The sequence below is a fragment of the Marinobacter salarius genome (genome assembly GCF_032922745.1).
In the GTDB taxonomy this organism is placed as follows: domain Bacteria; phylum Pseudomonadota; class Gammaproteobacteria; order Pseudomonadales; family Oleiphilaceae; genus Marinobacter.
Map to the genome: position 1 here is coordinate 3786171 of NZ_CP136693.1, position 230686 is coordinate 4016856.

The 230686-nt window shown below is 55.7% G+C and carries 194 protein-coding genes, 3 tRNA genes and 5 pseudogenes (2 of these 202 only partly in view); 81 read left to right on the forward strand and 121 right to left on the reverse strand.

The features are described 5' to 3' along the window. From dsbG to R1T46_RS17650, 5 genes are all read right to left on the reverse strand, one after another. On the reverse strand, positions 1-519 hold the 5' portion of the coding sequence (dsbG, locus tag R1T46_RS17630) for a thiol:disulfide interchange protein DsbG (protein ID WP_317306368.1). The gene continues 204 nt to the left of window position 1, outside the view; the window shows 519 of its 723 coding nt (coding positions 1-519); it begins with the start codon at positions 517-519; its stop codon lies beyond the left edge, outside the window. Between the two features lie 733 nt (positions 520-1252). After that, positions 1253-2002 carry a TVP38/TMEM64 family protein gene (locus R1T46_RS17635; RefSeq protein ID WP_317306369.1) on the reverse strand — a complete coding sequence of 250 codons (750 nt, stop codon included), beginning with the start codon at positions 2000-2002 and terminating at the stop codon, positions 1253-1255. Continuing rightward, positions 1980-2165, reverse strand: a complete 186-nt coding sequence (locus R1T46_RS17640) for a hypothetical protein (RefSeq protein ID WP_041334534.1) — start codon at positions 2163-2165, stop codon at positions 1980-1982. The genes R1T46_RS17635 and R1T46_RS17640 overlap by 23 nt, the downstream gene beginning before the upstream one ends. Before the next feature lie 33 nt (positions 2166-2198). Further along, positions 2199-4685 carry a heavy metal translocating P-type ATPase gene (locus R1T46_RS17645; protein ID WP_317306370.1) on the reverse strand — a complete coding sequence of 829 codons (2487 nt, stop codon included), beginning with the start codon at positions 4683-4685 and terminating at the stop codon, positions 2199-2201. Between the two features lie 69 nt (positions 4686-4754). Beyond that, positions 4755-5156, reverse strand: a complete 402-nt coding sequence (locus tag R1T46_RS17650) for a MerR family transcriptional regulator (protein ID WP_317306371.1) — start codon at positions 5154-5156, stop codon at positions 4755-4757. Positions 5157-5324: 168 nt separating this feature from the next. Here R1T46_RS17650 and R1T46_RS17655 point away from each other — a divergent pair, with 168 nt between their 5' ends. Both R1T46_RS17655 and R1T46_RS17660 read left to right on the forward strand, forming a co-directional pair. Further along, the gene (locus R1T46_RS17655) at positions 5325-5546 is read left to right on the forward strand and encodes a hypothetical protein (protein WP_317306372.1); all 222 of its coding nucleotides are present in this window, start codon (positions 5325-5327) and stop codon (positions 5544-5546) included. After that, positions 5546-7105 (forward strand): multicopper oxidase family protein, encoded by a 1560-nt coding sequence (locus R1T46_RS17660; protein ID WP_317306373.1) that lies wholly within the window; start codon positions 5546-5548, stop codon positions 7103-7105. Before R1T46_RS17655 ends, R1T46_RS17660 begins: the two co-directional genes overlap by 1 nt. A gap of 34 nt (positions 7106-7139) precedes the next feature. Here R1T46_RS17660 and R1T46_RS17665 read toward each other — a convergent pair whose 3' ends face one another. Next, positions 7140-7427: a hypothetical protein gene (locus R1T46_RS17665; RefSeq protein WP_317306374.1), complete on the reverse strand. Its 288-nt coding sequence runs from the start codon at positions 7425-7427 to the stop codon at positions 7140-7142. A 343-nt stretch (positions 7428-7770) separates the two neighbouring features. Between R1T46_RS17665 and R1T46_RS17670 the strand changes: the two genes are divergently transcribed. The 5 genes from R1T46_RS17670 to R1T46_RS17690 all read left to right on the forward strand — a co-directional run bounded on the left by R1T46_RS17670 (position 7771) and on the right by R1T46_RS17690 (position 10488). Continuing rightward, positions 7771-8148 (forward strand): hypothetical protein, encoded by a 378-nt coding sequence (locus R1T46_RS17670; RefSeq protein ID WP_317306375.1) that lies wholly within the window; start codon positions 7771-7773, stop codon positions 8146-8148. Positions 8149-8258: 110 nt separating this feature from the next. Continuing rightward, positions 8259-8606: a hypothetical protein gene (locus R1T46_RS17675; RefSeq protein WP_317306376.1), complete on the forward strand. Its 348-nt coding sequence runs from the start codon at positions 8259-8261 to the stop codon at positions 8604-8606. Between the two features lie 83 nt (positions 8607-8689). Then, positions 8690-9202 carry a DUF411 domain-containing protein gene (locus R1T46_RS17680; RefSeq protein ID WP_317306377.1) on the forward strand — a complete coding sequence of 171 codons (513 nt, stop codon included), beginning with the start codon at positions 8690-8692 and terminating at the stop codon, positions 9200-9202. Positions 9203-9212: 10 nt separating this feature from the next. Beyond that, positions 9213-10067, forward strand: a complete 855-nt coding sequence (locus R1T46_RS17685) for a hypothetical protein (RefSeq protein WP_317306378.1) — start codon at positions 9213-9215, stop codon at positions 10065-10067. Then, positions 10060-10488 carry a c-type cytochrome gene (locus tag R1T46_RS17690; RefSeq protein ID WP_036206258.1) on the forward strand — a complete coding sequence of 143 codons (429 nt, stop codon included), beginning with the start codon at positions 10060-10062 and terminating at the stop codon, positions 10486-10488. The genes R1T46_RS17685 and R1T46_RS17690 overlap by 8 nt, the downstream gene beginning before the upstream one ends. A 64-nt stretch (positions 10489-10552) precedes the next feature. Here the strand turns inward: R1T46_RS17690 and R1T46_RS17695 are convergent, their stop codons facing one another. Together R1T46_RS17695 and R1T46_RS17700 are read right to left on the reverse strand one after the other, a co-directional pair. Continuing rightward, positions 10553-12265: a SulP family inorganic anion transporter gene (locus R1T46_RS17695; protein WP_407070139.1), complete on the reverse strand. Its 1713-nt coding sequence runs from the start codon at positions 12263-12265 to the stop codon at positions 10553-10555. 75 nt (positions 12266-12340) lie between these two features. Continuing rightward, complete coding sequence (locus R1T46_RS17700; protein ID WP_075194530.1) at positions 12341-13207, reverse strand: MBL fold metallo-hydrolase; 867 nt, start codon at positions 13205-13207, stop codon at positions 12341-12343. Positions 13208-13465: 258 nt separating this feature from the next. Between R1T46_RS17700 and R1T46_RS17705 the strand changes: the two genes are divergently transcribed. Together R1T46_RS17705 and R1T46_RS17710 are read left to right on the forward strand one after the other, a co-directional pair. Next, entirely contained in the window at positions 13466-13858 is a 393-nt protein-coding gene (locus R1T46_RS17705) for a YeeE/YedE family protein (protein WP_317306379.1), read from the forward strand. Further along, positions 13855-14256, forward strand: a complete 402-nt coding sequence (locus tag R1T46_RS17710; RefSeq protein ID WP_199446745.1) for a DUF6691 family protein — start codon at positions 13855-13857, stop codon at positions 14254-14256. Before R1T46_RS17705 ends, R1T46_RS17710 begins: the two co-directional genes overlap by 4 nt. 104 nt (positions 14257-14360) lie before the next feature. Here R1T46_RS17710 and R1T46_RS17715 read toward each other — a convergent pair whose 3' ends face one another. The 13 genes from R1T46_RS17715 to R1T46_RS17780 all read right to left on the reverse strand — a co-directional run bounded on the left by R1T46_RS17715 (position 14361) and on the right by R1T46_RS17780 (position 28358). Beyond that, positions 14361-15725, reverse strand: a complete 1365-nt coding sequence (locus tag R1T46_RS17715; protein WP_317306380.1) for an NADH-quinone oxidoreductase subunit N — start codon at positions 15723-15725, stop codon at positions 14361-14363. Continuing rightward, positions 15725-17194, reverse strand: a complete 1470-nt coding sequence (locus R1T46_RS17720; protein ID WP_317306381.1) for an NADH-quinone oxidoreductase subunit M — start codon at positions 17192-17194, stop codon at positions 15725-15727. Before R1T46_RS17720 ends, R1T46_RS17715 begins: the two co-directional genes overlap by 1 nt. Positions 17195-17209: 15 nt before the next feature. Next, positions 17210-19108: an NADH-quinone oxidoreductase subunit L gene (locus tag R1T46_RS17725; RefSeq protein ID WP_317306383.1), complete on the reverse strand. Its 1899-nt coding sequence runs from the start codon at positions 19106-19108 to the stop codon at positions 17210-17212. Beyond that, positions 19105-19416, reverse strand: a complete 312-nt coding sequence (gene nuoK / locus R1T46_RS17730; protein ID WP_036206236.1) for an NADH-quinone oxidoreductase subunit NuoK — start codon at positions 19414-19416, stop codon at positions 19105-19107. The genes R1T46_RS17725 and nuoK overlap by 4 nt, the downstream gene beginning before the upstream one ends. Next, positions 19413-19949 (reverse strand): NADH-quinone oxidoreductase subunit J, encoded by a 537-nt coding sequence (locus R1T46_RS17735; protein ID WP_074210963.1) that lies wholly within the window; start codon positions 19947-19949, stop codon positions 19413-19415. Before R1T46_RS17735 ends, nuoK begins: the two co-directional genes overlap by 4 nt. Next, positions 19949-20845, reverse strand: a complete 897-nt coding sequence (locus tag R1T46_RS17740; RefSeq protein WP_036206231.1) for a complex I subunit 1/NuoH family protein — start codon at positions 20843-20845, stop codon at positions 19949-19951. The genes R1T46_RS17735 and R1T46_RS17740 overlap by 1 nt, the downstream gene beginning before the upstream one ends. After that, entirely contained in the window at positions 20842-22782 is a 1941-nt protein-coding gene (locus R1T46_RS21660; protein ID WP_348161086.1) for a heavy metal-binding domain-containing protein, read from the reverse strand. The genes R1T46_RS17740 and R1T46_RS21660 overlap by 4 nt, the downstream gene beginning before the upstream one ends. Further along, positions 22779-23141 (reverse strand): NADH-quinone oxidoreductase subunit A, encoded by a 363-nt coding sequence (locus tag R1T46_RS17755; RefSeq protein ID WP_036206228.1) that lies wholly within the window; start codon positions 23139-23141, stop codon positions 22779-22781. The genes R1T46_RS21660 and R1T46_RS17755 overlap by 4 nt, the downstream gene beginning before the upstream one ends. 80 nt (positions 23142-23221) lie before the next feature. Further along, complete coding sequence (locus R1T46_RS17760) at positions 23222-23638, reverse strand: hypothetical protein (RefSeq protein ID WP_036206225.1); 417 nt, start codon at positions 23636-23638, stop codon at positions 23222-23224. A 102-nt stretch (positions 23639-23740) separates the two neighbouring features. Then, complete coding sequence (locus R1T46_RS17765; RefSeq protein WP_036206222.1) at positions 23741-25087, reverse strand: APC family permease; 1347 nt, start codon at positions 25085-25087, stop codon at positions 23741-23743. A gap of 129 nt (positions 25088-25216) precedes the next feature. Next, positions 25217-25966: a copper resistance protein B gene (locus R1T46_RS17770; RefSeq protein WP_036206219.1), complete on the reverse strand. Its 750-nt coding sequence runs from the start codon at positions 25964-25966 to the stop codon at positions 25217-25219. Further along, positions 25963-27744 carry a copper resistance system multicopper oxidase gene (locus tag R1T46_RS17775; RefSeq protein ID WP_317306391.1) on the reverse strand — a complete coding sequence of 594 codons (1782 nt, stop codon included), beginning with the start codon at positions 27742-27744 and terminating at the stop codon, positions 25963-25965. Before R1T46_RS17775 ends, R1T46_RS17770 begins: the two co-directional genes overlap by 4 nt. An 86-nt stretch (positions 27745-27830) precedes the next feature. Beyond that, on the reverse strand, positions 27831-28358 hold the full coding sequence (locus R1T46_RS17780) for a cupredoxin domain-containing protein (RefSeq protein WP_317308329.1): 528 nt from the start codon (positions 28356-28358) through the stop codon (positions 27831-27833). A gap of 202 nt (positions 28359-28560) precedes the next feature. Here R1T46_RS17780 and R1T46_RS17785 point away from each other — a divergent pair, with 202 nt between their 5' ends. From R1T46_RS17785 to R1T46_RS17820, 8 genes and pseudogenes are all read left to right on the forward strand, one after another. Beyond that, a complete protein-coding gene (locus tag R1T46_RS17785) occupies positions 28561-29226 on the forward strand; it encodes a response regulator transcription factor (RefSeq protein ID WP_317306392.1) in 666 nt (221 codons plus the stop codon). After that, positions 29213-30565, forward strand: a complete 1353-nt coding sequence (locus R1T46_RS17790) for a sensor histidine kinase (protein ID WP_317306393.1) — start codon at positions 29213-29215, stop codon at positions 30563-30565. Before R1T46_RS17785 ends, R1T46_RS17790 begins: the two co-directional genes overlap by 14 nt. Positions 30566-31085: 520 nt before the next feature. Further along, positions 31086-31166, forward strand: a pseudogene (locus tag R1T46_RS21665) (signal peptidase II); the annotation flags it as partial. Positions 31167-31191: 25 nt separating this feature from the next. Then, positions 31192-32100 carry a cation diffusion facilitator family transporter gene (locus R1T46_RS17800; RefSeq protein WP_036206197.1) on the forward strand — a complete coding sequence of 303 codons (909 nt, stop codon included), beginning with the start codon at positions 31192-31194 and terminating at the stop codon, positions 32098-32100. A 42-nt stretch (positions 32101-32142) separates the two neighbouring features. After that, a complete protein-coding gene (locus R1T46_RS17805) occupies positions 32143-32880 on the forward strand; it encodes a hypothetical protein (RefSeq protein WP_317306394.1) in 738 nt (245 codons plus the stop codon). A gap of 73 nt (positions 32881-32953) precedes the next feature. Further along, positions 32954-33220 carry a DsbA family protein gene (locus tag R1T46_RS17810; RefSeq protein WP_317306395.1) on the forward strand — a complete coding sequence of 89 codons (267 nt, stop codon included), beginning with the start codon at positions 32954-32956 and terminating at the stop codon, positions 33218-33220. A 22-nt stretch (positions 33221-33242) separates the two neighbouring features. Then, a complete protein-coding gene (locus R1T46_RS17815; RefSeq protein WP_317306396.1) occupies positions 33243-34085 on the forward strand; it encodes a cytochrome c oxidase assembly protein in 843 nt (280 codons plus the stop codon). Next, complete coding sequence (locus R1T46_RS17820; protein ID WP_317306397.1) at positions 34082-34288, forward strand: hypothetical protein; 207 nt, start codon at positions 34082-34084, stop codon at positions 34286-34288. Before R1T46_RS17815 ends, R1T46_RS17820 begins: the two co-directional genes overlap by 4 nt. A gap of 110 nt (positions 34289-34398) precedes the next feature. Here R1T46_RS17820 and R1T46_RS17825 read toward each other — a convergent pair whose 3' ends face one another. The 5 genes from R1T46_RS17825 to R1T46_RS17845 form a co-directional block, all read right to left on the reverse strand. Next, positions 34399-35703, reverse strand: coding sequence for an MFS transporter (locus R1T46_RS17825; protein WP_317306398.1), 1305 nt, complete (start codon positions 35701-35703; stop codon positions 34399-34401). Positions 35704-35764: 61 nt separating this feature from the next. Next, entirely contained in the window at positions 35765-36112 is a 348-nt protein-coding gene (locus tag R1T46_RS17830; protein WP_317306399.1) for a DUF6488 family protein, read from the reverse strand. A 29-nt stretch (positions 36113-36141) separates the two neighbouring features. After that, positions 36142-36741: a hypothetical protein gene (locus R1T46_RS17835; protein WP_286809984.1), complete on the reverse strand. Its 600-nt coding sequence runs from the start codon at positions 36739-36741 to the stop codon at positions 36142-36144. An 11-nt stretch (positions 36742-36752) separates the two neighbouring features. Beyond that, entirely contained in the window at positions 36753-37484 is a 732-nt protein-coding gene (locus R1T46_RS17840; protein WP_407070114.1) for a HupE/UreJ family protein, read from the reverse strand. Positions 37485-37553: 69 nt separating this feature from the next. Beyond that, positions 37554-37979, reverse strand: coding sequence for a hypothetical protein (locus R1T46_RS17845; RefSeq protein WP_317306400.1), 426 nt, complete (start codon positions 37977-37979; stop codon positions 37554-37556). Positions 37980-38066: 87 nt separating this feature from the next. Between R1T46_RS17845 and dmeF the strand changes: the two genes are divergently transcribed. Next, the gene (gene dmeF / locus R1T46_RS17850) at positions 38067-38996 is read left to right on the forward strand and encodes a CDF family Co(II)/Ni(II) efflux transporter DmeF (protein ID WP_317306401.1); all 930 of its coding nucleotides are present in this window, start codon (positions 38067-38069) and stop codon (positions 38994-38996) included. 31 nt (positions 38997-39027) lie between these two features. Here dmeF and R1T46_RS17855 read toward each other — a convergent pair whose 3' ends face one another. Continuing rightward, positions 39028-39306, reverse strand: a complete 279-nt coding sequence (locus R1T46_RS17855) for a metal-sensing transcriptional repressor (protein ID WP_300499433.1) — start codon at positions 39304-39306, stop codon at positions 39028-39030. A gap of 554 nt (positions 39307-39860) precedes the next feature. On the opposite strand from R1T46_RS17855, the gene R1T46_RS17860 reads away from it, so the two are divergent. The 3 genes from R1T46_RS17860 to R1T46_RS17870 all read left to right on the forward strand — a co-directional run bounded on the left by R1T46_RS17860 (position 39861) and on the right by R1T46_RS17870 (position 42091). Continuing rightward, positions 39861-40553, forward strand: coding sequence for a HupE/UreJ family protein (locus tag R1T46_RS17860; RefSeq protein WP_407070115.1), 693 nt, complete (start codon positions 39861-39863; stop codon positions 40551-40553). A 15-nt stretch (positions 40554-40568) separates the two neighbouring features. After that, entirely contained in the window at positions 40569-41258 is a 690-nt protein-coding gene (locus R1T46_RS17865) for a hypothetical protein (protein WP_317306405.1), read from the forward strand. A gap of 179 nt (positions 41259-41437) precedes the next feature. After that, entirely contained in the window at positions 41438-42091 is a 654-nt protein-coding gene (locus R1T46_RS17870) for a hypothetical protein (protein ID WP_317306407.1), read from the forward strand. A gap of 5 nt (positions 42092-42096) precedes the next feature. On the opposite strand, the gene R1T46_RS17875 is transcribed toward R1T46_RS17870, so the two are convergent. Further along, positions 42097-42720 (reverse strand): L-threonylcarbamoyladenylate synthase, encoded by a 624-nt coding sequence (locus R1T46_RS17875; RefSeq protein ID WP_007151771.1) that lies wholly within the window; start codon positions 42718-42720, stop codon positions 42097-42099. Further along, the gene (locus R1T46_RS17880; protein WP_317306409.1) at positions 42717-43061 is read right to left on the reverse strand and encodes a BolA family protein; all 345 of its coding nucleotides are present in this window, start codon (positions 43059-43061) and stop codon (positions 42717-42719) included. Before R1T46_RS17880 ends, R1T46_RS17875 begins: the two co-directional genes overlap by 4 nt. 123 nt (positions 43062-43184) lie before the next feature. Between R1T46_RS17880 and R1T46_RS17885 the strand changes: the two genes are divergently transcribed. The 4 genes from R1T46_RS17885 (at position 43185) to R1T46_RS17900 (ending at position 50430) form a co-directional block, all read left to right on the forward strand. After that, positions 43185-45350 (forward strand): DNA topoisomerase III, encoded by a 2166-nt coding sequence (locus tag R1T46_RS17885; protein WP_317306410.1) that lies wholly within the window; start codon positions 43185-43187, stop codon positions 45348-45350. 114 nt (positions 45351-45464) lie between these two features. Beyond that, entirely contained in the window at positions 45465-46190 is a 726-nt protein-coding gene (locus tag R1T46_RS17890) for a response regulator transcription factor (protein ID WP_075194521.1), read from the forward strand. 1 nt (position 46191) lies between these two features. Next, positions 46192-47829, forward strand: a complete 1638-nt coding sequence (locus R1T46_RS17895) for a FecR domain-containing protein (RefSeq protein ID WP_317306412.1) — start codon at positions 46192-46194, stop codon at positions 47827-47829. A gap of 33 nt (positions 47830-47862) precedes the next feature. Beyond that, positions 47863-50430 (forward strand): CHASE2 domain-containing protein, encoded by a 2568-nt coding sequence (locus tag R1T46_RS17900; RefSeq protein ID WP_317306413.1) that lies wholly within the window; start codon positions 47863-47865, stop codon positions 50428-50430. A gap of 46 nt (positions 50431-50476) precedes the next feature. Here R1T46_RS17900 and R1T46_RS17905 read toward each other — a convergent pair whose 3' ends face one another. From R1T46_RS17905 to rpsB, 17 genes are all read right to left on the reverse strand, one after another. Beyond that, the gene (locus R1T46_RS17905) at positions 50477-50878 is read right to left on the reverse strand and encodes a fibronectin type III domain-containing protein (protein ID WP_317306414.1); all 402 of its coding nucleotides are present in this window, start codon (positions 50876-50878) and stop codon (positions 50477-50479) included. A 335-nt stretch (positions 50879-51213) separates the two neighbouring features. Beyond that, positions 51214-51290 (reverse strand) — tRNA-Met (locus tag R1T46_RS17910). Positions 51291-51360: 70 nt separating this feature from the next. Next, positions 51361-52038, reverse strand: coding sequence for a ribonuclease HII (gene rnhB, locus R1T46_RS17915; RefSeq protein ID WP_317306415.1), 678 nt, complete (start codon positions 52036-52038; stop codon positions 51361-51363). After that, positions 52035-53222 (reverse strand): lipid-A-disaccharide synthase, encoded by a 1188-nt coding sequence (lpxB, locus tag R1T46_RS17920; protein WP_317308330.1) that lies wholly within the window; start codon positions 53220-53222, stop codon positions 52035-52037. Before lpxB ends, rnhB begins: the two co-directional genes overlap by 4 nt. Positions 53223-53244: 22 nt before the next feature. Next, the gene (lpxA, locus tag R1T46_RS17925; RefSeq protein WP_317306416.1) at positions 53245-54036 is read right to left on the reverse strand and encodes an acyl-ACP--UDP-N-acetylglucosamine O-acyltransferase; all 792 of its coding nucleotides are present in this window, start codon (positions 54034-54036) and stop codon (positions 53245-53247) included. Then, the gene (fabZ, locus tag R1T46_RS17930) at positions 54036-54473 is read right to left on the reverse strand and encodes a 3-hydroxyacyl-ACP dehydratase FabZ (protein WP_317306417.1); all 438 of its coding nucleotides are present in this window, start codon (positions 54471-54473) and stop codon (positions 54036-54038) included. Before fabZ ends, lpxA begins: the two co-directional genes overlap by 1 nt. An 11-nt stretch (positions 54474-54484) precedes the next feature. Then, positions 54485-55510, reverse strand: a complete 1026-nt coding sequence (lpxD, locus tag R1T46_RS17935; protein ID WP_317306418.1) for a UDP-3-O-(3-hydroxymyristoyl)glucosamine N-acyltransferase — start codon at positions 55508-55510, stop codon at positions 54485-54487. Between the two features lie 50 nt (positions 55511-55560). Further along, positions 55561-56058, reverse strand: coding sequence for an OmpH family outer membrane protein (locus R1T46_RS17940; RefSeq protein ID WP_317306419.1), 498 nt, complete (start codon positions 56056-56058; stop codon positions 55561-55563). A 50-nt stretch (positions 56059-56108) separates the two neighbouring features. After that, a complete protein-coding gene (gene bamA / locus R1T46_RS17945) occupies positions 56109-58427 on the reverse strand; it encodes an outer membrane protein assembly factor BamA (protein ID WP_317306420.1) in 2319 nt (772 codons plus the stop codon). Between the two features lie 43 nt (positions 58428-58470). Beyond that, entirely contained in the window at positions 58471-59820 is a 1350-nt protein-coding gene (gene rseP / locus R1T46_RS17950) for an RIP metalloprotease RseP (RefSeq protein ID WP_317306421.1), read from the reverse strand. A gap of 49 nt (positions 59821-59869) precedes the next feature. Continuing rightward, entirely contained in the window at positions 59870-61054 is a 1185-nt protein-coding gene (ispC, locus tag R1T46_RS17955) for a 1-deoxy-D-xylulose-5-phosphate reductoisomerase (protein ID WP_317308331.1), read from the reverse strand. A gap of 2 nt (positions 61055-61056) precedes the next feature. Beyond that, positions 61057-61896 (reverse strand): phosphatidate cytidylyltransferase, encoded by an 840-nt coding sequence (locus tag R1T46_RS17960; protein WP_317308332.1) that lies wholly within the window; start codon positions 61894-61896, stop codon positions 61057-61059. Between the two features lie 22 nt (positions 61897-61918). Next, complete coding sequence (uppS, locus tag R1T46_RS17965) at positions 61919-62689, reverse strand: polyprenyl diphosphate synthase (RefSeq protein WP_317306422.1); 771 nt, start codon at positions 62687-62689, stop codon at positions 61919-61921. Between the two features lie 75 nt (positions 62690-62764). Beyond that, positions 62765-63322, reverse strand: coding sequence for a ribosome recycling factor (gene frr, locus R1T46_RS17970; protein ID WP_317306423.1), 558 nt, complete (start codon positions 63320-63322; stop codon positions 62765-62767). Between the two features lie 42 nt (positions 63323-63364). Then, entirely contained in the window at positions 63365-64093 is a 729-nt protein-coding gene (gene pyrH, locus R1T46_RS17975; protein WP_007151790.1) for a UMP kinase, read from the reverse strand. A 185-nt stretch (positions 64094-64278) separates the two neighbouring features. Continuing rightward, the gene (gene tsf, locus R1T46_RS17980; RefSeq protein WP_317306425.1) at positions 64279-65148 is read right to left on the reverse strand and encodes a translation elongation factor Ts; all 870 of its coding nucleotides are present in this window, start codon (positions 65146-65148) and stop codon (positions 64279-64281) included. A gap of 90 nt (positions 65149-65238) precedes the next feature. Beyond that, entirely contained in the window at positions 65239-65991 is a 753-nt protein-coding gene (gene rpsB, locus R1T46_RS17985) for a 30S ribosomal protein S2 (protein WP_292046863.1), read from the reverse strand. Between the two features lie 285 nt (positions 65992-66276). Between rpsB and map the strand changes: the two genes are divergently transcribed. From map to dapE, 6 genes are read left to right on the forward strand one after another with little or no spacing between them, the layout of a single operon-like run. Next, complete coding sequence (map, locus tag R1T46_RS17990) at positions 66277-67047, forward strand: type I methionyl aminopeptidase (RefSeq protein ID WP_317306427.1); 771 nt, start codon at positions 66277-66279, stop codon at positions 67045-67047. Next, positions 67048-69693, forward strand: a complete 2646-nt coding sequence (locus tag R1T46_RS17995; RefSeq protein WP_041335142.1) for a [protein-PII] uridylyltransferase — start codon at positions 67048-67050, stop codon at positions 69691-69693. Beyond that, entirely contained in the window at positions 69690-70892 is a 1203-nt protein-coding gene (gene dapC, locus R1T46_RS18000) for a succinyldiaminopimelate transaminase (protein WP_317306428.1), read from the forward strand. Before R1T46_RS17995 ends, dapC begins: the two co-directional genes overlap by 4 nt. Beyond that, a complete protein-coding gene (locus tag R1T46_RS18005; RefSeq protein ID WP_317306431.1) occupies positions 70889-71233 on the forward strand; it encodes an ArsC family reductase in 345 nt (114 codons plus the stop codon). The genes dapC and R1T46_RS18005 overlap by 4 nt, the downstream gene beginning before the upstream one ends. Positions 71234-71250: 17 nt before the next feature. Next, a complete protein-coding gene (dapD, locus tag R1T46_RS18010) occupies positions 71251-72279 on the forward strand; it encodes a 2,3,4,5-tetrahydropyridine-2,6-dicarboxylate N-succinyltransferase (RefSeq protein ID WP_041335133.1) in 1029 nt (342 codons plus the stop codon). Beyond that, positions 72266-73414 (forward strand): succinyl-diaminopimelate desuccinylase, encoded by a 1149-nt coding sequence (gene dapE / locus R1T46_RS18015; protein WP_041335130.1) that lies wholly within the window; start codon positions 72266-72268, stop codon positions 73412-73414. The genes dapD and dapE overlap by 14 nt, the downstream gene beginning before the upstream one ends. Here the strand turns inward: dapE and R1T46_RS18020 are convergent, their stop codons facing one another. Further along, positions 73415-73633: a SlyX family protein gene (locus R1T46_RS18020; RefSeq protein WP_007151799.1), complete on the reverse strand. Its 219-nt coding sequence runs from the start codon at positions 73631-73633 to the stop codon at positions 73415-73417. 245 nt (positions 73634-73878) lie between these two features. Between R1T46_RS18020 and R1T46_RS18025 the strand changes: the two genes are divergently transcribed. Then, positions 73879-74460: a cold shock domain-containing protein gene (locus R1T46_RS18025; protein ID WP_036206100.1), complete on the forward strand. Its 582-nt coding sequence runs from the start codon at positions 73879-73881 to the stop codon at positions 74458-74460. 71 nt (positions 74461-74531) lie between these two features. On the opposite strand, the gene R1T46_RS18030 is transcribed toward R1T46_RS18025, so the two are convergent. From R1T46_RS18030 to R1T46_RS18045, 4 genes are all read right to left on the reverse strand, one after another. After that, entirely contained in the window at positions 74532-74909 is a 378-nt protein-coding gene (locus R1T46_RS18030; RefSeq protein ID WP_317306434.1) for a hypothetical protein, read from the reverse strand. Continuing rightward, positions 74881-76287, reverse strand: a complete 1407-nt coding sequence (locus R1T46_RS18035; RefSeq protein ID WP_317306435.1) for a hypothetical protein — start codon at positions 76285-76287, stop codon at positions 74881-74883. Before R1T46_RS18035 ends, R1T46_RS18030 begins: the two co-directional genes overlap by 29 nt. A 54-nt stretch (positions 76288-76341) precedes the next feature. Further along, positions 76342-77748 carry a mannose-1-phosphate guanylyltransferase/mannose-6-phosphate isomerase gene (locus R1T46_RS18040; RefSeq protein WP_317306436.1) on the reverse strand — a complete coding sequence of 469 codons (1407 nt, stop codon included), beginning with the start codon at positions 77746-77748 and terminating at the stop codon, positions 76342-76344. A 106-nt stretch (positions 77749-77854) separates the two neighbouring features. Beyond that, a complete protein-coding gene (locus tag R1T46_RS18045; RefSeq protein WP_317306437.1) occupies positions 77855-78295 on the reverse strand; it encodes a VOC family protein in 441 nt (146 codons plus the stop codon). Between the two features lie 78 nt (positions 78296-78373). On the opposite strand from R1T46_RS18045, the gene R1T46_RS18050 reads away from it, so the two are divergent. Beyond that, on the forward strand, positions 78374-79315 hold the full coding sequence (locus tag R1T46_RS18050) for a DUF1853 family protein (RefSeq protein ID WP_317306438.1): 942 nt from the start codon (positions 78374-78376) through the stop codon (positions 79313-79315). Between the two features lie 12 nt (positions 79316-79327). Here R1T46_RS18050 and R1T46_RS18055 read toward each other — a convergent pair whose 3' ends face one another. Next, positions 79328-80389 (reverse strand): GGDEF domain-containing protein, encoded by a 1062-nt coding sequence (locus R1T46_RS18055; protein WP_317306439.1) that lies wholly within the window; start codon positions 80387-80389, stop codon positions 79328-79330. Positions 80390-80581: 192 nt separating this feature from the next. Here R1T46_RS18055 and R1T46_RS18060 point away from each other — a divergent pair, with 192 nt between their 5' ends. Further along, positions 80582-82459, forward strand: a complete 1878-nt coding sequence (locus R1T46_RS18060; RefSeq protein ID WP_317306440.1) for an MFS transporter — start codon at positions 80582-80584, stop codon at positions 82457-82459. Positions 82460-82649: 190 nt separating this feature from the next. Then, positions 82650-83444, forward strand: a complete 795-nt coding sequence (locus tag R1T46_RS18065) for a transporter substrate-binding domain-containing protein (RefSeq protein ID WP_317306441.1) — start codon at positions 82650-82652, stop codon at positions 83442-83444. Positions 83445-83450: 6 nt separating this feature from the next. On the opposite strand, the gene R1T46_RS18070 is transcribed toward R1T46_RS18065, so the two are convergent. From R1T46_RS18070 to R1T46_RS18085, 4 genes are read right to left on the reverse strand one after another with little or no spacing between them, the layout of a single operon-like run. Continuing rightward, a complete protein-coding gene (locus R1T46_RS18070) occupies positions 83451-83834 on the reverse strand; it encodes a hypothetical protein (RefSeq protein WP_317306443.1) in 384 nt (127 codons plus the stop codon). Further along, positions 83831-88615 (reverse strand): RHS repeat-associated core domain-containing protein, encoded by a 4785-nt coding sequence (locus R1T46_RS18075; protein WP_317306445.1) that lies wholly within the window; start codon positions 88613-88615, stop codon positions 83831-83833. The genes R1T46_RS18070 and R1T46_RS18075 overlap by 4 nt, the downstream gene beginning before the upstream one ends. A gap of 14 nt (positions 88616-88629) precedes the next feature. Continuing rightward, positions 88630-89412, reverse strand: coding sequence for a DUF4123 domain-containing protein (locus R1T46_RS18080; RefSeq protein ID WP_317306446.1), 783 nt, complete (start codon positions 89410-89412; stop codon positions 88630-88632). After that, positions 89405-91471 (reverse strand): type VI secretion system tip protein VgrG, encoded by a 2067-nt coding sequence (locus R1T46_RS18085; protein ID WP_317306447.1) that lies wholly within the window; start codon positions 91469-91471, stop codon positions 89405-89407. Before R1T46_RS18085 ends, R1T46_RS18080 begins: the two co-directional genes overlap by 8 nt. A gap of 181 nt (positions 91472-91652) precedes the next feature. On the opposite strand from R1T46_RS18085, the gene R1T46_RS18090 reads away from it, so the two are divergent. Then, entirely contained in the window at positions 91653-92678 is a 1026-nt protein-coding gene (locus R1T46_RS18090; RefSeq protein ID WP_317306448.1) for an NADP-dependent oxidoreductase, read from the forward strand. Positions 92679-92704: 26 nt separating this feature from the next. Here R1T46_RS18090 and R1T46_RS18095 read toward each other — a convergent pair whose 3' ends face one another. The 5 genes from R1T46_RS18095 to R1T46_RS18115 are packed head-to-tail and all read right to left on the reverse strand — an operon-like array spanning position 92705 to position 98616. Next, positions 92705-93670: an NAD(P)H-quinone oxidoreductase gene (locus R1T46_RS18095; protein WP_407070137.1), complete on the reverse strand. Its 966-nt coding sequence runs from the start codon at positions 93668-93670 to the stop codon at positions 92705-92707. Positions 93671-93702: 32 nt separating this feature from the next. Beyond that, a complete protein-coding gene (locus R1T46_RS18100; protein ID WP_317306450.1) occupies positions 93703-94815 on the reverse strand; it encodes a DUF3524 domain-containing protein in 1113 nt (370 codons plus the stop codon). A 15-nt stretch (positions 94816-94830) separates the two neighbouring features. Further along, complete coding sequence (locus R1T46_RS18105; protein ID WP_317306451.1) at positions 94831-96561, reverse strand: sugar phosphorylase; 1731 nt, start codon at positions 96559-96561, stop codon at positions 94831-94833. Position 96562: 1 nt separating this feature from the next. Then, the gene (locus tag R1T46_RS18110) at positions 96563-97783 is read right to left on the reverse strand and encodes a glycosyl transferase (protein WP_317306452.1); all 1221 of its coding nucleotides are present in this window, start codon (positions 97781-97783) and stop codon (positions 96563-96565) included. Positions 97784-97812: 29 nt separating this feature from the next. Continuing rightward, entirely contained in the window at positions 97813-98616 is an 804-nt protein-coding gene (locus R1T46_RS18115) for an HAD-IIB family hydrolase (RefSeq protein WP_317306453.1), read from the reverse strand. 298 nt (positions 98617-98914) lie between these two features. On the opposite strand from R1T46_RS18115, the gene R1T46_RS18120 reads away from it, so the two are divergent. The 3 genes from R1T46_RS18120 to R1T46_RS18130 all read left to right on the forward strand — a co-directional run bounded on the left by R1T46_RS18120 (position 98915) and on the right by R1T46_RS18130 (position 102984). After that, positions 98915-100369 carry a protein adenylyltransferase SelO gene (locus tag R1T46_RS18120; protein WP_317306454.1) on the forward strand — a complete coding sequence of 485 codons (1455 nt, stop codon included), beginning with the start codon at positions 98915-98917 and terminating at the stop codon, positions 100367-100369. 319 nt (positions 100370-100688) lie between these two features. Then, a complete protein-coding gene (locus R1T46_RS18125) occupies positions 100689-101645 on the forward strand; it encodes a reverse transcriptase domain-containing protein (RefSeq protein ID WP_317306455.1) in 957 nt (318 codons plus the stop codon). 1 nt (position 101646) lies between these two features. After that, positions 101647-102984 carry an AAA family ATPase gene (locus R1T46_RS18130; RefSeq protein WP_317306456.1) on the forward strand — a complete coding sequence of 446 codons (1338 nt, stop codon included), beginning with the start codon at positions 101647-101649 and terminating at the stop codon, positions 102982-102984. A gap of 52 nt (positions 102985-103036) precedes the next feature. Here R1T46_RS18130 and R1T46_RS18135 read toward each other — a convergent pair whose 3' ends face one another. Continuing rightward, positions 103037-104551: a fumarate hydratase gene (locus tag R1T46_RS18135; protein WP_036206052.1), complete on the reverse strand. Its 1515-nt coding sequence runs from the start codon at positions 104549-104551 to the stop codon at positions 103037-103039. A 195-nt stretch (positions 104552-104746) separates the two neighbouring features. Between R1T46_RS18135 and R1T46_RS18140 the strand changes: the two genes are divergently transcribed. From R1T46_RS18140 to R1T46_RS18155, 4 genes are all read left to right on the forward strand, one after another. Next, positions 104747-105520, forward strand: a complete 774-nt coding sequence (locus R1T46_RS18140) for an enoyl-CoA hydratase (protein WP_317306457.1) — start codon at positions 104747-104749, stop codon at positions 105518-105520. Positions 105521-105815: 295 nt separating this feature from the next. Then, positions 105816-108677: a hypothetical protein gene (locus R1T46_RS18145; protein ID WP_317306458.1), complete on the forward strand. Its 2862-nt coding sequence runs from the start codon at positions 105816-105818 to the stop codon at positions 108675-108677. A 215-nt stretch (positions 108678-108892) separates the two neighbouring features. After that, the gene (locus R1T46_RS18150; protein ID WP_317306460.1) at positions 108893-109285 is read left to right on the forward strand and encodes a hypothetical protein; all 393 of its coding nucleotides are present in this window, start codon (positions 108893-108895) and stop codon (positions 109283-109285) included. Positions 109286-109315: 30 nt separating this feature from the next. Beyond that, a complete protein-coding gene (locus tag R1T46_RS18155; RefSeq protein WP_317306461.1) occupies positions 109316-109696 on the forward strand; it encodes a GGDEF domain-containing protein in 381 nt (126 codons plus the stop codon). Here the strand turns inward: R1T46_RS18155 and R1T46_RS18160 are convergent. Continuing rightward, complete coding sequence (locus tag R1T46_RS18160) at positions 109667-110791, reverse strand: CaiB/BaiF CoA-transferase family protein (protein ID WP_317306462.1); 1125 nt, start codon at positions 110789-110791, stop codon at positions 109667-109669. The genes R1T46_RS18155 and R1T46_RS18160 overlap by 30 nt on opposite strands. A 176-nt stretch (positions 110792-110967) precedes the next feature. On the opposite strand from R1T46_RS18160, the gene R1T46_RS18165 reads away from it, so the two are divergent. Next, positions 110968-111987 carry an AraC family transcriptional regulator gene (locus R1T46_RS18165; RefSeq protein ID WP_317306463.1) on the forward strand — a complete coding sequence of 340 codons (1020 nt, stop codon included), beginning with the start codon at positions 110968-110970 and terminating at the stop codon, positions 111985-111987. On the opposite strand, the gene R1T46_RS18170 is transcribed toward R1T46_RS18165, so the two are convergent. Beyond that, positions 111984-112838, reverse strand: a complete 855-nt coding sequence (locus tag R1T46_RS18170; RefSeq protein WP_317306464.1) for a hypothetical protein — start codon at positions 112836-112838, stop codon at positions 111984-111986. The genes R1T46_RS18165 and R1T46_RS18170 overlap by 4 nt on opposite strands. Positions 112839-112843: 5 nt before the next feature. Beyond that, positions 112844-114415, reverse strand: coding sequence for a DNA recombination protein RmuC (gene rmuC, locus R1T46_RS18175; protein WP_407070136.1), 1572 nt, complete (start codon positions 114413-114415; stop codon positions 112844-112846). Between the two features lie 270 nt (positions 114416-114685). Here rmuC and R1T46_RS18180 point away from each other — a divergent pair, with 270 nt between their 5' ends. The 4 genes from R1T46_RS18180 (at position 114686) to R1T46_RS18195 (ending at position 118488) form a co-directional block, all read left to right on the forward strand. After that, entirely contained in the window at positions 114686-115072 is a 387-nt protein-coding gene (locus R1T46_RS18180; RefSeq protein WP_036206881.1) for a hypothetical protein, read from the forward strand. 154 nt (positions 115073-115226) lie between these two features. Then, positions 115227-116024 (forward strand): ATP-dependent zinc protease, encoded by a 798-nt coding sequence (locus tag R1T46_RS18185; protein WP_126810392.1) that lies wholly within the window; start codon positions 115227-115229, stop codon positions 116022-116024. Further along, positions 116021-117538 (forward strand): inactive transglutaminase family protein, encoded by a 1518-nt coding sequence (locus R1T46_RS18190; protein ID WP_317306465.1) that lies wholly within the window; start codon positions 116021-116023, stop codon positions 117536-117538. The genes R1T46_RS18185 and R1T46_RS18190 overlap by 4 nt, the downstream gene beginning before the upstream one ends. Continuing rightward, complete coding sequence (locus R1T46_RS18195; RefSeq protein WP_317306466.1) at positions 117538-118488, forward strand: alpha-L-glutamate ligase-like protein; 951 nt, start codon at positions 117538-117540, stop codon at positions 118486-118488. The genes R1T46_RS18190 and R1T46_RS18195 overlap by 1 nt, the downstream gene beginning before the upstream one ends. 63 nt (positions 118489-118551) lie before the next feature. On the opposite strand, the gene R1T46_RS18200 is transcribed toward R1T46_RS18195, so the two are convergent. Next, positions 118552-120141, reverse strand: a complete 1590-nt coding sequence (locus tag R1T46_RS18200) for a BCCT family transporter (protein ID WP_317306467.1) — start codon at positions 120139-120141, stop codon at positions 118552-118554. Between the two features lie 247 nt (positions 120142-120388). Here R1T46_RS18200 and R1T46_RS18205 point away from each other — a divergent pair, with 247 nt between their 5' ends. Together R1T46_RS18205 and R1T46_RS18210 are read left to right on the forward strand one after the other, a co-directional pair. Continuing rightward, entirely contained in the window at positions 120389-122035 is a 1647-nt protein-coding gene (locus R1T46_RS18205) for an FMN-binding glutamate synthase family protein (protein WP_317306468.1), read from the forward strand. A gap of 114 nt (positions 122036-122149) precedes the next feature. Beyond that, positions 122150-122226 (forward strand) — tRNA-Pro (locus tag R1T46_RS18210). Positions 122227-122407: 181 nt separating this feature from the next. Here R1T46_RS18210 and R1T46_RS18215 read toward each other — a convergent pair. Together R1T46_RS18215 and R1T46_RS18220 are read right to left on the reverse strand one after the other, a co-directional pair. After that, the gene (locus tag R1T46_RS18215; protein ID WP_197061286.1) at positions 122408-123859 is read right to left on the reverse strand and encodes a sigma-54-dependent transcriptional regulator; all 1452 of its coding nucleotides are present in this window, start codon (positions 123857-123859) and stop codon (positions 122408-122410) included. A gap of 78 nt (positions 123860-123937) precedes the next feature. Continuing rightward, positions 123938-125100 (reverse strand): IS3 family transposase gene (locus tag R1T46_RS18220; RefSeq protein ID WP_156105448.1). Its coding sequence is split into 2 segments (ribosomal slippage): positions 123938-124845 and positions 124845-125100, totalling 1164 coding nucleotides; the frame shifts between segments, so codons are not numbered across the junction. A gap of 355 nt (positions 125101-125455) precedes the next feature. On the opposite strand from R1T46_RS18220, the gene R1T46_RS18225 reads away from it, so the two are divergent. Further along, complete coding sequence (locus tag R1T46_RS18225) at positions 125456-126706, forward strand: response regulator (RefSeq protein ID WP_317306469.1); 1251 nt, start codon at positions 125456-125458, stop codon at positions 126704-126706. A gap of 40 nt (positions 126707-126746) precedes the next feature. Here the strand turns inward: R1T46_RS18225 and R1T46_RS18230 are convergent, their stop codons facing one another. From R1T46_RS18230 to R1T46_RS18340, 23 genes are all read right to left on the reverse strand, one after another. Beyond that, the gene (locus R1T46_RS18230; protein WP_036204625.1) at positions 126747-127118 is read right to left on the reverse strand and encodes a VOC family protein; all 372 of its coding nucleotides are present in this window, start codon (positions 127116-127118) and stop codon (positions 126747-126749) included. Between the two features lie 158 nt (positions 127119-127276). Further along, complete coding sequence (ltrA, locus tag R1T46_RS18235; RefSeq protein ID WP_317306471.1) at positions 127277-128644, reverse strand: group II intron reverse transcriptase/maturase; 1368 nt, start codon at positions 128642-128644, stop codon at positions 127277-127279. A 424-nt stretch (positions 128645-129068) separates the two neighbouring features. Continuing rightward, positions 129069-129434, reverse strand: a complete 366-nt coding sequence (locus R1T46_RS18240; RefSeq protein WP_036204624.1) for a MerR family transcriptional regulator — start codon at positions 129432-129434, stop codon at positions 129069-129071. Beyond that, positions 129415-129717, reverse strand: coding sequence for an integration host factor subunit alpha (gene ihfA / locus R1T46_RS18245; protein WP_007151838.1), 303 nt, complete (start codon positions 129715-129717; stop codon positions 129415-129417). Before ihfA ends, R1T46_RS18240 begins: the two co-directional genes overlap by 20 nt. 3 nt (positions 129718-129720) lie before the next feature. Continuing rightward, positions 129721-132093: a phenylalanine--tRNA ligase subunit beta gene (gene pheT / locus R1T46_RS18250; protein WP_317306473.1), complete on the reverse strand. Its 2373-nt coding sequence runs from the start codon at positions 132091-132093 to the stop codon at positions 129721-129723. A 59-nt stretch (positions 132094-132152) separates the two neighbouring features. Next, positions 132153-133151, reverse strand: a complete 999-nt coding sequence (pheS, locus tag R1T46_RS18255; RefSeq protein WP_036204614.1) for a phenylalanine--tRNA ligase subunit alpha — start codon at positions 133149-133151, stop codon at positions 132153-132155. A gap of 139 nt (positions 133152-133290) precedes the next feature. Beyond that, the gene (gene rplT / locus R1T46_RS18260; RefSeq protein ID WP_007151841.1) at positions 133291-133644 is read right to left on the reverse strand and encodes a 50S ribosomal protein L20; all 354 of its coding nucleotides are present in this window, start codon (positions 133642-133644) and stop codon (positions 133291-133293) included. 50 nt (positions 133645-133694) lie between these two features. Continuing rightward, a complete protein-coding gene (gene rpmI, locus R1T46_RS18265; RefSeq protein WP_007151842.1) occupies positions 133695-133886 on the reverse strand; it encodes a 50S ribosomal protein L35 in 192 nt (63 codons plus the stop codon). A 93-nt stretch (positions 133887-133979) separates the two neighbouring features. Continuing rightward, positions 133980-134522 carry a translation initiation factor IF-3 gene (gene infC, locus R1T46_RS18270; RefSeq protein WP_075195579.1) on the reverse strand — a complete coding sequence of 181 codons (543 nt, stop codon included), beginning with the start codon at positions 134520-134522 and terminating at the stop codon, positions 133980-133982. Further along, complete coding sequence (gene thrS, locus R1T46_RS18275) at positions 134519-136444, reverse strand: threonine--tRNA ligase (protein WP_075195580.1); 1926 nt, start codon at positions 136442-136444, stop codon at positions 134519-134521. The genes infC and thrS overlap by 4 nt, the downstream gene beginning before the upstream one ends. Before the next feature lie 146 nt (positions 136445-136590). After that, the gene (locus R1T46_RS18280; RefSeq protein ID WP_085681348.1) at positions 136591-139188 is read right to left on the reverse strand and encodes a TRAP transporter permease; all 2598 of its coding nucleotides are present in this window, start codon (positions 139186-139188) and stop codon (positions 136591-136593) included. Positions 139189-139274: 86 nt separating this feature from the next. Beyond that, on the reverse strand, positions 139275-140258 hold the full coding sequence (locus R1T46_RS18285) for a TAXI family TRAP transporter solute-binding subunit (protein ID WP_036204607.1): 984 nt from the start codon (positions 140256-140258) through the stop codon (positions 139275-139277). A gap of 188 nt (positions 140259-140446) precedes the next feature. Then, the gene (locus tag R1T46_RS18290) at positions 140447-142831 is read right to left on the reverse strand and encodes an efflux RND transporter permease subunit (protein ID WP_036204606.1); all 2385 of its coding nucleotides are present in this window, start codon (positions 142829-142831) and stop codon (positions 140447-140449) included. Positions 142832-142877: 46 nt separating this feature from the next. Beyond that, positions 142878-144026: a YCF48-related protein gene (locus R1T46_RS18295; protein ID WP_226909899.1), complete on the reverse strand. Its 1149-nt coding sequence runs from the start codon at positions 144024-144026 to the stop codon at positions 142878-142880. A 154-nt stretch (positions 144027-144180) separates the two neighbouring features. After that, the gene (locus tag R1T46_RS18300; RefSeq protein ID WP_036204601.1) at positions 144181-145569 is read right to left on the reverse strand and encodes a DUF1329 domain-containing protein; all 1389 of its coding nucleotides are present in this window, start codon (positions 145567-145569) and stop codon (positions 144181-144183) included. 185 nt (positions 145570-145754) lie between these two features. Then, positions 145755-148400: an aminopeptidase N gene (pepN, locus tag R1T46_RS18305; RefSeq protein WP_317306482.1), complete on the reverse strand. Its 2646-nt coding sequence runs from the start codon at positions 148398-148400 to the stop codon at positions 145755-145757. Between the two features lie 30 nt (positions 148401-148430). Next, positions 148431-149234 (reverse strand): DUF2797 domain-containing protein, encoded by an 804-nt coding sequence (locus tag R1T46_RS18310; protein ID WP_407070122.1) that lies wholly within the window; start codon positions 149232-149234, stop codon positions 148431-148433. 35 nt (positions 149235-149269) lie between these two features. Continuing rightward, complete coding sequence (locus R1T46_RS18315) at positions 149270-149569, reverse strand: YeaC family protein (protein WP_317306484.1); 300 nt, start codon at positions 149567-149569, stop codon at positions 149270-149272. A gap of 138 nt (positions 149570-149707) precedes the next feature. After that, positions 149708-150583 carry a rhomboid family intramembrane serine protease gene (locus tag R1T46_RS18320; RefSeq protein ID WP_075195586.1) on the reverse strand — a complete coding sequence of 292 codons (876 nt, stop codon included), beginning with the start codon at positions 150581-150583 and terminating at the stop codon, positions 149708-149710. Between the two features lie 3 nt (positions 150584-150586). Beyond that, positions 150587-151600 (reverse strand): metallophosphoesterase, encoded by a 1014-nt coding sequence (locus R1T46_RS18325; RefSeq protein WP_317306486.1) that lies wholly within the window; start codon positions 151598-151600, stop codon positions 150587-150589. Between the two features lie 4 nt (positions 151601-151604). After that, positions 151605-152489: an NAD(+) kinase gene (locus R1T46_RS18330; RefSeq protein ID WP_007151855.1), complete on the reverse strand. Its 885-nt coding sequence runs from the start codon at positions 152487-152489 to the stop codon at positions 151605-151607. 132 nt (positions 152490-152621) lie between these two features. After that, positions 152622-153872: a DNA repair protein gene (locus R1T46_RS18335; RefSeq protein WP_317306487.1), complete on the reverse strand. Its 1251-nt coding sequence runs from the start codon at positions 153870-153872 to the stop codon at positions 152622-152624. A 213-nt stretch (positions 153873-154085) separates the two neighbouring features. Beyond that, positions 154086-156152 (reverse strand): NADPH-dependent 2,4-dienoyl-CoA reductase, encoded by a 2067-nt coding sequence (locus tag R1T46_RS18340; RefSeq protein WP_317306489.1) that lies wholly within the window; start codon positions 156150-156152, stop codon positions 154086-154088. A gap of 132 nt (positions 156153-156284) precedes the next feature. Here R1T46_RS18340 and R1T46_RS18345 point away from each other — a divergent pair, with 132 nt between their 5' ends. Further along, positions 156285-157343: an AraC family transcriptional regulator gene (locus tag R1T46_RS18345; protein WP_317306491.1), complete on the forward strand. Its 1059-nt coding sequence runs from the start codon at positions 156285-156287 to the stop codon at positions 157341-157343. A gap of 206 nt (positions 157344-157549) precedes the next feature. On the opposite strand, the gene R1T46_RS18350 is transcribed toward R1T46_RS18345, so the two are convergent. Next, a tRNA-Asp gene (locus tag R1T46_RS18350) sits at positions 157550-157626 on the reverse strand. A gap of 125 nt (positions 157627-157751) precedes the next feature. Then, positions 157752-158783: an AraC family transcriptional regulator gene (locus R1T46_RS18355; RefSeq protein ID WP_317306492.1), complete on the reverse strand. Its 1032-nt coding sequence runs from the start codon at positions 158781-158783 to the stop codon at positions 157752-157754. Between the two features lie 170 nt (positions 158784-158953). On the opposite strand from R1T46_RS18355, the gene R1T46_RS18360 reads away from it, so the two are divergent. Next, positions 158954-159829, forward strand: coding sequence for a MaoC family dehydratase (locus tag R1T46_RS18360; protein ID WP_317306493.1), 876 nt, complete (start codon positions 158954-158956; stop codon positions 159827-159829). An 8-nt stretch (positions 159830-159837) separates the two neighbouring features. On the opposite strand, the gene R1T46_RS18365 is transcribed toward R1T46_RS18360, so the two are convergent. Genes R1T46_RS18365 through R1T46_RS18375 form a run of 3 tightly spaced genes read right to left on the reverse strand, consistent with a single transcriptional unit; the run spans position 159838 to position 164567 of the window. Further along, positions 159838-161427, reverse strand: coding sequence for a response regulator (locus tag R1T46_RS18365; RefSeq protein WP_317306494.1), 1590 nt, complete (start codon positions 161425-161427; stop codon positions 159838-159840). A 45-nt stretch (positions 161428-161472) separates the two neighbouring features. Further along, positions 161473-162099, reverse strand: a complete 627-nt coding sequence (gene fixJ, locus R1T46_RS18370) for a response regulator FixJ (protein WP_317306495.1) — start codon at positions 162097-162099, stop codon at positions 161473-161475. Between the two features lie 59 nt (positions 162100-162158). After that, a complete protein-coding gene (locus R1T46_RS18375) occupies positions 162159-164567 on the reverse strand; it encodes a Lon protease family protein (RefSeq protein WP_228210815.1) in 2409 nt (802 codons plus the stop codon). Between the two features lie 167 nt (positions 164568-164734). Here R1T46_RS18375 and R1T46_RS18380 point away from each other — a divergent pair, with 167 nt between their 5' ends. Together R1T46_RS18380 and R1T46_RS18385 are read left to right on the forward strand one after the other, a co-directional pair. Continuing rightward, positions 164735-165019, forward strand: a complete 285-nt coding sequence (locus R1T46_RS18380) for a hypothetical protein (protein ID WP_036204572.1) — start codon at positions 164735-164737, stop codon at positions 165017-165019. Between the two features lie 180 nt (positions 165020-165199). Beyond that, a complete protein-coding gene (locus R1T46_RS18385; protein ID WP_227664956.1) occupies positions 165200-165574 on the forward strand; it encodes a PilZ domain-containing protein in 375 nt (124 codons plus the stop codon). Between the two features lie 6 nt (positions 165575-165580). Here the strand turns inward: R1T46_RS18385 and R1T46_RS18390 are convergent, their stop codons facing one another. The 3 genes from R1T46_RS18390 to R1T46_RS18400 all read right to left on the reverse strand — a co-directional run bounded on the left by R1T46_RS18390 (position 165581) and on the right by R1T46_RS18400 (position 167788). Then, entirely contained in the window at positions 165581-166051 is a 471-nt protein-coding gene (locus tag R1T46_RS18390; protein ID WP_085681352.1) for a flavodoxin family protein, read from the reverse strand. A gap of 37 nt (positions 166052-166088) precedes the next feature. Next, positions 166089-167141, reverse strand: coding sequence for a recombinase RecA (gene recA, locus R1T46_RS18395; protein ID WP_036204567.1), 1053 nt, complete (start codon positions 167139-167141; stop codon positions 166089-166091). A 146-nt stretch (positions 167142-167287) separates the two neighbouring features. Next, entirely contained in the window at positions 167288-167788 is a 501-nt protein-coding gene (locus tag R1T46_RS18400; protein ID WP_228210812.1) for a CinA family protein, read from the reverse strand. 420 nt (positions 167789-168208) lie between these two features. On the opposite strand from R1T46_RS18400, the gene R1T46_RS18405 reads away from it, so the two are divergent. The 10 genes from R1T46_RS18405 to R1T46_RS18450 all read left to right on the forward strand — a co-directional run bounded on the left by R1T46_RS18405 (position 168209) and on the right by R1T46_RS18450 (position 188338). Next, positions 168209-173461 (forward strand): DEAD/DEAH box helicase, encoded by a 5253-nt coding sequence (locus R1T46_RS18405; RefSeq protein ID WP_288352653.1) that lies wholly within the window; start codon positions 168209-168211, stop codon positions 173459-173461. Further along, the gene (locus R1T46_RS18410; protein ID WP_288352655.1) at positions 173458-176313 is read left to right on the forward strand and encodes a helicase-related protein; all 2856 of its coding nucleotides are present in this window, start codon (positions 173458-173460) and stop codon (positions 176311-176313) included. The genes R1T46_RS18405 and R1T46_RS18410 overlap by 4 nt, the downstream gene beginning before the upstream one ends. Beyond that, the gene (locus R1T46_RS18415; protein WP_288352657.1) at positions 176310-180554 is read left to right on the forward strand and encodes an Eco57I restriction-modification methylase domain-containing protein; all 4245 of its coding nucleotides are present in this window, start codon (positions 176310-176312) and stop codon (positions 180552-180554) included. The genes R1T46_RS18410 and R1T46_RS18415 overlap by 4 nt, the downstream gene beginning before the upstream one ends. Further along, complete coding sequence (locus R1T46_RS18420; protein WP_288352658.1) at positions 180551-183205, forward strand: AAA family ATPase; 2655 nt, start codon at positions 180551-180553, stop codon at positions 183203-183205. Before R1T46_RS18415 ends, R1T46_RS18420 begins: the two co-directional genes overlap by 4 nt. Further along, entirely contained in the window at positions 183202-184437 is a 1236-nt protein-coding gene (locus R1T46_RS18425) for an McrC family protein (protein ID WP_288352659.1), read from the forward strand. The genes R1T46_RS18420 and R1T46_RS18425 overlap by 4 nt, the downstream gene beginning before the upstream one ends. Before the next feature lie 11 nt (positions 184438-184448). After that, positions 184449-185237, forward strand: a complete 789-nt coding sequence (locus tag R1T46_RS18430; protein ID WP_288352661.1) for a hypothetical protein — start codon at positions 184449-184451, stop codon at positions 185235-185237. Between the two features lie 102 nt (positions 185238-185339). Next, positions 185340-185543: a helix-turn-helix transcriptional regulator gene (locus R1T46_RS18435; protein WP_288352663.1), complete on the forward strand. Its 204-nt coding sequence runs from the start codon at positions 185340-185342 to the stop codon at positions 185541-185543. A 14-nt stretch (positions 185544-185557) separates the two neighbouring features. Beyond that, positions 185558-186451 carry a toprim domain-containing protein gene (locus R1T46_RS18440; RefSeq protein WP_288352665.1) on the forward strand — a complete coding sequence of 298 codons (894 nt, stop codon included), beginning with the start codon at positions 185558-185560 and terminating at the stop codon, positions 186449-186451. Further along, the gene (locus tag R1T46_RS18445; RefSeq protein ID WP_317306501.1) at positions 186448-187944 is read left to right on the forward strand and encodes a YfjI family protein; all 1497 of its coding nucleotides are present in this window, start codon (positions 186448-186450) and stop codon (positions 187942-187944) included. Before R1T46_RS18440 ends, R1T46_RS18445 begins: the two co-directional genes overlap by 4 nt. Continuing rightward, a complete protein-coding gene (locus tag R1T46_RS18450; RefSeq protein WP_288352667.1) occupies positions 187937-188338 on the forward strand; it encodes a hypothetical protein in 402 nt (133 codons plus the stop codon). The genes R1T46_RS18445 and R1T46_RS18450 overlap by 8 nt, the downstream gene beginning before the upstream one ends. 187 nt (positions 188339-188525) lie before the next feature. On the opposite strand, the gene R1T46_RS18455 is transcribed toward R1T46_RS18450, so the two are convergent. After that, positions 188526-190859, reverse strand: a complete 2334-nt coding sequence (locus tag R1T46_RS18455) for an AAA family ATPase (RefSeq protein WP_288352669.1) — start codon at positions 190857-190859, stop codon at positions 188526-188528. 326 nt (positions 190860-191185) lie between these two features. Between R1T46_RS18455 and R1T46_RS18460 the strand changes: the two genes are divergently transcribed. The 3 genes from R1T46_RS18460 (at position 191186) to R1T46_RS18470 (ending at position 194507) form a co-directional block, all read left to right on the forward strand. Further along, positions 191186-192348, forward strand: a protein-coding gene (locus R1T46_RS18460) for an IS3 family transposase (RefSeq protein ID WP_156105448.1) whose coding sequence is annotated in 2 segments (ribosomal slippage) — positions 191186-191441 and positions 191441-192348 — 1164 coding nt in all. Because the reading frame shifts where the segments join, the coding sequence is not laid out codon by codon here. A 161-nt stretch (positions 192349-192509) separates the two neighbouring features. After that, a complete protein-coding gene (locus tag R1T46_RS18465; RefSeq protein ID WP_317306502.1) occupies positions 192510-193718 on the forward strand; it encodes a hypothetical protein in 1209 nt (402 codons plus the stop codon). A 168-nt stretch (positions 193719-193886) separates the two neighbouring features. Beyond that, the gene (locus R1T46_RS18470; protein ID WP_288352672.1) at positions 193887-194507 is read left to right on the forward strand and encodes a hypothetical protein; all 621 of its coding nucleotides are present in this window, start codon (positions 193887-193889) and stop codon (positions 194505-194507) included. A 66-nt stretch (positions 194508-194573) separates the two neighbouring features. On the opposite strand, the gene R1T46_RS18475 is transcribed toward R1T46_RS18470, so the two are convergent. Beyond that, complete coding sequence (locus R1T46_RS18475; protein ID WP_288352674.1) at positions 194574-195878, reverse strand: tyrosine-type recombinase/integrase; 1305 nt, start codon at positions 195876-195878, stop codon at positions 194574-194576. A 189-nt stretch (positions 195879-196067) separates the two neighbouring features. On the opposite strand from R1T46_RS18475, the gene mutS reads away from it, so the two are divergent. Continuing rightward, a complete protein-coding gene (gene mutS / locus R1T46_RS18480; protein WP_317306505.1) occupies positions 196068-198710 on the forward strand; it encodes a DNA mismatch repair protein MutS in 2643 nt (880 codons plus the stop codon). A gap of 137 nt (positions 198711-198847) precedes the next feature. Further along, positions 198848-199171, forward strand: coding sequence for a ferredoxin FdxA (gene fdxA, locus R1T46_RS18485; protein WP_317306506.1), 324 nt, complete (start codon positions 198848-198850; stop codon positions 199169-199171). Between the two features lie 69 nt (positions 199172-199240). Here fdxA and R1T46_RS18490 read toward each other — a convergent pair whose 3' ends face one another. From R1T46_RS18490 to R1T46_RS18510, 5 genes are all read right to left on the reverse strand, one after another. After that, the gene (locus tag R1T46_RS18490) at positions 199241-199906 is read right to left on the reverse strand and encodes a LysE family translocator (RefSeq protein WP_317306507.1); all 666 of its coding nucleotides are present in this window, start codon (positions 199904-199906) and stop codon (positions 199241-199243) included. Between the two features lie 31 nt (positions 199907-199937). Then, on the reverse strand, positions 199938-200972 hold the full coding sequence (locus R1T46_RS18495) for a hypothetical protein (protein ID WP_317306508.1): 1035 nt from the start codon (positions 200970-200972) through the stop codon (positions 199938-199940). 157 nt (positions 200973-201129) lie between these two features. Then, positions 201130-202080, reverse strand: a complete 951-nt coding sequence (locus tag R1T46_RS18500; RefSeq protein ID WP_317306509.1) for a DegV family protein — start codon at positions 202078-202080, stop codon at positions 201130-201132. 107 nt (positions 202081-202187) lie between these two features. Then, on the reverse strand, positions 202188-203021 hold the full coding sequence (locus R1T46_RS18505; protein ID WP_317306510.1) for a metal-dependent hydrolase: 834 nt from the start codon (positions 203019-203021) through the stop codon (positions 202188-202190). Between the two features lie 198 nt (positions 203022-203219). Then, positions 203220-204632, reverse strand: coding sequence for a PLP-dependent aminotransferase family protein (locus tag R1T46_RS18510; RefSeq protein ID WP_317308334.1), 1413 nt, complete (start codon positions 204630-204632; stop codon positions 203220-203222). 190 nt (positions 204633-204822) lie between these two features. Between R1T46_RS18510 and R1T46_RS18515 the strand changes: the two genes are divergently transcribed. Together R1T46_RS18515 and R1T46_RS18520 are read left to right on the forward strand one after the other, a co-directional pair. Then, entirely contained in the window at positions 204823-205632 is an 810-nt protein-coding gene (locus R1T46_RS18515) for a PhzF family phenazine biosynthesis protein (protein ID WP_317306511.1), read from the forward strand. Between the two features lie 61 nt (positions 205633-205693). Beyond that, the gene (locus R1T46_RS18520; RefSeq protein WP_317306512.1) at positions 205694-206878 is read left to right on the forward strand and encodes an NAD(P)/FAD-dependent oxidoreductase; all 1185 of its coding nucleotides are present in this window, start codon (positions 205694-205696) and stop codon (positions 206876-206878) included. Between the two features lie 36 nt (positions 206879-206914). On the opposite strand, the pseudogene R1T46_RS18525 reads toward R1T46_RS18520, so the two are convergent. Beyond that, positions 206915-207251, reverse strand: a pseudogene (locus R1T46_RS18525) (aldehyde dehydrogenase family protein); the annotation flags it as partial. A 197-nt stretch (positions 207252-207448) separates the two neighbouring features. Next, positions 207449-207664 (reverse strand): annotated as a pseudogene (locus R1T46_RS18530) (response regulator transcription factor); the annotation flags it as partial. 124 nt (positions 207665-207788) lie between these two features. Between R1T46_RS18530 and tnpA the strand changes: the two are divergent. The 4 genes from tnpA to R1T46_RS18550 are packed head-to-tail and all read left to right on the forward strand — an operon-like array spanning position 207789 to position 210357. After that, positions 207789-208076 (forward strand): IS66 family insertion sequence element accessory protein TnpA, encoded by a 288-nt coding sequence (gene tnpA, locus R1T46_RS18535; RefSeq protein WP_317305808.1) that lies wholly within the window; start codon positions 207789-207791, stop codon positions 208074-208076. Further along, positions 208073-208417, forward strand: a complete 345-nt coding sequence (tnpB, locus tag R1T46_RS18540; RefSeq protein ID WP_317305809.1) for an IS66 family insertion sequence element accessory protein TnpB — start codon at positions 208073-208075, stop codon at positions 208415-208417. Before tnpA ends, tnpB begins: the two co-directional genes overlap by 4 nt. Then, positions 208371-210098: an IS66 family transposase gene (tnpC, locus tag R1T46_RS18545; protein WP_407070138.1), complete on the forward strand. Its 1728-nt coding sequence runs from the start codon at positions 208371-208373 to the stop codon at positions 210096-210098. Before tnpB ends, tnpC begins: the two co-directional genes overlap by 47 nt. Beyond that, positions 210088-210357 carry a hypothetical protein gene (locus tag R1T46_RS18550; protein ID WP_092031717.1) on the forward strand — a complete coding sequence of 90 codons (270 nt, stop codon included), beginning with the start codon at positions 210088-210090 and terminating at the stop codon, positions 210355-210357. The genes tnpC and R1T46_RS18550 overlap by 11 nt, the downstream gene beginning before the upstream one ends. A 25-nt stretch (positions 210358-210382) precedes the next feature. On the opposite strand, the gene R1T46_RS18555 is transcribed toward R1T46_RS18550, so the two are convergent. Beyond that, complete coding sequence (locus R1T46_RS18555) at positions 210383-210919, reverse strand: response regulator transcription factor (protein ID WP_317306513.1); 537 nt, start codon at positions 210917-210919, stop codon at positions 210383-210385. 147 nt (positions 210920-211066) lie between these two features. Further along, positions 211067-211975, reverse strand: a pseudogene (locus R1T46_RS18560) (IS3 family transposase); the annotation flags it as partial. A 58-nt stretch (positions 211976-212033) separates the two neighbouring features. Here R1T46_RS18560 and R1T46_RS18565 point away from each other — a divergent pair. Continuing rightward, on the forward strand, positions 212034-213203 hold the full coding sequence (locus tag R1T46_RS18565; protein WP_317306514.1) for an IS30 family transposase: 1170 nt from the start codon (positions 212034-212036) through the stop codon (positions 213201-213203). A 9-nt stretch (positions 213204-213212) separates the two neighbouring features. Here the strand turns inward: R1T46_RS18565 and R1T46_RS18570 are convergent. The 5 genes and pseudogenes from R1T46_RS18570 to R1T46_RS18590 all read right to left on the reverse strand — a co-directional run. After that, positions 213213-213509: pseudogene (locus R1T46_RS18570) on the reverse strand (transposase); the annotation flags it as partial. A gap of 58 nt (positions 213510-213567) precedes the next feature. Beyond that, complete coding sequence (locus R1T46_RS18575; RefSeq protein WP_317306515.1) at positions 213568-215712, reverse strand: PQQ-dependent dehydrogenase, methanol/ethanol family; 2145 nt, start codon at positions 215710-215712, stop codon at positions 213568-213570. 32 nt (positions 215713-215744) lie between these two features. Continuing rightward, a complete protein-coding gene (locus tag R1T46_RS18580; RefSeq protein WP_317306516.1) occupies positions 215745-217166 on the reverse strand; it encodes an aldehyde dehydrogenase family protein in 1422 nt (473 codons plus the stop codon). Between the two features lie 19 nt (positions 217167-217185). Then, positions 217186-218058, reverse strand: a complete 873-nt coding sequence (locus tag R1T46_RS18585; protein WP_317306517.1) for a transporter — start codon at positions 218056-218058, stop codon at positions 217186-217188. Between the two features lie 153 nt (positions 218059-218211). Further along, positions 218212-218700: a helix-turn-helix domain-containing protein gene (locus R1T46_RS18590; protein ID WP_317306518.1), complete on the reverse strand. Its 489-nt coding sequence runs from the start codon at positions 218698-218700 to the stop codon at positions 218212-218214. Positions 218701-218879: 179 nt separating this feature from the next. Here R1T46_RS18590 and R1T46_RS18595 point away from each other — a divergent pair, with 179 nt between their 5' ends. Further along, positions 218880-219827 (forward strand): IS5 family transposase, encoded by a 948-nt coding sequence (locus tag R1T46_RS18595; RefSeq protein ID WP_273064646.1) that lies wholly within the window; start codon positions 218880-218882, stop codon positions 219825-219827. Positions 219828-219924: 97 nt separating this feature from the next. Here the strand turns inward: R1T46_RS18595 and R1T46_RS18600 are convergent, their stop codons facing one another. From R1T46_RS18600 to R1T46_RS18620, 5 genes are all read right to left on the reverse strand, one after another. Beyond that, positions 219925-220320 (reverse strand): hypothetical protein, encoded by a 396-nt coding sequence (locus tag R1T46_RS18600; protein ID WP_317306519.1) that lies wholly within the window; start codon positions 220318-220320, stop codon positions 219925-219927. Between the two features lie 443 nt (positions 220321-220763). Then, positions 220764-222353: a phospholipase D family protein gene (locus tag R1T46_RS18605; protein ID WP_317306520.1), complete on the reverse strand. Its 1590-nt coding sequence runs from the start codon at positions 222351-222353 to the stop codon at positions 220764-220766. Further along, positions 222353-223279 carry a universal stress protein gene (locus R1T46_RS18610; RefSeq protein WP_317306521.1) on the reverse strand — a complete coding sequence of 309 codons (927 nt, stop codon included), beginning with the start codon at positions 223277-223279 and terminating at the stop codon, positions 222353-222355. The genes R1T46_RS18605 and R1T46_RS18610 overlap by 1 nt, the downstream gene beginning before the upstream one ends. A 1-nt stretch (position 223280) precedes the next feature. Then, entirely contained in the window at positions 223281-224768 is a 1488-nt protein-coding gene (locus R1T46_RS18615) for a SulP family inorganic anion transporter (protein WP_317306522.1), read from the reverse strand. 246 nt (positions 224769-225014) lie between these two features. After that, positions 225015-225635 carry a LysE/ArgO family amino acid transporter gene (locus tag R1T46_RS18620; protein ID WP_007151886.1) on the reverse strand — a complete coding sequence of 207 codons (621 nt, stop codon included), beginning with the start codon at positions 225633-225635 and terminating at the stop codon, positions 225015-225017. A gap of 83 nt (positions 225636-225718) precedes the next feature. Here R1T46_RS18620 and R1T46_RS18625 point away from each other — a divergent pair, with 83 nt between their 5' ends. Further along, the gene (locus R1T46_RS18625; protein WP_036204537.1) at positions 225719-226618 is read left to right on the forward strand and encodes a LysR family transcriptional regulator ArgP; all 900 of its coding nucleotides are present in this window, start codon (positions 225719-225721) and stop codon (positions 226616-226618) included. Here the strand turns inward: R1T46_RS18625 and alkB are convergent. Beyond that, positions 226588-227238 carry a DNA oxidative demethylase AlkB gene (gene alkB / locus R1T46_RS18630; protein WP_317306523.1) on the reverse strand — a complete coding sequence of 217 codons (651 nt, stop codon included), beginning with the start codon at positions 227236-227238 and terminating at the stop codon, positions 226588-226590. The genes R1T46_RS18625 and alkB overlap by 31 nt on opposite strands. A gap of 106 nt (positions 227239-227344) precedes the next feature. Between alkB and R1T46_RS18635 the strand changes: the two genes are divergently transcribed. Together R1T46_RS18635 and djlA are read left to right on the forward strand one after the other, a co-directional pair. Next, positions 227345-230212 carry an HD domain-containing phosphohydrolase gene (locus R1T46_RS18635; protein ID WP_317306524.1) on the forward strand — a complete coding sequence of 956 codons (2868 nt, stop codon included), beginning with the start codon at positions 227345-227347 and terminating at the stop codon, positions 230210-230212. Between the two features lie 90 nt (positions 230213-230302). Then, on the forward strand, positions 230303-230686 hold the 5' end (the start) of the coding sequence (gene djlA / locus R1T46_RS18640; protein WP_317306525.1) for a co-chaperone DjlA. 387 nt of this gene lie beyond the right edge of the window; only the first 384 of its 771 coding nucleotides appear in the window; its start codon is at positions 230303-230305; its stop codon lies off the right edge, out of view.

The window sequence follows — 230686 nt, forward strand, 5'->3', positions numbered from 1 at the left end:
ATTGTTACCAAAGTTCTCCTCGAACGCCTGGAGCGCTCCGGCCCGATCCTCTGCATTCATGATTGCGGCGGAGAAGCCCAGGCTGGAGGGCTTGAGAAAACCAACCATGACCCAGTGCAACCTGACTTTCCCCTGCGCTACCCAATCTCGGGTTTGCTGCCAGAATTTGTGACAAAAGATGCAATTGGGATCCGCGAACACATAGATTTCCGGGGCATTCTTTCCGCCCTCGCTGACTAAGTGAGTATCCCGGGAAAGCTTCTCGGCAACGGAGGCATACATTGGCTCTGATATATAGCGTGTCGTGTACTGACGAGTCAGATCGGTGCCGTCGCTCTCCAGAAGCGCACCGGAAAAAGTGTAGTCACCGACACCATAGATGATTCCGGCTTTTCCATCCCCGGTCTTTACAACATAACCGGTCACGCCCCCAACTGGTGTGGAGAAGCGTTCAATTACCGTAAAACCGACTTTTTTTCTGAAGCGCCTCGATTCCCGGGTCCATCGTTGGTGACGCATACGCGAGAGCCGCAAACAAACTCAAAAAAAGTGCTATCGAAAGCTTACGGAATAGCACGGTCATACCCCGCGCCGGGTGTTCCATACAGAGTGACATCACAGGGACGCTCCCATCTTTATGTATTCATCATTCAACAAGAAGCCACCAGGTGTAGCTGACTACGTGGTGGCATACCGCTAGATCGAACGGCAGGCGCTCGAAGCGAGCCCCCCATGCGATCAAAGGTTCAGGAAATTGCTGAATATTTGGGAGGAAAGGGGTCTGGCCCTGAAAGTACACGGCCAGAATGTGAAGAATGGTCCCAGGGAAAAAGAGAGGACGATAATATCGGCAAATCCAGAATTGCAGATTTGCCGACATGGGAAGAGATACACGTGCTGCTACAGCTACCCTGAGCCAGGAGCCTCGAGCAGTCAGGCATTTCCTGAGCATCCGGCAAAAGGACACAAGCTTCACCCATGGGCTCCACTCCATGAGAAGTCGCAGCACCCACCTGTGAAACAAGGAAATAAGCTGCGAGCAGCATGGCTGTCAGTCCCAAAAGCCGCTTGGTCATTGCATCGAAATCCCGATTACAGAACAGTTACTGCCTTTCACGTGTGGAAAAGCAAGATCCACTGTAACCCACATTGATGGAGGCGCCAAGCACACAGAAACTACTCATCCTCGCGCCTCCATTCTCTTCCATTGACAAAATATGACTAAGCCTACACTCACAAGCTCCTCCGGATTTTACTGCTGGAACACGCTCTTTCGCCCCCGACGTCGGGCCAAAAGCAGCTTGGCAACAATCGGTAACAGGGTAATGCCACTGACCAGGATCAGAAGCCCAGTCACCACCCCGGGCTCAGAAGCCATGAGCAAGCCACCAAACGCTGTGATCAAATACGCTGTCGGAATAACACCGGCCAGCGTTGCGAGCACGAAGCGCCAGAACGCGAGTGGTGTCAGGCCGGCTGCATAGCTGACGGCATCGAAGGAGATAAAGGGCACCAGTCGCGACGCAAAAATGACAAGCATCAACCCGCCCTGGGAGCGGTCCTTGCCCAGCCAATTCAATACCGGACGTACCCGCCTCCAGCGATGGATAACGTCGTAACCCAGGGATCGGGCAATGACAAAGGCTATCAGGGCACCAGCCTCTGCCCCGACAACCACGAACACCGTCCCCCAGAAGGAACCATAAACGGCGCCGGCGACCATCGCGATCGGGGCGCTGGGGATCGGGCTCAGGACAATGGCCGTGATCATCAGGCCAATGATACCCACCGGCCCCCAATATCCCAGTTGGTCAATCCATTCCGACAAGGCAGCCTTGTTGGTCACGGTGGTCAATGCTCCGGTCTCCAGCATGACCCAATAAATCGCAGCCAGTGCAGCCAGCAAGAGCAGAACCCCGACTACTTTTGCTTTTGCGTTCGGTCTAACTCCCATGCCTGCCATGGGTACCCGATGAAATTCATGCTTCAGGGTGGTAGTCATAATCTCCTCTGGCGTTCTTACTCGCGCGTCCAGAATCGTCCCTGTTTTTCGAAAACAGGTACTTGCCGAGGGCTGCGACGCCAAGTACCAGGGCGACGATGAGCAAAAGGGATATCAACCCCATTCCCGCCATTCCAAACATGCATGCCTCATTTGTCATCATGTCAATCTCCTGATTCTGTGTGTACCAGGCCTCTTACGAGACGCTGGCCTGTGCGGCTCCGCTTTCGCTGATATTGCTCGTCGCGAAGCCTTCGCTATTGGATTTGAACCGGCCCAGCCGGAGAGAATTGGTCACCACAAATACACTGGAAAGGCTCATAGCACCCGCAGCCAGCATGGGGTTGAGCAGGTAACCGGTAAACGGGAACAGAACACCTGCGGCTACGGGGATCAGTGCCAGATTGTATCCGTAGGCCCAGACAAAATTGCCGAGGATCGTTTTGCGGGTGCGCCGGGAGAGCGCTGCTGCATCCACGATGCCCCGGAGGTCGCCGCGCATCAGAACCACGTCGCCGGCCTCGATGGCAATGTCGGTACCGGTGCCGATGGCGATACCCACATCGGCTTGCGCCAGGGCCGGTGCGTCATTGATACCGTCACCCACAAAAGCAACCCGGGCACCTTCATCTTGCAGGCGCTTCACTTCGGCCGCTTTCTGGTCCGGCAATACCTCCGCAAGCACCCGTTCGATGCCGGCTTGCCGCGCAATCGCCTCGGCGGTGGCGCGGTTGTCACCGGTAAGCATAGCCACGCTGAGCCCTGATGACTTGAGCGCAGCAATCGCCTCCACCGAACCGTCCTTGAGCGGATCGGCCACGGCAATCAGCGCGGCGAGGCGTCCGTCGACGGCAACATACAGCGGGGATTTGGCTTTTTCAGCAAGTGACACCGCATCGTCGGCGACGCTGGCCAGGTCGATACCGAGGCGGCGCATATAACGGTCCGCGCCCACATTGATCCGGCGTCCGGCCACCTGTGCCTGGATGCCGTAGCCCGGCTCCGCCTGGAATTCACTGATCGCGGGTAACGTGAGGCCCCGATCCCTTGCGCCCTTGACGATGGCTTCCCCGATGGGATGTTCACTTTCGGTCTCTACAGCCGCAACCCAGGCCAGGACCTCATCCTCGCGGCCTTCCACCAGTATGAAATCTGTCAGCTCAGGCTGGCCCCGAGTCAGGGTGCCGGTTTTATCGAGGACGATGGTGTCCATCCGAGACAGTGTCTCCAGGGCCGCGCCTTTGCGGAACAGCACGCCCATTTCGGCGCCCTTACCGGTTCCGACCATAATGGCTGTTGGCGTAGCCAGTCCCATCGCGCAGGGACAGGCAATCAGCAGTACGCTGACCGTCGTGACGAAGGCAAAGGACAGGGCCGGCTCGGGCCCGAAGCTGAACCAGGTGATGAACGTCAAAATCGCGAGCACAATCACAATGGGAACGAAAATTCCCGCTATCTTGTCGGCCAGCGCCTGAATCGGGGGTTTATCAGCCTGAGCCGATTCCACCATTCTGATGATCTGTGCCAGAACGGTGTCCGCACCCACCCGGGTAGCCCGGAACGTCAGGGAACCGTTCTTGTTTATGGTTCCACCCACCAACTCGGCGTCTTTCTGCTTGGCCACGGGAACGGGCTCGCCGCTGATCATGGACTCGTCCACGTAGGATTGGCCTTCCTCCACCACGCCATCAACAGGAACCCGTTCTCCCGGGCGCACCTGGATACGGTCGCCAGGCACCACGGCTTCAATGGGCACTTCGACGGCCTCCCCGTCCCGAATGACACGGGCGGTCTTGGCCTGCAGTTGCAGAAGTTTTTTGATCGCCTCCGACGTCCGGCCTTTGGCGACGTGCTCGAAGTAGCGTCCCAGCAGAATGAGCGTCACGATCACCGCCGCTGCCTCGAAATAACTCTCGGCGGTACCGGCGGGAAAGAATCCTGGAACCAGCAGTGCTGCGACGGAGTAGAAATAGGCAGCGCTGGTGCCGATCATAACCAGGCTGTTCATGCCGGGATTGGCATGGCGCAATTCACTGTACCCGGACCGGAAAAACCTCAATCCGGCATAAAACAACACCGGCGTGGTTAGTAGCCACTCAATAGCCATCCACCCCCGATGGGGCAAAAGGCTGGAATATAGAGATTCAAGAGCGGGGATCATCTTACCCATGGCAATCAGAACTACCGGGATAGTCAGAGCTGCAGCGAAGAGCACTTTCCGGCGGAGGTCGATGCCCTCCCTGTCCTGCTCTTCCGTTTCGCTACTGGCGTCCGGCTCCTGAGGCTCATATCCCGCATCGCGGATCGCCTGATGAATTTGCGGCACTGACAGGGTGTCAGACAGGAACTCCACAAACGCTTTCCGGGTAGTCAGATTGACACTGGCCTTAACCATGCCGGGTTGCTTGTTCAATGACTGCTCAATCCGGGATACGCAGGAGCCGCAGCTCATGCCGACGACCGGAATCTCAGCCGACTGTAGCCGTGGCTGGTAACCCGCCTCCTTAATCGAGTCGATTAGCATGGCCGGCGTGGTAGGCTGGTCAAATTCCACGGTGGCTTTTCCGGTCGCCAGATTCACCTGGGCTTCCGCAACGCCGGGCTCACCCATGAGCGCCTTTTCAATCCGCCCGACGCACGAAGCGCAAGACATTCCATCAACACGAATCTCTATTCGTTGCATACCCGTTTGGCTCCTCGGCACAGCTAACTCCGTGCCTTTAATCAGTTCATTCGCAGGCAACTGGCAGCGTCACCCTCGCTGGGCTATGGCTTCGACAATCGGGCAGCCGTCCATGGGTCCTTCACCGGAGCATTCCTCCAGGGTTTCCGACAGGACGACCTCAATGCGGGACAGGCTCTGAATCTGATGCCGGATTTTTTCCAGTTGCTTCTTTGCAATTCGCTTGGCCTCGGCGCGGTCGCCATTGGCGTCCTGAAGCATCAGGAGTTCGCGAATCTCATCAAGGGTGAAACCCCATTGCTTGGCGTGGATGATGAATTGCAGCCTGGCGATCGCATCCTCGGGGTAACGACGATAATTCGATTGGGTTCTGGCTGGCTCGGGCATGAGATTTTCCCGCTCGTAAAAGCGAATGGCATGGCTGGCCACGCCGCTTTTATCAGAGAGTTCGCCAATATTGAACGTTTTCATTCTTGCACCTCAAAACAAGTGATCAATGACTGATGCTAACCATAACCTTAAAGTGAACTTTAAGGTCAAGGTATTTTTTCATGCATTGTCAGATCGGTGGCGGTGCACCAAACTGACCCAAGGTCCCCCGTTTTAAATCAAGTGGGGCAAAAATACGGAGACACTGTAATGAAAATACTTGAGAGGCTATCTACGCTGGTTGTTGGACTTTTCCTGCCCCTTTTCGCATTCGCTGATGGGCCCGGGCGCATGGGAGAAGGCATGATGGGTGGCAACATGATGCAGGGCATGGGCGGTATGGGGCTATTCATGATGATGATAATGATTCTTCTGGTTGTGCTATTGATACTGGCGATTCTGGCACTGATCAAATACCTGAGGAACAAGTGATGAGCAGGGAAAAAAGTGTCCATAGGCGCACGGTCCTTCGGGCTGCGGCGGGCACCGGCGTCCTTCTCACGTTGTCGCCGGGACTTCTGCTTACCGGGTGTGATGGAGGGGTAAAAGCGGTTGAATCGGAAACGCTCGGCCTTGATTCCGATGAATACGATGTTGAACTGAATCTTCACGCCATGCCCGATTCGGTGCCCATTCTTCCGGGCGCCCCCAGTGAAGTGTGGCGCTACAGGGCGGAATTGCTGAAAGGCCCGGAAAACACAGTCACCGAAAACCCGGACAGTTACCTGGGCCCAACGATCCGGCTGCGCCGCGGCCAGACCGTCAAAATCCATATTCACAATAAGCTGCCAGAGGACACCACCGTCCACTGGCACGGGCTTCATGTGCCTTCCGACGTAGACGGACAACCAAGACTTCCGATCCGCCCAGGCGAGACAATGACTGTAGGCTTTGAGGTACTGGACCGGGCCGGACTGTTCTGGTACCACTCCCATGCCCATGGCAAGCAGGGCGGTCGCGTGGGATTTCAGAGTTACGCGGGCCTGGCCGGGCTCCTGATCGTTGAAGATGAAGAGGAAGCGGGCCTCAAATTGCCGTCGGGCGATAACGAGCTGTTACTGGTGCTTCAGGACCGCACCTTAGCGGGTAACAATGAACTGGTTTACATGGGCGGTGGCATGGGGGCCATGATGGACCGTATGCACGGTTTTCTGGGGGACAGAGTGCTGGCTAACGGGGCGCCTCCAACCACCCGCAAGGTTGCCACCCGCCCATACAGAATTCGAGTCCTCAATGGCTCTAACGCTCGCATCTACAAACTGGCCTGGAGCGACGGGCGACCTGTCACCGTTATCGGTGCAGACGGCGGCCTTCTTCAGGAACCGGAAGACAGACCTTACGCCGTGCTGGCTCCGGCTCAGCGGCTTGATATCTGGGTTGACCTTTCCGAGTTCCAGCCGGGTGATACGCTGGAGCTTATCAGTGACCGTTTCCGGGCAGGCATGATGGGCGGAATGGGAATGATGGGCAGCAACGCCCTGCCCCTCGGCAGCCGATTCCCCCTGGCCAGGCTGGAGGTGGCCGAGTCAGTAGAGGCCAGCGAACCTTTACCGGCACAGCTAGGTGTGCAGCGGCAAAAAATACCGGTAAACCGCAATACGCGAATCCGGTCGTTCGAGTTAAGCCCGGTGATGATGCGGGGATTTGCCATAAATGGCCGGCGGTTTGACGGAACGAATGTCGCGGATGACGAAAAAGTCCGCCTTGGTGACACGGAAATCTGGGAATTCCACAACAGCACACCAATGCCTCACCCGATGCATATTCATGGCTTGCAGTTCAATGTTGTAGGGCGACGAGGCGGCAACTCGGACAGTTTACAGCAGGGCCTGGTAGACAGTGGCTGGCACGACACGGTTCTGGTCATGCCCCGTGAAACGGTTCAGGTGGCGATGAAATTCGAGCGCTTTGACGGCCTTTACATCTACCACTGTCATAACATGGAACATGAAGATGCAGGAATGATGCGCTATTTTCAGGTGCAAGGCTAAACGCCACGACATCCCTCTTAGCGCACACTCATTGTCAGAATGCTTTCGCCGAGCGTGAAGCATCCGAGACCCTGGACTGAGAAGCCACCGACTGGACATCACCAGCCTCGCCCGCCTGTTCAACTGCGGTCACCGAGCCTTTCTTGTCCTTGGATTTGTTCATGCACAACCCCAGGCCACACATGATCAGACATGGCAGGAGGAAGATCAATATAGGCGCGACCCCGAGCAGCACAAGCGTATCCCAGCCAAAAACCAGTCCGGCGGTGACACCGATGGCACCTAACACCCACCAGCGCCGTGGCCCTGTCAGCAGTCCCATAAGCCCTCGTGAGCCGGTATCCTGGTTCGTCTTGCCCTTTTCGTCACAGTTCGTTTTGTTACAGCAACTCATTATAACTCCTCCCATTTTCCAGAACCGATCTGTGTCACTTAGGTTCACCGCTGTAGCGGCGAACAGCCTTGCAACCAGCGATTTCAAAAATAACGTTGAAGTAAAGTTTAAGGTCAAGCGTTTTGTAAAAAAAACGGATAGGCCTTACTACGCGACGTTGAATTTCCAGAAAGTAATGGCATTGGCATAAAAAACTGCTAGGATCTGGTGAACGATGTGGCGAAGATTGTGTCACAGCGTTCAAGATCGATAACTTGGTGCCCGACATTAAATGACCATAACGACACGCCAGATTTTCTCGTTGTTGCTATCACTCATAATGGTGATAAGCACTCCGGCGTTGGCTGTTTCTGAAATGGCCGACGGTCAGATGGATGCGTCCATGATGAACTGCGGTTCCATGATGGCCGATGTGACCGGAACCAACGGATCTGCTTCTGATGACGTGGCCAGTTGTTTCACAGGTTCAGATATGGCCTGTGCGACCGCCAGCGGGCTGAACAGCTGTGGCGTCAGTATCGGTCTTTTGCCAACAGGCCTTAGCGGCCTGATCGATACCGGCTCCCAGCCGGTATTCAGTGCCCGTGAGGGCAGCTACCAATCCCCTTACCTGGCCTTTATCACCCCCCCTCCAGAACCCCGCTCCTGAGTCTTAACCCGAATTTTTGCCCATTGCGGCAATGTCATTAATGTTAATTCTTACAAGTAAGCCTCGTGTTCACACCTATTCGTCACGAGTCTTTAACTGGAGCAAATCAAATGCGCAATTCAAATATCAAGCTTTCGATTACAGCCGCCATTTTCGCCGGCAGTGTCGCGTTCTTCTCTGTTTTCGCCCACGCCGAAGGTAAAGTTGACAGCATAATGAACTCTGATTCCGGCGACAGCGGAATGATGTCCTCGAAAGATATGAAGGGAATGGATGGCATGAAGGGAATGAAGGGCATGGAAGGCATGGAAGGCATGGAAGGCATGGAAGGCATGATGTCCAACATGTCTGAAGAAGAACGCAAAGCCATGAAAAACATGAAAAAGGCCTGTATGAAGATGATGCAGAGCCATGGCGGCGATCACATGGACGGTGGCGAGAAGGATAAGGACGCTTAAGCCAACCAACACCCATTGCCCGGGGCAGCCAAGGCGACCCCGGGCCTTGCGCTGCCTGCTACCGAATCAAACCGAGGATTACCATGAAGATGAAAAAATCCGCCCTGTATACGGGTGTCGCCGCCATCGTTCTCGTTGCCGGCGCAACCACGCTGGCAATGCTGGCCGATGAGTCTGCCGAGCCGTCAGCCGCAGTCGCGGCCACTGCAGAGGCTGGCACAGACATCACCATCTACAAGAGCCCCAATTGCAGTTGCTGTCAGTCCTGGGCTGAGCATCTTGCGGCCAATGGCTTTGACACCAACATTGTTGAAACCGACAACCTTAGTGAAGTCAAACAAAAGTATGGGGTGCCCCGTGAAATGGCGTCCTGCCACACCGCGTTGATCGGTGATGTGGTGATCGAGGGGCATGTACCGGCGGATGATATTGTCGCCTACCTTGAAAAACCACAGTTCAATACCGTAGGACTTTCTGTGCCCGGGATGGTCCAGGGCAGTCCCGGTATGGAAACTGGCCGCAAGCAGGACTACAAGGTCATAGCCTTCAGTGCCAACGGACAGCAGAGTGTGTTCCGCGAATATACGGATTACTGAGGTTCGCGCCATGAATGCGATCATTTATCGCCTGAAGTCCGCACTCTCGTGTTTTGTCCTGGTCGCTATGGCGGCTGTCATACCGGCACTGGCTCAAGCCCGGTCTGAGCTTGGTGGCCAGCCAGTGAAGGCATTGACGAGCAACTCATCAGGCGCCCTTCTCGTACTGCAGGAAAGCGGCCTGTTCGCCATTGATGGCCACGCTGCCACCGAGATTCCCCTGCCGCCATCTGATTCGGGTGCTCAGCCCACGTCTCTGGCAAAGGGAGCGGACGGCACCACCTACCTCGCCGGTCCGGGCCTGGGCGTATGGCGTTACAACAGCGGCAATGAAAGCTGGCAATCCCTCAACAACACATTGCCAGATCTCGAAGTTACTGCCATTGCGGCTCACGCCACCCAGCCGGAAACCGTTTACGCCTACCTTGGCGAGAAGGGTATGTTCCGGTCCAGGGACGGCGGCGCCGAATGGGTCAAAGTCGATGCGGGTCCGCAAGAGCCGGTGCAGGCATTCCTGCACTCGGACATGCCCGGCAGCATGGAGAGTGGCTGGCTTTTCGCCGGCACGACGCGCGGCGTTGCCCGCTCCATGGACTGTTTCTGCTTCTGGGGCGATGCGGGAGATCTGCGAGGTACCGTGTCTGCCATCAGCTATGATCCCGCCGCTCCGGAAAACGTTTATGCAGTCGTCGAGGGACAACTCCATCACAGTACTGATGGCGGCGAAACCTGGGCAAGCGTCAAGACACCCGGAACCGTGACGGCGCTGACTTTCTCACCAGCTCATGGTTTCGTAACAGCCGTTGAGGGCGGCAACCTGCTTGCCCTTGGCGACGACGGCGAATGGACGCCGGTGTATGAATAAGTGGATCGGCTTGCTGATTCTGTTCGTTGTGCCGACCGTTGCGATTGCTTCCGGCCAACCGGCGAGTACCGACCCTGCGCCCGCGAATGTGGCGCAGGGTCAACAAATTTATCAACAATACTGCGCCGCCTGCCATGGGCAGCAGGCTGAGGGTGCTGCCAACTGGAACAAACCGGATGAGAAAGGTGAAATGCCGCCACCGCCTCACGATGAAACCGGCCATACCTGGCGCCACAGCGACGCCATGCTGTTCAAGATGATCGCGAAGGGCTGGCGGCACCCCTTCAACAAAACCGATCGGCTGACCATGCCAGCGTTCGAAGACGCTCTCACTGAACAGGAAATTCAGTCAGTCATTGAATACCTGAAAACGCTCTGGACCGATGAACAAAGAACGTACCAGGCGACAGAGAGCCAATAGCAGGAAAACTGGCCTCCATGCGTTAACAAGAGGCTCCTTCGTTCTGCACCATTTTGAACTTGCTTCAGGATAGACAGAGTGTTTTCCAGGCGTCATACGTGCTCAGGAAAACCTGCCCCGTGAGTTCCTCACAGAAATGAGTCCGCCGCAGACCGTCCATCACAGGGCCTTTCACCTCACACATGTGCAGGCGTATATCCATAGCCTTGAGCCGGCCATTTATTGCCTCCAGGCTCTCAAGTGCTGAAGCGTCAATGGCATTTACCGCCTGACAAGCCAGAACCAGATTCTTCATCTTCGGTTGTTGAGAAGTCAGCGCCATGACGGTCTCTTCCAGATAGCGTGCGTTGGCGAAATAAAGACTTTCATCAACTCGCAGGACAACGGATTTCTCATCCGTTTCAACCGTGTGGCGCTCTACGTTTCTGAAATGCTCGGTACCCGGCACCCGGCCAACAATTGCACTGTGCGGACGACTGGTGCGATACAGATAAATCCCTATCGATAGACCCACACCGACCAGGATTCCGGCTTCGACGCCCTGAATCAGCGTAAGCACAATGGTTGCCAGCATCGCGGCGAAGTCCGCTTTTGAGTGATGAAAGGTGCGGCCAATGGCTTTTACGTCAATCAGAGTGCTCACTGCGATCATGATTGTGGCGGCCAGTGTCGCCTTTGGAAGAAAGGCGAGTATGCCGGTGAGTGAGAGCGTGGCAAGTGCAATCCCGACTGCGGTAAACATACCCGCAAGTGGCGTCCGGGCTCCGGCTTCAAAATTCACAACAGAGCGCGAAAAACCACCTGAGACCGGAGAGCCCCCGCTTACGCCTGAACCTATGTTCGCCAACCCCATCGCTATTAATTCAGAATTGGGGTCAATCCTCTGGCGCCTTTTAGCTGCAAGGGTCTGGGCAACGGACACTGATTCTACAAATCCAACCAAGCTGATCAGAACGGCTGCGGGGACCAGAGCTGCCCATATGCCGGGGTCCATGGAAGGTAAACGGATCTCCGGAAGCCCGCCTGGAACTTGCCCCACCAGATTGACTCCGGCACTCCCCAAGTTAAAGTGCCAGGCCGCTGCTGTTGTCACAATAACCGCTGACACGGGGGCGGCTTTCGCAACGATATCTGCCCCCCGGGGCGCCAGACCGAGCCCGACCAGTGCATTTTTCAGATATTGGCGACACAGAAACAGGTACAGGAGAGTGCCGGCTCCAATAGCAAACGTGATCAGGTTGAAAGAGCCAAACTGGCTGATCAGGTTTGCGCCCATTTCGATCAAATTGTGACCACCACCCTGTATACCGAGAATATGGCCAAGCTGACTGCCCGCAATAAGAATTCCGGAAGCGGTGACAAACCCAGAGATCACGGGGTGGCTCAGAAAATTTGCGATAAAACCAAGCCGCAAGACGCCCATGGCGAACAGAATCAGCCCCGACAGCGTAGCCAGTACAAGAGCGGCACCAACGTATTCGGGCGATCCTGTAACAGCAACGCCTCCTAACGCAGAGGCTGTCATCAGTGACGCCACTGCGACAGGACCAACAGCCAGCGTCGCACTGGTGCCGAATAAAGCGTAGACCACCAGCGGGATCATACTTGCATACAACCCAACTTCAGGCGGAAGCCCTGCCAACAGGGCGTAGGCCAGGGCCTGAGGAACAAGCATGAGTGTGACGATAACCGCCGCAAGGCCATCGCTTAGCAATGTATCTCCACGATAACCTTTCAGCCAATCAACAATTGGCAAATACGCCGCGATTCGCTTCACCGTCAACCTTCCACGGTCGTCAGAGTCTTCGCTCTAGTGGTTTCTCCAAACATTTGCGCCCTTCCAGACCTTTGTTTAAAACCGGTTTAGCGGAATTTTCAGGTACACCTGTCCGTTATCCTCGGAGGGGGGAAGGTGCCCCGCCCTCATGTTGACCTGAACGGCCGGTAGTATCAGTCGGGGCATTCCGAGCTTGGCGTCACGCTCTGAGCGAAAAACAACAAACTCGTCTTCACTGATATCGTTGCCCACATGGATGTTGCTGGAACGTTGCTCGGCGACGGTCGTCTCATGAATAAACTCATCGCGCCCCGCCGCTTTGTAGTCATGGCATAGGAAAACGCGGGTTTCTCCGGGAAGCGCCAGGACTTTCTGAATGGAGTGGTAAAGGGTATGGGCGTCGCCCCCTGGAAAATCGCAACGGGCGGTCCCGGCATCCGGCGCAAAGAGTGTGTCGCCGACGAAGGCTGCATCTCCGATGACGTACGTCAGGCAAGCCGGAGTATGTCCCGGCGTGTGAAGAACGCTCGCCTCAAGATTTCCGATCATGAACGTGTCGCCCTCCTTGAACAGACGGTCGAACTGGCTGCCATCCCGAGCGAAATCTGTTCCGGCATTGAAAGCTTTGCCAAACACCTCCTGAACGACAGCGATCTTTTCACCAATGCCTGTTTTTCCGCCGAGACGCTCATGGAGGTAGGGTGCAGCAGAGAGGTGGTCAGCGTGCACGTGGGTTTCCAAAACCCATTCCACACTCAGGTCATTGCTTTGAACGTACTCAATAATCTTGTCAGCGGAACGGACATCGGTCCGGCCCGCGGCATAGTCGAAATCCAGCACAGAATCGATGATCGCGCAGACCGAGCTATCAGGATCCTGAACGATGTAGCTGAATGTGTTTGTAGGCTCGTCAAAGAAATGCGTGACCAGCGGATGTTGCATGGCGTCACCCTCGTCGCAAAGAGAATTGATCAGATTTCAACGTATCAGGTTTTATGTTATAACGATAGCGTTAACAGCTATATTAAATAACTGAGATTATAGGTTGCAACAATCTCGTGGTATGTCTCCGTTAGGTGGAGACGACACACTGTCCACCGGGCAAATCGTGGCATTTGAAGAGGTATAGAAATGGACTGGAGCTCTTTTACTCAAGGTGCCTTCGGAGGTCTTTTAATAGGCTTGTCCGCAGTGATGCTTATGGTCACGTTGGGACGTATTGCAGGCATCAGTGGGATGGTATCAGGTCTGATCTTTGATCGGTTTACTGCGGAGTCTGCCTGGCGACTGGCGTTTGTGCTGGGCCTTGTCAGCGGGCCTCTGTTGTTGGTTGTCCTGAACGGCTCGCTTGGAAATGTGGCGGGCAATCCGGAAGCCGTGGTCGGCGCGCCCATCGGTGGCGTGCCGCTGATGGTCGCGGCTGGTTTGCTGGTGGGCTTGGGGTCTGGTATCGGCAACGGTTGCACCAGTGGGCATGGTGTTTGTGGTATCGCCAGGCTATCCCCCAGATCCATGCTGGCAACGCTGGTTTTCCTCCTGACGGGTGTTGTAACCGTCTACGTCGTCAGACTCATGACAGGACACTCTTTATGAAACTGATTTTTGGTTACCTGGCTGGTTTGTTGTTTGGCCTGGGTCTGGCTATTGGCGGTATGACTGACCCCCAACGTGTACAGGGCTTTCTCGACGTCTTTGGTAACTGGGACCCAACGCTCATATTTGTCATGGGCGGAGCCGTGGTAACAACGTTTGTCGGCTACCAATTGGTGTTCCGTCGCCAGGGCCCTCTGTTCGCAGAAACGTTTATCGTGCCCACACGTCGTGATATTGATACCCGTTTATTGATTGGTGCCGCTGTGTTTGGGATAGGCTGGGGTCTATCAGGTTATTGTCCGGGCCCGGCCTTTGCGTCAATAAGCGGTATAACCTGGCCTCTCGTGGCGTTGTTGCTGTCGATGGTCGCTGGTTGGTGGCTGGCTCGCCGGGTCTGAGGTAGCACAGCATAATTTGCCTGCTGGGGTAAGATGGCGATTTTTTGACCACGTCAGCATTCGGCGGCTTTCTCGCATGGATGCCGAACACAACACTAGGCACATCATACGATGTCGCGAACAATCATAAACTGGGCACCCAGTCCGATGATGAATGTGGCTGCAACCGTCGCAAACACCACGAATCCCAGCCATGCATCAAGCTCAACGGATGCAGAATCCCCTCCCCTGTACATCGGCACAACAATGCGCAGATACACTGCCAGCGACAGTGCACTATTGATGATCGCCACCACCGCCAGCCATGTGAACTGGACGTCAATGGCTGCCGCAAACAGAAGGAACTTGCCGACGAAACCTGCCAGTGGCGGAATGCCCACCAATGACAGCAGGAAGACTACCATTGCGATGGCAATCAAAGGCCGCGACCGGCCCAGCCCGCTAAAATCGTTCAGAGTGCGCCCGGCTATGGCGGCAACCGCGAAAGCGCCCAGGTTCATAGCCGCATAGGCGGCGGCGAACAGAATGATCGATGGTAAGGCCAGCTCACTGGAGCCCACCGCGAGGATGCCCAGCAGGAAATAGCCGGACTGGGCAATCGACGAATAGGCCAGCAGCCGGATGACGTTATCCTGCACCAGTGCCGCAAGATAGCCATAGGTCATGCTCAGCACGGCCAGCCCCGCCATGACCGCAGCCCAGCCGGTTTCCGGTGGCAGGTGACGAACCACCTGAGTGAGCGCAAACAGGGCGCCAATCTTGGGCACGACCGACAGGTAGGCGGCAATCGACAGTGGCGCGCCCTCGTAGGCGTCGGGTGCCCAGAAGTGGAACGGAACCAGCGATGCCTTGTAGCCCAGACCCACAACCACAGTCACGAACCCGAGAATCACGGCCAGCGGCATGGTATCCATGGCCGGCAGATCGGCGATCAGCGTAGAGCCGGAGGCACCGAACCAGTAGCTCAGGCCGAAAATCATGATGGCAGTGGTGACTGAAGCGAACACAAAGAATTTCATGGCCGCTTCGGTCGCCGGATCAGTATCCGGATAGGCAACCAGGGCAAAGGTGGCCAGGCCGGTCAGCAACGTACCCAACACCAGAAACATGGTGTCCCCTGCCCCCGCCAGTACCAGAGCGCCCAGAGTGGAAAAGATCAGCAGGCTGTAGACCGTACCCTCGCGGGCGCTGCCCCGGACATCCACCCGCGCCAACAGCATCGAGAGCACCGTAGCTGGTAGCAGGATGAGCTTGGCCCAGATGCTTAACGTATCGATGCGGAAACTGCCGCCAAATACCGTTGTGTCTGTGCCGAGCAGGCGCAGGGTCAGCCCGGTGCCAACGACCAGGCCGATGACGGCAATGATCAGCGAAATCCGGGGCTGTCGCAGCATTTCTGCAATCAGGGCACCAACAGCCGTCAGCAGAACGACAATTTCTGGAATGATTAATGCCAGATCACGACCCATTACAGCACCAGTGCCGAAGTAGTCCGGTGAATGACGTCCAACACCCAGGACGGCGCCACGCCAGTGGCAACGGTGAGCACCAGCAGGGGCGCCACCGCAAGAATTTCGCGCGGGCTCAGGTCCGGCATTCTATTCCAGCGATCCCGGGGTTCACCCAGAAAGATTTCGCGCAGGGCCTTGAGAAAGGTCCCGGCGATAATGGCAATCCCCAGAATCACCACAACCGCGATAGGAGTGGTGCCCAGAGTCGCGAGGAATATCTGGAACTCCGCCGGGAAGTGCGCGAGACCTGGAAGTCCCAGAGACGCAAAAGCCGCCAGCACAAAGAACCAGCCAAGCAGTGGAACCGTTTTGAGCAGGCCGCCAAACTCGTTCATTTCCCGGGTATGGGCGCGCTCCTGGATCATGCCTACCAGCAGGAACAGGGCCCCCGTGACCAGGCCGTGGCTGAACATCTGCAGCACGGCTCCATCCAGCGCGACGGCACGCACCGACGGGTCCAGGGTCAGTGCGGCAACTGCGACGCCGACAATGACGTAGCCCATGTGGTTGATTGAGGTATAAGCCACCAGGCGCTTGAGATCGGTTTGTGCCAGGGCGGCAAAAGCGCCGTAGATTGCGCTGACGACCCCGAAGAACAAAACAACGATTCCGGCATCGCGGAGGGCGTTAGGGGTCATTTGCAAGGCGAACCGCACCAGCCCGTAAGTGCCGAACTTCAGCATGATACCCGCCAGGATGACGCTACCAACAGTCGGTGCCTGAACGTGGGCCGCAGGCAACCAGGTATGCAACGGTATCGCAGGAATCTTGACCGCAAAGGTAATCAGCATGGCGATCAACGCCCACATGGCCGCCGCCCCTTCCAGTGGAGGACTGGCAATCCACGCCCGCATATCAAAGGTGGGATCAGGGCCGCCGAGGTAAAGCCCCAGAATTGCGAGCAACAGTGGCAGGCTGCCCAGCAGCGTGTAGATAAAGAACATCAGGGCGGCCCGCTGCCGGTCTTCATGTCCCCATCCGGCAATCATGAAATACATCGACACCAGGGAAACTTCGAAGAAGACGTAGAACAGAATGCCGTCCAGGGCGGTAAAGGTACCGATTGCCGCGGTTTCCAGAAGCAGGATCAGAGCTACGTAGGCACGCGGACGGTCGCGAAGCGACGACGCGTAGATCAGAGAAACCAGGAAAAGCACGGCACTCAGCAGTACCAGCGGCAGGCTGATGCCATCAACCCCGACCCGGTAGGCCGCGCCAATAGCCGGCATCCATACCAGCTCTTCGACCTGGGAAAAGCCGTCACCACTCACGCCCTGAAGCCACATGGCCAGAGCGCCAACCAGAGTCAGGGCGGCACTGACGATCGCTATGCTGTGCACCGTCCGTGCCGTCGGCTTCGGCAAACACAGAATCAGCACAGCGCCGACGAGTGGCAAAAACAGGGTCAGAGATACGAGTGGTAACATGAGTACAGGGTTCCTTTAGACACTCAGTGAAGCTGAAAACAGGATGGCCAGGAGCACAGCGGTGGCTACGGCGCTGATCGCCAGGCTGTGATGGATCAGGCCGCTTTGCAGGGTTCTCGCCCGCGCGCCGAGGTCCCGCACACCGGACACCAGGGCGAAGATCAGGCCGTCGATACCACGCTCATCCCCGCCCCGAACCCAGCGACCCACCGCCAGATTGGCGCGGCCAACGCCAAGCACGGCCAGATACAAACGTTGTTCCAGTCGCTCGCCCCCACGGGCAATGGTGAGAGCTGCACGGCCAATGCCAAGCGCGGCCGCGTACAGATGGTCTTCCAGACGGTCACAGCCCCGGGCAATAGCCATTGCGGGCCGGCCTATCCAGGCGGTAAGCCCGCCCGCAACTTCCAAACCCGATTCTGCCCATTGATGGGCAGGTCCAAGCAGGCGCTGGACCGGCACCAGCCAGCCCAAGGCCAGCCCGACCAATGCGGCGACGAGCCCCAGCACTATGGCGACGGTACCTGCGGTTTCCGGAGCGGGCAGATCAAGTATTGTTTCCAGGGGACCAAAGGCCAGACCCAGGCCAGCGGCGGGAATTGCCAGCCCCCAGATGCCAGCGCGCATCCAGCCAGTACCTTCTACCGGCCGGCTGTCGCCCGAGCCCTGCCAGAGCACCCGTAGAGCCCGGGCCATATAGGCACCGGTAAGCAGAGTGCCCGCCAGGGCCAGGGGGCCGAGCCAGGCGGCGCCTTGCCCCGACAGCGCGGCAGCAATTACCACATCCTTGGAAAAGAATCCGCTCAGCGGTGGAATGCCGGCCAGCGCCAGCGCTGCCAGCGCAAAGCCGGCAAAGGCCCAGGGCCTGGCGCGGCCAACGCCCTTCAACTGATCAAAAGCGGTACCCTCGCGGGCATGTTGAAAGTCACCGGCAGCAAGAAACAGGGTGCTTTTAATGGCAGCATGGGCGAGAAAGTGCAACAGCGCGGCCATCGGAACCCCGGCGCCCACAGCAATCAGCATCAGGCCGTACTGACTGGCCGTGGAAGCCGCCAGCAGGCGTTTGAGATCACGTTCAGCCAGCGCAATGACCCCGGCTGCCACCGTGGTGACACCACCCACAAGCCCTATAGCGAAAAGCGCTTCAGGACTCAGCAGCGTCGCAGACCGGATTAGCAGAATGGCGCCCGCCGCCACCAGCGTGGCCGAGTGCAGCAGCGCCGAGACCGGTGTCGGGCCGGCCATGGCGCGCATCAGCCAGTCCTGCAGGGGAACCTGGGCCGACTTGCCCATGGCCGCCAGCAATAACAGCAGCCCGGCGGCGGTCGAGGCACTACCGCCAGCTTCCAGAGAGGCGGCAATCTCACTGGTACCTGACGACCCGATGAGTATGAATATCGCCACATAAAGCCCGAGATCGGCGCTGCGGGTATAGAGAAAAGCACGGCTGGCTGCGTTTGCGGCTTCCGGCCGCTGGAACCAGAAGCCGATCAGCAGGTAACTGCAGAGGCCGATGAGTTCCCAAGCCGCCAACAACAAAACCCAGTCGCCAGCCAGCACCAACGCCTGCATCGCCGCCAGGAACAGCGACATTACGGCATAAAAGCGCGCCTGGCCGGACTCCCGCTTCATATAGCCGATGGCATAAACCAGAACGAAGGTTCCGACCGTGGCCACTGCCACACTCAGCAGTGCCGTCATCGGACCCGCAACCAGGCGCAAGGGCATGTCGGGCAGCCCGGGTAGAAGCAGGGTTTCGGCCTGGCCGTCAAGGGCTCCGGCCAGCAGCCGGACACCGCCTGCCAGGCTGAGCGTCGCGCCAGCCAGGGCCAGCGCAGCGCTGCCACGGCGCAGTATCAACACCGCCAGGGCGGCTATCAGCGGTGGCAATATCGGCAGAAGCACTGCACTCATCCTTTCAGGTCCTCCGCTTCTTCCATCTCGACTGAGCCCTTGGCCCGGAAGCGCGCAATAGCAACGCCAAAGCCGACCGCCATCTCCAGTGCCATAACCGTCATCACCACCAGCACAAACATCTGGCCGGAATAGGCTTCCGGATGCAGAAAGCGCCAGAAAGCCACCAGATTCACCATGGCGCCTGCCAGCATCAGCTCCACGCCCATCATGATCATCACCAGATTGGTCTGTGACAGAGCTCCATAGACTCCGATACCGAACAGGATGGCGCCGGTCACAAGCGCCAATATCAGAATCATGGTCATTCCGATGCCTCCTTGTCGTCTTTACTTGACAGGTTCTGCACCGGTATTGCCACTGCCGTGGCGGCAATCATTGCGGTCAGGATGGTGATACCGGCGGTCTCAAAGATCATCATCGAGCGCCCGAGCAGTTCCATGCCCAACGCCCGTGTCTGCGCTTGCGCGTCCACCACCTGCTCCGCTGCGGGGCCCCAGTCGGACAGCAGCGCAACGGCGATGGCGACAACGGCGGCACTCACCCCGGCACCTATCGAGAAGCGCTTCTGGTGGCTCATATCCATACCGCCAAGCCCGCCGGGATCCATCATGAACATCACCATGAAGATGGCCATGATGCTCATCTCGGTGGCCATCATCATGATCTGCAGCACGCCCAGGAATTCGGTTTGCATCGCCAGGAACAGGCAGCCGACGGCGGTCATCGAAAACAGCAGTGCCAGTGCGGAACGCATCATGGACGAGGTGCGAAACACCACCACGCCGAAGCCAATGGCAGCCAGCCCGAAAACGGCAACGAAAAAAGCCTGTGCATACATCAGGGAACCACCAGAATCAGTAAGCCGACAATAATGATATTGAGCAGTGCGAGGGGAATACCCAGGACCCAGCACCACCGCATCAGATTCGCCTCGCGGATGCGTGGCAGATAGTGGCCGACGAGCAGCATCGACACGGCCACGGCCAGGGTCTTGATCAGGCTCCAGGCCGAGGGCGGCAGCAGCGGCCCATGCCAGCCGCCGAGATAGAACACCGTGGTCGCGGAGGCCAGCGTAACCACCAGCGTCAGCCGGGCAAGGCGAAGCACCGCCAGGCGTACCCCGGTATACTCAGCGTCGACACCGCCGCCAAGCTCCCCCTCTGCAGAAGGCAGGTCGAAAGGGGCGCGGAATGCCAGTGCCATGGCCGCAATATAAAACAGCACGAAGCCCAGGGGCTGGTAGACGATGTTCCATAGACCCGCTTGGGAGCCAACGATCGCAGTGTTTACCAGGGATTCGGCACGCATGGCCACGGCCGTGATCGGCATGACAATCAGCATGGAATAGGCAATAAGCTGGCCCAGAAAGCGCCAGCCACCGATCATCGCGTAGGCTCCATCCGGCCCCCAACCCGCCATGATCACCGCGACGAGCACGTAGGCCAGGGCCGCGTTCACAAACAGTGCGCCAGTGCCAAGGTCCGCAATGATCAGGTCCGGCGCCAGCGGCAGGACTGCCATACCGAGCACGGCGACAACCAAAAGAAGCACGGGCGCGGCCTCGAAGAAGACCCGGTCTGGTGAGCGCGGTACTATGGACTCACGGCCGAGGTGAGCCAGGCCGCGAAACAGAGGCGCGGCCGGGCTCAGGCGACCAGTCGCCATCCAGCCCTCAACCACAGCCAGCAGCCAGGCGCTGCCAAGCAGCGCGAGCAAAACAATAGCGACGGTCACGAAGTCACCTCCCAGGGCGAAAGGTCCAGTGACCCGACTGCCAGCAGCGCATCGCCCAGTTCCTGGCCCTCGACAAGCTTAGGGACCAGGCCGATATGCTGACTACAGGCGGTGTCCAGCTTGTATGACTTAACATGGCCGCGCTCCAGTTTCAGACTTAGCCGGGCCTCGCCGCGCGGAGTGTCAACGGTGGCCTCACCGGTTCCTGACACATCGCCAACGTCGCGCAGAACCGGCAGCGCCGGTTCCCCGCCCGACTTTATAAGGCCAAGGCTGGCGGAAATTTCGGCCAGGCGTTGCCTCAGGCGCGCCCAGGCATCTCCACCTTCATCCGCAGCACGCGCTACGGGCCCGCGCAGGTCAGAAGATTCCGTTGGCAGCAGGCCGATACCCTTAAGCCGTGATTTGAGTAAAGGCGTTCGCTCAAGGCGGGTTCCCAATGTGCGCAGCGCTGGCTCCAGGGCAGCAAGACTGTCCCTGTTAGCCTCTCTGACTTGCAGTTGCAGAGTTGCGGCCCGTTGCGTCAGCCAGGCAAAGCCGAGCTGGCGCCCTAACTGAGCCAGCCAGCCAAGGTGACTGGCGATGCGCTCACGCTCAAGGGCGCCGGTGCGAGCACCGGCGTTTGCCGAATCGCCCTCCAGCCCTGCCGCTTGCTCTATTGCCAGACAGACTAAAAGACGGTAGCTCACCGGTGCCAGTGGAATTGCGGCTGACAGATACCCAATGAAGGTCTCAGCATCCATCTCTTCACTTTCTTCAATATTCTCACCTTCGTTGGTCACCCCCACCAGGGAGGTCGCCTGCCCTTCGGTCACACCGTCGCCGTCGAGCGTGAGCGTCAACTTCAGTCCGCCGGGCAAGCCGGGGAAGACCGGACCGAACGGCACCTCAAGCCAGTCCATCTGCAGGCCATCGGCACTGCGTGGCAGATCCTTGGTGACTTCAATCATCGACATGAATCCCGAGGCGCCATGATCGTGGCCACCGTGATCGTGGCCACCGTGATCGTGGCCACCGTGATCGTGCCCTCCATGCTCATGCCCACTGTGATCATGCTCACCGTGATCATGGCTGGAATGTTCATGTTCTGAGTGTGCCTCATCTTCCCCGTCCTCGCGGACTACCAGGTCCATACCGCACTTGGGGCAACTGCCAGGCTCGTCCCGAACAATTTCGGGGTGCATGGGGCAGGTATATTCGGTCGCGGCATTTTCGTGAGCGTGTTCCTGTTGGTGTTCGTTACTGTGTTCGTTACTGTGTTCGTTACTGTGTTCGTTACTGTGGTCGTGGTCGTGGTCGTGGTCGTGGTCGTGGTCGTGGTCTTGGCTCTGGTGTTCGTGATCATGGTGATGTTCATGATCGTGGCCGCCCTCAGGGGTTTGCTCCCCCGCTTCGCGTGCTACCAGATCCATGCCACACTTGGGACAGCTGCCCGGCTCGTTCTGGACTACCTCCGGATGCATAGGGCAGACGTACTCGATTTTGACGTGCAGGACGGAGGCATCAAAATCCTCCGCTGAAGTAGCGAAGGCACCTTCCGCCAGTGCCCGCTTCAGCCGCCCAACCGCGTCGGCCAGTGCCTTTTGCGACAGACCCGCTGATACATCAGCATCCGGAAAAGACGATGGCGTCTTGCCGCCAAGCATGAGAATAGTGCGGGGCCGGGGCATCTGCGCATAAAGCACCGTTGCAACCTCGCCCATTTTTTCTGAAAGCCCGCCGACGATCAGAAGCACATTCGCATCACGGGGTGAGGCGCTGACACGCATGCCGGTGGCACTCACATTCAAGCCATGCGCCAGAGCGACATCCTGTCCCGGGACGATGAGACAACTCAGGTCACGCGCAAATGCACGGGAAACCCACTTCTGAAGAGCGGCAAACCGTGTCTGCCTCTGACGCGAACCTGTGGTGTTAATGGGATGATCAGAAGTCATTGACGCCTCAATGCCCCCTGACTCCAGCCATAAAGCAGGCCCAGAAAGAGGATGGCAAGAAATACGCCCATATCATACAAAGCAACCAGCCCTACTTCTTTGTACACGACGGCCCATGGGTACATGAACGCCATTTCCATATCGAAGGCCAGGAACAACAATGCGTAACCGTAGTAACGCGCGTGATAGCGCCCCCACACCGGATCCCGCGACAGCACACCGGAGCTTGCCGGCACATCCTTGCCCGGCTCCCCGCGCGCAGAGCCCATCACGCGCACAAACCCGTAAAGGCCCAGGATGGTAGCCACGATGCCGACCACCAGGGCAAGTAAAAGACTATACAGTTCCAAAAAACTCATTATCCAATCCTCGGATCGAGCAACCAAATAGCCCCTCACTCTCTTGCCAGGATGCCCGATGAAAATAATTCCCGGGTACCCTACTCCAGTCCGTGATGCTTCCCTTCGTATAATTTAACATTCCTGATCTCGCCTCCCTCATTGACCAATTCGAAATTATTGCCAGACAAAGGCTTTATCTTGTTACAGGAATAGTTGCGACCGTAGACAGATGTGCAAAATTTACCGTCTTTCACCTCCCATCTTCCAATATAATGGGTAAGGTTTCCCTGTTGTTCACGATACTTGGTCATTCCATAGATCGACCCATCGGGATCATAGTACTCATGAAAGGTTCGAGTGCGAAAATTGTCTTGGGCATCCCGAAATACCATTTGCACCGTGTTTCCGACGACGACATTGGCAACATCTTCGCCCGAGAGAATCTCATCAGCCTGTAAATATGGCGCTTGTAAAAACAACAAAAACACGAATAGTCTAAAGCTATTTGCTTTCATCCTGATCCCTCCCGCTTTCGTTCAACAATTGGTGTCACATCAACGCTGGCGTCTAGTCCTATCACAGGGTTACAAAAAGCTCAACGATCCAGTTATCGCCGATTAGTGGTGATCACGGACATGCGATTCTTCATGTTCCGAGCGCAGAAACTTCTTCAGAAAAATATGCTCTGCTGCGACGATAACAATCATCGTAATTACCGCCACGCCAATAACAAACGGATCACTATTCAGTTTGACCCAGACGAAACCCACGAGTACGAGCAAATCCAGGACGATAGCAATCGCTGGCACCCACGCCTTTGCCTTCACATCGTCGCGCAAATGACAAAGAACTCCCCAGTGAATGGCAATATCCATTACCAAATAGAACACAATGCCCAGAGCGGCAATCCGTGAGAGGTCAAAAAACGCCGTCAGAACGAGCCCGAGAACCACCGTGTAAACCAACGTGTGCTTCTGGATACTGCCAGGCATACCGAAATGACGGTGAGGAACCAGCTTCATTTCAGTCAGCATGGCCAACATACGCGAGACGGCGAAAATGCTGGCCAGAATGCCACCGGCGGTGGCCGTCATAGCAATCGCCACCGTGAACCAGACCGCATACTCGCCCAACGCCGGACGCGCTGCGGCCGCAAGCGAATAGTTCTGCGTTTCAATGATTTCACCCAGCGACAGATTGCTGGCAACCGCAAAACCCACCAGGGTATAAATCACTACGCAGGCCGCGATGGAAATAATGATCGCCCGCCCCACATTCCGTTTGGGGTCGATTACCTCGGAGCCACTGTTGGTAATCGTGGTAAAACCCTTGAAGGCCAGTATTCCCAGCGCCGTCGCACCCAGAAAATTACCCGTTGCTCCGGCTTCGCCCGTGCCTGAAAAGTCTACTGCGAGGTTATCAGTAATCCAGATACCCACAATTCCGAAAATCAGTATGCCTCCAATCTTTAACACGCCTATGAAAGACGCTACGCTCTGAATCATCCGGTTGCCGAGTAGATTGATCAGAAACGCTGCCATAATGAGGGCTACGCCAAGAATCGGCACCATTCGGCCGCTTTCATCGCCACCGAACAGTTGCATGGTGTAAGATCCAAAGGTTCGGGCCAGGAAGCTCTGGGCAATTACCATCGAGAAGTACATCAGCAACGCGTTGAAAGCCGTCGGCAACCGATCACCGTATGCTTTGTGCAAGTACATACCGATACCGCCGGCGGAGGGGTATGCATTTGAAATCTTGATGTAGGAATAGGAGCTGAAACTGACGATTATCGCCGCGGCCAGAAACGCCAATGGAAACAGAGTGCCCGTCATCTGTGCCATCTGCCCGGTCAAAGCGAAGATACCGGCACCAATCATCACCCCGGTACCCAGCATAACGGTTCCCGTGAGTGTGAGACTCCCCTCCTGATAGCGAGTGGTTCGGTCCTGCTCCCTGCTCATTCGCTCTCCTGATACTCTTATTCAAAAACCTGACATGCCACCGAAATCTGACGGGGCATTTCGAACATTTGACCTACATCAAATCCTGAAAAAAAAGCCAGGGGAAGACCCTGGCCCAAGACACCACGGTCAGAACACGATACGAGCACCAATCACGGCAAACCAGTCTTCTCTACCACCGCCGTCTGCCTGCGCAAAGTCCGCCGTATCACCATACTTACGCTCATGCACCACGCCCAAGTATGGCGAGAATGCCCGGTCAACCAGATCATAACGCACCCTGAGGCCGGTTTCCGTGGAAACCAGCCCTTTACCAACGCCAATTTCACGATCCTCACTGAATGCGACCGTCGCATCCAGTGTCGCCCCGAGGATCCAATAATTGGTGAGTAATAATTCATACTCCGCATCCAGCTCAGCGGACGTCTCACCTTCATTGCTCACATACAGATTTGCATCGATCTCAAACCATTGGGGTGCCAGCCCGGCGACACCGAGAACGGCATACGTACGGTCCGGCCCTTCGGGCGTATCGAAACGCACACCCGCTTTGGCGTCGAAAAACCTGGAGATGGGGATCTGGCCGACCAACTGGTTTTCCAGTGTTTCGTAGGCCTGCTCCTCGATCTCGTACTCCCCGGTTGTGAGCAAGCGGACTTTAAACTCGTCGGTGCCATAAAAAGCATCCGCGTTCCAGACGCCCAGTTCCTCGTTATCGTCGCTGTAGCGGTATTCAAACTCCTCGAACTGAACACCCCAGGTTTTGAGCGGCTGCTTGCGAGCAGTGGTGTCGGAGATCATTTCCTGAGCTGTCACCGCCGTTGAGAAACCAGCAGAGGCAAGGAAACTGACCGCGACAAGTGATCGAATACAGCTCATGCCTCACCTCCATCTTCAGCAATCACGTCTGTTTTGGCCTGCGGCGACTCTGGCCCACCTTCAACAATCACCTTACGGAACATACCAGCGGCCGCGTGGTAGGACAGGTGACAGTGGAACGCCCACTGGCCTGGCTCATCAACCTCGGTTTCCATGTACACCGTAGTGCCCGGGTTCACGCTAACGGTGTGCTTGATCGGGTTCCACTGGCCTGCGCCAACATCAAGGATGGACCACATACCGTGCAGGTGCATGGGGTGAGTCATCATGGTTTCGTTGACAAACTTGAAGCGGACCCGTTCACCGTATTTGAGACGAATCGGATCGGCGTCTTCATACTTGACGCCATTAATGCTCCAGGTGTAACGCTCCATATTGCCGGTCAGGCGAAGCTCGATCTCCCGGGTCGGTTCGCGGTCTTCATACAGCGGATCCTGAGCCTTGAGGTCAGCGTAAGAGAGGAACTTACCGCCATTGGCAGCTTTGGGCATGAGGCCACTGCCCTTGGCGTAAAAAGGATCGTTTTTTTCTTCTTTCCCCATCGCCATGGAACCATGGTCCATGCCGGACATGCCCGAATGATCCATATCTTTCATGTTGGAATGATCCATACCTTCCATATTGGAATGATCCATGCTGCCCATGTTGGAGTGGTCCATCCCGGACATATCTCCCGAGCTGCTCATATCCATGTTCCCATGATCCATGCCAGACATGCTGCCATGGTCCATTCCAGGCATGCCCCCCATGTCAGCCATGGTCAGACGCGCTGGTTCACGCATTGGTGGCACAGCCCCTTCCATACCCTTCTCCGGGGCCAGCGTAGCCCTTGCATACCCGGAACGACCCATGGATTCAGCAAAAATGGTATAAGCCTGCTCATCTTTCGGGCGCACGATCACATCGTAGGTTTCCGCTACACCGATCCGGAACTCGTCCACACTGACCGGCTGAACGTTGTTGCCATCAGCCTGGACAACCGTCATATCCAGACCGGGAATCCGGATGTCGAAGTAGGTCATCGCCGAAGAGTTGATAAAACGCAGCCGGATGCGCTCGCCCGGCTCAAAGAGTCCGGTCCAGTTCTGGTCCGGCCCTTTACCATTGATCAGGCCCGTAAAGCCATGCACGTCTTCGACGTCTGCTTTCATCATGCGCATGCCACCCCAGGCCATGCGATCCCGAACTGTGTTCATAAAACCGTTCTCGGACACATCCGAGAAAAACTCGCCCACGGTCTGCTGGTCGCGGTTGTAATAATCAGTCATCATTTTCAGGTTGCGCATGATGCGATCACCGGAATGCGGGTGTTTGTCGGTCAATTGGACGACGTATTCACGATCGTAGCGGAACGGTTCACGTCCCTCGGGTTCGATAACGATGGAACCGTAGGCGCCATCCGGCTCCTGAAAACCAGAGTGGCTGTGGAACCAGTAGGTACCCGCTTGTTGGATGGGAAATTCGTAGGTAAAGATTTCACCCGGCTTAATGCCTGGGAAACTGATACCTGGCACACCGTCCTGATCAAAAGGAAGGATCAGACCGTGCCAGTGAATAGACGTCATCTCGTCCAGGTTGTTGGTCACGTTAATCCTGACGTTTTCGCCTTCCTTAAAGCGCATCACCGGCCCGGGAGACTTTCCGTTATAGCCAATACCGTCTTTGACAAAATCGCCGGTATCAATTTTTACTCGATCAACCGTCAGGTCATATTCGCCGGCCAATGCCAATGACGATATAAACAGACTCAACAACCCTGCGACTAGATAAACTTTCACCCATATTACTCCAAACTGCGCCTTTAAAGGCGGGCTGGAGACACCGCCCCAAACCCGCCGTTCACTACTCTTTCATGAACATCGTTTTATTTGAAATTGACTTCTCCATACATCCCGGACTGATAGTGGCCTGGAACGTTGCATGCAAATTCAATATCGCCCTGGTCAGTAAATTTCCAGACGACCTCTTTGCTTTGTCCCGGCTCAAGTAAAACGCTATTTGGATCGTCGTGCTTCATGGACTTCCCATCGCCCATGTCCATCTCCATCATGTCGTGGTTGAGCTTGCTGCCCTGAATCACGCCGTGCTCAACCATCTTCATCATTTCTTTCTGATGACCTTCATGCATGGACGGAGTGCCAATATTGAACTCGTGAACGAGACTACCTTCGTTCTTCACCACAAAGCGCACGGTTTCGCCGGGCTCAACAGTGATTTCTTCCGGCTCGTAGTAATTATCGTACATTTCCACCGTGATAGTGCGACTGGCTTCGGAGACTTTACCCGGTTCGCCGCTGCTGGCGCCATGGCCACCGCCGTGCGCACCGGCGGCGAGGGTCACTGCCGACATCGACATGGCAGCGGCTGCAACAATCAACTTGGATGCGTTCATCTTGTCTTCTCCTTTGTCATACTGACCGGCAAAGCCGGCGCTGGTTAAGCCCTGAACATAGAGCAATGCCAAAATAGGAACAACACCATCGCGCACTAACCTGAATTCTTACTGAAAATATCCAACTATTTTGTCGTTCAGGATGAATTCAGGTTGATCGGCGACACTCGACACACTCTTGACTCAGAGAAAGGGCACCGCGATGCGATTACTACTCGTTGAAGACGACCGATTGCTGGCAGACGGTTTAGGTCGTCAGCTTGAAAAGGCGGGATTCAGCGTTGATACAACCCATACGGCCAGAGAAGCCGCGATTCTGGGCGAGCAGGAAGATTATCGGGCGGTTGTTCTTGATCTTGGTCTGCCTGACGGCAATGGATTGAGCGTTTTAAGGACGTGGAGAAAACACCAGATCGGCTTTCCGGTGCTAATCCTTACGGCAAGGGGCGACTGGCACGACAAAGTAGAAGGACTGAAAGCGGGAGCAGACGATTACCTGGCAAAACCCTTCCAGACTGAGGAGTTGATCGCCCGGCTTAATGCCATTGTGCGTCGAAGCGAAGGTCGCATTCATTCCGTGGTAAAAGCCGGACGCTACGAACTGGATGAGAATCGCCAGAGCCTGAAATCCGACGATGGCAAAGAATACAGCCTCACGGGTACAGAATTCCGCCTGCTGCGCTGTCTGATGAGCCGTCCCGGTCATGTATTTTCAAAAGAGCAGTTAATGGACCAGCTTTACAACCTGAACGACACCCCGAATGAGAACGTCATCGAAGCCTACATTCGCCGATTGCGAAAACTGGTAGGCAACGACACCATTTCTACCCGTCGCGGCCAAGGGTATCTGTTCAATGACACTGTTTAGCAAGCCCAAATCCGTCAAAGGAACTTTGCTATTATTACTACTGCCTGCCGGCATTGCGTTAATGGGGCTTGCATGGCTGGTTCACGGCTTGTTACTGGACCGGATGTCCCGGGAATTCGTTGCGACACGACTTAAGGATGAGGTCGCCTTTCTGGAACACCAGATTCGCGACTCTGGCGGTCAATTGGATAATCTCCAGACCGGCGACTACTTTCAGGAGGTGTTTCACCACGCCTTTGCCATACATTCTCCTTCTTCAACCATTATTTCCCCAGATTCCTGGACGCCGGTGTTAACGTCCTTGATTGAATCAGCAGAAGATGGAACCCGTCGTGTGCAGGATGCGGATACCGTCGATGGGCCAAAGGACATTCTCGCGTATCGAAAGTCGTTCCAGGTGGGCAACACCCCTATTGTAGTAATCGTGTCCGAGGATCTAGGCGCCCTGAAACGCAGCCAGGCAGAATTGCACGCGTGGACGGCCATCGTCTCTATCTTGCTAATTCTGCTCTTGGTCGTTGTGATCTGGTTCGGTATCAATCTGTCCATGCGCCCCGTTGTCGAGCTAAGAGCCACGTTAAAGCGACTTCAGGATGGCAGAGTTTCACGAATTCATGTTCAGACACCTGAAGAGTTTCGGCCACTGGTCCAGCAGCTCAACCAATTGCTCGACTCGCTGGATCAACGCCTGGAGCGATCGAGGGATGCGCTGGCAAACCTGTCTCACAGCGTGAAAACACCCATTGCGGCCGTTCGACAGATCCTTGAGGACGCCAGCCGCCCGCTCTCCAACGATCTCCGCCTTCAGATGACCGCGAGGCTCAATGACATCGACAAACAGCTTGAAGCGGAAATGCGACGCAGCCGCTTTGCCGGGCCACAGGTTGGCAAAAGTGCCTACCCCCTTGAACAGGCGCGGGATCTACTCTGGATGCTGGGGCGGCTATACCCGGAAAAATCCTTTGAACTGTCGAGTTCTCTACCGGAGGACGCTCGCTGGCCGATTGAGGAACACGACCTGAATGAAATCATGGGCAATCTCCTGGACAACGCAGGCAAATGGTCAGAACGATGCGTGGAACTGTCACTCGTTCAACACTCCGGAAATCTGCAGATCGGCGTTTCAGACGATGGGCCAGGCGTCATTGAGACTGAAATCGGCAAGTTGGGCCAACGGGGATTGCGGCTGGATGAGCAAACGCCCGGCCATGGCCTTGGGCTGGCGATTGTTCGGGAAATTGTGGAACGTTATGGTGGAAGCCTCCATTTCTCACGCGCCAAAGAACACGGACTTTGCGTGACAGTCGACGTCCCCAGGGCTTCGAGTACGATCAGCTAAAACCGAATACCTGCACCTGAGCCCCCATTCCGCCAGGCCCGTACAGTACTTCTGATTCCAAAATCCGTCCTCGCGGAGCTTACTGAGGAATCTCTGATCCTGGCTGGTCAACTCACCCAGATATCCAAAGCCCGGAGGTGTGCCAGAATCTTTCATAAGAGACTCACAAATAATCGCCGCAGGAATTGCCGTTGCCCGATAAAGATCAGGGCGGCCAATTGATACCGAAAGCTTCGGCCCAGCAGCTAATACAGGGTCAAGTGGTGACACTTGAACATGCGCTGGTTAAGGGGTCCCATATCCAAGCATAGGCTAAACATTGACTCTATAGTTACTACAGAGTTTTAAATAGCGATATTCGAACGAGCACCAGAAACGTGAATATGAGTATCGACCGGAATGAATAGTGTGGCAAATCACCCTATTTTTTAACAGGGTGCATCTTTGAAATAGGGCCGCGGCCTTCAGTCTCTTTGCCGATGGCGGGGGCTGGCACTGGCCGGCGTTCAATCTTGCCGACGTCTTCATAGTCCTGGGTGTGACCATGATTTTTGTCACGGGCTTCAGGGCCGAAAAAAGTGCCGGAAACAACACGAAATGAACAACTACCGAACAAGGAGAAAATAATGGGCCACGAGCATGCTCACATGTCACCGGATACCAAGGACAAGCGAGTTGCAGTAGCCATCTGGGCGAATGGCATCCTGACTGTCGCCCAGATCGCGGGCGGGATCTTCGCCGGTAGCCTGGCGTTGATCGCCGACGCTATACATAACTTTTCAGACATGGCATCGCTGGTTATCGCTTTTGCGGCCCGGAAAATTGCACGCCGCCCGGCCGACTCAAAGATGACCTTTGGCTATGGGAGAATTGAGATCGTTGCGGCACTCATAAACTACACCACCTTGATCATGATAGGCCTCTACCTGATCTACGAAGGTACCATGCGATTCATTGAACCGACGGAAATCAAGGGATGGTGGGTAATCTGGCTTGGCATTGTCGCACTGGTGGTGGACGCGTTGACCGCGCTGCTGACCTACTCTATGCAGAAGGGCAGCGTTAATATTCGTGCGTTGTTTTTACACAACTTGTCTGATGCGTTTGCATCAATCGCAGTCGTTGTAGGCGGTGCCCTGATTCTCCTTTACGACATGCGCTGGGTTGATCCCGCAATCACAATTGGTATCGCCAGCTACATTCTCTACCTGGGCCTGACGGAAATCGGCGGAACCATCCGAACACTCATGCTGGGAAGTCCTGTGGATATTGACACAGATTCGGTCATTGAGGCTGTATCAAACGTAGAAGGCGTTATCGACCTTCACCACGTACATTTCTGGCAGATGGGTGAGCATGATGCCTCCCTCGACGCCCATGTGGTGGTCGAGATAAGTGCCTGGAATGAACTTGAGAAAGTCAAGGATGGGATAAAACGAACTTTGGAAAACGAATTCAGCATCACTCATTCAACATTGGAGTTTGAGCACCCTGATCACAGTCACAAAGATGCCCATACTTATGGCCATGGCTAGCAGGGCTGCTGAAAAGGGTGCCGTGTGGCAGATCGGCTGCGAATGGCCGACATGCCACACGGTTACGAACACCTTATGCGAGACGTAATTGAACGCCATCAGGTCTGGGCCTACCTCATCGCTGTTTTTTCCGGCCTCATTGCCGGATGGACCTCTTCCCTCGGCGACAGGGTGGAGGAGTGCCAGAGCACCCGAGCCATTGCGGCAACGCCGGTTCTGTTGATTGCTCAACTGGCTCTTCTGCCACTCTACCTCTGGCTTTTTGTGGGCAGTCAATTCGATTTAAATCTGGAGCTTGGGCGACACCTCCTGCCGGCCTTTGTCGGGCTGATTGTTGTCCCGCTTATCTTGGCATTTCTGACTGAAAAATGGGCCGAAAACTCCAGAAAAGCCACCGGGTTCATTCGCTTCATGGGCCTGATGCCGGTCCCTATGCTGACAGTCGTACTTTTCATCATCACGATGACACAGGTCAGTCAGATCGACAGTACTGGTCTGCTCATCTGGCTCTTGATGATTGTGTTCCCGGCCTATCTGCTAGCCGTGGTTCTGGTTGGAAAGGCTCTGCGCCGGGTCTTTCGATTACCAGTAGAAACCGCTCGCACCGTCGTCTTCAGCCTTGGAACACGCAACTCCTTCGTGGTTTTACCTTTGGCACTTTCAATGCCGGAGGCCTTGGCTGCCGCCGTCGTGGTGATTGTCGTCCAGTCTTTGGTGGAACTGTTTGGAATGATGCTTTATCTGCGGTGGGTGCCTGGTCGGTTGCTACCGGACATCTGAAAAATCTGACCTCTCCCGTTATCGGCCCTCAGGACGCTCAGGTAACCATTGTCGAGTTCTTCGGCCCATCGTCATGGAAGCCCAGCCCCAATGGCATGGCGATCCGGATGTCCTCGCAGCATGGGATGCGGCGGAGTCAGCCGGGCTGGATGTAGAAGCCGCTCGGGCCGGCATGAATTTGCCCGACATTGACGGCATTATGCAACAGGATGCTATGGACGTTAAGGCGGTTGGAATTTCCGGAACTCCAACATTCTACGTCAACGGAGAAAAGTTGAGCCAACTGGGACCTCAGGAACTGTACGACCTGGTGACGTCCAAGGTAGAGTCATCGAAATAACAACATCAGAACTGGCAACGCTATGTCACTGCTTGACTACCTTCTACCCTACGATTTCTCGACGCTGACCGTGCTGAGCTACATGCTCGTGATGGGGTTCTATGGCATCGGACTGCTTCGGATGCCGGATCAGGATCGGCCTGGCGCGCTGCGGATTTTTGCTTTCACCTTGGGGGTGCTGATCTGTTATACGGTGATGCAGACACGCTTCGACTACTACGCGCAATACATGTTCTTCGTCCATCGGGGCCAGCACCTGATTCTTCATCACATCGGGCCTATCCTGATCGCGCTTTCCAATCCCTTGCCAGTCATGCGGTTCTGGTTTGAAAAAACCAGCCCGGGCTGGAAGCGCACGCTCCGGCCTCTGGGTTGGGTTTATCAGGTTCTGCAACAGCCCTTCATCGCCCTTTTCCTGTTTGTTGGGCTCATTTATTTCTGGCTGTGGCCATCGATCCATTTCGACGCCATGCTCAGCCGGGATCTGTACTGGGTCATGAACTGGAGCATGTTGCTGGATGGTCTTCTGTTCTGGTGGTTGATCTTTGACCCAAGACCGCCGGCGATCACCTCATCACTGGGGTATGGCAGACGCATGTTGGTTCTGGCTGCCGCAGGTGTGCTTCAGATGTTTCTTGGGGCGTGGATTGTGTTCTCACGTGACATGGTTTACGACGTTTACGAAGTCTGTGGCAGGGCCTGGCCCCTGGACCCGGAAGTCGACCAGCTCCTGGGCGGTATGCTGACCTATATCCCACCGGCCATGATGAGCATCCTTGGCATTCTTCTGATGCTCCGGCGAGCCATGCATCAGGACGGAAAATACACCAATCAATCCAAACAACTAGAGGAAACAGCGTCATGAGAACTCGCTTCTGGCGACAACGAACCAGAATCATACCGGCGACCCTAACGCTGATAGCGGTTCTATTGCTGACTGGTTGCCTTAGCAACGACGCGGAGGACTGGAATGGTAAAAACATCAGTGGCCTGGACCCGGAGTTTCAGGATGAGGTGCTCACTCTGTTCGTGAGTGTAGATCCGAAACGTGACACGCCTGAGCGCTGAAGAGATTCGACGTGACCTCGTTGCTCTTATGCAAGAGGATTCCTGAATCGAGTTGGAGTTGATCTTAGGGCACATTTCATCAGCTTGACGCCTAAAGGCGACGAAGTCATTTAACCCGGCCACCGCGGATGCAGCTCATCAATCACATACCGGTGGGAATGCTCCGCTCCCGATTCCGTTCTGTGCGGGTGGTCGCGTGGCAGGTCATGATGGCTATGGGCAATCACCAATGGATCATCGGCGGGCCACAGTCGGCTGGCTGCAATCAGGAAGACGAGTCCCAGAACCGCCAACGCCATCAGCGTTGGCTGAATGCCGGCAGATGAGCCAAGCCATCCCGCCAGCGGATAGGCAATCAGCCAGCCGGCGTGAGACAGCGAAAACTGGGCGGCAAAAAGCGCTGGGCGGTCTTCGCCATGAGAAGACTGGGTGAGCAAACGACCTATGGGTGTCTGAACCGTTGAGAATCCAACACCAAGCAGCGCCCAGACTGGCATCAGCATGTAGAGGCTGTCAGCAAACCACGCCGCGCCCAAGCCGCCGAGCAACACCCAAGCCCCTGCCAGCATCACCGAACGGTCCTTCCAGCGTTTGAGCAGCGCGGGCAGCGCCAGTGCCGCCAGCATGGAACCCGCGCCGAATGCCGCAAAAGCCATGGCCGTGTGCTGATCGGTCAGGCCAAAACCACCCTGCACGATCACTACGGTGTTCACGATCACCATGGAGCCGGCCATGCTGACCACCACATTCAGCGCTATCAATCCCCGAAGGCGCGGTGTGGCCATAAAGATGCGAAACCCACGACGGGAGCGTTCGTAGATACCCCGACGCTTCTCCGGCGCGGAGCCAGAAGGCAGAGCCACCGATACGACGAGCAACGCTGATGCTATGAAGCCAACCACCGTGCCTGAAAACAGCCCCTGCCAACTGGTAACCAACAACAGCATGCCGGCCAGAGCCGGACTGATCAGGTTTTCAAGATCGTAAGCCAGACGGGAAAGGGACAGCGCCCGCGTATAGTCGTCCTCGTTGGGTAAGGTGTCCGGGATGGTGGACTGGAACGTCGGCGTAAAGGCCGCAGATGCCGATTGCAGCACGGCGATCAGTACATACACCTCCCAGACCTCAGTCACAAAAGGCAAGGCAAGTGCAACGGCAGCTCGCACCAGATCCAGAGAAACCAGCATCACACGACGAGGTATGTTCTCCGCCAGTGCTGCAGCAATGGGGGCAATGAAGACATAGGCGACCATTTTGATTGCCATGGCTGTGCCAACCACCTGCCCCGCCTTATCACCAGCAAGATCAAAGGCCAGAAGGCTCAGGGCAACCGTTGCCAACCCCGTTCCCAGCAGGGCAACGACCTGGGCTAAAAACAGATGCCGGTAGGTGCGATTTTTCAGAATCTCAAGCATGGTTCTCCTGACTAAAGACCCGCAACCGGGCGGTTAGCGGGCCTTTGCTCCATCTCCAGCTTTACATTTTGCCGGAGTGGTTAGCTCCAACGGGGTTGCCGTACTCATCCACAAAGACATACAGGTTCGCTTTGTCTTCGCTGGCAGAGTCAGGATTAGCAAACTGGACGACCCATAGTTTACCCGCCGAGGTAGACCGTTGCTCGGCCGTGCCTCTGGAGGCTTCCGCCCAGCTAGAAGCAATCTGTTCTGAATTAACGAGTTGCTGCTTGACGGCGGCCGCCCGCTCGGTCACCTGCTCTTTCGAAACAGGCTCCGAAGCACCATGGCTATGGCCAGCCCCGGCAAATGCGTAGCCGGAAACCGACAAAACAATGACCGCTGCAAATACGTGAATCATTTTTTTCATGAGATAACTCCTAAGGATCAATAATTGAATTACTTCTTGCTAATGCCGCTGTAAAACCCGCTGGTATCAAGAACCACAGTGACAGCTCTTTCTCCGCGATTTTCCCAGTACCATCCATGCGTACCGTCAAACGGTGCCTCAAATGCTCCGCTCGCAGACGGCTGGTCGCGCCCCTGCCAGTAGCTGGTGAAATTGTCGCCGTCATTGAACCGTTCACCGTGCATATCGAAGTTCACCGAACCTCCCTCCGTGGTCCAGTTAAAAACCATTCGATCTCCCTCGGCCATTGTGGCTTTGACTTCCAGACCCTCGTTTGGTCCCAAAGTTACGGTCGTGGAATCAGAACTCAAACCTTCTGGCGTTTTCCAGACCGGACCAGCCGGCAATGCCAGCAGGTTACCCGACGAGGCCGATTCCGACTCAGGCTGCGTGGACTCAGCGGCGTTGGCCTGACTGAGTACAGTCAACCCCATGGTCTGGCCGAGTCCCGTGGGATCGATGCCATATTCGGCTGGGAGGATGGTTGTGACCAGAACCACGCCGCCGATAACAGCAGCCACTCCGGTCGCCTTGAACAAGCTTTTTGAGGAAGGAAGTCCCTCACGATTCATATTGGAAATGTCTTGCATGGTCTAACTCCTCAGGAAACGGTGTACAGGCCGGTCAACTGATAACCCATCAGCATAAAACCGGCGCTCATCAACAGAACGTTGGCTGCAAGTGCCTGCCGGGGAAAAACATCCGTCCGGCGCCAGAAATTCATCGCGATCAGAATGATGCCCAGAGCCATCAACTGGCCAATCTCAACTCCGACATTAAACGCCAGAATGTTCGCCACCAGGCCATCCTCTGAAAGCGTGAAATCCTGAAGCTTCGTGGCCAGGCCGAACCCATGGAAAAATCCGAAAATCAGGACGGCGGCCTTGGTATTGGGCTGAAATCCGAACCAGCGGCGAAACGCACCAAGGTTATCCAGAGCCTTGTAGACCACGGAAAAGCCGATGATGGCATCCACCATATAGGCATTGACGTTGGTCTCACTGAGCACGCCGTAAAGAAGCGTGACACTGTGTCCAACCGCAAAAAGCGTGACGTAGATACCCACGTCTTTCATGCGGTAAAGAAAGAAGATGACACCTGCCAGGAACAGGAGGTGGTCGTAGCCGGTGACCATGTGTTTGGCCCCCAGATAGATAAAGGGCAGCAATTGTGCCCCGCTGGCCTGCTCAATGAACGTGGCATCGCCTGCTTCAACACCATGGGCAAAGAGCAGAGGAGAAAACATCAGGCCTACGAGCGCTGCCCCTAAAAGGTACAGCCAACGCACGCCAACGCCCACGCCTGTTCGGCGCGGAAACGGCATATGATTCATTCGGTGATCTCCGAAATATCGACAGAAATTTAGATAAAGACGCTGACGCGTCAGTTCTTAATGACGTTTTCAGGCTTTCGGAGGCCGATAAAGTGCGGATGTCTGCTCCGGCAGAGGAGACGGCGTTCTTTGAAGCACAGGCTTGTCCTGCCTGTGGAAAAGCGGCACTGCATCCAGCTTCAGGGGCACGTGCTTTTCGACTGCGCCAATCGCATGGAGTAGCAGGTGGTCCTGGTCCGTCATTTCAACTGTCGAAACATGGAGATGATCGAGAGAGGACGGATGGATATGCCCATGGTTCTGGACAAATTCTGCAAGAGATAGACTCTGTGATGCATCGTGAACGTTCTGATCTGAAGCCCAGGCAAGACGAAAAAGCATCATGAGTGACAGCATGGTCACCACAAAAATACGTCTGCCGGTGGAAAATTGGGCCTGGTTAATGAACACTTCGTATCCCGTTAGCGTCGATCTATTGGCAGGAAGACTATCCAAGTCCGGTCTGCTTTGCAAAGATGCGCATTTAAAGCGCCTAGAAGACCAACCTCGAACCATCCACTACTCTATTTCAGGAACTTGTCTATGCACCATGAACGACTCGACCATTGGCAACACGATCACGTCTTTGGTCAGGATCTGAAGCGCTCGGGCGAAACCCGAACACTCATCGTAGTGGGCATGACGCTGGCGATGATGGTCTGGGAGATTCTGGCCGGGATCGTCTATGGCTCCATGGCTTTGCTGGCCGATGGCCTGCACATGGGGTCGCACGCGGTGGCTCTGGGTATTGCGGCCTTCGCCTATGCGTACGCCAGGAAAAACGCAGGCAACACCCGCTTCTCTTTCGGGACGGGCAAGGTCAATGCGTTGGGTGGCTTTACCGGCGCGATTCTGCTGGCTGTCTTTGCACTCTACATGGTCATCGAGAGCGTTGGGCGTTTTATCCAGCCCGTCCCCATTTCTTTCGATGGGGCCATTTTTGTGGCCATCATTGGCCTGGTGGTCAACGGGTTATCAGCGTGGATACTGGGGGATGCAGGCCATGACCATGGTCACAGTCACGGGCATGATCACGGGCACCACCATCATCACCATGACCACAACCGCCGGGCCGCTTACCTGCATGTGCTTGCGGATGCGCTGACGTCAGTCCTTGCCATCGTTGCCCTCTTGGCGGGTAAGTATGCCGGGTGGAACTGGATGGACCCGATGATGGGGATTATCGGTGCGATTCTGGTAACCCGTTGGTCCTGGCATCTGCTGAAAGACACCTCAAAGGTCCTCCTTGACGAGCAACATCAGGATATGGAGGAAACCGTCAAACAGGCCGTCGAAGACGACGATGCCACAGTCAGTGATCTGCACGTATGGGCGATAGGCCCAAACATTCATGCGGCTATTGTCTCAGTCGTCTCGCACCAGCCCGAGTCGCCCACAGTCTATAAGGAGCGCATTCAGGCACAATGCCAGTCCCTGGTCCACGTGACAGTAGAGCCTCTCCGGTGTGATTAACGGGGAGAGCGCAGATCTGAGAGTAACGAGATCAAAGATACCGGGCGATTGCCTTGAATTCATCGACACGCCGCTGCTGCTCCGGCTCCAGCGGCCCGATGGAATCGTCCAGGCAATGCTCAATGTGGTCCTGTACCAATACGCGCTTGGCCTGTTGAATCGCCTTTTCCACGGCATGAAGCTGTTGGGCCAGTTCCAGGCAGGGTTTTCCCTGATCAATCATGCCAATCACGCTTTCAAGATGGCCGTTAGCCCTCTTCAGGCGTTTGATAATATTCGGGTGAGATTGATGCGTGTGATCATTTACCATTTTTAATTCCTATCCCCCGTGGGGGGATGGTATCCTCCGTTCTCGTTGAAATCCAACCACAGACTCGACGCGTTAGATTGATGATTTCGGCCATTCACCAGAGAAAACTGCTTCCAACGCTCGTCATACTCTTTGTATTGGTGGGCCTGTCACTGTCGGTGATTGGCGAGTCATTCTCTCATGGTGTGGCCAACTTGGCAGGCGATTGGAAATCGCAGTTTGACGGCCAACCGGGCAGTCATGGTGCGCATGGACACACCCACGGTTTTGACGAAGAGCCAGAGACATCATCAGTGCATCATGATGCTGGCAATCATACCCACGAGACCGTGGACCACCTCAGGGTTCCGTTTGTTTCCCAAAGCCTCACCGTTCTCCGGCAGCCCGTGCCCTTTGCCGGAGGTTCTCCCCGCAGTTTGCGCTATCGGCTTGAACGCCCTCCAAAAGCTCTCCTTTCCGCTTGATTCTTGCCGCTTGCGCGGCCCGAGAAAACACATTCGATTGGAGTCTTTATGTTGTCAAACTTGCCTGGCCGATGCCGTGGTGTGTCCTCAATGGGCACAGGTAACCGTCTACTCTGGATATTTCTGACACTGGGCTTGCTGGGTATGAGTACCGATGTGCTTGCCCACGCAGTCGCCCAGGGCGACAAGGGGTACATCCAGGAAATTACCGGGATAAACCTTATTTCGTTCATCTATCTGGGGGCCAAACACATGGTCACCGGCTATGACCACCTGCTGTTCCTGCTGGGTGTCATTTTCTTCCTCTACCAAATGAAGCACATCGCCATCTACGTGAGCCTGTTTGCTCTAGGGCATTCCACGACGATGCTGCTGGGGGTGTACTTCAACGTGGGCATCAACAGCTACATCATTGATGCGATTATCGGTCTGTCCATCGTCTACAAGGCACTGGACAACATCGGTGCCTATCAGCGTTGGTTTGGTTTCCAACCCAATACCAAGGCCGCCACGCTGATCTTCGGGTTCTTCCATGGCTTTGGTCTGTCCACCAAAATCATCGAATACGACATCTCACAGGACGGCCTGATTCCGAACCTCCTCGCCTTCAATGTGGGCGTGGAAATCGGACAGTTAATCGCCCTGGCCATGATCCTGATTGCCATCAGCTTCTGGCGAAAGACCGACGGTTTTTTCCGGCATGCCTACACCGCCAACGTGGCCATGATGAGCGCAGGTTTTCTGCTCTTTGGCTATCAGCTCACCGGTTACTTTGTCGCCTGATTCTGGAGATTTATTATGTACAACACCGATATACCCAACCGTGAAGAACTGCCCAGCACTGCCAAGCTGGCTCGATCAACCATCATTGCCGCTATTGTGGCGCTGTTTCTGCTGGCAACCGTGGTCATGCCCGCCGAATACGCCCTGGACCCAACCGGCGCAGGTCGCCTTTTGGGCCTGACTGAAATGGGCGAGATCAAGGAGCAGCTTGCTGAAGAAGCAGCCGCTGACGAGGCTGCCCAGATGGTTGCGGTGCAATCCTCGGTTGATCAGAAGACCCCGGAAGTCAAAGAACCTGTCGTGGATGAAGCCGTTGAGGAGCCAGCTCCCTCGCCTGAAGTAGAGGTTGCGCCTGCTGAGCCTGCGCCTGAACCAGAAATTGCGGAACCGCAGTGGCAGGATGAAGTACGCGTGGTTCTCACACCGGGAGAAGGCACTGAGTTCAAACTCACAATGGAGGAAGGTGCTACAGCCCGGTTCTCCTGGGTGTCTCAGGGTGGCCCTATCAACTTCGATACCCATGGTGATGGAGGCGGCCAGTCAATTTCTTACGAAAAAGGCCGGGGCGTTCCGGAAGATGAAGGCGAACTTGTGGCTGCATTCACCGGCAACCATGGCTGGTTTTTCCGAAACAGGAACGACAACAACATCACCCTCGTGCTGAGAACGAGTGGAGATTATGGCGAGTTGCGAAAAGCGTTATAAATCCGGGTGATCCTACCAAGGGAGGGCCGGTCTCGCGGACGGCCCTCCTGCCAACTCTTCAGGGTACTATACTAGAAGTGCACTGCAATAAGTCGCGATGGCCCGCTTTATGCTTACACCTCCCCTAGACACCAAAACCGTCAACATTTTCTCATTGGCCATGGGAGGGGACCAACGCCATGTCGCTACTCACATCGCTGATCAAAGCCAGCACCCAGTTCCAGCAGGCCATGGAAAAGAAACAGCCGGCGGCATCGGGCAATGCGGCACCAAAGCCCACAGCGCCGGAGGCGCCGGCCTCAGCAACTGATGACCGGTTCACCCTGTCCGAGCGGGCGAGTTTCGATACCGGCCACCCCAAGTCCACCCGATTGCAGATGGCGGAATACAAACAAACCGTCGGGCAGGACCTTGCCTATATGCGAGAAACGCTGCGGCATAAACTTGCCGAATACAAACTCAACCCGGCAACCAGTGCGGAAGTTTCGAAGAACGACGAAGGCAAGATCAGCGTTGGTGGTGGCATCCCAGAGGAAAGCCGTAGCCGTATCGAACAGGACCTGAACAACAGCAAGCCGTTCGGGGAGGCATTCAGCCGGCTCAGCGCCAGCGAGCCCACCCTGCATTTTGTGGACAACGCGCTCAAACTGAACAAGGCATACGGCGTGAACAATTCACTGCTGGACACCCTGGTCAGCGATAACCAACAATTCAACGGCCTGCAGGACCTGGCGCACCGCTACGACAGCCTGCGCAGAACCATTAATACCGATCAGGCGACCAACTACGCAGACCGCAAAAATTTCGCCCTGAGCCTCAACACCCGGGCCTGATTCCGCTAAATCCGGAAGGGCTCTGGGTCCCCTTTACCGACGCGAGTCACCTCCGGTGCATCCCCAGTCATGTTCACCACGGTGGTCGCCTCCAGGCCGCAAAAACCACCATCGATGATCAGATCCAGCTCGTGTTCCAGAGTTTCCCGGATGTCATAAGGGTCGGTCATCGGGTCCTCGTCACCCGGCAATATCAGAGTACTGCTCATGATGGGTTCGCCCAGTTCCGCCAGCAGCGCCTGCACAATCGCGTTGTCCGGCACCCGCATGCCAATGGTTTTACGCTTGGGGTGTAACAGACGGCGTGGTACTTCACTGGTGGCGTCCAGAATGAATGTGTAAGCCCCCGGCGTGAAGTTCTTGAGCAGCCGATACTGGGTGTTGTCGACCTTCGCGAACACGCCGATGTCCGAAAGGTCCCGGCACATCAGGGTGAAGTTGTGCTTGTCATCCAGGCGGCGAATGCGCTTTATCCGGTCCGCTGCCTGCTTGTCACCGAGGTGACAGCCAATGGCGTAGGCGGAATCGGTCGGATATACAATAACGCCTCCCTTGCGGAGAATATCCACGGCCTGGTTGATCAGCCGCTTCTGGGGCGTTTCCGGGTGAATCTGGAAGAACTGGCTCACTGGCCACCTCCGGATGCAAAGGCCGGATCATTCTTGGAGCCGCCCATGCAATTGGGAGAATCAGGCGCAGCCTGGCCGGACCTCTCCCACTCCTGTGGTGAATACACATGCAGCGCCAGGGCGTGGACGCCACCGGCCATTTCGTCCGCCAGTATTTTGTAGATGGCTTGGTGCCGCTTGACCTTACCCTGCCCCTCGAACTCTGAAGACACCAGAGTCACCTTGAAATGGGTTTCAGAATTCGGCGGCACGCTATGTTTGTGGCTCTCGTTTTCAACCATGAGGTGTTGGCTGTCGAAAGCGCTTGTCAGCTTTTGCTCAATGGCTTGTTGTGTGGACATAAACAGGCCTGCTCCTGATTGAATGTGTTATGGAACAGTCTACTACACCAAACGCTGTGTTACCTTGACAGGATACAGACAAAGCGCCATCTTCCATCCCCACCCGAAAACTGCTTCCGACTTATGCGCCTGTACATTGCTGAAAAACCAAGCCTGGGCCGGGCAATTGCTGCTGCCCTCCCCGCTCCCCATCAGAAGGGGAACGGATGGATTCGTTGCGGCGAAGGAAGCAACGCAAGCACCGTTAGCTGGTGCATCGGCCACCTATTGGAACCGGCGGAACCCGGCCAGTACGACCCGCGCTGGAAAAAATGGCGACAGGAAGATTTGCCTCTGTTTCCCGGGCGCTGGGAGGTGATGCCCAAGGACAGCGTACGCCAGCAGCTAAAGGTATTGGAGTCTCTGATCCGCAAGGCGGCGACCATTGTCCACGCCGGCGATCCGGACAGGGAAGGCCAACTGCTGGTGGACGAAGTCATCCGCTACACGGGTGCCACGTGCCCGGTGCAGAGAATCCTGATCAACGACCTGACTCCGGCGGCCGTGGCAAAGGCCATCCAGGCTCCCAAGGACAATCGTGAGTTTCGCCGCCTGTCCCATTCCGCCCTCGCCCGCCAGCGGGCGGACTGGCTCTACGGCATTAATCTTACCCGTTTCTATACCCTGTCCTACCAGCAGCAGGGCCAGCAGGGCGTGTATTCCGTCGGCCGTGTACAAACCCCGGTGCTCGGATTGGTGGTGGCTCGGGACACCACCATTGAGAACTTCCAGCCGAAACCTTTTTTCCGCGTTCAGGCGACGTGCCACGCGGTGGATGAGGAATCGGACCAGCAATCGTTTACGGCACGCTGGCAACCCTCGGAAGCATACCGGGAATACCTGGATGAGGAAGACCGTTTATTGGACAGCGATGTGGCCAGGCAGATCGCCGAGGCCGTAGAAGGACGGCCCGGCAAAGTTACGGAATCCCGTTTCCGCGACAGGAACGAAGCGCCACCCCTGCCATTTTCACTCTCTGCCCTGCAGATCGAGGCGGGACGACTGTTCCGCATGGGCGCGAAAGACGTATTGGACACCGCCCAGAACCTGTACGAACGCCATCAGTTGATTACCTATCCCCGTTCGGACTGTCGTTATCTGCCGGAAGGACATTTTGACCAGCGCCAGAGTGTGGTGCACGCCATTGGCAATGTCGCCGGCGAACTGGCGACAGCCTGCGAGGCGACGGATCTGAACCGCCGCACCGAAGCCTGGAATGACAAGAAGGTGGATGCCCACCACGCTATCATCCCTACGGCCAGAAAGGCGCCCAATGGACGTCTGAGCGAAGCTGAGAGGAACATTTACGAACTGATCAGCCGGTATTACCTGATGCAGTTCAGCGCCGACGCCATTCACCGGGAAGGCAAGTTAACTGTCGGGATTGGCGAACACGCGTTCAGGGCGACAGAAACCGCTGTTCTTCAGCCGGGTTGGAAAACCCTGGAAATTCGCCAGCGGGAAAGCCGACAGGAGGCCGCCAAAGCGCCCCTCCCCCGCCTGGAGAACGGTGACCCCATACTCTGTGACTCGGTGGACATCGCCGAGCGCAAAACCCAGCCACCCCAATACTTCACCGACGCCACGCTGCTGTCAGCGATGACCAATATCGCTCGCTTTGTCAGCGATCCAGAGCTTCGCAAAACCCTGCGTGAGACCGATGGGCTGGGCACTGAGGCCACGCGGGCGGCGATCATTGATACCCTGTTCCGGCGCGACTATCTATACCGGGACAAGCGCCACATCCGGTCAACGCCGAAGGGAAAGGCGTTGATTGATTCATTGCCGGAATCCGTCAGCAAGCCGGATATGACGGCCATCTGGGAAGCCACCCTGGAAAGTATTCGCCGCGGTGAGGGCAATCCCAAGCAGTTTATTGCAGACCTGAAAGAACAGATACGCGGGTTCATCAATACCCCAGAGCAGGAAGCCAAGACAGCCCCACCAGGCGAGGGGCAGCCGCACTGCCCCAAGTGCCGAGCTCCCATGCGCCAGCGCGAGGGCAAGTTTGGTGCCTTCCATGCCTGCACCCGCTTTCCGGACTGCAAAGGCACACGGCCCATTGAGGACCAGTCGCCGGCGGATGGCACGGGAGAAAAACCCATTCCCTGCCCGCACTGTTTTTCGCCCCTGGTGCGCAGACAAGGCAAAAAAGGCTGGTTCTGGGGCTGCAGTAATTTCCCCGGCTGCCGACAAACACTGGATGACGACAACGGAAAGCCTGCGATCCGTTTACGCAACACTACATAACGACACTGAAGCGAAATTGCGGATTTGTAATAATATGAAGCGGAATTCAATACCCATTCCCCGCCGTCGGCCGGGAAGCCTGAATATGACAAATTTGATGTCGGGAGACGTTTGATGCGAATTGCCCTGCTTGAGGACGAACATGAACAGGCTCAGCACATTCAGTCTGTGTTGTCCGAGCGCGGGCACCACTGCGACAGTTTTCCGTCAGGCCAGGCATTTCTGAGCGCGGTCCTTCACCGCAGCTATGATCTGCTGGTGATGGATTGGCAAATACCCGACATGACCGGGATTGAGGTTCTGGAAAGCGTACGTGCGCAGTTGAACTGGCAGATTCCGGTGGTGTTTCTCACCCAGCGCGACAGCGAGACGGACATCGTACGTGCGCTGGATGCTGGTGCTGACGACTACCTCGCCAAACCCGCTCGCGAGGCAGAACTGGTGGCGCGCATCAATGCATTGGCACGTCGCACCAGCCCCGATACCGAAAAAGAATCGTTGCAGTACGGCCCTTTCGAGATCAATACCCAGCTTCGGACCATTGCGCTTCACGGCAACGTGCTGACGCTGACCGACAAGGATTTTGACCTGACCCTGTTCCTGTTCCAGAACCAGGGCCGGCTACTGACCCGCGAGATGCTGCTTGAGCGGGTATGGGGACTGGCGAAAGACATCAATACCCGTACCGTGGACACGCACATGAGCCGGCTTCGCCGCAGACTGGGCCTTAATCCCGAAAACGGCTTCCGCATCAAGACCATTTACCAGCGCGGCTATCGTCTTGAGGCCATGAAAGCCTCTGGCCCGGATGAGAACGTACCGGTCATGGAACAAGCCTGACATGAGTCAATGCGTCACCCTGCGAACGTTCACCGGTTTGCTGCTCCTAATCAGCTCCCTGGCGGCGTTGCCAGTACAGGCGGAACTTTCGGTCACCCGGGGCTCCCAGGCGGCCACTGCTACCCCTGAATCCAATGCGACGCCGGAGTGGATCTATACGGTACGACCCGGTGAACATTTTGCGGAGATCGCTGACGCATTGTTGTCCAAGGATATTCCCGCCATTCGCCTGCTACAGCATAACGGCATCGATAACCCCGCCAAGGTGGGCAGTGGAGACAACCTGAGAATTCCCCTTGCCTGGCTTCAGCGCCAACCCAACCCTGCGCGGGTCAACTCGGTGACCGGGTCGGTGCAACTGATTTCCGGTAGTGACGGCACCAAACGCCCCCTGACCAGCGATTCCCTGATTCGGGTGGGTGATGAAATCCGGTCACAGGCTGGCACGGCAACCATCGAACTTGCTGACGGCTCTGTAGTGCGGATATCACCGCATTCCCGCCTCGCCTTCAATCGCCTGACGCAGTATGGGAAGTCCGGCATGGTGGACACCCGCCTGCGCCTCAATCAGGGCGAAATTGAAACCCAGGTGAAACCCGTGATCGAGGGCGGTTCACGTTTTGAGATCGAAACACCCTCCGCGGTGGCGGCGGTCAGGGGCACCATGTTTACCCTCAGGACTGCGCCCGGCATGACCGATCTACGGGTTACCGAGGGCGAGGTATCGTTTGGCCCGCCGGGGCAAACACGCCGGATTCCAGCTGGTTATAGCGCCAGCGTTTCAACCGCAGGTGTGGGCAGAATGAGCATCCGCCGCCTGCCCCCAGCTCCGGAGATTAACCCCCTGCCGCAGCAGTTGAAGCAACTTCCTGCACAGTTGAGCTGGACGCCCAACGGAGCCAACAGCCATCGCGTGGATATCTTTGATGCCGAGTCCGGCCGCTGGATTAACAGCAACGAAGTCAGCGACAATGATTTCGATATTAACCTGCTGGACAATGGCCGCTACGAGATTCACCTTGCCGCCATCGACAATCGTGGCATGGCTGGCATGCCCGGCGTCATGTCTTTCGAAGTCGATCTACAGGCCCGGACTGCCGCACTGGAACAACCGGAACCAGGCGCGACCGTTAACGACGACATGCCCGAGTTCCGATGGCGGTTGCGCGGCGAAAACGAAGTCGCCCGAGTGGAAATTGCGGAGGACAAAGACTTTGGAAACACGATTGCCACCAGCGAGTGGGCGCCTGATGAAAGCGCGCTGCCTTCTCGACCACTGACACCGGGACAATACTACTGGCGGGTGGTCACCGAGGCCGGCGGCAATTCTGTGGCCACGAGTGAGGCACGCTCGCTGGTCGTGAACGGGACCTTGCCACCGGTTCGCATCATCAGTGTCAACTACGTCGATAGCCAGGTAAGGGTATTCTGGCAGAAGGTGGATACTGCAACCGATTATCGCCTGCAGCTGTCTGAAGAACCGGGATTTAACAACATCATCAAAGAGGCTACGCTGTCGGATACCACTGCGGCCTTGCGCCTCATTCCCGGAAGACGGTATTTTGTTCGCCTGAAAGCCCTCTCTGACGGTCCGCTCGAAAGCCGGTGGGGACCAGGGAGGGAATTGTTTCTGGAATAACCCACAATTTCCTGATACCCGACAGCAGGCCCCATGACCCGGAACTGGTTTCCCATTAAAACAACACCTTGGACGCTGGGCCTGCCACTACTGACATTTTTGCTACTGTTCCAGACGACCTCTGCTCCAGAGCGCCTGGACTTCTGGCTTTACGACACCCTTATCACCGCAACACCCGCAGAACCGGCCGATGACGTCGTTGTTATCGCCATTGACGAACTGAGCATGGATCGCCTGGGGCGCTGGCCCTGGCCACGGACAACCCATGCACAGCTCATTGAGAAACTCCATCAGGCCGGCGCCAAAACGATTGTCTTCGACATCCTGTTCCCCGAACCATCGCCGGCAGACCAGGCAATGGCCAACGCCATGCAGAAACACGGCAACGTCATCCTGCCGCTTCATCTGTCGCCGCCCTCCCGGCACTACCTGATCAGCGAACAACTTCCCGCCCCTGCGTTGGCGTCCGCAGCTGCAACGCTTGGGCACGCCCACGTGGAGCTTGACGAAGACGGCTTGGCGCGAGGACTTTATCTGTTCAATGGCCTGGGTGATCAGCTATGGCCCAGCCTGGCACTGGCGGCCTCTGATACACCGTCACCGGGCCCGGAAATATCCAGTGTGCCGCCCTACACAAACGTCAGACAGCACTACCGCGCCATTCCAATGGCTGGTGGTGCCGGGACGCTGCCTTCCCACTCCTATACCAAGGTGCTTGATGGGCAATTCGCAAAGGATGCTTTCAAAGGGCAAACCGTGTTTGTGGGAGCAACCGCACCGGGCTTTGGCGACATCCTGCCCACCCCGTTTTCGGGCCTCAAACAGCCCATGTCCGGCGTTGAGTTCCACGCCAACAGCTATTCCGCATTGGTGAAAGACGAATTGATATCACGGGTATCGAAGCCTATTGCGATTGGTCTCGCCGTTTTTATCATCGCTCTATTGTCGTTCACCCTACCCCGCATGCGACCGGCACGTAGTATTTTGCTCTGTTTGACTAGCCTCGGCTTATTGGCTCTTCTGCATGCGCTGCTGTTGGTCGGAGCCAAGCTCTGGCTACCGATCTCCCACGCCATCGTGATTCCCCTGCTGGCGCTGCCCGTATCCAGCGCACTACGGCTGGCCATGACCAACAGCTTCCTCAACCGGCAGCTTGACGAGCTTGCCCGCGGGCCCACCATGACCCTCGAAGAGCCGTCACTGAGGCACCCACCGCAACTGCTCAGCCATTTCCAGGCCCTGCTTCAACCAGAGGGCTGGTTGTTGGCTGAAGGCGGTGAGGTGATCACGTCGTCTGGCCTGACCTCCGGCGATATCCCTCCACTGGAAACTCCCGGCCACTGGCATCACATTGAGGGCCAGAGTTGGATCGGCCTGGTACGCAATGGCGTAACCTACAAAATCGGGCTCAAACTGCCTAATAACCTGAGTCGGGAGGCGACCCAGCGTTACCTCCGCCGTTTGCCGCTGTCCAGCCCCCCTTCGCAGGCGCCCAAACCGGGGCCACGGGAAAACATCTCAGCCCGAATCGAGCGAGTACGCGTGGCGACCGAGCGCATGAGTCAGATGCAGAGGTTTATCAGGCGCAGCTTCGAACGCATGCCGGACGGCATTATCGTAACCGACGAGTTAGGCGTTATCCGCTTTGCCAACGGCCACATTGAAGAATGGTTTCGTGAACCCATGCCAAGCCTTAGCGGCCTGCCCCTGGCCAGACTTCTGGAGGGACATGACCCACGGGACAATCCGCCCTGGCATGAAACCGTCTCGGAAACCCTTACGCTGGCCCAGAGCCGCACCGTGGACCTACGGATTCGAAATAAGGATTTCCTGATTCACTTCGCACCGTTCGCACTTCCCGACAGCGATCAAAATGGCATTATCGCCAACATATCGGACATCTCGGAGCTCAGGGAACAGCAGCGACAACACCGGGAGGCCATCGACTTCATTTCCCACGATGTTCGCTCACCGCTGGTTTCCCAACTTGCATTGATCGAACAGCTCAAGCGGAATCGTGGCCATATCGAGCCGGAACAGCTCGACCAACTGGGCCGGCTAGCGAAACGAAGCTATCACCTTGCCGAAGAATTCGTGCAGCTTGCCAGGGCCGAACAGCTGACTGAGACCCGATTTTACGAATGCGAATTTTTGGCCATCGTCGAGAACGCCCGCGACAGCGTCAGCGAGCAGGCCGCCGAGAAAAGCATTCAGCTATTACTTCAGGGAACCGAGGATTTATGGCTGAAAGGAAATGCAGAACTGCTTGAACGCACCGTGATCAATCTGTTGACCAATGCCGTGCAGTACAGCCCCTCCGGCTCGATCGTCAATATCCAGGTCTTTCAGGCGGGCCACCAAGCATGCCTTACCGTAACCGACGAGGGAGAAGGCATTGCTCCCGAAGAGATTCCCTACTTGTTTGACCGTTATCAGCGCAAGAAAAGCAGTGAGATTTCCGGCAACCATGGCACGGGCCTTGGGCTGTCGTTTGTGAACGTTGTGGTCGAAAAGCATCGCGGTGAAATCACCCTTCGCTCGCGCCCCGGAGAAGGGTCGGCCTTTACTCTAAAACTGCCGGTAACGCACCCACTGGGCTAAGGGCCAGGCAGTACCGATACTCCAGATCAGACATACGCAGCCCGAGTTAGATGGTTTTACTGACCGGTGCTGATGGCGCACTCATCAAACCATCGGCATCTTCCACTTGGATGGTGAAGTACCAGGTGCCATCGTCCAGGTTATCAAAGATGTATTCCATGGTTCCGGCATCGCCAATCCGCACCGTTTCGGAAAGCCTTTCTGGGTTCTGGCCATAGTTGATGACGTAGCCGGACAACTCGCCCATCTTGATGCCATCACCGTTCGCTCGAGTTGACGGAGCGTTCCAGCTCAGCGACGCCGAACGCTCGAAGATCCCTGACGGGGAACCTTGCGCGACACCTTCCCTGCTGGAACTCCCTGACGAATCGCCACCACATCCCGTAATCACAACTCCTACAAAAAACGCGGCTATACATTTTTGTGACATTTTAATGACGCGATTCATAGTTTTTTTCACCAATACTTCGTCTATTTGGGAAATTATACAAAGCGGCGGCGAGTATCGATGTGAATGGCATCATCATACCAGTTAAAAAACTGTCAATTTTTCGACAAGAAACGGTAATAAAATTGCAAAATGCCTCAAAACACTTGGATCTGCAGGCAAGTTTTTGCCCGACGCACCAACCTTGAGCGATGCTTTCGGTACCAAGGCATTAGATTTGAAGCAAGCTAATGGAAGGGAGTTGCAAAAAGGTAGAAAAATGTGCGAGCGGAATTCAGTACTGAAACAAGTAAAACAGACACAAAAAAGCCGGTCAAAGACCGGCTTTTTATAAGTGGTAGCGGGGGCAGGATTCGAACCTACGACCTTCGGGTTATGAGCCCGACGAGCTACCAGACTGCTCCACCCCGCATCAAACTGGTTGTTTACCGGGGCCTACCCCGATCAACGTGCGCGTATACTAAGGATTTGACCGGAAACTGTCAATCGATATTTTCAAACAAATCGGCGGGATATTGCAGTTCCTGATCCTCGGCACGGCTGTACAAGCCCACGGCATCAATCGCGTCCTGAACCGGGCGAAATGAGCGACGATGGTGGGCGGTTGCGCCCAATCTACCGAGCGCTTCGAGGTGTACCGGGGTGGGATAGCCCTTGTGGCTGGCAAAGCCGTACTCAGGGAATTCTTCATGGAGCACGACCATCTCCCTGTCCCGAGTTACTTTGGCGATAATGGACGCAGCACTGATGGCTTCCACCCGGCTGTCGCCCTTCACCACTGGCTCCGAGGCCCAGCGCCATCCGGGACAGCGGTTACCGTCCACCAGCACATATTCCGGAGCGACATGCAGGCCCGCCACGGCACGCTCCATAGCCACCATAGTTGCCTGGAATATGTTCAGCCTGTCGATCTCACCGGCTTCACAGCGCCCCAGGCTCCAGGAGGCTGCGTGCTCGATGATCTGTTCGTAAAGAACCTCACGGCGCTTGTCCGTCAGCTTCTTCGAATCCGCCAGGCCCGGTATTGGCCTTTCCGGATCCAAAATAACGGCAGCAGTGACGACAGCCCCCACCAGCGGCCCTCGTCCCACCTCATCCACACCGGCTAATAGCCGCCCCCTGTATTGGCACTCAAACGGCGGTAAAGGGCGCTTGCTCATAGTGCCCCGCCTTCTTCTATTAATGCAGAAACGGCTGCAGCAGACTGCTCGTCGGCCCCCTGTCGCAGCTGTTCGTGCAATTGTGAAAAAGCGGCTGTCAGACGGGCGCGTTCGGATTCATTTTCAAGACGCTCAAGCACGGCTTCTCCGAGAGACTCGGGCGAAGCATTATCCTGCAATAGCTCCGGAACCAGTTGCTCCTTGGCCAGCAGGTTTGGCAAGGCCACATAAGGCACCTTGACCAGCCTTGAGACCAATGCATAGCTGACACGACTCAACCGGTAACCCACCACCATGGGCTTCTTCAGCAACATGGCTTCCAGAGTGGCGGTTCCGGACGCCAGCAATACCACGTCGGACGATGCCATCACTTCTCGGGAACGGCCCCGCACAATGGTCACCGCCAGTTTCACGTCCAGAGCTTCCACCAGTGCCCGAACCTGCTTTTCCCGCTCCCGGTTTACGCACGGAATCACCAGTTGCAGATCTGGACGCCTGCCCTGGATCCAACGGGCGGCTTCCAGAAAAAGAGTTCCCAGGCGCTCCACTTCTCCGCCCCGGCTCCCCGGAAGAATGGCCAGCACCGGCGCATCTTGCAGAAGCCCCAGGGACTGACGGGCACCGGCTGTGTCAGGCATCATTGGAATGCGGTCCGCCAAGGGGTGCCCTACAAAGGCCACGGGCACGCTGTGCTCTTCGTAGAAACGGGCCTCAAACGGGAACAGGGTAAGCATAAGGTTGACGGATTTGGCGATCGTGAAGATCCGCTTCTGCCGCCATGCCCAGACGGACGGGCTGACATAATGGGCGGTCGGAATACCGGCATCACGACACCTGCGCTCAATGCCCAGGGTAAAGTCCGGGGAGTCGATACCAATGACGACGTCCGGCGGTGTCGCCAGCAGGTAGTTCATCAGCCGCGCGCGAATATCGAACAGCTCCCGTATTCGCCCGAGCACCTCGACGAGCCCCATCACCGATAGCCGTTCCATAGGAACGAGAGAGTGGAAGCCTTCCGCGATCATTTCATCGCCACCAATACCGACAAACCGCGCGTTCGGATACCTGAGGCGCAGGGAACGGATCAGACCAGCGCCAAGGATATCCCCTGACGCCTCTCCGGCCACGATGGCAAAAGTCACTTTGCGGGTGCTGACAACAACAGAGCTTTCGTGATGGTCCATCACCGGGGCGTCCACTTCCTGGTTAGCGGATGATGCCGCGGTCAGCGCCACGAAGGGAATCGATCAGGGGTTTTACTTCAGAAATATCGGAATAGGCCTTTTCCAGCTCTTCAACGGCTTGCTCCGTGGTCAGCCCCTGGCGATAGATAACCTTGTAAGCCCGGCGGAGAGCCAGCAACACGTCCTTGCTGAAACCACGGCGGCGCAAACCTTCTACATTCATACCAAACGGCTGCGCGGATTGCCCGCTTGCCATGATATACGCAGGGATGTCTTTCAGCACAATGCTGCCACCAGCGCTCATGCTGTGGGTTCCTATATGACAGAATTGATGAACCATGGTGCCACCGCCCAGGATGGCAAAATCGCCCACGGACACATGGCCTGCCAGCGTAGCGCAGTTGGCAAGGATCGTATTGTTACCAATGACACAGTCATGCGCCACATGAACGTAGGCCATCAGCAGGTTGCCATTGCCGATACGGGTTTCTCCGCGATCCTGAACCGTACCTCGATGAACGGTGCAGTTCTCACGGATGATATTGTCATCACCGATGACCAGAGTGGTCGGCTCACCTGCGTATTTCTTGTCCTGGCACTCCTCACCAACGCTGGAAAACTGGAATATGCGGTTGTTACGGCCAACTTTCGTGGGGCCTTTGATCACAACGTGAGACATAATCTCGGTGCCTTCACCGATCTCCACGTCCGGGCCAATGTAACTCCATGGGCCAACCGTAACGTCGTCTGCAAGCTTGGCAGAAGAGTCCACAATCGCCTGAGGATGGACTCCCGACCATTCTTTTGTCGCCATCAAACTTCTCTCTCAGCGGTCAATATTTCTGCCACACAGACGACTTCATCATCAACCAGTGCGCGGCACTCGAATTTATAGATTCCACGCTTTCCGGAAATAACCTGTGACTCCATGTACAGTCTGTCCCCCGGCACCACGGGGCGCTTGAAACGCGCTTTGCTGGAACCAGCAAGGTATTGTACCACGCCGTCTGAGGGTTTCCGGCCAACCGTCACAAAGCCGAGAATACCTGATAGCTGCGCCATAGCCTCAATAATCAGAACGCCTGGCATGATCGGATTGTTGGGGAAATGCCCCGTGAAGAACGGCTCATTAAGGGAAATGTTCTTATACCCCTTGATGAATTGTCCCTTTTCTACCTCGGTTACCCGATCAACCAGCAAAAACGGGTAGCGATGGGGTAGGTATTCCATGATTTCATCAATGTACATCATCAGTATCGGCCTCAGCCTTCCATTTTCTTTTCCAGTTCTTTAAGCCGACGCGCCAAGGCATCAAGCTGACGAAAACGCACGGCATTTTTACGCCATTGCCGATTGCTATCGGCGCTGGTTCCCGACGAATACACGCCCGGCTCCCGAATGTCACCCGTCACCAGAGTCATGCCGGTCAAGTGTACCTGATCCGCAATATTCAGATGCCCCGCCACGCCTGACGCACCCCCAAAGACACAGTGGCTTCCGATACGGGTGCTGCCGGCAATACCAACCATTGCTGCCATGGCGCTGTGGTCGCCGATACTGACGTTGTGCGCAATCTGAATCAGGTTATCAAGTTTCACCCCATCACCAATGACCGTGTCGTCGAGCGCTCCCCGATCAATAGTGGTGTTTGCACCCACTTCAACATCATCCCCCAGAATGACCCGGCCAAGCTGGGCTATGCGATGCCAAGCGCCCTTTTCATTGGCAAACCCGAAACCGTCGGAACCAATGACCGCACCACTGAGGATATGGCAACGCTTACCCACAACGATATCGTGGGCGAGGGTTACCCGTGGACGCAGTATAGACTGTTCGCTAATCTGGCACCGGGCGCCGATAACACAGCCAGCGCCCACGACGACGTTTTCGCCTACGAAGGCCCCGGCTTCAACAACAGCCTGCGGCCCTATGCAAGCCGTATCAGACACGAATGCAGAGGACGCCACGACAGCCGACGGGTGAATACCTGGCGTCGCAACCGGCGCAGGATCAAACCAATGGCTCAGGCGAGCATAGCCGAGGTAGGGGTTATCCAGTAATAAGGCATTGGTAGGACACTGGTCCGCAATCGACGGCGAGATTATAACCGCTGAAGCGCTGGTCTCCGCCAAGTAGCGTCCGTACGACGGATTGGCCAGGAAGGCTATCTGGCCCGGAGAGGCCGCCTGAAGCGTCGCAAGCCCGTTGATTTCCGTATCGGGATTGCCCTTGAGCTCCGCGCCAAGCTCAGAAGCAATGTCGCCCAGCCGGTACGAACGCTTTGTCATTGTCAGCTCCACAAGGTTTATCCGGGCTGGCCATTATCCGGCCCGCGGTATCAGCGGTCCAGTTTCTCTAGCAACTCTTCTGTCAGATTCATTTCCGGCTTGACATACACTACCGCCTCACTGGGCAGGATCATGTCGAGGTTGTTCTCTTCCAGAAGCTCCTTAACCGCCGCGTCTACCTCTGGACGGGCTTCTTCGAGGAACTGTTGCTTGCGATTGGCCACCGTGGAGTCCAGGCGCTGCTTAAGGAAATTGAATTCCTTTACCTTCTCCTGAAACTCAGCCGCCATCTGTTGGCGCTCGGCGTCATTCATCATGGCACCATCTTTCTCAAGACGCTCCTTGAGCTTGCGGGCGGCATCCTGGGCTTCACGCACCTTGGCTTCCTCGCCCGCAAAATCCTTCTGCAGTGTCTCGCTGAACGCCCGCGCATCGCTGGACGAGAACAAGGCCTGACGAAGATCAACCACGCCTATCCTGGTTTCGGCTGCAGCAGGTAATGCGACCAGTAGCGCTGCCAGGACCGCTGCAACGGAAAATCGGAACATGTTATTTCTCCTGTTTATCATTGTCTTTCGCTCTCCCCTAACCCTGATGATCAGAATGTCTGGCCAAGGGAGAACTGGAACACCTGGGTGTCATCACCGCTCTTGTCGTTCAAGGGTTTGGCAAGACTGAACGCCAACGGCCCAACCGCCGTGATCCACTGGAATCCTACACCGGCAGACAGGCGAATTTCATCCAGGGCCGGGTCAAAATTCCGGTCGGCGTCAAATACCTGCCCCGCATCCACGAAAAACGCGGTTCTCATGGAACGGGTATCCCCGGCAAACGGCGTGGGGAAAATCAGTTCCAGGCTGCCCTCGGTCAGCAAACTGCCACCAAAGGGATCCGGATCGGAGAAGTCATTCGGCGCGTTTGTGGCAAGCGGGCCGAGAGAGTTTGCCTCATAACCGCGCACCGAACCATAGCCACCGGCATAGAAGTGCTCGTAGAACGGCATCACGCTTCGACCGTTGTAGCCGTCGCCATAGCCAATCTCGGAACGCGCCCTGAATACCCATGTCTGGTTATCGTTCAACGGTTGATAGAACTCGGTTTTTTGATTCAGTTTATAGAACGTTAGATCACTGCCGGGCACAGCCACGTCGGCGGACAAGGATACGCTATAACCGTCGCTGGGCAAGACGCCACGGTTGAGGGTACTGCGACGCCAGGAGCCAAACAGGAAGTAATTGTTGAAATCATTGCCCTCTTCATCAATGAAGGTTCTGACTTCATCTGAGGTGAACGCGCCTTCCTTCACTTTGGACAGGGTATACCCAAGCCCGAAATTGAGACGGGTAATGTTGTCCGTGGGATAGCCGAAGGTAAGCCGGCCACCGTACTCATCCAGCAGATAGGATGAAATATCCTGCTCTTCAAAATCAGTTTCACGGGCAAACACACTGAAACCACGACTAACGCCGTCTACGGTGTAGTAAGGATCCTGGTAGGAGAAATTGGCGCTTTTGATGGAGTCGCTGACATTCACACCAAAGGACACACGTTTGCCACTGCCAAAGAAGTTGTTCTCGGACACGTTGGCACCAAGGATTACCCCGGAGGCCTGTGAGAAGCCGACAGATGCCGACAGGCTACCTGTTGCCTGTTCCGCTACCGAATAGTTTACGTCCACCAGATCATCGGTACCGGGCACAGGAACCGTCTCCACATCGACGGTTTCGAAGAAGCCAAGTCGCTCCAGCTTTGTTTTCGAGAATTCGATCCGGTCGGTGGAGGCGACGCCACCTTCCATCTGGGTCATTTCCTGGCGCAACACATCGTCCCGGGTGGAGACGTTGCCATCAAAATTGATGCGCCGGACATACGCCCGCTTACCAGGCTCCACGAAGAAGGTTACTGACGCTGTATTGTCATCGGCAGGTTCCGGCACCGCATTCACGTTTGCAAACGCATAACCTTCGCGGCCAAGACGACGGGAAAGCGCTTCCGAAATCGCCGTCATCCGGGAACGAGAGAACACGTCGCCCTCTTCAATGGGAATGAGCTCCCGCAGCTCTTCCTCAGGTACGATCAGCTCGCCGCGCAGGTTGACGTCTGACACCGTGTATTGAGGCCCCTCGTTCAACGAGATGGCAATAAAAACCTGTTTCTTGTCGGGAGAAATCGAGACCTGGCTGGACTCAACCGTAAAGTCGATGTAGCCGCGGTCAAGGTAGAAGGACCGCAGTGACTCCAGGTCGCCGCTCAGGCGCTCCCGGGCATATTTGTCGGCGCTGGTGATGGAATTCCACCAGCTGGTGGTCTGGAGCTCAAACAGATCCAGCAGCGTCTCGTCGTCAAACGCGTCATTACCCACAATATTGAGGTGCTGGATAGCTGCAACCGTGCCTTCGTTAATGTCCAATTTGATGGCAACGCGATTGCGGGGAAGATCCTCTGCGGTGGCTTTCACCCGCGCGTTGTAACGACCCTGGCTGATGTAGGACCGGAGAATCTCAAGCTCCAGCCGCTCCAGGGTTGCCCGGCGAAATACCTGCCCTTCCTGGAGCCCGGCTCCGGATAGCGCATCCATTAGCATGGGGGTTTCGATGTTCTTGTTGCCCTCAATCTCTATGGACGTGATCGAAGGCCGTTCCTGGACCGTAAGGATCAGCACACCACCATCACGGCTGGCCTTGATATCGGTAAACAGGCCGGTACGGAACAGATCTTTGATGGCGTCGGACAACTCCACCTCATCGACCGGTTCCCCGATCGAAACGGGAAATGCGGAAAATACCGTCCCTGCGGATACCCGCTGAAGGCCTTCTACCTCGATATCGGATACGGTGAATTCATCAGCCAGTGCCGGTTTTATGATTGAGGTGGCGACTACCAAGCCTACAGCTATACCCAGAAGAGAACGTCTCATTCAATAATTTCGCCTGTTGATGCGCGTAAGGAGTTCGCAATTCTCACAACCGCATCAGGTCGTTGTAAAGTGCGAACACCATTAATGTAAGGATCATTGCCATTCCAATACGCAGTCCGAATGCCTGGGCCTGCTCTGAAAGAGGCTTCCGACGGATGGCTTCAATGGTGTAATAAACAATATGCCCACCATCAAGAACCGGTATTGGTAGCAGGTTCAGCACCCCAAGACTGACACTGAGGTAGGCAAGAAAACGAATAAAGTCTTCGAAACCGGAACTTACACTGGCTTCCGCTATCCTGGCAATGGTAATCGGGCCACTAAGGTTAGTGGGAGAAAGCAATCCGGTCACCATTTTTTTGATCGCGACCAGGGTTAATCGAGTGTCACCCCAGGTTTCGGAGAGCGCATTGGGAATCGCTGCCAGGGGACCATAACTGACATCCCTGAGTACGTGATCAGGCCAGGTCACCTCGCTGACACCTGCACCCACGAAACCGGTAACACTGCCATCGTCTGCTGTTTTTTCCGCGGGCGTCACACGGATTTTTTCCATGCGACCACCGCGTTCGACTGTCAGCTCCAGGGGCGTTTCGGGCGCCTCGCGTATGAACGACACCAGCTCGAACCAGTCCGCTACTGGCTTGCCGTCCACCTCAACCACTCGGTCGCCGGACTTCAACCCGCCGGCCTCAGCCCGGCCACCTGGTGATATCTCCCCCAGTATTGCCGGTACATCGGGCCGCCAGGGCGTTACACCAAACTCACCCAATGGGTTTGGTGTATCCTCACTTAACCTCCAGCCATCCAGAGGCCCCCGCAGCGTCCCACGACTCCCGTTCTGCGAGACATCGATGGTTACCTCACCAAACTCACCCGTGCGCTCAAGTAGGCGCATGTTTACGTCGCGCCAGGACGTCACACGACGGCCGTCGACCTGGTGAATTTCCATGCCACTGGTGAGCCCAACCCGTTGTGCAACACTGTCCTGACTGACCTCCCCGACAATCGGAGCAACCGTGGTGAAGCCAACCACGCTGAGCAGCCAGTACGCAGCAATGGCAAACAGGAAATTCGCTACGGGCCCTGCGGCAGCAATGGCAATACGCTTTGAGGGGGGCTTGGCAGTGAACGCCTGGCTCTTGAGCTCTTCGGGCACAGGCCCTTCCCGCTCATCCAGCATTTTCACGTAGCCGCCTAGAGGGATAGCCGCAACCGCAAACTCGGTCCCATGTCGGTCGTACCATGAAAACAGCGGCTTCCCGAAACCGACAGAAAACCGCAAAACCTTGACACCGCAGCGGCGAGCCACCCAAAAGTGACCAGCTTCGTGGAGCGTCACCAGAATGCCCAGCGTCAGTATCAACGCCAATACGGTTTCAACGATCTGCATAATGCTCTCTGTTGGTGATGATAGGACCGCCTCTCGGGACTCGCATGGTTCAGACAGCCAGCCCCCGTATCTGTTCCCGTGCGACGGCGCGGCTCTCAGCATCCTTCGCGAAGATGGTATCGAAACTGTCCGCCGGTACAACCTCGGTGGCTGCCAACGTACGCTCTATGATAAGGGGGATATCCGCAAAACACAGGTTACCGGAAAGAAAGGCGGCCACGGCCTCTTCGTTTGCGGCATTCATTACCGCTGGTGCCGTTCCGCCCTTATGGAACGCCTCCGCTGCCAACCTCAGGCACGGAAAGCGCTCCAGATCCGGGCGCTCAAAGTGAAACTGTCCGATACGAAACAGATCCAACGGGGCGACGCCGGCTTCAATTCTCTCGGGCCACGCGAGACCGTTGGCAATGGGTGTGCGCATGTCAGGACTACCGAGCTGCGCCAGAACGGACCCATCAGCGTACTCAACCATCGAATGAATGATGCTCTCCGGATGGACGTGCACCTCTATCATTTCCGGCGTGGTGTTGAACAGCCAGCATGCTTCTATCAGTTCCAACCCCTTGTTCATAAGGGTCGCGGAATCGACTGAAATCTTCTGCCCCATCGACCAGTTGGGGTGATTGCAGGCCTCGGCAGGCAGCACGTTGCGCAGGGATTCGGCCGAGTGAGTACGAAACGGCCCGCCGGAGGCAGTGAGCAGAATTCGCGTAATCCCCGCGCCGCGGGTATCCCGGACCTTGTCCGGGGGCATACACTGGAAGATGGCATTGTGTTCGCTGTCGATTGGCAGAACGTCAGCCCCCGATGCCAGAACCGCATCCATAAACAGCTTGCCCGACATAACCAGCGCTTCCTTGTTGGCAAGCAAAACGCGCTTGCCCGCCCGCACCGAAGCAAGCGTGGGCGGCAATCCCACGGCCCCAACGATTGCCGCCATAACCGTATCGGAATCACCATCGCCCGCGACCTGGCATAGTGCTTCCGAGCCACCGAGAACCATCACTGACGGCAGGTCACTCAACGCACGAGACAACGCAGCAGCCGCATTTTCATCGGCCATGACCGCATACCTCGGACGAAACTCATGGCACAGCTCCACCATGCTGTCGACACTGGTACTGGCGGTTAAAGCTGAAACCGAAAACCGCTCCGGATGGCGGCGAATGACATCAAGCGTACTCAGGCCAATGGAGCCAGTCGCCCCAAGTATCGAAACACGACGTTTCACAATAGTCACCACTGCCCCGTCGTCAACCACCCCATCAGGGTAATGATCAGGGCAAATACCGGAATCGCAGCCGTCAGGCTGTCAATTCTGTCCATGATACCGCCATGGCCCGGCAATAGTTGACTGCTATCTTTAATACCCCTGAAACGTTTCAGCATGCTTTCCAGCAAATCGCCAAGCACGGAAACGGCACCAGTGATCAGGCTCGCAACAACCAGTAACAGCAACTGCATGGTGCTGGCTGAGGCCAGCGCACTGATGATAATCGCGAAGATCGCGACTGCCACCAGGCCACCCCAGACACCCGCCCAGGATTTTCCCGGACTGACCCGGGGCGCGAGCTTCGCCTTGCCAAACGCACGGCCGGCAAAATAGGCGCCGATATCAGCCACCCAGACCACGCAGAACACATAGAGAATAAGCAGCAGGTTGTTGGCACTGTCACCGAACTGAAAACCGCCGGTACGAAGATGATTCAGCCCTACCCACGCGGGAACCAGCACTAACAAGCCCATCAGGGCGCGGGCAGGCACACCGCCCCAGCGCTCAGAACCGCTGGGGTAATTTCGTACCAGCAGGAAACTCAGTACCCACCAGAACAATGCCAGCCATAGTACCGCAACAGCCGGAACGTTCAGCAGTCCGTATAACACCACCGCGACCACAAGGGCGTACACAACACGAGCTGCTGGCGCAGCCAGGCCGGACATATTGGCCCACTCCCAGGCACCAATGGTGATAATACCCCCGGTAAACAGGGCAAACCCCAAGGGCGGCAGGAAGAAAATTCCGCCAATGGCGATGGGTGCCAGGATAAGCGCGGTAATAATACGGGTTTTTAGCACGATATCGTTCGCTATCTTGTCGTTATTGTTCTGACGAAACGCTGGCAATCTGGTCATCGGTCTGACCAAAACGGCGTTTCCGGCCCGCATATGCCTGTAGTGCCTGACTCATTTCCTGCTCTTGAAAATCGGGCCAGTAAACGGGAGAAAAATACAGTTCGGTATAAGCCAGGTGCCAAAGCATAAAATTGCTGATGCGTTGCTCGCCAGCCGTACGAATCATCAGATCCGGCATAGGCAGGTCGCCAATGGAGAGGTGCTGCTGGATAAGGTCATCGGTGATATCGGAGGGCGCCAGCTCCCCGGAACGAACCTTCTCAGCCACTTTACGGCTGGCCTGGGTGATGTCCCAGTGCCCACCATAATTGGCGGCGATGACCAGCGTCATCCGGGTGTTGTCGCGGGTAAGCGCCTCTGCGCGCTCCATATGTTCCTGCAAGTCGGCGCTGAACGCAGAGCGATCGCCGACCATGCGCAGGCAAATGTCGTTGCGATGCAGTTTTTTGACTTCCCGCTCCAGCGCAAACAGAAACAGGCGCATAAGGGCCGACACTTCGTCTTCCGGGCGGCGCCAGTTTTCGCTGGAGAACGCGAACAGGGTAAGCACCTCCACCCCTTGCCGGGCACAGGTTTCAACCACCGACCTCACCGCCTTCACACCGGCCTTGTGGCCCGCGACGCCTTTCAGTCGCCGTGCCTTTGCCCAGCGATTGTTACCATCCATGATAATGGCCACATGCCGGGGCCGGCTACTAGCCGAAACCGGAATCTCTGCGGATACACTTTCCGTCATGCAATCCCCTGTTCAGTCGATACCGGACAAAAGCAATGGCACCAACTGATCATTGTACTGAATTGGACTGGCTGATCAGACAGCCATCAAGTCCTCTTCCTTGGCCTTGAGCTGTTTCTCGATCTCAGCGATATAACGGTCGGTCAACTTCTGAATCTCTTCCTCACCGTAACGCTCTTCGTCTTCGTTGATATCCTTTTCCTTCAGCAGCTCTTTCAGCGTGCTGTTGGCGTCGCGACGCGCATTACGGACGGAAACCTTGCCATGCTCCGCATCAGCTCTGGCCTGCTTGACCATTTCCTTACGGGTTTCCTCAGTCAACATCGGCATGGGAATTCGAATAACCTCACCGTTATTCGACGGGTTCAGGCCCAGGTCCGACATCATGATCGCTTTTTCGATCTTCGGTAGCAGAGGCTTCTCCCACGGAGAAACGGCCAACGTACGATTGTCCTCGACATTCACGCTCGCCACCTGCTTGAGCGGTGTCTCCTGGCCGTAGTAATCCACGGTTACGCTGTCCAGAATGGACGGATGCGCTCGCCCGGTACGGATTTTATTAAAAGCCCAATTCAGGGATTCAAGACTTTTCTTCATCTTCTTTTCAGCATCAGCTTTAATATCGTCAATCACTGCAGCGTCCTCGGATTCGTTGTACAAAATGTCTCAATCAGATTACTCAATCAGTGTGCCTTCTGACTCCCCGGTCACGATACGGGTCAGCGCGCCAGAGCGGTTCATGTCGAAGACCCGGAGAGGCATACCATGATCCCGCGCAAGGCATATAGCGGTCAGATCCATCACGCCCAGCTTTTTGTCCAGCACCTCGTCATAGGTGAGACGATCGTATTTTTCCGCGGTCGGATCCTTGTATGGATCAGCGGAATAAACACCATCAACCTTGGTAGCCTTCAGCACGGCATCCGCTTCAATTTCGATTCCCCGCAGGCAAGCGGCTGAGTCGGTCGTAAAGAACGGGTTACCGGTGCCTGCACAGAAAATCACCACATCGCCGTCTTTCAGGTCGCGCACCGCCCGCCGGCGATCATAATGCTCAACAATACCACTCATAGGGATGGCAGACATAACCCGGGTACGGATGTTGGATCGCTCCAGGGCGTCACGCATGGCCAGTCCATTCATGACCGTGGCCAGCATGCCCATATGGTCGCCGGTCACCCTGTCCATACCAGCGGCGTTCAACGCCGCACCGCGGAACAGATTGCCGCCGCCAACGACCAGGCCTACCTGAACACCAATGCCAATGAGCGAACCAATATCCAATGCCATCCGATCAAGCACTTTTGGATCGATGCCAAAATCGTGCTCGCCCATCAAGGCTTCACCACTGAGCTTGAGCAGGACGCGTTTGTATCTGGGCTGGGTATTGGACGACTTCGGCATGAGGATCCCCTTCTATGTGTCTGGCTTGGTGCCTGGCAGGACAAGCTTCTCAGGCTTGTATCTGACATACTCCTCAAAAAAAGGGGTATCTCAGATACAAGCCCGCCACGAGAACCGGAAAACTCCGGCTAACGTGGCAGACTTGGAAGGTGCCCCGGACATCGCCCTGGCACCTGTCAGAAGGATCAGGACTTGCCGGTACCTGCCGCCGCAGCGACCTCTGCCGCAAAATCCACTTCTTCCTTCTCGATACCTTCACCGACTTCCAGGCGAACAAAACTAACCAGCTCACCGCCGTTGTCCTTAATCAGCTGACCCACACTTTGGTCAGGATTCTTGACGAACGGCTGCTCGACCAGGCTGTTCTCCGCCAGGAATTTCTTGATCCGGCCGCCCATCATCTTTTCGACGATTTCAGCAGGCTTGCCTTCCATATCCGGCTGGGCCTTGATGACGTCCTTTTCTTTCTCAAGTTCCTCGGCCGGCATGTCTTCCGGCTTGCCAACCCGTGGGTTAACAGCGGCAACGTGCATGGCAACGTCCCGTGCAACTTCAGCGCTGCCTGCAGTGAGGGCCACAACAGACGCAATTTTGTTGGTGCTGTGAACGTAGGCGCCCACAACCGGGCCTTCCACCCGTACAATACGACGAACGGTGATGTTCTCGCCGATCTTCTGAACCAGCGCTTCACGCTTGGCTTCCAGATCGCCTTCCATCAGTTCGGCAACGTCTGTTCGGCTATTCTCAAAGGCAACATTCAGAACGTCGTTGGCGAAGTTCATGAAGTTGTCATCACGAGCAACAAAATCAGTCTCGGAGTTCACTTCCAGGATGTAAGCGACGGTGTTGTCGTCAGACACCTTGATCAGGGAAACACCTTCAGCGGCGGTACGACCCGCTTTCTTGGCAGCCTTCAGGCCGGATGACTTGCGCAGTTCTTCGATTGCGGCATCAACACTTCCGCCAGCTTCCACCAACGCCTTCTTGCATTCCATCATGCCAAGGCCGGTGCGCTCACGAAGCTCTTTGACCATTGCAGCAGTAATTGCAGCCATGTTCATTCCTCTTAACTGTTCCGAATTCTGGACCGGTGTGCCCGGCGGTAAACCACGGGCACACCCTACAACCTGTTCGCGAAGGAACTATTACTCCGCAGCGGGAGCAGCACCTTCCGCGTCTTCGCTGACCTCCACAAACTCGTCAGCGCCGGCACCGGCAGACTGGGCCGCTTCCATGCAGGTTTCAGCAACGGCCTGCACGTAAATCTGGATCGCGCGGATGGCATCGTCGTTGCCAGGAATCACGTAATCAACGCCGTCAGGGTCGCTGTTGGTGTCAACAACACCGATAACAGGAATGCCCAGCTTGTTGGCTTCTTTGATCGCGATACGCTCGTGGTCAACGTCGATCACGAACATAGCGTCCGGCAGGCCGCCCATGTCCTTGATACCGCCGATGGAACGCTCAAGACGGTCCATTTCGCGGGTGCGATCCAGAGCTTCTTTCTTGGTCAGCTTGTCGAACGTACCGTCCTGGCTCTGTGCTTCCAGGTCGCGATAGCGACGGATTGACTGGCGAATGGTCTTGTAGTTGGTCAGCATGCCGCCCAACCAGCGATGGTTCACGTATGGCTGACTGGAGCGCAGTGCTTCTTCCTTGATGATCTTGGCCGCCGCACGCTTGGTGCCAACGAACAGGATCTTGTTCTTGTTGCCCGCGAGGTTATGAACGAAGTTCAACGCATCGTTCATGGCAGGAACAGTCTGCTCTAGGTTGATGATATGAATCTTGTTACGAGCGCCGAAGATGAACTTCGACATTTTCGGGTTCCAGTAACGGGTCTGGTGACCGAAGTGGGCGCCTGCTTTCAGCAGGTCACGCATATTTACCTGAGCCATGATATTTACCTTTTTAGCTTCGGGTTAGTCCTCCACACGTCCGATTGCCCCAACCTGGCTCCGTTGCCTTTATATAGAGACAACAAGAGCAGGCACCCTGGGACAACGTGCCGACGTGTGTGCGAATTTGCCGGATTTGTTTCCAGCGGGCGCGTTTATACCATAAATTGCCCGCTGGATTCCATTAATTTGTGTCCCGGAAAGCACGGCAAAACCGCCTCTTCCTTGTACCGGGCAACACTCCCCCTTAAAATGCGTGTTTGATCCAAATCAACGGGAACCCCAATGCAGGTATCGATCAAGACTCCGGAAGAAATCGAGAAGATGCGTGTCGCTGGCCGCCTGGCGGCCGAAGTTCTTGAGATGATTGGCGAACACGTCAAACCGGGCGTAACAACCGAGAAGCTAGACAATATTTGCCACGCTTATATGGTGGACGAGCAAAAGACCATCCCGGCGCCGCTGAACTACAAGGGTTTCCCGAAATCGGTATGCACCTCAGTGAATCATGTGGTCTGCCACGGCATCCCGAACGAGAAAAAGGTATTAAAGGACGGTGACATCGTCAATATCGACGTCACGGTGATCAAGGACGGATGGCATGGTGATACCAGCAAGATGTTCATCGTCGGTAAACCCAAGCCCGGCAGCGAACGCCTGATCCAGATCACCCAGGAGTGTCTTTATAAAGGTATTGAACTGGTGAAGCCTGGCGCCCGACTGGGCGACATTGGTCACGTGATCCAGCAGCATGCTGAGAAGCATCGCTATTCTGTAGTCCGCGACTATTGCGGTCACGGCATTGGAAAGGTGTTTCACGAAGATCCTCAGGTGATGCACTACGGCAAGCCAGGCACCGGCATGGAACTGCAGGAAGGCATGACCTTTACCATCGAACCGATGATTAACCAGGGAAAGTACCACACCAAGCTGCTGCCAGACGGCTGGACCGTGGTTACCAAGGATCATAAGCTCTCCGCGCAATGGGAGCACACTATCCTGGTGACGTCGGACGGCTACGAAGTACTGACCAAGCGCACGGAAGAGTCATTCTAGGTGGACCTCAGCGAACTGGAATCCAGGATAAGCAACGACATCTCACCTGTTGTAGCGGCCCGGGAGCTGTTGAAGGAACGCTACAACGCAGATGCAGAAGCGTTCCGGCAGGGAGCTGATGTTCGCGCACTGGTCCATTCCCGGTCCGGAACCCTGGATACCATTCTTGCCCTGATCTGGAACCGCTACGCCTTTGCCGCCTCTGCCGATGTCTCTCTCGTTGCAGTCGGCGGCTATGGCCGAGGAGAACTCCACCCCCATTCCGATATCGACCTGTTGATTCTCACCCGGAGTGGTATAGAAGAGAATTGGCAGGAAGACCTTGGCGCCTTCATAACCCTCCTGTGGGACCTGAAGCTGGATATCGGCCACAGCGTCCGCAGCATCCAGGAAAGCATGGACGCCGCCAGGGAAGATGTCACGATCCTTACCAACCTGCTGGAAACCCGAACCATTGCCGGCCCGGATGACTTACGCGACGAACTCAGTCATCAGGTTTATTCAGACGCCATCAGCTCTGACCGCGATTATTTCATAGCAAAACGGGAAGAGCAGAAGCAGCGCCACGCGAAATACGGGGACACGGAATACAACCTCGAGCCCAATGTAAAAGGCTCTCCAGGCGCACTGCGGGATATACAGACCATCGGCTGGATTACCAAGCGACACTTCGGTCTGCAGAATATCGCGGATCTGACACGCTTTAGTATCCTGACCGAAGAAGAGCACCAGATATTGCTGCAGGGCGAAACCTTCCTGTGGCGACTTCGCTTTGGCCTGCAACTGATTGCCGACCGCAACGAGAATCGCCTCCTGTTTGACCATCAACGGGCACTCGCTCAGATGCTGGGTTACAAGGATGAGGGCAAGCGACTGGGCGTTGAGTTGATGATGCAGTCCTACTACCGCACCGTGCTGGCCCTGGCGGAGCTGACCGACGTTATTCTTCAGTACTACGACGAGGCTATCCTCGGCGCCGGAAGTGACGACGACATCCTGCCCCTGAACAAGCGCTTCCAGATTCGCAACTACTACATTGAAGCCGTCAACAACCAGGTTTTCGCCTACGCGCCCTATGCCATCATGGAAATTTTCGTTCTGATGGCGCAGCATCCGGAAATCAAAGGCATCCGCGCCACCACCATCCGTTCACTGCGGGCGCACCGCCACCTGATTGACGACGCTTTCCGCTCGGATCTGGCCGTTACTTCCCTGTTCATGGAACTGCTGCGGACGCCGCACGCCCTCGACCAGACCCTGTCGGCAATGAAGAAATACAACGTGCTGGGCCGCTACCTCCCCGAATTTGGCCAGATCATCGGCCAGATGCAGCACGACCTGTTCCACATCTACACCGTGGATGCCCACACCATGCGGGTGATCCGCAACATGGTGCGGCTGGACAGCGCCGACGCCCGCAATGAATACCCGCTGGCGTCGCGTTTGATTCACCGGTTACCGAAGCTTGAAACACTGTATATTGCCGGCCTTTATCATGACGTGGCAAAAGGCCGGGGCGGCGACCATTCGGAGCTGGGCGCAATTGACGTCGAGGACTTCTGCGAACGCCATCACCTCAGCGAACGGGACACTCAACTGGCCTCCTGGCTGGTGGAAAATCACCTGCTGATGTCGATGACCGCCCAGCGCAAGGACATCTCCGATCCGGACATCATCCATGGCTTCGCACGCGCCGTGCCCAGCCAGGTACACCTGGACTACCTCTACGTGCTGACGGTGTGCGATATTAGCGCCACCAATCCCAAGTTGTGGAACACTTGGCGCGCCTCGCTGTTGCGCCAGCTCTACATCGAGACCAAACGGGCACTCAGACGCGGCTCGGAAACACCGGTAGACCGTCAGGAATGGGTGCGCGCCACTCAGTCCGAGGCACGGGAGATTCTTCACGCCCAGAATATGACGGACGAACAGATCGACGGAATCTGGGAAACCCTGGACGAAGACTACTTCCTGCAGGATTCCACGGTGGACATTGCCTGGCAGACCGCTGCAATCATCCGCCATGGTGATGACCCCGACCCGCTGGTGCTGATTCGTGACACCCGGGGCGGCCCTACTGACGGCTACTCCCAGATCATCATTTATATGAGTGACCGTATTGACCTGTTCGCGGCCACCACGGCGGTGCTGGAACAACTTAACCTCAACATCGTCGATGCTCGCATCAGCTCAAGCGAAGGCCCCTTCTCTATCAGTTCCTACATTGTTCTGGACGAGAAAGGCAAACCCCTGGGCATTGACCCGGCCCGCAAGGATCGGGTTCGCATGCGCCTGATTGAGGAACTGGATGACCCGGAAGATTACCCTGACATCATCCACCGCCGCACTCCCAGACAGCTGAAGCACTTTGCCTTCCCCACGGAAGTGACCTTCTCCAACGACACCATCAACCAGCGCACGGTGATGGAAGTGATCACACCGGACCGCCCGGGGTTGCTGGCCCGCGTTGGGCAGGTATTGCTGGAGCATCGCGTGCGGCTGACCAACGCCAAGATTGCAACGCTGGGTGAACGGGTGGAAGACGTATTCTTTGTAACCGACGAGCACGGCGAGCAGATCAGCGACCCCGCAGTCTGCCAGGCCCTGCAGCAGGATCTTTGCCAAATGCTGGATGACACCCAATGAATGCCGACCTGGACAGGCTACACCCCTACCCGTTCGAGAAATTGACCAAACTCAAGTCCGGCATCAGCGTTCCCAAGGACCTGACGTCGATTTCCCTGGGCATCGGTGAGCCCAAGCATCCGTCGCCGGAATTCGTCAAACAGGTGATCTCGGACAATCTGGACAAACTCGCCAACTACCCTACAACGAAAGGCACCGACGAACTGCGCCAGGCCATCGCGCGCTGGGCCACCCGCCGCTTTGAACTGACACCCGGATCACTGACGCCTGAGCACCATATCGTTCCGGTGAATGGCACTCGTGAAGGCATCTTCTCGCTGGTGCAATCGGTGGTGGAATCCAGCCAGAGCGCCACCGTGGTCAGCCCCAACCCGTTTTACCAGGTCTACGAAGGCGCCGCGTTCCTCGCTGGCGCAACACCCCATTACCTCGCCTGCGACGCAGACAGCCATTTCATACCGGACTTTGACAAGGTTTCGGAATCCGTATGGAAAGACTGCCAGGTCCTGTTCCTGTGTTCACCGGGCAACCCCAGCGGTTCGGTAATTCCCCGGGAGACGTTGGTGCGGGTCATCGAATTGGCGGACAGGCATGACTTCATCGTCGCGTCCGACGAATGCTATTCCGAGCTCTACCCCGACGAAGGCCAGCCGCCGGAAGGATTGCTGCAAACCTGTGCCGCTATTGGCCGCAACGATTTCGCCCGCTGTATCGTGTTCCACAGCCTGTCGAAGCGAAGCAACCTGCCGGGCCTGCGGTCCGGTTTCGTGGCCGGCGATGCCGATATCCTCAAAGGCTATCTCAAATACCGCACCTACCATGGCTGCGCCATGCCCATACACAACCAGCTGGCGAGCATTGCCGCCTGGAGCGATGAAGACCACGTGCGGGAGAACCGGGCGGCCTACCGCGCCAAGTTTGAGGCGGTGGTACCCATCCTTCGGGAAGTGATGAACGTGGACTTTCCCGATGCCGGGTTCTACCTATGGCCGGAAACCCCGATGGACGACGAAACGTTCGCGCGGGAACTGTCGGCCCAGCAGAATGTGCACGTGCTCCCCGGGCGCTACCTCTCTCGCACTGTCGATGGCCATAATCCTGGCAAAAACCGGGTAAGAATGGCCCTGGTGGCGCCGGTTGAAGAATGCGTGGAAGCGGCCAAACGCATTGTGACTTTTGTAAAGGCAAACAGGACATGAAACTCTACGGCATCCGAAATTGCGACACCGTCAAGAAAGCTCGGAAATGGCTGGACGACGCCGGCATCGACTACGAATTCCACGACTTCAAGAAGGACGGGCTGGACACTGCCCGGCTCAGCCAATGGGAGCAGGCGGCCGGCTGGGAGGTGTTACTGAACCGTCGCGGCACCACGTGGCGCAAACTTTCGGACGATGTTCGTGATAATATTAGCGCCCAATCCGCCCACGACCTGATGCTCGACAATCCGTCCATCATCAAGCGGCCCGTGGTTGAGCACGGCGACACGGTCAGCGTCGGCTTTAATGCCGATGATTGGGCCGAACGATTCAAACACTGAGAACCAGGAGCACATCAATGAGTTTTGCATTCGGAATTGGTATCGGCACCCAGAACAATCAGGGCGAGTGGCTGGAAGTGTTTTACCAGCAGCCGGTCATCACCCCCGATAACGGCCTCATCGAAGTGGCTCAAAACGTTCTGGATTACCAGGGAGGCAATCAGGCGGTATCGGTGACACCCGATCAACTCAAGGCGCTCTCGGACGGATTACGCCAGTTGGGTCAGATGGAACAGTCCGCCCTGGCGGGCAAAGCTGCCGAGAGCCGTCGCCCGGTTGTCGTGACTCTGCTTGACACCGACGACACCGCCTCCAGCACACCGGAGGTTTATCTCAAACTGCACCTGATCTCCAGCCGCCAGGCCAGACCCCATGAGCTGAAGCTGGACGGCATTTTCGGCCTGCTGCCAAACCTGGCCTGGACCAGCGAAGGCGCCATCGACCTTAACGAGCTGCCAGAGCGCCAGCTCAAGGCGCGCCTCGAAGGCCGCACCCTGGAAGTGAAGTCCGTCGACAAGTTCCCGCAGATGACGGATTACGTGGTACCAAAAGGCGTGCGCATCGCCGACACCGCCCGTGTTCGCCTGGGCGCCTATGTGGGTGAAGGCACCACCGTGATGCATGAAGGCTTTATCAACTTCAATGCCGGCACCGAAGGCACCAGCATGATTGAAGGCCGTATCTCCGCCGGTGTGATGATCGGCCAGGGCTCGGACCTCGGCGGCGGCTGCTCCACCATGGGCACCCTTTCCGGCGGCGGCAACATCATCATTTCCGTTGGTGAGAACTGCCTGATTGGCGCCAATGCCGGCCTCGGCATTCCCCTGGGTGACCGCTGCAAAGTCGAAGCGGGCCTGTACATTACCGCCGGCACCAAGGTAGCCCTGCTGGACGACAACAACGAACTGGTTGAAGTCATCAAGGCACGGGATTTGGCCAACAAGCCGGACCTTCTGTTCCGCCGTAACAGCCAGACTGGCGCGGTTGAATGCAAGACCAACAAGTCCGCCATCGAGCTGAACGAAGAACTGCATGCAAACAACTAATTCCGCCGAGCTTTCCCCAACCCTCAGGCTCGCCGTTGACCTGATCCGCCGGCCGTCCGTTACCCCGGACGACGCCGGCTGCCAGGAACTGATGATGTCACGGCTCTCCGCCCTGGGCTTTAAGGGCGAGGCCCTGCGCTTTGGCGAAACCGACAACCTGTGGGCCCGCAAGGGTTCGGAAGGCCCACTGCTGACGTTTGCAGGCCATACGGATGTGGTGCCTACCGGTCCGGAGAAAAACTGGCGTCATCCGCCGTTCGAGGCGGTGATAGATGATGGTTTTCTTCATGGCCGGGGCGCCGCCGACATGAAAGGCAGTCTGGCGGCCTTCGTCACAGCCTGCGAGCGGTTTGTGACGGATCATCCCGATCATCGGGGCTCCATTGCCTTGTTGATCACCAGTGACGAGGAAGGTCCGGCCCAGGACGGCACCGTGAAAGTGGTGGAAACCCTGGAAGCCCGGAATGAGAAAATCGACTGGTGCCTGATTGGTGAACCGTCCAGCACCCGTGAGGTGGGCGATGTCATCAAGAACGGCCGTCGGGGCTCACTCCATGGCTATCTCACAGTACAGGGCACTCAGGGGCACGTGGCCTACCCGCACCTGGCGGAAAACCCGGTGCATACCGCTGCCCCGGCACTGGACGCCCTCGCGAAGGAATTCTGGGACAATGGCAATGATTTCTTCCCGCCAACCACTTTCCAGATCACCAAGATCGAAGCTGGTACCGGGAGCAACATCATTCCCGGAGAGTGCCTGGTTCACTTCAATTTTCGCTACTGCACGGAAAACACAGCGGAAAGCCTGGAAGAACGAGTGGTTGCCATTCTCGACCGTCATGAGTTGAAGTATGACCTGCAATGGCATCTGAGCGGCCGGCCATTCCTGACCGATAGCGGATCACTGGTTTCGGCGGCAAAAAGTGCCATCCGTTCCGTCACCGGCCGGGAAACCGAGCTGTCTACCTCTGGTGGTACGTCGGATGGACGCTTTATCGCCCCGACCGGCGCCCAGGTTCTGGAACTTGGCCCGATCAATGCCACCATCCACAAAGTCGATGAGTGTGTAAAAGCCGCAGACCTGGACACCCTGTCGGAAATTTACGAACAGGTTCTTGTGGAACTGCTGGCCTGATCAGTAGTGAGGAGGAGGCGTTTCGTCCTCCTCCTTTCTGATGTTCGATGACGATACTTCCTTGAGCTGAGTGTTCAGCTGCTTCTTCGCCTCCCAGAGTTCCCGGATATCCAGCTCCTGACGTGCCACCTGCTCGCTCAGGGTATGAATGATGTCGTCCTGGAATGCCAGACGCGTTTCCAGTTCGTCCAGCCGGGCCTGCAGATCTTTGTCGCTCATAAAGTTTTTGGTTCTCCGGGAAGGATTCCCATCAAGGTATTGTGTGATCAATTTGGTGTCGGCGGACACGCCGCTTGGTCAGCGCTCCCCGTTATCTGGTATCATCCCGCTTTTGCCCGCCGGGGAACCTGAAAGACCCGTTTATGTCTTGCAGGCCCCCAGCGGTTTTCACCGCCGGAGACCCGATTTTACCCGATATCCGGCTCTTTATCGTTAGCGTTAGATGAATGGAGAAACTTCAGTCCATGCAAAACCCAGCAAAAGCGATCGTCCTTGCTCTCCTGGTCGCGATTCCGTCACCTTTTATCCTCGGCTTTCTGTTGGTGACTTTCACCCCGGAACTCTTCCAGATTCTGTCTCAGGCCGGCACTAGCGAGGAAGCAACCAGTACCACGTTTGTATTGGGCAGCGCCCAGGGCATCGCAGCCTATATTATTGCGGTTGTCCTTTTCGGCCTGGCAGGCTTCGTAACCGTCGCTCTGGCGGCCAAGAAACCCTCAGCCGTGAAGCAGCAAGCGCCTCGCGCCAGCACGGCACCTCGCCAGCCTGCCCCGCGCAAGCAGCAATCCCAACCGGATTACGAGGATGACGATGACTACGACGACAGTACCCCTGAAGGCAATGAGGAAGGCACCGTCAAGTGGTTCAACGTCAAGAAAGGCTTCGGGTTTATCGTTCGCGATAGCGGCGATGAAGTCTTTGTACACTTCCGCGCCATTCGTGGCCGTGGCCGCCGGGTATTGCGCCAGGGCCAACTGGTCCGGTTCAGCGTTGTCGAAGCGGACAAGGGCCTTCAGGCGGACAACGTGTCCATTCTGAGCGACTGATCCACGAGAACGTGCATCACAAAAAAGGGGGCAGCCAACCGGCTGCCCCCTTTTTTATTGCTGTGAAGAACTCAGTTCCAGACCGCCAGTTGCTCTCCGCGCTGATCCAGCCGCCACCATTTCTCATCCTCCACGGGCTCCCCTTCTTTCCAGTCACCGGGGCTGCAGCGAATCTCGGTATCCATGGCGCGCCAGGCACTCCGGGCGCAATCGAGGTCGGACGCCCAGGGCAGATCCTCACCCTCCAGGATCACAGAGGTGTATCGCTTGCCACCTGCACCGGGGTACAGATTAACGCGGACTCTATGCGCCCGATAATGAGCTGATCCTTTCACCGCCCTGTCACCCAGCGCGTCATCCCTAAGCTCAATGTCGTCCAGATGACTGGCAAGCCAGCTCGATACCGCTGACGACTCCAGGTCACGAATGTAGATTTCGAGATCCCGCACCTTCTGTTTCTCCTGCCGGTTGATCACAATGGACCACATAGTGAACCGGCCCGGGGCGGGCTGCAACCCAGCGTTCGAGTTCATGGCGAAGGTCATCGATTTTCAGGGTCCTGAGCGTACCCTCTGCTTTTCGCTCATGCCACGCCACCTCCGCCGCCGCACGCTCAACGGCCAGGCTTTCAAGGGATCGCTCCAGTGCCTCTGTCGGTTGTTGCCTGGCCATTGCCACCAGTGACTGTCGCCGCAGCGTATCGGTCCTGCCAGCGAGCGCCATACCCTCAATAGGGCCTCGTTCGGCAAACAGGTTCAATCGGGCGGCTGCGCGCTCCACCCACTGGATCATACCGCCAGGAGACCCGACCAGCCGACTCCGGCTTGAGGCGGCATAGCGGATAAGCGCCTGGGACAACTCTATGTTCCAGCGCTTTTCAATCGCTGGTTGATGAGCCGTCAGGATGGCAACCTTCTGGCCGGTACTCGTGCCGGGCATGTCAAAGATATCAAAATCCCGCCCCAGGCAACGCTCCAATTGCCCAACGGCAGCCTCTGCTTCCGGTGAGTCTGGCCCCAGCATGACCACGGGGCCCGGATATCCGGTAACCAGACTGCGGGCCACGCTGAGCTCGGGCGCCATCATTGCAGCCAGGTCCACCGGAGAAACGTTATCCAGAACCAGCGCGGGATAATCCTTGCAGTCGATGCCTTTGGACGGAATGGCGGGATTCTCGCTGGCCATGATTTCCGCCTCATTGCGAAGGTCCAACCTTATAAAACCACAATACAGGAACGGCAATAGTGCCTGTAGCCAACTGGTTTTACCGGTACCCCTTGCCCCTTTCACCCACACCAGTGCTCTTGGAACCGAGACCAGGGTAATCGATACATCTTCCGCCAGCTCCAGCCAGTCCAGGTCGGTAATCACAACGGGCGTATCGCCTTTGTCGGAGGTTTCGGCGACTTGCTGCTGTTCGTCCGCAGCGGGCCACCGGTCGACCAGTTCCAACACCGCAACGTAGGCTTTCTCCTGCAGGCGTTCGGCGTTACGAGTCAGCACCGACAACAGGATGGGCCAGTCCAGCCAGGGGGCATTGCTCAGTTCGCGGGCAGAAGAAAACCAGTACATGAGCTGTGAGGACAACTGGCCCTCCCCGCCCACTTCGGTCACGATGGGCTGCTCACATTGGATGGTGCGGGTCAGTTCGTCAAGATCAACACCGCGGCTGCGCAGGAATCCGCAGATGGCAGGTTCACCATCCAGCAGCGCCAACAGGAAATCCTCAACGGTGATAGCATAACCACCTCGCTGGGCAACGCTGTCACGTGCCCGTTGCAGTGCGGTTTGACAGAGGGGGCTCAGGCATCCTTGCCAGTCTTCCATTCACTTCTCCTTGTGTTATCGGGCATCATCCTGATGCCGTTTCATGTAGATCAATCAGACCCGGTTGTAGGTGTCCTCGAAACGCACAATGTCGTCTTCACCCAGGTAGCTACCCGTCTGCACTTCAATCAGTTCCAGGGGAATAACGCCAGGGTTGGTCAGCCGATGGGTCACACCCAACGGAATGTAGGTGGACTGGTCTTCGGTCAGCAACAACACATCGTCACCGCGATTGACCGTTGCGGTTCCCTTGACCACCACCCAGTGCTCGGCACGATGATGATGTTTCTGCAACGACAGCGACGCCCCGGGTTTCACCGTAATGTGCTTGACCTGGAAACGTTCCCCCATGGCAATACCTTCATAGGTGCCCCAGGGGCGATGAACTTTCTTATGGAACCGATGCTCGTGGCGGCCCTGGGCCTTGACCTGGGCAACCAACTTTTTCACATCCTGAACCCGATCACGATCGGCCACCAATACCACGTCATCCGTTTCAACGATGACATGATCCGTTATGCCCAGCGCTGCAATCAGACGGCCCTCTGAGTGAATGTAGGAGCCAGAAACGTCTTCGGTGATCACATCTCCCCGGCACACGTTGTTGTTCTCATCGTGGGGCTGGATATCCCAAAGCGCGGACCAGGAGCCCACATCCGACCAACCGGCATCCAGGGGCACCACCACCGCATCGTGGGTCTTTTCCATCACTGCATAGTCGATGGAATCGTCCGGGCAAGCCCTGAAGTTCTCGGCACCCACACGGGTGAAATCCATGTCGGCGTTGCGTTCCTTCCAGGCAGCCAGGCAGGCTTTCATCATCTCGGGCTGTTGGCTTTCCAGTTCTTTCAGGTAACGATCAGCACGAAACAGAAACATGCCGCTGTTCCAGAAATAATCACCCTCTTTCAGATACTGGCGGGCGGTGTCTTCGTTTGGTTTTTCCACAAAGGCCGCCACATCGTTGTACCCTTCGTGGGCCGCACCAGCCTTGATGTAGCCGTAGCCAGTGTGAGGCGAGCTGGGCACAATACCAAAGGTAACCAACTTGCCGGAACGGGCGGCTTCAGCGCCCTGACTGACCGCCTGGCGGAACACATCCTGGTTCTTCAATACGTGATCCGAAGGCATCACCAGCAGCAACTCTTCCGGGTTTTCTTCCGCAGCCGCGAGGGCCGCGAGTGCAATGGCCGGAGCAGTATTGCGACCGACCGGCTCGAGAATGATCCCGGCGGTACGCTCGGGTGCCTGGGCCTGCAAATGGGCCGCTACCACAAACCGGTGCTCTTCATTGGTGATGGCCAATACCCGGGCTTTGTCATCCAGTGCCAGGCCACGATCGATGGTTTCCGCCAGCAGGGAATCGTCAGACACCACCGGTAGAAACTGCTTGGGATAGGCTTCACGGGACAACGGCCAGAGACGGGTGCCGGAACCACCAGAAAGAATCACTGCAAGCATGGGTCGTCCTTGTCTTGAATTTTCACGAATTTTACCTCAAAAACCGCCAACCTGTCCTGCCGATGGCGATTAAACCGGTTCCAATCTTGCAAACCTTCACGCCCTCTTACCAGGTGCCAATGTTTTCCATGCTGGCCCAGGGTTCCTTCGGTGGCAGTGACTCCCCTTTCTGGAGCAGCTCAATGGAAATGCCGTCCGGCGACCTGATAAACGCCATATGGCCGTCGCGCGGTGGACGATTGATGGTGACGCCGTTGGCCCGCAGGTGGCTACACAATGCATAGAGATCGTCCACCCGATACGCCAGATGTCCGAAATTGCGACCACCGCTGTATTCTTCCGGGTCCCAGTTATAGGTGAGCTCTATCATCGGAGCCCGGTCCTCCCTGGCCCGTGCCTCATCCTCCGCAGCCGCAAGAAAAACCAGTGTGAAGCGCCCCTTTTCGCTGCTTTTTCGGTTGATTTCCACCATGCCGAGTAACTCGCAGAAAAAGTGCAGGGTCTGTTCCAGATTGCTGACCCGGATCATTGTGTGAAGATACTGCATATTGCGCCTCCTGAAGGATCTATTCGATAACAACCAATGAGGACTGATACCAGCAACCGTTTGGGTTATCCTGCCCTCATGAACCAAGGTCCCGAACGCCTCGCCCCTCACCAGTACCACGTGCCTGCCGTGCGACACCTGGCTTGGATGTGTCGTGCCCCCCAGCTTATCAGCTCCCCAATGGGTTTTAATCCGGAAAATATTCTGCCGGATGACACAGAGGAGCGCCTGAAGGCATGGGACCGTGCGCCTCAGCTTGGCCCGGAGGTACTGACGGAAGAGCCGGCACGACGCTTGGGACACTATTTCGAACGTCTTTACGAGTGCCTGATGAGAGACCTGCTTGGTTGGGAAATACTACTCAAGAACCAACCGGTCAGAAATAATGGCATCACCCTGGGTGAGCTGGATTTTGTGGTCCGAAATCCTGCGGATAACGCCGTCGAACACCACGAAATTGCCGTGAAGTTTTACCTGGGCCATCTGGAAACCGGCCAGGACAAACCACTCTGGTACGGGCCCAATGCCCGGGACCGGCTGGACATCAAAACCAGGCGGCTGACAGACCACCAAAGCCAGCTGACAGAAAAACCAGAGGCCCGCAACCTGCTGACATCCCTGGGTATTGATACGCCCGCGCGGCCCCGGATATTCATGCCCGGGTATCTTTTCTACCCTCTGACAAACGCCTTGCCCTCACCCGACAACATACCGCCAGGACATCTGCGCGGCCATTGGCTCTATATAGACAACCTGGACGCAAAAGAAACGACGGGAAACGAGAAAACCACTGACACGAAACACTGGGTCCCGCTGATCAAGCCACACTGGCTTGGCCTCTGGCGTCAGAAAGAGGCGCCTGACCAAAACCAAACGGAGGACGCGCTGGAGGAGGTCCGCTCTGCCGGCATTCCCCGCCTGTTTGCGACCCTTGAGCGATCTGAGGACGGGGATTGGCGGGAAACGTCACGCGTGTTTGTGGTCCCCAGTGAATGGCCGGGGCTCCCCCGTCGCGGTTGATGCCTTGATGGGCTAACCTGCTTCCAGCTCCACGCGATTCCTGCCACCCTCCTTGCTGCGATAGAGTGCGCGATCCGCACGACTGATGGCCGAATTCAGATTGTCGCCCCGGCGAAACTCACTGACGCCAGCACTGATGCTCAGATCAATGGGCTCATCGGTTGTCGCCAGCCAGTCATGGGCCAGAAGCGCTTTTCGCACGCGCTCCGCACTGGCTTGAGCGCTATTCAGGTCGGTGTCTGGAAGCACCGCGAGAAATTCCTCACCGCCCCAGCGGGAGATCAAGTCCTGAATGCGTAGTTGAGCCTCGATTATGTTGGCGACTTCAATCAACACCCGATCACCAATCTCGTGTCCATGCCGGTCATTGATGGCCTTGAAGTGGTCGATATCAAGTACCAGGAACGCAACGGGTCGCCCCGTCCTCCGGAAACGCGCCAGCTCCTTTTCAGCAAGGTAGGTCATGTGTCGCCGGTTGAAGAGGCCCGTCAACGAATCGGTTGTCGCCATCCGCCGCAGTTTCCGGTTTGCCGTGGTCACCATGGTGAGGTAGAAGAACGACAGGTAGCTGAACATGGCAAACACCACACTCAGGTTAAACAGATAAACGGCAAGCAGGGCTCCAGGGGCAACGGGCTGCAGCGGTTCGATGAACCACATCATCAGGTACAGGGCGATGTAATAGCTCCACAACGCCAGCAGGCAGATCACCGCTGACCGCAACGCCATGCTAACGAACAGCGCCGGTATAAACATCAGCAAGTAATAGTGAAAGCCGCTGTCCCAGCCGATAAGCACAATGCCCAGCCCGGCGTGGATAATCACTTCCGCCCAGATCAGGCCAATGGCCAGGCCATTCTGCTTCCTGCCCAACGCCCTGTATGCCACGACATACATGGTGACACTTACAATATTCACCCACGCCAGGATAGGCGAGCCGAGCATGTGGAACAGAAAGAAAAATGCCACATCAACCGTGGCTGCAATCTGACAACAACGCTTGGCCACCTGCCAGAATTGCGGACGACGCTCCCTGATTGATTCCCTGGCAGACATGGATCTGGCCTGATTCATAAACAGTAACTTCCAAAACGGGTATCTTCAGGTTACCCCGAAAAGCACAAGCCTGCTCACCACAAACGTAAAATACTGAAAATCTTTGAAACCCCCGTACGAAGCGTGAAGCTCATGCAACCAGAACCCTACTCCAGCAACCGGTTTGTGGCAGAATAATGCCCATCAACAATGAGAGGATGGACCACTATCATGGACGACCACAGCCAGTTCCGGCTGCTTTCAGAGCGACGCTTCCTGCCGTTCTTCCTGACCCAGTTCTCAGGCGCCTTTAACGACAACCTGTTCCGCAACATTCTGCTGTTGCTGATTACTTACACGGCTGGTGGCCTGCTGGGCCTGCCCATTGATGTGGTGGTCAACATCGCGGCGTTGCTGTTTATCCTGCCTTTTTTCCTGTTTTCCGGCATCGCTGGCCAACTGGCGGACAAGTATGAAAAGTCCCGTGTGATTCGCTGGGTAAAACTCGCGGAGATCGCCATTATGGCGCTGGCCGCCGCCGGGCTCTGGGTCGGCTGGTACGAATCGCTTCTGCTGTTGCTGTTCCTGATGGGCGTGCAATCCACCTTCTTCGGCCCTGTGAAGTACGCCATCCTGCCACAGGTGCTTCGGGACGATGAGCTGGTGGGCGGAAACGCGCTGGTGGAAATGGGCACCTTCGTGGCTATTCTTGTGGGCACACTCGCCGCAGGCCTGCTTATGGGCAGCGACCAACCGGAGAAACTCGCAGCAATCGGGGTCCTAGCCCTGGCCGTCATCGGCTACCTGGCAGCGCGGCAAGTCCCGGTGACCGGCACCACCAACCCCGACATGACCATACGCTTGAACCCACTGCGAGAAACCTGGCATCTGATGCGCCTGGCCGCAGACAACCACTCGGTGTTGCTGTGCATCATGGCCATTTCCTGGTTCTGGTTCCTCGGCGCCGCCTACCTCACCCAGTTCCCCAGCTTTGCCCAGACCGACCTTATGGGTGATGAAACCGTGGTCACCCTTCTGCTGGCCATCTTCACCATCGGCATTGCGTTAGGCTCTGTCGCCTGCGAACGGCTTTCCGGCCATCGGATAGAACTGGGCATTGTGCCCATTGGCTCACTGGGCATCAGCCTGTTCGGGCTCGACCTCTACTTCAACATGCCCGCCAACCCGGTGCCAACCGACTGGTGGATGATGATCAGCGACAGCCAGCACCGGCAGGTGGCTGTCGATCTGCTGGGGATCGGCTTTTTTGGTGGCCTGTTTATCGTGCCCCTTTACGCGTTTGTGCAACGGGAAACCCCGGAGGAACGGCGCGCCCGTGTTATTGCGGCACTGAACGTGTTCAACGCCCTGTTTATGGTGGTCAGCGCCATCATGGGCGTGATGATGCTGGGCGTGATCGGCCTCAGCATCCCCGAATTCTTCCTGGTACTGGCCATCATGAACCTGATTGTGGCGGGCTTTGTGTACCAGCAGGTGCCCGAATTCGCCCTTCGGTTTATTGTCTGGGTGCTTTCCCACACTATTTACCGGGTACACCACGAAGGCCTGAATCGCATTCCCGAAGAAGGACCGGCACTGCTGGTCTGCAATCACGTCACCTACATGGATGCCCTCGTGATTGCCGGTGCGATCAGGCGGCCGGTTCGATTCGTGATGGACTACCAGATCTTTAAAACGCCGGTACTTGGCGCGATTTTCAGGCTTGCCAAAACCATTCCCATTGGCTCCCGCAATCGGGTGCCAGAGATCTACGACGCCGCCTTCGATCGCATTGACGAAGAACTGGACGCCGGCCATGTCATCTGCATCTTTCCCGAGGGCCGCCTGACCTCCGACGGTGAAGTAGCCACCTTCCGCGGCGGCGTGGATATTATCCTGGAGCGACGCCCGGTACCGGTGGTTCCCATGGCACTGCGAGGCCTGTGGGGCAGCTTCTTCAGCCACTGCGGCGGGCCTGCGTTGAAACATTTGCCCAAGCGCTTCTGGTCGCGGATTGAACTCATTGCCGGTGAGCCAGTTACCGCGCAGGAGGCCAATGCGGAAATGTTGGAAGAGAACGTAAAAGCACTCAGGGGAGGCGGCCGCTGAAGACAACGGCTCGTGAGTAAGTTGTAAACCTGGGAGTGACTGCTACCTTTTGAGTATTATCAGGTTTTTGATTCTCTGACTTCGGGATATGACCTCAGCCGGACGTTTTGTCTGGCGAGCACAACCGGTAGTGGATGGAATGATGTGTCTGCAAGGATCGCTCCGCTTGGCTCGAGGATTACATCGACTCGTGGCCACGCTTCTATGCGTAGCCATGGTCCACATCCTCGCTCCCCAGCTTCACGCTGAAGAGTCGGATTCCACCGTCCGGCTCACCAATGGCCACTGGCCTCCCTACATGGAAAATACCCCACCTCACTTCGGGGTCATTTCCCAGATCGTTACCCTGGCCTTCGCCAAAGAGGACATTTCCGTAACCTATGGCTTTTTCCCTTGGTCCCGCGCCCGCCTACTGGCTCAAAAAGGTTTGCGGGATGGCTCAGTCGCCTGGACCTGTCGCGGGAAATTACTCAAGTTCTTTCACTTCAGCGACCCCATCGTCGCCCATAACTACGCCCTGTTTCATCGCAAAGATATGGATTTCGACTGGGACACAGTGAAAGATCTGGAAAGCTACCGGATCGGCCTGACCCAGGATTACAACTACGGCGAGGAATTCGAGGAAGCCGTCGCCGCCGGCACCATCAGCGCGGACACCACCACCTCCGACGAATCCAACTTTCGCAAACTTGCAGCCGGCCGTATAGACCTGTTCCCCATGGAGCCCGCCGTGGGCATGGGCATGCTGAAAGAGCTTGGGCTCAGCGACAAAATCACCTTCCACACCACGCCGCTGCAGTCGGATTACTTGTACCTGATTCTGTCCAAGCGGGTGCCTGAGAGTGGGCGGTACCTGGAGAAATTCAACGAAGGGCTCAGCGAGCTTCGGGCGTCTGGCAGGCTGGAGGACTTGATTGCGACCTCACTGCCAGATTTACCGGCTAGGTATCTGGTGGTGGAGGATGAGGTTCAGTGTGTGGAGTGAGGTCGACTACAATGCCTTTCCAGATTGGTCTATTGCGGGTGAAACTGAAGGACGCCGAGTTACGATTACACCAATCACCTTTTCCGGTATGCCCTCAAAATAAAGCTTGGCTGAATAGCCAGCTCCTTTGAAACCAATAAACTGAATGTTTTCACTTTCGGAAATACTAAGTTTCTCAATTGTTGATTCGAATCCCCAATTCTCAAATCCCGCATTCAGAACTGAATCGTAGTGTATTTTCATCTGCTCAGCCTCCTGCTTCGGCTCGACACTGACAGAAGCTGAATTCACAAATCTAAAATCAGGTGACATGACGATTTCACGCAACTGCGCGACATCTGTGCTGTTCGCCCTCGTACGAATAACATTCTCTAAATCTTTCTTGATCATGGTCTAAACACCTCAATACCATCTCTAGGTCCGCGTAGAAGAATTTCCTGTTCGCCCCATTCGTCAGGAGACCACTCCCACGCCCAGCTATCACTTCCATTGGGAGCGCCTACCGGCACTCTGAGAACAACTCCACCTTGTCCATTTCCCTCTGCAAATTTTCGAGCAATATCAGGTGACCGCGTCCAAGAGGTATAAGGACTATTAGCCGATTCTCCACCGAGGTTGTGGGCATCAGGACTAACGGTTCCCGCGCTGTTTCCTGGTCTGACTCTTCCATTTAACCCATTTGGTAAATCTGGATGGTCTGCGTGCACCCCTCTGTACAGAAAGGAGCCGGGCTCACCCTGGGGTAACTTCGGGATACTCTCCCACTGATTTCCGTTTGGTTCCTCTTTAGCCAGTGACACCAATCCCAACGGATCCACCCACCCCGTCGGATTAGGCACATACTGGTAGTTATTCAAACCGCCCGCAAGCCCAATCGGGTCCGGGGTCAGGAAGCGCCCGGTGCTGGGGTTGTAGTACCGGTGGCGGTTGTAGTGCAGGCCGGTTTCTGGGTCGTGGTATTGGCCCTGGAAGCGGATCGGGTTGTCGATTTCGTTGACCAGGGCGCGAACAACGTTGCCGTAGGCGCGGTAAGTCACCGACCAGGCGAGGTCACCCTCGGCGTTGGTAATCTCCTGGGGGGTGCCCAGGTGGTCCAGGTGGTAATAGTAAATACTGGCCTGTTCGGGGCCGCAGCCGTCTACCAGTGCCAGGGGTTTGAAGGTATCTGGCTCGTAGATGTAGGTGCGGTACTGGTCGCCGGTTTCCTCGGCGATCAGGCGGTCGCCCTGCCAGAGGAATTCGGTTCGTGTCAGGCCGTTGGTTTTGGCGATGCGGCGGCCGAAGGCGTCGTATTCGTAGTGCCAGGTGCTGCCATCCGGTTTGGTGACGCTGCTCAGGCGATGTTCGAAGTCGTAGGTGTACCGGGTGACCAGTCTCTGGTCCTTACCACGGCGTTCTTCAGTCAGGTTGCCGAATTCGTCATATTCGTAGTGGCAGTCACCGTGCATGGTGAGCCGGTTGCCGCGTACGGTGGCGGTGTTTCCACTGGCCGGGCTTTGGCTTTGTTCCAGCAGGTTGCCGGCTGGGTCGTGGATCAGTTGTTCGTAGAGGTCGCCTCGCACGCCAACCAGCCTGTCCATGGGATCGTAAACGTATTCCCGCAGGCCTTTGCGGCTGTCCTGAATGGCTTTTAGGTTGCCGTTTGGATCGTACTGGTAATCCCGCTGGGCAGCGATGTCCTTGATGCGGCCCTGGTGCACCCGGTGCTGGGTCAGACGGCCTTCTTCGTCGTAGACATAGGCACTCAACAGGTCGCCCTGTTGGCGTTCGATTTCCTCGCCTGTGGAAGCCATGCGATGGCGGGTTAGTGGTTTTCCGTTGAGGTCGATGCCAGACAGAAGGCCAGCTTTATCATGCTGGTAGGTCAGCGACTGACCATCCGGGAGCACCATGCCGCGCAAGCGGTCCATCTCGTCGTATTGGTAACGAAGGGTTGCCCAACCCTGGTGCTCCGTTTTCAGTAGGCCGAATTCATCGTACTCAAAGGCCAATGGCCAGCACCCGTCATCCACAGCGGTAAGCTTACCGTCGGCGTTATAGCCGTACTGGATTTCACGGCCGTCTGGCAGCACTTTTTTCAGTAGTTGACCGAGCTCATCCCGCTCGTAGGCCGTGGTCTGCAGTACGTCTGTGGACGTGCCGTACTCAGCTTTCTCGATCAGGTGACCGTTCAGGTCGTACTGGTAAGCCGTCCTGTGACCGTCGAAAGCCGTTTCCTGTTTGACCAGACCGTTCGGGTAATAGTCGATGTGATACTCTTCACCCCGTTCGTTCTCGATGTGGGTGAGCAGGAAACGGTGGTGATCATACCGGTAGCGCAATTCGCTGCCGTCCGGGTTAATGCGTCGGGTCAGCAGGTGGAGGTTGTTGCCGTATTCGTAGCAGGTTTCCCGGCCCTTCTCGTCAACAAAACGCGTTACTTTGTTGTAGTGGTTGTAGTGGTACTGTCGGCGCCGGTTGCCAGAGAGAATTTCGTCCGTCACCCGCCCGAGGCCATCATACTGATAACGGGTAATGGCGCCCCGGGCGTCTTTCTTGGCCAATAACTGGCCAAATTCATCGTACCGGTATTGGTAGAAAGCACCGGTGGGGATGGTTTCCTCGATCAGTTGGCCGTGGTTGTTCCAGCCCCATTTGTGGGTTCGGCCATCGGGCAGGTTTACCTGTGTTAGCTGGCCCTGGGGGTTGTAGCTGTAGCGGGTAACTCGTCCCTTTGGATCGGTTTCGCGGGCGAGGTCACCGTGTCGGGTATAATCGAACGCCCATGTCTGGCCGCTGCGGTGGATTTCCGCGATCCGCCCTTTGCGATAGGTGAAGAGAGCAGTCTGGCCGTCGGGGCCTGTTTTACCCTGCAGGCGTCCGTTGCTGTCGTATTGGTACTCGGTGCGGGCGCCCATGGGGTCAACGGTGGCCTGCAAGCGGCCTTTTTCATCGTACTCGCTGACGTGTTTGGCACCGTCCGGGTCGACCTTTTCCTGCAGTTGCGCTGCGCCGTCGTATCGCCAAATCTCCTTGCTCCCGTCGACGTAGCTGACGGTGCAACTGTGGTTATCGTCGTCCCACTCAAACCGGGTATCAACCTGGGCACTGTCGCCCCATTGGTGAATGCAACGCCCTTTGGGCGAGGCTTCGTCCCATTCCAGATAGAAGCTGTATCCGCCAGCAAGCTTACGGCTGGTCAGCATGTGGTTGTCATAACCGTAGCGTTCGATACCACCGATCGCATCTTCAGCCGCGATCAGGTCATCACCGTCATCGTAGCTGTATCGGCGCTCGGTCCTCAGCGCCTGCCACTGGTAACCGGTGTCGGTCAGCTTACGTCGCAGGCGGTTGACCGCTTTGAGATAAGGGCCGTCAAATTCGAATGCGAGGGCGTCTCCAGCATCACTGACCACTCGCTCCAATTGGCCGTGGAGGTCATAGCCAACCTGCAGTTTGTTGCCGTATCGATCGGAAATCTGCACCAGCACACCACGCCCCCCCTCCCGGCGGAAGTGGTAGCGTGGTGCTTTCTCCCCGGCACAGGCAACAATCTGCTCGCCATCTTTCCAGGCGGCCATGCCGGTCTGAGAGTTGGTGCCAAAGGGGGTGCTATCGAGCTCAGGCAGACGGGTATTCTTACCTTCGTGGTCATGCCAGGTGATGCTGTTGCCATCAAAGCTCAGGCTATGGTTCAGGCTATGGCGCCAGCCGTAACCCATATCCAGGCGCCGATCACTGCTGCCGGAGCGATACACCCGCTTGAATTCAAAGGGCAACGGGCCGCTGAGGCGCGCATCCGTCAGCTCAAGCACCTCTTCACCGGTAACCGTGCTGATCGGGTCTTCCACGCTTTCCGTGGATTCATTGTCCTGCGTGACCCGGCCCTGATCGGTTTCAGAGGGCGATGGATCATCCCGGACCGGAGCCTTGCTGGCCTCACTGGCGGCAGCATGATCACGGCCTCCAGCCTGCAAGTTCACAACCTCGTCATCGTCAGCAATCTGCTGATACATCGCATTGCGGTTTCGAACGTCCGGACCGGGCTGGGTGCTGGACGGGTTCAGGCGGCTACCGCCGGCCACCTGGATGGCGCGGTGATTGGTACCGATATCCTCCATGAAATCCTGAAACTCCCTGGCAAACTGGCCAAGAAATTCCCCGAGAATATTTTTGTTGGTGCGTGCGCCATCCGCCACGTTCATCGCACCTGCAACCGCTTTGCTGCCAATACGGACACCATACTTGGCTGCCAGGCCGGCACCACCGGTGATGATCAACCCAACGACCACGTCGAACAGAATCTGCCCAACCAGTTCGCCCGAGACTTCAGCTACCTGAGTGGGTGACAGAAGCCGGAAATACTGGCGGACGGTGTACATCACCAGGAACAGGAAGATCTCATCGTTAGCCACAAGGCACGCCTTGAGATAGGCATCGTCGGCTTTTTTCAGCGTCTCCATCTGTTCCTGAAGATCGTCCGGCAGGTTGCTGAAGTCGTAATCCAACAAACCGCAGATTACTTCGTAGATACGACGGATATCATCCAACACGGCGGTAAAGCCATCCGCGATGCCTTCCTGAAGACGGCCGTAAACGGCCAGCGACTGTTCCGTGGAGCTCATTGACAGATAACTGTCCCATTCCTGGCGGGCGCCGTTGTTCCAGGTGCTTTCCAGCAGAGCGCAGCAACGGTCTACGAAGCTCTCGTAGGTTTGATAGAGCGCATCCATCTCCGCCTGGGAGACATCGGGAGACATCACCACCCGGTATTCCTTTCCGGGAGTGACCGGCACTTCCGCAAGGCCATTCTCATCCGTGGTGCCGCTGTGAATCGTGTCCCAGCTATCGAATATCCATCCGGTATTTTCCTGAATCTGGAAACGCGTGGACGGTATCGGGGTCTTGCTCACGTTCTCATGGAAGTGGGCAATCTTGATTTTTCGGGTTTCCTCGCAAGGCGCAACGGTGGACGAGACAATCTCGTTTTCACTGACGTCCTCACGGTTGTTCTCACCATTGACCTCCAGAACCTGTTCATGCCCCATGAAGATCGATGAGAACCAGCCGTCACGCCAGTCATCGTAGGAATTGGAAAGGGATTCCCGAAGCTCCCGGGTAATGGCATTGATATCCGGAAGTGCGCCGGATGTCTGTTCTGAAGCCTGAAGAGCCGTCCGTGACTCGATCATTGATTCATCCTCAATCAGTGTGCGCCCTGCAATGCCTCACGCATCAGGGCTTCATGTATGGTTTGCACGTGTTCCGGAGACAGCTCGGTGATGGCGTCACCGCTGGTCAACCGCCGTAAATGACGTTCAACTTTCTGGCGGGCGATGGGCTCAGGATACCTAACCAGGGGCGTCTGCTTTTTCTTGCCAAGCGCCGAAACCGTATTGTCCACCAGCTGCCCCCAGCACAGGGCTGCAATTTTCTTCAGAGCTTCGGCGGGCAGAACAAACCATGGAAACTCTTCTACAGGTTTGGCGGTATCCGGGGCACCCGGGTGCTCAATGACCTCGCCTCCAGGCAACACCACGGTTGCTATCGGCCCCATCAATTGGGCGCGGCAGGTCTCATCAACGCTTTCCAGAATCGCGCCAAAATACCGTGCGTCCCAATAGCGAAAGAACACCTCTTGCCGGTCTGGCAGGAGAATCTTGGTCAGGCTGCGGATGTGGCTGAACACCTCCTCCAGCGTGGCGTTACTCACTAATCCCCAGCCCCAGTCGGCACTGTCGGATTCGTCGATCCAGCCCAGGAATGCGCTTGTTTCCGTTACCTGTGCCAGGAATGGCATGACTTCGTGCCACCCCGCGTATTGAGTGCCCTGAAACAGCGGAAGGGCGGTCAAGCCATCCATGGCGTAAAAATGACGAACGGGCTTCGAAGCACTGGTGCCACTCAGTACAAGATAGATGGCGCTTTCGGGCCCAGCCTGCTGACGAACATCGTCAAGACGTGTGCAAAAACCTTGCAACTCAGACATCACACACCCCATCTCGACACTTCACGCACTCTTCACAGAAAGGTGCATCCGACATCAGGTTGTTGAACTGTGGTGCGGTGAGGGGCACTTCGGGCAGTGCTGCTGGCTCAATGGCCTGATGGACCAGCGCCTCCAGGTTCTGGGGCATCTCTGCCATCACCACACCCTGCCCGGAACCACTGCCCGGTGACCCACCAGAGTTGATCTTGATACCGGGCCCCGCCAGCGTCACGCCGCTCGGGTCCAGTTTCAGCAGGCTGCCACCGGCGGAGATGGTGAGTTCTGCACCCGCGTCCAGCACCACTTTGGCGCCCGCCTTGTGGTGCACTTCGGTGCCCGCTTCACTTAGCGTGCCCTGGGCGGATTTCTGGTGGAAAGTGCCACCGATGTTCTGACTGCAGTCACCGCCGACAGTCTGTCGCTTCTCACCGTCCACAGTGCAGTGGTCGCTGCCCTTGATATTGCTGAACTCGTTGTTGTCCACCGTTCGGTGGCTTTCGTTCTTAACCACCTCGGTGCGATTGTTTTCCGTCAGCAGGTCCAGGTCTTTCTGGGCATGGACGTAGATCTGTTCCTTGTCCGCTTCGTCCTCGAATCGCAGTTCGTTGCTGCCCTCACCCTTGTGGGTCTGGGTCTTGAGGGTGGTTCTGGTCTTGTGCTCCGGCAGCGCGTACGGCGGCGTGTTGGTGGCGTGGTAGGTTCTTCCGGTAATGATCGGCTGGTCCGGGTCGCCGTCCAGGAAGCTGACGATGACTTCGTTGCCAATTCGCGGTAAGGCCATGAAACCATACTGGCCACCGGCCCAGCCCTGGCTGACCCTGAGCCAGGCGCTGCTGTGTTCATCGTTTTTACTGTAGCGATCCCACGGGAATCGCACTTTGACGCGTCCGTGTTCGTCGCAGTGGATCTCTTCGCCTTTGGGGCCGGTGACAATGGCAACCTGGGGGCCGTCCATCAACGGGCGGTGTTCGACCTGGGGCCGCCAGGTGCGGTCCGCGGGGATGGCGTTGAAGGCGTTGTGGTAGGTGGTGGCGCCGTTGTTGCCATCCTCTTCCAGGGCCTGGGGTTGTTCACCGGTGTGGGTGATGCTGGTGAACAGCCATTCCCGGTTCAAGCGTGGGTTATCGTGGTCGGTGAGCTCGACTTTGGCGCCCACGGTGAAGTCGGGGCGGTTGCTCTGGCCATCGGCGATGGCGGCGTCGTTCCTGAGGGCATCGAGACGGCTTTCGGTAAAAGGCTGGCCGCTGGCGTCCTGTTTGAAGCGGCCGGGGTAATCGTAATGCTGGTAGTCTTCCCGCTGGCCGTCCAGTTTGTCGGCCTGGTGTTCGTGCATCAGGGCGTAGGCGGGGTTCTTGAAGGTGTAATCCTTCATGGCCACGGAGGCGGCTCTGACCCGTTCCCGGTAGCGGAACTGGAAGACGGTACTCTGGCGGGTGCTGCCGCCGGCCCTGGCGTTGTATTCCACCGGCTCGAGCCTGGGGGCGTCGCCGTGGTGGTCGGCGATGATCAGGCCGGGTTGGTCGTTGCCGTCCACATCGCCGTGGTAATAGCGGTAATGCCAGCCTTCTTCGGCGGCCAGCCGTTCGACAAAGGCCAGGTCGCTTTCCCGGTGCTGGACGCAGTATTCCCGTTCTTCGGGAGTGCGTTTCAAATCAAACACGGTGTCGATAAGACCCCGCTCTTCCAGCAGGGTGCGCACGATGGCGTCGGTGGCCTGGGTCTGGAAGATGCGGCTGTTGTGCATCAGGTCGAGGCGCCACAAGGGTGGCTGGACGATGACGTCGTAACGGGTGCGGCGGTGGCCGGAGTCGCCCCGGACAAATTCGTTGATCACGCCGGTAAAGCGCCGCAGCGGTATACCGTCCTGCCACATCACCAGTTCCACAGGCTGTTCCAGCACGTCTTCGGGGGCAATGTCGGGTGAGGTACTGGCCAGTTCCAGCTTGCAGTAGCAGAGCCTGGAAAGGTGCTCGGTCAATTCGAAACGGGCGACCACGAACAGGTCTTTGGGGAGTTGGCCAAGGGTGGCCGTGAACTGCAGTCCGGTTGCCTGGGGCATGTCTTCGATCCCTGAAGATGTCTGGAATTTGACTCAATCTACAAACAGCTCGTCCTGAGCTTCGGTGATTATAACGATCAGCCTGGATAATGTAACCCCGCATTCTCAAAGCCGGGATGTTGACCTCAAAACGAATCTCCTGCACTCTAATCTGGTTTCATTATGCAACCGGAGATGATTTGTGAGCGACCATACCAATCGAGCGGTGATTCTCAAGCAACGCCCCCAAGGCGAAATTCAGGAAGGCGACCTGGCCCTTGAGGAACGGCCAGTTCGCGAACTGAACGAAGGCGAAGTTCTGGCCAAAGTACTATGGCTGTCCTTGGACCCATACATGCGCCCCCGCATGAACGACGCCAAGGGTTACATGGACCCAATTGGCCTTGATGAAGTCATTGTTGGCGAGAGTGTCGCGCGGATTGTCGAGTCCCGGTCAGACGACCTTAAGGTGGGCGACCTGGTGACCTGTTACTCAGGCTGGCAGGAGTATGTGGTGTTCCCCGGCAATGCAGAGATGGTCTATAAGATTGATCCGAAGGACAACGTGCCACTACAGGCCTACCTTGGCGTTGCTGGTATGCCTGGGCGTACCGGCTATTGCGGCCTGATGTACGTGGGCAAGCCGACATCCGGTGAGACCGTTGTGGTGTCAGCCGCGTCCGGCCCAGTGGGCACGGTGGTTGGGCAAACCGCCAGGAAAGAAGGTTGCCATACCGTCGGTGTGGCCGGAGGTCCAGAGAAATGTCGGTATGTGGTGGAAGAGTTGGGCTTTGATGCCTGCGTGGATTATAAAGCCGGCAATCTCGAAGCCGATCTTAAGGCCGCCTGCCCCAACGGCATCGACATCTACTTCGAAAACGTGGGCGGGGCTGTGACCCGTGCCGTTGCACCTTTGCTGAATGCCGGCGCACGGGTACCTATCTGCGGCTTCGTGTCCGCTTACAACGCCGAAGACATGGGCTCAGTGGAAACACCCTTCCACGTTCTCAAGGCGCTGGACCCGGTACCGGAACACCGCTTTTTCCTGGTGACCGAATGGCAGGACAAACACCAGGAAATCACTAACATTCTGACCGACCGGGTGGCCTCTGGCGAACTCAAGTACCGTGAAACCATCGCGGAAGGCCTGGAAAACGCACCGGAAGCCTTCAAGGGTATGCTGAAAGGGAAAAACTTCGGCAAGCAGTTGGTACACATCGCCGATTGATCCGGAAAACCTCCAGGGAAGGAGGTTTAACCGACAACCTGCAACAGCACTTTCCCGGTATTCCTGTTCTCCGCCACATAGGCCATGGCTTCCCCGGCCTTTTCGATAGGCCAGGCACTGTCGATCACCGGATCAATCTGCCGGGCACTGAGCAGTGGCCAGACATGCTTATACAGGGCACTCATAACGTCACCCTTATCCGCCACCGGCCGGGAACGCAGCGTTGAGCCGATCAGGCGATGGCGTTTCATCAACATCAACCCAAGATCCACTTCCGCCATACGCCCGCCCATCAATCCTATCAGGATGATCCGGCCATCCATGTTCAGCACTTTCTGATCTTCAGCAATGTAGTTGCCGCCAACGGGGTCCAATACCATGTCCACCCCGCCCCAGGATTTGATGGCATCGACGAACGAACCATCCTTGCGATTCCAGACACCAGTGGCACCCAGTTTCCTGCAGACTTCGAGCTTATCGTTGTCACCCGCGGTGGCAAACACCGGGTTTCCGAGAGCTGTTGCCAACTGAATGACGGCCGTGCCAAGGCCACTGGCTGCGGCGTGAACCAGTACTTTTTCACCGGGCTTGAGTGCGGCTTCGTGATAGAGATTCAGCCAGGCGGTCGCGAACACCTCCGGAATGGCGGCGGCCTCTTTCAGGGTGTAGCCCTTCGGAACGGGCAACACCTGAACCGCTGGCACCACCACATGGGTGGCATAACCACCGCCCGTAAGCAGTGCGCAGACTTCGTCGCCGGGCTTGAGGTGATGAACGCCCTCCCCCACCCTGGAGATGGTACCGCTGACTTCGAGGCCCAGGATGTCCGACGCGCCGGGCGGCGGCGGATACACACCGGCCTTCTGCATCAGGTCCGCACGGTTGATTGCAGTCCATGCAATATCAATAGCCACATGACTTTCGGGCACCTCGGAAGGCGCTTCATAAGCTTCCCAGCTCAGTGTGTCGCCACTGACTTTGATGGCTCTCATCATCTGCGCTTACTCCGTGTTTTGGGTCAGGCTCAGGATACCGTCTGCTGGCCCAGAGTTGCACTGATCACTTTGTAATATTTCATTTGCAGTTCACTGAGCCGCCAATCTCCGGGCCTACAAGTCTCCGGTGGTTGATGTATTAAGCGGCTTAGCAGACCGGCCGCGGCGTCAGCCTCCGCCGCTGGATTATCCACGTGACTGGCATAGCGTTGCGCCGCTGGTACATATTCCGGGTAGGCCAGCCGGTCTGGCGTCAACGCTACGCAGCCTGATGCCATAGCTTCCAACACCGACAATCCCTGGAAATCATGAAGGGCGGTGGAGATAGCCACATCAGCTTCGCCCAGCAAACGGTCATAATCCGCCCTGCTCTGCAGGTATCCCCAGTTCACTATGCGCTCCCGGTGTCGCTCTCGTATACCACCGAATGCCTCGGGCTCCTTGCGAAACTGCTCCCCTACCACACTCAACCGGAAGTCCTGGCCGACGTCGGCAAGCGAATCCAGCAACAGAGACAGCCGATCTGGCGCCTTGTCGTATTCCCATCGATGGTTCCACAGGAGATGGGGGCACCGAGCGTTGATCGATGTCTCCCTGTCGACAAACAGGCGGTCTTCGATCGGCACAGGAACGACCTGGGATTTCCTGCCAATACCATCCAGCAGGCCATCGGGGAGCCCGTCCGGCATCATTTCCAGGAAGCGGCGGGCGCCATCCAGAAAGCTGTCCCGGTTCCACGCGCTGTTGAACAGCACTTTATCGGCGGCAACGGCACTGTAGAGATTGACGATTTTGGGCTCGGCACTGGAATGCTGCCGGCCGGAATCCGGGTAGGCAAACTGGTTCTCATGCATGTAGAGAATCGTAGGCGTACGCGCCAGATGAGGATGGAACCCCTTCAGGGACGCCAGATCCACCATGGAGGTCACCACCAAGAGATCATAGTGGGCCTTTAGCGCCGGCTCCTGCAGCCAGGTCAGCGCGTTGCCGCGAATTCGCCAGCGGAAGAAGCGGGGCGGGAGCGCCAGCACCTCCCAATCGAAATCGGGCTGGCTGGCCACCAGTTGTTCACGCCAGCGTTGATGGCTGCCGGCGTCGTAGGCGGACAATAGTAAAATGCGGGGCTGAGCTGTCGATGGCATCCGCGCATTCTGCCATCATTCCCGGTTCGACAACCACACACTTTGATAGGGCTTGAGAGTCAGGCTGCCAGACAGATCGTCAATCTTCAGGCCGGAGATCAGGTCCTGCCACTGGTCGGTTCCTATCAGGTTAATGTCTCCAAGAGACACCTGCTGGACCTCATCGGTGATGTTGTGAATGCAGAAGATCGACTGGTCACGACGCATACTCTGGCGCCAGAAGCCGAACAGCTGCAAGCCGAGGTGCAGGGTGAACTGGGTGGCATTGGGGTGGAATGCTGGCTGCTTGCGGCGAATGGCAATCAGCCGCTTGAGCTCGGCGAACACTTTATGGTGATGGCCCAGCGGATCCGCCAGCTCAGCTTCCAAAGTGTCCAGGTTCCACTGCCCACGGTTAATGGAACGCAAGCGACCGGTGTTCTCCACCCGCTCATGGTCGTTCTCAGTGCCCAGCAGGCTGTGGATGTAGAACGCAGGAATCCCTTCCAGGGCCAGCATAACGGTATGAGCGCAGATAAAGCGGTGCAACTGCCAATGGTCAGCACCTTTCTCCGCTGTTCCCTTTAAGGCGTCAAACAGTGCCACGTTCATTTCATAGGGCTGATCCTGGCCATCCGGCGTGCGCCGATAGGAGACTTTACCGCCGAAGGATTCCATGGTGTTGATCAGCCGTAGCTTTTCTTCTTCCGTCAACAGGCCGTCCGTTGGGCGCAGGCCAACACCGTCATGGGAGGCAATGAAGTTAAGGTAGGTGGTGCCCATCTGCGCCGGCGGCATGCTCATCAGCCAGGTTTTCAGATGGCGGCAGTTGCCGGTGACCAGCGTGTTGATCAGCAACGGCGGCAGTGAAAAGTTGTAGATCACATGGGCTTCGTTGGCGTTGCCGAAGTAGGTCAGATTCTCGCGGTTGGGAACGTTGGTTTCCGTAATGACAACGCTCTCGGGGGTGTGGTGTTCGATCAACAGGCGCAGAACCTTGATCAGTTCGTGGGTTTGCTGCAGGTGAATGGACGGCGTACCAACCTCTTTCCATAGAAAAGCCACCGCGTCGAGTCGGAAAATGGTCACGCCCCGCTCGAGATAGTAGCGGATGATGCCCACGAACTCATTCAGCACCTGGGGGTTTGCAAAATTCAGGTCCACCTGATCTTCACTGAAAGTACACCAGACGTAACGTTCGCCATCCTCTGTCTGTACAGCGTTAAGCAAAGGGGATGTGCGGGGCCGGACCACAGCGCTCAAATCGTCCGACGGTCTGGCCTCGAAGAAGTAATCCTTACCCGGATCAATCCGTTTTCTGAAATTCTCGAACCATCGACTGCGGGCGGACATGTGATTGATCACCAGGTCCGCCATCAGTTTGTAGTCGTCAGCTATTCGCTCGATGTCCGCCCAATCGCCATGGGATTCATTGACCGCCAGATAATCCATTACGGAAAAGCCGTCGTCCGAGCTGTAGGGGAAAAACGGCAAGATATGCACGGCGGATACAGTGTCTTTCAGGCAGTCGTCGAGAAACTGGTTCAGGGTCCGAAGTGGCTTCTCACCCTTGCGTTGGACGGTGTCCGCATAAGTGATCAGCATGACATCGGCTTCGTCCCAATTGTTCTGGTGGGCCGGGGGCGCCGGGGTCAACGCTGCCAACCCCATGGTTGCGAGCAGCTGATCTGCAAGGAAGCCCGTATCGATTGCCGGGTAAACCACATCCAGCATCGTGGAGAGCTTGTGATGCAGGGTATTGCTCATGCTACCGATACTCCTCGTTGTCCAGCTCCACAGCCTCGAGAAGCTGCTGCTTGATATCCGGAATGGCACTGGTGACGCGATTCCAGCTCGGAATAAACGGTGTGTCCATGGGGTTGTCCAGAAAGTAGGCCCCTGCCCGCATGACATTCTGGGCAAACAACTCCACCGCTTTCTCTTCCTTGTGCCGGTCAAAGCTCAGTCCGTTAATCACCGCATCGCTCTGATAGGTTTCGACAAAGTCCAGGGCAATGCGGAAATAGGCCGCCTTGATGGTGCGGAACTTTTCGTTGGAGAAGATTTCGCCATTGGTGGCCAGCTTGCGGAACAAGGCCTTGCTGATGTCCGTGCTCATTTTGGACAGGCCGCGGCTGGCGTCTTCCGGCGATAACTCCTGATGCTTGTGATCGTAGGTGTCAGCGATGTCTACCTGGCAAAGGCGATTGGTGGCGTAGTTGCGCTTCATTTCAGAAAGCACGCCCACTTCCAGCCCCCAGTCGCTGGGAATGCGCAGGTCGTTGATGACATCGGTCCGGAACGAGAACTCCCCCGCCAGGGGATACCGGTAGCTGTCGAGATAGTCCAGGAAATCGCTGGGGCCGCAGACCTTCTTCAGCGCGCGGATCAGCGGTGTGACCAGCAGCCGGCTGACACGGCCATTCATTGTTCCATCCGCTACCCGGGCGTAATAGCCCTTGCAGAACATGTAATTGAAACCGGGATTGGCCACCGGGTAGATCAGCCTTGCCACCAAGTCACGGGAATAAGTCAGGATGTCACAGTCGTGAAGAGCAACGGACTTACTGTTCCCCGCGGCAAGAACATAACCAAAGCAGTACCAGACGTTCCGCCCCTTGCCCATTTCCGTAGGCGCCAGGTTTTGTTCCCGCAGCTGCATATCCAGCGCCTTCAGTCGGGGGCCATCATTCCAGAGCACGCGCACATGCTGGGGCAGTTCGGAGAAATACGCCAGGGCGTGACGGTATTCCTGCTCGTTGGCACGGTCCAGGCCGATGACGATCTGCTCAAGGTACGGCACCTTGGCGAGTTCTTTCACAATATTCTTGAGGGCCGGACCTTCCAGCTCAGAGTACAGGGATGGCAGCACCAGCGACATCGGTCGCTCTTTGCGGAACTCCATGAGTTCCTGCTCCAGCTCTTCCACCGGCCGTCGGCACAGGTTATGAAGGGTTGTGATGATGCCGTTCTGGTAAAAGTCGCCCATGGCGGCTCTCCTGTGGTTAATACCCGGTTTCAGTAACCGTACTCAATCAGCAGATTCAGCACGCATTCGTTCCACCCCGCCGGGCCGGCCTTGATGGACCGTATCGCCCGGCTCTGTGATGGCAGGGATACGCTTTCGGAGTGAGCGCCCCGTACGACAACCGCGATATCCGCTTCCTCCAACATGTGTTGGTCGTTGGGGCTGTCGCCCAGTGCAATGACAACCAACTGATCCGGTATAAAGTGTTCCCTGTATTTGCCCAGCAAAAACCGGACCCCATCGGCTTTGTCGAAGGTACCCATGGCATGGAGAAAGCGCCCGCCCTGCACCAGGCGGCAGTCGTGTTCATCCAGTTTCTCGCGAAATCTGGCCAGCGAATCCTCGTCTCCTTCCCACAGCAGCGGCTCTGTGCCGGCGCGGTCTTTCGCCAGTTCTGCTTCCGGTTCAGAGAGATTGGCATGCCCAGCCAACTCCGCCGGGCTCATATCCGCAAAACTGCGGAACTGAAAACCCTCAGCCCGGCATTCCGCCAGCAATGCCAACACCTCGCCCCGGGATGCCCCAAAACTCCGCACTTGCTCGGGGCCCGGTCCAAAACAGTTCGCGGGGATAATGACGGCGGCACCATTTTCAACAATGAAAGGCGCCGTGTTTCCCAGTTGCTCCCGCACGGCCCGTATCTCTCCAGCGGTTTTACTGGAATTGAGCACCACCGGAATATTCGACGCCGCCAACCGCTGAAGCGCTGGTTTCGCGGGTGACCAGCCGTAACTGTCGTGGTCCAGAAGCGTGCCATCCAGATCAGAAAACAGGAGCAGTCGGGGTTTAGGCATGGCAATGTCCTCATTACTCATGAAGCGTGATTCGTTTTCGACCTTTTCTTTGAGTTCGCCCTGTTTTGGTGCGACCAGAGAGCGACCCTGTCACTTGTGCTCCTGCGGGGTGCGCCATGTCAATACGCTCTCCATCAAGGGCGCACGCACCATGCAACCGTTCCGGGGCTTGTCGAAGGCCGGAATAGCGGTCTCCCTGTTGGTTGGTGTTGAGTTTTGCAGTTTTTGTACCAATTGGAGTAATGGGCGATGGTTATGTGGTTTGTGAGCGATTGGGGTTATCTGGGACACTGATGCTATGAGCAGCAATCATTTTAAAGTCGAACATCGTTATCTTGAGCTACCGGACAGCTTTTATACCCGGGTGCAGCCAACGCCGCTAAAGGATGCGCGGATGGTGTGTTTTAACCACGATCTGGCCAGGGAGATGGGTTTTCACGCTGAGAACCCCGAGGACTGGACCGGCATCGGTGCAGGGACGGAATTGCTGGAAGGGATGGACCCGGTAGCAATGAAGTACACGGGGCATCAGTTCGGGATGTATAACCCAGACCTAGGCGATGGCCGCGGACTGCTACTTTGGGAGACGACGGGGCCTGACGGTCGACGTTGGGACTGGCACCTGAAAGGGGCTGGGATGACGCCCTATTCCCGGTTCGGGGATGGCAAGGCGGTGCTGCGTTCCACGATCCGCGAGTACCTGTGCAGCGAGGCGATGGCAGGGCTGGGAATTCCCACCACGCGGGCGTTGTTCATGGTGAGCGCGAAAGACCCGGTGCGGCGTGAGTCGATTGAGACGGCGGCAGCGTTGGTGCGGGTGGCCCAGACGCACATCCGATTCGGGCATTTTGAGTTTGCGGCGCATCATGAGGGCGAACAGGCCCTGAAAACGCTGATTGAGCATGTGATTGCCCTGCACTTCCCTCACCTGATCAACCTCCCGGAGGACGAACGCTATCAACGCTGGTATGTCGAGGTAGTTGAGCGCACGGCGCGGATGATTGCCGACTGGCAGGCCGTGGGGTTCTGCCATGGGGTGATGAACAGCGACAACATGTCGATTATCGGGGATACCTTTGACTACGGCCCCTATGCCTTCCTGGACGATTTCGACGCCGGTTACATCTGCAATCATACCGACCAGGGCGGACGCTACGCCTACAATCGCCAACCCAATACCGGGTTTGTGAACTGTCAGTACCTTGCGAACGCGCTGCTTCCGATCATGAACGAGGACGACGTAAGGCGGGGACTACGGCGTTACGAGCTCGCCTACAACGAACGCTTCCTGCAGAACATGCGGGATAAGTTGGGGCTGGCCCAGGAAGACGAATCCGACCTCGGCCTGATTATGGATACCTTCAGCATGCTGCACGAGCACCATGTGGACTACACACTGTTTTTCCGGGGGCTATCCAACCTCACATCGAAAGGCTCTTCGCCGATCCGCGACCTGTTTGTAGACCGCAGTGTGGCGGATGGATGGCTCGAGCGGTATGAACAGCGCCTGCAGTCCGAAACCCGCGCCCACGACGAGCGGGAATACCGGATGCGGAAGGTGAACCCGAAGTACATTCTGAGGAACTATCTGGCCCAGCAGGTGATCCTGGAAGCCCAGAACGGCGACTACGAGCCGATGAAGGAGTTGCTGAAGGTCTTGAAGAAGCCGTTCGATGAACAGCCGGAATTCGAACAATACTCAGCGCCTCCCCCGGACTGGGGGAAGCACCTGAGTATCAGTTGTTCTTCCTGATATGCAACCTACGCCAACAAGACCCATCTGCCACTTGATTTCATAAAGGAATTTGGGTACTTTCTAACCATACTAGCGACTAGGAGTATCTCCAGTCATTAAGCTAGTCACTACGCCGCTTTGAGCAATGTTACACTGGGCGCCGCTCTGATTTCTTTGTCACACATTGAGTCATCGGCGTCGGCTGTAATTTCGGACCATGGAAACCATGGGATGACGCCCACGCCCAAACCTGATTACGCTCTCTATCCTCTAGGTCTTCTTTCCGATACACGCAAAGTTAAGCACTTAGTTCCTCAGCCTAATTAGACCACAATTTATGAAAACTCCCGCTAAGAGACCATTAAAAGAAGCGTTCACATCGACCTTTCACGATAGATATAGCTTCAATCATTTCCTTTCTACGTCAACAACCGGTGAATGTGGCTTCATTGAGCTAAAAAATAAAAAAATAGCCAGCCCAAGCAAGAAACTCAAGGATTTCCATAAATTCGTCAATAAGACGATACTAGAGTTTCTTGAAATCAACGAAGAAGTTGTATTTTCTTATCGAAAAGGAAAAAACATACTTAGTGCTATAGAAAAACATTCACAAAGCACAAATTTTTTTCAGACCGACATTTCCAACTTCTTCGAAAGCATAAGCTTATCCGATGTAAAAAATACTATAGAAGATAACACCACAAAACTGCCTGTCTCAGACATTGAAAACTATATTGACCACATTTCAGATCTAATTACGATTGACGAAAAATTACCGGTCGGATTTTCAACTTCTCCAGTTTTAAGCAACGCAGTTCTATTTAACTTTGACAACGAACTCAATCAATACTGTGAAACTTCCAGCATTCATTACTCACGTTATTCAGATGACATAATATTATCTTCAAATAGAAAAAGCTCGTTAATAGAGGCGTCAGAGAAAATTCAGATTTTACTATCGAAATATTTCTCTGGCCGGATTAATATCAACAAATCAAAAACCAAATTCAACCACAAGGGTAACAGAGTCAAGATACTTGGCATACTAATACTGCCAAATGGAAATGTAACTGTTGACAACTCAATCAAAGAAGATGTAGAAATAAAACTACACTTTTTCTTGAATGACAGGAAAGCTCTAGAGAGCTATTCAGGTCCCGACTTTGAGCACACAATTTCGAAACTATCTGGAACCCTAAACTTTATAAGCACCATTGATAGTCACTACTTAGACAAGCTTAGAAAAAAATATGGTAACACAACGATAGATATGTTCTTACATAAGTCGGTCTAACATGAATATATCCATAGAGATAAAAAATGTTCAGCATATTAAAGCCTTAAACTTCACAGCAGATCTTTCCAAAAACAAGCTGATCTGCTTGGTTGGTAAAAATAGCACTGGAAAAACCACTCTAGTTAGAGCCTTCAAAAACTTATACTCTGCGGATACATTTAAGAGAACAGCTTCTCCATATATATTTTCACAGCAAAGTGAAATCACATACAAATTTGGAAATAATAGTTACGAGTTTAAATTCAACCCAAAAATAAAACTCTTGGATACCAAGGACCTGATACCAAAAGAAATCAAAAATAGCATTTACGTCGAGCTACCTCTTCCTCATGGAGAAAGATTTAACCACTTCCAGAAGCTCGCCAGCATAGATGATGAGCTTCGCTCAAAAATTGCCACCAGAACTTTCAAAACGCCGCATACGATAATAGAGTTTTTAGGAAACATTTACCAATCCGATCGATTTAAAAACCTAAAGTGCGCGAGAATAAAGGGTGATAATTATTATTTTATCCTCCTAGAGGATGACTATTACATAAGGGAAGATTACTTAAGCTCCGGAGAATATTTCATAATCAATCTATTTAAGGCGATAGAGAAAAATAAAAAATGCATCGTTATAGATGAAATCGATTTATCGCTAGATGCGTCAGCGCAGGTAAATTTAATCGATGAACTAAGAGAGTTCTGCCAAAGCCAGCGAGTCAATATAATTTTCACAACACACTCGCTTGCACTGATGAAAACTCTAAGATCTGAAGAACTCCATTTCGTATCGGAAGCTAATGGAAACATCACATCCTCTCCGAAATCATACAATTATATAAAAAGCCTTTTATTCGGGTTCAGAGGCTGGGATCGCTATATTCTTACAGAGGATGATGTACTTAAAAGCTATATTGAGCATATTGCAAGCTTGATCAAACCAACTCCCTTTTTCAAGTATAAAATTATATATATTGGCGGATCAGCTAACGTTACCGACCTTATGAAGAGAAATAAAAAAGATCATTTCCTATCATCTTCGGAGAACGTTATATCGATCCTTGACGGTGATCAAAAGCATAGAAGGCATGTCAGAAATGAAAGCCAAGCCTTTTGCATCCCGTTCGAAAGCATTGAAAAGGATCTATTCGAGCATTACGAGTCAAACTGTCCCGATATCCCCAGAATCGATTTAAGCGATGTTCCTGATAGCAAAAAGGCAAAAAAGTTATATAAACGGCTAATTCAAAACAAATTAATGACAGAAATAGAAATTTTCGAGTTTCTGAACAAAAGTCGCGAACACGAAGTCGGAGAGTTAAAACGCATGCTCACGAGCTTTCTACGCTGAGCAGGGCCATGACGATCAGACTCCTGCTCAGCGCGGCGACTAAAATGTAAAATCACACCGCCTTGGCGGTGATGATCTTCTCGTGCCATTCGGCGGGGCCGGTCTGGTGAACAGAGGAGCCCTTGGAATCCACCGCGACCGTAACGGGCATGTCTTCCACCTCAAACTCGTAGATGGCTTCCATGCCCAGCTCTTCGAAGGCTACCACTTCCGCGTGTTTGATGGCCTTGGATACCAGGTACGCAGAGCCACCTACCGCCATCAGGTAGACAGCACCGAACTCGCGGATGGCATCAATGGCCACCTGGCCGCGCTCGGCTTTGCCGATCATGCCGGTAAGGCCGGTTTTCTCCAGCATGGTACGGGTGAACTTGTCCATGCGGGTGGCGGTGGTGGGGCCTGCGGGACCAACCACTTCCTCGCGCACCGGGTCCACCGGGCCGACGTAATAGATGAAGCGGCCCTTCAGATCCACCGGCAGCTCTTCACCGCGCTCGATCATGTCCACCATCTTCTTGTGGGCAGCATCGCGGCCAGTCAGCATCTTGCCGGAGAGCAGCACGGTTTCGCCCGGTTTCCAGTCTTTCACGTCTTCCGGTGTGACCGTATCCAGGTTCACGCGGCGAACGCTGTCGCCCACTTCCCAGGTAATTTCCGGCCAGTCGTCCAGGCTCGGCGGGGTTTGCAGTGAAGGGCCCGAGCCATCCAGAACGAAGTGTGCGTGACGGGTGGCCGCGCAGTTGGGAATGATCGCCACCGGCTTGTTGGCGGCATGGGTCGGGTAGTCTTTCACTTTCACATCCAGAACCGTGGTCAGGCCGCCGAGGCCCTGGGCGCCAATACCCAGCTCATTCACCTTGTCGAACAGTTCCAGGCGCAGCTCCTCGGAACGGTTGGAGGCACCACGGGCTTGCAGGTCATGGATATCGATCGGGTCCAGCAGCGACTCCTTGGCCAACTCCATTGCTTTTTCAGCGGTGCCGCCAACGCCAATGCCCAACATGCCTGGCGGACACCAGCCAGCGCCCATCTGCGGTACCATTTTCAGCACCCAATCCACCACGGAATCCGATGGATTCAGCATGGCGAATTTTGACTTGGCCTCGGAACCGCCGCCTTTCGCAGCCACATGCACATCCACGGTATTACCCGGCACAATTTTGTAGTGGATGATGGCAGGTGTGTTGTCCTTGGTATTGGTACGCTTGCCGTCCGGATCGGCCAGGATAGAGGCACGCAGCACATTGTCCGGGTGCATATAAGCCCGGCGAACGCCCTCATTGATGATATCGTCCAACGCCATGTCGGCATCCCATTGCACATCCATACCGACCGTCACAAACACCGTAACGATGCCAGTGTCCTGGCACAGTGGTCGCTTGCCCTGAGCACACATGCGGGAGTTAATCAGAATCTGCGCCATGGCATCCTTGGCCGCCTGGGACTCTTCCTTCTTGTAGGCCTCGTGCACAGCCTGAATAAAGTCTTTCGGATGGTAATAGGAGATGAACTGCAGCGCGTCCGCTACGCTCTCGATCAGGTCGTCCTGGCGGATTACGGTGGTCATAGGCGTCTCATCAGGTCTGGTTTGTCTAGTAGGGGTTATAAACTTGTCTAATAAAGGAAGCGCGAAGTTTACCAGAAAATCCAAAACCGAGGGACCAAACCCGGCGCGAAGGTTTTCAACGACAAACTTGCCTAAACGGACACGAAAAAATGTAACATTGCTGATATCTTCGACATAAAAACAGCAGGAGACACCGTGACCGACCTCGTCCTAACTGAAAAAAAGAACCACATTCTAACCGTCCGCATTAACCGCCTGGACCGCAAAAACGCCCTCACCCACGATATGTACACCGCCCTTGGCGATGCGATTGAACAGGCCCGGGACGACAGCGACATTCGCTGCATTCTGTACACCGGGAGCGATGAATGTTTCACCGCCGGAAACGATCTGGGCGATTTTTCCGCAGGCTTGCCTGGCGAGTTTGAAGACACCCCTGTAGGCCGGTTCCTGTTGCTGATGGCCACCAGCAACAAACCGATCGTAGCCTCCGTGAATGGCCCGGCTGTGGGCATTGGTACCACCATGCTGCTGCACTGTGATTTGGTGTTTGCCGGCAACAACACCCGCTTCCAGATGCCTTTTGCCAATCTCGGCCTATGCCCGGAAGGCGGCTCCAGCCTGTTGTTGCCCTCCTGGCTCGGCCGGGTACGCGCGGCGGAGCTGCTGATGCTGGGCGGCGCATTCACAGCCGAAGATGCTCAGCGCCTGGGGCTGATCAACCAGGTGTGCGAACCGTCACAAACTGAAACTACGGCTCTGGAAGCCTGCGCACGGCTTGCAGCTCAGCCCCCGGCGGCCGTCCGCGCCACCCGTGAACTGCTGAACCGATCGGGCGGCAATGAGCTGAAAGCCGCCATGCTGGGCGAGGGTAAACTCTTCGCAGAACGCCTGAAGTCCCCGGAGAATGCCGAAGCCATCAAGGCCTTCACAGAAAAGCGGAAACCGGACTTTTCGAGCTTCAGCTAGGCTGGCTACCCCTGCCCCGGGAGACTCGACAAAAGTCCTGGGGCCAACTATTTTTCAATGAAGCCGAACTCCGACCGTGCGGGTAGGCTCCCAATGATCAGAATCACACTTTAGAGCGATCAACTGTTGCTTTACTGCCGCTATAGTCAGAGTTACAGAAATCAGGCACAGAGCGCTGGCCGGAATTTCAGACAACAGCTAAGCAAACCAGGCCACTGACAACGGGTTTACCGGACCAGACCGGCCCCGTCAGCTGCCGAACATAACGACACAACAACAGGAAAAGGTTCCACCCATGTTCAAGAAAACTCTAATAAGTCTTGCCGTGGCTTCTTCCGTTGGACTGACAGGCTGCTTTGACAGCGCTGGTTCCGGGTCCAGTAATGCGGATCCGGATTATAAGATCAGTAACCCCGATTTTACGGGAAGAACCTGGCCCGTCTTCAAGCCACTCACCAGTGAGCTGCCTGTACCGAGCGATCTTCAGTTTGCGCAGGGTGCAGGGGCTGACGGCACCCTGAACGGTTCGGCTGAAAACCCGATCACCAACGCACTGGATTTCATGGACGGGTCCTCTACGACCGCGCAGTTCGACATTAAGTTGTCCGCTTCGATTGATCCCGACACCCTGAATTTCACGCCGGTTATTCAAGGCGAAGGTGGCGCGCCAGCGCCGAACCCCCAACAGAACGTGTTCCTGCTCTCATTGGATTTTCCAGGCGGTGACTCGCTCTTGAATAACGGTAGTCACTACACCAAGCTGATTAATGAACTGGTTGATGATGGCGCAATTCCCGCACCGGAAAGAACCTCGTTCCCGGGCGAAACTCCGACTTTCGATCTTGGTCTCGCTTTCCTGGCAGCGCAACAAAATCCCAGCCCAGAAACCGCCGGCGCGGTTTTCGACTTCAATAACGAATTCCGCGCCGAGGTTGTTTCGCTGGACGGAGGCACAGACAATGTTCTGCGCATAACGCCCCTGCGCCCGCTCGACCCGAAGAAAAAGTATCTGGTCGTTGTAACGAACGAAATCAAAGACAACACAGGTGATCCTATTGTTGGCTCGCCCTCCTATCAGGATCTTGGCGACCCCAACCAACCGATTGGCAATTCTGCCCTGGCGCCGGTGCGTGGCGCTATCCTCGGGTGGGAGAGTCTTGCTACAGGCTACTTTAACGCGCTGACAAACAACAGCCGTGAAGCCGTTGGCTTACCGCCGCTAACTGCGGATAACCTGGCCCTGACACTTACCTTTACGACGGGCGGCACGGAAGACGTTCTTGAAGCCGCAACCTCTCCTGCCCAGTTCTTTTATAAGAACTCCGTTGTTTCAACTCGTCAGCAAGCGATCGCCGAATACCTCGCAGCTAATGCAGACGCATTTGAGCAACTGGACGCTTCACGACAGTATGGCACCCTGGCGCAAGTGGCTGGTCAAGCTCAGGCCGAGGCAGAAAGCACTTCTCCGACACTTAAAGAGCGGGCCGCTGGAACTGAAAGTGGCCTCTCGGGGGCAGGTGCAGACTTCAGCAACCCCCAACCTCGCACTATCGGAACTGCCTTTATTGAAGCTACACGGGCGCCATCTGCGGCACTTGACTTGCCGGAATCCGGATCCGTCTTCCAGACTAGCCTGGAACTGCCGTACTACCTCAAAGCGCCAACTGAGACTGATCCAAGCAACCTGAACTCTACCTGGACTGCATCAACAACGGTTGGTGCATTGATTGATGGTGATGGCTCTGGCGACACTCCGCCATCAGACAAGATCACCTATCGCTACCCTTTTGCGGCCGAAAGTGGAACCACCGTCAACATACCGATGCTGGTATCGGTTCCCGATCCGACAGCTCAGGTTCCCGGACAACCAACCGGCGTGACCTGTAACATGGCCAAGCCCTACGATGTTGTTATTTACCAACACGGTATTTTCGGCAACCGCTCACATAGCCTTGCGCTGGGTAACCAGTTGGGTAGCCGTTGCTTCGTAACTGTCGCGATTGACCTGCCTCTTCATGGTATTGCCCCGAAGCTAGCTACTGGCGATCTGGATCCGTCACTTGCATTGAGCGTGGACGTTTCTCAACAAGGCGACGGCAGTTTCACCGCAAGCCCTCTCCCCATGAATGAAAGACACTTCGGCTGGGGCCAAACAGCAAGCGGGACACCTACACGCATGCAGTACTCCACGAATGTCGAGGAAGCAGTAGGCTCTTCTGCACAGTTCTTCCTTAATCTGGCAAATCTGCCGGCGGCCCGCGACAACAATCGCCAGGGTGTAGTGGATCTTCTCAACCTCAATGCCAGTCTTGTAAACCTCAACGCTATCGATCTCGATAATTTTGATGGTGATGGCAATCCCTCGACGAATCTTGAGACTGCTGCTACTGACGTAAACGTTCAGCCTGATGGCTCCGGCTCCAACGTGTACTACGTCGGCCACTCCCTCGGCGGCATTCTCGGAACCTCCCTGGTCACACTCGTTAACGGTGCAGCCCAGGAAGCAACCATCGGTAATGGGAATATCGTCCCGTTCACCGCTGCAGCCTTTGTAACTCCGGGTGCAGGAATTGCCAAGCTGCTTGAGAACTCGCCTTCAATCGGCGCGAGCGTACTCGCTGGCCTTGGCCAATCCGGGCTCACTCAGGGAACCAGCAACCTGGAGCTGTTCTTTAACGTTTCCCAGGCGTCCCTGGACAGCGTAGAACCGCACAACTTTGCTGGCTCCCTGGTTGAAAGTGGCACGCAAGTCTACCTGAATGAAATCTACGGTGACGGCAGCAACCGTGCCACTCAGGATCAAACTATTCCTGTTGCGGCCGATGTTGCCTACGCCGGCGACTACACTGCCCCACTTGGCATGGCACTTCCCGCGCCGCTGGCTGGCACAGAGCCGCTGATCATGCAACTGGAGGCTGCAACCATCACAGGCAATGCCGATACAGGCAACGCCGTAGCTGCGGATGGCGCGAATGTGGTTCGCTTTACCGCGGGAACCCATACCACCATTATCCGGCCAACAGACACGACGGGAGAAGCCGTTTTTGCGGATATGGCAACCAACATCATTTCGTTCTTCGCGGACGATGGCGGGTCCATCGGGTTTAACAACGAGATGTTCGTGAAGCAGAACGAACCAACTCCACAGAACCCGTAATCACTTAAATTCAGGTTATTATCTGATAATTGCAAAGCCCCGGGATACATCCATATCCCGGGGCTTTTTTATAGTGAAAGCCTCCAATTCAAAGCGGCCAATCCCACCACAAAAATAAACAGCGTATGAGTCATACAAGCACCAACACAGCCCCCACCCCGACAGAAGCTTGTCAACTCCGCACACGGCGCCTCGGAATATCTTTCGAGTCCTACATGGTCACGTTCAGCATCGTCGTATACTGCTGGGCGCAGGGCCTGATTTCGTTGGGCGTAACGTTGGGATTTCTGGCACTCGCCTCACTGATCAACGCCACTTTCTGGTGGTTGATCCATGCCGGTCGAAACCTGAAGTTCCATGATCCAAGCATGACATCGGCACAGATGATCGTGTCTCTGCTTCCCCCTATCTGGGTAATGACTTTCCTGGAGGCAGGTCAAGCCCGGGCCATCTTCCTGCTGATCGCAGTCGTGCCCATGCTGTTTGGCATCCTCGCGCTGACAACACGCCAGTTCGTTATTGTGGGGGTATGGTTTTTTGCTTTGTATGGCCTGCTTCATTTTGGCCTTTGGACATACCGGCCGGAGGTACTAAGTGGTGAGCTCTAGATTCTGCAAACGGGGGACTTTGCCCTGGTCATGGCAGAAATCACGATTATTGGCGGCTTCATCAGCAGCCTTCGGGGCAAGCTGCGGCAACGCAACCTGGAACTGGGTGAAGCCATGGAGCAGATTCGGGAACTGGTGAACGTGGATGCCTTGACCGGCGTCTACAATCGCCGCCGGCTGTTCGAGGTCATCTCCGAGGAGTCTGATCGCTACAGCCGAATGCCAGGCTCGTTTTCCATTTGCCTTATGGACATCGACTACTTCAAAGAGGTCAATGATACCTACGGGCACCAGGCCGGGGACATGATTCTTCAGGCCATCGCTCGCTCAGTGAAAGATGGGCTGAAAACCATCGACTGTTTTGGCCGCCACCCGGATGCCTCAGAAATCGCCGTTGTCAGCTCCAAGTGATCGCCCGGTATAACGGCTTTCGCAGGGTGTTGCGCTGAATTTGATCGGGTGGCCAATCTGCTTTTGGGTACCCCCATCCCCATCCCCTTTCGCTACCTCAACAACCATGCCGCGCACTTTCATTTGCGGGTGCTCCGCTGCCTCTGAGATGGTCAGCACCGGCTCCACGCACGCATCAACATCCGCAAAGACGTCTTGCCATTCCACCAGTGTTTTCCGCGCAATGGTGGTTTTCAACGCCTCTCGGATAGCCCGTTGGTCCTCCGGGTTCTGGCTCAGGGCGAAGCTCTTCATGTCAGGCATGCCCAAAGCATCGCATAGCTGATCGGAAAACTGCGGCTCAAGGCTGCCCACAGACAGCCACCGGTTGTCGCTGGTCTGGTAGTAATCATAGAAGGTGCCGCCGTTGAGCATGGAGCCTTCAGGCTTCTGTTCCTGCCCGCCAGCCAAGGCTGCTGCACCGGCCATCGTATTGAGGGCAAAGGCGGCGTCGGTCATGCTGATATCGATAAACTGCCCCTCCCCCGTTTGCTGACGGTGGACTACGGCCGCCAGGATCCCCATGACGGCATGGTGGGAGCCGCCGGCCACATCGGCTATCTGGATACCCATCGGTGGCGGCCCCGTTTCCCGACGGCCACAATGGCTGGCCACGCCGGCGAGTGACAGGTAGTTGATATCGTGCCCTGCCCGATCCTTGTAGGGGCCAGTCTGGCCGTAGCCGGTAATCGCGCAGTAAATAAGATTGGGGTTGATGGCTTTGAGGGTTTCATAACCAATCCCGAGCCGGTCCATCACACCCGGGCGGAACTGTTCAACCACTACGTCGTACTCTGCCACCAACTGCTTGACCTGGTCTGCACTGCCCTCTTTCTTTAGGTCCAGACCGAGGGATCGCTTACCTCGGTTCAGGAAGGTATGGGACGTGCTGACGCCGTCTTCCAGCGGCGGCATTACACGGGTCAGGTCCAGACGGCCAGGGGCCTCCACCCGCAATACGTCCGCTCCCATATCCGCCAGCAGCATGGTGGCGTAGGGGCCAGGCAGCAGTGTACTGAAATCCAGAACCTTCAGGTTACTTAGTGGGCCGGGCATGCAAACCTCCTTCTCTATTTTGGACAGCCCTGATGCTGCCCTGTTTTCCCTGCGGGGCCAACTGCCGGTTCCATCATTCCAATTGACCATTTCTTCCAGTGCGTCGCGAGGGTGATGGTTGCATTGTACCCAAGGGGTTTTATGATGGGCTTCGTTCAATAAGGATAAAGGATGATATGTCGGAACTCACCGTTTCCAGGCACTTCGTGGAAGCCGCATTGGTTGGGGCCGAAAGAGCGGGGATTGATCCCCATAGAATGCTGCGCGAAGCCGGAATTTCACCGGACCTGCTGAGGATCGAGATGGCCCGGGTGAGCAGCACCCAATACAGCCGGCTGATGCAGGCGACCTGGAGTGCAATGGACGATGAGTTTATGGGTCTGGGCCCGCGACGCTGCCGCACCGGCACGTTCGCCACCATGTGCGCGCTGGTCATTGACTGTCCCAGTCTGGAGGCGGTCTATCGCCAGGCGTTTGATTTTTGCCGCCTGTTCGAACCCATGGTCACCATGAAACTGGAAGTGGACGACAGGGCTGTCCGGCTGGTAACGGTAATTGAAGGGGATATTCACGACCCGATGCATTTTTTCCAGGAAAGCATACTGGTCATCTGGCATCGTCTAGGCAGTTGGTTAATTGGGCAACCGGTGGAGCTGCTTAAGGCGGAATTCAGTTATCCGAGGCCACCCCATGGCGACGAATACCGGCACATCTTCCATTGCCCACTCTCGTTCGACGCCGGCGAAACGGCCCTGACGTTCGACAAGCGTTTTCTGCAGGCTCCGGTGATACGCGACAAGCCGGAGATGCGACAGTTCCTGAAAACCTCACCGGCCGATCTGCTGTCACGCCCGGACGAGAGCAACACCTTCACCGGACGTATCCGCGCGCTGATTGGACGGGACTTTGCGCGTTCCCTGCCCGATTTCGAATGGATAGCCACAGAGCTTCACACCAGCCCCCAGACCCTTCGCCGACGGCTGAAGCAGGAAAACACCTCCTTTCAGGAGATCAAGGACCTGCTACGCCGGGACATGGCCATCTATTACCTGTCCCGGCCGGACCTGCCGATCAATGACATTGCGTTTCGGGTCGGCTTCACCGAACCTTCAACGTTTCACCGCGCCTTCAAGAAGTGGACAGGGGTTACGCCCGGTGCTTACCGCGAAGGCGAACGGGGTCAGTTTCAGGATTAACTGGGACTCTGCATGGTGCGAATCAGCCTGCCAAGGGTACGGGCTATCTCCTCGGCCCGTTCGCGATCCGGGCTGAGTTTCATCAACCGCGAGCCATCTCGTGGATCGTAAATCCAGCAACTGGCGGTTGAACTCTCGCAGTTCCATTCAATCTGCGGATTGACGCCAAAAACGCCCATGGATTCAGTCGTTTTAACAACGCGACCACCGGACTCACGACGGGATTCCTGAATACTGATAATGTCGTTCCGTCTGTCAATCCGATAAGACACATCGGCAGGGCGGTCCAGCCTTACGATTCGCTGATCTTCGCGCCAACCCGCAACGTCCAGGAGCGTGTTGGCGTGAATTACCAGCGCATCGGCGTTCGAATCCACCAGGTAGAGTTCCCGGAGCTTCCCTAGCGATTGCTCGCTTGCCGGCTCGATAATAGCCACTGGGTCCGGATCACCCGCGCCGTTGTTCGTGCTATTCGCCCCTTCTTGCTGACGGGCTTTCTCAACATTGGTTATCAATTTAAGGGCGTCGGTGTAGTGCTCGCCTTCACTGCCCGCAAGGCTGACGTACTTCTCCAATGCAGCTTGCGCTTCGTTGTAATGGTCAGATTCCAGCATCACGCGGCCGCGAAAATAGAAATAGTTCGCCGGTTTCTCTCCCTCCAGTTGCTGGAGACGGTTCAGGTACTCACCCGCTTCACCCCAGCTCTCTGAGGAAACGGCCTCTTCAGTGGCAAGCATTAATCGCCGGGTCTCGTGTTCAGGCTCAAGGGCACTAACCTGACCGGCCATCAGTAGGGATGCCAACATAAAACCACTGACTGAACGACGCCCGACTCGGGTTATCTTCACCATCTTGTTTACTCCTGCTGATTATCCCGGGGAGCATCTTCGTCCACCGTGGGCTCGACCGGATCGCCGGTGTCATCAACACCTTCGGCGTCCACTTCGGCTTGATCCATAATCGCTTTCGGTAGTTCTTTTTTAACACGAACGCCCAGCTCTACAAAGCGATTGGCTTGCGAGATAAGGTTGCCGCGACCACGGGTGAGCGTGTTCATCGCCGAATCGTAAGTCCCCTGCGCGGTGTGCAACTGGCTTCCCAGCTTTTCCATCGCTTCTACAAACACCCGCAGCTTGTCATACACTGCACTGGCACGGTCGGCAATCCTACGCGCATTCTGGCTTTGACGCTCGTATCGCCAGATATTTTCAATGGTTCGCAAGGTCGCAAGCAATGTCGTTGGTGTAACCACAATAATCTTTCGCTCGAATGCTTCTGCGAATAGGTTCTCGTCCTGCTGAAAAGCAGCCACAAAGGCCGGCTCAATGGGCATGAAAAGAAACACAAAGTCTGGTGAGTGCAGGCCGTGAAGCTGGCTGTAATCTTTCTCGCTCAGGGCGCGAATATGATTACGCACCGCTTCAACGTGCTGGCGAAGAGCTTCGTCCTTGGCAGTCTCGTCCTCTTCCGTTGCCCACTGCTGGTACGCCACCAGGGATACCTTTGAATCCACCACCAGATTTCGGCTGTCCGGCAAGTGGACAATGACATCCGGGCGCAGCAACTGGTTGTCCTCATCGCGATAGCTGCCCTGGGTTTCATATTCGATGCCCTTGCGCAAACCTGAGCGCTCAAGGACGCGTTCCAGAATCAGCTCGCCCCAATTGCCCTGGATTTTCTTGTCACCTTTGAGCGCCTTCGTGAGGTTGGAGGCTTCTTCGGTGATCTGGCGATTCAGCTCCTGCAGGGACTTGATCTCACTTCTCAACGCCTGCCGATCCCGCGTTTCGGTGGTATAGACATCCTCAACCCGTTTGCGAAAATCCTGGAGCTGATCCCGGAAGGGATTCAGCAGGGTATCGATACTGGTGCGGGTCTGCTGGCTGAAGCGTTCACTTTTTTGCTCGAAAATACGATTGGCGAGATTCTCGAACTCCTGTTTCAACGCATCACGGTTGCGTTCCAGCAACTCCAGTTTTTCTGTAGTCGCACGGCGCTCCTTATCCAGCGTTACTTCCTGCTCACGCAGGGAAACGCGTGCATCTCCGAGCTCGCGGGAGAGTTCGTCCGCTCGCTGTTGCTGGGACTGTCTTTCTGCTTCCAATTGCTCAATACGCGCCAGTCGCGACTTGCTCTCGGATTCCAGCCCGGCTACCCGATTTTCCAATGTTGCCGCTCGCTGTCGCCAGTGTTCGGTGTCCAGGCCCGCTTGCTCAATCTCGGCTTTGCCGTTTTCGAGCGTAGCTTCAAGCTGATGGAAGCGCTGTTCATCCATTGCCCGTGCATAGTCAAACTCACGGAGTGCGGTTCTGGCACGACTTCCCTTAACCACTGCGAACACCAGAAAACACAGCATTACCACCACCAATATCAGCAAAGTGGCGGTCTCCGGCCTACGCCCCACTACATCGATGATTGCCTCGGGCACCCCGATCTCCTCTAATAATTGACTCGAACATTACAATAAAACAACAGTTTACCGTATTGGCGGAACCTTTTTGTTCGGACTCACGTCAAAGGTTTGCCATTCACTGGTTCTGGTGGACTGATTGGCAAATTTCCCGACCCAAAGCATCCGGCTCTGGACTCGGAACGTAATATCATCTAAAACGGTGAATATGGCCTGTTTACCGACAGAATGGCTGGTTTGCTGCCGGGTGCCAAGGTCCAGGAGCAGTATAAAGGACAGGAATTCAACATGCTCAAAGAGCTATGGAGAAAATTGGGATCTGAATTCTCCCATTCCGGGTGTTCGGACGTGGAAGGCCGTGAATACCGCAGGCCTGGCGCTCAAGCCAGCCACGGTGGTTTTCGCATTCTTCCCCATATGACCCACACCGGGGAATTCCACCTGGAAAGACTGACTGGCATCCTGAAGGGGCGCTACGGCAGAACCTTTCAGAACAATGGGGACGAATCCATCCGCGATCTGATTCACTTCGCTTCCCGCATTCAGGATCAGGATGTCCAGAGAGAACTGCTGCTGTTTTACCTGAACTGCTCCCCTGTGGTGCAGGAATACCTTCGTTCCGAAGAAGTTCTTGCTCAAAACCACTTCCTTTCCCGGACATCCGGGAAAAAATAATACCCGCCGTTAATGATCTGTAAACCGACTCAACAGTTATGTTGTTGTATACTGCCGGCCTGTGATTACAAGTGGCTGTTCTAGCACACCCGAATTATCCTTGCAGCACTCTGTAATTAAAGTATCAAAGTCGTGGATTCAGGGGTTTCGGATCTTGTCTATACGTTCAGAGTTTGGAAAGTTGGCCGCGGCCGGCCTTGTGGTATCACTCATCACCGGCTGCACTGCGGATCGTTACTTTATGGTGCCGAAGCAGGATCTTGACGCGCTGAATACCTCCGTTATTAATCAGGGTGAACAGGTCGTTCGCCTTGAGAACCGGACGGATGAGAATTTCCAGGCGCTGACCCGGCTGAATGAGGAATCCACGAAAACCATCCTCGACGCCATCACCGAACAGGTCGAAAAACCCGCCTGCCCTCCCACCCCCAAACAGCAGGCCTGCACAGCGGGGCAGTCTGGTTCCAAAAGCGATGGAAGGGCCGACCGACTCAAGGGCAAGGTTGTTGTTGGAGAGTTGGAGAAATTCTACCTTGCTGGCCCCGGCCTGATTTACGATGCTCGCATTGACAGCGGGGCCGAAACCTCTTCATTGGATGCCCGAAACATCACGCGGTTTGAACGGGATGGGAATAACTGGGTAAGGTTTGACGTGCCGGTACCTGACTCCGAAGACATGGTAACGCTGGAACGGGAAATCTCACGCCGGGTCAGGATTATCCAGTCCAGCACCGATGAATCAGAACGCCGTGTGGTTGTAGAGTTGCAGTTCATGATCGGCAACCATCGGCAACAGGCTGAGTTTACACTGACCAACAGAGAGCACCTCTCGCATACGGTGCTGGTTGGCCGCAACATTTTGAGGGACGTCATGCTGATTGATGTGGGCAAGGAGTTCGCCACCGAACTGCCCGATAAACTGCCAGCTGAAGAAAATGGGGATCAACCTTGAGTAGCCGCTCGCGCATCCCGTTTTTCTTCGCCATCCTCCTTCTCATTGCAGCCGGGATTTCTATTGCCATTTGGCGGCACGTCGAATTGGGCATTCCCTGGTTTACCGGAGAGCAGAAACCCGTCTGGATGGTGGAGGCCCGAGTCGACTTCGACGGCACAGGCGAACCCGTACTCGCCAGCCTGAACATTCCCGATCAACCACCACAATTTCGCATCATTTCGGAGCAGGCTGCATCTCCAGGTTACGGCTTTTCCATCGTGGATGACTCCGGTGAACGCCGGGCTGAATGGTCCAAACGCGATGTCAGCGGCCCCCAGACGCTCTACTTCAAGGTCCAGCTGATCCCGGATGACAGAGCCCTGGGCAGCCAGCCCAAACGACCGCCCAAGCCCGAACCGGTCTTCTGGGAAGAGCCTCAAGCGACCGCTGTGGAAGAGCTATTGCAACAGGCAGCAGATCGCTCCAGCACACCCGAGAGCATGACCCGGGAACTAATTAAACTGCTCCAACCGGACCAGGGCGCCCAGAACACCACCCTACTCGTGTCCGAAGCAAACTACATTGATCTGCTGACCCGGATGCTCAACCATGCCGGCATTCCCGCCCGGACGGCAGACGGCCTGGCTCTGGAAGATGCCAGGCGACGCCAGCAACTTCGTCCGTTCCTGCAGATCTACGATGGTTCCCGTTGGCTGACGTTCAATCCTCGCACAGCGGAACAGGGGCTTCCGGAGCACGTCTTGCTATGGCGGCAGGCAGCTGTCTCCTTGCTGGATATTGTCGGTGGTGACAATTCAGACGTTAGCTTTTCCATGCTTCGGCAAACCATCCCGGCGCTACAACTGGCCCAGGCCCAATCCGGCGAAAATGGTCTCGGTTTTCTGAGCCTTTACCAGCTCCCCATCGAAGAACAAAGCATGTTCAGAATGCTTCTGTTACTTCCTCTCGGGGCGCTTGTCGTAGCCTTTATGCGTATTGTCGTCGGCATACGAACGTCCGGTACGTTCATGCCGATACTGATCGCCGTGGCATTCGTTCAGACGACCCTGATTCCGGGGCTTATAGCCTTTATTTCCGTGGTGGCCATTGGCCTGCTTATGCGCGGCTACCTATCGAGCCTTAACCTGTTGCTGGTCTCGCGAATTTCCGCGCTCATCATTCTTGTGATCTTTATCACCGCCGGACTCAGCATCGCGGGTTATCAAATGGGCTTCAATACGGGTATGACCGTCACCTTTTTCCCGATGGTTATCATCGCCTGGACGATAGAACGTATGTCCATACTCTGGGAAGAGGAAGGCGCCCGGGAAGTGTTTGTTCAGGGTGCCGGCAGCCTGTTTGTCGCAGTCTGCGCCTTCCTGATCATGAGCGCGCCCCTGGCGAGCCACCTGACGTTTAATTTCCCGGAACTTCATTTCGTGGTTTTGGGGCTGATCCTGCTGATGGGACAGTACACAGGCTATAAGCTCACTGAGCTCCGTCGTTTCTATCCGATGAAGGCGTATAACTGATGGGCTGGATTTCGCCCTTCAAGCTGAATCAACTGGGCATGCTGAACATGAACCGGCGTAATGTGGACTACATTGCGCGGTACAATAGCCGTTCGTCCTACCCGATGGTTGACAACAAGCTGAAAACCAAGCTGGTGGTTGCCGAATACGATGTTCGCACGCCCAAGCTGTTGCAGGTCGTTCGCCAGCAACACGAAATCTCCCATTTCCGGGAAATGGCAGAGGACCTGGACGGCTTTGCCATCAAACCGGCCAAGGGTTCCGGAGGTAAAGGGATTACCGTGATTACCGGCCGGGACGATAACGATTACGTCAAGGCCTCGGGCTCGCGGGTAGCTTCGAGTCACCTTGAGCGACACCTGTCCAACATTCTTGCCGGGCTCTACTCGCTTGCCGGCACGCCCGATGTCGCCATTGTCGAGAACCTGGTGGAATCGATTCCATCACTCGCCAGGTATTCTTTCCAGGGCGTGCCGGATATCCGCATCGTCGTTTTTCAGGGTTACCCTGTAATGGCGATGCTCCGTTTGGCTACGACTGCCTCGGATGGCAAGGCCAACCTGCACCAGGGTGCCGTTGGTGTTGGGCTCAATATCGCCAATGGGCACAGTCTGAACGCGGTACAGTTCAATCGGCCGATCACCCTGCACCCCGACACAGGCCTCGCCCTGGAAAACCTGGTGATTGATGACTGGCAGGAAATGCTGGTAATGGCGTCACGATGCTACGAGGCAACCGGGCTGGGATATATGGGTGTCGATCTGGTCGTGGACGCAAACGAAGGGCCTTTGCTGCTTGAGCTTAACGCCCGCCCTGGCCTGGCCATCCAGATGGCCAATGGTCGCGGGCTGTTGCCCCGCCTTAGAGAAATCGAAGCGCTCCGAAGGACGCACTTCACCCCGGAAGAAAGGGCCGCATTCGCCATGGACACCTTCGCGTCCAAAACCTGACCTCCAAATAGCAGGCACAAAAAAACCGGGGCGAACCCCGGTTTTTTTACTTTCTCACACTTCTCAGAGCTTGCCCTCGGCAATCAGCAGTTTGCGCTCATGCGTGAGACCTTTCAGCAGCCCCCAGGTCATGACCAGCAATACTGCTGTAAACGGCAGTCCTGCCGTAATGGCAGCCGCCTGGATAGCGCCCAGTGCGTCTTCACCGCCACCGAAAATCAGTGCTGCGGCAATGGCACCTTCCATTACCACCCAGAACACACGCTGAGCTGTCGGCGCGTCGGTTTTACCACCCGCGGTAATGCTGTCGACGACCAACGAACCGGAATCAGAAGATGTCACGAAGAACACCAGCACCAGCACGATACCGACGAACGATGAGATGGCAACCAACGGCAGGTTGGCGAACATCTGGAACATTGCCAGGGACACATCCGTCAAGCCATTCTCAGCCAGAGCACCAACACCGTCCTGGATCTGCTCCAGTGCGGAACCACCAAATGCGCTCATCCAGACCACGGTAATAACGGTTGGTACGATCAGCACCGCTGTCACGAACTCACGAACCGTACGACCCTTGGACACGCGGGCGATAAACATACCAACGAACGGTGACCAGGAAATCCACCAGGCCCAGTAGAAGACTGTCCAGCCGTGGAACCAGGCCTGGTCTTCGCGACCAAACGGATTGCTCAGTGTCAGGGCGTTACCAACGTAACTCGATGAGGTTACCCAGATGGTTTCAAAGATGGTCATGGTCGGACCGGCGAAGATGATGAAAAACAACAAAATGCCGGCCAGCGACATGTTGATGTTACTCAGAATCTTTACACCACCGTCGAGACCACGCAGCACCGAAATCAGGGCTACGGCCGTCACGCCGGTAATGATCGCCATCTGCACATTGATACCGGACGAAATACCAAACAGGTAATCCAGGCCGGAGGCGGCCTGCTGAGCGCCAAAACCAAGGGAAGTCGCGAGACCAAAAATGGTTGCCACTACCGCCAGGATATCAATGATATGGCCGGGCCAGCCCCAAACCTTGTCGCGGAGCAGCGGAAAGAACGCAGAGCGAATCGTCAGTGGCATGTTTTTGTTGTAGGCGAAAAACGCCAGAGACAGTGCCACAATCGCGTAGATTGCCCAGGGGTGCAGGCCCCAGTGATACATGGTTGCACCCATGGCCAGCCTCGCGCCCTCGGCCGTATTGGCTTCAACACCAAGCGGTGTCTCATACCAGCCCGTATAGTAGGCAACCGGCTCGGCGACAGCCCAGAACATTAGGCCGATACCCATGCCTGCCGCAAAGAGCATGGCAAACCACGACATCGTCGAAAATTCCGGCTTGGCATCCATCCCGCCGATGCGGATTTTGCCGACTGGCATGAAGATCAGGGCGAGAGACACAACGACAAAAACGTTGGCACTGAGCAGGAAGAACCAGTCAAATTGTGCGATGGTCCACCATTTGGTGCCGTCGAGGAGTTCCTTTGCCTCCCCCGGGAAAATCAGCGTCCCGATTACAAACGCAACAACAATAATTGCGGTAATCGGAAACACTGGCGCGTGCAGATCCAGGCCGAACGGATTTATATTATCCTGGCCTGCGACGTAATCCGTCTGGTATTCGTCTTTTACAACGTCGCCCACGTTTTGAGCCTCCTGTTGGTGTAAATCTATTCAATATTCGGATGCAAACGTTACAAGCTCGACATCTTATTGCTTTGAGTTCAAAACATCAAAGAGCGGACACTTACGCCCTGAAACCAATCTTAGACCAATATTTCCGTGTTCGTGCAAAATACTCTTTGATCCGCTTTGCCTTACTGGAACGTAAGTCCCGCGCGATTACTGTTAATATTTTGAGAGAAAACGGCACACCCACTCAGAGGAGCTTATGGATAAAACCGAAACCTTCCCCTTTCGATATACGCTTTATGCGCTGAGCCTGACCGGCTTTATCGTTTCATTACTGGCCAGTGCCATTTGGGGAGGCTGGTTTTATGTTGTTCCCATCCTGTTCGGGGTATTGGCGGCGACCGGCACGTGGGATCTTGTTCAGCGTAAACGCACTGTTAGCCGAAATTACCCCATCCTCGCGCATTTCCGGTACTTTCTCGAATCGATTGGCCCGGAAATACGCCAATATTTCATTCAGTCTGATACGGATGAACGTCCGTTTTCACGAGAACAACGCACCATCGTTTACCAGCGAGCCAAGAACGTGCTCGATAAGCGGCCTTTCGGCTCGCAGCTGGGTATGTATGACGAAGGTTTTGAGTGGATCAATCATTCCCTCCAACCATCCAACCTGAAAGATGCGGATTTCCGGATCGTGATCGGAAAACAGTGCGCCAAGCCCTACAACGCAAGTGTCTTCAACATTTCGGCCATGAGCTTTGGGTCGTTGTCGGCCAATGCCATCCTGAGCCTCAACACTGGCGCCAAAATGGGCGACTTCTATCACGATACCGGCGAGGGCTCCATATCCCGCTATCACCGGGAACCCGGCGGAGATCTGGTTTGGGAAATCGGCTCCGGCTACTTCGGATGCCGCAACAAAGACGGTACTTTCAACGAGGAGATGTTCGCCCGCAACGCTACTCTCGACCAGGTAAAAATGATAGAGGTCAAACTATCCCAGGGCGCCAAACCTGGACATGGCGGCATTCTTCCCGGAGAGAAAGTAACACCGGAGATCGCCGATGCCCGAGGTGTCGAAGCTGGCAAGGATGTCGTCTCCCCGGCCAGCCATTCGGCTTTCTCTACACCCAAGGAATTTCTCGAGTTCCTGGAGAAACTTCGTGATCTGTCTGGCGGCAAACCCGTGGGCTTCAAACTGGCTATAGGTCATCCCTGGGAGTGGTTCGCCATCGTCAAAGCCATGCTGGAGACAGGAAAAACACCGGATTTCATCGTTGTGGATGGTGGCGAAGGTGGTACCGGAGCGGCCCCCCTGGAATTCATCAACCGTCTTGGAACACCCATGACAGAAGCCCTGCTATTGGTGCATAACACACTGGTGGGCACCAACCTGCGCGAGCACATTGCCATTGGCGCTGCGGGCAAGATCACCTCGGCATTCAACATAGCCAGAACCCTGGCGCTGGGGGCAGACTGGTGTAATGCGGCAAGGGGCTATATGTTCTCTCTCGGCTGCATTCAAGCGCTCAGCTGCCATACCGGAAAATGCCCCAGCGGTGTTGCAACCCAGGACCCGAGGCGAAGCAAAAAGCTTGATGTTGAGGATAAGAGCCAGCGTGTTTACAACTACCACAAGAACACTCTGGAAGCCCTGATGAACCTGCTTGAGGCGTCGGGACTCAATCACCCTTCTGAACTGGGCCCGGAACACATCATCCGCCGCACGTCCAAGACGGAGATTCATTCCTACATGGACCTGTTCCCGTTTCTGGAACCGGGCGCCCTGCTGGAAGGAGAAACCGGTGAAAGAGTGTTTGATACCTACTGGCCGAACGCTAGCCCGGACAGCTTCGACCCGCCAGAATTCATTCGCCAGCTTCGCGAAACCAAACTGCGATAGAAGGGCCCGAAGAATTGGCAAATGGATGTTTATTTTTAATCGGGGCTGGTGTAGACTTCGCTCCCGCTAAGCCACTGAGATTTCTCTCAAGTTTCTCTCTGGCCACTGGCAATTCGGGGCGTAGCGCAGCTTGGTAGCGCACTTGCATGGGGTGCAAGGGGTCGTAGGTTCAAATCCTACCGTCCCGACCAGATTCCCTACACAAAGCCCGGGCCTTTCGGCCCGGGCTTTGTTGTTTCAGGTTCGTCGGGCCCGCCTGCACGCCCAGAACACGGATCGTTATAATTATAAGTCAGCACCACACTAACACCCTCTTCGCACCAACCTCTTTCGCGTAGTCGCAACATGCGAATCGTATTACGTGGCGGGAATCTACATCTTTTCCCATTGCAGGCGTTTTCTGTAAATAGTGGAAGCACTGACTTCAAGAAACGCAGCCGCTTTGGGCACGTTGCCATCGCATTGCGCAATTGCAGCCTCAATAATGCTCTTTTCCTCCTGCCATAAGGGCCGTATCCGATGGTTGCTGCTCCTGGTATTTTCGTCACCTCCACTCTGTTCCGAAAGCGCGGATTGACCAACCGACTCACTCGAGTTGGACCGCCCGGCATCAAAGTGCTGTGGTACGTTTGGAACCGGGTTGGATGTGGCGGACATTGGCGATGGCAGCATCGCCATGGTCACGGTTTCACCATCGTTCAGAACGACCACATTGCGGATGATATTGCTGAGTTCCCGCACATTCCCTGGCCAGCGGCTCCGTTCCAGAAAAGACTCCACCTCCCGGCTGAAAGATCGGAACGACTTGCCCTCGTCGTCTGAGTATTGAATCAACAGCGAACGAGCGATGAGCAAGATATCGTTACCCCGGTCCCGAAGAGGTGGCATCTGTATAGGGATAACATGCAGCCGATAGTAAAGATCTTCTCGGAAACGCCCCTCCTGAACCTCTACAATAGGGTTGCGGTTTGTCGCACAGATAAAACGTACATCAACAGCAACTTCCCTGTTACTGCCTACTGGCTGAAAGGAACCGGATTGTATAAGACGAAGCAACTTGCTTTGCAGATCCAGGGGCATTTCACCGATTTCATCAAGGAAGAGAGTTCCGCCATCAGCCCGGAGAGCCGCCCCTTGTCGAGTAGCCGATGCCCCGGTGAAGGCACCTTTCAGGTGTCCGAAAATCTCGCTCTCAATGAGATCCCGAGGAATGGCAGCGCAGTTCAAAGCCACAAATGGCTTGCCAGAACGATCGCTTTCGGCATGCAGTGCCTCGGCACAAAGCTCCTTTCCCGTTCCGCTCTCCCCCGTGATGAACACCGACGCCCGACTCTTTCCAGAACTTTCAATAATCCGATAGACATTCTGCATCGGCAGTGACGAACCAATCATTCTGTGGAACTGCGTGCGCACAAACGACTTTTCATACTCCGCCACAACATCTTCCAACTGCTGCTTCTTGAAAATGTTGGCAAGCGTCACTTCAAGCCTGGCTTTGTCGAACGGCTTGGTGATGAAGTCGGCGGCACCACGTTGCATTGCATCTACCACCATGTCTACGGAACCGTGGGCAGTGATGACAATGACTGGGAGGCTCTGCATGTCTGACTGAACCTGATCCAGAATCTCCAACCCTGTCATATCCGGCAGGTGAACATCAGTGATCAGTGCCTGATATTGATACTTACCAAGACAGGTCAACGCCTCACGTCCGGTATGTGCGACTTCAACGTCGTAAGTGGCCTCCAGAAAACTCTGATAAACCATTGAATTTGAGAGGCTGTCTTCAACAAGCAACACTCTGGGCCGTTCTTCTTTCAACATCACGTTTCCTTTCAGGGAAGTTGGTCCATAAGAATCAGGACTCTCACTCTAGATCCTTCTAGTACTGAAGTGTAGTGGTCAACTAATCCCGGACAGTATTTTAAGTTTTTCTTCCGCGACTACAGGTGGCATGCCGTCATTGAATGTATGGGGACGCTGCCGGTTGTAGTAGTCCATCAGGTAGTCACCAATATCCTTTCTTGCATCAGGAATCGAGCGGTATCCAAGTGATGGGATCCATTCGCTCTTCAGGCTCCGGAAGACCCGTTCCATAGGGGAATTATCCCAGCAATTTCCCCGACGACTCATGCTTTGCTCCATGCGGTAACGCCAGAGCCTCTGACGGAATAATCGGCTTGCGTACTGACTGCCCTGGTCAGAGTGGAACAGAACCCCTGTCGGTTTTCCCCGTTGTTCATACGCGTGATCCAGTGCCTTTACGACCAACTCTGCATCAGGCCGGTCTGATAGCGCCCAGCCGACCACACGGCGGGCATAGAGATCCAGAACAACCGCAAGATAGCTCCATCGCTGACCAGCCCACACATAGGTGATGTCACCGCACCACGCCTGGTCTGGGTGGCTGACGCTGAACTCACGATTCAGCCGGTTTGGAATGTCGGGCCTTTCCACAGTGGCCTGTTTGTATGCGTGTGGGCCAGGTTGCTTGCAGATCAGTCCCAGCTCACTCATGAGGCGGCGAACCTTGAAGCGTCCGATCACAACGCCTTCCTCATTAAGCATGGCGGTGATCATACGGCTTCCCGCTGAGCTTCGGCTCTTGCGAAAGATCCGGTTCACATCGGCTCGCAGAGCCACTCGCGTGGCATCCACTACGGACCGCCTCCGGCGATAGTCGTAATAACTGGATCTCGACACTTCAAACGCTTTACAGACCATCTCAACCGGCTCCTGCTCACTCAACTGGTCTATCAGCGCGTACGATTCATCTCGTCCGACATCAAGAGAGCGGTAGCCTTTTTTAGTATCGATTTCTCCCGTTCCAGCCTCTCACAACGGGCTTCCAATTCCTGGATTCGCTGCTGTTCCGGGGTCATGGCTTTGGACTTGGGTGTAACACCGCCACGTTCTTCGGAAAGCTGTTTTACCCATCGCCTGAGGGCGTTCTCGCCGACATCTAAAGAGCGACTGGCTTCGGCAACACTGTAGCCCTGGTCAAGCACCAAACAGGCAGCTTCCTGCTTGAACTCTGGTGTAAAAGATCGTCGTTTTCTGGTCATCAGACACCTCGCTTATGGTGGCGATATTACCACCTACGTTGGTGTCCGGAATCATTGAACCACTACAAAGCGTATTCAATCATCGTCCTTTCCGCCAATTTTCGATTATCTTACTTTACTTACCCAGGTATCAGCGGAGGACTTCTTGCGCCCTCGGTCAAGACGCCTCAACTGAGGTCAAATCGCATTTCAACATGCAAAATGCAAATCATAATGCAATACAAGCGCGTATCTATCTGCAGGCTTGCAGTTGCCAATATGGGTTCCCGGTCCATGGCACGGCTCTTGCTGATACCCTCGAAACCGACCTAATGCCTAACAACAGAACTGCGTCACCACGGGGAACAGGCCAATTATGGAAACTTTTCGAGACAGTAACTGGCGACCACCGACCGAGGTATACACACCAGCAGACGACCAGCAGTTACCAAATCGAATAGCCGACGGAAAAGATCAGACTGAGAACGCCAGCCAGACAAAAACCCGTTTTCTTGCCACCGTCAGCCACGAATTGCGCACGCCAATGAACGCGATTCTCGGGCTTCTTCACCTTGTCCAAACCAGCGGAAACCTGGACCAGAAGGACCAGGAGTTTATTGATACGACCTACGAATCCGCCGAACACCTGTTAAGCCTGCTGAACGAACTCCTCGACCTGTCAAAAATGGAGGCCGGTAAGGTTGAGCTGGAAATGAGCCAATTCAATCTCGCCCAATTAACCCGGAAAACATTGAACATCTCCGAAACGAAAGCCCACGAGAAAGGCTTGATGCTCATTGATGACATCAGTGAGCAGGCGAACGTCATTGTTGAAGGTGATGCTGGACGGATTCAGCAGATTCTCATGAACCTGCTAAGCAACGGTATCAAGTTTACCGATCAGGGATCCGTCTCTCTCAGCACATTCAGAGCGACAGCGGATCATTTTATATTCAGCGTTGCGGATACCGGCGTCGGTTTTTGCGATAGCCAGGCTGACGCGTTGTTCCAACCATTCAGCCAATTGGACTCAACCGCATCTCGACGGCATGAAGGCACAGGACTGGGACTGGCGATCTGTGAACGCCTTGTCACTGCAATGGGAGGCAGCATTACGGCCCGGGGCAGACCTGACAAAGGTGCGGTCTTCAGATTTGAAATACCGCTCTCGGTTATTTCAGAGTCCCCGTCTTACCTTGGCAACGAAGAGCTGCATCAGGAGGACCTGCCGCTGATTCCACGCGATGGGGAGCCACTGAGGGTATTAATTGCAGAAGACTCCCCCGCCAACCAGATAGTGCTCAAGGCCATGCTTGCTGATACCGGGTACATCACGGACGTAGTGGGCAACGGGCTGGAAGCCGTCGAGGCTATCAAGAGACTGGACTACGACATTGTCCTGATGGACATCTTCATGCCCGAAATGGATGGCCTGGAAGCCACGAGAATCATTCGTGGTGATGGCCGAATGAGCGATAAAGCCATTATCGCGCTCACCGCGAATGCCATGCCTGGCGACCAGGATAAATTCCTGGAGGCTGGCATGGACGACTACCTCTCTAAACCAGTGACAAAGTACAATTTGCTGAAAATGCTTAATAAGTGGGCATTGCTTCAGGAACAATGACACAGACGCATAGACACCAACCTGCCTTGAGGCATTTCAATTAACCGAAGTGGAAAAAGGCCAGTTTATTTCCATCGGGGTCTCTTACATACGCCCCGTAAAACTGATCAGGGATCCGCTGGCCCGGCTCGCCGTCACAGCTCGCACCCAAATCCAACGCTCGCTTGTAGTGGGCATCTACAGCCTCCTTGGACCCTGGGTGAATGGCGACCATATTGCCATTGCCCGGTTGATTGGGTTCGCCATCGAAAGGGGTGCACACGGCCAGCATCGGCGCCTTCATACTCTCCCCAATAAACGCAATGCGGCCCATATCCAGAAGGACCTTAGCGCCGATATCCCCCAACAGTTCCGAATAGAAGGCCTTGGCTCGGGACATATCACTGACGCCAATCGTAACGTATCCAATCATGCTGTTATTCTCCGGTGTGAGTGTCGGTCAACTATACGACCTTTTTGTTCAATTCGGCGACTGCCATCAAATCGGGATAGGGGGGAACCAGCAGGTTCCGCCCCTCCCACACCACCCGGCAAGCGGGTCCGCACCGGGCGGTTCGAGAAGTTGAGGTATCACGAGAGGCGCGGCACACCCAACCGGTCGAAGTAGGCAGTCGTCAGCACATTGTGAATGGCGGAGCGACTGTTATGCCACCAGCGGTGGCTCAGAGCCGCCACGGATTCCGCCACCCAGGGACTTGCGCCCAAGCGCAACAGCTCCCGGTAAATGGTCTTGCCCCGCCGCCACTGTTTAAGATGCAGGGCTCTCAGGCGACGACGTATCCACTCATCCAGCGATCGCCAGATGCGAGGCGTTTGCGCCAGTCTGAAGTACCCTTTCCATCCGAGCAGGTAGCTGCGGAGCTTTTCCACCACTTGTGAGATGCTGCGACCACCTGACCCTCGGGTCAGTTGCCTGATCCTCAGCTTGAACGCCTGTAACGCTTTTGTTGATACGGCGCGCCGGACGTCTCCATCCTTTGTCTGCCATAGGGCATAACCGAGGAACTTACGGCCGAACACGCTGGTGACTGCACTTTTGGATGCGTTGATCACCAAGTGCAATTTGTCGTAACAACGGTGTAGCAACCGCATCACCCGCTCTCCCGCTTTATGACTGCGAACGTAGACGTTGCAGTCGTCGGCATAACGAGCGAAGCAGTGCCCCCGGCGTTCCAGTTCCCGATCCACCTCATCCAGCAGAACATTCGCCAGCAGTGGCGACAGTGGCCCGCCTTGCGGCGTGCCCTCGTATCGTTCTATAACTACGCCACCGTCCATGATGCCCGCATTCAGATACGCACGAACCAGCCGGATGACTCCGGGGTCGTTCACGCGCTTCCTCAGGCGGTCGATCAGGATGTCGTGATTAACCCGGTCGAAGAACTTCGACAGGTCAACGTCCACAACGATGTGGCAGCCCTGCTGGGCGTAGCGTTGCGCAGCCAGAACCGCATCCTGGGCCCGACGACCCGGACGGAAGCCATGGCTGTGTTCGCTGAAGGTGGGATCAATCAGAGGTTGCAGCGCTTGCAACAGTGCCTGTTGAATCAGACGGTCGGTGACGGTAGGGATACCCAGTTCCCGTTCACTGCCGTCCGGCTTCGGGATGCCTACCCGACGGACAGGCTGTGGCCGATAGGAGCCCTCCAGCAGTTGCTGCCGGAGCGCCGGCCACGTCCATCTCAGGTGTTCGGCGGTCTGGGCAATGTCCAGTCCATCAACACCCGCAGATCCCTTGTTGGCCTTCACGCGCTTCCATGCCCGCTGCATGTTCTCTCGTGCGAACGCCTGCTCCAGCAGGTGTCGCCCTGCGCCTTCCGATTCTTGTCGCGGGAGTCCTGTTTCATCGCGGGTCACGTCCGGCAAGGCTTCACCTTCCCGTCCTGCAACCCGCTCCGCTGACGCGGACATCTGATGCTGTACAGTACTCATCGACAAGGCGTTTGACGCTCCTTCTCGTTCAGCCCTTCACCCTGAATAAGCGGCTACTATGGCCTCTGCTGACTTCTCGCTCCGTGTTACCACGTCGCCCTTTCAGGCATGAGGCGAGATCTCCCCGGGTAAGAACACACTCCTTCACCGCACAACCGCCGGATTTACACCACCTCGCCTTGGCCACAAGAGCTTCGCGGCTTTTGGCCCGCTCACCCTGCTCGGCAATGCCTCATATCCGATTCTTGTTCATCGGCTCACGGTTTACGCTCCACGCTTCCTCTCCACGGTCGGTCACCCTTCCGCAGTTGCGCTTCACTTCGTTCGCTGTGGCCAGCTCACGGGAGGACTTCCACCTCCAGGAGTGCGCCCGTGCCGGGCGCACCAAAAAAGCCGAAGGCGGACCTTCGGCTTTCAGCTTCAAAATATCTCACTTCACCGGCGTATTGAGCACGTCGAGAACATCTTCCAGTTCGGTAATCATCTGCCGGATCAGCTGCTTGTACTGGGAGGTATCGTCTTTCACCTCGTGGCTGCTGAGCTTCTGCTTGGCCCCGCCAATGGTGTAGCCCTGATCATACAACAGGCTGCGGATCTGGCGGATGGTAATGACATCGGCACGCTGATAGTAGCGGCGGTTGCCACGGCGCTTGACCGGAGAAAGCTGAGGGAACTCTTGCTCCCAGTATCTGAGCACGTGCGCTTTTACAGCACAAAGTTCGGCAACTTCACCAATGGTGAAATAACGCTTCCCCGGTATCGTGGGTAATTCGTTGTTATGACTGGGTTCCAGCATACGCTTCTACTTTCTGTTTTAGTTTTTGTCCCGGGCGGAACGTAACAACACGCCGTGCACTGATCGGAATTTCCTCACCGGTCTTCGGGTTCCGTCCCGGCCGCTGTTTCTTGTCACGCAGATCAAAGTTACCAAATCCCGACAACTTCACCTGTTCGTTGTGGCTGAGAGCGCCTCTGATCTCGTCGAAAAAAGCTTCCACCATTTCCTTGGCTTCACGTTTGTTGAGACCCAACTCCTCGTACAACCGCTCTGCCATCTCCGCTTTCGTCAAAGCCGCCATCTGCTAACTCCTCAGTGTTGCCCCCAACTCTTCGCGCAGTGCGTCAATCACACCGTTGAAGAGCGAATGCACCTCTTCTTCATTTAGTGTGCGCTCGGGATGCTGCCAGAACAGGCTGAGAGCGAGGCTTCGGTTGCCTTCACCCAGGCTTTCACCTTCATAAACATCAAACGCACGCAAAGCCGTGAGGTGCTCCCCGGCGTGCTTTTTCGCTACACGCTCGACGTCTGCAAACCCCACGTCGCTTCCGATAATAATAGCCAAATCCCGCCGAACTTCTGGGAATTTTGAAATATCTTTGAAATTAGGCACATATCCAGAAACGACCGAATTCAAGAATAGCTCAAACATCAGAATCGTGCCATTAAGTTCCAGTTTTTTCTGCACTTGTGGGTGCAATGTGCCCAGCCAGCCTACATGTTCTCCGTCCCGGATCAATTCCGCCGTCTGGCCCGGGTGCAGCGCGGGGTGCTGACTGGCGAGGAAATGCACTTCAATGCCAAGGAGCTGGAACAGACCCTCCAATTCGCCTTTTACATCAAAAAAATCGGCATTTCTGCGACCGTTGGCCCAGTTTTCAGGCAACTGACCGCCGGCGACCACACCCGAGAGCATGGGCTGTTGATCAATCCGATCGCCATCCTTGATGAACCGGAGCCCGGTTTCGAATAGCCGGATTCGCGGCTGCTGACGATTCTGATTGTAAGCCACGGTTTTCAGCAGTCCGCTCCAGAGGCTCGTGCGCATGACGGACAGATCCGACGAAATCGGGTTTGCCAGCGCAATGCCTTCCCGCTCGGGATCAACCAGACCCTGAACTTTCGGGTCTACAAAGCTGTAGGTAATCGCTTCCTGGTATCCACACGCCACGAAATAGTTCTGGATAGCCGATACCGGGCGGACGGCCTCTTCCTGCGGGCGAAGGCCGAGTGAGCCGGTAGGCTCGGTAACCGGCAGGTTGTTGTAACCGTATATCCGTCCAATTTCTTCGATCAGGTCCTCTTCGATACTGATATCCGGGCGGAAACTCGGCACGTGTACACGCCAGCCATCCTTCAGCAGCTTATCGATATGAAGTCCCAGTCGGGTCAAAATCTCTTCCACCGTAGTGCGGTCGATCTCCAGCCCCAACACGTCGGCAACACGCGTCTCCCGAAGGTCCACCGTGCGGTCTTCAGGCAAGTCCTGCTTGCTGACAACCTCTACAATATCCCCTGGCTCGCCACCCACGATGGACATCAGCAATGCCGTTGCACGCTCCATGGCATCGCGGGCAAGCTCGTAGTCCACGCCCCGCTCGAACCTATGTGAAGCGTCCGTGTGAAGGCCATAGTGGCGCGCCTTACCCGCCAGAGTAATCGGATCAAAATAGGCAGCCTCAAGGATCAGGTCGCGGGTTCGCTCACTCACTCCGGAATGCTCTCCACCCATCACACCGGCAATCGCTATCGGCTTGGCGTGATCCGCGATAACCAGGGTATCCGGGGTCAGTTCCACTTCCTGGCCATCCAGCAACACCAGTTTTTCGCCCGGCATCGCGCGGCGAACCACAATGCCACCGTCAATTTCTTCCCGATCGAACGCATGCAGCGGCTGCCCCAACTCCAGCATCACGTAGTTGGTCACGTCCACGGCAGCGTCGATAGAGCGAACGCCTGAGCGGCGCAGCTTTTCCTGCATCCACAGCGGGGATTCAATGCTCAGGTCTACATTGCGCAGAATTCGCCCCAGATACCGGGGGCAACCTTCGGGGTCTTTCACGGCGATGTCAGGCACCTCGGAGTGCACTGCTTCCACGGGGAGAATTTCCGGCCCCTCAACCACAAGGCTGTTCAGTACCCCGACTTCCCGGGCGACCCCTTTGATTGACAGGCAATCACTACGATTCGGTGTCAGATCCACGTCGATGGTGACGTCGTTCAACTTGAGAAACTCACTCAGCTCCTGGCCTACCGGCGCATCGTCCGGCAATTCCATCAGGCCGTCATGGCTGTCCGAAAGGCCAAGCTCTGACTCTGAGCACAGCATTCCTTCCGAAGGTTGCCCACGCAGCTTGGCCTTCTTGATCTTGAAGTCGCCCGGCAACACCGCACCGACGACGGCAAAGGGTACTTTCAGGCCGTCGCGAACATTGGGCGCACCACAAACCACCTGGACGGTTTCGGTGCCATTACGGACCTGACAGACCCGAAGCTTATCCGCATCGGGATGAGGCGATACCGACACAACCTCACCCACAACAATGCCACTGAACTTGCCGGCTACCGGCTCAAATCCGTCAACTTCCAGACCCGCCATGGTGATCTGATCCATCAATGCCTGGGTATCATTCGCCGGGTTGACCCATTCACGTAGCCACTGCTCACTGAATTTCATGGTATCTGCCTTGTCCTGATGCGGTGTTGCCTGTTAGTTCGTTTACCTTGAAGGCGTGTTCAACGGAACTGCCGCAAGAAGCGGAGATCGTTCTCGAAAAACATGCGCAGGTCATTCACGCCATAGCGAAGCATGGCAAGACGCTCAACACCCAGACCAAACGCAAAGCCACGGTATTCCTCGGCGTCGATACCGCAATGCTCGAATACTTTGGGATGAACCATGCCGCAGCCCATTACTTCCAGCCACTTGATGCTGCCATCCTCTTCGCGCCCCCACTCGATATCCACCTCGGCGGACGGCTCTGTGAACGGGAAATAGGATGGGCGGAAACGCACTTCCAGATCGCGTTCGAAGAACACCCGCAGAAATTCTTCAACGGTGCTCTTCAGATCCGCGAAGCTAACGTCCTTCTCGACCAACAACCCTTCCACCTGATGAAACATCGGAGTGTGGGTCATATCGGAATCACAGCGATAAACGCGGCCGGGGCAAATCATCCGAAACGGGGGCTTGCCATCTTCCATGGTGCGAATCTGGACCGGTGAGGTATGGGTTCGCAGCAATGTGCCGGGATTGAAGTAAAACGTGTCGTGCATGGCACGGGCCGGATGGTGACCGGGAATGTTGAGCGCTTCGAAGTTATGATAGTCGTCCTCGATTTCCGGCCCCTGCTCCACGGTATAGCCCGCGCGGGAGAAAAACTGCTCAATGCGCTGAAGGGTTCGGGTCACCGGATGCAGGCCGCCGAGGTCCTGGCCACGGCCGGGAAGCGTCACATCAATGGATTCACTGGCGAGCTTCTGTTCAATGGCGGCACGTTCAAGGTCCGTGCGGCGAGCGTTGATGGCCTGCTCCACCTGCCCCTTGGCGTCGTTGATCTTCTGGCCGGCGGCGGGACGTTCTTCCGCAGACAGCTTACCCAGTGTCTTCGCCTGCTGGGTGATCACACCCTTCTTGCCAAGGTATTCAACACGAATCTGATCCAGTGCCTGCAAACTGTCGGCACTTTCAACCGCCGCCAGGCCGTCCTGAACGAGTTGATCCAGGTTTTCCATTGACCCTGCTCCAATCCAGAAATGGAATCACTCTAAACAAAAATAGGGGAAGAGCGCGCCCTTCCCCTATCAGAAGGCGTCTTCATGAACCCATGGAGACGCCTGAATCGATCGGTTAACCGATGAAAGAGCTAAGCGATCACAGAGACGCTTTGGCCTTCTCAACAACAGCGGTAAACGCCTGCTGCTCGTTCATGGCCAGGTCGGCCAGAACTTTACGGTCGATCTCAACATTGGCCTTCTTCAGGCCAGCAATCAGACGGCTGTAAGACAGGCCGTTGGCACGGGCGCCAGCATTGATACGGGCAATCCACAGTGCGCGGAACGAGCGCTTACGGTTACGACGGTCACGGTAAGCGTACTGACCGGCCTTGATAACCGCCTGTTTGGCTACGCGGAAGACGCGGCTACGCGCTCCGTAATAACCCTTGGCCTGACTGAGAATCTTTTTATGACGACGGCGTGCAACCACACCACGTTTTACGCGAGGCATACGTTAATCCTTCTACCTTTAAACCTGAAAAGAAATGGCTAGCGGCTGAATCAGCACGCCGTCATACGTTTGATTGAAGCCACATCGGACTTGGCAATCAACTTGGTACCACGGAGCTGACGCTTACGCTTCGGGCTCTTCTTGGTCAAGATATGACTGGTGAAGGACTGCTTATGCTTAAAGCCAGTAGCGGTCTTCTTGAACCGCTTGGTGGCCCCGCTTTTGGTTTTCATCTTGGGCATTTTTAAAACTCCGCATTCTGTTTTTAAGTGATATCAATGTGCCCCTGAACGACAAATCCCCCGCGACCGCGGGGGATCAGCACCGGATCAGGTTCACTTCTTTTTACGGGGGGCCACTACCATGGTCATCTGGCGGCCTTCCATTTTCGGCCGCTGTTCTACCTGGGCAAGCTCTTCAATATCCACTTCGATCCTGTTCATGAGCTTCATACCAATTTCCTGGTGTGCCATCTCACGCCCACGGAAGCGGATAGTGATTTTGCCGCGGTCCCCGTTTTCAAGGAAACGTACCAGGTTGCGTAGTTTGACCTGATAATCCCCTTCTTCAGTTCCTGGCCGGAACTTAAGCTCTTTGACCTGCGTCTGCTTCTGCTTTTTCTTGGCAGCCGCTTTGGCCTTCTTCTCATCGAAGATTTTCTTGCCGTAGTCCATTATCTTACAGACGATCGGATCGGAATCCGTAACCTGAACCAGGTCAAGAGACGCTTCTTCAGCCTGCTTGAGTGCATCTTCAATCGGTACGACACCGACCTGATTGCCTTCGGCATCGATCAGACGAACTTCAGTTGCGTCAATGTTCTCGTTGATCGGCGCTTTTGGAGTGCGCCCCCGATTCGCTCGCTGTTTAATAATCAGATCTCCGTTTTGGTTCTGCCTTTGCGATTGATTTCGTCAGCCATCAGCTGCTCAAACGCTTCCAGCGATAAAGTTCCCAGATCCTCACCCTTGCGGGTTCTCACCGCAACGGCGTTGTTTTCAACTTCTTTGTCGCCGATAACAACAAGGAAGGGAACTTTGTTAATAGTATGCTCGCGGATTTTAAAGCCGATCTTCTCGTTTCTCAAGTCAGCATTAACCCTATAGCCAAGGGAATCCCACTTTTTCGCAAGATTCTGGCAATAATCCCGCTGATTGTCGGTAATATTCAGCACCGCGATCTGCGTTGGCGCAAGCCATGTCGGGAAAGCACCCTCGTATTCCTCGATGAGGATACCAATAAAGCGCTCGAACGAACCAAGAACCGCCCTGTGCAACATCACCGGCGTCTTGCGCTCGGAGTTATCTGCCACATATTGGGCACCCAGCCGTCCCGGCATGGAAAAATCGACCTGAATGGTACCACATTGCCACACCCGTCCGATGCAGTCTTTCAGCGAAAACTCGATTTTCGGGCCATAAAAGGCGCCCTCACCCGGCAAAAGCTCCCAATCAACGCCTTCCCGGTTCAATGCTTCTTCCAGCGCGGCTTCCGCTTTGTCCCAGACTTCGTCCGAGCCAACCCGCTTTTCCGGACGGGTTGAGAGCTTGTAAAGAATCTCCGTAAACCCGAAATCCGCATAAATCTCGTGGAGCATGCCGATAAAGTCAGACACTTCCTGCTGAATGGCATCCTCTTCACAGAAAATGTGGGCATCGTCCTGGGTAAACCCGCGAACCCGCATCAAACCATGCAAGGCACCAGACGCCTCGTTACGGTGACAGGAACCGAACTCGGCCAGACGCAGTGGCAGGTCCTTGTAGCTTTTCAGGCCCTGGTTGAAAACCTGCACATGGCAGGGACAGTTCATCGGCTTGATGGCGTAGTCGTGCTTCTCGGACTCCGTGGTAAACATGTCGTCCTTGAACTTGTCCCAGTGCCCTGACTTTTCCCAAAGCGCCCTGGAAACCACCTGCGGCGTCTTGATTTCCTGGTAACCATGCTCATGCTGCTTGCGGCGCATGTACTGCTCGATCTCCTGATACAGGGACCAGCCATCCGGATGCCAGAACACCATGCCAGGGGCCTCTTCCTGCATGTGGAACAGGCTCAATTTCTTGCCGATCTTGCGGTGGTCGCGCTTCTCGGCCTCTTCCAGGCGATGCAGATAGGCCTTCAGGTCTTTCTTGTTGCCCCAGGCAGTGCCATACACCCTCTGCAACTGCTCGTTGCTGGTATCGCCGCGCCAGTAGGCGCCGGCAACCTTGGTCAGCTTGAAGGCCTTGAGCTTGCCGGTGTTGGGCACGTGAGGGCCACGACACAGATCGATAAAGTCACCCTGGCGGTAGAAGGACAGATCTTCCTCGCCGGGAATATCCTCAATGATGCGAACCTTGTATTCCTCGCCCATCTCATCAAACAGACGGACAGCTTCGTCACGGGACATGACCGATCGGGACACCGGAATATCCTGCTTGGCCAGCTCTTCCATGCGCTTTTCGATCCGGCTCAGATCTTCATTGGTGAACGGCCGGTCGAATTTGAAATCGTAATAGAACCCGTTGTCCACAACCGGACCAATAGTCACCTGAGCGGAAGGAAACAGTTCCTTGACCGCCATGGCCAGGAGATGTGCGGTGGAGTGGCGGATAATGTCGACGCCGTCTTCATCACGCTCGGTGACAATGGCAAGCTCAGCGTCTTCTTCAATCGGGAAGCTGGTATCGACCAGTTGGCCATTTACACGGCCGGCAATGGCGGCCTTGGCAAGCCCGGCACCAATGTCTGCGGCGACATCGTGAACGGTAACAGATTCGGCAAAACTGCGGTGACTGCCATCCGGCAGGGTAACAACAGGCATAGTAGGCTCCTAGGGACTCAGAGGTGATCCGTACCAAAGACCACATGTTGACGGTTGGCCGCGATACAAACCGCGGACCGTTGCGCGCAGGAGTTTAACAGAAAAAAGCCCGGCAGGTTAATGCCGGGCTTTTAAGGGGAAAAGGGTCAGCCGTAGGCGCTGGCCTCTTCGGGTGTGCGTCGCCGCAATTGGCCGAACGCGACAAGACCAAGCAGTATAAGCGCGGGAATGAACATAAGTTCCTTCGGCGGGCGCTCATTCTCAACCTGCACGGCATCAATGGTCCAGCCGAAGCTGACGCCGGCGTTCTCTGCCTGGCTACCATAGCCAACGAAATCCACCACCATCGTGTCATCCTGACGCGACAGCTCAAGGCCAGCGCTCGCCAGTCTCGCCTCCGGGGATTCCGCTGCGGGTAGCTCCAGACTGAGATAAGTGGAAACCTCGTCACCACTCAGGGACATGCCCGATGCCTGCACTACCAGGGACTCGCCTGCGGGCACATTTTCAATATGCTCAATCACCTCGGTACCCGGCCTGTCCTGCGTTGCCGGGTAGACCATGTCCCACCAATAACCTGGACGGAACAGGGTAAACGTGATCAGCAGCAGCAGAGCCGACTCCCACTTGTAGCTCTTGGTAAACCAGTAACCCTGAGTGGCCGCCGAGAAGACCAGCATGGCCGTCACCGCACTGGCAACCGTCACCAGCAAATCCACCCAACCCGTCAGGCCAATCAACAACAACTGGGTGTTGAAGATGAACATGAAGGGCAGAATCGCTGTCCGAATATCGTACGTGAAGCCCTGCACACCCGTTCGTATCGGGTCCGCCCCTGATATAGCCGCCGCCGCGTAGGCGGCCAGCCCCACGGGCGGCGTATCATCCGCCAGTATGCCGAAATAGAACACGAACAGATGGACAGCGATCAAAGGCACCAACAAGCCATTCTGGGCGCCCAGTGTCACGATAACCGGAGCCATCAGGGTGGAAACCACGATGTAGTTGGCGGTGGTAGGCAGCCCCATACCCAGAATCAGACTGATAATCGCTGTGAAAACCAGCATCAGCAACAGGTTGCCGCCGGAGATGAACTCCACAAACTGGGTCATCACCAGGCCAATGCCTGTCAGCGTCACCGTGCCCACCACAATGCCGGCGGTGGCTGTCGCCACACCGATACCAACCATATTCCTCGCGCCAGTTACCAGCGAGAGGGTGAGGTCAACGAGGCCGGTTTTGGTTTCCGCGAGGAAGTGACCCTTTTTGCGGAAAAACGCTTTCAGTGGCTGCTGAGTGATCACGATGAAAATCATGAACACGGTGGCCCAGAATGCTGATAACTGGGGCGAAAACCGCTCAACAGTCAGGCACCAGACCAGGACCACCACTGGCAACAGGAAGTACAGGCCGGTCTTAACCGTTGGCCCCACGTCAGGCAGTGTATCCATTGAGGACTCAGGATCGTCCTGCGCCAGTTCCGGAAAGCGGGTGGAGTACCAGACCAGTCCGATATAAATGAGCAGTAGCAGCGGCCCGAGAACCCACACAGCCGCTTCGCCCAGAACCACCTTCAACCATCCAATGCCGTAATACACGATGAACGTGAGAGCACTCAGGCCGATCAGAATCACAACCCAGTTCAGCATGCGCTGGGCCAGCGTCGGGCGATTCGGACGTTCAATACCCTTCATCTTGAGCTTACAGGCCTCAAGATGAACGATGTAGATCAGCGCCACGTAGGAGATCAGCGCTGGCAGGATGGCGTGCTTGATCACTTCCAGGTAGGAAATGCCCACGTACTCAACCATCAGGAAGGCTGCCGCACCCATAATGGGAGGCGTCAACTGACCGTTAGTGGACGCAGCTACCTCAACAGCACCCGCCTTGGTAGCGGGGAAACCAACCCGCTTCATCAGGGGGATGGTAAAGGTGCCGGTTGTCACCACGTTGGCGATGGACGAACCTGAAATCACACCGCTCAGACCACTGGATACCACCGCGGCCTTGGCGGGACCGCCGCGCATGTGCCCGAGCATGGCGTAGGCAACCTGGATAAAGTAGTTGCCCGCCCCTGCCCGCTCCAGCAGCGCACCGAATAACACAAACAGGAAGACAAAACTGGTGGACACGCCAAGGGCGACACCAAACACGCCTTCCGTACCCAACCACATATGGGAAGACAGCTTGCTCAGACTGGCCCCCTTGTGGGAAATCACATCCGGCATATAGGGACCGGCCAGCGCGTAGATAAGGAACACACCAGCAACGATGGTCAGCGGCAGCCCCAGTGCGCGGCGAGTTGCTTCCAGAAGCAGTACCAGACCACCAAGTGCAATGATCAGGTCCTGGGTAATAGGCGAGCCCGGACGCGTCGCAAGCTGGTCATAAAACAGATACAGATAAGAGGCTGCAAAAGCGGCAGCCAGGGCAAGAATCCAGTCGTAAACCGGTACGTGGTCAACATTCCTGCCACGAATCATGGGATAAGCCGCAAACGCGAGGAACGCAGCAAAGGCGAGATGAATGGATCTTGCTTCCGTCGAGTTAAAAACACCGAACTCAACAATGTAGGGGAGCGGTGACGCTATCCATAGCTGAAAGAGGGACCAGAGCAGAGGGACGACAAAAAGAATCTTTGCAGCCGTACCGGTCGCAGCCCTTCCACCGGTTTCGGTTTGGAGAACCTCTGCAACCTTCTTGCTGTCGATGGTATCCCCGGCTCTCGGTTCGCTATTGGTCATAGCTGGGTCCTGTAAGAATATAGCGGGTCGGAGATCAGAACACCGCGGGCAGGCCTGCCCGCGGTGTCGTTGTACCGGTTACAGGATCAGTCGATCAGGCCGGCTTCTTTGTAGTACTTCGCCGCGCCCGGGTGCAGGGGAGCACTCAACGCGTCGGATACCATTTCTTCTTTTTTCAGGTTGGCAAACGCAGGGTGGAGGCGCTTGAAGCTGTCAAAGTTCTCGAATACAGCCTTGACCACTTCGTACACTACGTCCTCAGATACCTCGGTAGACGAGACGAACGTTGCCGCCACACCAAACGTGGTCACGTCGTCATCAGAACCACGATACATACCACCCGGGATCACCGCTTCGCGGTAGTATGGGTTATCTGCAACCAGCTTCTTGGTCGCCTCGTTGTTGACGCTGACGATCACACTGTCACAGGACGTGGTCGCTTCCTTGATCGCACCGGAAGGGTGGCCAACGGTGTAGAAGAATGCATCAATATTGCCATCGCACAGAGCCTGGGATTGCTCCGCAGCCTTCAGTTCCGCCGGAAGCGAGAACTTGTCCATGGTCCAGCCCATTTCGTCCATCAGCACTTCTGCTGTGGCGCGCTGACCAGAACCGGGGTTACCGACGGACACACGCTTGCCTGCGAGATCTTCAAACGTCTTGATACCGGACCCTTTGCTGGCAACCACCGTGAATGGCTCGGGGTGCAGCGAGAATACAGCACGCAGCTTCTCGTTCTTTCCGTCTTCCTCGAACTGGCTGGTGCCGTTGTAGGCGTGGTACTGCCAGTCAGACTGGGCTACCGCCAGGTCCAGCTCACCCTGGCGAATCGCGTTCAGGTTATAGACCGAACCGCCGGTGCTCTCTACAGAGCAGCGAATACCATGTTCCTTACGATCCATGTTAACCAGGCGACAAATCGCACCACCAGCCGGATAGTACACACCGGTTACGCCCCCGGTACCGATGGTGACAAATTTCTGCTCCTGCGCGGTAACCGCTGTTGAGGCGGTTCCAAGGCTGACCGCTGCTGCAACTGCAAGTGCGGAAAATTTCTGTTTCAGTGCCATGACTTTTCCCTTATCTGTTCATTATTGCTTTTTTGGGCCCGCGTAACGAAACGGACACTCCTCACTTTCGCCTTAAAACATAGACCACTTTGCGATATAAATAAAGCAAGGGTTAGCTCGCTAACCACTTGAGCAAAAAAACAAAAAAGCCCGCAGAGCGGGCTTTTTTGATCAGGCGGACGCGAATCTTATTTGTTCGCGCGGGCCTTGGCAACCATTCGATCCGGGCGCAGGAGGAAACGCGCCAGGGCCGGCAGCAGCCAGATAGAGCCCACCATGTTCCAGATGAACATGAAGAACAGCAACAACCCCATATCCGCCTGGAACTTGATCGGCGAGAAGATCCAGGTAACCACACCGATACCCAGTGTGACACCGGTAAAGATAACCGCCTTACCAGTAGACCTCAGGGTCTCGAAGTATGCTTCCTGGAGTGTCTTGCCCTCCAACAGGAACTTCTCGAGCTTGCTGTAGATATAGATACCGTAGTCGACACCAATACCCACGCCCAGCGCAATAACCGGCAACGTCGCTACCTTGATACCAATGCCTGATACCGCCATGATCGCCTCGGCCAGGATCGACGTCAGGCCCAGTGGGATCAGAATACACAGAACCGCACGGATAGAACGGAACGTCAGCAGGCACAATGACGCGACCACACCGTAGACGAAGATCAACATCATGTTCTTCGCACTTGAGATGACATCGTTCGTGGCAGCTTCGACGCCCGCATTACCGGCGGCCAGCATGAACGTGTATTCGTCGTTGTTATTGTTGCTGGCGAACTCCTCAACGCGTTCGGTGACTGTTTCCAGCGTTTCTGCCTTGTGATCCTCAAGGAAAACAAGCACCGGTGTCAGATCACAATTGGTATTGATCAGGCCTGCCGGCGCCTCACGGATCGAGGCATTGATAATGGTCTGGTTGCGGGAAATCTCATACCACTTCCAGTTACCCTCGTTCAGTGCCTTGGTAACAATCTTGGACACATCGGCCAAAGACGCCGAGGACTGCACGCCAGGCGTGTTCTGAAGTTCCCACTGGAGGTTGTCCATGGCGCGGAGAACGTTGTACTGGGTACACTGTTCTTCCTCGGTTTTCACCATCACTACCAACACATCAGCACTCGTTGAGTAGTTGTCGATGATGTAGGCATTGTCCTTGTTATAGCGGGAATCGGCCCGCAACTCCGGTGCGCCCTGATCAAGGTCACCGACTTTCAGGCCCTGCTTGTAATAAAGACCAAGACCCAGGCCAATAACCGCTATCAACAGCGAGATCGGTGCCACACCCGGGTGTGCGAAGTAAGACATAACGCGCCATTTGCGATCCTGCTTTTCACCATGATTTTGCACATGACGAACGCCGCCCTTGGAAATGCCAAGATACGACATGATCAGTACGTGCAATACCAGGTTGGTCAGGATGACAAACGCCACACCAATACCGGCAGCGACGGCCAGATCCCGTATCACGTCAATTTCAATGAAGAACAGCGTCAGGAAGCCGAAGGCGTCTGAGATCAGAGCCAGCATGCCCGGGATATACAGCGCCCGGAACGCAAGGCGGGCCGCGGTAACGGAATCAAACCCTTTCGCCGCTTCCACCGCCATGGCATTCACAATCTGAACGCCGTGACTGATGCCGATGGCAAATACGAGGAACGGAACCAGAACCGAGTAAGGGTCCAGGCCATACCCCAACAGCCTCAATGTGCCCAGTTGCAGGAACACCGCGATGATGGAGGTGAACACCGGAACCAGTGTTCCGGTAATGCAACGTGAGTACCCGAACAGCAACAGGGTCGTCAGGATAATGGTGATGCCCGCAAACCAGGCAATGGAACCAATACCCTCAATGAGGTCGCCCACTTTCTTGGCGAAACCGACGATGTGAATTTCAATGTTCGGATTCTGCGCCTCGTACTTGTCCCGGATCTTTTCTTCCAACTGGCGCGAGAACTCACCGTAGTCCAGCGGCTCGCCAGTTTCAGGGTTGTTCTCATAAAGCGGCGCGTACACGATGGTAGAACGGAAGTTGTCGGAAATCAGGCGCCCTACTTCGTTCGAACGGAGTACGTTCTGACGCAGCTGTTCAAGGGTGGCTCGGGAGCCATCGTAACCGTCCGGGATCACGGTGCCGCCCTGGAACCCTTGCTCAGTCACCTCAACCCAGCGAACGTTGGAGGTCCAGAGTGATTTCAATCCGGAACGGTCCACCCCGTTGAGATAGAACACCTCATCGGTGATCTGCTTCAGGGTTTCCATATACTCGGCTGTGAAGATATCGCCCTCTTCCACTTCCACGGCGATACGCACAAAGTTACCCAGGTTCTCCAGATCGTCCCGGTGCTCAAGCATATTGACGATGTAGGGATGCTCCAACGGAATCATCCGCTCGAAACTGGCATCCGGCTCAATCTTGACCGCGTTGTAGCCAAGGAACAGCGTCAGGAAGAAAAAGGCAATCAGGATGATGGCCCGATTGTTGAAGATCAGCCGTTCCAGGAACGGTTCTGCCTTCGGTGTAGTCAGGTAATGCTCGCCCTTGTCGTGCTTCGGGTTCGACATTCAAAAGCCCCTCTAATTTTCTATCTGTTGGTGCCGCATCAGGGCGTTATTGAAGATTCTTGCCGCGGGCGTCGGTGTGCTTCACGCCACCCTCGCCCACAATCAGCAGATTGGTTCCCGATACGGGGACAACATCCATCACCCCTTCCCGATCATCCCGGAAGTAGGGACGGAAGGTATCTCCACCGTTGGTGCTCATTAGCACTGCGCCACCATTGCCAACCAACGTGATACGGCCGTCTTCGGACACCGTGCCATCATTGAGGGTTGCGTCCGACTCACTGGGCACCACTTTCCAGCTTCTGCCCAGGTCGGATGAAAAGAAGATGTTCCCACGCAAACCGAATGCGAGTATCTCATTCACATTGCCGGTTCCGATTGCTCCGAACAGGGAGCCTTCATAGGGGCTCTCACGTCTCTCCCAGCTGTCACCGCCGTCGACGGACACGAAAATCTGCCCAGCCTCACCGACGATTACCAGGCCACCGCCAGTGATCTGGCCAATGCTGTTCAGGTGAAAACTGCTGGGATTCTCAAGCTTCGGCGCCCAGTCTTTCCAGGTCTTTCCGCCGTCCGTCGTGCGCAAAAACATGCCATAGGCACCAACAACGAAACCGTGGTTCTCATTTTCGAACCAAACATCCAGAAATGGGTTCACCGGGCCGATTTCAAGATCCGCCTGCAGGTTTTCCAGCGAGAAATACAGATCACCCAACGCCCAATCGAGGTCGTCTTTCTCGTCCTCCGGGGCTTCTTCCAGTTTCTGCTCCATTTCGTCGATCTGCTCCTGGCGACTTTCAATCGCCAATTCAGCAGCCCGGACACCGGTGAGCTGGAGCTCCCAGTTTTCGCCCGCATCGTCTGAATGGAGAACAACACCACTGTGCCCAACGGCCCAGCCATGCTGTTCAGTGCCAAAATCCACGCCGGTCAATGTGACGGATACCGGAACTTCACCCTGCACCCAACTTTCACCATCATCATCGGAAAAAATGATATGACCACGCACACCGGCTGCCACGATTCGTTCGCCCGCCGTGTCGACATCATTGAGCAGATGCTCTGGCGCAAGCGCAGTTGGCCGGGATGGGGTTTCGATGATATCTGCAAGCGCAAACACCGTGGGCGCGGACAATGCCATGGATAGTCCAAGACAGGCCGCTCCCAGAGTCTTGCACATCAACCTTGTAGCCATTCAGATTGCCTATATGTTGTGTTGAACTGTGTCACTCTGATTTTGCCGGTCGCACCGGCCAATACTATGAATATACCGGTGACCTTCCGACCACCGGTATATCCGTCGCCATCCGTCTCTGGCGAAAATCGTGTTCCAACAGCGAGTCAAGACGTTAACGCACACTCCTGCGACGCAGGGAAGCCGGCGAGAAATACCGTCGGTTGGGCACGTCGTTGGTAAACTTACGGGTGGAACCCTCTTCGGTATCCAGGCCCAGCACGTGATAACGACGGGCCTGAAGGTCATGGTACACATCCAGCACTGTCCATACGCCAGGCAATTCATAATAGTTTTTCGCCAGGCCCATGGTTACGCGCCAGAGCTCACCGCGGCCATCGTACTGGTCCAGCAGCAAGGTGTTCCAGCTATCGGCATCCACATAGAAGCGACGCTTGCCGTAAATATGGCGCTCCCCTTCCTTCAGGGTCGCTTCCACAACATGCACCCGATGGAGCTCCCAACGGGTGAGGTCCGGATTCAGGTGGGAAATACCCAGGATTTCGGAGTAAGGCGTGCCCTGCTCACCGATGCGGTAATTGTTGTAGGGAACGTAGATCTCCCGCATGCCCTCATATTCCCAATTGTAGCGGTCCAGGGCACCGTTAAAGATATCGGTGTCATCGGCTGTTCGCAGATTATCTGCGGCTGCAATCGGAGAGTCATAGCCCAGGTTGGGTGCACGGCGAACACGGCGCTGGCCGGCGTTGTAACCCCAACCATTACGCGGGTTGATAATCTGGTTCAGAGTTTCATGAATCAGGATGGCACCACCGGCGAGACGGGGTGGCGACTGGGTGAACGACAGATAATAAAAAATAACGTTATCGAGTTCTTCTTCACTACCCTCAGGGTTGTAGTAATTGAAGAAGGCTTCCTGCTGAGAGGTCACAAGGGAGTAATCGCCATCCGGCTGCACTGCCACTTCGCTTGAACGGCGGGTTACGGAAACGCCACGCCAGCGAGTCAGGTGATTCCAGATTACCTGCCAGGCTTTTTGCTCATTATTACCGTGCAGGATGGGGAAAGGATAACCGGCAAAGGCGCCATCGATACCCTCGCCTTTACCCACTACCTCAGCATCTACGGCATTTTCCCTGGTGTTTTCAGCAACCCAATCCGGCACCGCGTGTGTGCGACGGCTTTTGTAGACCGGAATACGGAAGGTCGTCGGATAGGTGTCGAGCATGGCACGGAGGCCGTCGGTCAGGTACTCGTCATACTGATCCATGTTGGACGCGCTGATGGTGAATAACACCTCATCGTCCGGGAAAGGGTTGATATGGTGCTGACCACTACCCTCATATCCGGTAGGGGCTTCGGTGAGGCCACCCGTCCACGCGGGAATGGTGCCTGCCTCGTTGCCGGCTTTCACGGAGCCAAACGGGGTAAGATCCTGACCCAGTCGAGCGGCTTCACTACTGGAAACGGCGGAACTGGCTGGCATGGCAAAAACCGAAAGAGCAAACAGACTGCCCAAAATCACATTGTTCTTGTATGTCATTTTTTAACCTTAAACCTGTCTGAAAGCCCTGTAGAAGGCTTTTCTTATTGTGTTGTCATGGAATATCGGCTCCTGACAGAGTAGCCGATTGGCCGATATTGTCTATCGACCGAAAGTGCGATTTTGTATCCGCCTGTGACAGGCCCCGCGTTGCGGCAGACGGATACCCCAGCTATCTCGCTTCCCTATTGGCCGGCAAGGCTCTTGTGAACCACCTCGTAGACATCCCGCGACAATCCAGACTTGTCACGAACGGTCTCCAGCGCCGATTTCATCTGCTCGCCGTGAACCGGCGCGAATTTGCGCCAGCGGGTCAGCGGAGACACCAGCCTGGCCGCAATCTGTGGGTTACTGTCATCCAGTTTTCGCACCTGCTCCGCCAGGAACTGATAACCGGCTCCATCCTCTGCGTGAAAGGCAGGGAGATTCTGGCCGGCAAACACCCCGATCACCGAGCGGATCTTGTTGGGGTTCTTCCAGTCGAACGCCGGGTGCTCCATCAGTTCATGGACTTTGCGCAAGCCTCCGGTGCGGGTACTGCCCGACTGCACCGCAAACCATTGCTCAACCACCTGGGGGTCGTCCTTCCACTGCTGGTAGAAGTCTGCGAGTGCCTGCTCCTGCTCTTTTTCGTAACCGGAGTTCACCAGGGCACGAAGGGCTCCCATACGATCCGTCATGTTATCGGCCTCGTTAAACTGGCTTGTCGCCAGCGTCCGTCCCTCTTCATCATCGATGTGCAGGAGCCAGGCCAGGGCGGTATTCCGCAAGCTTCGACGCGCTACGGCCTCCGGCGTCACTTCGTAGTGACCGCTCAGGGTGTTGCGGTGATAGCAGGCCAGAAGCTCGTCCCTTAGCGATCTCGCCAGATGCGCAAGCACGCTTTCACGGGCTCTGTGGATGGCAGGTACGTTGGGCTGATCAGCCAGTTCGATCAGATAGGCTTCGGATGGCAGTTGCAGCATTTTGGCAACCAGCGCCTGATCCAGAGACGAGTCCGCCAACAGGCTGCGGTACGCCTCAATCAGGCCGGCATCCACATCCTCATCTGCTGATGCTACCTGGGAGTTAATAACGTCCACCGCCAGTCGCTGTCCTGCGTCCCAGCGATTGAAACCGTCGGAATCGTGGCTCATCAGGAAGGTGAGCTGCTCCCGCGTCCACGGGTAGAACACTCGCACCGGCGCCGAGAAACCCCGCAGCAATGAAGGCACTGGCCGCTCTGACACGCCGTGGAATTCGAAGGTATGACTGGCATCAGTCAATTCCAGGACCCTATCCATTGGCGCCTCAGCACCATCCGCGGTCAGCTTCAGTGGCAACGACTGACCATCGGCACCCAGAAGTCCGATGGAAAACGGAATGTGCTGTGGCTTCTTATTGGTCTGGCCCGGTGTGTCCGGAATCGACTGGCCGATGGTCAAACGATAAATGCCGGCGGCATCATCAAACTCATCTCGCACCGTCAGTTCCGGCGTGCCAGACTGCTCGTACCAGAGACGGAACTGCGACAGGTCACGACCACTGGCATCCTCCATAGCGCGGACAAAATCGTCCGTTGTCACCGCCTGACCGTCATGCCGTTCAAAGTACAGGTCACTGCCCTTGCGGAACAGATCGGGCCCCAGCAGCGTATGGATCATGCCTACCACCTCCGAACCTTTCTCGTAGATGGTCAGCGTGTAGAAGTTCGTGATCTCCATGTAGGATTCCGGACGAACCGGGTGCGCCATTGGCCCAGCATCCTCGGCGAACTGAGCGGTGCGAAGCATGGTCGCATCCTCAATCCGTTTGACGGTGGGCGAACCCACATCGGCGGAAAAACAGGAATCCCGAAACACCGTGAAGCCTTCTTTCAGGCTGAGCTGGAACCAGTCGCGACAGGTCACGCGGTTACCGGACCAGTTGTGGAAATACTCGTGGGCCACGATCGACTCGATGCGCTGGAACGCCATATCCGTCGCGGTTTCCTGACTAGCCAGTACGCACGAGGAGTTGAAAATATTCAGCCCCTTGTTCTCCATAGCGCCCATGTTGAAGTCATCCACCGCGACGATCATGAAAATATCCAGATCGTACTCGCGGCCATACACCTCCTCGTCCCAGCGCATGGCGCGTTTCAGCGAGTCCATGGCGTGGTCACACTTTTCGGCATTGCGGGGCTCAACGTACATGCGCAGATCAATGTCACGACCTGACATAGTCTTGAAGCTGTCCCGCTTCTCCAAGAGGTCACCGGCCACCAGGGCAAACAGGTAGCAGGGCTTCGGAAATGGGTCTTCCCAGGTGACAAAATGCCGGCCGTCGGCCAGATCGCCCTTTTCAACATCGTTGCCGTTGGATAACAGGATGGGATAGCGGGTTTTATCCGCCTCAACGCGGGTGCGGAAACGGGCCATCACATCGGGCCGGTCAGGGAAGTACGTAATACAGCGGAAGCCTTCGGCTTCACACTGGGTACAGAACATGCCCGACGATTTGTACAGACCTTCCAGGCGAGTGTTGTTCTGGGGTTCGATCCAGGTCACGACCCCCAGATTAAACTGATCCGGCACTTCATGAAGGGTGAGTTTGTCGTCACGGTCTTCGTAGCCGCTGCCCCCCAAGAGCCTGCCATCCAGGCTCACCGATTCAAGTGTGGTCAGGCTATCGCCGTCGAGCTCAAGGCTCTTGTCCGAGGAACCGCTATCGGGGTTCCGGCGCATGGCGAGGGTGCAATGAACCCTGGCCCCATCTTCAAACAGTTCAAAACGCAGATCCACATGGTCCACCAGAAAGGCGGGCACGCGGTAATCCTTGAGGAAAATGGTCTGTGGCTGACTGGTACGCATTCACTTTCTCCAGAATTCGTTGGGCCGGGCTCAATGGTTTGGGAAGACCCGGAAGCGGACTTCATAACCGGTGTATTTACGGATATTGATAACACCGGTATCCAGGATCAGGTATTGGCCCTTGATCCCCTGGAGCACACCGTCCGCCGTGGGCGTTTTGTCCAGATTATGGGTTTTTACCGTCCGGGGCCATACCTCGACCGGATAACTCAGAGTCAACCCGTCTTCGTCGACAGCCCGGATACTGTTCTCACCGTGGGCGGCACGCAATTCCGACAAGTCGTCGGCGACCAGTTCCAGCATGCGGCGACGTTCCTCAACCAGATCCAGCTCCGGCACGTCGCCTTTAAGCATGGCCCGCCAGTTGGTTCGGTCCGCAACGTATTTCTTGCACGCGACTTCCACAAAGCCCGCTAACTGGCGGGTAGCCACCCTGACCATCGGGATGGCATCGACGGCACCCTGGTCGATCCAGCGGGTTGGCACCTGGGAGCCACGTGTTATGCCCACCTTGAGGCCGGACGAATTGGCCAGGTAGACCACATGCTCAATCATGCAGTGAGTCTCTCCCCACTCCGGCTCACGGCAGGTGCCCTCATGGTAATGGCATTTTTCCGGGCTCATAATGCAGCTGTCGCAGGCGGCCAGCTTGCGAAAACAGGGATAGCAGTAACCCTGACTGAAACTTTTGTTGGTCTTACGGTCACAGTTGATGCAGCGTATCACGCCATCAAAATCAAACTGCAACGGGTACCCCACCATCTCGTTAAGGGGTATGAGGGTATCACCCACCCGTATGGTATAACTGACCGGCTCACCGGCTTCTGCAGGCATCTTGCGCAGGCGACCGGTCACGTCAACCAATGCGGTCAAGACTTCACCTCAAAGTACTGATCTGAGCCGGCCGCACCGTTTGACGATTTCCCTGCCGTGCGCGAGACGCTGGGATCACACGCAGTCCCCGTCTTTTCACCGCGGTCGAGGTAACCGACCCGCTCTTCCATCGGTGTGTTGTGGTGGTCTTCGTAATAAATAACGGCCTCCATGCAAATCGACCGCTGCTCGTCACTCAAATTACGGCCATCCGGCCACTTGCCCAGCTCAAGAGCGCGCTTGAGGCTCTGATAAACAGCTGGATCCAGCCGTTTGATCAGCTCTTCGTAGGTCATTTCGTTCTCCAATCATTTGCTAGCAAAAAATGTGAGGAAACCCGTTGACAACAATAAACGATAATGATTATCATTAACTCACCAAATGACGAAGGTCGTATTCATTTGGTCTCTCTCATCAGGAGCTATACGCTCTTTTCATGCCCCGCGGTTTCGCGGGGCTTTTTTTGGTACCGGCAAAATGGCCGCCAGGGCAAGGCCAGCCACAAAGCCTCCCAGGTGGGCTTCATTTGCCATCTGCCCCAACCCCACCATTTCGGTAAATGGCGTAAAGCCAATCACCATCCAGGCCACGGCAAACGTCACCAGTGCAGGCGGGAACTGGAAACGGGGCACGCGTCGCTGGCTCAACCAGCAATAACCCAGAATGCCGTACACAACGCCAGACAGACCGCCAAACAGAGGCCCACTCACGATGTACTGCAATCCGTTGGACAGCAGGCTGGTCACTACGAACAGGGCAAGTAACCGCGCACGGCCATCGAACCACTCAACCTGACTGCCCAGGAACCACAACATGACGGAATTAAAGATGATATGGGTCCAGCTGAAATGCAGGAAATCCGGCGTGATCAGGCGCCAGACCTGCCCACCAGCCAAGGTAGAAGACAGCGCCTGGATTCGATCCGCCATGGTACCAACATCATAGAAACGCGGATCGACGAACATCAACAGGGTGGATAGCTGATTCTGTCCCATGGCCGTCACCCAAGCCATCAATACGGCCAGGGCAATCATGGCGAGCACCATGGGTGCGTGGCGTGGCGACGGCTGCCAACGCCCCCCGACAAACACCGGCGATTGCGCTGTCGTATTGACAGCGTCCTGCACCTCGGGTTCCTTCAGGAAGCGCTCAAGGGCCTGTAACACCGGCTCCGTATGCTCAGGGTTCTCCAGCCACAGCACCTGTGACCCACCCTCCTCGGTGATCCGGTGCTCCACCCCCTGCTCTTTCAGCCAACGACTGAAACCAGCCAGGTTTGTGTCGGTATCAATTTGTTTCACGCGATACACAGGTTACCTCGCCACGCTGTCTTCGCTGGTGGGATAGTCCGGCTGCTCCGGCCTCTCCACATCCACCCAAACGAACTTGTCACGGGACAGGGTACGTTCGCCATCCAGGCGATAGGCCACTAGCTTGCCGTATTTGACCGCACTGAAGTCGATGCAGGCCACATTGTGTTTCAGTGGTGCCGGCTCGCCTTCCATCCAGTAATGGCCCACGAACACCGGTGGCGCTGAAGCGGGATAGCTGATCAGCTGGCCTCGCTCAGCGTCCGTCAGCTCACGGCAGGCGACGTCCTCCGGCAAGGGGTCGGGCTGGAACACCACGTCGGCGTAGGTTTTCGGGTTATCAGCCCAGAACTTGGTGCGGAAAAACTCCCTGACGTAGCCGTCTTTACCGGTAATCTTCACGCCCGGCGGCAAGCGAAGATCCGTGCCGCGCAGCAAGGTATCCATGACCTGGCCGGCGAAGGACTCAATCGCCGCCGACGCATGGAGGAACTCGTCATCGATACAGGCACCTCCCTGATTTTCCTTGAATTTGGTGATCAGGTCGCTGTCCCAACACGCATGTACTGCCCGGAAATCCGGCTCATCGATAAACAGGGGAATGGTGTAGAACCACTCCAGAAACTCGTTCCATTCGTGGGGGTAATGCTCGAACTGTTCGAGGGTTTCGCGGATCAACCGGTCGTGACGGGCATTGTGCTCCCGCAAGAACGTTTTGCCACTGCCGGGGCGGGCACGGGTGCAGTAGCCCAGGGCGTTGTACTCGTGATTTCCCATTACCATGCGGGCGGAACCATGCTCAACCATGTCCCTGACCAGATGCAGCGCCTCACGGATACGAGGTCCGCGGTCAATGATGTCTCCAATGAATATGGCCTGGCGCCGGGGGTGTTCATAGACGCCATTAACCTTGCGATAGCCCATCTGGTCCAATAGTCGCACCAGGGTATGAGCGCATCCGTGAATATCGCCGATAATGTCATAGCCGCGGCTCGCGGATCTTTCCTGTCCTGGCATGGTGTTAGCTCGCTGCAATCTCACTGGCCCAGCCCAGCTTGTCCCGGCATGTGGCGTAAAAATTATGATCCGCGGGGTGAATCAGGCGAATCTTGAAGGGTTTCTTGGTGATTCGGATGATGTCGCCGGGGGCACAGGCAATGTTCATCTGCCCGTCGAAACTGATCTGCGGATAGGTTTCGTTGGTTTCACCAATCACCAGCTTGATCTCGCTCTTGCCATCCACCACGATCGGGCGACTGCTCAACGTGTGCGGGAACATGGGCACCAGCACGACCGCATCGAGTTTCGGATGCATGATCGGCCCGCCCGCCGATAACGAATAGGCGGTCGACCCGGTCGGCGTAGCCACGATAAGCCCATCCGAGCGCTGGCTGTATACGAAATGTCCGTCGATGTAGAGGTCGAACCCGATCATCCGGGTCGATTTGCCGGGGTGCAGCACAACGTCATTCAGGGCGGTTCCAAAGCCCAGGGGCTGGCCGTTTCGCTCCACGTGCCCATCCAGCAGGAAGCGTGTCTCTTCGATGTATTTGCCCTGCAGGACCTTGCCCAGTCGTTCCTCCAGGTCAGACGGAGAAATGTCGGTCAGGAAACCAAGGCGGCCACGGTTCACACCCAACAACGGAATCTTGGATTTGGCCAGTTCCCGGGCAGCGCCCAGTAGACTGCCATCGCCACCCACCACAATAACCAGATCACATATTTCCCCCAGCAGCTTCTTGCTGGCTACCTGAAGACCATGGCCAGGCAGCATACTGGCAGTGTCTTCCTCAATGATCACGTGATAGTTGTTGCTCACCAGATACTGCTTGAGCTGACGCAGCGATTCGACCACCTTTACGCTGCCCATGCGGCCAATCACGCCAATGTTTCTGAATTGATCCATGTAGCTTCCTGTGGGTGTCTATGTTGGGCCGGGGCGGAGCTGATTCATCACCCGAGGGCGTTTCAGCAACCATAGTAACGAAATACGGCCCAATTCTGAAAAAAGATCCCGCAGGAAACCGCTAGAGCTGGGTCAACTGGAACCTTTCGGCTGATGCTGCTCACAGCGATCATCCACATCCGCCCGGAACTCAGCCGGCTGACTGACGCGCATGACAGGCTCACCACAGGGTTTGCCGTTGGTAAGCTTATGATGGCAGACCGGGTGTTCGTAGTGGTCAAGCCATTGCCGGTAGGCGGGCTCATTGAGGCCACAACGTTCAGCGGCGTAGGCCACGGGATTGCGGAAATAGCCCTCAATATCATCGTAAGGCAGGGTAATATGGCCTACCCCGGCGTGGTAGGCCACCAGGAAGACCGAATGGTTTTGCAGGTGATCCATGACTGAATTTTCGGTTGGCGGCTGGTGTCGCAAGTCGTAATTTTCCTGCTCCAGCACCACGATCTTTTCGTCCCTCAGTTCCAGTTCGCGCTGACGACGCTCCAGTTGCTCCCGCAGCAACACCACCTCGGCATCCGCTGTGGCACCCTCGCGTTCATTACGGGCCTCACCACTGGCAATCTGCTCCTGCATCATCAGGTACTGCTCATTGCGCTCAGCAAGGCGTTTTTTTAGCTGCTCATTGCTGAGTTTCTGGCGCTCATACTTCTGCTGGAGTTCCGCGGTTTCATTACGCAGGGCTTGCATCTCATGACGATTTTCACGCTGCAAGTCAGACAGCGCATCGCGATGAACGCTTTGCAGGGTCTTGATGCGAAGCCGCTGCTCCCGGATAACACGAGCAAGCCGAACGCGGTCTTCAGAGACCTCAGGCTCCTCCTGAGAACGGGACTCGGCACCCAACACAGGAATCTCTTCTTCCGGCGCGGGCTCCACCTTGCGGAACCTCAGTGTGTTCGCATCCACGGCGCGCCGAATTGCCTGAAAGTGGTTACTCCCCGGGGTCATATCCGGATCCCAGAAATCCTCGGCACTGGCAGACTTAGGACATTGACTGCGACACACCAATCGGATCGGGCCCGCGCCCATATCCGGGCCCTTGGCACCTTTTCGGGCCAGTTTTTCTACGGGCAGGTTCCAATGGCTGTCGGCCCTGCCCTCCTCATCAAAGTAGATTCGGAAAAAAACCAGCGAGCGTACCAGGAGGTCGCTGCCAAGCAACGCATAAACGGCCTTTACATCGGTATCCGCCAGATCGGAAAGGCCCACGTAGCCATCAAGAAAGGCTCCGAATTCAGACGCACGCATCTGGCGCGACACGTCGCTGCCGTCCATGAAAAACACAGCCGAATAACCATCGTTTGCCTGGTCGGCAGACCCCATTGCTGACTCCCCACTCTCCGAAAACCCGACCGCTACACGACAAACACCCAAAAAGTGTTCCGTTTTCCGTCAGACACCAGGAATCGGCCCTGCACAGTGCGCGGGGCCGGCTTCAAACTGACAGACTTCCGGATAACAGTCTAGCGGGTCAAACCCCTGAAGGTAGAGTAAAACTGCAACGTTTTGTGATCAGAGCCCTCACGCCCATTGCGCTCAGAGCTCCGCTGCCAGGCGGCTACCCTGATTGATCGCGCGCTTGGCATCCAGTTCCGCGGCCACGTCGGCGCCACCGATCAGGTGCACTTTCATTCCGGCGGCTTCAAGCCCACTCTGCAACTCTCGCAAAGGCTCCTGGCCGGCACAGACGACAATGGTGTCCACCGGCAACACCCTATCTTCTCCCTGCTCGGCACCTTTCGGGGTCACGGTAATGTGCAGCCCATCATCATCAATCTTGCGGTAGCTCACGCCCGGAACCATCTGCACCTGGCGATTCTTCAGCGAGGTGCGGTGAATCCAGCCTGTGGTCTTGCCCAGGTTTTTACCGACTTTCGACGCTTTGCGTTGCAGCAGGTATACCTCTCGGGCCGGTTCCGGCACCTCCGGCTCCATGCCCTGAATGCCACCACGATGACCAACGCTCAGATCCACCCCCCACTCACGCATGAAGTGTTGTGGATCCAGTGCAGCCGAGGTGCCCTTGTGGACGATGAATTCCGAGACGTCGAAGCCGATACCGCCAGCACCAATCACCGCCACTTTCTGCCCTACGGGCTTGCGACCCAAAAGCGCATCCAGGTAACCAATCACACTGGGGTGATCCACCCCCTCAATCTCCGGCGTGCGCGGACTGACGCCGCTGGCCAGTACCACATGGTCGTACCCACCAGCCTTGAGCGCATCTACATCCACACGAGTATTCAGGCGTACGTCCACCCCGTGCTTGTCCAGCATGACCCGGAAATAGCGCAGGGTTTCGTAGAACTCCTCCTTGCCCGGTATCCGTTTGGCCACGTTGAACTGGCCACCCACTTCGCTGCCAGAGTCAAACAGCGTAACTTTGTGACCACGTTCCGCCGCAACCGTGGCAAATGCCAGGCCTGCGGGGCCGGCTCCAACCACCGCGATCGCTTTGGGCTCGGCGGTTTTGACGTAGGTCAGCTCAGTTTCGTGACAGGCACGGGGGTTAACCAGACAGGAGGTCAGCTTGCCGCTGAAGGTGTGATCGAGGCAGGCCTGGTTGCAACCGATGCAGGTGTTGATTTCGTCCGCGCGGTCTTCGGCAGCCTTCAGAACAAGGTCCGCATCCGCCAGGAACGGACGGGCCATGGAGACCATATCGGCATCGCCTTCCGCGAGGATCTTCTCGGCAACATCCGGCATGTTGATGCGGTTGGTGGTCACCAGGGGAATGCTGACCTCGTCTTTCAGGCGGGCCGTTACCTTGGTGAACGCGCCCCGAGGCACAGAAGTAGCAATGGTCGGTACACGGGCTTCATGCCAGCCGATGCCGGTGTTGATAATGGTTGCGCCGGCTTTTTCAATTTCTTTCGCCAGCTGCACCACTTCGTCCCAGGTACTGCCATCCTCAATGAGATCCAGCATCGACAGGCGGTAGATCAGGATAAAATCGCTGCCCACACGCTCACGAACACGACGAACAATCTCGATCGGCAAGCGAATGCGATTTTCGTAGCTGCCACCCCACTGGTCAGTACGATGGTTTGTGTGGGTCACAATAAACTGGTTGATGAAGTAACCTTCCGAGCCCATGATCTCCACACCGTCGTATCCGGCTTCTCGCGCCAGAGCCGCGCAGTTGGCGTAATCCTCAATCTGCTTTTCGATACCCGCTTCGTCCAGTTCTCTCGGCTTCAACGGGTTAATGGGCGCCTGAATCGCGGACGGCGCCACCAACTCCGGATGATAAGCGTAGCGACCGGCATGGAGAATCTGCATACAGATCTTGCCGTCGGCCTCATGCACGGCGCGGGTGATCACCTGGTGCTTCTCCGCTTCTTCCTGGGTGTTCATCTTGGCCGCGTGCTGGAACACGGCACCTTCCACATTGGGGGAAATACCACCGGTCACGATCAAACCCGCACCGCCACGGGCACGTTCGGCATAGAAAGCGGCAAGCCGATCAAAACCATTCTTTGCCTCCTCCAGGCCGGTGTGCATGGACCCCATCAGTGTGCGATTGCGAAGACGCGTGAACCCGAGATCCAACGGCTCCAGCAAATTGGGGTAACGTTTAACGCCCGGTGTCGATTCGGTCATGATCTCTCTCCTCTTATTTGGATCGGCGATGCCGTAATATGGGCTATAAATTAGCCATCCAGCCCCTCCCAAACAATATCCCCAAACAACAATTTGATATCCTGTAACAACTTGTCGGACAATGCTGGCATTATGAAATCCAACACCAGATACAAGAACCCTCTCGGCGATATCAGCGTGCTGTACGTTGCCGTCATGGCCCGTGCACTGAGGGCCGAAGGCCGAAACCCCAAAGAACTACTGGGCCGGTTTGGGCTGGACGAACAGGCACTGGGAGCGCCGGCGGCACGGATCAGCATCCCCCGATTCATGAGAATGGGTCAGGCAGCCATTGCCCTCACCGGCACCCCCGCACTCGGCCTAACGATGGGCCAGCTGTCTCGCCCCGTGGACGCTGGTATCGCAGGGCTTGCCGCCCAATCTGCCGCCACAGCTGGCGAAGCCATCAGCACCCTGGTTCATTATTCCTTACTCACCAGCCGCAACAGCAGGGGTGCTCCCTGGACAGCCAGCCAGGGGCGGGAAGCGCACTTTTACTCCATCAAGCCCTACAACGTATTTAATTTTTTCGTGGTGGATTCGGTCCTTGCGGCCTGGGCTCAATTCCTGAGGCTTATTACGGGCCACGACCGGGTCGTTGAACGGGTCAGTATTGAGTACCCTTCCCAGGGTTACGACGAAGTGTTTGAAGAATGGTTCGGATGCCCGGTGAGGTTCGGCGCCGAAGGCAACAGTCTCAGGCTGGCCCCAGGAATAGCGGAGGCCGCTTCGCTACAGGCGCAGGCCGCCATGTTCGAGTCACTGTCAGCGCAATGCGAGTTGGACATGTCACGTATTCGTGCCGGGTGGAGTATGGCTGATCGGGTGAAAGACCAGCTCCCGCCCCTGCTACAGGGCGGCACCCCTACCCTGATGGCCGTCGCCCATAAACTCGGCGTCGCGCCCTGGACACTTCAAAGGCAATTGGCAGAGGAGAACACCGGTTTTCGGGAACTGGTGGACGACACCCGCAAGGAGCTCGCTGTCGAGTACATACGGGAAACACGGGTATCGCTGTCAGAAATTGCGTGGCTACTGGGCTTTGCCAATCCAGCCGCATTTCACAAGGCGTGGCGTCGCTGGTTCAACACCAGCCCGGGGGAACATCGAAAACAGTACCTGGCGGAGCAGGCTGCTAAAGGCATTCTCTAAAAACCTGAAAGCACCACTACAACTCAGTGGCGTCGTCCAGAGCATCGTCATCATCATAGTCTTCAAACTGACAATCCATCAGTTCTTCTTCGTAATCGGACATTATTCGTCTCCCAAGTTTCAAACAGGAAAACGATAGCACGGGCAATATTACAGAGAGATGAATCGGGAATGACAACAAGAAGAGGTAATCAAAGAAGGGAAAATGGCGGAGCGGACGGGACTCGAACCCGCGACCCCCGGCGTGACAGGCCGGTATTCTAACCAGCTGAACTACCGCTCCGCGTAGGTCGGCACCTCGGGCGCAATCAAGGGTGTGACTGCTCGGTGACAACGAGGGCGCATTATAAAGAGGCCGCCCTGCATGTCAACGTTTTTCATGAAAAAAGTTCGGTTTTCGGAAGGCTCTTACATGGCATCAACCATGACATCCTTTCCCTGTGCGGTCTTTCGGTATTCAATGGGTGTCATGCTCGACCAACGCTTGAACGCCCGGTAGAAAGTACTGGGTTCCGAGAAGCCGGTGAGGTATACAATTTCATCAATGGACTCATCAGTCGTTGCCAGCAACTGCCGCGCCAGACGATAACGGAAATCCGCCAACACCTGATTGAAGCTGGTTTCTGCTTCGGTCAGGCGGGTACGCAGGGTTCGGGGTTTAATGCCAAGACGCTCGGCCACGGCATCCAGAGTGACCTCTCCGCTGTCCAGCAGTTCCGCGACAATTCGCTCGACCTGCCCAACGATGTCTTTCTTTTCAAGACGGGCCACCTGCTCACTGGCAAACCGTTCATGGAGATCCAGCAATTCCGGTTCTGCATGAGGCGAAGCATGAGACAGCAGCGTTGCAGGGAAATACAGCCGGTTTTCCTTGGCGCCAAACACAACATCGCAGCCGAGTACGTCGATCACGTGCTCCCGACCATGCTCACGCTGATGTTCAAACTCGATACGCGATGGGTAGAAGCGGTCATCGGTGATCGATTTGAAAAAGGTTATCAGGCCCTGTACGAAGCACTCGTTGAAATGCCGCAGACGGCTGACTTCGCTGGAAGCGGCATCCAGCACCATGCAGGCCTCGTCACCCTCGATCAAGAAGTCGGTATTGGCAGCATCGCTCAACAGGCGCTGATAGTTTTGAGCCCGCCGAAGGCCCTCGCCGAACGTGGGACTGCTCAGAAACAGGTATTCCAGAACCTGCCCCTTGTAGGCCGGTAACAATTGGCCCAGGTGGAGGCCGGCGTCAGGATCGCCCGACACATCCTCAACCACCTGCCAGAAATACAACTGGGCACTGTGAGGTGTTCTTAGCTGCTCGGTGTAGACATAGTCTTCATCCACTCCCAGCCGGGCAAAAATGGCATCGGTATCAATCCCTTTGCGTTTCATGGCCTGATAAATCAAGCGCAACATCACACCCGCATCGCGAAGTTCCTGCATAAAATCCCGCTTTATAGTTGTTTATCAATTGGCTTGGCCGGCCGGACAACCCTTGCTGGCAAGCCAGGTCAATGCTCATACTGGTCGGGTTTGCCAGACTCTGAGACCTTAGTCTTACATTAGAGCATATCAGGCCAGTGACGCACAGGTGTACCAGGAGAGAAAGCAATATGACAGATACTTCAATCTACTACAGTCACCCGCCCGGCCTATGGTCGCTTTACAGCAAGGCCCTACTCCCGAAAAACAAGCCATCCGGCGACGACCTCCAGATACCTGGTCTGTCCGCCCGATTAATCGGCGTCAGTACGGCCAACCATAACCTGAAACGCTACCGGAGGGTATGTGGTTTCAATACACAGGCTACCGTGCCCATCACCTGGCCCCACATCCTTGCGTTTCCGTTGCATCTGAAACTGCTGACCGAAAAAACCTTCCCGCTGCCGCTGCTTGGGCTCGTCCACCTTCGCAACAACATCACGCAGCACCGCGCTATAGGCACTGGGGAAACATTGGACATAGCCGCACGGCTGGACGGTCAGAACAATACATCGAGGGGCCTGGAGTTTGATCTGGTCACCGAAGCCTGGTCCGCAGGGCGGCTAGTATGGGAAGAGACGAGCACCAACCTGTTTCGGCAGCCGGATAAGAGCAAAAATAGCTCAGAGGGAAAGCCTCCCGAACTGCCCCACTACCCTGAGACCATCGACATCAGTGCCGCGGAATCCATCGGTCGGCAATACGCCGGGGTGTCCGGTGACAGAAACCCGATACACCTTCACGCACTGACCGCAAAGGCCTTCGGTTTCCCCCGGGCGATTGCCCACGGCATGTGGAGCAAGGCCCGTGTGCTGGCGTTGCTGGAACAGCAAAGCGGCTGGCGCCCGGACGCGATATCAATCTCCTGCCAGTTCAAGAAGCCGCTGTTCCTTCCGGGAACGGCGCAACTCAACTGGCAGGCTGGGCAAGACGGCTGGGACTATCAGTTACTGAACGCGTCAGGTAACGCCCCTCACCTGAGCGGCGAGATACGCTGGGACAATTGAGGGTGAGGTTACTCCGTCGGCTCTCCGGAGCCGGCAGTGGACGTACAGGGCGAGCCCACGGCCCCGGCGGCCGGCAAGGTAAAGAAGAAACAGGCGCCACCATGCCCGGGTCTCTCAAACCCGATATCACCGCCTTGGGCCTGAATCAGGGATCGACACATGGGCAAACCAATCCCCATGCCTTCTTCCTTGGTGGTGTAGAACGGCAGGAACAGCTTTTCTTCCGCATCGTCCTGCAGACCTACACCGTGATCGGTTACCGCCACACGGACACAACCCGTACCTGACATCGCCACGGTCACTTCGACGGGCTTTACCGACTGAGCGCTGCGAGTGGACTCCAAGGCATTACGAATCAGGTTCAACGCAACCTGTTGTACCTGAATCGGGTCCGCTATGACATCCGGCACGTCGTCGGCCACCGAGATTTCCACACCGCCCTCATTGTTGCGGATATCCACTTCTGCAAACTGGCGGGTATCTTCCAACAGCGCCGTAATCGACAACACATCCTTTCCGGCAGCCGGCTTCTTCATAAACCGCCGGATACGGCGAATCACCTCACTGGCGCGGTGTGACTGGGCTTCGATCTTCTCCAGCGTTTCCTCGAGCAACTCGCGATCTGGCGCTTCCTTGGCCAATACGCGCTTGGCAACGCGGGCGTAGTTGGTGATGGCCGTCAGCGGCTGGTTAACCTCATGCGCCACACCGGCCGCCATCTCCCCCATGGTGGTCAGGCGGGAGAAATGAGCCAACTGCTCACGCTGCTCCTGAACCATGTGCCGGGCGTCGTCCAGGGCGTTTTCACTTTCAAGCTCTGCAGTGATGTCACGGAAGACCACCACCGCGCCATGCAGTTCATCACCATCCAGTTTCGGTGTCGCACGATACTCCACCGGAAACGGTGAACCATCCGCGCGTAACATCTCGATATCGCGCTGGTTCTCCGGAACACCCTTGGTACAGGTGGCATAAACAGGGAGTGACTCACATCCGTGGCCGGCGGTGCGGAAATGGAGATCGAAAAAACCCTCACCAATCAACTCTTCAACAGGCCTGCGCATGATCAGCGCCGCCGCCGGATTGGCGAACACGATGGTACCCCTGGCGTCGAGACCGTAAATACCTTCGCTGATGGAGTTGAGTATGCGTGCCTGATCGTTTTCAAGCTGGCGATTACGGGCCTGAAGCGCCCGTTCAAGGCGGATGACCCTGGCATGGGTTTTCACCCGGGCAATCACCTCCTGGGCCTGGAACGGCTTGGAGATATAGTCAGCGCCTCCCAGGGAGAATCCCCGGACTTTCGCCTGCAGATCATCCAGAGCGGAGAGAAACACCACGGCGCTGTCTGACGTAACCGGGTCTGCCTTGAGGCGTTCACACACCTGATAGCCGTCAAGTTCCGGCATCATGATGTCCAGAAGGATCACTTCCGGCTGATGGCGGCGGGCAAGGTCCAGAGCCTTTTCACCATCGTTGGCAATGAGCAGGCGATAACCCTTGTCTTTCAGGGTCTCATAGAGAACCTTGAGGTTCTGCGGGTTGTCGTCAACGAGCAGAACCGTTACGTCTGTTGTCTCAAGGACAGCATCTGTCATAGAAGTACGGCCGGTTACGATGATGAATGCATGATGCCGGCCAAATCAGCGCGCGTCGATAAGGTCCTTTACGGACAGAACCATACGGACCAGGTGTGCCAGTGAATGCGTGCCCATCTTATGCATCACCCGTGAGCGATGAATTTCCACGGTACGCTGGCTGATCTCCAGTTCGATGGCAATGACCTTGTTCGCCTGCCCGGCAATCATCCGGTCCATGATTTCATGTTCCCGGGGCGTCAGGCTTTTCACGCGGCGCAGGATTTCCTGCTTCTCACCGAGAGTTTTGCGCTGCTCCTTGTCCTGTTCCAGGGCGGCTTCGATTTTCTGGAGCAGGGCCTCTTCACGATAGGGTTTCTGAATGAAATCGACCGCGCCCTCTTTCATGGCATCCACGGCCATGGGGACATCACCGTGCCCGGTGACGAAGATAATTGGCAGGATGGAGTGCTTTTCATTCAGTTTCTTCTGGAGTTCCATACCATCCATGCCCGGCATGCGGATATCCAGTACGATACAGCCGGCCATTTTTTCGGAGTAATCCTTGAGGAATGCGCTGGCATTGTCATAAGTCTTGACCGGCTTGCCATCGGATTTCAGCAGCAGTTCAAGAGAATCACGAACCGCCTCATCGTCCTCAACTACGTAGACCGTTTGCTGGGTATCAGTCATGTGCCTTGTCTCTCCTTTCAATGACCGCCGATCACACTTGTGAAACCGGCTGATGGCTCTCAGTGAATCGACGGATCTTTGTGGTCGTCCCGGGCATGCTCCTGACGCTCATGCTCGCGCATTTTTTCCAGACGTTGCTGGATAATGCCAAAAACGCTCTGCTTAGGGTACCTGCCTTTGTCATCAGCCTTGCCTGCCGGTTTACCGAGCAACAGCGTAATTGCTTCCTCGGCACGGCTGACCGCATGCACGGCAAACTGTCCATTGCGAACAGCCTGGACAACCTCCTGCTCAAGCATCAGGTTCTGGACGTTGGTGGAGGGTACGATCACCCCCTGGGTGCCAGTGAGTTCCCCGGTCAGCCTGCAAGTGCTGAAAAAGCCTTCAACCTTCTCGTTCACGCCACCAATGGGCTGAACCTCTCCGAACTGGTTCACCGACCCGGTAATCGCCAGGTCCTGCCTGACAGGCAATCCGGATAACGCAGACACCAGGGCGCACAGTTCCGCCAGCGAAGCACTGTCACCGTCCACTTCGCCGTAGTTCTGTTCGAAGGTCAGGCTGGCCGACAGATGCATGGGATCCGTAACGGCAAAATGGGCAGACAGCCAGGAACTGAGGATCATCACCCCTTTCGAGTGAATATTACCTCCCAGCTTGACGTCCCGTTCGATATCCATCACACCGCCATCTCCATAATAGCAGGTAGCGGTGATACGGTTGGACAAACCAAACTCGAATCCGCCGGTAGAGAGCACTGACAACGCGTTCACCTGCCCAACACAGGTGCCCGTTGTGGACACCAGCGTGGTGCCATCGCGGATGGAGTCGTAAAACTGATCACGGATACGGCTGCTGCGATATTGGGCGCTCTCCAATGCCTGATCCACATGGGAGTTCTGGATCAGCTTTGCCCCCGCCTGTCTCGCCCAGTAATCAGATTCCCTCAGCAGATTGGCGATATCCGCTGCGTGCAGCGACAGCCGATCCTGATGTTCTGCCATGCGCGAACTGTGCTCAATCACACGTGCCACGGCTTTGTTGCTGCAATGCAGCAGCTTCTTTTCGTTCACCAGGCTGGCGATGAACTTGGCGTACAGGAGCTGGCTCTCGTCCGTACGCATCATCTCGTTTTCAAAGTCTGCGGTGACCCGAAACAACTCAGCGAACTCGGGGTCGTATTCCTGCAACAGCATCCAGGTTTCCCGATCGCCAAACAGTACGATCTTTACGTCCAGCGGAATCGCTTCGGGTTCCAATGAAATCGTGCCTGACAGGGTCAGCTCCCGTTCCAGCGAGTTGATCTGGATGGACTTGGATCGCAAGGCACGCTTCAACCCGTCCCAGACAAATGGCTGCTCAAGCACCTTGATCGCATCCATCAGCAGATACCCCCCGTTGGCACGGTGAATACTGCCAGGGCGTATGAGCGAGAAGTCGGTAAACACCGAACCCTTGAAGGTTACGCTTTCCACGTAGCCAAACAGGTTGTGGTAGGTGGGATTGTCCTCGACCACAACCGGCACTTCGTCGGTTTTCTGGTGAACCAGCACATTGACCAGATAGCGCCGGGGCATTTTTTTATCCAGCGACGCATAGGCGATGGCCGCCTGCTCTTCATTGTCTTCCAGAAAAATTTCCAGGCTCTCGGACAGATCCTTACGCACTTCCTCGAAGTACGAAACCACCTCCGGCATATCCCTGTATTTCTCGATCAACTCGTCGATCTGGTGTCCGGAGATGCTTTCCAGCGTCTCCTCGTTGAGTGCCTGCTGGCTTTCGGCGTATTCCTGCTCCCAATCCGCCAGTTTGCGTAGGGCCTGACGCAGCTTCTTCTCGAGCTTGTTGATATCATTCTCGAACTTGTCCCGCTGAGCTTCTGTCAACGCCTGGAAGGATTCAGCGGTATGGGGTTCCTCGCCATTCATCGCCACCAACCGATAGCCGCCGGGTGTCGTAATATTCAGGCTGACCTTCTTTCGCTTGGCCTGGGCTGCCACCTTCTCCAGTTCATCTTCCTGCTTCTTGCCATACCCGTTTTTCAGCTGCTCTGCACGCTCAAGGAAACTGTCGCTGTCGAACGTCTGGGGGATCATCTTCATCAGACGCCCCATCAACTTTTCCATATCCTGTTTGAGCTCGGTGCCCTTACCGGCGGGCAACTGAAGAACACGGGGAATTCGCGGTTCCTCGAAGTTGGCGACATAACACCAGTCGTGGCTCTGATTCTCAGTGTCCACGTGATGCTCCAGATAACGGAGCATCATCGTGCGCTTGCCTAAGCCGTTACGGCCCACGGCATAGACGTTGTAACCGCCATGGGGCATGGCAAGCGCAAAACGCACCGCTGCCTGGGCCCGATTCTGGCCAACAATTTCCGCCAGGGGCTCGAGCTGTCGCGTGGTCTTGAACGGTAGATCTTTTAAAACACAGGCTTTGTAGAGCTGGTTCAGTGACAGTGACTTCAAGGTTCGGTCCTGTAACGGTATGAAAGCATTTTGGTGTTGGCCGCTCATTGTAGAATCTGGGGCCGGCCCTGTCGCGCTCTCGCTAAAGATTTAGCCCAACTTGTCGATAAATTGATCAATCGGGCATAATAACAGAGGCCTCAACCTCAGGGCGGGACACTCATTCAATGGATATTTATCGAAATCAGTCACAACCGTTGACGGTGCTGGAGTCACTGCGAAAACGCAAACCCTTTACCGCACCGCAGCCGCAACAGGCGTCGCCGTCGCCGGAAAAACCGCAGGGTGACCGACGTGTACAGCCGGATCGGCGCCGGGCGCAGGTGGCCTTTGAAGGGCCAGACCGCCGCAAGAAGCGGTCCAGGCGCAGCCCGCGATTACTGAACCCGAAAACCGGCAAGGCCGCTCCCACCGAAGACCGCAGGGGGCGACTGGTCAGCACCCAGGCCTGAACACCATGTCATTAGGGGCATGATTTTGCTGTCGGCACACTGCAGCCCCATTTTGATAACCCGGTCACAGTTCTTCGCTTGGTCATTTTTCAGTCACCATCGTGGGCACTAGACTTCAACGTCCCGGTGGAAGAACGGGCCAATAATAATCACAAGATACGCAACGGATGCCAACGTATGATGAGTGATTCCGCAGACCGCAGAATCAAGGACCGCTACCCTGCCATGTGCCTGAAGGTACAGCTGCAGGAGCGTGGCTTCTTTGGTCGAGGGAAGAATTCAACCGCTGTCACCTGCCTGGACCTGAATCGCTATGGCATGGCGGTGCTTTGCCCTAGGCCAGTAGAGTCTGGCGCCCGTCTCTATATGGACTTTCATGGCAAGTACATCCGCGAATCCCGTGTCGCCGCCCGGGTGATCAGTTGCCAGCCCTATCAGACCGGTTACCGGGTAAGCATCCAGTTCAGCTACTGTTTCGACAAAAAGGGGTATTCACGAACCGTGGACAATGCCCTTTCCCGCATTGAAGGCCTGTACAACCGCTACGCCAGCTAAGCCTTCCTAGAACAGCCCGGCATCCAGGCTGGCGGCCATGTAGAGCCCCAGTTCCCGGCACTGATCCTCGAATTCGTCCCGATAGTCGCCATGACAGAGCAATGGCTCCTGCACCAGCCGCCAACGCAGGCCCGTGGTGATGGAATCGATAGCGCGATGGGTGCCGGTACCGTCGAGACCGGCGCGGATGTAGAAGGTGAAGGGCAAACCCTGGGTTTTCTCAAGGCAGGGGTAGTAACTGCGGTCAAAAAAATCCTTTAACGCACCACTCATGTAACCGAGGTTTTCAGTGGTGCCGAGGATAATGGCATCGCAGGCCAGAACATCTTCCGGGCCTGCTTCCAGCGGAGGGAGCACGGTCACTTCCACGTTTTCTATGTCTTCGTGTTGTGCGCCCTGTTCTACCGCTTCCCGGAGCTTGAGGGTATTCCGGGAGGGAGCATGGGCGACAACCAGCAATTTCTTCTTCGCATCCATACCACCTCCCCGATAGTGCGGGAACTAACCACAGAGCTTAAAGAAGCTCACCGTTCGCGTCTGCTGTTGCCTCTTCCTTTGCCGCTTCTTCTTTCTTGGCCGGCTTGGGCATCAGCTTGTCACGCACCGCAGCTTCGATCTCATTGGCGATCTCAAGGTTCTCTTCCAAAAACTTGCAGGCATTGGCCTTGCCCTGGCCGATCTTGTCGCCCTTGTAGGCGTACCAGGCGCCGGACTTGTCCACGAAGCCTTCCTTCACACCCATATCGAGCACTTCGGCCATGTGGTAGATGCCCTTGCCGTACATGATCTGGAACTCGGCCTGCTTGAACGGCGGAGATACCTTGTTCTTGACCACTTTCACTCGGGTTTCGTTGCCCACCACTTCATCGCCGTCTTTAACAGCACCGATGCGGCGAATGTCCAGGCGAACGGATGAGTAGAATTTCAGGGCGTTGCCGCCGGTGGTGGTTTCGGGGCTGCCGAACATCACACCAATTTTCATGCGGATCTGGTTGATAAAGATCAGCAGGCAGTTGGCATGCTTGACGTTACCCGTCAGCTTACGCAGCGCCTGGGACATCAGGCGGGCCTGGAGACCAACATGGCTGTCCCCCATCTCACCTTCAATCTCGGCCTTGGGCGTCAGCGCTGCCACGGAGTCCACGATGATGACGTCAACAGCGTTGGAGCGCACCAGCATGTCAGAGATTTCCAGCGCCTGCTCACCGGTGTCCGGCTGGGATACCAGGAGTTCATCCACGTTCACGCCCAGTTTTTCGGCATAGACCGGGTCCAGGGCATGCTCCGCATCCACAAACGCACAGGTTTTTCCAGCCTTCTGGGCCTCGGCAATCACCTGCAGGGTCAGCGTGGTTTTACCAGAGCTTTCCGGGCCGTAGATCTCACAGATACGACCATAAGGCAGACCGCCTATTCCCAGCGCCACATCCAGGCCCAGGGAACCGGTGGATACCGCAGGGATCGCTTCCCTGGGCTGGTCGCCCATCTTCATGACGGCGCCCTTGCCGAACTGGCGTTCGATCTGGCTCAGTGCTGCACCCAGTGCTTTCTTGCGGTTGTCTTCCATCGTTGCAAACCCTCTGTCGCCAATGCCGTTATCGGGACGGGAGCCCGGCGGCCAAAATCATGGACTGCGGAACCCGGAAAAACCGGACTCCTGTATATTTGAACAGTATTAAAACACAACACGAAGGCAAGACCAACCCCTCCGTTTCAGGGCTTTTCCAGAAAGCCCCTAACTCCCTGTAACACATAAAGAACCGCCTGGCGCCGAACCTGATCACGGTCACCCTGGAACTGCTCAACCACCGCTTCGGTGTCAGCCGGAGAGCGCCCCCAGGCAAACCACACCGTGCCTACCGGCTTGTCGTCACTGCCGCCACCAGGGCCCGCCACGCCACTGATCGCAACAGCCACATCCGCACCCGTGGCCGCCAGGGCACCAGCAACCATTTCCCGTACCACCGGTTCGCTAACTGCTCCGTGCTCCCCCAGCGACGGTTCAGTCACACCCAGCAAGCCCCTTTTTGCATCGTTGCTGTAGGTCACCAGTCCCGCCAGAACGTAGGAAGAAGAGCCCGCGCGGTCGGTCAGCACCTTGGCAACCCAGCCGCCAGTGCAACTTTCGGCAGTGGCTATCGTAAGCTCGCGTTGCATTAATACGTCAGCCAATTGCGTGCCGGCTTCCGCCAATGCCTCGTCAGTCAGTGGCATAATGATCTCCTTCGTTTCATCATGGCGGTTATTTTCTTACAATCCCTGCCTTCACATAAAGCCAATGGATCCGGAACCGTTCATGTCAGCAGCCCAGACCGATCTGTCCCACCACACCCCGATGATGAGTTGGCGTTTTAATGCTGTTTTTAAAGTAAAAATTGCTGGATCACCCCTAAAACCTACACTTTAACCTACACTAATATTCGGTCTGCCCTTGCAGAAATGCTGCTCGACTTGGCCTGAATCTGAATCTCTGACTCGTTAGATGCTCAAAATTTAATCCCACTCTCAGCAGTCTACTTATCCCCGCGTATGTATGAAACTTTGCTAGACTCCCTGAAATAATTATGTAGCTGTATGCCAAGGATATTCTGACTATTAAGGAATAACCTCAACGAAAAGGGGGCGCCAAGCCTGATGGATGTTTTTGAATTCAGGGACAAGCTGATCGGTGACTACCGTGATTTCACTCGCTCCTTCATTCAGCCGAAAGCTGAAGATATCTGCGGTTTCTTAGACGATGAGTATAATAGTGGCCGCTACTGGCCCTCACCGCTAATTCAAATAAACCCGTCTTACGTCACAACAGGCACCGTCGACTCCCTCGCATCCGAAGGCATTCTGACACCAACTACCGCCAACGTTTTCCGGTTCGGTAAAAGTCCTTCGTCCAGCGGTGTACCCGCGACGCTCTACAAACATCAGCGAGAGGCTATTGATTGTGGCCAGCGGAATGAACCCTATGTGCTGACTACCGGTACTGGCTCCGGCAAATCGCTGTCTTATTTCATTCCCATGGTTGATGCAATCATTCGGGAGAAAAAAGAAAACCCAACAGCACGAATCCGAGCCATCGTCATCTATCCAATGAATGCCCTGGCCAATAGCCAGAGAGAAGAGCTGGAAAAATTCCTGTCTGATTACTCCGATGATATGCGCCCTATCACCTACGCCCGCTACACCGGTCAGGAGGACCAAGAGGAGCGGGAAAGGATCATGCAGAACCCGCCAGACATTATCTTGACCAACTACATGATGCTGGAACTGCTGATGACGCGGCAGAACGAACGGGACAAGGCAGTTATCCGGCACTCTAAAGGCCTGCAATTCCTTGTATTGGACGAACTACACACCTACCGCGGCCGACAGGGCGCCGATGTGGCCATGCTTGTACGTCGCGTGCGCGAACGGATGAACCTGAACCTGATCTGTATCGGCACATCCGCCACCATGGCAACCGATGGCACCCGCGAAGAACGCCAGGCTAAAGTTGCTGAGGTCGCCTCCAAAATGTTTGGTCAGAAGGTGCCTTCAACGAACATCATTGGCGAAACCTTGCAACGACAGATACCGGGCGAGATGCCGGATAAAGGCGAACTTGCAGCGGCGCTCCAACAAACGCTCCCAGCACAGATCGACTTCGACACGCTGCGAAAGCACCCTGTTGCAGCCTGGGTTGAGCTGACCCTGGGCATCGTCAAAGAAGAAGGGATGTGGGTCCGGGCAAAACCAAAGACTCTGGAAGAAGCGGCTGATCTGCTCAGTACAGCCTCAAGCCTGGATTCAGATCATTGCCAGCGGTACCTCGCCCAGTTTCTGCTGCTGGCCTATCGCACCAGAGACATAAACGACAAGCCGCTGTTTGCATTCCGTCTGCACCAATTCATCTCTGGCGCCGGCGACCTGTACGCCACTCTTGAGGCACAGGGAAAGCGCCACCTCGACCTGCATGGACAACAATATGTTCCTGGTGATCGCACCCGTCGTTTCTATACCGTGCACTTCTGCCGTAGCTGCGGTCAGGATTACTTCCCAGTTTGGCACAAGAAAAATGATGAGACCGGTGAGCTCGGCTTCCAACCCCGAGACATAAAGGAAACCTCTGCTGAAGAGGAAGATACCGGCTACGGCTTTGTGATGCTCGGCAACTGGAATCAAGAAGAATACCCAGAAACCTGGCTGGACTTCAAAAAAGACCCACCCAAAGTAAAATCGTATTACTCCAAGTTTCGCCCCCAGGAAGTCCATGTGCTGCCCAACGGCACCCAACACATAGAAGGCGCTCGCGGATACTACCTGCCCGGCGGTTTCCGTTTTTGCTTGAATTGCGGCCAGGCACACAGCTCCGGCCGCGACTGGACTCGGCTTGGCTCACTGTCAGCAGAAGGTCGAAGCTCTGCTACCACCACCCTCACCCTGTCGTCGCTAAGATATCTGCTGGGCGCTGACAATGAGCTGGCGGATGAAGCCAGAAAACTACTCGGATTCACAGACAACAGACAAGACGCCGCACTCCAGGCAGGCCACTTCAACGATTTCATGCAGATCCTGTTGGTTCGTGCTGGCGTTCTCGCCTCCCTCGAGCAGCAAGATGGAGCTTTGCTAACCGACCGAGACCTTGCACAGCACATCTTCAACGCCCTGGGTATGGACAGTAATGACCCTGCGATCCGGGCAGACTACCTTCAGAACCCGGAGCAGCGCATCCCTCGACTCAAACGTGATGCCGAGGAAGCCATGCGCAACGTGCTTGGCTACCGGGCTTACCATGATCTACGCCGTGGCTGGCGCTTCACCGTACCCAACCTGGAACAATTAGGTTTGCTGGAAGTAGCCTACGACGGACTGACAGAACTGACAGAAGATGACAGCGTTTGGGAACAATCCCCCGATATGCTGGCAAAGGCATCACCCACAGTTCGTTATCAGGTTTGCAAGCTCGTGCTTGATGTCATGCGCAAGAACCTTTGCATCCGTACCCGCTACCTTGACCACCTGCAGCACGAACAGTGGGTGAACCTGGCCACCACTCACCTGACAGAGAAGTGGCAGCTTGGCAGCGCAAGAGACATGGCCAAGGGCAGCCACGCTATCATCGGCCGACGCCCGAAAGGCCGTGAGTTCGACCTGGTTTCACTCGGGAGCCGGTCCAGGCTGGCACAAGAGCTCAAGAAACCGGGTATATGGGCGAGCGCCCCATACGAGCCTCTTAATGACAAAAACTGGCCTGCACTCATTGAAGCTCTTCTTAAGGCACTGGAAACCTACGGTTTGATTGATGCTGAAGAGGTTGATCAAGACCTCAACGGCTACCAGCTTATTGGTGAAGTTTTGGTATGGAAGCGTGGCAGCGGAACGCCGGAGCGCGACCCACTAGCCCCTGCTATTTCCAACAACCCCTATTTCACTGCGCTGTATCAGGCTGTGGCCGATAGCCTCAAACACCAGAACCATGACTGGTTCCAGTTTCTGGCGCATGAGCATACTGCCCAAGTTGACCCCGAAGACCGGGAAGAGCGGGAGCATGCCTTCCGCTCCGGAGAGCTAAGGGTTATGTTCTGTTCCCCAACGATGGAATTGGGCGTAGACATCAGCTCTCTGAATACCGTCTATCTACGGAACGTGCCTCCAACACCAGCGAACTACGCCCAACGCAGCGGCCGGGCCGGCCGGTCTGGCCAGCCGGCACTGGTTGTCACCTACTGCGCAGCACAAAGCCCTCATGACCAGTATTTTTTCCGGGAACCAAGGCGGATGGTACACGGGCAGGTAACCCCTCCCATGCTGGATCTGGCAAATGAAGAGCTGGTCAGCAGCCATCTGTTCGCTACCTGGCTATCAGAGACCGGAACTAGATTGCCGGCCGCTATCAACGAGCTGATCGATGTTACCGCAAAGGGCATGCCGATAAGCGAAAGCTATTCTGACTCCCTAGCCAACGAAAAGGCCCTCGCTGGCGCACAACAACGAGGCAAGCGGTTGATGCAACTTCTCGGCGACGCATTAGGCCCGGCCCAAGGCGTTTGGCTCAATAGCCAGGAGCCGTTGGAAGTAGCCGCATCTGAATGGGCGGATAAACGGCTACAGCAAGCGATGGCACGACTCAATGACTGCTTCACTCGCTGGCGTGATCTTTACAAATCCACACTCAATCAAATCGAAGAAGCCAACCGGTTGATGACGAGCCCGGCCAGCAGCAAGCGGGAGCGGGACATCGCCAAAAGGCGATGGGAAGAAGGCTCCATTCAGTTCAGCCTGCTCCAGGACAACAACAAGCGACAGTCTGATTTTGAAACCTACCGTTACCTCGCTGGGCAGGGCTTTTTGCCTGGGTATAACTTCCCCCGCTTACCCCTGGCCGCCTTTATTCCTGGCACCAGAACCAGCAGGCGCGAAAATCAAAATCGCGTATTGTCACGCCCGCGTTTTTTGGCTATTTCCGAATTCGGCCCACTCAGCCTCATCTACCATGAAGGCCAGCAATATCGGGTTAAGCGAGTTATTCTCGGCGCTGTAGACCAGCAACAAGTGACAGAAGCCAAGCTGCCCGAGCAGCAGGTCCGAATGTGCGGGCATTGTGGTTACGGGCACTTCACCAAACAGCTGGATCTGGATCTGTGTGTAGCCTGTCAGACACCATTGTCTGAAGGGAAAATGGTGCACAACCTCTTCCGCATCGAAAACGTGGCCACGCGGCCCGTGACCCGCATCACCTGCGACGAAGAAGAGCGGATGCGCCAGGGCTATGACCTGCGCACCACGCTTCAGTACCCGGAGGAAAACGGCGTTCTGAAAGTGGTCCGTAGCGATATGAAGCAAGGCGATGACCCGCTTGCCGAGATGGAATATGCCCAGCAAGCCCATATCTGGCGCATCAATCTGGGCTGGAAACGACGTAAAAACAAAGAAATCGACGGGTTCATGATTGATCCCCTCAACGGCACCTGGCTGAAGGACGAAGAGCAAGGCGGCAACGAAGAGACAGATGCAGACGATCCCGTTAACCAGCGCCAGCGGATTTCGCCCTTCGTCACCGATCGCCGAAATGTTCTGGTAATCCGGCCAAGACTGGATATGTCGCCGACCACAGCCGCGACCCTGCAATACGCCATCAAACGTGGCATAGAGCTGAACTACCAGCTGGAAGAAAGCGAATTGATGGCAGAACCCCTGCCAAACATGCACGAGCGCAACGCACTGCTATTTTATGAGGCAGCCGAAGGCGGTGCCGGCGTACTAACTCGCCTTGCCACAGAGCCCGGCGCCTGGCGCCAGGTTGCTCGAACTGCTTTGGAGCTGATGCACTGGAAACGCCCGGATGACACCACAGCCTGGCACGAATCACCACAAAACCAATGGCAAGACACCAACACCAGCTGCGAGGCAGGCTGTTATCGCTGCATACTCAGCTACTTCAATCAGCCAGATCACGAAAACATCGACCGTCGAGATCGGGAAACCCTTCAGTGGCTTGCCCAGCTGACGGACATGACGCTGGAAACAGGCTCTGGTGGCAACCGGCCGGCCGACCAGGCAGCACAACTCAAACGCGCCAGCGGCAGCAGTCTTGAACAGGCCTGGCTCGACGCCCTTCAACGCTACTCATTGCGCCAACCTGATGCGGCCCAACCCTACCTCAAAGAATTCAATGTACGCCCGGACTTCGCCTACCGCGACAGCCGGGCCCTGATTTTTGTAGATGGGCCTCATCATGACCATGAAGACCGCCGTATGATTGATCAGCGACAAACCCAGGACCTTGAGGATGCCGGTTTCCTGGTGCTGCGATTCCCGAAAGAAACCAACAGCTGGCCCGCGCTGTTTGCGCGCCACCCCGACGTATTCGGCGCCATGACTGAACCAGACACCACGGAGACTTCCGACTCATGAATGCACCAGCCACCGCACCGGCTTACAACCCCGGCAGTATAGTCAGGGCTCGAGATCGGGAATGGGTTGTGCTCCCGGAGTCTACCGGTAACGACCTATACCTTAGGGCACTCGGGAGCGGCGATGACGACCGCATCCGCTTGCTGGCGGCGCTCGAGCAGGTAGAGCAGGCGCTCTTCCCTGCTCCTCAGCCAAGTGACGCACGTGAAGGCAACCAACAGTCAGGTCAGTTATTGCGCGATGCCATGCTATTGAAACTTCGTGCCGGTGCCGGCCCTTTCCGCGCAATTGGCAATCTGGCGTTTGAGCCGAGGGCCTACCAACTGGTACCGCTGTTGATGGCGCTCAAGCAAGACGTGGTGCGCCTGCTGATTGCCGACGACGTAGGTATCGGTAAAACCATTGAAGCCGGGCTAATTCTTCGGGAACTGATTGATCGAGGTGAAGTGAAAGGCTTCACCGTACTTTGTCCGCCCCACCTGTGTGAGCAGTGGCAGGAGGAACTGAGCGAAAAATTCCATCTGCGCCCTGTGATTGTCAGTCGCCACACAGCAGCTCGGCTTGAACGAGGCCTACTGCAAAGCGAATCCCTGTTCCAACATTATCCGTACACAGTTGTCAGCCTGGATTATATAAAATCCAGCCGCCGCCGGGACGAATTCCTTAGCAGCTGCCCGGACTTCGTCATCGTAGATGAAGCCCACACCTGCTCCCGGGGCGGCGGCAAAGGTCGTCACCAGCGCCATGCACTTCTCAGAGGACTGGCCGATAAAGCCACTCGCAATCTGCTTTTGCTGACAGCGACCCCCCACAGTGGCGACGAGCAAGCATTCCAGAACCTACTTGGTTTACTCGACCCAAATTTCGCATCCATTACACATTTTGGCGATACTCGGAATCCCTATCGTAAGCGCCTGGCAAAACACGTTGTCCAGCGCCGGCGTCAAGACATCGCCGAATGGCAGGATAACACCCAATTCCCTGACCGTGAGGTCGCAGAAACCGCCTATCGCATGCAAGGCGACTGGATGGGGCTGTTCCAGGATGTCGTCAACTACGCAAGAGAACTGGTAGACCGCGCTGAGACCCTGGACCAATTCCAACAACGCCTGCATTGGTGGGCGGCATTGGCACTGTTGCGCTGTATATCGTCGTCACCTGCCGCTGCCGTTCGCTCGCTGCAGAACCGGATCGACCGCTCCATTCAGCCAGATGGAGGCATGGCGGTAGCCATCGACACCCTGGACGAGTTGGGTAACCGCACCATTCTGGACAGCAACGACGAAAGCCAGGACGACCTGGAGCCAAGCGCCCAACTTGAAGATGTCCCCCTGCTGCAACAGCTCATTAAGCGCGCCGCCAGCCTGCAGGGGCCGATAGCCGACCCCAAACTCAAGCAACTGATCGCAAAGCTTAAACCCATACTCGAGGAGGGCTACCGGCCTGTCATTTTCTGCCGCTATATCCCGACAGCGCATTACGTTGCAGAGCATCTGGCCAAGGCCTTCAAAAGCCATAATGTTCAATGTGTTACGGGCGAGCTTCACCCCGCCGAGCGTGAAGAGCGTGTAGAGGCTCAGGCAAACGAGGACGAACCGCCCATTCTCGTGGCTACCGACTGCTTGTCTGAGGGTATCAACCTGCAGGAGCACTTCGATGCCGTCATTCACTACGACCTGGCCTGGAATCCCACCCGCCATGAACAGCGGGAAGGTCGTGTAGACCGGTTCGGGCAACGCACCCCCGTGGTCAAAGCGCTGATGATCTATGGCGATAACAACCCGGTGGATGGTGCCGTACTGCGAGTGATTATCCGCAAAGCCGAGGCTATCCGGAAAGCGCTAGGAGTCAGCGTTCCCATGCCCGAAGACGAAAACCGGGTGACTCAGGCCATCATGCAGACCGTTCTGCTAACCCGCGGCCTGGACAGCGGCATGAGCCAGATGGGCCTTGGGCTGGAAGAAGTTGAAACCCTGGATGACATAGAGCAGCAAGTAAATGTGAGCTGGGAAAGCGCACGCGACAAAGCCCGGCGCAACCGCACCATCTTTGCTCAACAAGCCATCCACCCGGAAGAAGTGCTGCCGGAATGGCAGCGTATGCAGGAGGTACTGGGCAGCCAGGATGACGTGCAGCGCTTCATCACCAAGGCGCTTGCAGCATTGCGGGCACCGCTTCAACCCTACCGGCAACACTACCGCATGAGCTGGTCGGAACTACCTCAGGCCATTAAGGAAAGAATGGCTGGCCACGGTATCCGCCGCATGGATCAGATCGGTTTTACTCTGCCGTTGCCTCGAGATGTTGTTTACATCCAACGCAGCCACCCTCTGGTCACTGTGCTGGCGGACGAGCTGGCGGAGCGCGCGTTGGAATCGGACTACCTGCCTGCCGCAGACCGACCGGCCCGCCGTGCCGGCGCCATCACCACCAACCAGGTGAATCAACGCACCATCATTGCCCTACTGCGTTTACGCACAAACCTGGTGGTAGAACGGGAAGGCACGCGACGGGAAATGCTGGCCGAAGAAGCCGTTACCGTGGCCATTGAAGGCAATCAAGCTCCCCAACAGTTAGACACCGAGGAAGCCGTAAAGCTGTTTAATCTGGAAGCCACCCAAAACACCGTGCCCGATGTGCGGGAGCGCGCTGTGCGACAAGCCCTGGAGCGCCTTCAGGAACAACAGTCCACTCTGGATACGATTGCCCGCGAACATGGCCAGCAACTCTTGAAAGACCACCGCCGGGTGCGGGATTCAGAAAGGGATGGCCGCGGTACCTTTCAGGTTAACCCGCAGTTGCCAGCTGATATTCTGGGCGTGTACGTACTGATGCCAGAGGTAGCATTTTGAGTAATACAAATAACACACAAGCCAGCCAGAACGGCATTTTTACTCTGGAGGGCGGCCTGTTGCCCGCCGACCTTTTCAACCAATTGGCTGGTCTACAGCTAAAGGGGCAAACCGCAGCAAACTACAATATTCCCCAAGGCCTGACGCTTCGGGACGAAATCGGCCGCTTCTGGCGCATTGCCCAGGCCAATTGGCAGAACTTTGACCAGCAACGCCAGCGCAGTGACCTTTCCAATCCGACGGCGGCTGCTCAGCATTGGCTCCAGAGCCTCCTGTCTCAGGTACTCGGCTTCACAGACCTACGAGCGTGTTCCGAGCCGCAGATGATCGATGAGCGCGGCTTCCCGATTACCCATCATGCTTTCAACGGCCAGGTGCCCATGGTGTTTTGCGCACCGGCAGACAAAGCCCTGGATACCGCCGACCCACGCTTTGGCCACGAAGGCCGCCGGCGCAGCCCCACCGGCCTGTTGCAGGAATACCTGAACGCCAACGACCACGCCCTTTGGGGGCTGGTAAGCGACGGCCAGCGGCTGCGCATACTGCGCGACAACCCCTCAATGACTCGACCGGCCTATGTCGAGGTGGATCTGGCCACCTGCTTTGCCGAGGAACAGCTGCCCGAGTTTCGAATTCTGTGGCTCCTGCTGCACGCCAGCCGCTTTCAGCCGGGCACCAATAACGAAGGCGAAACTGTCCCTGGCCAATGCTGGCTGGAACAATGGCGCGCTGAGGCGGAAGAACAGGGCGAACGGCTGTTGGACAAACTGCGCGTAGGCGTCACCGAAGCTCTGGGTGCATTGGGTAATGGCTTCCTGCGCCACTCGCAAAACGACGATCTCCGCCAGCAGTTCGAATCCCGCAACCTGGATGCCCAAGCGTACTACCAAGAACTGCTGCGGATGGTGTACCGCATGCTGTTCCTGCTGCGTGCAGAGGCACGGGACCTGTTGCACCCGGAAGGCAGTGATCCACTGGCCCGGGAGCGTTACAGGGAAGGTTACAGTGTGGATGTTCTGCGCAGGGCCGCACGCAAGCCCCATCGGTTTGAGGCCCGCCACCACGATCTCTGGTTGACTTTACAAAACACCATTAACGGTCTGGCCACCGGTCAGCCGCTACTAGCTCTACCTGCCCTAGGCGGCCTGTTTGGCAGCGATCAATGCCCCAACCTAGACAATGCACTGATCGACAACCAGTCCCTGCTGAAAGCCATCAAAGCCCTCACCTGGCACCCCAGCGAGACCAGCAACAGTCTGGTGGCCACCGACTATGCCAATATGGATGCCGAAGAGCTGGGCTCGGTGTACGAGGCCCTGCTGGAACTGGTGCCGGCCATCAACACTATGCCCTGGCAGTTCAGCTTTATCGGCCTGGATGAGAGCAATACCACTGCCGGAAACCTTCGCAAGTTGACCGGCTCCTACTACACGCCGGATGTGCTGGTACAGTCACTGATTGATACCGCCCTCAAACCGGTGATTCGTGAGCGCCTGGCTGATAACCCGGACGAACCGCGCCAGGCCCTGCTCGATCTGCGCGTGGTAGACCCGGCCTGTGGCTCCGGCCACTTCCTGCTGGCGGCCACCCGCACCCTGGCCCGGGAGCTGGCACAACTGGATGCCGAGGGCAGCGAACCCACACCGGCCCAGTTCCAGCACGCCCTGCGCGAAGTAGTACAACATTGCATATTCGGGGTAGATGTTAACCCCATGGCCGTGGAGTTGTGCCGCACCGCGCTGTGGATGGAAGCGCTGGAGCCCGGCAAACCGCTGACCTTCCTCGATAGCCACATCCAGTGTGGCAACGCCCTGGTCGGTGTTTACGATCCCACAGTGCTGGAAACCGGCATACCCGACGATGCCTTCAAAGCCCTGGAGGGCGACGACAAGACGCTGCTGAAAGACCTGAAGAAAACCAATAAACAGCAGGCCCAGACTCTGGCGATTGATTTGCGCATCAACGCCCAGCAGCTTGCAGCTGTCGAGGAGATGCCGGAAGAATCCCTGGACGAGGTACTCAACAAGCGCCAGCAATGGCAGGCCGCCCAACAAAGCCAGGAAGCCCGCCGTGCCCGGCTATTGGAAGACCTGTGGACCGCTGCGTTCTTTGTCCCGAAGAACCAGGGCTACGCCAACCGTATCCCGGACAACGGCGCACTGAAGGCGGCCCACCGAGGCGAACTAAGCCCGGAAGTCGAGGCCGAAGTGCGGCTGCGAGCCGAGCAGAACCGTTTCTTCCATTGGCCACTGCAGTTTCCGGAAGTGTTTAACCGGGGCAATGCGGGTTTTGATGTGGTGTTGGGCAACCCGCCATGGGAGATGCTGCAGTTTGATCCACAGGAGTACTTCGCCTCCCGCGCACCAGAAATTGCAGACGCGCAGCATATGTCTGCTCGAAATCGAATGATTGAGGACTTGGAAGACACGAATCCAGATCTATACCAAGGATACCTTCAAGACAAAGATGCCGTACTCAGAACACAGATTTTTGTACACGCGTCTGGAAGGTTTCCCAGAACCAGCAGAGGGCGCATCAATCTTGCACCACTATTTGCTGAGTTTGCTTCGGAGCTTCACAACAAAGAGGGGCGTGCAGGTGTCATAGTGCCAAGTGGTATCGCTACCGACTCCTTTACCCAATACTTTTTCCGACATCTAATTGAAGACAAGAGAATTCACTCGCTCTACGACTTTGAAAATCGGGATGGTCTTTTCAAAGGCGTTCACAGAAGCTACAAATTCTCACTTCTCACGCTAATGCATGACAGCAACGCAGCAAAGCTTCAGTTTTTTTCAACGCAAGTGGAACAATTGGGTGAAGAGGCTCGGGAGTTCGCACTGACTTCAGAAGAGTTCAAATTATTGAACCCCAACACCATGACTTGTCCAGTCTTCCGCTCCAACGCCGATGCCGAGCTGACGAAAAAGTTCTATCGCAATGCGCCCGTCCTGATCCGGGAAGCATCTGATGATGAGCCAGAACATAACCCTTGGGGCATCAACTTCATGCTGATGTTCATGATGAATACTGCCAGTAATCTGTTCCAAACCTATCAACAGCTGGACGATCAAGGCGCCCAGCTCGAAGGCAACCAGTTCCACCTTGATGGGACTCGGTACCTGCCCTTGTACGAAGCCAAAATGGTGCACCACTACGACCACCGCTTTGCTACCTACGAAACCGACGGCGAAACCACCCGCGACACTACGGTGGCCGAAAAACAGCAGCCCAACTACGCACCGCTTCCCCGGTACTGGGTGGAAGAGCGTGAGGTATTGCTGCGCACCGCCGATATGCCCCGTGCCGTGCTGGATGGCCTGAAAAAGCAGGACACCGCCAAGTTGGAGGAAGGCCTGCGCCAGTGGTTGGCGGGCCAGCTGCTGGTCCGGCAGCAATATGAAGAAGCCTCCCAGCTGCTGGGTAGCCGGGTCACCAAGCGCGGCACCACCGGCAACCTGTTCCAAACCGCCGAGTTCACCAAAGATGGCCTGGCAGCTCGAAAAATGGCCGAAGATCACCCGATGACCGATGCTGAGTTGGACGACTGGCTGGCGGCGTTTTCCGCACAGCAAGATTACGCTTTGCTGGTGGAAGAACGTTTGAAGGGACGAAGCCCTAAATACCTGCTCGGGTTCAGGGATATTACAAACGCCACAAACGAACGCACGACAATTGCCAGTTCAGTTCCTTTCGCCGGAGTCGGTAACAACTTCCCGTTATGTATTTTGCCTGTTACCACACCCGCAAATCTGGTTGCCGCGCTGCAAGGAAACCTTTCTACAATCGTCTTCGACTTCGTGACGCGGCATAAGGTTGGCGGCACTCACCTGAACTTTTTTATCGCGAAACAATTGCCAGTCTTACCGCCGAAAGCCTACTCCGAAGCCGACCTCAACTACATCACCCCACGCGTTCTGGAACTCACCTACACCAGCCATGACCTTACTCCTTTCGCCCGCGACCTGGGCTACGACGGCGAGCCATTCGGCTGGGAGCCAGACCGCCGGCATCAACTGCGCTGCGAACTGGATGCCTACTATGCCCGGCTGTACGGCCTAACTCGGGACGAACTGCGCTACATTCTCGACCCCGTCGAGGTGATGGGGCCAGATTATCCATCCGTCACCTTCCCTGGCCTCAAGCGCAAGGAAATCGCCGAGCACGGAGAATATTTAACCCAGCGCCGGGTGCTGGAAGCCTTTGATCAACTCGCCGCAACTGAAGGAACTCCGTCATGAGCCAGTACAATCCCCGTCATGACATCAAAGCTCTGCTAGAGGCCGCCCAGCTCTGGAAGGACCAATGCCTCCTGGATGACGGCCCTTTGCTGGGTGATGGCAAGTATTGGAGCAGTGCCAAACTGGCGGAGCTGGATCAGCGCTTTATTCAGAATCCCCAGGAGGGCGACGAGAGCTACTTCGACAAACTGGCGCTACAGCTGTCGGATGCCACCCCCGAGGCCATCAAATTGATGGCAGAGCTGAACTGGTTGTTGCTGCTGTTCTCCACCAACATCAAGCCGGGTACCAAGCGGGATCTGGTGCGCAATATCTGGGAGTTATCCGGCGACACGCTACCAGAAAACTGGCTACAGGAAGACGCGACCCTCTCAGGAGCCGGGAGTACAGGTACTGGCTACAACACCTTGCGGTGGCGTGAGTTAGTGTTCCTGATCGAAATGATGAAAGCTTTTAAGGCCCTGGCACCCGAGGCCCAACGCCAGACACTGGAAAATCCCTGGTCCTTTGCAGACTGGCTGGAAAGCATTCCGGATGCCAAGGCAAGACAGTTTCGCCATATCATCTGCTTCCTGCTCTATCCCGATCACTTTGAGTCCATATCCGTGGGCAGTGACAAGAAAGAAATAGCCCGGGTGCTCGGCGACCTACCCAAAGCCAAGCTCAAAGCAATGAGCAACCGGGAAGTGGATGAAACGCTGCTGGAGATACGCAAACAGTTGGAAGAGCAGGAGGAGCAAAGCGTTGATTTTTACGCCTCACCCTGGATCGACCAATGGCGCCCCTCGCCGCGGGTATGGCTAATGGCCTGGAACCCGGAGAACTGGGAGTGGAAGTCCTTTCAGGATGACCGGCTTCGGGTTGCACGTGGCGAGAATGTCACCCTACCCTGGCGCACCGCTTCCAAGCAGTTAAAAGAGGGCGACACCGCTTACCTTGTGAGACTGGGTGAAGAGCCGAAAGGTCTGGTCGCCCGGGGCACAGTGACCAGCGAACCCTATGACGATGCCCATTACGACCCGGATTTGGCGGACAAAGGCGAGAAAGCACTGTACGTGGACATCACACTGACCGATCTGCGTGATCCAAAGGCAGAGCCCTACATTAGTCTGGCGGACCTGAAAGCCGGCACTGTGGATAGCCAGAACTGGACACCGCAAGGCTCTGGTATCGAAATCAAACCCAGGTCCGCGAAGCTCGTGGCGGGCCTCTGGAACAAGTTGCCGCCTGTAAAGGTGATAGAGGCTAATCAGCCTACGTCTCGGCAACAGGCCATCAATATCGGCAGACCGGTGAATCAGATTTTCTACGGGCCACCCGGCACAGGCAAAACCCATCATTGGCGTAATCACATCCAGCCAAAATATGAACGGGCCGCCAGCCAGGTCTCAACGGGCGAATGGCTGGAAGAGCAGTTGGCCAATACGTCCTGGTGGGAGGCCGTGGCGTTAGCCCTCGCAGACCTGACCCAGAAGGGAAAAAGTGCAACGGTCAACGAACTGTTGCTGCACCCTTACTTCAAGGCAAAGACTCGGGTGCAAGGCCGTGTTGGCAGCAATAACCTCCGCGCCCAGTGCTGGGCCGCATTGCAGAGCCACACGGTAATGGAATCGGAAACCGTCAACTACTCACCGGATAAACGCCAGCCTCCGCTTATCTTTGACAAGAAACCCGGTGGACAATGGATCTTCGCCGGTGACTGGGAGGAAGCCGGAGAAGGTCTTCGTGAGCAGCTGAAAAAACTGCAGTCGGGGCCTCAGAATGAGGAAAGCCGGATCAAACGACACCTGACCGTGACCTTCCACCAGTCCTACAGCTACGAGGACTTTGTGGAAGGCATCCGGCCGCAAACCACTGCCGAGGGCGGTATCAGCTATGAAGTACGGGATGGCCTTTTCAAAGCTTTCTGCAACAGGGCTCGGCAAGACCCGAACCAACGCTACGCTTTGTTCATCGATGAAATCAACCGGGGCAACATATCCCGCATCTTTGGTGAGCTGATCACCCTGATCGAGGCCGACAAACGGGCCTGGTGGGATGAGGAGGGCCAGCTTGTGGACGGCATGGAGATCACCCTGCCCTATTCTGGTGAGCGCTTTGGTGTGCCGAAGAACTTGGACATCTACGCTACCATGAACACCGCTGATCGCTCCATTGCCCTGATGGACGCGGCTCTACGCCGGCGCTTCCGGTTTATTGAGCTGATGCCGGAGCCAAAACAGATTACCGGCAACCAGGGGGATGGTTACATACCGGATGGTGAAGGAGGCTTGCTGAGCCTGCGCGACCTGCTGAATGCCATTAACCTACGCCTGCGTTATCTGCTGCACCGGGACCAGACCTTCGGGCACGCCTACTTCATGGAAGTGAAGGATATCGACAGCCTGCGACATGCCATGGTCTACGACATCATCCCCATGCTGACGGAATACTTTTATGACGACTGGCAGCAGATTCGCCGGGTGCTGGCGGACGACACAGCACCGGCCGAGCATCAGATTATTACCCGCAAGATTCTGGACCCCGGCCAGCTGTTTGCCGGCGCAGATGTGGATCTGCCAGAAAAACCCGACTTTCGAGTGAAACAGCCAGGACATATCACACCGGATGCTCTGCGCAAGGTCTATGAATCGCTGGAAACACCGGTATGAAACTGGTCAGCGCCGTTGAACATAGCTGGCTGAGTATCGGCAAGGACGATGACATAACGGCGGAGGAAGCTGATGCCCTGGCCGCCGCCGGGAGCATACTGCCCAAGAATTGCCTTGAGTGGAGCCGGAACCGGGTTAAGTTCCGGCAGTTCTGCGGCGTGGTACAAATTCAACAACGACTACAGATCGAGATCCTGCCCAAGGTTTTCCCCCATCAAACACCTGAGCAGCAACGCACGACTCTGATCGAAATGCTGGACACTGCCGGCGACATCGAGGGCTTGAGTACCCAGCAGGCCGGACTCGCAACCAGCAGCCATCGCTTACTGGATGTGTTTATTCGCTACTATCTGAAACTGCTGGAAATACAGCTGCAACAAGGCTTGCTAAGGGACTATCGTGATGTGGACGATACGCTCGACCAAGTGCGCGGTCGCATTGATCTGATCCGCCAGCAGCGGGAAAACCTGTTCAAGCCGCAGCGCCTGGCTTGCCGATTCAATGAGCTGGTTGTAGATATTCCTGTGAACAGGCTTTTACACACCGCCCTGCTCTGCATGACCAATCTTGCAAGTTCGCCCATGCTTCGCCAACACATCCAGAGCATGCGGATGCGCTTTGGCGGAATAGGCATGATTCACAAAGGCGACCATTTGCCCCGCGCCGATGACCTGAACCGGATGCAACGCCGCTATGCCAGCGTAGTGGAGCTGGCCCGATTGTTCATTGACGGCCAGTACATGGACGCTCGGGCCGGTCAGCAGCAGGTTTATAGCTTGCTGTTTGACATGAACCAGCTATTCGAGCGCTTCGTGGCTGTAAAGCTGCGGCCAACCGCCCGAAAGATGGGCCTGCGTCTGATGGAACAAGGCCCTCGCAAATTTCTTGGCGAAGACGATTCCGGCAAAGGCCGGCTTCTAATGCGCCCAGACATCAGCCTGCTGAATGCGCTGAACCGACCAGTAACCATTCTGGATACCAAGTGGAAGCTGCTGGATTCTGGTAACCCCATAGCTTCCCTATCTCCTGCGGACCTTTATCAGCTCAGCACCTATGCCAGCGCGTACCGCTGTGACCAGGTGATGCTGCTGTACCCGGAACAGGCTGGGTTTCGAGGAGAGTACCGGATGACATTAAATCTTGAAAAGCCCGTGACGCTGGTGGTGGTAGCGGTGCCTTTGTATGGAAAAGGGTTCTCGCTGCCACCTCAAGCAGTCTTAGAGGCAATGTAGGAAATTAAGTCATGGATACAAAACCTTGGGAAAACGACAGCTGCGCATCCATCAAAGCGCATTTTGCAGTTTTTTCGATACCTCAAGCAGCGGCCCTGTGGTGTGGTGTCACTGAAGACCTTCTTGGAAAGATTGTAAGTGAATGCCAACAACTATCGTCAACCGGTTTTGGTCGAAGCGTGTGGGTGCACCCATACATCCCCTGCATTGAACCGAGAAGCCGAGCTATTGCAGAAGCAATGGAGCATGGTGCACTGTCCTATGGACGTGAAGACGCCGAACCAGTTGATTCCAATGACTCAGTCGCTTTTGAGCGGAGACACTGCAAGGGTCGCGATCTAAAGCAATGGATGGAGGAGGCATTTCCTGGTGAAAAGCCAGCGTTTCTATTTGATACCCATGAACGTGTTTCAGGCTCCGGCATAAGCCTTGAAGATTACCAAACAATCAAGGCAAAAAATGAAGCGCTTGAGCTGCGATTGGAAAAGGCGAAGGTTGAATACCGAAAGCTGAAGGAAGCTAACGCGGCTTTGATCGCCGAGTCCAATCGCCTTAAAGCCAACGTCAGCAGTGAAGCATCAGCTCACCCCCGATCAGAAGTTAGTTATCAAAGGATTATTGCTGCACTGTTGTCGTCCATTCACGGAGAGTTGCCCAATGTTGAGAAACACCCGTCTTTTGCAAACGAATCAGCCCTAATTGAGGCGTTAGCAAGCCACTACGACGGATACGGAGGCCTCTCAACAAGCAACTTGAGCCGCAAATTTCCAGAGGCGAAACGGGCCCTCGAACTCAAATAGCCTTTCCGCAATTGCAGAATGATCTTCTGCAATTGCGATGCTCTTAATACCCCCCTCCGACAGAATGCCAGCCATGTTCAACACGCCCCAGGAGGCACCAACATGGCTATCAAAATTCAGCGCCTACCCAGCGTTCTCGGAGTTACAGGACTGTCATACAGCAGCCTGAACCGCCGCGTCGCGAAAGGTGAATTCCCAAAACCCATCTCACTTGGTCCGGGCCGAGCGGTTGGCTGGATCGAATCTGAAGTCCAGGAATGGCTCGCTGCTCAAGTCGAGGCAAGCCGCTCAGAGAAAAGCAAATAAGGAAGGGGGACCAAATGAGATATGGTGATCCACGTTCCGCGTTTGCCGAACATCTAATGCTGCGAGGCCTACCTGTTGAAAATGGAATTCTGGCAGATGGTGAAATCCACCGATTTCATGTAAACGGCGACAGACCCGGCTCCCGAAATGGCTGGTATGTTCTTTACTCCGGCCACATTTCCGCTGGCGCCTTCGGAAGCTGGCGGACTGGCACATGGGCAACTTGGTGTAGCCGGAATACCGATGAAATGTCACAAGGCGAGCGCTGGGAATACAAAAAGCGCCTTCAGCTCATTCATCTGCAACGGCAGGAGTCAGTGCGCCAAAAGCAGCACGAAGCTTCCTTGAAAGCAGAACAGCTTTGGCATAAAGCGAAACCGGCGAGCCAAACGCACCCATATCTGCAACGCAAAAACATCGGACCACAGCATCTTCGACAACTAGGGGGCCGCTTATTGGTTCCTCTGGTTGACCCCCAAGGAAGACTGTGGAACTTGCAGCTCATCTGGCCGGACGGCGATAAGCGATTCTTAAAAGGCGGTCGAGTTAAAGAGTGCTTCTGCGTAATACCCGGCAGCGATGTAGAGGCAGTTCTGGTGTGCGAAGGATTTGCAACGGGCGCATCACTTCAGCAGGTCACCGGTCATAAAGTTCTATGCGCAATGAACGCAGGCAACCTGCAGTCTGTGGCGTATACAGCCGGCTTTATTTCTGAAGGAAGAGTTAAACTCTGTGCTGACAATGACCACCAAACTGCCGGCAATCCCGGAATCTTTAAGGCACGATTGGCAGCCAGAGCAACTGGAGCGGACCTGACCTGGCCACCTTTCTGTGGCGAGAGCTGTGTCTGCACAGATTTCAATGACGCTTTCAACTGCTCACACGCCGCGAAATGGGGAGGCGTATGAACCCGACCAACTGTATAGATAATCTTCTAAAACCTCGTGAATTGGCGGCGGCTCCCATCCCACTGCCACCACCACTTCCAGTTGTTGAGCCTTTCGAGCCGGAAACCCTGCCCGCGGACATTCGCGACTTTGTAATGGATGTCGCTCAGCGCCAACAATGCCCGCCAGATTTCTGTGCAGTTGCTGCAATTGCGTGCCTTGGAGCTCTTGTAGGCCGAAAAGCATGCTTGGCTCCCAAACAAGCAGATGACCAATGGAGTGAATTCCCCAACATGTGGGCCGCATTGATTGGTGGGCCTAGCGCGATGAAATCACCGTCTCTTCGCGAAATGCGCTTCCCGCTTAATGAAATAGAGTCTGCGCTTCGTGAGGAACACGGGGAAAGTGTTTCGGAGCAAAAGGCTGAAGCCAGGCTCCGCAAGTTGGAAAAGGCAGAGCTTGAGAAAGCCGCTAAGGCTCATCTTAAAAATGGCGAGAGGGGCGCAGCGATTGAAGCCTTGAAAGCCAATGAAGACAGCTCCGACAGACAGCCGACCCTAGCCCGTCTGGTGGTAAACGATGCCACAGTTGAGGCATTGGGCGAGCGGCTGAACGAAAACCCGAACGGATTGCTTTTGATACGTGACGAGTTGTCCGGCTGGCTGGCCAAGATGAATCAGGAGGAGTATGCGTCTGACCGTGCCTTTTATCTGGAAAGCTTCAACGGTAAGGATGATTACACCTACGATCGGATAGGCCGAGGCACCATTCGTATCGAAAATTGCATGCTTTCGATTGTGGGCGGTATTCAACCCGCCAAAATCGCCCCAATCGTTCGTGGTGCCACTAAAGGCGCGACCGATGACGGACTGATTCAACGCTTTCAGCTGGCTGTCTGGCCGGACCCGGTTAAAGCCTGGAAGTGGCATGACAGGCCCGTGAACGCCGAAGCGAAAGAGCGTTATGCCAACGTGTTTAGACGACTCCATGCTTGGAAAGCCCGTAGCGAGAAAGGCGCACCTGAGGTCTGGCACTTTAGCCCTGAGGGGCAGAGTTTATTCATCAGTTGGATGGAAGAAATACAGGGCGAAGCCCGCAGTAGCAGGCTCGCATCGGTTATGGAAAGCCATTTGTTGAAAATGCCGAAAACAGTCAGTGGCCTGGCTCTGTTGTTCGCCATCATTAACGGCGAGCGAGATTTTGTCAGTGCCGAAGCCACCGCCATGGCACTGGACTGGGCCGATTACCTACGCACCCACGCCAACCGACTCTACAGCGCGTCTGTCGGTGCAGAGATTCAAGCAGCTCATATCATTCTGCGCAAACGGTCAGAGATTAACAGTCCCTTTACAGCTAGGGATGTTTACCGCAAGTGCTGGAGCGGTGTTGACTCAAGCATCACACCGGAAGCGCTGGAAATACTGGTTGATCACCGATATTTGTTTGCTACCGACGTAAGTACAGGTGGCCGAGCCAAGATCATCTACAACTGGTGGGGAAATCAAAATGGGTAAATGGTTGAGAAAAGTCCAAGAAATGGATCCAGGGAACCTGACTACAGAAACTTCTGTCAGTTCTGTCAGTGCCCTGACCAGCGTTTTTGCCGAGATTTCCAGTTCTGTGGGGCAACCCGAAGAACGGCAATTTGCGGGCGTAACACCCTTGCTCTGCCGAGCTGCTGACTTGATGAGGGAACTGAATCTTATTCCCGGCCCCGGCAATGACGAGGGTTTTATTGATCGCATACTAGCTAGCAAGAGCAGCCGAGAGCGCCATCAGTTGCTGAACGGTTACCGGGAGGTATGGCTAGAGGCTGTGTTGCACAGCGATGTGCCCGAGCACGCCCTTGATAATGTTGGGCGGCGCCAAGCAAACCGCTGGCTTTATGAACAGAGTGTTGCGAAGTAACGGTTAACATGATGCCGATTCTTCGAATCGTCCGAATATAGAGCGAAAATTAATTTGGCCGGTCTGTACTGCAGCAGTAAGGGCACAATCCTGGGCTACATCGGCATGGCCATAGCGGATAAGAATTACCAGGTCATTATCGACGTTCATGCCTACGGCGAAGGCCAGGTCTGAACAGCACGCAGATTTACTGGTGCTGTAGGCTTTCTACCAAACCCTTGTAATGATCTTCATCCAAAGTTTGCATGAGCTCCAGGAGATCAGAAAAAACCTGAGGAGCCTCGCTGAGAGTTGAGAGGTCATGCTCCGGATCAGCCACACGATCATGATGGGAATGGACATGCAAAAACCGCAACAGACGGGTCTTCTTTGCCGGATCGAAGTCCGCCTTAGACATCAACAAACCAAGCCCCGGCTTGTCACCCGGAAACTTAAAGCTCAGGAATGTTTCTAATAGCCGCCGTGCCACGTTGGGCAACACGTAATACTGATCAAGGGGCGCAGCTGTTGTGCTTTGAGCAACGCTCCAGATTTGCTTGAATAAATAGTGATACTCGGATTCGTAGTTAGCGAGCAAAGGATCAAGGGGAACCAATGACGAAGTTCTTTCTCCCTCATCCCACTGCGCTTCAAGAAGATACATATGAGCATTCAGCGGATTTTTCTTCTTCCGGCCGTTCACATGGTCGAACCAGTTTCGAACTAACCGGAAAAGTTGAAAATTATGCGTGAGAATGAAAAGCTGCGCTGCTTCTGCGGTTTTCGTTTTCATGAAACTGAAAGCGCTATATAGGGAGTTAGCGTCCAGGCTGGATATTGGGTCATCAATAACGATTATTGTTTTCGTAAGATCCAGACTTTCATCCTCGAGCGTCTTCAGAAAATACATAAAGGCGATCGCAGTTCGCTCTCCCTCACTTAGGTGATAAGCCGGTTCTCCGTAACGAAACAATCGATAGCCCGAGTCAGATGGTTCAAACTTCAGTTCGCGCCGTCCAAGGTATGCAGCTACTTCATCGTTCAACTCCTCAGCGGCTCTTAAATGTTGGCGTATCTCCTCTTCGAGTTGCCTGATCCGCTCCCTGTTCTTATCTCGCGCTATCCTCTTCTCCGCAATGGCGGTAACCAACTGACGCAAATCTGTCTTGTATTGTTGATACTCGTCGAGAGACTCAAGAACCATGTCATCTGCAACCCTATGCATGGCGTCTTGGACTTGTTGCTCAAATGATGAGCTGTGCCGATTGTGTTCGTCGATCAACTTATTGATCCGGTCGATGACCTCGAGCCCAAACTGTGCTGCGACGTTCTGTGAGGCATCCAGCGCTATGCTAACGGTCTTCAGCAACCAGTGAGAGTCTTTCGCCGCTGTAGAGAATGCAAATAAAAAATCTCGAATCTGCATTCGTTCAAAGGGATTATCCCGCTTCTTCTTTAGTGCAGATGCCAAGGACTGTAGGAAATTAACCACGCTCCGTTTACTCGAACTCCATTGTCCAGAGTATTTTTCGAAATTAGCCTGGAGGTGCTGATAAAGCAGTCCGGTAGCAGGAAGCTCGACGCCTTTGATTGCTCCGATTGAGGATTCGATTTTCTGGATCTCAGTGTCCAGCTCCGTCTGAAATCGATTGAGTTCATCATTGAAGTGGGCTTCCAGATCTTCCAAGCGCCCCTCAGGAAGTCCCTGTTCGCAGAACAGGCAGTGGCTTTGTTCAGAGAGACTTTTGTGGAGATTCAAACCGGACTGTACCCAATGTCCAAGCTGAGGGTTTTCACGTAGGTCCTGGATAACCGTTGCCGTTACAGATCTTTCCAGTAACAGCTCTACTCTTTGGGTCAGTTCCATGAACTTAATTGTAGGCAGCTTCACGTTAGAGACATTTTCAAGGGGTTGAGCATGCGCAACACTTAACAGTTGCTCCCTATCCGTTTCATCCAAGCGGGCTCCACCAGCGGCCAACAATTCCTCCGCCCGATTTTCGAAAACAGAGCGATTGTAATTATTGAACCGGCCTCCGGGCCTTGTGAGAGCATTTTTTACGCTGGACGCTCGCTCGCTACAGAGTTTTTCAAACGCCTTCTGTTTAAAGCCCTGCTGGGAATCGAGCGATTTTAGGTCCGCAACAATGGTCTCGACCTCATCCCTCAAATCTGAGATTTTCTTTTGCTTTTCAATAGAATCCTCACCAAGGTAGAAAACAGGCGCCAACTCCTGCTGTGCTGGATCTTCGAAGATGGCGTGCTGAATAAAACTTCGATTAAATACTCGGACTGCGGGAACAGAAGCATTTTGAGGCAACTTTCCGTTTACCGTTTTATCACCGAACTCGAAGTTCAATGACGATGCGCTCGCCGCTCGCTGATGCTCCAGATCCGAAAAAATACTCGTCAAAGTCGTTTTGCCACTTCCATTTAAACCGTAGATCAAGTTGAAGCGTGCAAATTCATCAAGGTTCTCCGGCCACGTGAAGTCTTTGAATATTCGAAACCCTCTAATGTCCTTAATTTTTGTTAAACGCATCCTACCCTTCCCAAGTTTACTTCCAACGCCAAGAGATAGTGTGTGTTGTCGATACTGAATGATTCGCCTAAGGAAACCAAGATCGTAAGCTGAATCTGATACGACACTCTGATCATCCTTCGCACAAGAGGAAATCGCCTAGAATCTATACAAGGGTCGCAAGGGGGTTGGTGCAATGCAGTCAGAATCGGACGATAGCAGTCTCGAGAAAGATCGGGAGGAGCTTTTCCATCTCGTGTGGTCGATGCCCAGTGAACAGTGTAGTGGTTCAATGATTCCGGACACCAACGTAGGTGGTAATATCGCCACCATAAGCGAGGTGTCTGATGACCAGAAAACGACGATCTTTTACACCAGAGTTCAAGCAGGAAGCTGCCTGTTTGGTGCTTGACCAGGGCTACAGTGTTGCCGAAGCCAGTCGCTCTTTAGATGTCGGCGAGAACGCCCTCAGGCGATGGGTAAAACAGCTTTCCGAAGAACGTGGCGGTGTTACACCCAAGTCCAAAGCCATGACCCCGGAACAGCAGCGAATCCAGGAATTGGAAGCCCGTTGTGAGAGGCTGGAACGGGAGAAATCGATACTAAAAAAGGCTACCGCTCTCTTGATGTCGGACGAGATGAATCGTACGCGCTGATAGACCAGTTGAGTGAGCAGGAGCCGGTTGAGATGGTCTGTAAAGCGTTTGAAGTGTCGAGATCCAGTTATTACGACTATCGCCGGAGGCGGTCCGTAGTGGATGCCACGCGAGTGGCTCTGCGAGCCGATGTGAACCGGATCTTTCGCAAGAGCCGAAGCTCAGCGGGAAGCCGTATGATCACCGCCATGCTTAATGAGGAAGGCGTTGTGATCGGACGCTTCAAGGTTCGCCGCCTCATGAGTGAGCTGGGACTGATCTGCAAGCAACCTGGCCCACACGCATACAAACAGGCCACTGTGGAAAGGCCCGACATTCCAAACCGGCTGAATCGTGAGTTCAGCGTCAGCCACCCAGACCAGGCGTGGTGCGGTGACATCACCTATGTGTGGGCTGGTCAGCGATGGAGCTATCTTGCGGTTGTTCTGGATCTCTATGCCCGCCGTGTGGTCGGCTGGGCGCTATCAGACCGGCCTGATGCAGAGTTGGTCGTAAAGGCACTGGATCACGCGTATGAACAACGGGGAAAACCGACAGGGGTTCTGTTCCACTCTGACCAGGGCAGTCAGTACGCAAGCCGATTATTCCGTCAGAGGCTCTGGCGTTACCGCATGGAGCAAAGCATGAGTCGTCGGGGAAATTGCTGGGATAATTCCCCTATGGAACGGGTCTTCCGGAGCCTGAAGAGCGAATGGATCCCATCACTTGGATACCGCTCGATTCCTGATGCAAGAAAGGATATTGGTGACTACCTGATGGACTACTACAACCGGCAGCGTCCCCATACATTCAATGACGGCATGCCACCTGTAGTCGCGGAAGAAAAACTTAAAATACTGTCCGGGATTAGTTGACCACTACACAGCTAGCGGCAACCCTCGGGATTTCAGGTGTCGCGCTCACAAAACGATGTGCCAAGCTCGAAATTCCCAAGCCCCCTAGAGGCTACTGGGCACGGTTTAAGGGCAATCCGAATCGGCCTATTCCTCCGATGGCTGCTTACCAAGACAACCTTGTGGCTCGACTCAGCCAAAAATCAATTCAGCCTGGAATTCATTTATCTGAACGGAAACAGGAACTCTTTAAAAAGGCTGCCGAGACCGTTCTGGCCCGGAACCGCGAATTGGGCCATTTCGAGTTCAAAGGATCAAGGCTTATGCACATCGACCCCGCACTGGCCTCTGCGATTTTAACCACGGCAATTAAGCACTTTGAAGAGTTCCTGCCCAACACCCCGTTTGTTTCTGCAAGACAGGTAGCCGCCGGTCTATTGGATGCTCTTCTCCCGCTAGTGGCAAAGAATGTTTTGGTTTTCCCTAAATCCGAAACACCGGATTACCGGTCCGAGAACGAATTCGTGGTGGTCCGTGTTTCCGAGGAACTACTACGCCATCTTGCCAACGCCAATAGATTAGTCGATGAGCAGCAGCTGTCCTTCTCAGCGATACCACTCAACAGCTCAGAATATTGCCAGAGCGTTCGGTATATCTTCGCGCCTAAATCGTACTGGATCGCCAAAGCCGATCTTTGCGTGTCCAAGACACATGCTTGGCTCAGAATTGAGCAAAAATCACCCACAGATATTTATGAAACGAATCAAGTTCCAATTGACCATCTTGGACCGCTATCTTTCGTGCCTGAGCAGCCTCGCTATACTCACACGGATCCGGAGCTTCAAATACATCGAGAAGACTGGGATCTACTGCAAACGCTGCTAGAAGCTGAGGATATGCATACACTTGGTTCTTCTCTCGTGTACGACCTCCTAGATGCCGATTTACATCTGAAACTCGGGCGTGCCATGAAGGTCTGGTGGCCAGTCGAACAGTTCAATGCGCTCCAGGTACTGCAGGATGGATTAGTCTCTGCCGAGCAACGCATAGAGCTATGGGAAACAGAGCTTGCTGCCGCCAAACAAAGAATCTCTGAAAAAATCCTCGGCATTCGTCCCGGGGATATTCTGCAGGCCATGCAACAAGGTAAGTCAAGGCGAATTCAGGTCGAAAGGCTAAACGTGTTCAAGTATGACCACGAGATTACTTTTATGGCGCATGGCAAGCTGTTCAGAAAAGACGGTATGGTTGGTAAGCGACGTGAGACATTGTACTTGTCGCTGCCTACAACCATTGCTCACCAATTAACTGGTTTTAAAGAACCACCTCAGCCCTCACTGCAGCCGAGCGTAAATAGGTATCCATTCTGGAAATGGGGTTGGCGACATTGATGGAATGGCGACAATGCAAATGCAGATGGCAGGCCGGGAGATTGTCAGCAACCTCCAGCCTCCGGGTCTTGCTGTAAACTTGATAAACTGGCAAGCGAGTACTTCAAACCACGACACTCACATAAGACTGAAAATTTTGCTATTGATTTCGAAAAAAAGGATTGAACGATGGGCGGAATGTTTAGTGGGAGAAAACCCTCAAAAACGACAAAGCCTTGTCCTGAACAGTTCATCAGCCTCGATGTTCGCGAACTTCAAAGAGACCAGCTCCTTGAACCTGGGCAGGCTTACAACCTGCATCAGTACACACAAGGCATGAAACTTGGAGTATTGTCAGTAGTCACACATGGGGATTGTTTGGAACTCAAATTCATTGCCTGCGACCGGCAGGCTCAGTTTGCGTCCCAATTTATCGAGATCGCCTGGACACCTTGTCATTTTGGCGGCTACCGCCCTTGGTTTCTCTGCCCAGGCGAATATTGTGGTCGACGTGTCGCAATTCTTTATGGACCGACACCGAATCTTTGCCGGCATTGCTGGAGGATCGCTTACCAAAGCCAGCGGGAAAACCAAATTCAGAGAATGTTCCGGAAACTCAGATCTATTGAAGCCAGCTATCCCGGACAGCCAAACAACTCAACTCCTGAAACTCGTGAGCGCCCGAAAGGGATGCATCACCGCACCTTTGATCTACTGCAGAAGAAGCATCGGCTCCTGATCAGGGATATCCAACTCACTCAAGTAGCGGAGCTAATTAAGCTGGAGGAGTCACTTCCCGAGTGGTACTGATTAATTAGAAGCCCTAAAAAACCAAGTTCAAAATCTTTTGTGCGGCTCCGGATCGCGGCGAAGCTCTCACGTGTCTGATTTTGTCAGAGCATCGAGGTGATCCGCCCATTTCTGCAGCCACTCTCGACACTCGGCTTCATAGCGGTGTAGGTCATATGTACCTTCAATACCTCCACGTGCATGCCCTAGAACCGCTTCAGCAACTTCACTGGGACAGCGGAGGCGCGAAAGCCCCGTCCGCACAGTTCGACGCAAATCGTGGGGAGTCCAGCTCTCGATATCAAGCATATTGCCCTGCTGGCGCATTCGCCAAGCCTGTTCAGTGAGCTGCTTCTGCTGAATTGGCTGCTTCGATCGCATAGAGGGGAATAGGTACTCACCAGTGTTCATCTGAAGTACACGCAAAAACTGTATGGCTTGACGGGGCAGTTGCACATATCGCTCGATGGCTGTTTTCGATTCACGAATATGGAAAGTTTCTCTTTCTAGGTCGATGTCCTTCCACTCTGCTACACAGACCTCCCCAGTTCTGCAGCCAGTCCACAAGGTAAATCGGATAACATTCTTCTGAGTTTGCGTGTAATTCGACCCAGGTAGCCACTCGAGAAGCTTTTTTAGTTCCTGGTCGGATAAGACTCTCTTACCTTTCTGTGGGGTCAGTTTTATTTTTGCCTGTCGCAGGCTAGCCTTAGCCAGCAAGGCCGGATTAACAAATTCAGCAGGCAGCCGACCCAGTCCCAGCGCGAACTCATATGCTGCGGTCAGTTCTCGGAGCACATTACCTGCCTGAACATTGGCACCACGGTTCACGATGTCTTTAATGTGGTCCACAATCATTTGCCTTGTCAGGACAGTAGCGTCCAGCGAACCAAATGTGCTCACTGGATCATTTTCAAGGGTGCGGCGCGTTTCTGCCTGACCTTTCGGTTTGCGAGCGCCGGGAATTAACTTCCCGTCCTGTGTTTTCCTGTCCTCAATATGCTCTTCTAAGTAAAGGTCAATTAATTGCTTTACGGTAAACGTCTCATGCTCTTCTTCCGCAGCCCGCGCTTGCTCAGCAACCTTCCCCGCTTCAATACTCTTCTTCCGCTCTGCAGACGGACAAAGCCCTGAGAGACGAATCTCTTTTAATTCGAGAAGCCGATTACGAGCCTCTGCCAAGGTAGTTTGCGGAAAGCGCCCTATTCTCATCTGCATGAGTTTGCCGGATTCAGGGCTCTTATAACGATAATAAAACGTCTTGATACCAGACTTTCCACAGCTCACACGAAGCCCACGATAATCCCCTACGTCTGCCCGGTCTTTGCTGCCGGGCTTCATGGTTTCAACTGTTTTTGCGGTTAGTGGTTTGTTACTCTGACTCGCTGCCATTGCGGTCACTCCAAGTCGGGCCGTAAAAGTGTAGGTTTTTGCGCCTTTGATCGAAATCATAGCCCATATATCAAAAAACCTACACTAAAACCTACACTAACCTATGCGCTTAAATGGAACTTCCTGAAACCTTATGGAATCAAAATTTTTCAAAAACTCATTTAAAACATTATCTTGCAGCGGGCTAAGATGACAAAAGACGTTCAGAATCAGGCGCCTGAATCTAATCACACACCTATGATGAGGCAATACCTCAAGATCAAGGGCGAACACCCCAATGAACTGGTGTTCTACCGCATGGGGGACTTTTACGAGCTGTTCTACGAGGATGCCAAGAAAGCCGCCGAGCTGATGGATATCACCCTGACGGCCCGTGGGCAATCCGGAGGCAGCCCGATTCCCATGGCGGGCATTCCTTACCATTCCGCTGAAGGCTACATTGCACGTCTGGTTCGTGCCGGTCAATCCATCGCCATTTGCGAACAGATTGGCGACCCGGCGACCAGCAAGGGGCCGGTAGAGCGCAAGGTGGTTCGCATTGTGACGCCGGGCACGCTGAGCGACGATGCGTTCCTGGAGGACCGCCGGGATAACCTCCTGGTCGCCATCTACAGCCACCGGGAGCAGTTTGGTTTTGCCTCGCTCGACATCTCCAGCGGACGGTTTACCGTGTCTGAACTGGACGATCTCGAGGGCTTGCAGGGGGAGCTCCAGCGCCTGCGCCCAGCGGAGATCCTGATCAGTGAGGACTTCCCTTATCAGGACGTACTGGACGGCTATACCGGTATCCGCCGCCAGGGCCCATGGCTGTTTGAGTCCGACACCGCCCGCCGCGTGATTACCCAGCAACTGCAGGTCCGTGATCTGACCGGCTTTGGCTGCGAAGACCTCACGCTGGCCATCTGCGCTGCCGGATGCCTGTTGCAATACGCCAAAGAAACCCAGCGCACCGCCCTGCCCCACATTCGCAAACTCAGCCGTGAACGGCGCGAGGAAGCGGTAATCCTGGACGCCACCAGCCGCCGTAATCTGGAAATCGACACCAACCTGATGGGCGGCACCCAGCACACCCTGGCCTGGGTGATGGACCGGACTGCGACCGCCATGGGTGGGCGCCAGCTAAGACGTTGGCTTAACCGGCCCTTACGGGACATTACCGTGGTGGAACAACGCCAACAGGCGGTTTCAGCACTTCTGGACGGCTTTCACTATGAGCCGGTTCATGACCTGTTGAAAAGCATCGGTGATATCGAGCGGATTTTGGCCCGCGTGGCGCTACGTTCAGCGCGCCCAAGGGATCTGGCACGGCTGCGGGATGCCTTTCTAAGCCTGCCGGATTTACAAAAGGCACTGACACCGATCAACTCCCACCATGTCGTCAAGCTCGCCACGACCATTAGCGAGTACCCCGAGTTATCGGACTTGCTGGAACGGGCCATCATCGACAACCCGCCGGTGGTCATCCGGGATGGGGGCGTTATCCGCGACGGTTTTGACGAAGAGCTGGACGAACTGCGCAATATCAGCGAGAACGCTGGCCAGTTCCTGCTGGACGTTGAGACTCGCGAGCGCGAGCGCACCGGGATCAGCACGCTGAAAGTCGGTTACAACCGGGTGCACGGCTACTACATCGAAATCACCCGCGCGCAATCCGGACAGGCGCCAGTGGATTACATCCGCCGCCAGACTCTGAAAAACGCCGAACGCTTTATCACACCGGAACTGAAAGAATTCGAAGACAAGGCCCTGAGTGCCAAGAGCCGCTCACTGGCACGGGAGAAAGCCCTGTACGACGAGGTGCTGGAAACCGTCGCCGCAGAACTGGCACCCCTGCAGGACGCTGCCCAGGCCCTGGCAGAGCTGGATGTGCTCAGCAACTTTGCCGAGCGGGCCACCAGCCTGCGCTTCAATGCCCCGGAATTCAGCGACACGCCCGGCTTCGATATCGAAGAAGGCCGCCACCCGGTAGTGGAACAGCTGCTGAGCGATCCCTACGTGCCCAATGATCTGCTGATGGACCAGCAACGGCGCATGCTGGTGATCACCGGTCCCAACATGGGCGGTAAGTCCACCTACATGCGGCAGGCAGCACTGATAGCCCTGCTGGCTTACACCGGCAGCTATGTGCCCGCCAACCGTGTGGTCATCGGGCCACTGGATCGTATTTTCACCCGCATGGGTTCGTCAGACGACATCGCCGGTGGTCGCTCAACCTTCATGGTGGAAATGACTGAGACCGCCAATATCCTCCACAACGCCACGGAATACAGCCTGGTGCTGATGGACGAGGTGGGGCGCGGCACCAGCACCTTCGACGGCCTGTCCCTGGCCTGGGCGACAGCGGAACACCTGGCCAAACACATTCGCTGCTACACCCTGTTTGCCACTCACTATTTCGAGCTCACGCAACTGGCCGACGATCTTGAGCACGCCGTTAACGTTCACCTGACCGCCACGGAACACGACGACACCATCGTGTTCCTGCACAACGTTCACGACGGCCCAGCCAGCCAGAGCTATGGCTTGCAGGTGGCGAAGCTGGCTGGCGTGCCCCAGGACGTGATTCGCAACGCCAAGGAGCAGTTGTCACACCTTGAAGGCGGTGCGGCACCAGCCAGGCCAGCAGCCGATGATACCGCCATGGCGCCGGCTGAACCTGAAAAACAGCCACGCTCCGCCCGTGTTAGCGAGCCGGTTATGCAGGCAGACATGTTCGCCAGCCTGGAGCCCAGCAAAGTGGAAGAATGCCTTGCCGACCTGGATGTGGACGGACTGACTCCGAGGGATGCTCTTAACCGACTGTACGAATTGAAAGAACTGCTGGGGAAATAGCGGAACTCAGCGGCAGAATTGATCTGTGTAATAACGATAGTGCGCCTCAGCGCTTGCGACAGGGCAGGCCGCTCAATACAATATCGCGCAATTATTATTACACTGATGAGATTGACTACTGGACCAGGAAACTGACTATGACGTTTGTCGTTACTGATAACTGCATCAAGTGCAAATACACGGACTGCGTGGAAGTATGCCCGGTTGACTGCTTCTACGAAGGCCCGAACTTTCTGGTAATCGATCCGGATGAGTGCATCGATTGCGCCCTGTGTGAGCCGGAGTGCCCTGCTGAGGCGATTTTCTCGGAAGACGAGCTGCCTGCGGATCAGGCCCAGTTTGTGGAGCTCAACGCCGACCTGGCTGGCAAGTGGCCCAACATCACCGAAAAGAAAGACCCGCTGCCAGAAGCCGAAGAGTGGGACGGCAAGCCGGACAAGCTGCAGTACCTCGAAAAGTAATAGCAGCTTTCAGCGCATTGCGATCAAAAAAGGGGAGCCTCGGCTCCCCTTTTTTCATACATCACCACTTCACTGCGTCGCCAGTTTTGCTCCGATAGCGACGAAGAAACCGCCAGTCAGCGCGTTCAGCATGCGCTTTACGCCCTGCCCCACGCCAAGCCTTCGTGATTTGACCACCACCAGCGCCAGCCCACATTGCCAGGCCATCGCCAGCACAAAGTGAACCGCCGCAAGAAACAGCGATTGCTGGAATGCGTTGCCGGCGGGATCGATAAACTGAGGAAGCAACGCCATATAGAACAGCGCCGTTTTCGGATTCAGCACGTTCGACAGCAGGCCTTCGCGAAACGCCGCCCAGGTTGATACCGGCTTCATCAGTGGGGGCTCAGCGCTCGATATCGATGGCCCATCGGATTTTGCGGGGGCGCGGGCCATGGCCTGACGCAGCGAGCTCAGTCCCAGCCAGATCAGGTAGCAGGCACCTGCCCATTTGACCGCGGTAAACGCCCAGGCCGTCTCCACCAGCAGCATTGAAATACCCAGAGCGGACAGGGTGGCGTGAATAAACAACCCACAGCAGATGCCCACGCTGGTTACACAGCCATCCCGCAAACCATGCTTCAGCCCACCCCGCCCGGCGTTCCGCATTACCAGCAGGGTATCCACCCCGGGCGTGACGGTCAGTAACGAGATGGCCACCAGATAGGCCCAGAACAGCTCCGTTGGTACCAGCATTGCCAAACATCCCACGCGAACGCAGGAGTGCTCAGCTCTCCTGCTGCAGAATCTTTTTCGCCGCGGCCGACTTGTAGAACGGCGCAAGACGACGACGGATCAGGGCTTCAAGATACCCCTCCTCCCGAAGCACGTCTATCACAAGAAGTGCGTAGGCATCCACCTCCGCCATGACCACATCGCGGTCGACCCCAACCGCGCCCAATAGCTCAATCACCGGTTTTTCGCCATACAGGGTGAACAGGTGCTCCACCACCGCCCTGGCGCAACCCTCGAAATACGCCGTCTGGCGGAACTGCAGCCAGAACTCGTACCCCAACACCACAAACTCCTGGAGCTGCACATCCCCTAACCCTTCGTGCAGCTCTTCAATAGTGCGGTCTTCCAGCGATACCCACACGGCCATCACGCTGTCGCGCAGCTCCTCATCGGTCAGAGCGCTGTTCAGGAACTGTTCACTCCGACTGATCAGCCCCGGCAGGCTGTCGGACAGCCAGGCCTTGAAACGGCGCTCAAAGGTTTCATCCAGTCCCGGAACCGCCCTGTTGGCCATGCGCTTGCCAAACTTCATCATCGAGCCGACACCGGGAACACTCTTGGTAATCAGGTTGTCCTCGTAGAGGTAGTTCACCACGCCCTGATACACCACATTGGATACCAGCTCCTGATAGACCGGGTGAGCCATGATCTCGCTGATCACCCGCTCCCGCTGATGCCGAAGCTCAAGGGCTTCTTCCAGGAACCCGGTGGCCTGCTCCCGGGTGATAATATCCCGCAGCCGCGAGGTTTTCTGAACCGGGGCATTCAGCACTTCCGTGGCCATCTCCGCTGCCAGTTCCGGGATGCCGGCATCCAGTTCCATGTCGATCACAATACGCTGGATCACGCCCATAACCTGTTCCGCCGAGGTCAGCCGGTTCAAGGTGATGGCCCCGGCATAGTCAAACAGTTCATCCACTTCGGTTTCGAGAAAACGCCGCAACTTGGCCCCTTTCAGGGAAGCCAGTTCGTGTTTTACGTGTTGCTCGAACAACGCATTGGCGAGATCCGTTTTACCTTTGGTCATAATCGGGGTCCGGTGCAGTCTGGAAGTGGGCTTCTGAATTGAGAACGACATGAGGCTAACACGAAGCCCGACCGGCTGCGTTTGCCGAAGATACAGCCTTTTGTGTGCGAGTGGGCCAAGAAACGGGAGGTGGTGCCTGGGCGCCCGATAGTCCCGGCTACTGGAAATCGCTGAATTCGTGGGGTTCTGCGGCAAGCGCCAGGCACAGGCTACCGGGGCCAATGTATATGCTGCTGGTAATCCCCATCTGGGAGAGTAACAGCTCAACACCGTTTTTTTCACAGGCATCACGCAGGCGGTTCAACCCCGGAAGGTCCTCGATGTCAGTCCAGGTCAGGCCGCAGGAAAGGCTGACATAGGGCGTCAACAGGCCTGCCTCGACCCTCGCGGTGGCGTAATTCATCACTTTCTCCACTGCCACGTCGAAACTTCGGGTTTTGGCGACGGGTTGCCCTTCAGCGCCCTGACCAAAAATGACCGGGGTGATGTTCAGTGCCTTGCCGAGAAACGCCACCAGGGCCGACACGCTTTTGTCACCGCGCCGCCGTGCACGCTCGCGAATGTAGTGCAGATCGCGGGGAATTACGCAGGTATAGATTTTGTCGGTAAACGTGTCGACTTCATTGCGTAAGGCGTTTTTCGATAGCTTCTGCTCAATCAGGCGAAGGGTGTGAGCCGCCAGCAGCCCCTGGCCGGCAAAGATCTGCTTGCTATCAATCACCCGCATGGAGAACTTGCCCTCACGCCCGGCGGCGTGACGGGCCTCATGATAGTGCCCCATCACACTGTTCATAGCTTCCGTAGCGTTCTGGAAAATCAGGCTGCGGGAACGGGTGACCGTCTCGCAGATGGCGACGTCAAATTCCGTGACAATTTTTTCCATGAACAGGTCGTGGATCTGTTCGGCGGAGAAGGCGTGTGTTTCGGCGTGGTGGCCCTTCTGCAACAGGCCGCTCTGGTAGAACTCCTGGGTCCTGACCGGCTCGTGCTCGTCGATGTAGGTCTGGCCATCAATAACGGCAGTGACTGGCAGAACAAACAGATCATGCTTGCGACTGAACTCATAGGGCAGATCGCATGCAGAATCAACGATAAGACCAACGCGCATGGGGCCTCCAGCTATGGGAAGCTATTCCGGTCGGTTGCTTCCCTTTATTGTCATTGTTTTTGGCAGCGCCCAGTCTTACACAAAGCGGTCAATATTTCAGCACTCTGCTAACGAGCGGATGGCTTCAGTTCAAGTTCGTTGAGGTTTTTCTCGATCAATTCACGGTTATCCTGTTGCCACGGATGAAACCCCTTGCGGAAATAGGCCAGGAAATCAGGCATGCACTTGCGCAAGACCCCCGGTTTGCCCCATAAAAAGTTAATGCCGCCGACCCAGGTACCCAGGTTCCATAACTTGCCATCGGTTTTCAGCAGGCTGCAGGTGTTCAGGAAGGTGTACTTGAAGAAATTCCAGGTCACAAACAGGAATACAATCCGGCGAAGACGCTCATTGCCAACGCAGTGTCGATAGACGTCGAAAGCCACCGATTTGTGCTCAGTTTCCTCGATGGCGTGCCAGCGCCACAGCTTTTCCATGTCCGGTGTGGCCCCTTCCATCCATTCCGGGTGACGGAGAATGGCATTCGCCAGCACCGCGGTATAATGCTCGGCGCCGCAGGTTCCGGCCAGTTGGCGACTGGGCGGCAGATTGCCTACCCACGCCATATGCCTGCGGAATCGCTCATCAATGGCATCGATGTTGTACCCACGAGCCTTCAACGCTTCGTTGTAGTGCTTGTGCTCCCGACTATGCAGCGCCTCCTGGCCAATAAACCCGCGAATCTCTTCCTTAAGCTTGGGATCGTCCACCTTGTCCCGGTAGAGCCGAACCGCATTGATAAACTGCTGCTCGCCATCGGGGAACTGGAGCGAAAGCGCATTGAAGAACGCCGTGCGGAAGGTGTCATTGCCGTGCCACAGGGTTTTGAGGTCGTCGGCAATATCGAAGTGCATGTGTCGGGGTGCAACCGAAACGCCTTCGGGCGTGGAACTGATGGTCATGACTGCCTCCGGGTTATTGTGATTATGGAGCGGCATTCACCGTACAGCGGCAACGTCGCGTACGAAAATTGATCAGAAACTTCAGTTTAAACCCGAATTCAATACGGAAGGAAGGTGATAACCCGAAAAATTGGACAGATTGTCACGAAATGACAGGTTGTCAGCGAGCAGAGGGGCGAACAACGGCCCCAAACACGCTCAGGATTCGGCAGCAACCGCGGTCGCTATGGCGCCAAGCCGGGCAATGGCGTGTTCAACCCGCTCGCTCCAAGGGTTGGCACCGTTCAGTCGCAGGCAGTTTTCGTACTTGTCGGTGGTGGAGAACATCAGGCCCGGGGCCACGTTGATATTCTCCTCCCGCGCCCGGCGGAACACCTCTGTACCGGACACCGTGCCAGGAAGCTGAACCCACAGTACGAAACCACCCTGGGGACGGCTGACGGCCGTACCTTCGGGAAACGAGCGCCCTACTGCCGCACGCATACGGTCCGTCGCCTCGCGATAGCGTAGCCGAGCAGAACGAAGGTAACGATCATAACCGCCCTGCTCCAGGAAATGCGCCACGGCAAGCTGCGGCACGCTCGCGGTGCCCAGGTTGCTGAAATACTTCTGTTGGCTAGCCTCGGCCAGATATTTTCCGGGCATCATCCATCCCAGCCGTAAACCCGGAGAAATGGTCTTGGAGAAGGAGTTGCAATAGATAACATTGCCGGTGCGGTCAAAGACTTTTGCCGGTCTGGGTCGATGGGTGCCGTAATAGAGATCGCCGTAGATGTCGTCCTCAATCAACGGAACGCCCGCTGCTTCCAGCATCCTTACCATCTGCTGCTTGCGAAGGTCCGACATCGTCGCGCCCATGGGATTGCTGTGATTGGGCACGACTACACACGCCTTCACCGGCCACTGTTCCAGCGCCAGCTCCAACCCCTCCAGGCTCAGCCCTTCCGAAGGGTGTGTTGGCACTTCAATGACCCGAAGCCCGACCACGTCCAGCGCCTGGAGGATGCCCGGAAACGAAGGCGACTCAACAACCACGATATCCCCGGGTTTAGTGACGGCCTGAAGGGCCAGGATGATAGCCTCCTGTGCACCATTGGTGGCCAGGATATCCCCAGGTGTTGCGATGATGCCCAGTGCAGCCATTCTCTGGGCAATCTGACGGCGGTACTCGATCTTTCCAGGAAAAGCGTAGTCCAGCGTTTCCAGTCCACGACGAGCCGCCCAGAGCGTGGCGTGCTGAATCTGGCGCACCGGCAGGAAATCCGGGTGGGGTATCGCAGCCGCCAGCGGCACCATCACCTTCTGCTCATCTGCGCAAAGATCAAGCGCCATATCACGGGCACTCACCGGCACCGGCTTGGCTTTGTGCTTCTGCATTACTGGTTCTGGCGTATCCCGCCTGGGCAGATGCACAAAATAGCCACTGCGTTCCCGTGCTTCCAGGTAACCTCGCGCCTCCAGCGTCTGGTGGGCCTGAAGCACCGTGGACACACTCACGCCAAACTGTCGGCTGAGCGCCCGAACACCAGGCAGCCGCTCGCCTTCGCGATAAACCCCATCACGAATCAATGCGTGTAACTGGTCTGCTACCTGATTATAGAGAATGCCCATCGCTTCATCCTGCCAGATCAATCCAGAATGGCTGCAGTACAGATCAAACAGATTCTCACCAGCACAGATGTCGAACAAAAAAGCCTGTACCGGTCCAAAATCACAATATCTGAATCTGTTATGGTTGTCTGCATAAACGGAGAATGGTGACTCTGGCTATCACTCATCGAATCTCGCGAAAGGAAAGGGGATGAAAACACTACCGATATATCAGGTCGACGCGTTCGCCAGCCAGGTTTTCGGCGGAAACCCCGCTGCCGTCATGCCACTTGAAGAATGGCTGCCGGACGACACCATGCAAAAAATGGCGCTGGAAAATCATCTCTCGGAAACGGCCTTTCTGGTCCCCCTTCCTGATAACGCAGAAGAAGACTTTCACATACGCTGGTTCACGCCCGACATAGAAGTGCCTCTCTGCGGCCACGCCACCCTTGCCAGCGCCTGGGTCCTCTTCAACAAGCTGGGCTGGAAAAAGGAGCAAATCCGATTCCAGTCCAAAAGCGGCCCCCTGGGAGTGAAACAGACCGACGACGGCTGGCTCGAACTGGACTTTCCGAATCTTGCCTTTGAGGAATGCTCAACGCCCGATCTGATCCTGGATGCCCTGGAAGGCTGCCCGAACACGTCGTTTTTCGTCCCCAAAGACACCAATTATCTCATCGTCCTCGGAGACGAAGCGGCGGTAAAAACCGCGCAGCCGGACATCCGCAAGCTCAAGGAACTTGGTAATCTTGGCGTCATCATCACTGCGCCTGGCAATGACTGCGACTTCGTCAGCCGTTACTTCGCCCCCGGCGGCGGCATTGATGAAGACCCGGTCACCGGCTCAATCCACAGTATTCTGGTGCCCTACTGGGCCGAAAAACTCGGCAAGGATCACCTGTTGGCACACCAAGTGTCCGACAGAGGCGGCGTTCTGCGATGTGAACTGAAGGGCGACCGCGTCGCCATTGCGGGCCAGGCGGCATTCTATATGGAAGGTTCCGTGCAACTGCCCTAACGTCTTCGCAAAAATGTATACTGCGCCGGAACTCCCAGAGCCAACACTGTAACTTCAAATCATGACAACCCAGAACTACGACGTCATCATCATAGGCGCCGGCGCCGCAGGCCTGATGTGCGCTCTAACCGCAGGCTATCGTGGCCGCAGCGTGCTGTTGATCGACCACGCCAACAAACCCGGCAAGAAGATCCTCATGTCCGGCGGTGGCCGCTGCAACTTCACCAACCTCAACAGCACGCCGGCCAACTTCCTCTCGGACAACCCCCACTATTGCATCTCAGCGTTAAAACGCTACACCCCCCAGCACTTCCTGGACCTGGTTGAACGTCACGGTATTGAGCACGAAGAAAAAGCCGCCGGCCAGCTATTCTGTAAGGAGAGCAGCAAGGAAATACTCAATATGCTGCTCACCGAATGCGAATGGGCGGGCGCAGAAGTGCGACTTAAAACCAGCGTTAAAACAATCAGCGGTGTCGATCACGGCTACCAGCTACAAACAAACAGCGGCACCCTGACCTGTGAATCCCTGGTCATCGCCTGCGGTGGGTTGTCCATCCCCACCATGGGCGCAACCGGCTTTGGCTACGATATTGCGAAACAGTTCGGGCTTGCCATACTGCCAATCCGGGCAGGGCTGGTGCCCTTCACCCTGCACCCGGAGCTGAAGGAACAGTTGGCGCCCCTGTCCGGTGTCAGTTGCCCTGTGGACGTGCATTGCAACAACGAACATTTCCGCGAACCGATGCTGGTCACCCACCGCGGGCTCAGTGGCCCTTCGATGCTGCAGATTTCCAGCTTCTGGCACCCCGGCGACAGCCTGAGCGTCAATATGCTGCCCGCCACCAATGTAGAACAGGACCTGCACGACCTGCGGAAATCAAAACCGCAATCCACGGTGGCCCAATACCTTGCACAACACCTGCCCAAACGCTTCGCCCAGGCCCTGAACGACGTTCACGGCTGGGCCGGCCCACTGCAGGGCTACAAGAACAGCGACATAGAACAGGTGGCCCGCGCCCTGGACCAATGGACCATCAAACCTGCCGGCACCGAAGGCTATCGAACGGCGGAAGTAACCCTCGGCGGCGTGGATACCCGTCAGCTATCCTCCAAGACCATGGCGGTTCTGGACAAGCCTGACCTGTACTTTATTGGTGAGGTGGTGGATGTGACGGGACACCTTGGCGGCCATAACTTCCAGTGGGCCTGGGCCTCTGGCGTGGCTGCTGGGAGTGATGCCTGACCCTGGGTCCAGCCAAATGCCTCATCGGCAACGCAATTATCGAAGCTGAATTGAGAAGTTGGCCTCGGGTGATTCAGCTTCACTGGAAAACCAACGTGACGTCACGGTCTTTGTCTCGGTATAAAACCTTACAGCCTGCTTGCCATAGGCATGCTGACCCCGTAAAAAGAGCCTTTCCATCCGGTGAACGAAAAGAACGACAGGGGTACAGGGATAGGAATATTCACACCGACCTGACCGACATCGATTTCGTGCTGGAAGCGACGAGCACAACCACCGGAAGAGGTGAAAATAGATGTGCCGTTACCGAAGGGCTGCTATTGATAAGCGCGATAGCGTTACCCAAATTATCGGCCTCCATGCAGCAACGCACGGTAGGCTGTGCAATTGTCTGCATAGCAATTCGGTATGCCACTGCCGACATTAATAAAACATGAACTTACGCAATCACCACAAATTTTGAAGGGCGATCATATTAGACTTCGGGCCGCCAGACTTTTGCACCGAGAGGTCGCAAGCATGACCGGTCAGAGGATTAATCATCGGGAAGAAGAGGGTAGGCTCAAAGGACTACTCCTCCGCATGCATATCTATTCCAAAATCTCTCGCAGCAAGGATAGCCTGCACTCGATTTTGAACACGAAGTTTTTTCAAAATAGCTGAGACGTGCGCCTTCACTGTCGTTTCAGCTATGTGCAAGTTGAATGCAATCTGCTTGTTCGACTCACCTTGAGCCATTCGCTTCAGAACCGATAACTGTCTCGGCGTCAAACATCGAAGCTGCTCTAAACCAACTGCCCCTCCCAACGACGAGCCACCTTCAACGTAAGCGTTCATTCCACGACGTTCTGCCACCCCGGTGAATTTGTCCCTACAGTAACCTCACATTTTCCAACAATAGGTTACTCCCATGAGAAAGCACCGCACCCCGGAACAATGGCAAGCCCTGGTTGACCAGCAGCATGACAGTGGCCTGTCCGCTCCGCAGTTTTGTAAGCAGGAGAATATCGGCTACGCCAGTTTCTGCAACTGGCGCAAGCGCCTGTCCGATCAGGCGACCGGTGACTCAGCGGATTCCGGCGAAGCCGGTTTTCTGGACCTGTCCTCTCTGATGGGTGCAGCGCAGTCCGGCCCAGGCTGGAACATTGTGCTGAGCTTGGGCAACGGCGTCGAACTGCGGCTGAGCCAGAACGGATGATCGGGCTCGATAGCCAGGCCAGGATCTGGTTGTGCACCGAGCCTACCGACATGCGCAAATCGTTCCGGGGCCTCAGTGCTCTGGTCCGGAATCAGTTGAAGCACGATCCGCTCAGCGGCCAGTATTTTGTCTTCGTCAATCGTCGCAAGACCCAGATGAAGATGTTGTACTTTACCGCCACCGGGTATTGCCTGTGGGCCAAGCGCCTGGAGCAGGGACAGTTCCGGGTGCCATCATCCGCCTCTGGTCAGCGGGCTTTAACCTTGACGGATTTGCAGTTGCTGATTGATGGCATTGAGGTGCAAAAATACCGTCAATTCAAGCGTTTTCGAGGGGTATAAAACGCGGACTTCCGGTATAATATCGGCCATGAATTCAACGGCTTCCATCTCCCAGTCCAACGCACCTTCCTACTCGGCCCTGGCCGAGGAGAATGCGTTGCAGCGCGAGCAGTTGGATGCTCAGGCGGAAGCCATTCGGCAGTTGAAACACCAGTTGGACTGGTTTAAGAAACAGCTGTTCGGCCCCAAATCTGAAAAGCAGGTTTATGATATTCCAGAACAGGATAGCCTGTTCACCTCCGGTGAAGCACCGCTGCCGGAGAAGCCTGCCGAGGAAGAGAGGCGCACCATTAAGGCCTATCAGCGCGGCACCGGCAAGAAGCAGCGGGACGACGATTGTCTGAACGACACCGGCCTGCGCTTTACGGCGGATGTGTCGGTGGAAGTCATTGAGCAATTGCCACCGGAACTGACCGGGCCGGACGCCGACCAGTACGACATCATTGGTACTAAAACGACTTATCGCCTGGCGCAGCGCGCCTCCAGCTATGTGGTGCTCAAGTGTGAGCGCCCGGTGTTCCGGCGTAAAGGCAGTGATAAGCCCATCACCACACCGGCCCCGTTCAACGTGCTGGACAACAGCCTGGCCGATGTCAGCCTGCTGGCCGGGTTGCTGGTGGACAAATTCCAGTTCCACCTGCCGCTGTATCGCCAGCACCAGCGCATTCAACAAGCAGGTATTACCCTCAGCCGCAGCACCCTGACCAACCTGGTGAAGCGTGCCATCGACCTGCTCCGACCCATCGTAGATGCCCAGACCGATAACGTATTGCGCAGCCGGGTGCTGGCGATGGATGAAACGCCCATCAAAGCGGGTCACCAGGGCCGGGCAGGTCCGCAGAAAGGCAAGATGAAAACAGGCTGGTTCTGGCCCCTATACGGTGATGACGACGAAGTGGTGTTTACCTACTCGAACAGTCGGGGCCGACTGCACATCGAGCAGGTTCTGAACGACCAATTCAGTGGCACTCTGATCAGCGATGGTTATGCCGCTTATGCCCGCTATGCCGCGGCCCAGAAAGGTATTACCCATGCTCAATGCTGGGTGCATAGTCGCCGTTGCTTCGTTGAGGCCCAGAAGGACCATCCTGAGAAGGCCACCGAAGCCCTGCAACAGATCGCGAAGCTGTACCAGATTGAAGATACCATGAAGGAAAAGGAACTCACCGGCGAGAAGAAGCGTCAATACCGGCTGGACCATGCGAAGCCGGTCGTCAGCGGCTTCTTCCAATGGTGCCGGGATCAGTTGGCGCAAGGCGGCCTGTTGCCCAGTGAACCGCTAACCAAAGCCCTGAATTACGTGCTCGGTCGGGAAACGAGCCTGACGGTGTTCCTGGAAGATCCGGACGTACAACCCGATACCAACCACCTGGAACGGGCCCTGCGGCCCATTCCAATGGGCAAGAAAAACTGGATGTTTTGCTGGACCGAACTGGGCGCTGAACACCTGGGCATCATCCAGAGCCTGATCAGCACCTGCAAGCTGCACGATATTACCCCGTACATGTACCTGGTGGACGTATTGCAGCGCATCAGCCAGCACCCGGCCCGTGAAGTCAGCGACCTGACGCCCCGACTCTGGAAAACTCGGTTCGCCGAGAACCCGTTACGGGCGCTGATCGACCCACGCCATCCTGACCGACAGAGCAAACAGCCGGAGGCCACCGTCCGTGCGCATTGAGGACATGAGCATCGACCAGTTGCTGGAACTGAACCAGTATATCTGCCAGCGAATTGATGAGCTACAAGAGCAAGAAACCCTGCAAGCCTTGAGTCAATTGCGGGTTGGCCTGAAAGTGACCTTCGAGGGCCGGGAAGGACCGGTGTTGGGGATCGTCACCAAGATCAACCGCAAGAGTGTGATCGTGCTGGGTGAGGATGGCAGGAAGCAGTACAAGGTCTCGCCGGAGTTATTGAGGCCCCTCCGTGACGTGAAGTAGGTCAACTACGTCGTGGAATGAACGCTTACCCTTCAACAGCATTATCCTCTCCGTTCTGAATGACTCCCGTGCCAGAACAAATGGAAACTTGTCCAGCTAGAACCTGCCGAATCGTGTCGACAACCTGGTCTCGTGATGCAGATTTCGCTATGAAGCCCAAAGCTCCTCGATTAATTGCTTGCAAGGCGATGTATCTATTCACCCTAGAGGACATAATGATTACGGATAAGTTGGGAGCGAGTTCATGCAGGCTGCCCAGACCATCCATTCCTTGCACGCCTGGCATGTCAAGATCGAGCATGAGAAGGTTAAGGCCGTCATTTTTGCGTATGATCTTTAATACATCGTCGAGACAAGAAGTCTCCAGAACATTTGCGCAATTGGGATGAGAAAAAATAACGCGGCGCATGGCATCCCGAAAAAGCGGCTGATCACCGGCAATTAGAGCCTTTATTGGAGGCACCGCTCCAGAATCTGCCTGTCGAGCCTCACGACTAAATATGGCGCTCAGCTTTCCCTGACGCGTCTCGAACTGGGAGAGACTGCTGGCTTCATTCAGCATGGTAAGATCCCTGTTTTAGTGGCACCGCTGTTTAAAGTTTTCCGTCCGTTGGTCAGGTTAAGCGTCCACTAGAAAATAAGCGGATACTTAAAGTGGCCCTCCTTGGCCTAAAGCCTCAACAATAACCGCGATGAGGAGTTGTAGTGGTCAAGTGTTATAGACCACCGTCTTTTGAGTTTTCCAGTAGGCCTTCTCTGCCGCATTCGGCGGCAATCCACTGTTGTGTTTGTGCGGTCGCAGCGCACTGTAATAGCCGATCATGTAATCCGTGACCGATTGCTTCGCCGCGGCAAAGCATGGATACCCGATTTCCGGCACCCATTCTGTTTTCAGACTCCGGAAGAAGCGCTCTGTCGGGGCATTATCCCAGCAATTCCCCCGTCGGCTGAGGCTCTGTTTCATCTGGTAGCTCCATAACAACTGCCGGAACCTCAGGCTTGTGTACTGACATCCCTGATCCGAGTGGAACATGACTCCTGATGGCTTCCCACGGGATTCATACGCAATCGTCAGCGCCTTCTTCACCAGATCCGTATTCGGTGATAGGGATATGGCCCAGCCCACCGGTTTACGGGAAAACAAATCGATCACAACAGCTAGATAAGCCCAGCGCGCACCGGTCCAAAGATAGGTGATGTCTCCGGTCCATACTTGATTGGGTTCCTCTACGTCGAACTCCCTGTCAAGAAGATTCGGAATATCCAGGTGCGGCTGATCGGCCTTCTTGTAAACGTGGCTTGGCGGCTGCGTACTGACCAGTCCCAGCTGCTTCATCCGTCGGCTGGCTCGGTAACGGCTCAGCGGTATTCCGGCCTGTGTCACCATGCTGGCAATCGTCCGTGCCCCGGCTGAACCATTGCTGGTCTCGTGGGCCTCAATAACCTGCTCTTGGAGTGCTTGCTCAGCGTCACAGGGCGTTCTATCCCGGTCACGCCATGCCCGGTAGCTGCTGCGATGCACCCCAAACACCCGACACAGGCGCTGCACCGTATAGCTCTCTTCAAGTCGCTCGATTATCGAGAATTGCTCAGGGAGTCCGACATCAAGAGAGCGGTGGTAGATTCAACCGATCAGTGCAACATAATGCACACTGGTAACTATCGGGGCTTTCAGAATGCCGCAGCAAGTATCAAAGACCAGAGGGCTGACCTACCAGCAGAAGCAGGAGCTATGGGCTCGATGGAAGAAAGGGCAGTCGCTTAGCGAGATTGGCAGAGCCCTTGGAAAGCATGCTGGATCGATTACTGGAATGCTCGCCATACATGGCGGCATTGCCCCTCTGGGACGCTCCAGGTCAGCGAGGGTGCTTAGTAGCTATGAGCGCGAAGAGATTTCAAGAGGCATCTCAGCTGGACTGACATTGACTCAGATTGCCGACTCGATGGGACGATCTGTCTCAACCATCAGTCGAGAGGTCAGTCGTAACGGTGGAAGAAGTCGTTACAGGGCGAACGTGGCAGATCGGCGTGCCTGGATCCAATCAAAACGTCCGAAAAAATGCCTTCTCGCATTGAATGAGCCTCTCCGTGCAGCGGTTGCCGAAAAGCTGAGCCTTGACTGGTCTCCAGAGCAAGTAGCAGGCTGGTTAAAACGCCAGTTCCCGGACGACAAGTCGATGCATGTGTCCCATGAAACAATTTACCGAAGTCTCTTTATTCAAGCCCGAGGTGTTTTGAAGAAGGAACTTGTCAAACACCTCCGATCAAGACGCGGCATGCGTCGATCACGGCACAGAAGCTCTGAAGAGGCAGAATCCCGCACCAGCATCACAGATTTGGTTTCTATCCGTGCTCGGCCAAAAGAGGTTGAAGACAGGGCTGTTCCTGGCCATTGGGAGGGAGACCTGATATCCGGATCCAAGAACTCACATATTGCGACGCTTGTAGAGCGACAGTCTAGATTTACGATGCTCGTTCATGTCGGCGGCAAAGATACGGAAAGCGTTGTTTCGGCGCTTTGTCGGGAAGTAGGTCAGCTCCCCGAGGAGTTGAAGAGAACCCTGACCTGGGATCGAGGGGGTGAGCTGGGTAACCACAGGAAATTTACGCTTGCGACCGACATGCAGGTTTATTTCTGTGACCCGAAGAGCCCCTGGCAAAGAGGCAGCAACGAGAACACCAATCGGCTGTTGCGCCAGTACTTCCCGAAGAAGACTGATTTATCGGGCTATTCCCAGAAGCAGTTAAATGAATTCGCAAGGAAGCTGAATGAACGACCGAGGAAAACACTCGACTACCTGACACCTTCTGAAAAGCTGCAAAGCATATTTGCATTGACCGGTTGAACTCACCGTAGCCTTTTTTAAGATTTCCTTTTCTTCCTCCGACCGACGAAGGCGGCGCTTCAGTTCCTGAATCTCACGCTGCTCTGTGGTCAGGGCCTCGCCTCTGGGCGCTTTGCCAGCCCGTTCGGAACGAAGTTTACGGACCCAGTACTCCATGGTGGATTTACCGACACCCATGGCATCGCAGGCAGCTTTCACTGTGTATCCTTGGTCGACCACCAGTTGGGCTGCCTCCAAACGGAATTCCGGACTGAAGTTTCTAGTTTTCGCCATCGTCTTCACCTGATTCATTATGTGAGTGATCATACACTCAAAATCAGGTGGCCAAAGTCACTATGCCACTACAGAGTAGCTTCTTTAATGCCTACTTTTCACCCTGTGCATCAAGCGCGTCATGGGCTCTCTTTATAAGGTAGGCGCGGATCTGTTCAATATCGCTACCGCTCAATTGTGAACCGAAACCCGGCATGTAAGTGCCGTCACGTCCATTGACAACTGTATGCCCGAAGCCGGAGCTAGAGTGCAGCAAGGGACTATGCCTAAGGTCTGGAATATCCTCCATCAATCCCGCAATAGCACCCTCACCGTGACATCTCATGCAGCTACGATTATAGAGATCACGACCAGCGTTTACTGTTTCGCTTTCCGCCTTAAAGGGCGGTGGGTTCAAAGGAGGTACTGGGCGGCGGTCGGGTATAGACGGAGCAGTTGTCGTGCCTCCGAGCTTAAAGGTATATAGACGGTTACTGTGTCGTGCCTGATAGGCTGCTGCAAAAGGTCCTGCTATACGAGACAGAGCACCGCCCACACCAGTCAAGACGCTAAGGTATTGTTCGCCGTTTACGGAATAAATTGCAGGTGCCGCGACGATGCCAATACCAATGTCATAACTCCAGATTCGTTCACCTGTGTCTGCTTTATAGGCATATAGTTGTCCCGTAGGTGTACCCTGAAAAACTAGGTTGCCAGCTGAAACTACTGTGCCACCGTTCCAGATAGTGGGGTAATCTACCTCCCAGGCTTTTTTCTGATTTACAGGGTCCCAAGCAATCAAGCTGCCTTTGATCATCGGCAAAACCTGCTCCAACACTTCAGGATCCTCAGGGAAATCCGGCCACTTCAGTCCCAGGTTAAAGACAGTGCCAGGCTTCGCTTCGTAGTCTTCCTCTTCACTGTACACCCATGGCACCTGTTGGTGCGGAATGTAGACGAGGCCAGTATCACGACTGAAACTCATTGGATGCCAGTTATGCGCACCGAAGGGGGAGGGGAAAGCCAACTGTGGACCTTGCCCGTAGCGTGCATTTTCTGTTTCTACTGGGCGACCAGTTTTCATGTCCACATGAGTAGCCCAAGTAACTTTGGTAAACTTCTCAGCGGACAACAACTCGCCAGTGTGTCGGTCAAGAACGTAGAAAAATCCGTTCTTAGGTGCTTGCATGATGACCTCTCTCGAGGTGCCATCAATTTCCAGGCTAGCCAATATCAGGTGTTGAGTAGCGGTATAGTCCCAAGACTCGCCCGGTGTGGTTTGATAGTGCCATAAGTATTTCCCGGTTTTTGCATTGATAGCCACAATCGACGAGAGGTAAAGATTGTCTCCACCTTGGGGGCTACGAACGCGTCGATTCCAGGGTGACCCATTACCTGTACCGAGATAGATCACATCCGAAGTTGGGTCATAAACCATAGAGTCCCATGCAGTGCCACCACCACCATGGGCCCACCATTCGCCGGTCCATGTCTCCGCTGCCTTCTCCATGGCTTCGTTTTCGAAACCATTTTCAGGATTGCCTGGAACCGTGTAGAAACGCCACAGCTGTTCACCATTGCCAGCATCATATGCAGTTACATATCCACGAACACCAAACTCAGCCCCCCCATGACCAATAATCACGCGACCGTTCGCGACCCTCGGCGCTCCTGTGATGGTACGGCGCTCATTGTTGTCTTCATTTGTGTTCACCTCCCACACTACACTGCCGTCTCGGGCATCAAGAGCCACCAAGCGGGCGTCGAAAACACCAACGTAGACTTTACCTTCGTATACGGCCACCCCACGGTTGGTTACACCGCAGCATCCACGAGCCCCGTCTTCAGGGTTTACCCGAGGGTCATAGCTCCAAAGCTGCTCTCCAGTATCTGCGTCAAGAGCATAGACCACACTCCAAGGGCCGGTAACATACATCACTCCATCGACCACCACTGGGGTGGCGGACCCGCCGGCTTTGGTGCCCATGTCGTAAACCCAAGCCAACCCCAGTTCTTTCACATTGTCTTCGTTGATCTGCTTAAGTGAACTATAGCGTTGTTCTTTGTAGCTACGACCGATCCCCATCCAGTTTTCGGGTTCTCGGTCTGCATTCTTCCATCTACCGTCGGTTACGTCTCCCATTCCTGTTGAAGCATTACTCAAGGACGTACCTTGCTCGGTTACCTGGCTGCAACCAACAATCAGAGTAAACATTATTAGACCGGCTACCGGCCAAAATACATTCTCATTTTTCATTGTTGTTTCCTCAGAGTTGTGCCTGGCCAGCTTTACTGGCTAACAGTCTGTGTGTTTTTGATATTAATAACTTTGAGGGTCGTAAATTCCTCCAGGCCCTGCTGCCCCCATTCCACACCTATGCCAGACTCTTTTGTTGCAGGCATCGGAATATCGGGGGCGAATGCACAATGCTGGTTTATCCAAACGGTGCCGGTATCCAGTCGGTTGGCAACCGATTCAGCAAGAGCAAGATTTGATGACCAGACAGACCCCCCTAAGCCAGAGGAGGATTGATTGATCGTTTCGAGCACATCGTCGAGATTGCTATATTTTATGATAGGAAGGACCGGGCCAAATGGCTCTTCATCCACCACACGGCTTCCGTCCTTGATGTCGCGCACAACCGTCAAAGGCACACAAAAGCCAGGCTTGTCCGACACCACGCCGCCCGCAATGATCGTACCGTCCTTCTGTGCTATCTCGAGATAATTACAAACCTTGTTAAACTGTGCCCGGTTTTGTACGGGGCCAAACTGAGTGGCAGGGTCCATACCGTCTCCCACAACACTTTCGGATGCGAGTGCCGCGATTGCACTACACATTCGGTCATAAATGCCATCAGGCACGTAAACCCGTTTAATCGCGACACAAACCTGACCGCTATTAATAAAGGATGCGTTAAATATGTCCCGGGCCGCCTCTTCAACATCAACATCATCCAGAACCAGCGCGGCGTCATTGCCTCCCAGTTCCAGAGTCAGGCGCTTGAGCGTGCCCGCGGCATTTGACATTATCGCTTTACCCGTTTGTGTAGAACCCGTAAAGGAAATCTTGTGGACGCCAGGATGGCGAGTGAGCAGAGCCCCTAAATCATTGTTGTCGGTAATAATATTTACTACCCCGGGAGGAAATATCTTTTGAATTATTTCGCCCAGTTTCAATGTCGCTAGAGGGGTCGTTGGTGCTGGCTTCAGGATGATCGTATTGCCGGCAATCAACGCTGGCGCGATCTTATAGGCTGCGATCAATAGCGGGAAGTTCCATGGCATGATGGCAGCGACAACACCCAACGGTTGACGTTGTACCTCAACTCGCTGATTTTCATTGTCGATCAGGGAGAATGGGCTCAAATGCATGGCCGACAATGTACGACAAAAAGCACAAGCAAAATCAACTTCGAGCCGTGCTAGCTCTAGCGGTTTGCCCTGCTCGCTCGTCAACAAAATGGCCAGGTCCTCTTTGTGAACGTTCATAGTATCCGCCATTAAGACAAGCGTATCTCTACGTTCAGAGATTGGCGTTTGCCGCCAATCTTTAAATGCTTGATTGGCCGCTTTTATGGCTTTCTCCATCTGGTCTTCTGAAGCAATTGGACAGATAGCGACTGTCGTCTCATTGGCAGGATTTGTTACCTCTATAGTGTGATCGCTGTCTTCGAGGTGGCCGTCTATCAACATTTTAAAGTTTTGCATCGATCGTACTCCTCAAGTCTTAGAACGGCTGGAGAAAACGCAGCTGGAAAGCTTCCAATTCAGGCCCTGATCCGCTTACTTCGATATCCCTGAGATATTGCGCCTGCATTTGCAGTTTTCCAGGTATTAGCCAATGGTTGAGCCCGAGCGTAACCGTTGAGGTGTCGACCTCATTGTTCATCGCAACGCCATCCAACTGCGTCTCGTCACCCTTACGCCAGCTATACCGGATACTGGGGTAGGTTGAGGGCGTAATGTCATAGGAGAGCATTAATTGGACTTGGTAAGCTTCGTCCTGTTCGAGGCGATTTCCTCCTATTGGATCAGAATTGGTTCCGTACCATTGGACATCCGCGACAACATCCAGCGCCAGCTTTTCAGTCAAACGTGTCATATAGCCGGCCTGCAGCACATAACTCCATCGATTGGCACCAAGATTGACGGGCTTGTCCGAATCATATTCACCTGTGGGCGCTATCACGAAGGGTGTAACGCCGAAGTAACTCTTTTTTTCCGGATCTTCATGGAGCCATACGGTCGCTGCAGCTATCGCATCGCCCATACCAGAGCTCGAGCTGTCCAATAGTCCGATCTCCTGCGTTCCGAACGGTAATAGAAACTGAGGATCAACCGTAAGCCCCATTACCTTGGTAAAATGTACAAAGCGGTAAATGCCGATTGTTGCGTCCAGATCCAGATCATCAGTGACTGTCTCCCCTTCTGCATTCAGGTCGTCTGCGGTTAGCTGACGGGCATACAGAATGTTAAGGTTGGTGCCCTCAGGCAACGCTGTGTAATCTCTCGGATCGACATCGAATGCGTGGCTTGTCAGAGGCATCAGCAGGGCAATCATCGCGCTTGTATAGCGCAGGTTGTAATAGGCTTTTGTCATCGTGATATCACCGATATTTTTGTTAATGGATGCGCCAGCCGAAATCCCAGGTTTCAGCTAACTACCAAAAACATTACCAGTAGTATCGATAATCGACTTGAGGTTGGCGGACATTGGGCTTGTATTGCAGCGACATGGCCGGCTGTTTTCAGGTCAGGAGAGCGTGGCCTTTTTGACCCGGTATTGGGAAGGAGATAAACCGTAATAATCTTTGAATACACGGCTGAAGTGAGCGCAATCCTTAAAGCCCCAGTGAAATGCGATGGAGGTAACGTCAAGGTGTATTAGCTTGGGATTGGCAAGGTCACTAGCACAAGCACTCAGACGATGTTCGCGGACCAGGCGGCTGAAGGACGTATCAAGGGTTTTGAATATCCGCTGAAGGTGCCGCGACGAGATTCCCAAGTGGTTCGCCACAACCTGTGCGTCGATCGCACTATCATTAAGATTACGCTCAATAAATGTCATAGCTTTTTGCAGATAAATCGAATGATATTCCTTTGAGCGGTCACGAGTTTGAGTAAATAGTGGCTGCAACAGGCTGAGAACAGCATTGAGCAAACAGTCCTCTTTCCATCCAGCCGGGCTGGTGCTTGCAACAGCGGCGGCTTTTTTCAACAACGGAGTTACCAGAGAGGCCATATCCGTATCTGCTGCAACCTTCTTTGCCGTAAGAATGCGGGTATATCGCCAATTATTAAGGGCTAGATCACGAGGAATATGAAAGCAATACTGGTGTCCTTCCTTAGGGAGACTCTGAATAAGTCCCCGAAATCGGCGATAATACGGCCATCGTCAACCGCATAGGATTCGTTGCCACCATGGATCAGATGACCTTCTCCGAAGCTGAGTACCAGAACAAGAAGCGCAAGACCCGCCGCGAGATCTTTCTGGAACGGATGGACAAGCTGATTCCCTGGAAGCAATTGGAGAAGAAGGTAGCCCGCTATTACCCCAAGGGCCAGAACGGCCGGCCTCCCTATCCGCTGTCTGCCATGCTCCGGGTCCACTGCATGCAGTTGTTCTATAACCTGAGCGATCCGGCCATGGAAGATGCCTTGTACGAGATCGAATCCATGCGGCGCTTCGCCGGCCTGAGACTTGCGGACCGGCTGCCAGACGAAACCACGATTCTCAACTTCCGGCATTTCCTGGAGCGCCACGGCCTTGCCAAGGTCCTGTTCAAGGAAGTGAACAAGCATTTGGAGAAAAATGGCCTGATGCTGCGTGAAGGCAGCATTGTTGACGCCACCATTATCTCCGCCCCCAGCTCCACCAAGAACAAGGCTGGCCAACGTGATCCGGAAATGCACCAGACCAAGAAGGGCAACGAATGGCATTTCGGGATGAAAATGCACATCGGTGTCGACGACACGCTGGGGCTGATTCACAGCATTGAGACCACTGCCGCCAACGTTCACGACATCGTGCCCACCGGTAAGCTGCTGCACGGTGACGAACAACGCGTCTTTGGTGATGCCGGTTACCTTGGCATTCAAAAGCGGGAAGAGCATAAGCACCGTGACAACGTATCCTGGTTCATCGCCAAACGACCCGGCACCCGGAAGACGCTGCCCGCCAACAAACTGAAAGCCGAGAAAATCAAAGCCAGTGTTCGCGCCAAGGTGGAGCATCCCTTCCGGTACATCAAACAGGTCTTTGGTTACGGCAAAGTCCGCTATCGCGGCCTGGCCAAGAACAACAACCGGCTGCACCTGCTGGCGGCATTCAGCAACCTGCTGATGGGTGAAAAATACATACTGGCGTAGGGCCAGTGCGCCTGTTTTTCGCCAAATCGGCGGGAAACGGGCAACAAACAGACAAACAACGGGAGAATGACGTCCGAATTTTCGGATTTTGGCCGTTTCAAACCGATACTGGCGAAAATCGGCGGTTATTCAGACCTTCCTTAGGGTACTCGATTAAAAAAGGTTGATTGGAGTCCAGGAGCACCATGTCACCAATCTGTAATGTGGCGGAGCTATGTTCTTGCTGAACTTTGGAAATGCCGTGGGCCTGATGGATCAAGTAAAAATATTGGTTGTCTCGATCTTCAGAGTCCTTTTTTTGTCTCTGCAGAGACAGCCCGCTTGCTCTAACGTTCGTAAACTCCATGCCATAGGAACAGAACCTTCGGATTTGGCCGGCAAAGTGTTTCGAATCATTTACTTGAGTATTAAGCCCACCCACAGAAGTATCGACGGATTTTTCCCAATCAGCAAGACGCTGATCAATTTCGGTGAAATTTGTTGTTTTTATCATCAATGCATTCCTAATTACTATGAAATCAACTGATGCCGCTAATTTCCCCCAATATCGAACACACTCGGATAAAATTGCAGATGCGAACTTTTTGAGAGTTTAGTCTCGAGTGCCGAGTTTGTCACACCCCGGTTTGTGAACATCCCTGTTTCAGTTGCACCGCTGATTAGAGTTTTCCTCCGTTGGTGTTTCGCCAGGTATTCCCACAGCGTTAGGTCTTCCAGTGAATCGTGGGGTTTAGCTCAGCGAGCATCTGCATTTCGCAGAGCGCTTAAGGCATTTCACCTGGACGGCAGGGAACTGGTATACACCTGCGTAGAGGGAACAGCAACGTCCCATTTGGGGTTTCGTCTCTCTCAAGGAAAGACTGATCATGATCGCTATGGGACTCTGGATGCCCTTGAGGACATACTTACTCTAAGACAGTAATGCATGCTGGTGTGCTAGAGATATTTCTCGATAGGCAACCACGACAGAAACCCGGACTTCGCCCGGCGCCACCAATGGACGGTCGGCTCGCTGGTGAACACCGCTTCACCGCTACGCCATTGGAGATCTCCGTCCTCGTCCAGGGCCACCTCCCAGCTATTACGGGGCGCCATGGTCAACCGTATATCTGTCGCCACACGCTCTGCCAGTTCGGCACTGTGGATAATCAACACGGTTTCACCGTTGAGGTAGATGGAGCGAAGGTTTACGTTGAAAGACCCCACCACCAGGGTGCTGCGATCAAAAACCACAGATTTGGAGTGCAGGCTGACCTCGCCCGTGGCGCAGAAGGCATCATCACTTAGCCATTGCCGGCAAGCGTCGGCATCGGGCTTGAGTTCGTAGATGTCTATGCCCTGCTCCAGCATGTAGGGGCGCCAGCGGGCATAACCGGCATGGTTGGTGACCAGGTCGTTGGAAGCCAGAGAGTTGGTCAGCGCGGCAACCTCCAGTTGCGGGCGCTCGTTGGCACCCAAGGCCTTCAACTGTTCCTTGGCAAGAATCAGGTAGGCGGACTCGATCAGGATTTCCCGGGTAGCCGCCTGCGCGAGGCGTTGCAACGCCAATGCGCTTCGTTTGGGCTTTTCCGATGGCGCATCCATGTTTTCAGGGGGAGGATCGAACACCAGTTCCCCCCGGGCAATCGTCATACGGTCAAACACCGTTGCCAGTTCAGACCTGCCCTGCTCCTCCCCTGTGGGCGCTGAGACGGGAAGCCGGGGTTGTGCAATGGCCTGCTGCCGAAGCCCCTCCAGCCTCTCTGCTAACTCCTCGCCAGTAGGCGCGGATGTGTATAGCTCGGAAGCGGGGTAAGCCCAGGGGCTACTCCAGTAAGCCTGGAAATTATCCGCCATACCCTCAACCACCGGCCCCAGGGCAAGGACATCGCGATCCCTGAAATAGCGGTTCTCATCGAAGCCGAAATATTCATCACCAATGTTGCGGCCACCGACGATGCCAGCGGTCCCGTCCACCACAAATGTCTTGTTGTGCATTCGGCGGTTGATACGCTGGAAATCCATCAGAAACGAAACCCATCGGCCCCAGCCACTGCGGTTTCTGGCGGGGTTGAAGATGCGAATATGAATATTCGGATGGGTATCCAGGGAAGCGAACAATTCGCCGATCCCCTCGGCGTTGAAGTCATCCAGCAACAGCCGGACGTGGACACCACGGTCTGCCGCCAACAGCAGCCGACCGGCCAGATGCAGTCCGGAATCATCACGATTCCAGATGTAGTACTGGGCATCAATACGGTGTTCGGCCGCCTCAATCATAGCCGCTCGGTATAGGAAGGCGTCCTGACCAGAATCCAGCAGGTAATAACCGGATTGACCGTTCGCATCAGCCAGCCGTTGCCGGGACTGGCTGGAAAGGAAACTGTCGTCAGTCAGCACGGCGGTTTCGGCTCCGGAATGAGTGGCCGGCGGCAAACTGCCGGCACAGCCTGTCAGCAACACCAGCAGCACTAGCAGCCCTGACAGCTCTGACAGAGAGTGGCGTGCCGACATCAGCCCGGCAACAGGCCCCCACTCGCACGGCATTAGCGCAGAATCACCAGCGGCTTCTTCGCGGTTTTCAGCATGGTGGTTGTGGTGCTTCCCACCAGGAACTGCCGAATTCGTGAATGGCCATAGGCACCCATCACCAGGATGTCGATGTCGTGTTCTTCCTGGTAGGCGTGGAGCGTTGGCTCTACATCCCCGGCACGGATCGCGAGGGTGATGTCGGAGCCAAGGTCACCCAGCATCTTCTCTGCTTTCTTGAGCTGTTCCCAGCGGTCATTGGTGTCCGCTCCAATCATCACCAGATGAATCGGCATGCCTTTCAGCACCGGGCTACCCGCCAGAAGTTCCACACCCTTGAACGCCGTGGCACTGCCATCAAAAGCAAGCATGGCGCTCTTCGGCTGCTCGTACTCGTCGGGAACCAGAAGAATCGGGCGATGGACACTGCGAATCACGGTTTCCAGTTGACTGCCCACGTGAATGTCACGGTCTGAGCTGCTCTCTCCGTGCAGCCCCATCACCAGCAGACGGGTCTGGTTTTCCAGGGCCAGCAGCGATTCCGTCAGATCCCCATGGCGCTGCCGTTTGATCACGTCGTCAATGCCCTGTTCTTTCACCCGGTGTTCTGCCTCATCGAGCATGTGATGGCCGTGTTCCAGGGCCAGCTTGGAACGCTTGCGGTCAAGCTCGGCAAGCTCATCCATCAGCTGTTCACGGCTTCCCAAGCCAATGCTACCAGCCAGGTCCGGCTCTGTTGGATAGCGTTCCTCGTCGAGAACGTGCAACAGAGTCATCGGGGTTTCCATGTGCTTGCTGGCCCAGGCAGCGTAATCGCACACCGCCGGTGCAGCCCGGGAGCCGTCGATACAGGCAACTACTCGTAGCATTTCAACCTCGCCTTGGTGATCCTTGTGGTTGTTATTCTGACCGGTTACGTCTTTGAATTCCTTGGCTTGTGTCATATCAGTGCGCCATCAACTGGTCAACGGCGTCGGGTTTATCGTGCACCCCAAAGCGGTCAACAATGGTGGCGCTGGCTTCATTCAGCCCGATGATGTCCACCTCCGCACCTTCGCGACGGAACTTGATAACGGCCTTGTCCAGAGCGCCCACTGCCGTAATGTCCCAGAAGTGAGCCCGGGTCAGGTCAATCACCACATTATCCACTGCTTCCTTGAAATCAAAGGATTCCGTGAATTTTTCCGAGGAACTGAAGAACACCTGCCCGACAACATTGTAGGTGCGGGTATCAGTCGCCTCATCAAATTCGGATGTCACCAGCATGTAATGGCCCACCTTGTTGGCAAAGAACAGGGCCGCCAGAAGCACGCCTGCCAGCACGCCGAAGGCCAGGTTGTGCGTGGCAACGACGACAATAACGGTCACCACCATCACAATGTTGGTGGACAGGGGATGCTCTTTCAGGTTCTTGATCGACGCCCAGCTGAAGGTACCTATGGACACCATGATCATCACGGCTACGAGGGCCGCCATGGGAATCTGTACCAGCCACTGATCCAGTACCAGCACGAGAACCAGCAGGAATACACCCGCTGTCAGCGTGGAAAGCCGGGTTCGGCCGCCAGATTTGATGTTGATAATGGACTGGCCAATCATCGCGCAGCCGGCCATGCCACCCAGAAGGCCAGAACCGATATTGGCAACGCCCTGCCCTTTGCACTCCCGGTTACGGTCACTGGTTGTGTCCGTGAGGTCGTCCACAATGGTGGCGGTCATCATGGATTCCAAAAGACCAACAATGGCTAGACCGACGGAGTAAGGCAGGATGATCATCAGGGTTTCAAGGTTCAGCGGCACGTCCGGCCACAGGAAAATCGGAAGCGTATCCGGCAGTTGCCCCATATCACCGACCGTGCGGATATCGATGTTGTAGACCATCGCGACGATGGTCAGCGAGACAATACAGATCAACGGCGATGGCAGTATGCGGCCGACGACCGGCACCAGTGGAAACAGGTAAATGATACCCAGCCCGGCAGCGGTCATCGCATAAACGTGCCAGGTGACATTAGTGAGCTCTGGCAACTGCGCCATAAAGATCAGGATAGCCAGCGCATTTACAAACCCGGTCACCACGGAACGGGACACGAAGCGCATAAGGCCGCCGAGTTTCAGATAGCCAGCGCCGATCTGCAGCAGCCCGGTCAGCAGCGTAGCTGCAAGCAGATACTCCAGGCCGTGTTCCTTTACAAGAGTCACCATCAACAGCGCCATAGCGCCTGTCGCGGCGGAGATCATACCGGGGCGGCCGCCGACGAAGGCAATCACCACAGCAATACAGAACGAGGCATACAGACCCACTTTCGGGTCCACACCGGCGATAATGGAAAAAGCGATGGCTTCGGGAATCAGCGCCAGCGCCACCACAATGCCGGCAAGCAAATCGCCGCGTATATTGGAAAGCCAGTCGGCCTTAAGCTTGTTCACCATATCGTTGGTATCCAGTCAGAGAGGGCAAATTCGGGACGTAAAAACCGGTTGTAGTCGTAATGAGGTGACTACCGGAGTTCAATCAGGACGTAAACCTGGGAGCACAGGACGCTAGGGCGGAGTGATCGTCGTAACTGTCGTGGGGACGTTCATTAAGGTACGTTCATAAGCTGCGAATTAAAGGCGGCGAAGCATACCAGAACGGTGCTGGAAAAGTAACCGGCGGGCCCGGAGACCGGGCGCTGTTTACGCCACCGGCCCGGACAGGCCGTTGCTGGCGAGGTGAAAGGCAATGATCGCCATCATGGAACCAATAGCGCCATCAATGAACCGCCAGGACATGGGGCTCGACAACCAGGGGGAAAGCGCCGCCCCGCCGAACGCCAGCAGGCAGAACCACATGACAGACGCACTGCTGGCGCCGGCCACAAACACCAGCGGGCTGGCCTGTTGCGCGCCGATGGCAGGGATCAGCAACAAGGTATCCAGATACACCTGGGGATTCAGTAGCGTTACCGCCAGGGTGGTCAACACCACGGTCCGCAGGCTCGAAACATCCGCTTTCCTGGCATCCAGGGCATCACGTCCTTTCGCAGCACGAGCGAAGGCCAGCAACGCCAGCCAGCTGAGGAACGCCACACCCAACCAGCGCATCACGTCCAGCGCTTCAGGCACGGCCATCAACGCGGCGTTAACGCCGAACATGCCTGCCGTGAACAGCAAGATATCCGCCGTCATGCAAATGCCAGCGCAATACCAATGATGTTCCCTGCGAATCGCCTGCCCCAGGATGTAGGCGTTCTGAGCGCCAATCGCAATGATGATGCCTCCACACACCAGCAGCCCTGTCAGATAACTTGTCAGCATATTTCCCTCCGAATTTGCTGGAAGCTTAAGGGGTAAGGGCTATACTTAAAAATCATAAACCTTATATCCCATGAATATTTCTTATGTTGGATTACAAGCTTCTGCAGGCACTTGCCGCGGTGATCGAGAACGGTGGGTTTGAGCGTGCCGGGGAGATACTCGGGCTCACGCAATCCGCCGTATCACAACGCATCAAGTCACTTGAAGTACGCCTGGGCCAGCCGGTTCTGGTCCGGCACCCGGAACTGCAGGCAACGCCGGCCGGGAACAAGCTGCTGAACCACTTCCAGCAGGTACAGCTTCTGGAAAGGGACCTGCGCAAAACCATACCCGCCCTTGCCGAGGACACCACCCGCCTGCGTATCGCTATCAACGCCGACAGCCTGGCCACCTGGTGGGCCGCTGTGGTTGGGGAGTTCTGCAGCCGGGAGGGTTTATTGCTGGATCTGGTTATTGAGGACCAGGACGTAGGCCTGAAGCGGATGCGCGATGGCGATGTGGCCGCCTGTCTGTGCAGCAGCAGCCAGCCCATTGCTGGCGGGCGTTGCGTGGCACTGGGGGAAATGACCTACATGCCGCTGGCGACCCCACAGTATGTTCGCCAGTTTTTTCCGGATGGCATCACACCAGAAGCTTTCGCCACCTCTCCGGCTATTGTATTTGGCCCCAACGACCAGCTACAGCACCGATTCATGGCCGGCTGTGGCTACCACGGCCGTTTCCCCTACCATTTGTGCCCCTCCTCCGAAGGTTTCGTCCAGCTTGCCAGGGCCGGCATGGGCTACGGCATGATTCCGCAAATCCAGGCCAGTCATTGGCTGGACAATGGGGGCCTGGTCAACCTTGCACCGGGTCATGAGCTGAAAGTGCCCCTCTATTGGCACTTCTGGCGACACAGCGGGGAGTTGCTACAGCGTTTGACCACCACGCTTGAGGGTGCCATCACCCACCATTACCGCGCACGGCGAAACGTCAGGTTGTAACGGCAGGCGCCCGTCAGCGAATGCTGTGCCTGCTTGAGCGTTAACACGCCATGGTAGCGGAGCCGCGCGGGGCCTCCCCAGACCACGACATCACCATGCTCAAGGGGCACTCGCTGTGGTCGGTCACTGCGCCGGGCGCCTCCGAACTGGAACATGGCCGGGGTGCCCAGGGACACAGAAACGATCGGCTGATCGAAATCCTCTTCATCTTTGTCCTGGTGGAGACCCATTTTGGCGCCAGGTGCATAGCGGTTCACCAGGCAGGCGTCTGGATTGAAACCCGAATAGCCCCCTGCGCTTGCTGCCTTGGCCGCCAGAGACCGAAACACGGCCGGCATCAACGGCCAGGGTTCCCCTGAAAGCGGATCGTTTCGCTCATACCGGTAGCCCTGCGCGTCCGTCACCCAGCCCCAGTCTCCGCAACAGGTCATCGCCACCGACATGGTGTAGCCACCGGGCGTCTGCATTTGCCTAAACGGAGCCTGTTCCGCCACGCCTGAGATCGCCTCCAGCAATTCGCTGGCGTTGGCCTGGGCAAAACGGCGAAGGACAACCGCTCCATCGCAGAGCGGCTCGACCCAGGGCTCCGATGAAGATGACTCGAACAAATCCATAGTCATTGAGCGCTCACCGTATGATCAGGAAAACCGGGAGTTTAACGTCTACCCTTGGGTCAGTGCAGCACCCTGCGCTTTGATACACCAGACCACCGTTTAAGGATGAACCATGCGTCGAAATCGCCAGTCAGCGCAGGTGTCGCTTGCCTTTCTGATAGCCTCCGCGATCACCCTCGGCATGCTGGTACTCACCATTGTACTGGTCAGCCAAAGCTTTCGCGGCATGGAAAACGCGAAAATTACTGCCGCCAGTGCCACGGCCCATCAGCTTGCCGTCAGTGTGGATGACCGTATCCGTGCCATCACCGACCCGCCGTCAACCGCTCTCGCGGTCCTCAGCCACGACCCTCTGGCCATCGCCGACACATTGGAACAACGCCTGGTAAGACTGCCGGTTGTCGCCGACATTCTCGACAGCAGCGACATCGTCAGTGCCGTTTACGCTGGCTATGCCAATGGCGATTTTTTCCTGCTACGAAAGATACGCAGCTCTGGCGCCATGCAGTTTCCAGACGCACCCACCAATGCGCAGTACCTGCTCCAGTCCATCACCAGGGCCGCGGATGGAAAGTCGCAATCCGTGTGGCACTTCTACGATGCCAGCCGCATCCTTCTGGAAAGCCGTACCCCATCCGACTACCACTTTGATCCTCGAGACCGTGGCTGGTACGAGCTCGCCGATGCCTCCGGCAACACGAAACTGACCGCACCCTATGTCTTCTTTACCACGGGTGAAACCGGCTTGACCCTTTCCCGACGACAAGCCGGTGCGAAGGGCATGGACGGCAATACCGTGTTTGGCATCGATGTAACTGTTACCGACCTGGGTACGCAACTAGCCGAACTGCGGCAGACGCCCGGCACCCGCATTGCCATTGTCAACGCCGAAGGTTCCCCCCTGGCCTACACAGGGCCCGACGCCACCAACAGCGGGACAACATCCAACACAGCAAAGCCACAGGGACTGAATGACGGAGCCATCAACGCCGTCCTGGAAAGCGATAGCAAGCAAGCCACGAGTGAATTGGTAAACCGCTTTACCACTGAAAACCGGGACTGGTACGGCATGACGGAACCCCTTGAGTCCCTGGACCGGGAGAACCTGAAAATCGCCGTGGCCATTCCCGCCGACGAACTATTGGCTGATGTTTGGGCAGCTTTGACCCGTCAGACTATCCTGGCGAGTGCTATCGCACTTCTGTTGCTGGTCATCGGCTGGTTCCTGGGCCGTCGTGTGGGTAGGCCACTGGAATTGCTGACACGCCGGGTGGGGGCACTCTCCCGTTTTCGTTTCGACACGTCCGTTTCCGTTGATTCCCATATTCGCGAAGCGCGTCAACTCAGCGTCGCCCTGGACGATATGGCCAGTACGATCCGCAGCTTCCAAAGCATTGCGACCGCACTCAATCGGGGTCAGGATCTGGATAGCCTTTTGCAGGATATCCTCGAACAGATCGTTCACATCCTCGGGCAGACCCGGGGTGCTATCTACCTGATGAGCCGCCAAAGCAGCGAACTCAGGCTTTCCGTGGACCGCGACATACACCCGCCGGAGACCATCACCGGCGTCAACGCCAAGGACGACGACAACGACGTGATAAGGGCGCTCCGTAACGCCCTTTCCGGCCATCCGGTATTCGCCATTCTCAGAAACCGGCGCAAACAGTTGATTGGGGCCCTCGTTATCGAAATGGAGCATGGTGAGCACACCCACCTTAGCGATGACCTGATCGTATTCGTCGATGAGATCGCCGGCTCCGCCGCCGTTGCGATCGAAACCCGTGAACTGATTGAAAGCCAGCAGGCGTTGCTTGAGGGCATCATTCGCCTGGTTGCCAACGCCATTGATGCCAAGTCACCGTATACGGGTGGCCACTGCGACCGCGTACCAAAACTCGCCCAGATGATGGTCGATGAAGCCATCCAGAGCCCCGCAGAACCCTTTGCCAACTTCACCATGAACGACGACGAGCGCTACGAGTTCCACCTGGCAGCGTGGCTTCACGATTGTGGAAAGATCACCAGCCCCGAGCATGTGGTGGACAAGGCCGTCAAACTGGAAACGATCTACAACCGCATCCATGAGATTCGCACCCGCTTTGAAGTTCTGCATCGGGATGCGGAGATCCGGTGCCTGAAAAGGCAACTGGCTGGCGAGAGTTCTCAGCAGGCGGAAACCGACCGGGATCGGGAACAGGAAGAGCTGCAGGAAGCCTTTCGCGCAGTCGCCAACGCCAACACTGGTGGCGAATTCATGTCGGAGGACGACATAGAGCGCATCCGACAGATCGGCCAACGCACCTGGGTGCGTCATTTCAGTGACAGGCTGGGATTATCCGGCGACGAAAAGCAGGTTTTGACTGGCACACCGGAGCAGACGCCACCTGCTACAGAACCTCTGCTGGCAGACAAACCCGGCCACCTTCGTCCCTGGGGGGAACACAAACCACCCGTTGCCAAAGACGACCCACGAAACCGGTGGGGATTCGACATGACACTTCCAGAACATGCCGTTAATCAGGGTGAGCTCCACAACCTGACCGTGGCAAAAGGAACCCTGACCCCCGAGGAACGCTTCCGGATCAACGACCACATCGTACAGACCATCTGCATGCTGGACGCCCTGCCCCTACCTGACAGACTTGCGAACGTGCCCCACCTGGCAGGCACCCACCATGAACGCATGGATGGACAAGGTTACCCCTGCCGGCTGAACGCAGACGACATGGGCATTCCCGAGCGGATCATGGCGGTGGCGGATATTTTCGAGGCGCTGACCGCCGTGGACCGCCCCTACAAGGAGGGCAAGACACTGACCGAATCCCTGACCATCATGCAGAGAATGGTGAATGACGGACACATCGACCGGGCGGTGTTCCAGTTGTTCGTCCAGACAGGTATCTACCGCCGATACGCAGAGCAACACCTGCGTCCGGAACAAATCGACGCCGTGAATGAAGAACGCTTTCTGACATGAACATTCCTCCATCGCGACGGGTTATTTTCGAATTCTTCGCCGAAACCCGTATACTTTGCGCAGTTTTAAACACTTGAAAAGGACACTGACATGTTCGGCCTGTTTATCGGCGGTTTGATCGGCTACCTGTTTGGCCGCTTTCCCGGCCTTCTGATTGGCGCTGTGGCAGGCGTACTGTTGACCCGATACATCAAGAGCCGTCTGTGGCAAAAACTGCGCAATGTGCAGACGGACTTCCTGGAATCCGTGTTTGCGGTGATGGGCGCCCTGTGCAAAGCCGATGGCGTTGTCACTCGCGATGAGATCCAGGTGGCGGAACGCCTGTTCGATCGGTTTCGTCTCTCCGGCGAACACCGGGAGCGCGCCAAGGCTGCCTTCAACCGTGGCAAGGCCAATGACTTCGACCTGGATGCGGAACTGCAACACTTCCTGCGGGTGAGTGGCCGCCAGCCCGCATTACTGCAGATGTTCCTT

Excerpts from the sequence above, each read along its gene's own strand:
- R1T46_RS17635 (WP_317306369.1), bottom strand. The coding sequence starts at position 2,002 with ATGACTACCACCCTGAAGCATGAATTTCATCGGGTACCCATGGCAGGC.
- R1T46_RS17640 (WP_041334534.1), bottom strand. The coding sequence starts at position 2,165 with ATGATGACAAATGAGGCATGCATGTTTGGAATGGCGGGAATGGGGTTG.
- R1T46_RS17645 (WP_317306370.1), bottom strand. The coding sequence starts at position 4,685 with ATGCAACGAATAGAGATTCGTGTTGATGGAATGTCTTGCGCTTCGTGC.
- R1T46_RS17650 (WP_317306371.1), bottom strand. The coding sequence starts at position 5,156 with ATGAAAACGTTCAATATTGGCGAACTCTCTGATAAAAGCGGCGTGGCC.
- R1T46_RS17655 (WP_317306372.1), top strand. The coding sequence starts at position 5,325 with ATGAAAATACTTGAGAGGCTATCTACGCTGGTTGTTGGACTTTTCCTG.
- R1T46_RS17660 (WP_317306373.1), top strand. The coding sequence starts at position 5,546 with ATGAGCAGGGAAAAAAGTGTCCATAGGCGCACGGTCCTTCGGGCTGCG.
- R1T46_RS17665 (WP_317306374.1), bottom strand. The coding sequence starts at position 7,427 with ATGGGACTGCTGACAGGGCCACGGCGCTGGTGGGTGTTAGGTGCCATC.
- R1T46_RS17670 (WP_317306375.1), top strand. The coding sequence starts at position 7,771 with ATGACCATAACGACACGCCAGATTTTCTCGTTGTTGCTATCACTCATA.
- R1T46_RS17675 (WP_317306376.1), top strand. The coding sequence starts at position 8,259 with ATGCGCAATTCAAATATCAAGCTTTCGATTACAGCCGCCATTTTCGCC.
- R1T46_RS17680 (WP_317306377.1), top strand. The coding sequence starts at position 8,690 with ATGAAGATGAAAAAATCCGCCCTGTATACGGGTGTCGCCGCCATCGTT.
- R1T46_RS17685 (WP_317306378.1), top strand. The coding sequence starts at position 9,213 with ATGAATGCGATCATTTATCGCCTGAAGTCCGCACTCTCGTGTTTTGTC.
- R1T46_RS17690 (WP_036206258.1), top strand. The coding sequence starts at position 10,060 with ATGAATAAGTGGATCGGCTTGCTGATTCTGTTCGTTGTGCCGACCGTT.
- R1T46_RS17700 (WP_075194530.1), bottom strand. The coding sequence starts at position 13,207 with ATGCAACATCCGCTGGTCACGCATTTCTTTGACGAGCCTACAAACACA.
- R1T46_RS17705 (WP_317306379.1), top strand. The coding sequence starts at position 13,466 with ATGGTCACGTTGGGACGTATTGCAGGCATCAGTGGGATGGTATCAGGT.
- R1T46_RS17710 (WP_199446745.1), top strand. The coding sequence starts at position 13,855 with ATGAAACTGATTTTTGGTTACCTGGCTGGTTTGTTGTTTGGCCTGGGT.
- R1T46_RS17715 (WP_317306380.1), bottom strand. The coding sequence starts at position 15,725 with ATGGGTCGTGATCTGGCATTAATCATTCCAGAAATTGTCGTTCTGCTG.
- R1T46_RS17720 (WP_317306381.1), bottom strand. The coding sequence starts at position 17,194 with ATGTTACCACTCGTATCTCTGACCCTGTTTTTGCCACTCGTCGGCGCT.
- R1T46_RS17725 (WP_317306383.1), bottom strand. The coding sequence starts at position 19,108 with ATGAGTGCAGTGCTTCTGCCGATATTGCCACCGCTGATAGCCGCCCTG.
- nuoK (WP_036206236.1), bottom strand. The coding sequence starts at position 19,416 with ATGACCATGATTCTGATATTGGCGCTTGTGACCGGCGCCATCCTGTTC.
- R1T46_RS17735 (WP_074210963.1), bottom strand. The coding sequence starts at position 19,949 with ATGTATGCACAGGCTTTTTTCGTTGCCGTTTTCGGGCTGGCTGCCATT.
- R1T46_RS21660 (WP_348161086.1), bottom strand. The coding sequence starts at position 22,782 with ATGACTTCTGATCATCCCATTAACACCACAGGTTCGCGTCAGAGGCAG.
- R1T46_RS17755 (WP_036206228.1), bottom strand. The coding sequence starts at position 23,141 with ATGAGTTTTTTGGAACTGTATAGTCTTTTACTTGCCCTGGTGGTCGGC.
- R1T46_RS17760 (WP_036206225.1), bottom strand. The coding sequence starts at position 23,638 with ATGAAAGCAAATAGCTTTAGACTATTCGTGTTTTTGTTGTTTTTACAA.
- R1T46_RS17765 (WP_036206222.1), bottom strand. The coding sequence starts at position 25,087 with ATGAGCAGGGAGCAGGACCGAACCACTCGCTATCAGGAGGGGAGTCTC.
- R1T46_RS17770 (WP_036206219.1), bottom strand. The coding sequence starts at position 25,966 with ATGAGCTGTATTCGATCACTTGTCGCGGTCAGTTTCCTTGCCTCTGCT.
- R1T46_RS17780 (WP_317308329.1), bottom strand. The coding sequence starts at position 28,358 with ATGAACGCATCCAAGTTGATTGTTGCAGCCGCTGCCATGTCGATGTCG.
- R1T46_RS17785 (WP_317306392.1), top strand. The coding sequence starts at position 28,561 with ATGCGATTACTACTCGTTGAAGACGACCGATTGCTGGCAGACGGTTTA.
- R1T46_RS17790 (WP_317306393.1), top strand. The coding sequence starts at position 29,213 with ATGACACTGTTTAGCAAGCCCAAATCCGTCAAAGGAACTTTGCTATTA.
- R1T46_RS17800 (WP_036206197.1), top strand. The coding sequence starts at position 31,192 with ATGGGCCACGAGCATGCTCACATGTCACCGGATACCAAGGACAAGCGA.
- R1T46_RS17805 (WP_317306394.1), top strand. The coding sequence starts at position 32,143 with ATGGCCGACATGCCACACGGTTACGAACACCTTATGCGAGACGTAATT.
- R1T46_RS17810 (WP_317306395.1), top strand. The coding sequence starts at position 32,954 with ATGGAAGCCCAGCCCCAATGGCATGGCGATCCGGATGTCCTCGCAGCA.
- R1T46_RS17815 (WP_317306396.1), top strand. The coding sequence starts at position 33,243 with ATGTCACTGCTTGACTACCTTCTACCCTACGATTTCTCGACGCTGACC.
- R1T46_RS17820 (WP_317306397.1), top strand. The coding sequence starts at position 34,082 with ATGAGAACTCGCTTCTGGCGACAACGAACCAGAATCATACCGGCGACC.
- R1T46_RS17825 (WP_317306398.1), bottom strand. The coding sequence starts at position 35,703 with ATGCTTGAGATTCTGAAAAATCGCACCTACCGGCATCTGTTTTTAGCC.
- R1T46_RS17830 (WP_317306399.1), bottom strand. The coding sequence starts at position 36,112 with ATGAAAAAAATGATTCACGTATTTGCAGCGGTCATTGTTTTGTCGGTT.
- R1T46_RS17835 (WP_286809984.1), bottom strand. The coding sequence starts at position 36,741 with ATGCAAGACATTTCCAATATGAATCGTGAGGGACTTCCTTCCTCAAAA.
- R1T46_RS17840 (WP_407070114.1), bottom strand. The coding sequence starts at position 37,484 with ATGAATCATATGCCGTTTCCGCGCCGAACAGGCGTGGGCGTTGGCGTG.
- dmeF (WP_317306401.1), top strand. The coding sequence starts at position 38,067 with ATGCACCATGAACGACTCGACCATTGGCAACACGATCACGTCTTTGGT.
- R1T46_RS17855 (WP_300499433.1), bottom strand. The coding sequence starts at position 39,306 with ATGGTAAATGATCACACGCATCAATCTCACCCGAATATTATCAAACGC.
- R1T46_RS17860 (WP_407070115.1), top strand. The coding sequence starts at position 39,861 with ATGGGCACAGGTAACCGTCTACTCTGGATATTTCTGACACTGGGCTTG.
- R1T46_RS17865 (WP_317306405.1), top strand. The coding sequence starts at position 40,569 with ATGTACAACACCGATATACCCAACCGTGAAGAACTGCCCAGCACTGCC.
- R1T46_RS17870 (WP_317306407.1), top strand. The coding sequence starts at position 41,438 with ATGTCGCTACTCACATCGCTGATCAAAGCCAGCACCCAGTTCCAGCAG.
- R1T46_RS17880 (WP_317306409.1), bottom strand. The coding sequence starts at position 43,061 with ATGTCCACACAACAAGCCATTGAGCAAAAGCTGACAAGCGCTTTCGAC.
- R1T46_RS17885 (WP_317306410.1), top strand. The coding sequence starts at position 43,185 with ATGCGCCTGTACATTGCTGAAAAACCAAGCCTGGGCCGGGCAATTGCT.
- R1T46_RS17890 (WP_075194521.1), top strand. The coding sequence starts at position 45,465 with ATGCGAATTGCCCTGCTTGAGGACGAACATGAACAGGCTCAGCACATT.
- R1T46_RS17895 (WP_317306412.1), top strand. The coding sequence starts at position 46,192 with ATGAGTCAATGCGTCACCCTGCGAACGTTCACCGGTTTGCTGCTCCTA.
- R1T46_RS17900 (WP_317306413.1), top strand. The coding sequence starts at position 47,863 with ATGACCCGGAACTGGTTTCCCATTAAAACAACACCTTGGACGCTGGGC.
- R1T46_RS17905 (WP_317306414.1), bottom strand. The coding sequence starts at position 50,878 with ATGAATCGCGTCATTAAAATGTCACAAAAATGTATAGCCGCGTTTTTT.
- rnhB (WP_317306415.1), bottom strand. The coding sequence starts at position 52,038 with ATGAGCAAGCGCCCTTTACCGCCGTTTGAGTGCCAATACAGGGGGCGG.
- lpxB (WP_317308330.1), bottom strand. The coding sequence starts at position 53,222 with ATGGACCATCACGAAAGCTCTGTTGTTGTCAGCACCCGCAAAGTGACT.
- lpxA (WP_317306416.1), bottom strand. The coding sequence starts at position 54,036 with ATGGCGACAAAAGAATGGTCGGGAGTCCATCCTCAGGCGATTGTGGAC.
- fabZ (WP_317306417.1), bottom strand. The coding sequence starts at position 54,473 with ATGATGTACATTGATGAAATCATGGAATACCTACCCCATCGCTACCCG.
- lpxD (WP_317306418.1), bottom strand. The coding sequence starts at position 55,510 with ATGACAAAGCGTTCGTACCGGCTGGGCGACATTGCTTCTGAGCTTGGC.
- R1T46_RS17940 (WP_317306419.1), bottom strand. The coding sequence starts at position 56,058 with ATGTTCCGATTTTCCGTTGCAGCGGTCCTGGCAGCGCTACTGGTCGCA.
- bamA (WP_317306420.1), bottom strand. The coding sequence starts at position 58,427 with ATGAGACGTTCTCTTCTGGGTATAGCTGTAGGCTTGGTAGTCGCCACC.
- rseP (WP_317306421.1), bottom strand. The coding sequence starts at position 59,820 with ATGCAGATCGTTGAAACCGTATTGGCGTTGATACTGACGCTGGGCATT.
- uppS (WP_317306422.1), bottom strand. The coding sequence starts at position 62,689 with ATGACGGAAAGTGTATCCGCAGAGATTCCGGTTTCGGCTAGTAGCCGG.
- pyrH (WP_007151790.1), bottom strand. The coding sequence starts at position 64,093 with ATGCCGAAGTCGTCCAATACCCAGCCCAGATACAAACGCGTCCTGCTC.
- tsf (WP_317306425.1), bottom strand. The coding sequence starts at position 65,148 with ATGGCTGCAATTACTGCTGCAATGGTCAAAGAGCTTCGTGAGCGCACC.
- rpsB (WP_292046863.1), bottom strand. The coding sequence starts at position 65,991 with ATGGCTCAGGTAAATATGCGTGACCTGCTGAAAGCAGGCGCCCACTTC.
- map (WP_317306427.1), top strand. The coding sequence starts at position 66,277 with ATGCAGGTATCGATCAAGACTCCGGAAGAAATCGAGAAGATGCGTGTC.
- dapC (WP_317306428.1), top strand. The coding sequence starts at position 69,690 with ATGAATGCCGACCTGGACAGGCTACACCCCTACCCGTTCGAGAAATTG.
- R1T46_RS18005 (WP_317306431.1), top strand. The coding sequence starts at position 70,889 with ATGAAACTCTACGGCATCCGAAATTGCGACACCGTCAAGAAAGCTCGG.
- dapD (WP_041335133.1), top strand. The coding sequence starts at position 71,251 with ATGAGTTTTGCATTCGGAATTGGTATCGGCACCCAGAACAATCAGGGC.
- dapE (WP_041335130.1), top strand. The coding sequence starts at position 72,266 with ATGCAAACAACTAATTCCGCCGAGCTTTCCCCAACCCTCAGGCTCGCC.
- R1T46_RS18020 (WP_007151799.1), bottom strand. The coding sequence starts at position 73,633 with ATGAGCGACAAAGATCTGCAGGCCCGGCTGGACGAACTGGAAACGCGT.
- R1T46_RS18025 (WP_036206100.1), top strand. The coding sequence starts at position 73,879 with ATGCAAAACCCAGCAAAAGCGATCGTCCTTGCTCTCCTGGTCGCGATT.
- R1T46_RS18035 (WP_317306435.1), bottom strand. The coding sequence starts at position 76,287 with ATGGAAGACTGGCAAGGATGCCTGAGCCCCCTCTGTCAAACCGCACTG.
- R1T46_RS18040 (WP_317306436.1), bottom strand. The coding sequence starts at position 77,748 with ATGCTTGCAGTGATTCTTTCTGGTGGTTCCGGCACCCGTCTCTGGCCG.
- R1T46_RS18045 (WP_317306437.1), bottom strand. The coding sequence starts at position 78,295 with ATGCAGTATCTTCACACAATGATCCGGGTCAGCAATCTGGAACAGACC.
- R1T46_RS18050 (WP_317306438.1), top strand. The coding sequence starts at position 78,374 with ATGAACCAAGGTCCCGAACGCCTCGCCCCTCACCAGTACCACGTGCCT.
- R1T46_RS18055 (WP_317306439.1), bottom strand. The coding sequence starts at position 80,389 with ATGAATCAGGCCAGATCCATGTCTGCCAGGGAATCAATCAGGGAGCGT.
- R1T46_RS18060 (WP_317306440.1), top strand. The coding sequence starts at position 80,582 with ATGGACGACCACAGCCAGTTCCGGCTGCTTTCAGAGCGACGCTTCCTG.
- R1T46_RS18070 (WP_317306443.1), bottom strand. The coding sequence starts at position 83,834 with ATGATCAAGAAAGATTTAGAGAATGTTATTCGTACGAGGGCGAACAGC.
- R1T46_RS18075 (WP_317306445.1), bottom strand. The coding sequence starts at position 88,615 with ATGATCGAGTCACGGACGGCTCTTCAGGCTTCAGAACAGACATCCGGC.
- R1T46_RS18080 (WP_317306446.1), bottom strand. The coding sequence starts at position 89,412 with ATGTCTGAGTTGCAAGGTTTTTGCACACGTCTTGACGATGTTCGTCAG.
- R1T46_RS18085 (WP_317306447.1), bottom strand. The coding sequence starts at position 91,471 with ATGCCCCAGGCAACCGGACTGCAGTTCACGGCCACCCTTGGCCAACTC.
- R1T46_RS18095 (WP_407070137.1), bottom strand. The coding sequence starts at position 93,670 with ATGAGAGCCATCAAAGTCAGTGGCGACACACTGAGCTGGGAAGCTTAT.
- R1T46_RS18100 (WP_317306450.1), bottom strand. The coding sequence starts at position 94,815 with ATGCCATCGACAGCTCAGCCCCGCATTTTACTATTGTCCGCCTACGAC.
- R1T46_RS18105 (WP_317306451.1), bottom strand. The coding sequence starts at position 96,561 with ATGAGCAATACCCTGCATCACAAGCTCTCCACGATGCTGGATGTGGTT.
- R1T46_RS18110 (WP_317306452.1), bottom strand. The coding sequence starts at position 97,783 with ATGGGCGACTTTTACCAGAACGGCATCATCACAACCCTTCATAACCTG.
- R1T46_RS18115 (WP_317306453.1), bottom strand. The coding sequence starts at position 98,616 with ATGCCTAAACCCCGACTGCTCCTGTTTTCTGATCTGGATGGCACGCTT.
- R1T46_RS18120 (WP_317306454.1), top strand. The coding sequence starts at position 98,915 with ATGAGCAGCAATCATTTTAAAGTCGAACATCGTTATCTTGAGCTACCG.
- R1T46_RS18125 (WP_317306455.1), top strand. The coding sequence starts at position 100,689 with ATGAAAACTCCCGCTAAGAGACCATTAAAAGAAGCGTTCACATCGACC.
- R1T46_RS18130 (WP_317306456.1), top strand. The coding sequence starts at position 101,647 with ATGAATATATCCATAGAGATAAAAAATGTTCAGCATATTAAAGCCTTA.
- R1T46_RS18135 (WP_036206052.1), bottom strand. The coding sequence starts at position 104,551 with ATGACCACCGTAATCCGCCAGGACGACCTGATCGAGAGCGTAGCGGAC.
- R1T46_RS18145 (WP_317306458.1), top strand. The coding sequence starts at position 105,816 with ATGTTCAAGAAAACTCTAATAAGTCTTGCCGTGGCTTCTTCCGTTGGA.
- R1T46_RS18150 (WP_317306460.1), top strand. The coding sequence starts at position 108,893 with ATGGTCACGTTCAGCATCGTCGTATACTGCTGGGCGCAGGGCCTGATT.
- R1T46_RS18155 (WP_317306461.1), top strand. The coding sequence starts at position 109,316 with ATGGCAGAAATCACGATTATTGGCGGCTTCATCAGCAGCCTTCGGGGC.
- R1T46_RS18160 (WP_317306462.1), bottom strand. The coding sequence starts at position 110,791 with ATGCCCGGCCCACTAAGTAACCTGAAGGTTCTGGATTTCAGTACACTG.
- R1T46_RS18165 (WP_317306463.1), top strand. The coding sequence starts at position 110,968 with ATGTCGGAACTCACCGTTTCCAGGCACTTCGTGGAAGCCGCATTGGTT.
- R1T46_RS18170 (WP_317306464.1), bottom strand. The coding sequence starts at position 112,838 with ATGGTGAAGATAACCCGAGTCGGGCGTCGTTCAGTCAGTGGTTTTATG.
- R1T46_RS18180 (WP_036206881.1), top strand. The coding sequence starts at position 114,686 with ATGCTCAAAGAGCTATGGAGAAAATTGGGATCTGAATTCTCCCATTCC.
- R1T46_RS18195 (WP_317306466.1), top strand. The coding sequence starts at position 117,538 with ATGGGCTGGATTTCGCCCTTCAAGCTGAATCAACTGGGCATGCTGAAC.
- R1T46_RS18205 (WP_317306468.1), top strand. The coding sequence starts at position 120,389 with ATGGATAAAACCGAAACCTTCCCCTTTCGATATACGCTTTATGCGCTG.
- R1T46_RS18215 (WP_197061286.1), bottom strand. The coding sequence starts at position 123,859 with ATGTTGAAAGAAGAACGGCCCAGAGTGTTGCTTGTTGAAGACAGCCTC.
- R1T46_RS18225 (WP_317306469.1), top strand. The coding sequence starts at position 125,456 with ATGGAAACTTTTCGAGACAGTAACTGGCGACCACCGACCGAGGTATAC.
- R1T46_RS18230 (WP_036204625.1), bottom strand. The coding sequence starts at position 127,118 with ATGATTGGATACGTTACGATTGGCGTCAGTGATATGTCCCGAGCCAAG.
- R1T46_RS18240 (WP_036204624.1), bottom strand. The coding sequence starts at position 129,434 with ATGCTGGAACCCAGTCATAACAACGAATTACCCACGATACCGGGGAAG.
- ihfA (WP_007151838.1), bottom strand. The coding sequence starts at position 129,717 with ATGGCGGCTTTGACGAAAGCGGAGATGGCAGAGCGGTTGTACGAGGAG.
- pheT (WP_317306473.1), bottom strand. The coding sequence starts at position 132,093 with ATGAAATTCAGTGAGCAGTGGCTACGTGAATGGGTCAACCCGGCGAAT.
- pheS (WP_036204614.1), bottom strand. The coding sequence starts at position 133,151 with ATGGAAAACCTGGATCAACTCGTTCAGGACGGCCTGGCGGCGGTTGAA.
- rplT (WP_007151841.1), bottom strand. The coding sequence starts at position 133,644 with ATGCCTCGCGTAAAACGTGGTGTGGTTGCACGCCGTCGTCATAAAAAG.
- rpmI (WP_007151842.1), bottom strand. The coding sequence starts at position 133,886 with ATGCCCAAGATGAAAACCAAAAGCGGGGCCACCAAGCGGTTCAAGAAG.
- thrS (WP_075195580.1), bottom strand. The coding sequence starts at position 136,444 with ATGCCTGTTGTTACCCTGCCGGATGGCAGTCACCGCAGTTTTGCCGAA.
- R1T46_RS18280 (WP_085681348.1), bottom strand. The coding sequence starts at position 139,188 with ATGACCAATAGCGAACCGAGAGCCGGGGATACCATCGACAGCAAGAAG.
- R1T46_RS18285 (WP_036204607.1), bottom strand. The coding sequence starts at position 140,258 with ATGGCACTGAAACAGAAATTTTCCGCACTTGCAGTTGCAGCAGCGGTC.
- R1T46_RS18290 (WP_036204606.1), bottom strand. The coding sequence starts at position 142,831 with ATGTCGAACCCGAAGCACGACAAGGGCGAGCATTACCTGACTACACCG.
- R1T46_RS18295 (WP_226909899.1), bottom strand. The coding sequence starts at position 144,026 with ATGGCTACAAGGTTGATGTGCAAGACTCTGGGAGCGGCCTGTCTTGGA.
- R1T46_RS18300 (WP_036204601.1), bottom strand. The coding sequence starts at position 145,569 with ATGACATACAAGAACAATGTGATTTTGGGCAGTCTGTTTGCTCTTTCG.
- pepN (WP_317306482.1), bottom strand. The coding sequence starts at position 148,400 with ATGCGTACCAGTCAGCCACAGACCATTTTCCTCAAGGATTACCGCGTG.
- R1T46_RS18310 (WP_407070122.1), bottom strand. The coding sequence starts at position 149,234 with ATGCCTGCAGAAGCCGGTGAGCCGGTCAGTTATACCATACGGGTGGGT.
- R1T46_RS18315 (WP_317306484.1), bottom strand. The coding sequence starts at position 149,569 with ATGACCTACGAAGAGCTGATCAAACGGCTGGATCCAGCTGTTTATCAG.
- R1T46_RS18325 (WP_317306486.1), bottom strand. The coding sequence starts at position 151,600 with ATGCCAGGACAGGAAAGATCCGCGAGCCGCGGCTATGACATTATCGGC.
- R1T46_RS18330 (WP_007151855.1), bottom strand. The coding sequence starts at position 152,489 with ATGGATCAATTCAGAAACATTGGCGTGATTGGCCGCATGGGCAGCGTA.
- R1T46_RS18335 (WP_317306487.1), bottom strand. The coding sequence starts at position 153,872 with ATGGGGTCTGCCGACCAGGCAAACGATGGTTATTCGGCTGTGTTTTTC.
- R1T46_RS18340 (WP_317306489.1), bottom strand. The coding sequence starts at position 156,152 with ATGACCGAATCGACACCGGGCGTTAAACGTTACCCCAATTTGCTGGAG.
- R1T46_RS18345 (WP_317306491.1), top strand. The coding sequence starts at position 156,285 with ATGAAATCCAACACCAGATACAAGAACCCTCTCGGCGATATCAGCGTG.
- R1T46_RS18355 (WP_317306492.1), bottom strand. The coding sequence starts at position 158,783 with ATGCAGGAACTTCGCGATGCGGGTGTGATGTTGCGCTTGATTTATCAG.
- R1T46_RS18360 (WP_317306493.1), top strand. The coding sequence starts at position 158,954 with ATGACAGATACTTCAATCTACTACAGTCACCCGCCCGGCCTATGGTCG.
- R1T46_RS18365 (WP_317306494.1), bottom strand. The coding sequence starts at position 161,427 with ATGACAGATGCTGTCCTTGAGACAACAGACGTAACGGTTCTGCTCGTT.
- fixJ (WP_317306495.1), bottom strand. The coding sequence starts at position 162,099 with ATGACTGATACCCAGCAAACGGTCTACGTAGTTGAGGACGATGAGGCG.
- R1T46_RS18380 (WP_036204572.1), top strand. The coding sequence starts at position 164,735 with ATGGATATTTATCGAAATCAGTCACAACCGTTGACGGTGCTGGAGTCA.
- R1T46_RS18385 (WP_227664956.1), top strand. The coding sequence starts at position 165,200 with ATGAGTGATTCCGCAGACCGCAGAATCAAGGACCGCTACCCTGCCATG.
- R1T46_RS18390 (WP_085681352.1), bottom strand. The coding sequence starts at position 166,051 with ATGGATGCGAAGAAGAAATTGCTGGTTGTCGCCCATGCTCCCTCCCGG.
- recA (WP_036204567.1), bottom strand. The coding sequence starts at position 167,141 with ATGGAAGACAACCGCAAGAAAGCACTGGGTGCAGCACTGAGCCAGATC.
- R1T46_RS18400 (WP_228210812.1), bottom strand. The coding sequence starts at position 167,788 with ATGCCACTGACTGACGAGGCATTGGCGGAAGCCGGCACGCAATTGGCT.
- R1T46_RS18405 (WP_288352653.1), top strand. The coding sequence starts at position 168,209 with ATGGATGTTTTTGAATTCAGGGACAAGCTGATCGGTGACTACCGTGAT.
- R1T46_RS18410 (WP_288352655.1), top strand. The coding sequence starts at position 173,458 with ATGAATGCACCAGCCACCGCACCGGCTTACAACCCCGGCAGTATAGTC.
- R1T46_RS18420 (WP_288352658.1), top strand. The coding sequence starts at position 180,551 with ATGAGCCAGTACAATCCCCGTCATGACATCAAAGCTCTGCTAGAGGCC.
- R1T46_RS18425 (WP_288352659.1), top strand. The coding sequence starts at position 183,202 with ATGAAACTGGTCAGCGCCGTTGAACATAGCTGGCTGAGTATCGGCAAG.
- R1T46_RS18430 (WP_288352661.1), top strand. The coding sequence starts at position 184,449 with ATGGATACAAAACCTTGGGAAAACGACAGCTGCGCATCCATCAAAGCG.
- R1T46_RS18435 (WP_288352663.1), top strand. The coding sequence starts at position 185,340 with ATGGCTATCAAAATTCAGCGCCTACCCAGCGTTCTCGGAGTTACAGGA.
- R1T46_RS18440 (WP_288352665.1), top strand. The coding sequence starts at position 185,558 with ATGAGATATGGTGATCCACGTTCCGCGTTTGCCGAACATCTAATGCTG.
- R1T46_RS18445 (WP_317306501.1), top strand. The coding sequence starts at position 186,448 with ATGAACCCGACCAACTGTATAGATAATCTTCTAAAACCTCGTGAATTG.
- R1T46_RS18450 (WP_288352667.1), top strand. The coding sequence starts at position 187,937 with ATGGGTAAATGGTTGAGAAAAGTCCAAGAAATGGATCCAGGGAACCTG.
- R1T46_RS18455 (WP_288352669.1), bottom strand. The coding sequence starts at position 190,859 with ATGCGTTTAACAAAAATTAAGGACATTAGAGGGTTTCGAATATTCAAA.
- R1T46_RS18470 (WP_288352672.1), top strand. The coding sequence starts at position 193,887 with ATGGGCGGAATGTTTAGTGGGAGAAAACCCTCAAAAACGACAAAGCCT.
- R1T46_RS18475 (WP_288352674.1), bottom strand. The coding sequence starts at position 195,878 with ATGGCAGCGAGTCAGAGTAACAAACCACTAACCGCAAAAACAGTTGAA.
- mutS (WP_317306505.1), top strand. The coding sequence starts at position 196,068 with ATGACAAAAGACGTTCAGAATCAGGCGCCTGAATCTAATCACACACCT.
- fdxA (WP_317306506.1), top strand. The coding sequence starts at position 198,848 with ATGACGTTTGTCGTTACTGATAACTGCATCAAGTGCAAATACACGGAC.
- R1T46_RS18490 (WP_317306507.1), bottom strand. The coding sequence starts at position 199,906 with ATGCTGGTACCAACGGAGCTGTTCTGGGCCTATCTGGTGGCCATCTCG.
- R1T46_RS18495 (WP_317306508.1), bottom strand. The coding sequence starts at position 200,972 with ATGACCAAAGGTAAAACGGATCTCGCCAATGCGTTGTTCGAGCAACAC.
- R1T46_RS18500 (WP_317306509.1), bottom strand. The coding sequence starts at position 202,080 with ATGCGCGTTGGTCTTATCGTTGATTCTGCATGCGATCTGCCCTATGAG.
- R1T46_RS18505 (WP_317306510.1), bottom strand. The coding sequence starts at position 203,021 with ATGACCATCAGTTCCACGCCCGAAGGCGTTTCGGTTGCACCCCGACAC.
- R1T46_RS18510 (WP_317308334.1), bottom strand. The coding sequence starts at position 204,632 with ATGGGCATTCTCTATAATCAGGTAGCAGACCAGTTACACGCATTGATT.
- R1T46_RS18515 (WP_317306511.1), top strand. The coding sequence starts at position 204,823 with ATGAAAACACTACCGATATATCAGGTCGACGCGTTCGCCAGCCAGGTT.
- R1T46_RS18520 (WP_317306512.1), top strand. The coding sequence starts at position 205,694 with ATGACAACCCAGAACTACGACGTCATCATCATAGGCGCCGGCGCCGCA.
- tnpA (WP_317305808.1), top strand. The coding sequence starts at position 207,789 with ATGAGAAAGCACCGCACCCCGGAACAATGGCAAGCCCTGGTTGACCAG.
- tnpB (WP_317305809.1), top strand. The coding sequence starts at position 208,073 with ATGATCGGGCTCGATAGCCAGGCCAGGATCTGGTTGTGCACCGAGCCT.
- R1T46_RS18555 (WP_317306513.1), bottom strand. The coding sequence starts at position 210,919 with ATGCTGAATGAAGCCAGCAGTCTCTCCCAGTTCGAGACGCGTCAGGGA.
- R1T46_RS18565 (WP_317306514.1), top strand. The coding sequence starts at position 212,034 with ATGCCGCAGCAAGTATCAAAGACCAGAGGGCTGACCTACCAGCAGAAG.
- R1T46_RS18575 (WP_317306515.1), bottom strand. The coding sequence starts at position 215,712 with ATGAAAAATGAGAATGTATTTTGGCCGGTAGCCGGTCTAATAATGTTT.
- R1T46_RS18580 (WP_317306516.1), bottom strand. The coding sequence starts at position 217,166 with ATGCAAAACTTTAAAATGTTGATAGACGGCCACCTCGAAGACAGCGAT.
- R1T46_RS18585 (WP_317306517.1), bottom strand. The coding sequence starts at position 218,058 with ATGACAAAAGCCTATTACAACCTGCGCTATACAAGCGCGATGATTGCC.
- R1T46_RS18590 (WP_317306518.1), bottom strand. The coding sequence starts at position 218,700 with ATGGCCTCTCTGGTAACTCCGTTGTTGAAAAAAGCCGCCGCTGTTGCA.
- R1T46_RS18595 (WP_273064646.1), top strand. The coding sequence starts at position 218,880 with ATGGATCAGATGACCTTCTCCGAAGCTGAGTACCAGAACAAGAAGCGC.
- R1T46_RS18600 (WP_317306519.1), bottom strand. The coding sequence starts at position 220,320 with ATGATAAAAACAACAAATTTCACCGAAATTGATCAGCGTCTTGCTGAT.
- R1T46_RS18605 (WP_317306520.1), bottom strand. The coding sequence starts at position 222,353 with ATGCCGTGCGAGTGGGGGCCTGTTGCCGGGCTGATGTCGGCACGCCAC.
- R1T46_RS18610 (WP_317306521.1), bottom strand. The coding sequence starts at position 223,279 with ATGACACAAGCCAAGGAATTCAAAGACGTAACCGGTCAGAATAACAAC.
- R1T46_RS18615 (WP_317306522.1), bottom strand. The coding sequence starts at position 224,768 with ATGGTGAACAAGCTTAAGGCCGACTGGCTTTCCAATATACGCGGCGAT.
- R1T46_RS18620 (WP_007151886.1), bottom strand. The coding sequence starts at position 225,635 with ATGCTGACAAGTTATCTGACAGGGCTGCTGGTGTGTGGAGGCATCATC.
- R1T46_RS18625 (WP_036204537.1), top strand. The coding sequence starts at position 225,719 with ATGTTGGATTACAAGCTTCTGCAGGCACTTGCCGCGGTGATCGAGAAC.
- alkB (WP_317306523.1), bottom strand. The coding sequence starts at position 227,238 with ATGACTATGGATTTGTTCGAGTCATCTTCATCGGAGCCCTGGGTCGAG.
- R1T46_RS18635 (WP_317306524.1), top strand. The coding sequence starts at position 227,345 with ATGCGTCGAAATCGCCAGTCAGCGCAGGTGTCGCTTGCCTTTCTGATA.